Below are 229,076 nucleotides of genomic sequence, written 5' to 3' on the forward strand. Positions count from 1 at the left end.
ATCCACGGCCGCGACTGACGTTCCCCCATGACCAGAGCAACGACCAGCCCAGCCGAAAGTCACATGATCAGCAACTTCTGTTAGGACCTCTTAGACCGGCCAGGACTGGCCCGGTTCGTCCAGCCAGGCGCGCTGAGCCGACGCGGTCACAGTGAGCCCGAACCGTTCGTGTCCGGGCTTGCCCGCGCTCTCCCACCACCGGTGTGCCGCTTTCGCCTCTTCCCACAGTCGGCGCGGGCCCGCCTGCCAGACACGGGCCGTGTCGCCGTCGCGGAACATGACGCACGCCCATGAGCGATCGGTGAGCCCGTAGAACCACACGGGCCGTGCTCCGTCCCGCTTGTCGGCGACAGCGCAGTGACAGTTCGGGACTCTGAGGCCGAGGGCGAATCGCTGAGGACCGAACCGGCCCCCGACGAACGCGTCCTCGGTGATGTCCGTCGTCGACTCGTCCCGGCCGGTGGGGCCGCCTGTGACGTAGTCACTGTGGACGACGGGCCGGAGCCGCTGTGCCCGGAGCTTCATGAACTCCACCGGACCCGTGAAGGCCCCCGACGCGCTCTGTCCGTCCCGTGCGACGACCAGCCGTGCCACGGTGTCACCGTTGCTGAAGTCGGTTCCCCACGGGACCACGACGAGCCCGCCCGGCCGGGCCTGTTCCAGCCACGCGAACGGGATGTGCCGTACCCCGGCCGTCACGATGATCCGGTCGTACGGCGCACCTTCGGGATGCCCTTCGTATCCGTCGCCGTGCACGACCTGTACGGCTGCGCCGAACCGCGTCAGGGATGCCCGCGCCCGTTCGGCGACCGCTCCGTCCACCTCTACCGTGACGACGTTCTCCGCCCCGGCACGGTGGGCCAGCAGAGCGGCGTTCCAGCCTGTGCCTGTGCCGATCTCCAGTACCCGGTTCCCGGGGCGCACGTCCAGGTCCCGGAGCATCCGGAACACCACGCTCGGCATCGACGCCGACGAGGTCGAGACCTGCCCCGGTTCCGTCCCCGCGTGCCCTCCGTCGTCCCACTGGGTGACGACGGGTACGTCCGAGTCCGCGTACCCGAACCATGCCCCAGGGTCGTCCGTCCTGGACACCGCGATGCTCGTGCCCGTCTCCATGTCGAACGGCCACATCAGATCGGGAAGGAACGCCGACCTGGGAACGGCCGCGTAGGAGGGGGCCCAGTCCGAGGAGAGGGCACCGCCCGACATGAGGACACGCCCCAGCTCCATGCGGCTGGGGCGGTCCTGGTTCGCCTTGGCAGTCACGAGGTGACTACCTCACTTCTTCGGAGGGTTGGGAACCCCTGGGCCACCATCCGGGGTGGGAGGCGGCGGCGCGGGCCACGGCTCGCCCGGCAGGCCGTCGCCCCCGTTGCCGTCACTGTTGACCAAGGTGTTGTACGTCATGACTTGCCCTTCTCGATTGCAGCGCGGACAGTTCAACGAACCAGCCAGACAGCGATGTTGCGCGACTTCGGCTGTCTGGTCAGCCGTGCAGCATGTCGTCCATCTCCCACGAGTGCCCGAGCGCGTGCCCGTCGAACAGATGGCATACGCCGTCGGTGAACTCGGCGGGAGCCTCGCACGGCGCGAGCCGGACGAACTCGTGGCGGTCTTCTTCCCACCGGACCCATACCTGAGTGCGGGGATCGATCTCGCACAGATAGTCGGCGTGGGCGCCACCGTGCTCCGCCTCCAGCTCGCATACGGCTGTCTCCAGCTCGTGCGGGGGCAGTTCCGCGGGGTCTTCCCTGGCGTTCCGGAGCTGTCGCACCACTTCGCCGAGCGGGAGCCGTCCGGATTCGTTGCAGTGCCTCCGCAGCCGAACGCCGACCCCCGCGGTTCGAAAGGCGTACGCGGTCACAGCACCTCACCCCGGCTCCGGGCGTTCGCACGGGCGGTCTTGGCGTGTATGCGCTGTTCGGGACTGGCCGGCCGGGCGCCCTCGGGGGCGACGGTCCAACTGGCCCCGCCCGCAAGGGGGTGCAGGCACCAGAGTCCACCGACTTCGCCACGGAACTCTCCGACTCGACCGTCCGCGTCCACCATGAGCGCGCCGGGGGCCGGAACGGATGGGGGCGGCTGTTCGAAGGGGTCGTCCTCACCGGGCACGATCGCTCCTCTCTGTAGTGATTCCACTACCGGGGAGGTTCAGCGTGACCTAGGGTCGAGGAGTCTTCAACTTGCGTGATTTGCACGGAAAGTAGGGGTAGGGGCCGTGAACCGGAAAGAGCTGGAGCCCGAGAACTCGCCGAGTGCGGCGTTTGGTGAACGTCTCCGCAGGTTGCGCGACGAACGCGGGTGGACACAGGACGAGTTGGGGGAACACATGGGGTACTCAGGCACCCACATCTCGGCTGTCGAAACTGGTCGACGCTCCCCAACTGCTCGTTTCTCGCAGAGTGCTGACAAGGCATTCGGCACCGGAGACGCGTTCGACCGTCAGGGACGGGCTGTACGGAACACCGCGCTGCTGGAGGGGTTCCCCGAGTACGTACCGCACGAGCTGCGCGCCGCCGAGATCAGGCTCTTCGAGCTGGGGATCGTTCCCGGCTTGCTCCAGACCCAGGAGTACGCCGCGGCCATCACGGCCGGGGCTGTGCGGCGAGGCGCGATCACGGAACAGCAGGCAGAGGAACGGCTGGAACTGCTCGCGCGGCGGCAGGCTTCCCTGGAACGCACTCCACCACCCATGGTCTTCGTGGTCATGGACGAGAGTTGCCTGATGCGCCCGGTGGGCGGTCCCGGCATCATGGCGAGGCAGCTCGACAGGCTCACCGAGTTCGCCGAACTACCGTCGACCGTCCTGCAAGTGGCCCCGTACAGCCTTGGCGAGCGGCGCTCGTACGATCTGCCGATCCACCTGTTGACGCTCGCCGACAGGTCCCATATCGCCTATGCGGAGTCGGCCCAACGCGGCCACCTGGTACGGGAAACCACGTTCGTGGTGTCCGCCCTGACGGCCTACCATCAGCTACAGGCCGAAGCGCTCTCCCAGACGGCATCTGTGGCCATGATCGAACAGCTTCGAAAGGGCACCCCATGACGACCGAGACCCCGCGTTGGTTCACGTCCTCGTACAGCAGCAACGGCGGCGCCTGCGTGCAGGTCGCCACGAACCTCACCGACTCGCGCGGCGTCGTCCCCGTCCGTGACTCCAAGATCCAGGACGGCCCCGTACTCAGCTTCCCCGCCGCGGCGTTCACCTCGTTCGTGACGAGCGTCAAGGGCGGACAGCTCGGCTCCGACTGACCGCTCTCTCGCACCACCCGGTGCTGCTCCGCGAACTTCCGCGGAGCAGCAGCCTGTCCGGACAGTGTCAGGCGTTCAGCGGCGGGTGTGAGTGCTCCCAGTGGAGGGCCGGTTGGTCCTCGATCCAGTAGGTGTGCGTTCTGGGGGTGACCTCCATGCGCACAGAGGTGATGTCAGGTTCGCCGACGCTCTTCCACGTGGTGAGCGCGTTTTCGATGGCGTCCCAGATGGCGACCGGTCCCCCTTGCCGGACGGTCCACTCGTCTCCGTCAGCGATGAACGCCGCGAAGGCTTCCCGACCGACGTCGAACAGGTAGACCGTCTCTCGGCTGCCGCTGACCGCGCGTACGAGTTGGGCGCCGGGTGCGGCGAGCTGGGCCAGGAACGCGGGCATCCAGTTGTTCAGGACATCGGGGGAATGACTGGTCTTGCGCTCGGTGTCCGCGTAGGCGGCACGGGCGGACAGGTCTCCGGAGAGCTGGACGGCCGCCTCCGCTCGGGCGGGCATGAACGAGGTCCGGCCGATGATCCGGCCCACCGCGGTACCGTCGTCCCTGACGGTGAGTCTGGCCAGGCCCGTGCCGTAGGTCCAGGCGCTGGGGCCCACTGTGGCGAGGATGATGCCCCCGGGCTTGGTCTGCCTGACCCACGTGTACGGCACACGCCGTAGAGCGCAGGTGGCGATGGTCCGGTCGTACGGTGCGCGCCGCGGGTGCCCGAGGAGACCGTCTCCTGTGACGGTCCAGGTCGAGTACCCCGCATCCTCCAGTGCGGCATCCGCCCGCTCCGACACGGCGGGGTCGACTTCCACAGTGGTGACGTTGTCCTCCCCCAGGCGGTGGCACAGCAGCCCCGTGGAATAGCCGGTACCGGTACCGATCTCCAGGACGTTCATGCCGTCCTCCACGTCCAGGGATTCGAGCATCCCCACGACAGTGGACGGCATCGTGGAAGAGGAGGTGGGGAAGCCGGTCACCGGCCTGTCGGCGTTGTCGGCGGTGAGGTGGCCGTCGAGCTGAGTCACCCAGGTTTCGTCCTGGTAGGTGAGGGTCAGCCGCTCGTCCTCGTCGGTGTCCTGGGTCACGGGGATGTACTGCGTGATCCCGCTGGGGCCGGGCGCACCTCTGAAGAACGAGGGGAGGAACAGCTCCCGGGGAACGGCTTCGACGGCCCTTCGCCATGCAGGGGTCTTCAGTACGCCGCCCTGTTCGAGCTCGTCAGCCAGAGCGCGGCGGAGGCTTGTGGAGTCGGGACGGATCACGGTGTGGAAGCTCCTTGCTCCAGGAGATCGGCGAAAGCGGCGGCGATCGGCAGCCCGGTCTCTTCCTCGAGCCAACCCCATTGGCCGTTCGGGTTCAGCTCCAGCCAGTACAGGTCGCCGTCACGGGTGATGCACAGGTCAAAGCTGCCGGAGGCGAGGCCGAAGTGTTCCAAGTACATGGTCAGGGCCTTCTCCACGTTGGCGGGCAGGGCCACGGGCGCGTAGGTCAGCGCGCTGTAATCCGCGCGCCAGTCCAGCAGGTCGGAGTCGATACGGATCGCGAACACCTTGGGCCCGACGACGACCACCCGCAGGTCCGCCACCTTGTCCACGCGTGCCTGGAACAGGTGCGGGACCTCGGTCACGCTCTCGTCCACCTCGTCGGCGGTGACGGGCTCGGTCCAGGTGGTGAGCCCGACGCCGTCGCCGCGCCGGTAGGGGGTCCAGCGCAGCGTCTTGTAGATCGCCCGGCCGTGTTCGGTGATGAATGCGGGATGTCGGCCAGGTTGTTGGAGATCAGGGTGGGCGGGACGGTGAGGCCGAGGCGTTCGGCCACGGCCAGTTGCATGGGCTTGTGTTCCGCCGCGTAGTTGCTGAGCGGGTGGTTCACATAACGGCAGTTCGCCAGGGCGTAGAGCGTGCCGCCGAGGCCATGACGGACTTGGGCAGCGGCGAAACGGGCGTCCGGGTCGTCCAGGTGCTCGAAGCAGGGCCAGGTCGGGCGGCGCCAGTAGAGGGATCGCACCCCCTCCAGGGCAATCGTCCTGGAGGGGGTGCGCAGGTGGCCGGCGGGGGTTGCCGCCGGGCCGGCGCCGAACCGGGCCGACAGTGAGAGACGGTCACCGATGTCGGAGGGATCGAACCGCACGACCGGGACACCGCGCTTGTTCAGTTCGTTGATCACCATGTCGGCGGTCACGTCGTCCACCTCGGTGACGACCGCGACCGGTCCAGCGTGGTTCATCAGTCCTGCTCGCTGTCCTGGTCGTGGTCCGTGTCGTTGCGGCTGTCCTGGTTCGTGGACTGGGGCTGTGTCTCAGTCCCCTTGCTCGTGCCGTGCTTGCCCATCTCCACAACACCGCCTCGTGCGTCGCGGAAGACGGTGGTCTGCGTGACAGGGTCGACTTCGGCGGTCGCGTAGCCCGGCTGGTAGGTGCTGGGGTACGGGCGCATCCGGCTGATGCCCCAGGGGATGCGCGCCTGAGTCGTGCTGGTGGTCTGCATGGTGTGCTCCCTCTCGTGGACTTCTGGTGAGCACATGACGGTGCGGGTCATCAGTGCCCCTCCGGATGCCGACGCAAGTAGACGTTGCAGTCGGACACGGTGGTCATGTCACCACTTGCGCGAGCCCGGTCTCGTACGTCGGCCAGCTCGGTGCAACCCGCACAGCCCGGTACGGGGGCGGGGTCCGGATCCAGCCTCAGCGGCGATGTCAGCGGGGCACTCGGATATGTTCTCGGCTCGCTCACGCCGACTCCTTCGCGTCGTCCGGATGACCACCACGCTAGGAACCGCGGAACCTCAACTCACATCCGATTGCAGGCGATTGCAGAGGATCACGCGAGAGAGTCACGCACCTTGGCGACGAGCGCGCGGGCCTTGTCGCCGTAGACCGCCATGTCGGCCAGCGTCACGAACGTGTCGGCGTACGCTCTTACTTCGCTGGGCTGCGTCAACGTCAGATACCCGGACACCAACTCGACGTTGACCTGGGTGTTGTCGTAGATCCAGAAACCCTCGACAGGCATCCGACCCCGCCCCACCCGCGCAGGGATCACACCCACGCTGACGTTGGGCAGCGCGCCGACCGACAGCAGGTACTCCAGTTGCTCAGCCTGCGTGTCGGCGTCACCGAGTCCGTTCCGCAACGCCGACTCTTCGACCAGGAACGCGAAACGCCGATGCCCCTCGTACAGAACGTGTTGACGTTCCATGCGGACGGCCACCGCATCGGCCACATCATCGACCGTGACCCGTCTTCGCTGGACGGCTCTCAAGACGTCTTCCGTGTACGCGGACGTCTGGACCAGGCCGGGCACGAAGTTCGGCGAGTAGGCCCGGAAACGGGTGGTGCGCTCATACAGCGGAAGAACGGATTCCTGAGCGCGTCGCAGCCCCGTGCGCTCCATGCGGTGCCACTGCACCCACATGCCCTCGACTGCGCGGAGAGAAGCGATCAGGTCGTCTGTCTGGTCCTCCGCTCCGCACGCCCGGCACCACGCCCGGATGTCGTCGGCGCTGGGCTGCGTCTTCGCCATCGAGATCCGCGACACCTTGGACGGGTGCCAACCGCACGCCGCTGCAAGCTGCTTGCCCTCCAACCCGGCGTCCAGGCACAGCTCACGAAGTCGATCCGCAAGAGCCTGCCGGGCCGCCTGAACGCTGGACGATGATGACGCTGCCATGACTCAGACGGGCCGGTACTCCTCGTGCGGGGTAGCCCGCTCCCACACCGACTCGAACGCGTCGACACACAACTTCACGACGTGAGGGTCATCGAACGGCTCCGGGCCGGCGGACGACCCATCACCCGTGAAGTGGTTGAACTTCCCGTACGCGCCGTCGAACACCCAGAAGTCGTTACCGGGCAAGGCGATCTCCGAGGCACGGCGGCGAGGCAGCCAGCGTACTTGCTCACCACCGGCAAGATTCACAGGCCCGGTCACGTCGTACTCGAACCGGCAGTAGTCCGACAGGGGTTCACTGACGATCCGGGCGCGGCGCACCACTACCCCACGCGCTGTCGCCTGCTTCATCAGCTCCGTCCACGCCTGGTAGCGGGCAGCGGCCTCGGCGGTCCGCCCTTGCTGCCACGCGATGAACCCCGGATCGTCCCGGATGTAGCTGTCCCGCGTCTCCAGATGGACAGCGCTCCGGGTGACTTCGGACCACTCTTCTTCAAGCGTCTTGGGCACTGCTCTCCTCGTCGTCCGGCCGGGGGATGAACCGAAGCATGACCTTGGGAAGCCTGATGACCGTCTCATGGTCAGGAACGTCCGTTCCATGGCCGGGAATTGATCCGACCTCCTGGCACGCCTTCACCTCTGCCTCGGTGGCCTTGTAGGACTGGATCAGCAGATCCCCGCTGTCCTCGTCCAGCCAGATCGTAGGTGACTCATTGCCGGGCGTGTTCGGGATGATCCCGAGGAATCGCAAGCGCATGGCCTCTCCTCGCGTCGGTCCGATTGCACTTGATTGCATGACCATCGCCCGCCCTAAGAAGTCGGTCAAGAGTGCCTGTTCAGTCATGCCGAAGGCCCTCACAGTGCCCCCAGAGAGGGGACCAGCCTGCAACCTCCCGGGCCGCGAGCATCTGGTCCAGACCCCTTAGACGAAAGGTCTGGGCCAGAGCACTGTCATGCCGCGGATGACCTGGACCGGGTCGTGGTCGCCTTGTCCCGGCAGAACTTCGCCTTCGCCGACAGCCTCCTCCTGCTCTCCGATGCGGCGACCCAGGATGATGGACTCCTCGTCCTCGACCAGGCCGCCAAGGTGGCCGCGCAGTACGGACTCGTGCACCAACTGCGCAGCATCGAGGACATCGGGGCCATGAGCCGGGGGCCGACCGGTCCCCGGCAACGGTGACCAGGGAGAGACGCGTGAGCAACGACCAGCAGGGCATCACCGAGGACCAGTGGCGCCAGGCCAAGCTGATCTGGGACTACCACCAGATGCAGCACGAGCCGCGGCCCGTCGACGTGGCGATCGGGCTGGGCAGCCACGATCTCGGCGTCGCCGCCCACTCCGCCCAGCTGTATCGCGCCGGGCTCTTCCCGACCCTGGTGTTCACCGGCGGCAACAGCCCCACCACCGCCAAGGTCTTCCCGCGCGGGGAGGCCGTCCACTTCCGCGAGCACGCCATCGACCTCGGCGTCCCCACCGAGGCGATCCTGCTGGAGCCGAACGCGGCGAACACCGGGCAGAACATCACCTTCTCCCGCGAGGCCCTCACCGCCGCGGGCATCCATCCGACCACGGTGCTGCTGGTCTCCAAGCCCTATATGGAAAGGCGGTCGTTCGCGACAGCCCGCAAGCTGTGGCCCGACGTCGAGATCCTCTGCGCGTCGGAGCCGCTGGAGTTCGACGACTATCTCAAGAGCATCGGCGACGAGAAGCTCGTCCTGGACATGCTCGTCGGCGATCTCCAGCGGGTCATCGAGTATCCGAAGCTCGGATTCGCCATCGAGCAGGAGGTCCCGGAGCACGTGCATGCCGCGTACGAATCCCTCATCCGCGACGGCTTCACCAGCCGCCTCATCAACCCCTGACCTGCCCGAGCCGGGCGGGTTGTGTGCCATCCACCACAGCGCTATCGGGCCAGCCCTCGCTGGCGCGCCCTCGCCCGGGCCTTGGATCCGCTGCTGGATGCCTTCGACACCGGCAAGACCGCGACGGTCGCCGAGACCGCCGCCCGCGTCCTGCTGGACCTGCTCGGCTGGAAGGGCCAGGTCCTCACCAGCAGCCGTCTGCCGTCCCGGCCGGGCCGATCCGTCCGGCTCGCCGACCTGGCCGCCGCGACCGGAGCCCGCGCGTATCTGTGCGGGACCGGCGGCATGACCTATCTCGACCAGAAGCCGTTCGCGGCCCAGAACATCACCGTGGCCCCGTTCCGGCCGCCGACCATCGACATCTGGCCCTCCGGCCACCGGCTCAGTGCCCTGTGGGCATTGGCGGCACTCGGCCCGCAGGACATGGCCGCCCGCTTCCAGGCCCTCACCGCCCACGACACCCGACTGCGGGCCGCAGCCTGACCCGGGGGCGATCTGGTCCAGACCTCTTGACGAAAGGTCTGGACCAGAGCACCGTCATGCCTACGACACCTCACCGCACCCCCACACGGGAGGCCTCGCATGATTCGCCACTGGTCGCGTCTGCTCGCCGCCGCTCTGACCGCGGCCGTTCTCGTGCCGCTCTCGGTCGTCGCCACCGCCCCCACCGCTTCCGCGGCCGAGACCTGCGCCGTGAAGTCCCGCCCGTCCGGCAAGGTCCTCCAGGGCTACTGGGAGAACTGGGACGGGTCCGCCAACGGGGTTCACCCGCCGTTCGGCTGGACCCCGATCACCGACTCCCGGATCGCCGCCCACGGCTACAACGTGCTCAACGCGGCGTTCCCGGTCATCCTCTCCGACGGCACCGCGCTGTGGGAGGACGGCATGGACAGCGGGGTGAAGGTGGCCACCCCGGCGGAGATGTGCGCCGCGAAGGCGGCGGGACAGACGATCCTGCTCTCCATCGGCGGCGCGACCGCGGGCATCGACCTCAACTCCACCGCCGTCGCCGACCGGTTCGTCTCGACGATCGTCCCGATCCTGAAGGAGTACAACTTCGACGGCATCGACATCGATATCGAGACGGGCCTGACGGGCAGCGGGAACATCAGCCAACTCTCCCCGTCCCAGGCCAACTTGATCCGCATCATCGACGGGGTGCTGGCGCAGATGCCCGCGGGCTTCGGGCTCACCATGGCCCCGGAGACGGCGTACGTGACCGGGGGCAGCGTCACCTACGGCTCGATCTGGGGCGCGTATCTGCCGGTCATCAAGAAGTACGCGGACAACGGCCGGCTGTGGTGGCTGAACATGCAGTACTACAACGGCAGCATGTACGGCTGCTCCGGCGACTCGTACGCGGCGGGCACCGTGGCGGGCTTCGTCGCGCAGACGGACTGTCTGAACAACGGCCTGACCATCCAGGGGACCACGATCAAGGTCCCCTACGACAAGCAGGTCCCGGGCCTGCCCGCCCAACCGGGCGCGGGCGGTGGCTACATGGCGCCGTCCCTGGTCTCCCAGGCCTGGCAGCACTACGACGCGAGCCTCAAGGGCCTGATGACGTGGTCCCTCAACTGGGACGGCTCGAAGAACTGGACGTTCGGCGACAACGTGCGGTCGCTGCAAGGGCGTTGACCGCGCGCACCGAGTCCGCTCAGTCGGACGATCGGTTGATCGATCTCCTGGACAGGGGCGAGCGAGGGTGCATAGAACAGGCCGTATGACAGCACTGGAGTGGAAGTTGGTCGTCGATACCCGCAACGCCCCTGTCCTCGCGGACTTCTGGGCGGCTGCGCTGGCCTACGAGGTGGAGGACAACAGCGCGTTGATCGACGGGCTGCTGGCGGCGGGCCGGCTTCCCGAGGCGGCGGTCGCGGAGCACAACGGCACCCGTGGCTTCCGGGGCTTCGCGGCGATACGGCACCCCGACGATCCGTACGACGCGGCCACGGGCATCGGGCGGGGCCGTCGCATCCTCTTCCAGGACGTGCCCGAGCAGAAGGGCGGGAAGAACCGCCTGCATCTCGACGTCCACGCCGGTCCGGACGCCCGTGACGCCACGGTGGCCCGGCTGGAGGCCCTGGGCGCGACCCGTGTCGAAGAGGTGGACAAGGGCCCGGCGGGTCACTGGTGGATCATGCTCGATCCCGAGGGCAACGAGTTCTGCGTGGCGTAGCCCGCAGCACGACGCCGGGCGGGCCGGATGACTCCGGCCCGCCCGGCGTTCGCGGTCAGGTGCCTGTTCAGCAGCCCAGGAGGCGGCTGGCCAGGTAGCCCTCGATCTGGTCGAGGGAGACGCGCTCCTGCTTCATCGTGTCGCGCTCACGCACGGTCACGGCGTTGTCGTCCAGGGTGTCGAAGTCGACCGTCACGCAGTACGGCGTACCGATCTCGTCCTGGCGGCGGTAGCGGCGGCCGATGGCGCCCGCGTCGTCGAACTCGATGTTCCAGTGCGTGCGCAGCGTCTGGGCCAGACCCTTGGCCTTCGGCGACAGCTCGGGGTTGCGGGACAGCGGCAGCACCGCGACCTTCACCGGCGCCAGGCGGTGGTCCAGGCGCAGCACCGTGCGCTTCTCCATCTTGCCCTTGGCGTTCGGGGCCTCGTCCTCGACGTAGGCGTCGAGCAGGAACGCCAGCATCGCGCGGCCGACACCGGCCGCGGGCTCGATGACGTACGGCGTCCAGCGCTCGCCGGCCTCCTGGTCGAAGTAGGAGAGGTCCTGGCCGGAGCCCTCCGCGTGCGCGGAGAGGTCGTAGTCCGTGCGGTTGGCGACGCCCTCCAGCTCACCCCACTCCGAGCCGCCGAACGAAAAGCGGTACTCGATGTCGGCGGTGCGCTTGGAGTAGTGGGAGAGCTTCTCCTTCGGGTGCTCGTACCAGCGCATGTTCTCCTCGCGCAGGCCGAGGCCGGTGTACCAGTTCCAGCGCTCCTGCATCCAGTACTCCTGCCACTTCTCGTCCTCGCCCGGCTTGACGAAGAACTCCATCTCCATCTGCTCGAACTCGCGGGTGCGGAAGATGAAGTTGCCGGGCGTGATCTCGTTGCGGAAGGACTTGCCCATCTGCGCGATGCCGAACGGCGGCTTGCGGCGCGAAGTCTGCTGGACCTGGGCGAAGTTGGTGAAGATGCCCTGGGCGGTCTCGGGGCGCAGGTAGGCGATCGAACCGCTGTCCTGCGTCGGGCCGAGGTGGGTGGCGAGCAGGCCCGAGAACTGCTTGGGCTCGGTGAACTGGCCCTTGTTGCCGCAGTTGGGGCAGTTGATGTCGGCGAGGCCGTTCTCCGGGAGGCGGTGGTGCTTGGCCTCGTAGGCCTCCTCCAGGTGGTCGGCGCGGAAACGCTTGTGACAGGAGGTGCACTCGGTGAGCGGGTCGGTGAAGGTGGCGACGTGACCGGAGGCCTGCCAGACCTCGGTCGCCAGGATCACCGACGAGTCGATACCGACGACGTCCTCGCGCGACGTCACCATGTAGCGCCACCACTGGCGCTTGAGGTTCTCCTTGAGCTCGACACCCAGCGGTCCGTAGTCCCAGGCGGCGCGCTGACCGCCGTAGATCTCGCTGCACGGGAATACGAAGCCACGGCGCTTGCTCAGGCTGACGATGGTGTCGATCTTGTCGGCGGCCACGGTGCTCTCTTCATTACGACGACGGGCGACGAAGCGACTGCTGAAGAGCATTGCTTCAGAGCGAATGCTTCAGGTTACCGGCGGGGACTCCCCTTCGATCAAATCGGTGGGGCGCCGGGGGCGGACAGCGGGCCCTCACGGGGTCCGCGACGGGAAGCTTGTTGACAACGGTTTCCATCTTTGTTGAAAATGAGTGTCATGAACGTACGTCGACGCCTCATACCCGGCACCGCTCTCGCGGTGGCCACCGCGCTGGGCCTCGGGGCCCTCACTGCCTGTTCCTCCGACACGGGCGCGCACCGCAGCGGCAAGTTCGACGTCGTCGCGTCCTTCTACCCGATGGCGTTCCTCGCCGAGCAGATCGGCGGCCGGTACGTCCACGTCACCAGTCTCGCCCAGCCCGGCCAGGAGCCGCACGAGCTGGAGATCAGCGCCAGGCAGGCCGTAGGACTCGAGGAGTCCGACGCCGTGCTCTACCTCAAGGGGCTCCAGCCCTCCGTCGACGACACGGTGGCCCAGTCCGGAGTCAAGACGAAGATCGACGCCGCCTCGCTGACCACGCTGGAGGAGCACGGCACGGAGGTGGGCGGCCATGCGGCGGCCCATGACCACGACCACGAGCACTCCCGCGTCGAGGACCCCCACATCTGGCTCGACCCGGTGCGCTACGCCGAGGTCGCCCGGGGCGTCGGCAAGGCCTTCGAGAAGGCCGACCCGAAGCACGCGGACGCCTACCGGACGAACACCGACGCACTCGTCAAGAAGCTCGACGCCCTCAACACCCGGTTCGAGCAGGGACTGAAGAACACCAAGAGCAAGGTCTTCATCACCACCCACGCCGCCTTCGGCTACCTCGCCGAGCGCTACGGCCTCACCCAGGAGGCCATCAGCGGTCTGGACCCGGAGTCCGAGCCCAGCACCTCCCGCGTCCGGGACCTGGAGAAGATGGCGAAGGCCGACGGCGTCTCCACGGTCTTCTACGAGACGCTCGTCAGCGACAAGGCCGCGAAGACCGTCGCCCGGGACGCCCATCTGCGCACGGACGTCCTCGACCCGATCGAGGGCATCGTCAAGGGCCAGTCCCGCGGCCGCGACTACTTCGAGGTCATGGACGCCAACCTCGCGGCACTGCGGACCGCGCTGGGAGCCAAGTGATCGTCATGGAGGACACCATGGGAGAGTCCGTCATACGTCTGCGGGACGTACGCGCCGACCTCGGCTCGCGCCCCGTCCTGCGCGGCATCGACCTCACGGTGCGCCGCGGAGAGGTCGTCGCGCTGCTCGGCGCGAACGGCTCGGGCAAGTCGACCGCGATCCGCAGCATCATCGGCCAGGTGCCGCTGAGCGGCGGCGAGATCGAGCTGTTCGGCACACCACGGCGCCGCTTCCGTGACTGGCGGCGCGTGGGGTACGTACCGCAGCGCACGACCGCGGCGGGCGGCGTGCCCGCCACGGTGACCGAGGTCGTCTCCACCGGCCGCCTCTCGCGCGCCCGCTTCGGCGTGCTGCGCAAGGCCGACCACGACGCCGTCCGCGCGGCCCTGGAGCAGGTCGGGATGGCCGACCGGGCCAAGGACTCGGTGAGCGCCCTGTCCGGCGGCCAGCACCAGCGGGTGCTGATCGCCCGCGCGCTCGCCTCCGAACCCGAACTGCTGATCATGGACGAGCCGATGGCGGGCGTCGACCTGGCGAGCCAGGAGATCCTCGCGGCGACGCTGCGGGGCCAGGTGGCGGCCGGGGTGACCGTCCTGCTGGTGCTGCACGAGCTGGGCCCGCTGGAGCCGCTGATCGACCGCGCGGTCGTCCTGCGCGACGGCTGCGTCCTGCACGACGGCCCGCCCCCGAAGGCCGTGGGCCAGCACGCCCTGCCCGGCCACGACCATGTCCACCCGCACGACGCCGCGGGCACCGATTCGATCCGTACGGGACTGCTGAGCTGATGGACTTCCTGAACTACGCCCTGATGCAGCGGGCCCTGCTCGCCGCCGTGCTGGTCGGCATCACCGCCCCCGCCATCGGCATCTACCTCGTCCAGCGCCGCCAGGCGCTGATGGGCGACGGCATCGGCCATGTCGCGATGACCGGCGTCGGCCTCGGCTTCCTGCTGAACACCTCCCCGGTGTGGATGGCGACGGCCGTCTCCGTCCTCGGTGCCGTACTGATGGAGCTGATCCGCTGGTACGGCAGGACGCGCGGCGACATCGCCCTCGCGATGCTCTTCTACGGCGGTATGGCCGGCGGCGTGATGTTCACCAACCTCGCGCCGGGCGGCTCGAACGCGAACCTGATGTCGTACCTGTTCGGCTCGCTGTCCACGGTGTCGCCGTCGGACGTCGTCGCGATCTGTCTGCTGGCGGCCTTCGTGGTCCTCGTCACCGTCGGTCTGCGCCGACAGCTCTTCGCGGTCAGCCAGGACGAGGAGTTCGCGCGGGTGACCGGGCTGCCGGTGCGCGCGCTGAACCTGCTGACGGCGGTCACCGCGGCGGTGACCGTGACGGTCGCGATGCGGGTGGTCGGTCTGCTGCTGGTGTCCGCCCTGATGGTGGTCCCGGTGGCGGCGGCACAGCAGCTCAGCCGCAGCTTCGCGGCCACCTTCGCGATCTCGGTCGCCCTCGGCGTGACCGTCACCCTCAGCGGCACGATCACGTCGTACTACCAGGACGTGCCGCCCGGCGCGACGATCGTGCTGATGACGATCGCCGCGTTCATCGCCCTGACCGCGCTCTCCGCACCACTGGCCCGCCGCCGCGCCCGAGCAGCCGCCGCGGCACAGGGCGACGGGGACCCGGCGGAGTGCGCGATTCCGGCCACGCGGAGTGCGGGTGACGGGATCGAAGTCTGACCATGTGCCGTGCCGGGCTGGCACAATGGCCCGGCAGGCGCATATGCAAGGAGGCAACGGTGACAACCGCCGGCCCGCCCGTACGGGGACGATCCACCCGCCAGCGTGCCGCCGTAGCGGCGGCGCTCGACGAGGTGGACGAGTTCCGCAGCGCGCAGGAACTCCATGACATGCTCAAGCACAAGGGCGACTCGGTCGGGCTCACCACGGTCTACCGCACGTTGCAGTCCCTCGCCGACGCGGGCGAGGTCGACGTCCTGCGCACCTCCGACGGTGAGTCGGTCTACCGCCGCTGCTCGACCGGCGAACACCACCACCACCTGGTCTGCCGCATGTGCGGCAAGGCGGTCGAGGTCGAGGGCCCGGCCGTGGAGAAGTGGGCCGAGACGATCGCCGCGGAGCACGGCTACGTCAACGTGGCGCACACCGTGGAGATCTTCGGCACCTGCGCGGACTGCGCGCGGGCCGCGGCCGAGGACTGAGCGGGGTCAGACGCGGGGCAGGCGGCTGTCCAGGAGGGCGCGCAGCCTGTCCGCGTCCTCCTGGCTCCGCGCACCCCGTTTGACCAGGACCAGCGCGCAGACGCCCGCCCGGTCGGGGCTGCGGAGCAGGAAGCAGTGCTCGGTCTCGGCGTAACTGCCGTAGTTGGCCCACCCCATGCGCGTATCGATGTGCGCGCTCACCACTCGCACGCCCTCGTCCGCGACGGTCACCCGCATCGGACCGTGGTGCTGGTTCGCCCGCAGCATCTGGCGGCCCGACAAGCTCGGCACGCGGGACATCAGCACCGCCCAGGCGAGGAACATCACCCCGAAGGCGAACCCCGCGGCGTCGTCGCCGTACAGGCCCAGCACCAGCAGTGCCGCCCCGAACAGCCCGGCGCACACCAGGAAGACGGGGTGGTAGAGGAAGCCGGACCGGCCCCGTTTGCGCAGCACCGCCCGCAGGGCTTCCGTCATCTCCTGCTGCTGGTACTCGTACTCCAGCACGACTTCCGCGCGCTGCCCCACAGGCTGCTCGATCACGGCCCCTCCACGGTCTTCCTCTGTGACGAGCCGTGATCGTAGGGCAGCGCTGACGGCGCGGACCAGCGAGTTACTCCCGCTCGCCCCTCAACTCGCTCTCCATGGCGAGCAGTTGCTCGTTCGGGACGGCTCCGCCGAAGCGGCGGTCGCGGGAGGCGAACTCCAGGCACGCGCGCCACAGGTCACGCCGGTCGAAGTCGGGCCACAGCACGTCCTGGAACACCATCTCGGCGTACGCGCTCTGCCAGATCAGGTAGTTGGAGGTGCGCTGCTCGCCGCTCGGCCGCAGGAACATGTCCACGTCCGGCATGTCCGGGTAGTACATGTACTTCGCGAAGGTCTTCTCCGTGACCTTCGACGGGTCGAGCCGGCCCGCCTTCACGTCCTCCGCCATGGCCTGCGCCGCGTCCGTGATCTCGGCACGGCCGCCGTAGTTCATGCAGAAGTAGAGCGTGAGCCTGTCGTTGTCCTTGGTCTGCTCCTGGGCGATCTGGAGTTCCTTGGCGACCGACTTCCACAGCTTGGGCATCCGGCCCACCCAGCGCACCCGGATCCCGAGCGCGTCGAGCTGGTCGCGGGACTTGCGGATGAAGTCGCGGTTGAAGTTCATCAGGAAGCGCACCTCGTCCGGGGAGCGCCGCCAGTTCTCGGTGGAGAAGGCGTACAGCGAGATGCTTCCCACGCCCATCTCGATCGCGCCCTGCAACACGTCCACGACGCGCTCGGCGCCGACCTTGTGCCCCTCGGTGCGCGGCAGCCCGCGCTCCTTGGCCCATCGGCCGTTCCCGTCCATGACGATCGCCACGTGCTTCGGGATCAGCTCGCCGGGGAGCTTCGGCGGACGGGCCCCGGACGGGTGCGGCTCCGGCGTGCTGTACTCGCGGCGCTGGCGCCCCAGGATCCCGCGTACGGCCATGCTCTCGTCTCCTCTTACGTGCTTACTTCTCTACGTACCGTAGCGAGCGCAGCCCGCGTTCCAGATGCCAGTGCAGATAGGCGGACACCAGCCCGCTGCCCTCCCGCACGTACCGCGGCTCGCACGCGTCCGCGGTCGCCCAGTCGCCCGTCAGCAGCGCGCCGAGCAGTTCCAGGGCCTGCGGGGAGGGTACGACGCTGCCGGGCACCCGGCAGTCGCCGCACACGGAGCCGCCGGACCCGACGGAGAAGAACCGGTTGGGGCCCGGCATGCCGCACTTCGCGCAGTCGCCGAAGCTGGGCGCGTAGCCGTTGACGGCGAGGGAGCGCAGCAGGAAGGCGTCGAGGACGAGATGCGGCGCGTGCTCACCGCGGGCGAGCGTCCGCAGCCCGCCGACGAGCAGCAGATACTGCTGGACCGCCGGTTCCCCCTCGTGGTCGGTGAACCGCTCGGCGGTCTCCAGCATGGCGGTCCCGGCGGTGTAGCGGGCGTAGTCGGTCACGATGCCGCCGCCGTAGGGGGCTATGGTCTCGCTCTGCGTGCACAGCGGCAGCCCGCGCCCCACCAGCTCGCTGCCGCGCGCGAAGAACTGCACGTCGACATGTGAGAAGGGCTCCAGCCGGGCCCCGAACTTCGACTTGGTCCGCCGCACCCCACGCGCCACGGCCCGCACCCGCCCGTGCCCACGCGTGAGCAGCGTGATGATCCGGTCCGCCTCACCCAGCTTCTGGGTGCGCAGCACGATGCCGTCGTCGCGGAACAGACTCATGGACCCCATTCTCGCCTACGCCGGCCGGACCCCGGCACGCCGCTTGTCCGGCGCAGGCATCTCGGTCACCCCCATACGCTCGGCCACCTGCGCCTGGGTGAACCCCCGCTCCTGGCGCATCTCCACCAGCCGCAACGCGGTAGATCGCCTGGTTCACGAGGACGTCGCGATGTGTGAGGAACGTGTGCGGGGCCGGATCAGTCGGACGCGGTGGCGGGTTCCGGCTCCGTGTCGGGGTCGGAGGGGTCGCTGGCCGTCCAGAGGACGTTGAAGCGGTTGATCCGCTCCTCGACGTGGTCCCGCTTCATCTTCAGCGTGGTCTTGGCCGGTACGACCCGGACGTCCGGCTCGGTCTCGTAGCACAGCTCGCCGTCGAAGATGATGAAGTCGTTCAACGGGGTGACCTGGGCGCTCGGTTCCAGCAGCGCGCGGACCGCGATCCGCGCGTCGATGCCGAACCTGCGCTGGGTCCGGCAGATCAGCTCCAGGCTCTCCGTGACGTCCTCCGGCTGCTCCACGAGGAACAGCCGCCGCACCTCCACCCGGCGCTTCTTGATCGCGTCTCCCTGCGCGGCGAGATAGCGCTTGGCGGGCTCGCTGGACCAGAAGTCCCGGTCGACATCGGTGCTGGTGGCGTAGAGCGTCCGCTTCGCGCACGTGGTGAGGTCTATCAGCCACTCGTGGTTCTCGCCCGGACAGTCCGCCGTGCCGTTGCTGAGGCTCTCCATCAGGGAGGCGAGACGCGCGATCTCCTCCTGGGCGAAGGTCTTCACGATCTCCGAGCCGTGCTCGCCGACCTGGGTGTACTTACGGGCCAGCCGGGTCACCCCGTCGGAGCGGAGCACCGAGCGGTCCACCTGGCTGAACAGCTCCGTCGCGTCGTTGATCTTGGCGAAGCGGTCGTCGACCACCGCGAGCATCTCCGCGTGGTGGCCGCCGAGGCGGTCCTTCATCTCCCGGATGCGCTTCTTCTGGCCGTCCTCCATGGCCTCCAGCCGCTCCTCGAACTCGACGAGGTACTGGATGATCAGTGCCGCGCCGCCCAGGACGACGGACACCGTGAGCTGCCAGATCTGGTTCTTGTCCTGGTCCAGGACGTTGGTCAGCACATACATGCCACCGGCGACCACGATCGTGATCAGGATTCTCTTGAGCAGCTTGGCCGCGCGGGGCTCGTCGTGGTGCATCGGCGCGGCCCGTACTTCCCCTGATGAGGATGCTCCGGTCATGTCGTCGTCCTCCCCCGTCGGGTGTTCGTGGGTGCGGTTGCCGCCGGTCAGCGCGTCGTGAGCGCTTCGTGCAGCAACGGAATGGCCTGTACGGCCAGTTGATCGCGGATGCGCTGGACCAGGGTCCGCCACTGTCGGGTGAACCCCGGCTCCCGTTCCAGCACATCCCACAGGTGGCCCAGGTCCTGGTCCACATGCGCGCGTGGCATCCACAGATGCAGCAGATGGTCGACGGCCGGGCGCAGTGCCAGCACGGCCGCGGGGCCGTCGGCCGCGCCGAGCCTGCTGTTGTCCAGCATGTGCACGACGGTCGTCAACAGCCAGTCGTGCAGGGCGAGATCCTCGCACAGGCCCGCCGCCGCCGCGGCCGGGATGTGCTCCGGGAGCCGCAGCGAGACCGTACGCAGTCCGTCCTCGGCCAGGGTGAAGCGCTCCAGGGACGGCCCCTCGCCCTCGGGGGCGCGCCGCGCGGCCCACCGCAGGTGTGTGCGGCGGGACTTGAAGGGCGCCTTGTGATCGAGCAGGGGATGGCGCACCAATTGGGCGAGCAGGCCCTCGGCGATCATCCCGAGGTCCAGTTCGCCACGCCCGCTCCCGCGCAACACGCCCTCGGCGGTGGCCTGTTCGGGGAGCTTCCCGAAGGGTTCCACGAGGCCGGGCCGGACCAGGTAGTGGCCCCAGGGCCGACGCAGGTCGGGTCCGTCGGCCGGGGCGCTGAAGTAGGCCGTGGCCTGGAGGACGCGGCCCTCGGTGAGCGCGGCGCGGGCGGCCACCGTGCCGACGGCGCGCACCTTGGCGCCGTTGGAGGTGGGCAGCCGGCAGTCCACTCCGGTGAGGACGTCGGGCGAGAGCGCGTAGAGGTTGGGGCGTTCGGAGACCCGGACCCGTTCGTCCGCGCGCAGCCGCAGCAGTTGGGCCGCCGCCCGGCCGTCCAGCGCCTGGAAGGAGGGCAGCAGGCCGGTGCGCACCTCGCCGCAGGCCAGGACCGAGGGTGCCACCGGTGGGAGGGCTCCCATCTCAGCTCGCCTCGCGGGCGGAGTCGCGGGCGGGCTCCTCGTAGAACACGTACGTGGCACGCTGCGCGACCGCGGCCGGGACCGCGACCCCTTCGCGGGCGGACCGCTCGGCGACCTGCCGCAGGGCACCCGCGTCGACGTCCACCTGGTCGAGGACGAGCCGGACGGCGTCCTCGACGGCCAGGAAGCGGTTGGCCATCATCGTGCACGTGCGGTACGCGTTGAACGGCGCCGCGGTGGCGTTCAGCCGGAGCAGGGGCGGCAGTTGGTCCCAGTCGTGGGGGAAGTCGCCGCCGGTCCAGGGGCGCGGGGCCAGCACGGGTTCGCCGAGGTGGCGCAGCAGGCCGAGGCGGGCCAACTGCCAGACGGCGGCGAGGAACGGGCAGGACCACAGGCGCTGTCCGTCCTTGTCCGACCACAGCTCGACGTCCATGAACACCGAGTGGTTGCGGGCCGCGGTCTCCTGGGGCGGCTGCCAGCCCTTGGCCTCGCTCAGGGCGGGGCGCAGGGCGGGCGTGCGCTGTCCGTTGGGGAGCCAGCCGGTCCGGCTGACCGGTGGGCGGGAGCCGTAGCTGCCCGGCGGCGGCGACTCCACGAGGCGGTGCATCACGGCCTCGGCCAGCTCGATCTTGTCGGCGACGGCGCAGCCCGACTCGCGGGCCAGGTAGTCGATGACGAGACCGGCCCGCTCGGCTTCCGCAAGGACGATCGGGATGAGTTCGGCGGGGGTGGAGAAGCGGGTGAAGTAGTCGTCGATGAGGAAGCAGGTGCTGATCCGGGGCCGCTTGCCGCCGATCCGGCGGGCGGCGGCGGCGCGGGCGGCGTCCACCCAGATGCGCACCTCGGCGAAGTGCTCGCGCAGCCGCTCGGGGCCGGCCTCGAAGTCCTCCATGTAGAGGTGGCCCAGCTCCAGGGAGAGATGGGACAGCGGCACGGCCTGGGTGCGTGGCTCAGCGGTGGTCTCACGGAACACGGCGTCCGTCACGGCTGCTCCCAGAACTTGTCGTCGGTGAGCCGCCCGGCCAGGTCGCTCAGCGCCTCCCAGGTCTCCCGGCCCGCGATCTGGCTGTCGAGCACGTCCTCGTCGGTGATGAGCTGCTCACGCCACTGGAGAACGGGCTCCAGGGGCACGGAACCGAGGACCAGGCTGTAGCCGATGCCCTGGGTGGAGGCGAGTTGCTTGAGGTCGCGGTCGCACTCGCGCATCCAGGCCGACTGGGTGGGCGACACCTGTGACCACAGCGCGGACTCGGGGTCGGGTACGGCGGCCCGGACGAAGCGGATGACGCCGCGCAGGGCCTCCTCGTCATGGCCGCGGGCCACGCCGCCCGCGACGATGCCGCGCTTGCCGAAGACCAGGCTCGCCGCGGCCGAGACATGCTGGCGGGTCCAGCGGTGGAAGACGAGCCAGCGGGCCTCGGCCCCGCTCAGCTCCCGCTGGGAGGTGGCCTCCAGGACCATGTCGACGGCGTAGCTGCGACCGGCGCTGAGGTCGACGATGATCAGGTCGAACTCGCTGTTGAGCCGGAGCAGGAGGTCCACACAGCGGCGGAGGTTGTCGTCGGTGGTGGCGAACTCGCCGCCGCTGACGTCGCCGGGCATCAGCACCAGCCGGCCCGAGCCCGGCGGCCGGGTACGCAGCACCCGGTGCTCGGTCTCCGACCAGACGTCGATCCGGGCCGGTTCGGCGACCTCGCCGATCAGATACGCGTGCAGGCCCCGCTCCTCGGCGGCCTGGCGGGCGTCGGGCACGTCGAAGACGGCAGCCGCGGTGGGCGAGCCGAAGTCGAAGTCCAGATAGCAGACGTCGTCACCGGCCAGTGCCCGGTGGTAGGCGAGGTTGGCGCTGGTCACGGACCGGCCCGTGCCTCCCTTGTCGGAGGCCGCGAAGACGAGCACGCTCACGCTCCCTGGGTCGCGGCTTCACGGGCACGGGCGAGGGCGTCGAGTTCACCGAGCACGTCGAGCGTCAGCGCACAGGCCGTGCCCGGCTTCTCGTCCACGAGTCTGCGCGCGCGGCTCAACTTGATCTCGATACTCCTGAGTTCCATGCCGCGCCTGCCCTCGGCGGACGGCGCGGGCTCCATCTGCTCGTTGCCGAGGATGTGCGCGGACTCACTGAGCAACGCCCGTGCGACCTCGGCCAGTTCGGCACTGCGGATCGGCGGCTGTCGGTACATCTCATGGACCTGGACCATCACCTCGGTGACCCGCTCGGTGATGCTCCAGGAGATCGGGCTCTCCAGGGTGGGCGACTCGGGGTAGGCCGCGTGGACGTTGTCCCACAGCCCGATGCCCTCTCCGTCGCGGATACGCCGCCGCCACATATGGCCGAAGATGCTCTCGGCGAGCCTGAGCAGCCGGTCGTGCGCGCTGAGGTTGCGGGAGAGCGTGCCCAACTGGATGGTCCGCTTGAGCAGTTGGGCGGAGAAGTCGTTCATGATCCACTGCATGGGCGGCCCGATGCGCTCACTGCCCTGCAACGGCAGCCTGATGCCGGGGTTGTGCAGCTGGACCATGGGGTCGTCGCGCATCAGACGGCTGGTGATACGGCCGCGTTCGGCGAGGCGCTCCATGACGCTGACGGTGCGGGTCAGGTCGTCGTCGGTGGCGCGGCGCCGCATCAGGTCGTGGACGAGGATGGCGGCGATGGAGAGGGAGAAGTACTCGGACTCCAGCTTCTGGCCCGTGGTGCGCCAGGGGATGTCCTCCAGGGGCCAGCGATTGGAGTCGAAGCGGGCGATGCCCGACCAGTACTGCTGGGTGATCTCCCAGCGCAGTCGCAACGCCTCGGCGAGCCGCTGCTGTTCGGGGGTCAGCAGGCCGAGGGTGAGCGTGCGGTCGGAGAACAGGTCCTGGATACCGTCGAGGGCGACCACGGTGAAGTAGAGGTACGGCACCGGGTTGGCGACCCCGTCGGGCTGCCCGATCTGTTCCTCGATCTCCACCTCGGGCGCGTCCTTCACCAGACTCCAGGCCCAGCCGCACTCGAAGAGCTGGTTCTCGTCCTTGAGGCCCTCCTCGACATCGACACCGAGGGACATGCTCTCGACGATGGCGGCGCGCAGCGCCCGGAAGCGGCGCTGGAAGTTCTGCACCACATGCCGGGGCGACAGCCGTCCCTGGCCGAGGAGTTCGCACAGCGTGCTGCCCTGGGAGGAGTCGACGTCGAAGACGTTGACCGTGAACGAGCGCAGCAGGCAGACCATGGCGGCGGTCAGGCGCTTGCTGGTGGCGGAGCGCAGTTCCTGGATCGTCTCCAGGATGTCGCTGCGGCGGGTCTTGGTCTCGTAGACCTTGAGGAAGCCGAGGGTGGCCAGGCAGAGCGTGATCGACAGCGAGTACGACTCGACGACGCCGACCTGACGCTGTTGCTCGCTGAGGTCGTGGCCGTCGTCCGCGGACACGAAGTAGTGACCGCCCGCGAACGTCGGTGACTTGTTCTCGCCGGTGTGCGCGCGCATGAACTGGGCGGCGGCGGTGACGAGGTTCGCGGGGATGTCCAGCCGCCCGCCCGCCTTCTTCAGCACCTTCTGGACGTCGTCCTGTGTGGTGTCCGGGTCGTCCAGGCGGAAGGCCGGGATCTCGGTGGCCGGATAGAGCAGGCACAGCAGGCGTTCGGCGTCGGCGACGCTGCTCTGGCCGCCCCGCTTGCCCCAGTCCCACTCACCGCCGTCGAACGACTGGCGGGCGATCGCCTGCCAGATGTCCAGCAGATGCTGGCGTGGCTTGATCTGCATCCATGCCCCTCACACAGGCCGCGCTGCCATCACTTGGGGAAGAATCCCCTATCTGCCCCGACGGGGAAGCCCTCAACCCCCCTGAATACGGAAGTTCGAATTCCGGTGGCCATAGGCGACGATCATTCCCGAATACCCTTCGCGTACCGCGGCCGAGGCCTTGAGGCGCGTGGTCGTGAACTCGTCGGCGAAAGGGGCGAGGCTCTCGTACACCTCTGATTCTCCCACGTCGCACGCCGGGAAGAAATGCTTGCCCGCGTGATAGCCCTTTGAATGTTCCATGAACGCGGCGGCGAAGGGCGCGCCGGGCGCGAGGGCGCGCAGGAAGCACTCGACGCCGCGGGTGAACTCCTCGCGGGAGGTGGTCATCGACTCCGCGACGAAGAACATGGTCCCCATGGACCACTTCCCCTCGTGGGCCACCAGGTCGAAGAGGTTGTCCTCCTCGACGCGAACTGCCGTACGGAACTTGGTGCGTGGGTCCATGTCGAGGGCGGCGTACACCTCGCTCTTGCACAGGACGCGCCAGAACTGGTCCCAGTTGGCGTCGTAGGAGGCGACCTGGCTCTTCAGATAGCGCACATTCGCGGAAGAGCGCTCGAAGAGGGTGATCTCGTCGCACCAGGGCAGCATGGCGAGGCCGGGATAGAGGTTCGCCCCGGCCCCCACGTCGATACCCGAAACCGGCCCGTCGGTACGACCGGCGAAATGACCGCCGAAATGATCGCGAAGGATCTGGAGGATCTCCGCGTCCTCTGCCTGCAAGTCACGGTAATTGTGATCGACGTAGGCGATCGGGTCGAATGCGGACCAGCGCACATCCGCATTCAGCAGGGCGTCCCCCGGCCATCTGATGGTCATTGGCTTACGGTACCAACGCCCGCGACCTGCGGCTCCCCTTCTCGCTCAGCTCAAAGGGGACATTCGCATCGCAGGAAGCGCGCGGGAAGCACGCGGGGGCTCATCGCAGCGCATGGCCATTTGGGCCTGTTACCGCCTTGAACGGCTCAGATCGACCCTCTCAAGATGGTCGTGAGACTGCCGGACAACCCATCCGGCAGTCCCCGCGCATCCCGTCCGTATCACCCGTACGGGGCGGCAGGTGCGCCCTCGACTTCACCCGCAGGGGGGCGGCATGACCGTGTTTCCAGAGGAGCGTTTCCCGTCACGAGGCGATCCGGGCGGCCCGGCGCTCTTTCGTGACCAGGCGTTCGTCGACCGGCCGCTGACGATGAGGGGGGTCACGGAGGCCGATCTGCCCGAACTGGTCCGGGTCGACCAGGAGGCGTTCCCGGAGGACCCCTACCCCTACTTCGTGCTGCGGCAGTTGTTCGATCTGCACGGCGACAGCCTGCTCGTCCTGGACGACGGGGAGCGGCTGCACGGGTACGTCCTGTTCGTCACCACCCCGGACCGCTACCGCAGTTGGATCGCCAGCCTGGGTGTCACCCGCGACCAGCGGGGGCGGGGGCTGGGGCGGCGGCTGATGCTGGAGGTGCTGCGCAGGCTGCGCGCCGAGCGGGTCCGTGAGGCCCGGCTGACGGTGGAGCCGACGAACGCCGCCGCGATCACGCTGTACCGGTCGCTGGGCTTCTCCTCCGACGAGGGCGTGCGCCCGGACTACTTCGGGGCGGGCGAGGACCGGCTCATCATGACGCTCGGTCTGTGAGGCGCATCGGCCGCGCATCCGAAGTCGCCCGCGTCACGAGGGAGTTCGGGCCGCCGCGAGCAGCCGGGCGACGTCGTCCGAGCAGATCGTCAGGGCGGCGCCCACGGTCGCGAGGACATCGCGCTCGGCGAGGCTGTAGGGGCCGTCGGCGAGAGCGATGCGGGCACCCTGGAGCAGGATCGACTCCCGGCCGGGCGGGGCGAGATGGGGGGCCAGGGGGTCCAGGGCCTCATGCAGCTCTATGGCGAGTCCCGCGCCGCCGGGTTCGCACAGGACACGGCCCGTGTCGGCGGCCAACGCCTCGACCAGGGCGTGCAGTTGGTCGCCCGTGCAGTCGTCGAAGCCCGCAGAGCGGACGGCGGTCGCGGCCGTCTCCAGCGCCGTACGGGAGCATGTGCCGCCCGCGGCGAGGACGGCGAGGGCGACCGTGTGGACCGCGTCGCGGAGCATCGCCGAGAAGCGGGTGGTGGTGGGGTGGTCGAGGACGTCCGTGCCGAAGTGGTGGCCGCAGGCGGCGCATTCGATCACCGGGCCGGTCTCGCCGCGCGGGAGGAGCGGGACGCCCGCGAAGGTGAGGCGGCGACGTCCGGTCAGGCGCTGGTAGTTGCGGTCACCGCCGCAGCCGGGGCAGAAGAACTCGCCGTCGCCGGTGGTGGTCCACGCCGTACGGACGCCCAGGACCTGCGAAACGCGACCTCTGTGGGCACCACGGTCGTTGCGTCCCCGTCCTGGCAGCACGTCGCACCTCCGTATCGCAGCGGCAACCTCGCCGTTGCTTGCGTGATGTTAGCCACATCGGTGAGGTGGCGTCAGCACTCCGGACGAGACCTCTCCGTGACATCGGCCGAAATGGCCGGTCCATGACGCGGCCCCGCCCGCCGGGTGCGGCGGACGGGGCCGTGAACGTGCCGGTCAGGGCGTCAGCGGGCGGCGCGGTTGACCGCGGAGACGACCGCCTTCAGCGACGCACGTGTCGTATTCGCGTCGATGCCGATGCCCCACAGCACCTGTCCGTCGATCGCGCACTCGATGTACGAGGCGGCCTGCGCGGAGGCGCCCTCGCTCATCGTGTGCTCCTGGTAGTCCAGCAGGCGTACGTCGACGCCGATGGAGTGCAGGGCGTCGAAGAACGCCGAGATCGGACCGTTGCCGGAGCCGGTCAGGGTGGTGTCCGCGCCGTCGACCGTGGCCGCGACGGTGAGGGTGTCGACACCGTCCTTGCCGGTGGTGGTCTGCCCCTCCTTGACCTGGATACGGCCCCAGGCGTTGTCGGGGTTCGGCAGGTACTCGTCCTGGAAGACCGCCCAGATCGCCTGCGGCGTGATCTCGCCGCCCTCGGCGTCCGTCTTGCCCTGGATGATCTTCGAGAACTCGATCTGCATCCGGCGCGGCAGGTCCAGCTTGTGGTCGTTCTTCAGGACGTAGGCGACACCGCCCTTGCCGGACTGCGAGTTGACGCGGATGACCGCCTCGTAGGAGCGGCCGACGTCCTTCGGGTCGATCGGCAGATACGGCACCGCCCACTCGATCTCGTCGACCGTGCGCCCCTGGGCCTTCGCGTCGGCCTCCATGGCGTCGAAGCCCTTCTTGATGGCGTCCTGGTGGGAGCCGGAGAAGGAGGTGTAGACGAGGTCCCCGATGTAGGGGTGGCGCGGGTGGACCTCCATCTGGTTGCAGTACTCCCACGTCCGGCGGATCTCGTCGATACGGGAGAAGTCGATCTGCGGGTCGACGCCCTGGGAGAAGAGGTTCATGCCCAGGGTGACCAGGTCGACGTTGCCGGTGCGCTCGCCCTGGCCGAACAGGCAGCCCTCGACCCGGTCGGCGCCGCCCAGCACGGCCATCTCGGCGGCGGCGACGGCCGTGCCGCGGTCGTTGTGCGGATGGGCCGACAGACAGACGTACTCACGGCGCGAGACGTGACGGTGCATCCACTCGAAGCGGTCCGCGTAGGTGGAGGGGGCCGAACGCTCCACGGTGGCGGGCAGGTTGAGGATGATCTCGCGGTCCGGGCCGGGCTGCCAGACGTCGATGACCGACTCGCAGACCTCCAGCGCGAAGTCCAGCTCGGTGTCGGTGAAGATCTCGGGGCTGTACTGGTAGCCGAACTCGGTCTCGGCGCCCAGCAGTCTGTCCGCGTACTCCATCACCAGCCGGGTGCCGTCGACCGCGATCTGCTTGATGTCGTCCTTCGAACCGCGGAAGACGACCCGGCGGAAGACGGGGGCGGTGGCGTTGTACAGATGGACGGTCGCGCGGCGCGCGCCCTTCAGGGACTCCACGGTCCGCTCGATCAGGTCCTCACGGGCCTGGGTCAGTACGGAGATCGTCACGTCGTCGGGGATCGCGCTCTCGTCCTCGATGATCGAGCGCACGAACTCGAAGTCGGTCTGGCCGGAGGCCGGGAAGCCGATCTCGATCTCCTTGTAGCCCATGGCGACCAGCAGGTCGAACATCGCCCGCTTGCGCGCCGGGGACATGGGGTCGATCAGGGCCTGGTTGCCGTCACGCAGGTCCGTGGAGAGCCAGCGGGGAGCCTTCGTGATGCGCCGGTCCGGCCAGGTGCGGTCGGGGATCTCGACCATCTCGTACGGACGGTACTTGTGGATCGGCATGGAGGTGGGCTGCTGACGGTTCGCCATGATGCGAGGGCTCCTCAGGGTGTCCGGAAGGACGGCCGACGACGCAACGCCAAGCTCCGCGGGGAGGGAGTCGGCCTCGACTACAGGCCCTCGCCGCGGCAGCTAAGAAGGAGCAGCCCGAAACGCATGATGCTCCGCATGCTAGCCGAGCCGCACCCGATGCGAAGTTGCGTATCAGTATGCGGGACTGGGGCGACATCGCGGACAAATGGTGCGCAGCATCACAGCTACTCGGCGGGACACACGTGCCCGGTGGGACACAGACAGAACACAAGCCTCTTTGGGGCGACTTGCCACCAATAGCAGTAGCGAGTAGTGACATGTCCGTCACGCAATGCGATGGTGCAGTGCATGAACAGCACCACGGGCCTCGACCCCGTCTTCTGCACCGTCGTGCCACCCCACGTACTCGACAAGCTCGCCCAGCACGAGGACAGCGCGCTCGCCGGTCCCGCCCGCCGCACGCTGGAGCGCGACGCCCTGGAGCGCTCCCGCCGGCTGCTCGCCACGACCCAGGGCGCCCCCGCCGTGGCCCGGCCCCGGGAGGCGGCGGCCGGGCGGCCGCACCGCACCGTCTACGACGCGGGCCACCAGCAGGTCCTGCCCGGCAAGAAGGTCCGCGCCGAGGGCTCCGCGCCCGGCAAGGACGCCTCGGTCAACCGCGCCTACACGGGGCTCGGCGCCACCTTCGACCTGTACCGGAAGGTGTACGGCCGCGACTCCATCGACGGCAGCGGACGGCCGCTGGACGCGAGCGTCCACTACGGCGAGAAGTACGACAACGCCTTCTGGAACGGCGAGCAGATGGTGTTCGGCGACGGGGACGGGGAGATCTTCCTCGACTTCACCCTCCCGGTGGACGTCATCGGCCATGAGCTCACCCATGGCGTCACCCAGCACACCGCGAACCTCGCCTACTCCGGCCAGTCGGGCGCCCTCAACGAGTCGGTCTCGGATGTCTTCGGCTCGCTGATCAAGCAGCACACCCTCGGCCAGACCGCCGCCGAGGCCGACTGGCTGATCGGCGCCGGGCTGCTCGCCCCGCGCGTCCACGGCACGGCGCTGCGCTCGCTGAAGGCGCCGGGCACGGCCTACGACGACCCGACGCTCGGCAAGGACCCCCAGCCCGCCACGATGGCCGACTTCGTGAAGACCACCAAGGACGAAGGCGGCGTGCACATCAACTCCGGTATCCCCAACCACGCGTTCTACCTGCTCGCGGTCGAACTCGGCGGCCACGCCTGGGAACGGGCCGGGCAGATCTGGTACGACGTGCTGACCGGCGGGCAGTTGAAGGCGCAGGCCACCTTCGCGGACTTCGCGAAGCTGACGGTGGCGGCGGCCACGGCCCGCTATCACGAGGGCGAGGAGAAGGAGGCCGTCCTCAAGGCGTGGGAGGAGGTCGGGGTGCCGACCTCGTAGCCGCGGCGCCGCTCACGTACTAGACAGGTGCCATGCATATCCGGGTGAGGCGCACGGGCGGGTTCGCGGGCATCGAACGACAAGGCGAGGTGGAGACCTCGCGGCGGGCCGACGCCGAGGAGTGGCACGCCCTGGCCGAGCGGGCGCTCGCCGCGGGCCGGGGCGCGCCGCCGACCGGCGTGCCCGACGGGTTCCGCTACGAGATCACCGTGGACGGCACGACCGTGTACTGCGCGGACCCCCGGCTCACCGAGGAGCAGCGGGCCCTGGTCGCACGCGTCCTGTCGGAAGGGGCCTGACGGAACCGTGCGCCGTCACGGCCTCTCTTCCGTGCACCCTCCTTCCGTGCACCCTCCGGCGGTCCGCGCCCCTCCGTCACCCGCGGGTCACCGAACGTGGGCTCGGGCGGGCCCGGCGAGCGGCGCCGGCGAGCGACCGGACAGGCGTCCGAAGTGTCGGACAGGTGCCCGTAGGAAATGCCTACAGCTCTGTGAGTACCGCGTCGTACTCTTGGAACCGCGAGGCCGCCCGCGGTCGCGCGGCCCTACGGAGGAGGAATCGCAGGCCTACAGAGCCGGCCCATGACTCAGACACCCACAGCGCACAGCCCCGCGCAGGGACAGGCCCGAGCGCATTTCACCGTCCCCGCACAGCACCCCATGGTCACCGTTCTGGGATCCGGGGACTCTCTCCTGCGCGTGATCGAGAAGGCCTTCCCGGCGGTCGACATCCATGTCCGGGGCAACGAGATCAGCGCGGTCGGCGACGCCGGTGAAGTCGCCCTGGTCCAGCGCCTGTTCGACGAGATGATGCTGGTGCTCCGCACCGGACAGCCGATGACGGAGGACGCAGTGGAACGCTCGATCGCCATGCTCAGGGCCAGCGCGGACGGCAAGGGCCCGGAGGAGACCCCGGCCGAGGTGCTCACCCAGAACATCCTGTCCTCGCGTGGCCGCACGATCCGCCCCAAGACGCTCAACCAGAAGCGGTACGTGGACGCGATCGACAAGCACACGATCGTCTTCGGCATCGGCCCGGCGGGCACCGGCAAGACCTATCTCGCCATGGCCAAGGCCGTGCAGGCCCTCCAGTCCAAGCAGGTCAACCGCATCATCCTGACCCGCCCCGCCGTCGAGGCGGGCGAACGCCTCGGCTTCCTGCCGGGCACGCTGTACGAGAAGATCGACCCGTATCTGCGCCCGCTGTACGACGCGCTGCACGACATGCTCGACCCCGACTCGATCCCGCGGCTCATGGCGGCGGGGACGATCGAGGTGGCGCCGCTCGCGTACATGCGCGGCCGGACGCTCAACGACGCCTTCATCATCCTCGACGAGGCGCAGAACACGAGCCCGGAGCAGATGAAGATGTTCCTCACCCGGCTCGGCTTCGACTCGAAGATAGTCATCACGGGCGATGTGACCCAGGTGGACCTGCCGAACGGCACCAAGAGCGGGCTGCGGCAGGTCCAGGAGATCCTGGAAGGCGTCGAGGACGTCCACTTCTCCCGGCTGACGTCCCACGACGTCGTACGGCACAAGCTCGTCGGCCGTATCGTCGACGCGTACGAGCAGTACGACAGCAAGTACAGCACCGAGAACGGCACGCACAAGCCCCGCGGCAAGGCCGCGCACGGGCACAAGGGGAAGTAGAACAGCACCACCATGTCGATCGACGTCAACAACGAGTCCGGCACCGAGGTCGACGAGCAGGCGATCCTCGACATCGCCCGCTACGCACTCGCGCGGATGCGCATCCACCCGCTCTCCGAGCTCTCGGTGATCGTCGTGGACGCCGACGCCATGACGCAGCTCCATGTCCAGTGGATGGACCTGCCGGGTCCCACGGATGTCATGTCCTTCCCCATGGACGAGCTGCGGCCCCCGGCCAAGGACGACGCCGAGCCGCCGCAGGGGCTGCTCGGTGACATCGTGCTGTGCCCGGAGGTCGCCACGCGCCAGGGCGCCGAGGCACCGACGCGGCACTCCATGGACGAGGAGCTGCAACTGCTCACCGTGCACGGCGTGCTGCATCTGCTCGGCTACGACCACGAGGAGCCCGACGAGAAGGCCGAGATGTTCGGCCTCCAGGCCGCGATCGTGGACGGCTGGCGTGCGGAGAAGGGGCTGACCGGCCCCTCCCCGGCACCGACCGTGTCATGAGCCCGCAGCTCGTCCTCGGCGCCGTCGCCCTGATCGTCGTCGCCTGGCTCGCCGCCTGCGCGGAGGCGGGCCTGGCGCGCGTCTCCAGCTTCCGCGCCGAGGAGGCCGTACGCGGCGGGCGGCGCGGCAGCGGCAAGCTCGCCCAGGTCGCCGCCGACCCGACGCGCTATCTCAACGTGGCGCTGCTGGTCCGGGTCGCCTGCGAGATGGCCGCCGCCGCGCTCGTCACATTCGCCTGCCTGCGGGAGTTCGACAACACCACCGAGGCCCTCCTGGTCGCGATCGCGGTCATGGTCCTCGTGTCCTATGTCGCGGTCGGTGTCTCGCCGCGCACCATCGGCCGCCAGCATCCGCTGACCACGGCGACGGCGGCGGCGTACGTTCTCGTGCCGCTGGCCCGGGTGATGGGCCCGATCCCGTCCTTCCTCATCCTCATCGGCAACGCCCTCACGCCCGGCAAGGGCTTCCGCCGCGGCCCCTTCGCCTCCGAGGCGGAGCTGCGGGCGCTGGTCGACCTCGCGGAGAAGGAGTCCCTGATCGAGGCCGAGGAGCGCCGCATGGTGCACTCGGTGTTCGAGCTGGGCGACACCCTCGTGCGCGAGGTGATGGTGCCGCGGACGGACCTGGTGGTCATCGAGCGCTTCAAGACCATCCGCCAGGCGCTGAGCCTGGCGCTCCGGTCCGGCTTCTCGCGCATCCCCGTCACCGGGGAGAGCGAGGACGACATCGTCGGGATCGTGTACCTGAAGGACCTCGCCCGCAAGACGCACATCAGCCGCGACGCCGAGGCCGAGCTGGTGTCCACGGCGATGCGCCCCGCGACCTTCGTGCCCGACACCAAGAACGCGGGCGACCTGCTGCGCGAGATGCAGAAGGAGCGCAACCACGTCGCCGTCGTCATCGACGAGTACGGCGGCACGGCGGGCATCGTCACCATCGAGGACATCCTCGAGGAGATCGTCGGGGAGATCACCGACGAGTACGACCGCGAGCTGCCGCCGGTGGAGGACCTGGGCGAGGGCCGCTACCGGGTCACGGCCCGTCTCGACATCGGCGACCTCGGCGAGCTGTACGGCCTGGAGTCCTACGACGACGAGGACGTGGAGACGGTCGGCGGCCTCCTCGCGAAGGCCCTGGGCCGGGTCCCGATCGCCGGGGCGACGTCCCTGGTCGAACTCCCGGACGGCCGGGAGCTGCAACTGACCGCGGAGGCATCGGCCGGCCGCCGGAACAAGATCGTCACGGTGCTGGTGGAGCCGGTGGAACCGGTGGAGCCCCTCGGCGACGAGGACAAGCCCGAGTAGCTCCCGCCTACCGGGAGCCGACCGCTCCCGAGGCGGACCGCCCGCCGCGCAGCCCCAGCGCCACCAGCGCCGCCGCCCCCAGCACGATCGCCGCGTCCAGCGCCATGACGGTACGGACGCCGCGCAGCAGGTCGGCGGACGTGGTGGCGAGGGCGCCCAGCAACGGGATACCGAGCGTGGCGCCCACCTGCTGGGTCGAGGTGACCAGACCCGTGGCCAGCCCCTGCTCCTCGTCGGGCACACCCGAGGTGGCGGTGACGCCGTAGGAGATGATCGCGCCCAGGTGGAACACGCCGGCCAGGGAGACCACGGCCGTGGCGAGCCACACCGACCGGCCGTGGGCGTCCAGCCCCGGCAGAGCGGCGATCAGCGCGCCCTGCCCGGTCAGCGAGCCGATCAGCGTGCGGCGGGCGCCGAAGCGGCCGATGACCTTCGAGGCGTACGGGCCCGCCACCACGGACAGTCCGCCCTGGAGGCCGAAGACCAGACCGGTCCCGAAAGCGGAGAGCCGCAGGATCCCCTGGAGATACAGGGTCAGTACGAAGATCACCACCGACATCATCGAGAAGGTGACCAGACCGCCGAGATTGCCGAAGGCGACCGTACGGCGGCGCAGCATCGACAGCGAGATCAGCGGCGCGGCGCTGTGGGACTCGACGCGCACGAACACCGTCAGCAGCAGCACGCCCGCCACCAGGGCCGTGATGACGTCCGTGCGGCCGAAGCCGTGGTCCGCCGCTGTCGACAGGGCGTAGATCAGGGAGAGCAGGCCGCCGGTGACGGTGATCGCGCCGGGCACGTCCAGGCGTGGACGTGTGTGCCGGGGGCCCTCGGGACGGGACGCGGGGAGCAGGCCGGGGGCGAGCGGCAGCACGATCGCCGTGCACAGGGTCAGCAGGCCCATCGTGGAGCGCCAGCCGAGGGTCTGGGTGAGGACGCCGCCCGAGACCATGCCGACCGTGAAGCCCAGTGAGAGCAGCGTGCCGGCGATGCCGAGGGCACGGTCACGGGCCGGGCCCTCGGGAAAGGTGGTGGTCAGCAGTGACATCCCGGTGGGGACGAGGGCGGCGGCCCCCAGGCCCTGGAGCGCCCGGCCCGCGAGGAACGACGTCGGGTCCCAGGCGAACGTCGCGAGCAGCGAGGCCGCGCCGAAGAGGGCCAGACCGGTGAGGAACAGTCTGCGGCGGCCGTAGAGGTCGCCGACGCGGCCGAACAGGAGCAGGAAGCCGCCGGACGGCAGCGCGAACGCGGTGATCGCCCAGGGCAGTGCGGACCGGCTCATGCCCAGGTCCTGGCCGAGCATCGGCAGCGCGACGTTCAGCACGGAGAAGTCGAGCGCGACCATGAACTGGGCGGCGCACAGCACGAACAGGACGAGCTTGTCGCGTCTCGACAGCCGGGGAACAGCGCGCGGTTCCGGTGCGGCGGAGGGCGGGGTGCGGGATTCGATCGCCATGGCCACGAGCCTTGTGCGAGCCGACCGTCCGTGGGGAGTCGCGCCTTATGGTGGTGGCGGCACCACCAGACAGTACGAGGGGGATGGGCACGTGCCCGACAACGCGGCGAAGAGCGAACGGCTGCGGGAGTTGCGGAAGTTCCTCAGGAGCAGACGGGCCCGGATCACCCCGGTGGAGGCCGGGCTGCCCGACGGCGGGGCGCGTCGGCGTACCCCCGGGCTGCGCCGTGAGGAGGTCGCCGTGCTCGCGGGGGTGGGCGCCTCCTGGTACCAGTGGCTGGAGCAGGGGCGGGACATCTCCGTCTCCCCGCAGGTCCTCGACTCCGTGGCGCGCGTGCTGCGGCTGAGCAACGCCGAGCGGCGCCATCTGTACGCCCTCGCCGGGCTGAACCCGCCCGCGCCCGAGCCCGAGCCCGCGGCCGACCACCAGGGCGTCGAGGGCCTGCGGCGGCTGATCGACACCTGGATGCCGTTCCCGGCCCACATCATGGACCGGTACTACAACTGCGTGATGTACAACGAGGCCGCGGGCTGGGTGCTCGGCATGCGGCCCGAGATCACGCAGAACTGCGTCGTCGACTACTTCACCGACCCGATGTACCGCTCCCGCGCGCGGAACTGGGAGCAGAACGCGCACCGGGTGGTCGCCCAGTTCCGCGCGTCGTGCGCGGACCGCCCCGACGACGAGGGGTTCCGTGCGGTGGTGGACCAACTGAGGTCCGCCAGCCAGGAGTTCACCGAGCTGTGGGAGCGGCGGGACATCCAGGACGCCGGGCTGATCCGCAAGGAGCTGGACCACCCGCTGGTGGGCGAGCTGTGCCTGGAGGCGACGGCGCTGAAGGTACCGGCGCGCCCCGACCTGACGATCGTGCTGCACACCCCGCTGCACGAGGCGAACACCGCCGCGAAGCTGGAGTGGCTGGCCTCGCCGGAGGGCAGGCGCGGGGCGATGTACCCCGTCGCGGGATGACGGTCCTACCCCGTCGCGGGATGACGGTCCTACCCCGTCGCGGGATGGCGTCGGCCGCGCTTCGTATGCTCGGCACATGACCGACAGCAACGCGCTCGACCCCGAGGACCGCAAGATCGTCACCCTGGCCCGTTCCGTACGGGCCCGCAACGGCGTGCCGGAGGGCGCGGCCGTACGGGACGAGACGGGCCGTACGTATGTGGCCGGGGCCGTGGCCCTGGACTCCCTGAAGCTGAGCGCGCTGCGGACGGCGGTGGCCATGGCCGTGGCGTCCGGCGCGACGTCGCTGGAGGCGGCGGCCCTGGTGACGGAGGCGGAGGCCGCGTCCGCCGAGGATCTGGCGGCCGTGCGGGACCTCGGCGGCGCCGGGACGCCGGTGCTGGTGGCCGGTCCCGACGGCACGGTCCGGGCGACGGTGGCGGCGGGCTGACACCCGCGCCGCCGAAGGGTTTCGGCAAGATCGTTCCGCCCGGCGGGCGACCGGCGGTGCGGTGGGGCTCCGCGGATCAGGGACAATGGGCGCCATGAGCGTTCGTACCCAGTCATCCGAGCCCACCGAGGCCGTCCACCGGGCAGGCTTCGCCTGTTTCGTGGGCCGCCCCAACGCGGGCAAGTCCACCCTCACGAACGCTCTGGTCGGGCAGAAGGTGGCGATCACCTCCAACCGCCCGCAGACCACGCGGCACACGGTCCGGGGCATCGTGCACCGCCCGGACGCCCAGTTGATCCTCGTGGACACCCCGGGGCTGCACAAGCCGCGCACGCTGCTGGGCGAGCGGCTGAACGACGTGGTCCGTACGACCTGGGCCGAGGTCGACGTGATCGGCTTCTGTCTGCCCGCCGACCAGAAGATCGGCCCCGGTGACCGCTTCATCGCGAAGGAACTCGCGGGGATCAGGAAGACCCCGAAGATCGCGATCGTCACCAAGACGGATCTGGTGGACCCCAAGACCCTGGCCGAGCAGCTCATCGCGATCGACCAGCTCGGCAAGGAGCTGGGCTTCGAGTGGGCGGAGATCGTCCCGGTGTCCGCGGTCGGGGACAAGCAGGTCGAGCTGCTCGCGGAGCTGCTGGTCCCGCTGCTGCCCGAGGGGCCCGCGCTCTACCCCGAGGGCGACCTGACGGACGAGCCGGAGCAGGTCATGGTCGCGGAGCTGATCCGCGAGGCCGCGCTGGAGGGCGTACGCGACGAGCTGCCGCACTCGATCGCGGTGGTCGTGGAGGAGATGCTGCCGCGCGAGGACCGTCCGGCGGACAAGCCGCTCCTCGACATCCACGCGAACGTGTTCATCGAGCGCCCGAGCCAGAAGGGCATCATCATCGGCCCCAAGGGCAAGCGCCTGAAGGAAGTCGGCATGAAGTCCCGCAAGCACATCGAGGCGCTGCTCGGCACCCCGGTCTTCCTCGACCTCCATGTGAAGGTCGCCAAGGACTGGCAGCGCGACCCCAAGCAGCTTCGCCGGCTGGGCTTCTGACCGGACCGTGACCGGCGCGGGTGTGCCCCGCGCCGGTCACGCCGTTCTGCCGAACCCGATGGTCGGCACCGCCCGGCGCCGCGGCCAGGGGTCGACGCACTCCGTCTTCGGCACCAGGCTCTCCAGGAACGCGTACCGGCTGAGCGCCGCGGGCTCCTGGCCCTCGTACGACTGGACCGCGCGCCACCACGCCGCGACCTCGGACCAGCCGGGCGCGGACAGCGACCCGCCGAACTCCTGCACGGAGAGCGCGGCCGTCAGTCCCGCGAAGGCCAGCCGGTCGGCCAGCGGCCACCCGGCCAGGGTGCCGGTCACGAACCCCGCCACGAAGACATCGCCCGCGCCCGTGGGGTCCAGCGCCTCCACGGCGATCGCGGGCTCACTGGCGCTCTCGCCCGTGCGCCGGTCCACGGCGTAGGCGCCCTCCGCGCCGAGGGTGACGACGGCCAGCGGCACATGCTCGGTCAGCGCGTGCGCGGCGGCGCGCGGGCAGCGGGTGCGGGTGTAGCGCATGGCCTCCTCCGCGTTCGGCAGGAACGCCTCGCAGTACTGGAGGTCCTTCAGGCTCGCCAGGTCCCAGGCACCGGTGTCGTCCCAGCCCACGTCGGCGAAGACGCGGGTGCCGCGCCCCGCCGCCTTCGCGATCCAGGGGGCGGGGCGGCCCGGGGTCAGCGAGGCGACGGCGGCCCGCGCGCGGGGCGGGCAGTCGGGCGCGGGCTCCTCGGGCGGCGGCTCGTGGCCGTGCGAGACCATGGTCCGCTCGTCGTCGTAGGCCATGGAGACGGTGACCGGGGAGTGCCAGCCGGGCACGGTCCGCGAGGCGGAGAGATCGATGCCCTCGCCCTGCGCCAAGGCGTCCCAGCAGTACTCGCCGTAGTGGTCGTCGCCGAAGGACGCCGCGAGGGAGGTCCGCAGGCCGAGCCGGGCCAGGGCGGTGGCCATGTTGGCGATGCCCCCCGGGCTCGACCCCATCCCGCGCGCCCAGGACTCGGTCCCGCGCACCGGGGCGGAGTCGAGCCCGGTGAAGATGATGTCGAGGAAGACCGTCCCCGTGAGATACACGTCCCACGCGGGGTCCCCGGGCGCGCGCAGCGCCGCCAACGGGTCGACATGGGCCTGGTGGTGCGGCCCCTCTCCGAAGTACGCGGTCACGGTGGGCTCCTGACACGATACGGATTCAGCCAGTGTGCCCCACATGTACCACCGCGCGGTTACCCGAACTCGTACGCGTCGACCTCGGCGAGGTAGCGGGCGCGGCGCTCCTCGTCGTGGTCCAGGAAGGAGGCGAGGAAGGAGTTGCGGGCCAGCTCGCGCATCCGCTCGGTGCTCAGGCCGAGCGCGTCCCGTACGGCGTGGTAGTTGTCCCCGGCGTATCCGCCGAAGTACGCGGGATCATCGGAGTTGACGGTGCACAGCAGTCCTGCCTCCAGCATCGCGGGCAGCGGGTGCCGGGCGAGGACGTCGACGGCGCGCAGCCGGACGTTGGACAGCGGGCAGAGCGTGAGCGGCACCCGCTCGCGCACCAGCCGCTCGACCAGTGCCGGGTCCTCCATGCAGCGCAGCCCGTGGTCGATGCGCTCGACGCCGAGGACGTCGAGGGCCTCGGTGATGTACTCCGGCGGCCCCTCCTCCCCGGCGTGCGCGACCCGGCGCAGCCCGAGGGCGGCGGCGGCCTCGTACACCTCGCGGAACTTCACCGGGGGATGCCCGACCTCGGCGGAGTCGAGACCGACGCCGACGATCCGGTCGAGATAGGGCTTCGCGGCGTCCAGCGTCCGCAGCGCCGACTCGGCGGACTCGTCGCGCAGGAAGCACATGATGAGCTGTGTGGAGACGCCGTGGTTCGCCTCGCTGCGGCCGAGCGCGCGCCACAGGCCCTCGACCACGGTCCCCATCGGCACGCCCCGGGCGATATGGGCCTGGGGGTCGAAGAAGATCTCGGCGTGCCGTACGCCCTGCGCGGCGGCCCGCTCCAGATACGCGTTCGCGAGGTCCTCGAAGTCCTGCTCGGTCCGCAGCACGGCCATGAGTTCGTAGTACAGGTTCAGGAAGGACTGGAGGTCCTCGAAGGCGTACGCCTTGCGCAGCTCGTCGGTGTCGGCGTAGGGCAGCGCGACGCCGTTGCGCGCGGCGAGCGCGAAGGCCAGCTCGGGTTCGAGGGTGCCTTCGATGTGGAGGTGCAGTTCGGCTTTCGGGAGGGGCATCGGGACATCGTACGGGCTGATCACGGCCACTTCGTTCCCGCCACAGCCCGCCCGTCCGCCTCGCTTCTCCCCCCTCACCGCCGTTTCGGTACGGCCACCCGCATCAGGTCGCGCGCCACGGTCAGCTCCCCCTCGAACCCGGCCTCCCGCGCCTGCCGTTCGAACAGCTCGGGGTCGCCGTAGCGCTGGCTGAAGTGGGTGAGGACGAGATGGCGCACCCCGGCCCTGGCGGCGACCCGTCCGGCCTGCCCGGCGGTCAAGTGCCCGTGATCGGCGGCGAGTCGCGCGTCCTCGTCCAGGAACGTGGACTCGATGACGAGCAGGTCGCAGCCCTCGGCGAGCGCGTGGACGCCGTCGCACAGCCGGGTGTCCATGACGAAGGCGAAGCGCTGGCCGCGCCGTACCTCGCTGACCTCGTCCAGCGCGACCCCGTCGAGGGAGCCCTCCCGCTGGATCCGCCCGATGTCGGGCCCCTTGATGCCGTGCGCGGCGAGCCGCTCGGGCAGCATCCGGCGGCCGTCGGGCTCGACGAGCCGGTAGCCGTAGGACTCGACGGGGTGGGAGAGCCTGCGGGCTTCCAGGGTGTAGCCGGGGGTGACGGCGAGGGGCCCGTCGGCGGTGACGGGCGCCTCGGTCAGCGGGACGGTCTCGCGGTACGCCGTCGCGTACCGCAGCCGCTCGAAGAACAGTTGCCCCGACTGCGGGTAGTGCGCGGTGATCCGGTGGGGCACCTGGTCGAGGTTGATGCGCTGGATGACCCCGGCCAGGCCCAGGCAGTGGTCGCCGTGGAAGTGCGTGACACAGATCCGGTTCAGATCGTGGGCGGCGACCCCGGCGCGGAGCATCTGCCGCTGGGTGCCCTCGCCGGGGTCGAAGAGGATGCCCTCGCCGTCCCAGCGCAGCAGATAGCCGTTGTGGTTGCGGTGCCGGGTGGGGACCTGGCTGGCGGTGCCGAGGATCACCAGTTCACGTACGGACACGACGTCTTGTTCCGCCTATCCGGGCGGCCACTGCAGGCCGCGGCCACCGAGGACATGGGCGTGCGTGTGCCAGACGGTCTGCCCGGCGCCGCTGCCCGTGTTGAAGACGACGCGGTAGCTGTCCAACTGCTCCTGCGCGGCGACCTCGCCCGTCTCCTTCAGCAGGTCGGCGGTGATGGCCGGTTCGGCGGCGGCGAGGGTGGCGATGTCCCGGTAGTGGGCCCGGGGGATGACCAACACATGCGTCGGCGCCTGGGGGTTGATGTCCCGGAAGGCCACGGTGGTCTCGGTCTCCCGGACGACCGTCGCCGGGACCTGCCCGGCCACGACCTTGCAGAACAGGCAGTCGTCCTGCGGCTCTCCCGCCATGTGCGTGCTCCTCACACAGACTTGATCAGTTACGGCATGGTATCGGTCGGACGAGGGACGGGGTACGGGCCGTCACAGCGGCGGCAGTTGCGGGGCCCGCTTCGCCGGGTGCTCCGCCAACTCGGCCAGCGCTGTGCGTACGGCCTCCTCCAGTTGCGCGTCGCGCCCGGCCGCGTGGTCCTGCGGGCGCTGGACGACCTCCACGTCGGGGTCGACCCCGTGGTTCTCCACGCCCCAGCCGTGGCCCTCCAGCCAGAACGCGAACTTCGGCTGGGTCACCAGCGTTCCGTCGACCAGCCGGTACTTGCTGTCGATCCCGATGACACCGCCCCAGGTGCGCGTCCCCACCACCGGTCCGATACCGAGCGTCTTGATGACCGCGTTCACGATGTCGCCGTCCGAGCCGGAGAACTCGTCGGCGACGGCGACGACCGGTCCGCGCGGCGCGTCCTCGGGGTAGCTGACGGGGCGCCTGCCGCGCGGCAGGTCCCATCCCACGATCCGTCGCGCCAGCTTCTCGACGACCAACTGGGAGGTGTGCCCGCCCCGGTTCTCGCGGACGTCCACGACCAGCCCGTCCCGGGCGACCTCGACGCGCAGATCGCGGTGGATCTGGGCCCAGCCGGGGGCCTGCATGTCGGGTACGTGCAGATAGCCGAGCCGCCCGCCGGACCGCTCGTGCACGTACGCCCGCCGGTCCGCGACCCACGCGTGATAGCGGAGCGGCTCCTCGTCGGCGATCGGGACCACGACCGCGTAGCGCGCCTCGCCGCCACCGGCCGGGGAGATCGTCAACTCGACCGGCTTGCCCGCTGTTCCGACCAGCAGCGGTCCGGGGCCGGTCACCGGGTCCACCGGATGCCCGCCGACCGCGAGGATCGCGTCCCCGGGCCGTACGGCGACGCCGGGCGCGGCCAGCGGCGCGTGGGCGTCGGGGTCAGACGTCTCCGAGGGCAGGACCCGGTCGACGCGCCAGGTCCCGTCCTCGTGGCGGGAGATGTCGGCTCCGAGCAGGCCCTGACGGCGGTCGGCGCCCTGCCCGTAGCCGCCCGAGGAGACATACGCGTGGGACGTGCCCAGTTCGCCCTGCACCTCCCAGAGGAGGTCGACCAGGTCGTCATGGGTGGCGATCCGGTCCAGGACCGGCCGGTACCGGTCCAGGACGCCCTGCCAGTCGACGCCGCCCAGGTCGGGCCGCCAGAAGTTGTCCCGCATGAGGCGGCCGGTCTCGTCGTACATCTGCCGCCACTCGGCGGCCGGGTCGACGGTCTGCCGGATCCGCGAGAGGTCGACGGTGATGTTCGCGTCGCTGCTGTCGTCGTTCGGGGCGCTGCGGTCGCTCGGGACGACCTTGAGCTGGCCGCCGGTCCACAGCAGGACGCGCTTGCCGTCGCCGCTGACCTCGAAGCGGTCGGCGTCCGAGGCCAGATGCTCCACGCGCCGCTGGAGCAGGTCGTATCGCTCCAGCTCCGACTTGGGGTCGGGGTCGTCGGGGGTGGCGCGCGAGGCGCCGAGCACGCCCTGCACCGGGTGCCGCAGCCACAGGACGCCGTCCTTCGCGGCCCGCAGCCCGGAGTAGCGCGCCGCCTCGACCGGGAACGGCACGATGCGGTCGGCGAGCCGCTCCAGGTCGATCCGGGTCGTGGGGGCACCCTCGCTGTCGGGCGTCTCGTCCTTCTCGGGCGCTTCGAAGGGGCGGCCGTGCCGCTGCGGTCCGAAGGGGGACGGGGTGGTCGCGGCGAGCGTCATCAGATACGGCCGACAGCCGCCCACGAACGCCAGGTCGAAGACGTGCTCGTCGTAGACCGGGTCGAAGGAGCGCGCCGAGAGGAACGCCAGGTGCTTGCCGTCCAGGGTGAACGCGGGCGCGTAGTCCCGGAAGCGGAGCGGAGTCGCCTCCGTCACCGACAGGTCGGTCAGGTCGGCGAGCTTGAGCTGGCGCAGGGCGCCCGGACCGGCGTGCGACCAGGCGAGCCAGGCCGAGTCCGGCGCGAAGACCAGCCCGGTGGCCTCGCCGTGCTCCCCGCGGTCGACCTCGCGCACCTCGCCGCTGTCCCGCTCGACGAGCAGCACCCGCCCGTCGTGCGCGGCGACCGCGACGCGGCTGCCGTCGGGCGAGACCGTGAGCGTGAGGACCCGCCCGAGCCGCCCGGCCGCGAGCCGCCGCGGCTCCGCGCCGGGGGCCGGGCCCGTGGCGGGCGCGAACTCCAGCGCGTCGTCGCCCTCCGCGTCCGTCACCCACACCACCCACTCCTCGCCGTCCACGCGGAAGGTGTGCGGCAGCCGGGTGCGTACGCCGTGGGTGGCGGCGAGCGCGCGGGCGGGGCCCGAGCGGTGGGTGACCCAGTGGACGGCGCCGCGCACGGCGACCGCGCTGCCGCGCCCGGTGTGGTCGGGCGAGGCGGCCCCGAACCAGCGGGAGGCGCTGACGGGGTACGGCTGCTGGTCGACGCGCTGGCCGCCGAGCCGGACCCGAAGCGTGCGGGGCTCGGCCCCGTCGAGGTCGTCGAGGAGCCGGAGTTCACCGGCCGAGGAGTACACGACGCGGGTGCCGTCGGTGGCGGCGTGCCGGGCGTAGAAGTCGCCGAGCGGGGTGTGGCGGCGCAGGTCCGAGCCGTCGGCCGTCGAGGAGTACAGGGCGCCGACGCCCTCGTGGTCGGAGAGGAAGGCGAGGCGGTCGCCGACCCACATCGGGTACTCGATGTTGCCGTCGAGGTCCTCGTGGAGCCGTACGAACTCCCCGTCGCCCGTGGGGTCGATCCACAGCTTGCCCGCCGTGCCGCCCCGGTAGCGCTTCCAGCGGGCGGCCTCACGGCCCATGGTCGCGGACAGCAGCACCGTGGCCGGTCCGTGGGCGATGTCACCGACGGGGCCGTAGGGCAGGGTGGTCGCGGGGCCGCCGTCGAGCGGCACGGCGCGGGCCCAGGTGCGGCGCAGCGAGGCCTGGCCGGCCGTGCTGAGGGCGAGCACCCGGCCTTCGGGGGTCCAGCCGCGTACCTGGGTCTTCGCGCTGCCCCAGTGGGTCAGGCGGGTGGCGGGGCCGCCGTCGACCGGGGCCGTGTGGACCTCGGGGGCGCCGTCACGGGTGGACGTCCAGGCGACGGTCGCCCCGTCGGGGGATATCCGGGGATGGTCGACGGGCATGTTGTCGGCGCTGACCCGCCAGGCCCGGCCGCCGTCGAGCGGGGCGATCCAGACGTCGTCCTCGGCGGTGAAGGCGACCAACTCGCCGTGCAGGTGCGGGAACCGGAGATACGCGCGCGATGCGGACTGAGTCACCAGGCCACCCTAAGCAGCAACCGCCTTCCCTGACAGGCGATTTCCCCGCTCTTGTCCCCACTCTTGTCCGTACTCCCGCCCTGGCCCCGTCACTTGCCCTGGACCGGCCAGCAACTCGGGTCGCGCTGGCACCAGATGGTCCGGGTCACCGTGACCGTGGGACCGGGCTGTCCGGGGACGGTCGGCTGGTACGAGGCGGGCGGGGTGTACGACGGCGCGCTGGGCGCGTCGCAGTTGCCGAGGCCCTCGACGTGGAACACCTGCTTGCCGCCGACGGTGGCCCTGAGGTCGCCGCGGACGCACCTGCCGTCGACGGCGCGGGTGACCCGGCCCTTGACGGTGATGTCCTTGTCGTCGTCCGTCTTCCCCTTGCAGTCGACGGCGACGACCGTGCTCGTGGACGAGGACGCCTTGCCGGACGTGGCGGAATCGGCCTTGTCGCCGTAGCTGCCGGTGCAGGTCAGCCAGCGCACCTTCACATGCTGCTGTTCCAGCTTCTGGGTCGAGGTCTGGCTGGTCGTGTACGCCACCGCCGTGGAACTCAGGTCGGTGGGCTCGCATGCGACGACTCCGGCCACGGCGACCACGACGATCCCGGTGACCGCCGCGAACCGCCGTCCGGACGGCCGTGGAATCCGCCTCATTGCACGCATAGGGGCAGCCTCCCACTGTCCCGCCCGCGACGGTAGAGCGCATACGGACACACGCGCACCCGCGCGCGCCCCCACCGACCGCCCCCCTGCGCGCCGTCAGTCACGCAGCAGCAGCCACTGCTGAAGCTCCACCAGATTGCCTTCGGGGTCCTTGAGATGGGCGACGCGCATCCGGTCCGTCATGGGGGCCGGGCCGTGCAGGAGCGTGGCGCCCCGGGCGGTGATCCGCGCGCAGTACGCGTCCAGGTCGTCCACGCGCAGGACCACCAGCGAGCGATGGCCGGTCGCCTCGTCGTCCACCTCGCCCAGAACCCGCGCCATCATCGCCCGGTCCTGGAGCGCGATGCCCGCCGAGCCGGTGACGGGACTGAACTTCTCGTACGGCCCGTCCACCGCGCCGGACTGGGGCTTGAGGCCGAGGACATCGGCGTAGAACCGGTAGCAGGCGGCGAAGTCCGTGACCAGCAGCCGCACTTGGGCGAGTTCCATGGTGGTCCCCCTGAGGTCCGTCCGGAGTCACGCGTCGTTCGCCCGAGGGCGGGCAACTCTCGACAGACCCTACTGTCAGGACCAGCGGCCCGTGCGGCCCAGCAGCAGTGCTGCCGCCGCGGTGCCGGCGGTCGACGTGCGCAGGACGCTGCGTCCCAGCCGGAACGGCCTCGCGCCCGCCTCCTCGAACAGCGCCAACTCCTCGGGGGAGACGCCCCCTTCGGGCCCGACGACCAGTACGATCTCGCCCTCGGTGGGGAGTTGTACGGTCGCCAGGGGCTCCTCCCCGCTCTCGTGCAGGACCGCCGCGAAGTCGGCCTGGCCGAGAAGTGCGGCAACCTGCCGGGTGGTCGCCGCGTCCGCGACCTCCGGGAAGCGCACGCGACGGGACTGCTTGCCCGCCTCGCGGGCGGTGGCCCGCCACTTGCCGAGCGCCTTCACCCCGCGCTCGCCCTTCCACTGCGTGATGCACCGCGAGGCCGCCCAGGGGACGATCGCGTCCACGCCCACCTCGGTCATGGTCTCCACGGCCAACTCGCCCCGGTCGCCCTTGGGCAGGGCCTGGACGACGGTGATCCGCGGGGCCGCGGGCGGCTCCTCGCACAGGGACTCCAGGTCCGTGACCACCAGCCGGTCCTTGCCCTCGGCGGCCTTGACCACGCCCTCGATCCACCGCCCGCGCCCGTCGGTGAGGACCACGTCCTCGCCGGGCCGCAGCCGCTTCACCGAGACGGCGTGCCGCCCCTCGGGGCCGTCGAGCACGAACTCCGGCCCGATGCCCTCGACCTGGTCCACGATGAACACGGGAGCGGTCATCGGTTCACCCCTTCCGTCGCCGACTCGGCCCTGGCCGCCTGGAGTTCCGCCGCCAGCACCGCCACCAGTTCCCCGGCGGGCAGTTCGCGGGCCATCCGGTGCCCCTGTCCCGCCCACAGCGCCATGCCCTGCGGGTCGCCCGCCTTGGCGGCGGCCTTGCGCAGCGGCGAGGTGAGGTGGTGGACCTCGGGGTACGCGGCGGGCGCGTACGGGCCGTGCTCGCGCAGGAAGCGGTTGACCAGACCGCGCGCCGGACGCCCGGAGAACGCGCGCGTCAGCTCCGTACGGGTGAACCGGGGGTCGGTCAGCGCCTGCTTGTACGGCGCCGCGGCGCCGGACTCGGGCGTGATCAGGAACGCGGTGCCGAGCTGGGCCGCGCTCGCGCCCGCCGCGAGCACCGCGGCGATCTGGCTGCCGCGCATGAGGCCACCGGCCGCCACGATCGGGATCCGCACGGCCTCGCGGACCTGGGCGAGCAGGGTGAGCAGCCCGAGGCCCGCGCCGTCGTTCTCGGGGTTGTCGCGATGGGTGCCCTGGTGGCCACCGGCCTCGACGCCCTGCACGATCACCGCGTCGGCGCCCGCCTCCTGCACGGCGAGGGCCTCCTCCACGGTGGTCGCGGTGACCAGGGTGAAGGTGCCCGCGCGGCGCAGCGCGTCCAGGGCCTTCGGGGCGGGGGTGCCGAAGTGGAAGGAGACCACCGGCACCGGGTTGTCGAGCAGCACGGCGAGCTTGGCGTCGTAGGCGTCGTCCCGTCCGCAGTCGGGGTCGCCCAGCTCGGTCTCGTACCAGGCGGCCTCGTCGGCGAGTTGATGCGCGTACATCTCGACGGCGGCGCACGACGGCGCGGTGCCGGCCGCGTTGGTGCCCGCGCCCGGCAGCTCGGGCTGCGGCAGGAACAGGTTCACTCCGAAGGGGCGGCCCGTGAGCGCGCGGAGTTGCTTGATCTCCTGGTACATGCCGTCGGCGGTCTTGTACCCGGCGGCGAGGAACCCCAGGCCGCCCGCCTCGGACACGGCGGCGGCGAGCTGGGGGACGGAGACACCGCCCGCCATGGGAGCCTGCACGATCGGATACCGAAGCAGATCGGTCAGCGCGGAGGACATGACCGCATGGTGTCATGCCCCGCTATCAGGTCCGAATCCGGGATCCGCGCGGTATGTGTCGGGGATCGGCGGTACGGGATCGGGGCACCCGGCGGGCGGGCGCCCCCTCCACGTCAGCGCCCGTTGAACGCGTCCTTCAGGCGCGAGAACAGCCCCTGCTGCCCCGGCTGGAACTGTCCCTGCGGCCGTTCCTCGCCGCGCAGCTTGGCCAGTTCGCGCAGCAGTCGCTCCTGCTCGGCGTCCAGCTTGCCCGGGGTCTGCACCTCGACATGGACGATCAGATCGCCCCGGCCGCCGCCGCGCAGATGCGTGACGCCGCGGTCGTGCAGCGGGATCGACTGCCCGGACTGCGTGCCGGGCCGGATGTCGACCTCCTCCATGCCGTCCAGCGTCTCCAGCGGGACCTTCGTACCGAGGGCCGCCGCCGTCATCGGGAGCGTGACCGTGCAGTGCAGGTCGTCGCCGCGGCGCTGGAAGACCGCGTGCGGCAGTTCGTGGACCTCGACGTACAGGTCACCGGCGGGGCCGCCGCCGGGGCCGACCTCGCCCTCGCCCGCGAGCTGGATCCGCGTGCCGTTGTCGACACCGGCCGGGATCTTGACGGTGAGCGTCCTGCGGGAGCGCACCCGTCCGTCGCCCGCGCACTCCGGGCAGGGGGTGGGCACGACCGTGCCGAAGCCCTGGCACTGGGGGCAGGGCCGGGAGGTCATGACCTGGCCCAGGAAGGACCGGGTGACCTGGGAGACCTCGCCGCGGCCACGGCACATGTCACAGGTCTGCGCGGACGTACCGGGCGCGGCACCCTCGCCGCTGCACGTGGTGCAGACGACGGCCGTGTCGACCTGGATGTCCTTGGTCGTGCCGAAGGTGGCCTCGTCGAGATCGATCTCGAGCCGGATCATGGCGTCCTGGCCGCGGCGGGTGCGCGAGCGCGGTCCGCGCTGCGACGCCGTGCCGAAGAACGCGTCCATGATGTCGGAGAAGTTGCCGAAGCCGCCCGCACCGAAGCCGCCCGCGCCGGCACCGCCGGACTGGGACAGCGGATCGCCGCCGAGGTCGTAGACCTGCTTCTTCTGCGGGTCCGAGAGCACCTCGTAGGCGGCGTTGATCTCCTTGAACCGCTCCTGCGTCTTCGGATCGGGATTGACGTCCGGGTGCAGCTCGCGCGCGAGCCGACGGAACGCCTTCTTGATCTCATCCTGCGACGCGTCGCGGCGCACGCCGAGTACGGCGTAGTAGTCCGTGGCCACTTACGACTCCGCCAGGATCTGTCCTACGTACCGTGCCACCGCTCGTACCGCTCCCATCGTTCCCGGGTAATCCATGCGGGTCGGGCCGACCACGCCGAGTTTCGCTACTGCCTCGCCGCCCGAACCGTAGCCCACGGAGACCACGGACGTGGAGTTGAGTCCCTCGTGCGCGTTCTCATGACCGATACGCACCCGCATGGCCGGATCCTTCGCCTCACCCAGCAACTTGAGGAGCACGACCTGCTCCTCCAGCGCCTCCAGAACGGGCCGGATGGTGAGAGGGAAGTCATGTCCGAAGCGGGTGAGATTGGCGGTGCCGCCGATCATGAGCCGTTCCTCGGTCTCCTCCACGAGCGTCTCCAGCAGCGTGGAGAGCACCGTCGTGACCGTACCGCGGTCCTCGGCCTCCTCGAAGGCTTCGGGGAGGTCCTGCACCAGGTGCGGGACGTCCGCGAAACGGCGTCCGGCGACCCGGCTGTTGAGCCGGGCGCGCAGATCCGCGAGGGCGGTCTCGCCGAACGGGGCGGGGCAGTCGATCATGCGCTGCTCGACCCGTCCGGTGTCCGTGATCAGCACGAGCATCACCCGCGCGGGCGCCATGGACAGCAGCTCCACATGCCGCACGGTCGAGCGGGTCAGCGAGGGGTACTGCACGACGGCGACCTGCCGGGTGAGCTGCGCGAGCAGCCGTACCGTGCGCGCGACGACGTCGTCGAGGTCCAGCGAGCACTCCAGGAAGTTCTGGATCGCACGGCGCTCGGGGGCCGTCATCGGCTTGACGCCCGCCAGGCGGTCGACGAAGAGGCGGTAGCCCTTGTCCGTGGGGATGCGTCCGGCGCTGGTGTGCGGCTGGGCGATATAGCCCTCGTCCTCCAGCGCGGCCATGTCGTTGCGGACCGTGGCCGGGGAGACGCCGAGCTTGTGCCGCTCCGTGAGCGCCTTGGAGCCCACCGGCTCCTCGGTGCCGACGTAGTCCTGGACGATGGCGCGCAGCACCTCCAGCCTGCGTTCACTGAGCATCCGCGCACCTCCAGCTCTTCGCCCCGTTGACGTTCCTGGCACTCGGTCCGTGCGAGTGCCAGCATCCCCGGCCCAGTGTACGGCCGTCGGGTACGCCCCCGGCAAGGGTGGGCCCGGCCCTCCTTGCCGACGTGTACCGACCTGTCCGGTGCTGTCCCGCCGGGCCGCGTCTGCCGATAGCGTCGCGGTATGACGGTGTTGTGGGAAGAGTCCGGGTGGGAGGCGCTCGGTCCGCGCGCGGGGCGCGTACGGCTTCCGGTCTGGGACTGCACGGCCGCTCTCGTGGTCGGTGACCGGGGCGCGCTCCTGATCGACCCGGGGTCGAGCACGGCCGAGGGCGCGCGGGTGCGCGCCGACGCGGAGCGGCTGCTCGCTCCCCTGGGCGCGGGGCGGCGTGTGACACATCTCGCCCTCACCCACCCCCACTTCGACCATGTCTTCGGCGCCGCGGCCTGCGCGGACGCGGAGGTGTTCGGGGCGGCGGGCCTCACCGCGCTGCTCGCCCGCGACCGCGAGGAGCTGCGCGCGGACGCGGTACGCCACGGCCTGGCCCCCGGTGAGGCGGCGGAGGCCGCGCAGGCGCTGGTACGTCCGGACCACGAGGTCGCGGGCGAACGGACGTTGGAGCTGGGCGGGGTGGAGGTCCTGCTGGCGAACGTGGGGCCGGGCCACACGGCCCACGACCTGGCCGTCCTCGTCCCCGGGAACCCTCCGGTGGTGTTCTGCGGGGACCTGGTGGAGGAGTCCGGTGAGCCGCAGGCGGGCCCCGACGCGGTGCCCGCGCGCTGGCCCGCGGCCCTGGACCGGCTGCTGGCGCTGGGCGGCGAGGACGCGCGGTACGTTCCGGGGCACGGCGCGGTAGTGGACGCCGGGTTCGTCCGTTCCCAGCGGGACGAACTGGCGGCCCGTTTCGGCGTGTCGTAGCCGGTCGTACGCCCATCACACCGCCGCTTCTCCTATCGTCATCCGAATGCGCGCGTACTCACCCGATCTGACCCCGCCCTGGAAGAAGCCCCGGCCCGCACCGGAGGTCCCCGCGGACCCCGGTCTGGTGGTCGAGGAGCCGCGCACGGGCTTCTGCGGCGCGGTGATCCGCTGCGAGGCGGGCACGGTCACCCTGGAGGACCGCTTCGGCAAGCACCGGGTGTTCCCGCTGGAGCCGCGGGGGTTCCTGCTGGAGGGGCGGGTGGTGACGCTGGTGCGCCCCGCGCAGGCGCCGGCGCGCGCGACCCGTACGGCGTCGGGTTCGGTGGCCGTACCCGGCGCCCGCGCGCGGGTGGCCCGCGCCGGGCGTATCTATGTGGAGGGCCGCCACGACGCGGAACTGGTCGAGCGGGTGTGGGGCGACGACCTGCGCATCGAGGGCGTGGTGGTGGAGTACCTGGAGGGCGTGGACGACCTGCCGTCGATCGTCGAGGCCTTCTCCCCCGGCCCGGACGCCCGCCTCGGCGTCCTGGTGGACCACTTGGTCCCCGGTACCAAGGAGTGGCGCATCGCGCGGTCGGTGACGAGCGAACACGCGCTGGTGGTCGGCCACCCGTACATCGACATCTGGGAGGCGGTGAAGCCCGCGTCCCTGGGCATCGAGGAGTGGCCCCGGATCCCGCACGGCCAGGACTGGAAGACGGGGGTGTGCCGCGCGCTGGACTGGCCGGAGCACACGGGCGCGGCCTGGCAGCGGATCCTGTCGCGGGTACGGTCCTACAAGGACCTGGAACCGGAACTGCTGGGCAGGGTGGAGGAGTTGATCGACTTCGTCACGGCCAGCGGTGAGGCTTGACCGCCTGGTAGGTGCCGAACTCTGAGGTCTCCAGTTCGATGCCCAGCGGTTCCAAGGGCGTCATGTCACCGAACTTGGTGATCCGTTGGCGTCGGTAGTCTGCGGTCTCGCCCTCGCTTGTCGGCTCGGTGAGCAAGACACAGCGGCCCATGATGGGGTCAATGATCAGATACCCGGGTACCTTTGCCGCCGCGTAGATCGAGCGCTTCACCCCGTAGTCGCGGTCGACACTGGTCTTGGAGACGACCTCGACCAACAGGCTGATGACCTCGGAAGGCATCAACCTCCCGTGCTCCGGCCCGGTGCCACGCTCGATGACCACCAGGTCGGGCTGTGGCTCGCTGGTCTGTTGAAGGATCGCGATGTCCTGAGTCTGAAGTCGCCTCCAACGCTGTCGAGGAATCTGGTCTTGTACCGCCTCCACGATGTCGTTGTGGACCACGTCCGGTCCCGCCATCATCACGATTTCCCCCTGGAGGAGCTCGGCCTTGTATCCCTCGGGAACCTCGAGGTTCTCGAAGAATTCCACGACGTCGGTGGTCATCGGTCGGTCCATCACAGCGGTCATCTCCGCAGTCCTCCGGTTTCCGCCACCGTCAATTACGGCAGCAGCGTACGAACCAGGCTAGGGACCGAACCCCCATCCCGCACGGATTCACCCGCCAGAGTGATCAGTCCACCAGGTCCCGTACCACCGCGTCCGCCAGCAGCCTCCCCCGCAGGGTCAGTACCGCCCGGCCCTCTGCGTACGGGCCCTTCTCCAGCAGGCCGTCCGCCAGGGCCCGGCGGGAAGCCGCCAGTCCCGCCTCCCTCAGCAGGGACAGGGGTGCGCCCTCGCGGAGGCGTAGTTCCAGCAGGACGCGTTCCACCCGGCGGTCCTCGGCCGACAGGATCTCGCGGCCGGCGCCGGGTGAGCGGCCCGCCGCGAGGGCCGACGCGTACGCGCCCGGGTGCTTCACGTTCCACCAGCGCACCCCGCCCACATGACTGTGGGCGCCCGGTCCCGCGCCCCACCAGTCGGCGCCGCGCCAGTACAGCTCGTTGTGCAGACAGCGGCCCGCCTCGGAGGTGGCCCAGTTGGAGACCTCGTACCAGTCGAAGCCCGCGCGCGTCAGCACGTCGTCCGCGATCAGGTAGCGGTCCGCGTGGACGTCGTCGTCCGTCATCGGGATCTCGCCCCGGCGGATGCGGCGTGCGAGGCGCGTGCCGTCCTCGACGATCAGGGCGTACGCCGAGATGTGGTCGGGGCCCGCGCCCAGCGCCGCGTCCAGCGAGGCCCGCCAGTCGTCGTCCGACTCCCCCGGTGTGCCGTAGATCAGGTCGAGGTTGACATGCGCGAAGCCCACCGCGCGGGCCTCGGCCACGCAGGCCTCGGGGCGGCCCGGGGTGTGGGTGCGGTCGAGGATCTTCAGCACATGCTGCTTCGCGCTCTGCATGCCGAAGGAGATCCGGTTGAAGCCGCCCTCCCGGAGCGTGGCCAGATACCGCTCGTCCACGGACTCGGGGTTCGCCTCCGTGGTGACCTCCGCGTCGGCCGCGAGGCCGAACTCATCGCGGATCGCCTTCAGCATGCGGACGAGGTCGGCCGCGGCCAGCAGGGTGGGCGTGCCGCCGCCGACGAAGACCGTACGGACCTCGCGGGGGTCGTCGCCGAGCACCTTGCGGGCGAGGCGGACCTCGTCGACGAGGGTCTCGGCGTAGTTGTCGCGGGAGGCGAGCACGCCGCCCGTGCCGCGCAGCTCGGTGGCGGTGTAGGTGTTGAAGTCGCAGTAGCCGCAGCGGGTGGCGCAGTACGGGACGTGCAGATAGAACCCGAGGGGCCGCTCGGCGGCATCGGCAAGGGCCGCTGCGGGCAGCGCGCCGTCGGCGGGGACGGGCTCGCCGTCGGGAAGTGCGGAAGGCATGCCTTCATTGTCCAGCACCCGCGCGGTTGCCCCTCTCCCGCGCGCGTACGGTCACCGCGCCGTCACACGGCCTGGAGGACCAGCAGGGCCAGATCGTCCTCCGGCGGTCGCTCACCGAACTCGTGCACCAGACGCCGGATGCGCTCGGCGATCGGTTCCGCGGCGAGTCCCGCGCAGTCGGCGAGGACGGCGGCGAGTCCGTCGCCGTCGTCGAACTGGCGGGTGCCGCAGCGCCGTTCGGTCACCCCGTCCGTGACGCACAGCAGGGTGTCGCCGCGGGTCAGTTCGAAGGTGTCGCAGCCGTACGTCTCGTCCTCGATCACGCCGAGCAGGGTCTGCGGGCGCGCGACGGTCCGGACGTCTCCGTCCCGGGTGAGGACCAGCGGCAGCGGATGCCCGGCGCTGGCCAGGGTGCAGCGCAGGCCGCCGTCGACGAGCGTGAGTTCGCCGAAGAGCAGGGAGAGGAAGCGGTTCTGCGGGGCGTCACCGGAGGCCGGGGGCCGTCCGCCCGCGGCGGCCAGGACGCGGGCGGCGGCGTCGGCGGCCTCGGTGGCGTCGTCGAGGAGGAGCTGGTTGAGGCGGTCCAGGACGTCGGCGACGCCGTAGCCCTCGCGGGCCAGCAGCCGCAGCCAGGGGCGGGCGAGCCCGATGACGACGGCGGCCTCCGCCCCTTTGCCCTGGACGTCGCCCACCGCGAAGCACCAGCGCCCGTCGCCGGTCGGGAAGAGGTCGTAGAAGTCGCCGCTCGGGCCGCCCTTGACGCACGGCTCGTAGACGAGGGCGCTGCGCACCCCGGGGATCTCGGCGACCGCGCCGGGCAGCAGCCCGCGCTGGAGCACGGCGCTGATCGTCGCCTGGCGGGCGTACTGGCGGGCCGCGCCGATACCGAGGGCGACCCGGCGGCTCAGGTCCTCCACCAGCCCGGTGATCTCGTCGGGGAAGCGGGGCAGCCCGGCCCGCCCGATGACGAGCGTGCCGAGCGGACGGCCCCCGGCGATCAGCCGGTAGGCGAGCGCCGCGCCCTCCGTCGCACGCGGACCGAGGGCCTGTGCGGGCCAGGGGTAGGGGACGGGGCCGGAGCGCAGGTCCTCGGTGGCGCCAGGCGGGTCCTTCTCCAGGACCCGGCGCAACTCCTCGATGTGGTTCTCACTGCCGTGCCAGACGCGGGCGAGGCGCGGGCCCGCCGCTCCGGTGCTGTCGTTCCAGCCGCCCCCGGAGCCCCACCGGGCGGTGGACTCGTCCTCCAGCCACACCGCGCACCAGTCGGCGAGCCGGGGCACGAGCAACTGCCCGGTGAGCGCGGCGACCAGGTCCTCGTCGAGCTGTCCGGCGAGCAGGTCGGAGGCCTCGGCGAGGAAGGACAGCGCGCCGCGGCCCAGCCACTCGCGGTCGCGCTCGGCCCGCTGGGCCTCGGGGGCGAGGATCTCCGCGAGCCCGGGGCCCGGCTCCGCCTCGTACGGGTCCGCCTCCCGCGCGGCCTCGGCGGGCAGCCGCGCCCACACCGTCTTGGCACCCGTGCGATAGCTGACGCCCCACTCCTCGGCGAGCGCGGCAACGAGCCGCAGTCCCCGGCCGTACTCCGGCGCTTCGTAGGTGACCTCGGGGCCGTGGGCGCGGGGGGCGCGCGAGGGGTGCTGATCGGACACCTCCACGGCGCACGCGCCGGTCTCCGGCTCGAACCGCACGGCCAGTTCGACCTCCGTGCCCGCGTGCACCACGGCGTTGGTGACCAGTTCGCTGACGACGACCAGGACATCGTCCGCGAGCCGTTCGGGAACGCTCAGGCCGAGGTCCCGCCAGTCCATGAGCGCGGCGCGCGCCAACGCACGGGCGGATCCCGGGGCGAGCGGGCTGCCGGGCAGCGTCGTCCGCACGTCGCTCCACGCCGCGTGTCCCGCGCGCCGCGGCGCCGCCGGATCACCGGCGCGGGCCCCCGTCTCCCACTGCGTCGGAATGGCCCCCATCTACCGCTCCCCGAGCAATCGGACGAAAGGTCGGTCGTTGCAGACAGGGTGACAGACCGGGTGCGTCTATATGCACGGAGTTACGGAAGTGATGCGCTGGAGGCCCGAATCAGGGGGTGTGCGTGATCAAGAACGAACAGAAGACGGCCAGTTGGGAGCAATGCGATCACCGTGAGGGTGAGCGCGTGCGCGGAGGCGGGATGCCGGACCCGCACCCGGCATCCCGCCTCCGTGGTCACACCGTGCGGCTCATCCCTCGCGGGTGCCCGCGTACATCTCGTCGATCAGGTGCTTGTACTCGCGTTCCACCACGGGCCGCTTCAGCTTCAGGCTCGGGGTGACCTCGCCGTGCTCCACGTCGAGGTCGCGCGGCAGGAGGCGGAACTTCTTGATGGTCTGCCAGCGTTGGAGACCTTGGTTGAGCTGCTCGACGTAGCCTCCGACCATCTCCACCGTGGCGGGCGCGGCGACGACGTCCGCGTAGGACCTGCCCTCCAGGCCGTTCTCCCGCGCCCACTCCAGAAGGGCCGGCTCGTCGAGGGCGATCAGCGCGGTGCAGAAGTTCCGGTCGGCGCCGTGCACCAGGATGTTGGAGACGTACGGACACACCGCCTTGAACTGACCCTCGACCTCGGCGGGCGAGATGTACTTGCCGCCGGACGTCTTGATGAGGTCCTTCTTGCGGTCGGTGATGCGCAGATACCCGTCGGGGGACAACTCGCCGATGTCGCCGGTGTGGAACCAGCCGTCGGACTCCAGTACTTCGGCGGTCTTCTCCGGCAGCCCGTGGTAGCCCTGCATGATGCCGGGGCCGCGCAGCAGGATCTCGCCGTCGTCCGCGATACGCACCTCGGTGCCGGGCAGCGGCTTGCCGACCGTGCCGGTGCGGTAGGCCTCGCCGGGGTTCACGAAGGAGGCGGCGGAGGACTCCGTGAGGCCGTACCCCTCCAGGATGTGGATACCGGCACCGGCGAAGAAGTAGCCGATCTCGGGCGCGAGGGCGGCGGAGCCGGAGATACAGGCGCGCAGGTTGCCGCCGAACGCCTCGCGGATCTTGGCGAAGACGAGCGCGTCCGCGACCCTGTGCTTGGCGGCGAGACCGAAGGGCGCCGCATGGGCCCCGGTGCGGCGGAAGGTGTCCTGGGTGACCTTGGCGTACTCGCGCGCGACCTCGGCCGCCCACTGGAAGATCTTGTACTTGGCGGCGCCACCGGCCCGCGCCTTGGCCGCGACCCCGTTGTAGACCTTCTCGAAGATGCGCGGCACGGCCGCCATGTACGTCGGCTGAACGACCGGCAGATTCTCGATGATCCTGTCGACGCGGCCGTCGACGGCGGTGACATGCCCCAGCTCGATCTGGCCGGAGGTGAGGACCTTGCCGAAGACATGCGCGAGCGGCAGCCACAGATACTGCACGTCCTCGGCGGTGAGCAGCCCGGTCGCGGCGATCGCCTTGGCCATGTACGACCAGTTGTCGTGCGGCAGGCGCACGCCCTTGGGGCGGCCGGTCGTGCCGGAGGTGTAGATCAGGGTGGCGAGCTGGTCGCTGGTGATCGCGCCGACCCGCTCCTTGATCAGCTCGGGGTGCGACGCCAGATACGCGGCGCCGCGCTTCTCCAGCCCCGCGAGGGTGAGCACCCGGTCGTCGGTCTCGACGCCCTTGGGGTCGATCACCACGACATGGGTCAGCTCGGGCAGCTCCTCGCGCTTCTCCTCCGCCTTGGCGAGCTGCCCGGCGTTCTCCGCGATCAGCACCTTGCTCTCGGAGTCGGCGAGGATGAACGCGGATTCGTCGGCGTTGGTCTGCGGATAGACCGTCGTCGTGGCCGCACCGGCGCACAGGATGCCGAGGTCGGCGAGGATCCACTCCACGCGCGTCGAGGAGGCCAGCGCCACCCGCTGCTCGGGCCGCACCCCCAGCTCGATCAGTCCGGCCGCGATCGCGTAGACCCGCTCGGCGGCCTGCGCCCAGCTCAGCGACTTCCAGTCGTCCGGGCCCTGGCCGGAGGCGGGCGGTACGGGGTAGCGGTAGGCCTCGGCATCCGGCGTGGCCGCCACACGCTCCAGGAAGAGGGCCGCGACGGACGGCGGACGGTTCTCGATCAAGGTCTGTGTGTCGCTCACGACATCCTCCGGGGCCCGCGACGGTGGTACGGCGGCTCAGTTCGGCTTGGTACGGCGGCTCAGTTCGGCTGTACCGCGTTTCGGCTGTAGTGCGTTCGCAAGCAGTTCTTAACTCGCGAGTAACTCTGGAGCACGGATCAGAGTAGAGGCCGACCGGCCGGTACGTAAGGGGCGGCAGGCCCTGGCTTCGCCCAGAGGTGCTCGTTCCATGCAACGGGGCCCGCCGCGCTTTCGCACGACGGACCCCCGTTCCGGACGGATTGCCCGGTCTTGCCCTATGCCTACTTCTTGGCCTTGCTCGATCCGCCGCTGTCGTCGCTGGAGAGCACGGCGATGAAGGCCTCCTGCGGGACCTCCACGGAACCCACCATCTTCATCCGCTTCTTGCCTTCCTTCTGCTTCTCCAGCAGCTTCCGCTTACGGGAGATGTCACCGCCGTAGCACTTGGCGAGGACGTCCTTGCGGATGGCGCGGATGGTCTCGCGGGCGATCACCCGGGAGCCGATGGCGGCCTGCACCGGCACCTCGAAGTTCTGCCGCGGGATGAGTTCCTTCAGCTTGGCGACGAGCCGCACGCCGTACGCGTACGCCTGGTCCTTGTGGGTGATCGCCGAGAAGGCGTCGACCTTGTCGCCGTGCAGCAGGATGTCCACCTTGACCAGGCTGGAGGACTGCTCTCCGGTGGGCTCGTAGTCGAGGGAGGCATAGCCGCGCGTCTTGGACTTGAGCTGGTCGAAGAAGTCGAAGACGATCTCGGCGAGCGGGAGGGTGTAGCGGATCTCGACGCGGTCCTCGGAGAGGTAGTCCATGCCGAGGAGGGTGCCGCGGCGGGTCTGGCACAGCTCCATGATCGCGCCGATGAACTCGGTGGGCGCGAGGATCGTGGCACGCACGACCGGCTCGTACACCTCGTCGATCTTCCCCTCGGGGAACTCGCTCGGGTTCGTGACCGTGATCTCCTCGCCGTCCTCCATGATCACGCGGTAGACCACGTTGGGCGCGGTGGCGATCAGGTCGAGCCCGAACTCGCGCTCCAGCCGCTCGCGGATCACGTCGAGATGCAGCAGGCCGAGGAAGCCGACGCGGAAGCCGAAGCCGAGGGCGGCGGAGGTCTCCGGCTCGTAGACGAGCGCGGCGTCGTTGAGCTGGAGCTTGTCGAGGGCCTCGCGCAGGTCGGGGTAGTCGGAGCCGTCGAGCGGATACAGACCGGAGAAGACCATCGGCTTCGGGTCCTTGTATCCGCCGAGGGGCTCCTCGGCGCCCTTGTGCTGGCTGGTGATCGTGTCACCGACCTTGGACTGGCGGACGTCCTTCACGCCGGTGATGAGGTAGCCCACCTCGCCGACGCCGAGGCCGTCGGCCGGACGCATCTCGGGCGAGCTGACGCCGATCTCCAGCAGCTCATGGGTGGCGCCGGTGGACATCATCCTGATGCGCTCGCGCTTGTTGAGCTGTCCGTCGACCACACGGACGTACGTGACCACGCCGCGGTAGGAGTCGTACACCGAGTCGAAGATCATCGCGCGGGCGGGCGCGTCCGCGACGCCGACGGGGGCCGGGATCTGGTCGACGACCTTGTCGAGCAGCGCCTCGACGCCCAGGCCGGTCTTGGCCGACACCTTGAGCACGTCGTCCGGCTCGCAGCCCACCAGGTTGGCGAGTTCCTCGGCGAACTTCTCCGGCTGGGCCGCCGGCAGGTCGATCTTGTTGAGGACCGGGATGATCGTGAGGTCGTTCTCCATCGCCAGGTAGAGGTTGGCGAGGGTCTGGGCCTCGATGCCCTGGGCGGCGTCGACGAGGAGGACGGTTCCCTCGCAGGCGGCGAGCGAACGCGAGACCTCGTACGTGAAGTCGACGTGTCCCGGGGTGTCGATCATGTTGAGGATGTGCGTCCTGCCCGGATCGTGGGTCGGGGCCCAGGGCAGACGCACCGCCTGGGACTTGATCGTGATGCCGCGCTCACGCTCGATGTCCATGCGGTCGAGGTACTGAGCGCGCATCTGCCGCTGGTCGACGACGCCGGTCAACTGGAGCATCCGGTCGGCGAGCGTGGACTTGCCGTGGTCGATGTGCGCGATGATGCAGAAGTTGCGGATCATCGCCGGGTCGGTACGGCTCGGCTCGGGCACATGGCTGGGGATCGCGGGCACGCAGGGTCCTGATTCTTGAGGCGTCCGCAGTGTCTGCGGTCTCGGGTCGGATCTATACGTAGCCTCCATGGTCCCACGCGCGAGAGGCTGCGACCGGTTTGGGCGGCCCGAAAGGCGACTGGTAGCCTGGGCCACTGTGTCTCTTGCCCTCTCAGCGCGAGGCACGGTCTGAAGAAATCACCGGCACGGGAGACGGTCCGTCCCCCGTGCCTGAACCTGTAAAGGCTCATTCGTGGCGAACATCAAGTCCCAGATCAAGCGGAACAAGACGAACGAGAAGGCGCGCCTGCGCAACAAGGCCGTCAAGTCCTCGCTCAAGACCGCGATCCGCAAGGCTCGCGAGGCCGCTGCCGCGGGTGACGTCCAGAAGGCCACCGAGCTCCAGCGCGTCGCCGCGCGTCAGCTCGACAAGGCTGTCTCGAAGGGCGTCATCCACAAGAACCAGGCCGCCAACAAGAAGTCGGCGCTGGCCACCAAGGTCGCGGCCCTCAAGGGCTGACACTTGATTTGACGCCGGAGGGAATCGAGCGGGCCCTCTCTCATCCGCTCCCCTCGGCACCCCGGGTTCGTACGCGGCCTGCGTTCGCCACGCGGGTATGAACCCACAAGCTTGACCCGAAGACCCCTCGACCCGTCCTCCCCAGGACGGACGGGGGGTCTTTGGCGTGTGGGGGCCCTTTGGCATGCGAGGGCTTTGGATTGTGGGGGCGCGGCTGCGCTGGATCTGGGGCCTGGCGTGCAGGGGATCCGGCTGACAAGAGGTCCGGCTCGGAGAGATCCGGCATCCAAAGCGCCCGGCTCACAGGGCCCGCTGTCCATGAGGGCCCGCTGCCTCGCAAGAGGTCCGGCACGGAAGAGATCTGGCTCGGACGAGACCCGACCCCAAAGGGCCCGGCTCACGGAGGCCCGCAGCCCATAAGGGCACGCTGGCTCGCAAGGGGCCCGGCTCGGACGAGATCCGACGCCCAAAGGGCCCGGCTCACAAGGGGCCCGCAGCCCATGAGGGCCCGCTGGCTCGCAAGAGGTTCGGCTGGGGCCGGGGCACGAGGCGCCCAGCACGGCAGGGGCCTGGCGTCCGAGCGGTCCCGCGCGCCGAGGCCCGGCGGACTGCAGACGTGAGGTTCGGGGTGCGACCCCGTGGTGTTACGCCCGGCCTCTGGAGCGTGCTGCTGCTCGTGCGATGGTCACGACGGCCTTCTCCAGGGCGTACTCCGGGTCGTCTCCGCCGCCCTTGACGCCCGCGTCGGCCTCGGCCACCGCTCGCAGGGCGATCGCCACGCCGTCCGGGGTCCAGCCCCGCATCTGCTGGCGCACCCGGTCGATCTTCCACGGCGGCATCCCCAGCTCACGGGCAAGGTCCGCGGGACGGCCGCCGCGCGCGGAGGACAGCTTCCCGATGGCCCGCACGCCCTGCGCGAGGGCGCTTGTGATCATCACCGGCGCCACGCCCGTGGCCAGCGACCACCTGAGCGCCTCCAGCGCCTCCGCCGCCCGGCCCTCGACCGCCCGGTCGGCGACCGTGAAGCTCGACGCCTCGGCCCGGCCCGTGTAGTACCGCCCGACCACCGCCTCGTCGATGGTGCCCTCGATGTCCGCGACAAGCTGGGACACCGCGGACGCCAGCTCCCGCAGATCACTGCCGATCGAGTCGACCAGCGCCTGGCAGGCCTCGGGCGTCGCCGACCGCCCGTGCGTACGGAACTCGCCCCGGACGAAGGCCAGCCGGTCGGCCGGCTTCGTCATCTTGGGGCAGGCCACCTCCCGCGCACCCGCCTTGCGCGCGGCGTCGAGCAACCCCTTGCCCCTGGCGCCGCCCGCGTGCAGCAGCACCAGCGTGATCTCCTCGGCGGGCGAGCCGAAGTACCCCTTGAGTTCCTTGATCGTGTCCGCCGACAGGTCCTGTGCGTTGCGTACGACCACGACCTTGCGCTCGGCGAAGAGCGACGGACTGGTCAGCTCCGCGAGCGTGCCGGGCTGCAACTGGTCCGAGGTCAGGTCCCGTACGTCCGTGTCGGCGTCGGCGGCCCTGGCGGCGGCCACCACCTCCCGCACGGCACGGTCGAGCAGCAGGTCCTCCTGGCCCACGGCCAGGGTGACAGGGGCGAGGGGGTCGTCATGCGCGGTCTTCTTGGCCATCACCGACAGCATCCCACGCCCCACTGACAGCCCGGCCCTCGCGCCCACCCCTCACACCCCGACCCCAGCAGCGCCCCGCGCTCCACAGCCCTTCGCCCCCGCCACGCACGGCCGCACCCCAGCGCACCCCGCCGCACACGGCCGCACCCCGGCGAACCCCCGGCTCACGGCTCCTCGCGCCAGCCGTCCCACTCCCCCGCGAACGCGTCCAGCGACTCCGCGTCCAGCAGCCCGTCCTCGTCGTCCAGCACCACCAGCCACTGCGCGTCCTCGGCATCGTCCTCACCGGCCAGGGCATCGCGCACGATCCGCGGCTCCTCGTCCAGGCCGAACCGCTCCCCGAGCGCCTCCGACGCCTCTTCCGCGGCATCGCGGTCGGGCAGCACCAGCACATGTCTCACATCGCTCACGGGGCCATTCTCCGGCACGCCCCCGGCGGCGAAGACACAGGTCAGCCCTTGGCCTCAGCCCCTCGCCACGGCCAGCCTCCGGCCCTCCCCGACGACGGCGATCGCCCCGTCCTGGTCCGTACGCAGCACCAGCGCGCCCGTGTCCCGCAGCGCCGCGAGCGTGCTCGGTGCCGGATGCCCGTACGGGTTGTCCCGGCCGACCGACACGAGCGCGAGCCGTGGCGCCACGGTCCGTATGAGCTGCGGATCCTGGTACGCCGACCCGTGATGCGCGACCTTGAGCACGTCCACGGGCCCCAGCCCGGCACCGGCCGGTGACCTCAACAGCTCCTGCTGGGCGTCCGGTTCGAGGTCCCCGAGCAACAACAGGGTGAGCCCCGCCGACCGTACGAGCAGGGTGACGCTCGCGTCGTTCGGACCCTCCGGGGGCAGGGCCGGTTCCGGTGGCGGCCACAGCACCCGCCAGTCCAGCGCCCCGGTGCGCCGGTGCTCCCCGGCCACGGCGCGCAGCACCGGAATGCGCCGGGCGGCGGCCTGTGCCCGCACGGCCGCGGCCTGGTCCGCCGGTTCCGACAGCCCGGTCGTCTCGATCGCGCCCACCGAGCGCCCGCGCAACACCCCCGCCACGCCCGCCACATGGTCGGCGTGGAAGTGGGTCAGCACGAGCAACGGGACGCGGGTGACGTCGAGCCGGGTCAGACAGCGGTCGACCAGGGCCGGATCGGGTCCCGCGTCCACGACCACCGCCGTGCCGTCGCCCGCCGCGAGCACGGTCGCGTCCCCTTGACCCACATCGCACATGGCGAACCTCCAGCCCGGCGGCGGCCACCCCGTGAGCACCCGGGGCAGGGGCGGCGGCTGCACCACCACGAGCAGTAACGCCAGGGCACAGGCACCGGCCGCCCAGGGGTGCCGAAGCAGCCGCCGCCCGACCAGCACGACGAGCCCCGTCATCGCGGCGAGCAGCAGCGCCCCCGGCCAACCGCCCGGCCAGTCCACTCCCCCGCCCGGCAGCGACGCCCCCGTGCGCGCGATACCGGCGATCCACGCCACCGGCCAACTCGCGCCCCAGGCCAGCACCTTGGCGAGCGGCATCACCAACAGCGCGGTCGCGAGGGCGGCGAAGCCCAGCACCGTCGCGGGTACCACCGCGAACTCCGCGAGCAGGTTGCACGGCACCGCGACCAGGCTCACCCGCGCCGACAGCACCGCGATGACCGGGGCGCACAGCGCCTGCGCGGCAGACGCGGCGGCCAGTGCCTCGGCCAGACGCGGCGGCACCCGGCGCCGTCGCAGCGCCGCACTCCAACGGGGGGCGACGGTGAGCAGGGCTCCGGTCGCCAGCACGGAGAGCAGGAAGCCGTAACCGCGGGCCAGCCAGGGGTCATAGAGCACCAGCAGCAGAACCGCCGCCGCCAGTGCGGGAAGCAGGGTTCTGCGGCGCCCGGTCGCGAGCGCCAGCAGGGCGATCGCTCCGCAGGCCGCGGCCCGCAGCACGCTCGGCTCCGGTCGGCACACGACGACGAACCCGAGCGTGAGCCCACCACCGAGCAGCGCCGTCCTGCGCAACGGAATGCCGAGCCGCGGCGCGAGCCCACGGCGCTCGGCGCGCTGTGCCAACTGCGCGGGGCCGATGAACAGGGCCAGCAGAACAGTGAAGTTGCCCCCGCTGACGGCCAGCAGATGCGCGAGGTCGGTCTCCTTGAAGGCCTCGTCCAGCTCGGGCGTGACCCGTGCGGTGTCCCCGACGACCAGCCCCGGCAGCAGCGCCCGCGGATCGGGGGCGAGCCCTTCCGTCGCCTCCCGCAGCCCGGCGCGCAGCCGTCCCGCCCAGCGCTGCGCGCCGCTCGGCTCCTCCACCACCTCGGGCGGGCCCGCGCCCCGCACCCGGACCACGGCGGCGACGCGATCGCTTCCGGCCAGTGGAGGTGCCAGCCGCGCGCTCACCCGCACCCGCGTGGAGGGCAGCAGCGCCGACCAAGGCCTGGACCCGGCCTTGTTCACGGTCTCCGCCGAACCGCTCGTCCCCGTCCCGCCGTTCACGTCGGCGATCACCAGGACCGGTGCCCGGGTCTTCGTCACCGTGCCGTCCGGCTTCCGCAGGCGCCGGATCTCTCCGTCGAGCAGTACGGCGACCGGCGTCATATGGTCGCCCTTGACTCTGGGCCGGGTGAACCGCGGATCGGCGGTGACCTCGATCTCCGCCGTCACCTCGGCGTACTGACGCGCGAGCGCCGGGACGGGTCCCCGTCGCAGGTCCGCGCCGTGCAGCCCGGCGGAAGCACCGGCCGCGGCGACACAGAGCAGCACGGCCGCGACGGACACCTTCGGCCAGGCGCCTCCGGACCGACGGCCTGTCCCGGCGTCACCACGCCTCCGCTGCCGCCGCACCACCAGCAACCCGCCCGCCACCGCGAGGCAGACGAGGACCACGCCGGTGACCCACTCGGGCGGGGCGTCCAGCGCCCAGGCCGCCGTCGCCCAGGCCGCGAGCGCGGGCGGCACCAGTCGCAGATCCGTCGGGCGGTCCTGCCGGGGGTGCGGATCGCCCAGGGTGGCGGCGGGGCCAGTGGTCCGCGAAGTGCGCCCGTCCCGAGGCGGAGCCTGCGGCACGCCCGTGCCACTCGCCTCCGGCCCCCTCACGGTCGTATCCCGCCCCCTCATGGCCGTATCCAGCCCGCTCACCGTCGTATCCGGCCCCCTCATGGCCGTACGAGATTCCGCAGATCGGCGAAGCGGCGTTCGCCGATGCCGTTGACCGAGCGGAGATCGTCGACCGAGCGGAATCCGCCGTGCTGGGTGCGGTAGTCGACGATGTGCTGGGCCAGGACGGGGCCCACGCCCAACAACGCGTTGAGTTGCTCCACGGTCGCCGTGCTGAGCGACACCGGACCGGCGGGAGCGGCGCCACCCACGACCGGACTCGCGGGGCCCGGCGCGGGAGCGGGGCCGCCGACCACGATCTGCTCGCCGTCCACCAGCAGGCGGGCGCGGTTGAGGCCGGTGGTGTCGGTGCCCGGACGCACGCCGCCCGCGGCCAGCAGGGCGTCCGCGACCCTGGATCCGGCCGGGAGGGTGAGCAGGCCTGGCTTGCCCACCTTGCCGGTGACGTCCACGACCACCGCACCGCCCGCTGCCGCGCCTCCCACCCCCGCGCCTCCCACCCCCGCGCCACCCGCCACCACACCGCTCCCGGCCTGCGATCGCGCCCCCGTCGCATCACCCGGCTCTGCCCTCCGCCCGGCTTCCCGCACCTCGTGCGGTGCCGCCGCGCGCACCTCCTCAGGTGCCCGTACCTGCTCGGTCCGCCCGGCCCAGAAGTGCTGCACGGCAAGGACGGCGGCGAGCACGAGCAGCGCGCTCAGCGCCACCACGCTCTTGCGCTCCAGCCCGCACCTCGCCTGGAGCCACAGCGGCAACCGCTCCCGCACGGCGGGCCCGACCCGTTCTTCCCAGGCCGCACCCGCCGCCCCGGGCACCGGGACAGCGCCGCCCACCGCGATCGGCGGCCCATGGCCCGACTCCCGCCGCTCCTTCACCCCTTGTACGAAGAGTGCCTCCGCGCGCAGGCGCAGGGCGTCGGCGGTCGGGGCCCGTTCATGCCGCCGGGCGCGGCCTCGCGCATGCCGCAACCGGTGGCGTGCACGCCCGTCGGAGCCGGGTGCGCGGCCGGGGCCGCTCGTGAGTGCGGCGGTGGAGACGTGGGTGCGTGATCGAAGTGCCATGCGCCGAGCATGCGGCACATCACCGACTTCGCGATGATCTTGTTCAATTCCGGTGGATTACTGCCCAGTTGTGGATAACTCCATCACCTGGGCGAGACCACAGCTCCCAGCAACCCGGGCCCCGTATGCGCCCCGATCACCGCGCCGACCTCGCTCACATGCAGGTCGACCAGCCCCGGTACCCGGGCCCGCAGGCGGTCCGCGAGCGCCGACGCCCGTTCGGGGGCGGCGAGATGATGGACCGCGATGTCGACCGTCGCGCCGCCCGCGCGCTCGGCCACCAGCTCCTCCAGGCGAGCGATCGCCCGCGACGCCGTACGCACCTTCTCCAGCAACTCGATACGGCCGCTGTCCAGCCGCAGCAGCGGCTTCACGGCGAGCGCCGAGCCCAGCAGCGCCTGCGCGGCACCGATCCGGCCGCCCCGCCGCAGATAGTCGAGGGTGTCGACGTAGAAGTACGCGGAGGTGCCCTCGGCCCGCTTCTCCGCCACCGCCACCGCCTCGTCCGCGGTGCCGCCCGCCTCCGCGGTCTCCGCGGCGGCCAGCGCGCAGAAGCCGAGGGCCATCGCGACCATCCCCGTGTCGATCACCCGCACCGGCACCGGGGCCTCCCGCCCGGCCAGCACCGCGGCGTCGTAGGTGCCCGAGAGCTCGGAGGACAGATGCAGTGAGACGATGTCGCTCGCGCCCGACTCGGCGAGCGCGCGGTAGGTCTCGGCGAACAGTTCGGGGCTGGGCCGTGAGGTGGTGACGGGTCGTCGCTTCTGCAGGGCCTGGGCCAGGGAGCGGGCGGAGACCTCGGTGCCCTCTTCGAGCGCCTGGTCGCCGAGGACCACGGTCAACGGCACCGCGGTGATGCCGTGGCGCTCCATCGTCCGCGGCGGCAGGTAGGCCGTTGAATCGGTGACGATCGCGACATGGCGGGACATGTGCTGGAGGTTACCTGCCGGAACGAGCAGGTGGCAGCCCGGCCCCACCGGCCGGGCAGTCCCTTTCCACCATCATGACGTGCTCTCGGGATGCGCCTTCCGCTGCCAGGGGTGCGCGGGCCGCTGTGCCGGCGGGGTGAGAGCGGGCCGGGCCGAGTCCTTCGACGTACGGGCCTCGGACGTCGTCCCGGGCCGGGCCCGGCCGACATCGGCACCGGCACCGGCACCGGCACCCGAACCACCGGCAGCCGCCTCGGGTGTCCGGGGCCAGGACCGCTCGGACGTCGTCGGCGACTCCTTGACCCAGTGGCGCAGCGCGCCCGCCTCCACGTCGATCTGCGCGCTCAACGTGTCCAGGTCGTCCTCCGCGAACCGGCGGGCCCGGTCATGGGCCGCCCAGCGCAGCGAGTTGGCCGATCCCGTGATCCGCTCGGCGCGCTCGCGCAGTCCGGGCAGCCGGGAGGCGATCACGCCCTGGTCCGGTTCGGTCTCAAGTCTCTTGAGATCGGCGTCCAGTTCGAACCCGTGCGCGCTCAGGCGCTTGAAGAGGTCCAGCGACTCCTTCAGCGACTCGTCCTCCGTGACGCCCGCGTGCAGCGCGTCCTGCGTGGCGCGCATGGTCGTCCGCAGCGTCAGCCGGAGCTGGGCCAGCTCGCCCGACGGACCGGGCTGGGCAAAGGTCTTGGCGCGCAGCGTGGTGTCCTCGACCTTGCGGCGGGCCTGCGCGATCGTGCGGTCCACGCCGCGTTTGGCCGCGCCGACCGCCTTCACCGTCGCATAGACCCCGAGCACGACACACAGCACGAACACGAGGGCGACGACGGTCAAGACAGCTTCCACGGCGCTCCTCCTCCGGCCGGCACGCGGCTGCTGGTGCCGCTCCTCCACCGTAAACGCAACGGGCAGGCCCTGGGTTCCGTCCGAACCCCGAACCTGCCCGTAGGGGACTACCCCGACGTGCGTCGACGCGTTGCCGACGTATGGTCTACGCACCGCTCACCCGGGCGAGAACGCCCAGGTGAGAGGGGTGATCTACGTGGTGACGATGTTCACCAGCTTCGGCGCGCGCACGATCACCTTGCGGATCCCGGCGCCGTCCAGCGCGGCGACGACCTTCTCGTCCGCCAGCGCCACCTTCTCCAGCTCCTGCGCGGAGATGGCGGGCGACACCTCCAGACGCGCCTTGACCTTGCCCTTGATCTGGACCACGCAGGTCACGGCCTCGTCGACGACGTATGCCGGGTCGGCGACCGGGAAGTCCCGGTGGACAACCGAGTCGGTGTGGCCCAGCCTGCGCCACAGCTCCTCGGCGATGTGCGGGGCCAGCGGCGCGATCAGCAGCACCAGGGGCTCGGCGACGGAACGCGGGAGAGCGCCGCCCGCCTTCGTCAGGTGGTTGTTCAGCTCGGTGATCTTGGCGATGGCGGTGTTGAAGCGCAGGCCCTCCAGGTCCTGACGCACGCCGTCGATCGCCTTGTGCAGGGCGCGCAGCGTCTCCTCGCCGGGCTCGGCGTCGGTGACGGTGACCTCACCGGTCTTCTCGTCGACGATGTTGCGCCACAGCCGCTGGAGCAGCCGGAACTGGCCCACCACCGCGCGTGTGTCCCACGGCCGCGACACGTCCAGCGGGCCCATCGCCATCTCGTACAGCCGCAGCGTGTCCGCCCCGTACTCGGCGCAGATCTCGTCCGGAGTGACCGCGTTCTTCAGCGACTTGCCCATCTTGCCCAGCAGCCGGCTGACCTTCTCGCCCTGGTAGTAGAAGGCGCCGTCGCGCTCCTCCACCTCGGCGGCGGGCACCGCGATGCCACGGCTGTCGCGGTAGACGTAGGCCTGGATCATGCCCTGGTTGAACAGCTTGTGGAACGGCTCGGGCGACGAGATGTGGCCCAGGTCGAACAGGACCTTGGACCAGAAGCGCGCGTACAGCAGGTGCAGCACGGCGTGCTCGGCGCCGCCGACGTAGAGGTCGACACCGCCGTGCGGCATGCCCTCGCGCGGGCCCATCCAGTAGCGCTCGATCTCCGGGTCGACCAGCTTGTCGCTGTTGTGCGGGTCCAGGTAGCGCAGCTCGTACCAGCACGAACCCGCCCAGTTGGGCATGGTGTTGGTCTCGCGGCGGTACTTCTTCGGTCCGTCGCCCAGGTCCAGGGTGACGTTGACCCACGCGTCGTTGCGCGACAGCGGCGTCTCGGGCCGGGTGTCGGCGTCGTCCGGGTCGAAGGTGCGCGGGGAGTAGTCCTCGACCTCCGGCAGCTCCAGGGGCAGCATCGACTCGGGCAGCGCGTGGGCGATGCCGTCCTCGTCGTAGACGATCGGGAAGGGCTCGCCCCAGTAGCGCTGGCGGCTGAACAGCCAGTCGCGCAGGCGGAAGTTGACGGTGCCCTGGCCGATGCCCTTGCGCTCCAGCCACTCGGTGACGCGCGCCTTGGCCTCGACGACGCCCAGGCCGTCCAGCGAGACGTCCTCGCCGTGCGAGTTCACGATCTTCGCGTCGTACGAGTCGAAGGCGTCGTCCCACGTCGACGCGTCCGTGCCCCGGCCGTCGGTCGGCTCGACCACACAGCGGACCGGCAGCTCGAAGGCGCGCGCGAAGGCGAAGTCGCGGCTGTCGTGGGCCGGGACGGCCATGATCGCGCCGGTGCCGTAGCCCATCAGGACGTAGTCGGCGATGAAGACCGGGATCCGCTCGCCGGTGACCGGGTTCAGGGCGTACGCGCCCGTGAAGACGCCGGTCTTGTCCTTGGCCTCGGCCTGCCGCTCGACGTCGGACTTCGAGGCGGCCTGGGCGCGGTACGCGGCGACGGCCTCGGCGGGCGTCGCGTGACCGCCGGTCCACACCTCGTGCGCGCCCTCGGGCCAGGCCTCGGGGGTGAACTTGTCGACCAGCGGGTGCTCGGGGGCCAGCACCATGTAGGTCGCGCCGAACAGGGTGTCCGGGCGCGTGGTGAAGACCGTGATCGCCTCGCCGTCGATCGGGAAGTCGACGCGGGCGCCCTCGGAGCGGCCGATCCAGTTGCGCTGCTGGAGCTTGATGGCCTCGGGCCAGTCCAGCCCCTCCAGGTCCGCCAGCAGGCGGTCGGCGTACGCGGTGATCCGCATGTTCCACTGGCGCAGCCTGGACTTGAAGACCGGGTAGTTCCCGCGCTCGGAGCGGCCGTCGGCGGTGACCTCCTCGTTCGCCAGGACGGTGCCCAGACCGGGACACCAGTTGACGGGCGCGTCGGAGGCGTACGCCAGGCGGTACTCGCCGAGGACGTCGGAGCGCTCGGTGGCGTTCAGCTCGTTCCACGCGCGCCCGTGGTCACCGGGTACGGCGCGCTCGCCGCTCTCGAACTGCGCGATCAGCTCGGAGATCGGGCGGGCCTTCTTCGCCTCGTCGTCGTACCAGGAGTTGAAGATCTGGAGGAAGATCCACTGGGTCCAGCGGTAGTAGTCCGGTTCGATCGTCGCGAACGACCGGCGCTTGTCGTGGCCCAGGCCCAGCCGGCGGAGCTGGGACTTCATGTTCTCGATGTTGGCCTCGGTGGACACACGCGGGTGCGTGCCGGTCTGCACGGCGTACTGCTCGGCGGGCAGGCCGAAGGCGTCGAAGCCGAGGGTGTGCAGGACGTTGTGGCCGGTCATGCGCTGGAAGCGGGCGAAGACATCGGTGGCGATGTAGCCCAGGGGGTGACCGACGTGCAGTCCCGCACCCGAGGGGTACGGGAACATGTCCATGATGAACTTCTTGGGGCGGGCGACCGCCTCGGCGTCACCGGCCAGACCCCCAACCGGGTTCGGCGCCTCGTACGTCCCCTCGGCGTCCCAGAAGTCCTGCCAGCGTGCCTCGACCTCGGCCGCCATGGCGGCCGTGTAGCGGTGCGGTGCTGCCTCCGCCGACACGGCAGCGGCGGCAGCGGGGTTCGTCTCGCTCATGATCCTCAAAGCTCCATCGATCGTCTCTGCCAGCGGCTGTGACATTCAAGAAACGAAAAATCCCCTCGCACAGGAGGGGACGCCGCGCTGATTCCGACTCTGGGCCTCGCCCGGTGGTCGGGACTGATCAGCGCGGCTCGCTAAGCAGAAGGCGTACGGCACGCATGGCGTCAGGGTACCGCAGCGCTCGTGTGTGCCGCGACGGGAGCGGCGGCGGCCCGCTACGGAGACTCCGCGCACCGACCTCGGATATGCCGAAGGCGGTCCATCCGATCGGATGGACCGCCCTCAACTTCTGTGGAGCTAAGGAGAATTGAACTCCTGACCTCCTGCATGCCATGCAGGCGCTCTACCAACTGAGCTATAGCCCCTCGTGTCGCCCGGTTTCCCCGGCGGCGACGCCAACATTACACGGTCCACCAGGTGAAACACCAAATCGGTTTCCCGGCACCCGATCGGACCGCGGCCTGGACCGTCCGAGCGGACCGCCCACGCAGACCGCCCGAACACATCGTCCGGACCGGCCCTCGCGTCAGGCCGTCGCGAACGAGTAGAAGCGTTTGAGCGTGCAGTGCTCGTCGAGGAGCCGACCGTAGATCGGCTCGCCCTCCAGTTCCCGATACGTCTCGATCGGGTCCCCCTTTATGATCAGCGCCCGTGCGCACTCCTCGCACCAGTACTGGTAGTCGGCGTTGACCGGCTCCATGTCCCGCACGATCGGCGTGCCGCTGCCGCACCAGTCGCACTTCCGCCTGTGGGCACCCATCGATCAGCTCCCGCTGTGGCCGTAGACCGTGCGGGAAAGGCAGTCGAGGAGGGCGGTGTTGCGATGTGTCACCGCCACTGCGGGAAGATCGCGAACCTCCCCGCGGGTGCTAGCACGCATCGCCACTCCCTCCCGTCGGGCCGCGCCCCCTTCCGGCCGTTGATTCTGCCACGGCACGGCCGATACGGTCAGCGACGCCTTGGTACCAGTCCGGACACGGCGCTTCGGCTCGACCGTCGCGACCAGCGCGTAAGCGCATTGAGGGGCGCGCCGGAGACGGAATACGCCCCTGGGACCCAAGTGGCGTACGGAGAGAGCGCGTTGCCTGACGGAACGGGCGGACCGGGAGATCAAGCAGAGAGCGGAGAGCAGAGATACGAAAGATCCCGCCCCCTGATGGGGACGGGATCTTTCGTATCTATCTGTGGAGCTAAGGAGAATTGAACTCCTGACCTCCTGCATGCCATGCAGGCGCTCTACCAACTGAGCTATAGCCCCTTGCGTTCTTCCCGCTCGGCGGGGCGAACAAGAAGAACTTTAGCCTGCGACCCGCCGGAAAGTGAAATCCGGGTCCTGGCGCCGGGTGAGGAGGCGTCAGTCGTCGTCGCCGAGGACCGGTACCGGCAGTGTGCCGGCGTTGTGCTCCAGCAGGCGCCAGCCGCGGGCGCCTTCGCCGAGGACGGACCAGCAGCAGTTGGAGAGGCCGCCGAGGCTTTCCCAGTGGCGCGCCTCCAGGCCGAGCAGACGGCCGATGGTGGTGCGGATCGTTCCGCCGTGGCTGACCACCACGAGGGTGCCGCCGCCGGGGAGCTTCTCGGCGTGCCGCAGCACCACGGGGGCGGCGCGGTCGGCGACCTCGGTCTCCAGCTCGCCGCCGCCGCGGCGGACGGGCTCGCCGCGCTTCCAGGCGGCGTACTGCTCGCCGTGGCGGGCGAGGATCTCCTCATGGGTCAGCCCCTGCCAGGTGCCCGCGTACGTCTCGCGCAGGCCCTTGTCATGGGTGACCTCCAGGCCGGTGAGCGCGGCCAGCTCGGCGGCCGTGGCGGCGGCGCGCCCCAGGTCGGAGGCCACGATGGCGTCCGGCTTGAGGGAGGCGAGCAGCCGGGCGGCGCGCCGGGCCTGACCGATACCGGTCTCGGTCAGCGCGATGTCCGTGGAGCCCTGGAAGCGGCGCTCCACGTTCCACGCGGTCTGACCGTGGCGCCACAGGATGAGACGGCGGCCCGTCGTCCCGGCGCCGGCGCCCTTCCCGGCGTCGGCGCCCGGAGGCGTCACCGAAGGTCCCCGCCCAGCTCCGCGGCCTCCTCGGCGGCCCGCAGCTCGGCGTACTCGGCGGCCTTGCCGCGCGTGGCCTTGGCGTCGGCGGGCAGGTCCAGCTCGGGGCAGTCCTTCCACAGCCGCTCCAGGGCGTAGAAGACGCGCTCCTCGCTGTGCTGGACGTGCACCACGATGTCGACGTAGTCCAGCAGCACCCAGCGGGCCTCGCGGTCGCCCTCCCGGCGCACCGGCTTGGCGCCGAGTTCCTTGTTCAGTCGCTCCTCGATCTCGTCGACGATGGACTTGACCTGGCGGTCGTTGGGGGCGGACGCGAGCAGGAAGGCGTCCGTGATCGAGAGCACATCGCTGACGTCGTAGGCGACGATGTCGTGCGCGAGCTTGTCGGCGGCCGCCTGCGCGGCGGTGGTGATGAGCTCGAGAGAGCGGTCCGTGGCGGTCACTACAAGGCTTTCCGTCGGATGGTCACTGATATCACCAGGGTCTCACGGACCGCCGACGGCTCCCCATGCCATTGGGGGCGGCCACACCCCGGCGTACCGGGGTGTGGCCCATGTCATGACGGCTCGTTCACGACGCCGACGGCTTGTAGTCCTGGCCGAGGACGACGGAGACGGTGGCGTTCGAGGTGACCTTGCCCTTCTTCACGGACCCGGTGGGCAGGCCCAGGGTCTTGGCGACCTCGACCGCGTTCTCCTTGTCGCCGTCGTCGGCGTAGGTGATCTCGGACGTGGCCTGGGTGGTGCCGCTGCCTGCGTCCACGAAGGCGTAGCCGCCGTTGACCAGGACGACGCGGGCCTTCCCGGTGGCGGCCTTGGAGCCGGTGGCGTTGGTGATGCCGACCCGGACGGCGTCGCCCGCCTGGGGGCTCTTCACGGTGCCGCCGAGCAGGTCCTTGACCACAGTGTCGGTGGCTTCCCGGCCGACGGTGCCGTCGGCCTGGACCGGCAGCAGCTCGGTCTTGTAGTCGCCCTGCTTGGCGTGGTCCGCGAGCTTGGCGAGGAAGGTGCCGAGGTCCTTCTCGGTCAGCGGCGGGTCGAGGATCTGGGCGAGCGTCTGCACGGTGACCGTGGCCGCCTGCGGGTCGGAGGACACCTTGCGCAGGATGCCCTGCATGACCTGGCCGAACCGCTTGAGCTGGGCGTCCTGGGCCTCGCCGGGGGCCTTGTAGGTGGCGTACGCGACGGCCATCTTGCCGCTGAGCGTCTGCTGCGAGCCCTTGTGCACCAGGGGCGCGCCGCCCTTCTTGGCGCCGGGGTCGGGGACGTCGGTGTCGGTGGTGACGATGACGTTGCCGACGAGTTCGACGAGGTTGTTCAGGAACGGGGTGTCCAGCCGCCAGGTTCCCTCGACCTTGGTGCCGAGGACGGCGTCGATGGAGTCGCCGGTACCGGCGGAGCCGTCGTCGGCGACGGACTTGGCGAGTGTGGTCGGGGCGCCGTCGTCGCTGGTCAGGGCAAGGGAGTTGGGCAGCAGGACGGTGGCGCCCTGCTGGGTGGTGGTGTTGTTGACGAGCAGCGCGGTGGAGGTGCCGCCGCCCTTGGTGTTGTGCAGATGGACGACGATCACGTCGCGGTTCTGGGCGGTCGCGGCCGGGGTGCCCGACGCGCCGCCGGACGAGGTGCCGGGCAGCTTGCCCGCGTACCAGAGGTAGCCGACGCCGCCGACGGCCACCAGGGCGAGGACGACGACCAGGGCGACGATCCGGCTGCGGGCGCGGCGCCGGGCCTCCTCGCGGCGCTCGGTGCGGTTCTCCGTGAACTTCATCCAGTCGATGACGTCTTCGGAGTCGCCGTCGGGTTCCTCGATGAAGGCGAACTGCTCGGTGCGGTAGTCGCGTTCGCCGTGCGGGTCCTTCTCGGCGCCCGTCCCTGCCGCGCCGGACGGGCCGTTGTCGGCGAAGTCCGCGAAGTCGGGCGCGGGGTCGGCGTAGCCGGTCTGTCCCGGTCCGCTCTCCACCGGGCCCGCCTGCTGCGGGATATACGGGGCCTGTTCGGCAACACGCGGCTGCTGACCGCTGGTTGCGGCCTGGCCGTAGGGGTCGTAGCCGCCGGGGGCGGGGGTGCCGTACGAGGGGTAGGGGTCGTACGAAGGGGCCGCGGGCTGCGGGGAGTTGGCCGCGTACGGGTCGTATCCGTAGCCCTGCTGGGGCTGTTGCTGGTGCTGCTGCTGGTGCTGCTGCTGGTGCTGTGGGTTGCCGTAGGGGTCGTAGCCCTGCGGACTCTGCCGCGCGGGCACCTGTCGGTACACAGGCTGCCCGAACTCGTCATAACCGACGAGCTCGTACTGGTCGCCGCCCGCGTATCCGTCGTATGGGTCGTTCACCGGTGCCCCTCTCGGCTCAGTCGCCGCGGTACAACTGCCGCTTGTCGATGTAGCGCACGACGCCGTCCGGCACCAGGTACCAGACAGGTTCGCCCTGGGCGACTCTCACCCGGCAGTCCGTGGACGAGATCGCGAGCGCGGGTACTTCGACGAGCGAGACACCGCCCTCGGGAAGGCCCGGGTCGGCCAGGGTGTGGCCGGGCCGGGTGACGCCGATGAAGTGCGCGAGGGAGAACAACTCGTCCGTGTAGCGCCAGGTCAGGATCTGGCCGAGCGCGTCCGCACCGGTGATGAAGAAGAGGTCGGTGTCGGGGTTGAGCGCCTTAAGGTCGCGCAGGGTGTCCGTGGTGTAGGTGGGGCCACCGCGGTCGATGTCGATGCGGCTGACCGAGAACTGGGGGTTCTCGGCGGTCGCGATGACCGTCATCAGATACCGGTCCTCGGCCGGGCTGACCTTGCGGTCGGTCTTCTGCCACGGCTGGCCGGTGGGCACGAACACCACTTCGTCCAGGTGGAACTGCGCGGCGACCTCACTGGCCGCGACGAGGTGCCCGTGGTGAATCGGGTCAAACGTTCCACCCATCACGCCAAGACGGCGTTTGCCCGGGTTCGAGGGTCCGCTGCCGGGGCCGGGCCCCGGGCCCTTCGCCGGACCGGCGGGCTTGTGCTGCTCTCCCATGCGTGCAGACCCTACCGGCCCGGCCGCCGGGCTCCGTCGCCCCCTGCGGGGGACACCGGGACCGGGCCGTGTGCCGGGCTCAGCGGTCGCGGTTGAAGCGCGTCGTGATCCACAGCAGCAGAAGGAGGATGACAAAGGCGGCTCCGCCCGTCACGAAGGGGCTGAGGCTCTCGTGGTTGCCGCCTTCGCCCTCGGCGAGAGTGGCCAACTGTGCAGCGGTGCTGTGGAAGCTCATCTTCGGCAGAACCTATCCGGTGTGGGCGGGATAAAGACGTCCGCTCATCGTATGCGGGCGCCTTCGCGCGGCTCACGGCGACTCCACTGTTGGGGAGCCGGCCGGGCTGTGGGGCCGGTAGGTCTCACTGGTCCTTGCGGTTGTAGCCGCGCAGCAGGAGCCACGCGGCCAGGGCGCAGCCGACGATCGTGACGATCAGGACGACGCGCAGGAGATCGCCCCCGCCCTGTCGTTCGGTGGCCGCTGCGGCCTCGGTGAACCACGAGGCGGCGATGGGGTCCATGGGGCTCGCTCCTTAACCTGTGCTGCCCTGTCACCGTATCTCCGCCTAGGCTGGACCCCGCCTCGGGGGCACATCGGGCACCGCACGTCGTCGTACGTCGTCGTCCGATGGTCATACGCACCATGAGCCTTCAGACACTGGGGGAACACATGTCCGACTCCGGCCACGAGCAGAACGGGCACGCGAACGTGCCGAGCAGGCAGCGCAGGCGCTTCCCGGGGATCTCCTCGCGCGCGTACGAACACCCGGCGGACCGCTCGGCCCTGGTGGCCCTGCGCAAGCTCAGCGGCTTCGACGCGGTCTTCAAGGCGCTCAGCGGCCTACTGCCCGAGCGCAGCCTGCGGCTGCTGTTCCTGTCCGACTCCGTACGGGTCTCGGACGTACAGTTCACGCACCTCAACGACATGCTGCGGGACGCCTGCCACATCCTGGACCTGGAGAAGGTCCCGCCGATGTACGTCACGCAGGACCCGCAGCCGAACGCGATGTGCATCGGCCTGGACGAGCCGATCATCGTCGTGACGACGGGTCTGGTCGAACTGCTGAACGAGGAGGAGATGCGCGCGGTCGTCGGGCACGAGGTCGGGCACGCGCTGTCCGGGCACGCCGTCTACCGCACCGTCCTGCTGTTCCTGACCACCCTCGCGCTCCGGGTCGCCTGGATCCCGCTGGGCAACGTCGCGATCATGGCGATCGTGACCGCGCTGCGGGAGTGGTTCCGCAAGTCGGAGCTGTCGGCCGACCGGGCCGGACTGCTGGTCGGACAGGACCTCCAGGCCTCGATGCGCGGGCTGATGAAGCTCGCGGGCGGCAACCACCTGCACGAGATGAACGTGGACGCGTTCCTGGAGCAGGCCGACGAGTACGAGGCCGGGGGCGATCTGCGCGACTCCGTGCTCAAGATCCTCAACGTGCTGCCGCGTACCCACCCCTTCGCCACGGTCCGCGCGGCCGAGCTGCGCAAGTGGGCCGCCACCCGCGAGTACCAGCGGATCATGGACGGTCACTACCCGCGGCGCGACGAGGACGGCGACGCCTCGGTGTCCGACTCCTTCCGGCAGTCCGCGGCCGACTACGCGAGCGAGGTCAAGCGCTCCAAGGACCCGCTGATGAAGCTGGTCACCGATATCGCGGGCGGGGCGGGCGACCTCGCGGGCGACCTCGGCGGCCGGGTACGGCGCGGCTTCGCCGGATTCGCGGGCAACACGCCCAAGGACCCTGCCAAGGACACGCCCAAGGACTCACCCAAGGACACGTCCAAGGACGCGCCGCGCGAGGACCGCTCGGACGACGAGAACCCGGGCACGACCGACTGATCCGACTGTCCCGACCGACCGCTCACGGCTTCGGCTGTGCGGCCCCCGCCAGGGTGCCGCACAGCGCCGTGGCGCCCTCCGTCGCGTACAGGTCGGTGCCCGCCGGGCCGCCGGCCCTGGCCCGCTGGCCCGCCAGCAGCGGGCGCAGCCGGTCCGCGGAGTCCTCGGCGCAGGCCAGCGGCCCGGCCTGGACGGCGGAGGCGACCAGCTCGGCCTGGTGCAGCCGCAGATCGTCGCGGACGAACCGGAAGGTCATCCGGCGCCGCACGGTGAACAGCGAGACAGGCGCCTTCGCCCCGGCACCCGTCGGCCTCAGCGCGTACGCCAGGGTGTGGTCGGCGGTGACCTCCAGCGTGCCGGAGCCCGTCTCCTCCGCCTTCAGCGTGCCCTGGACGCGGACACGGCGGTCGGCCAGCTCGACGCGGGCGGGGTCGAAGCGGACCAGCCAGCCGGTGGGTGTGTGGCGCCCGTCGGCGGCCGGGTGCGCGAAGCTGCGGTCGAACTGGCCGAGTTGCTCGGGCGCGAGCAGGAACCGTACGGGGCGGGTGGCGCCGCCGGTGAGGACGGCCGGGTCGAGCGAGGACTCCACGAGGTAGTCCTTCGCGATGACCAGCGCGGCGTAGACCTGGTCCTCGGAGAAGTGCGCGGTGCGCCGGACGGCGGGCAGCGTGATGCCCTTGGCACCGACGCGGAACTGGGCGGCGGGGCTGTGCGCGTACAGGGCCTCGGGGTCGGCGGCGCCGGGCACGGCGGACTGCGGGGCCAGGGGTATCACCGTCAGCCGCGGCTGCTCGGGCGCGCGTCTCGCGGACTGCGGGGAGGGGTGGTGCACGCTCTTGTAGAGCGCGGTGCCGAAGGCGACCGTGATCAGCATGACGAGGATCAGCGCGGGCCAGGACAGGCCGCGGCGCAGCGGGCGACGACGGCGTACGGCCGGGGCGCGGTCGGCCAGGCGTTCGTACGCGGAGTACTCCTGGAGCCGGGCGGCCCGGACGAAGGACTCGTCGAACACGACCGATCTGTATTCGTCCTCGCCGCCCCCGGGCGTACCCGCGGGTGTTCCCTCAGGTGGTTCTGCGGGCCCGCCCATACCTTTCAGAGTAGGTCTCCTGGCGCTGCCGTAAACGCCCTGGTACACGACAAGTTCTGACAGGTTCTCACCAGGTGTGCGAACGTCAGGGGGTGCGCGGGACCGCCGAGAACGCCGGGGGTGAGTAGTCCGCGGAGGCCGAGGGGCCCGTGCCCGTGGTGGCCTTCCCGCCCTGTTCGAGACCGGTGGGGGCGGGTGAGGGGACCTGGCTCTGGCGGCCCGAGGAGGCGCCCCGGTAGACCGCGGTGAAGGCCAGCGCGACCATGCCTATGCCCATCACCAGGGCCAGCAGCCAGGCGACCGGGCGGTGCCAGCGGGGGCCCTTGCCCCGGCCGTAGGGGCGCCGCGCGCGGTGGTATCCGGGCGGGAACTCCGTCTCGTCCAGGTCGTCCGGGTCCGGGCCGAGGCCGACGTCGCGGTCGTCGTCGGGCCCGAAGCGGTCGTCATAGCGCTCGTCGTCGCCTCGCGCGCCCCTGGCGCGCGCCCGGCGTGCTTCGGCCTCCTGGGCCGCCGCGCGGGCCTCGGCGGCGGCGAGGAGCCGCTCCACGGCCGTGGGCTCATGGACGGCGGCGGCCCGTACGAAGGCCTCGTCGAAGACCACGGAGGCGAACTCTTCGTCCCTGCCTCCGCGGTCGCGGTCGTCGTCGGGCTCCCGGCCGTCGTGAGACGGCGTGCCCCCCACGTCCTCCGGCACGGATCCAGAGTAGACCTGGGGGGTCAATTTGGGCAGACCGTAAGGAACTTCGTCTGCCCGCCCGCCCTCGGGGCGTGCTCAGCGCCGTACGTGCCCGTCCCCGGTCACGATGTACTTGGTGCTGGTCAGCTCCGGCAGCCCCATCGGGCCCCTGGCGTGCAGCTTCTGGGTGGAGATGCCGATCTCCGCGCCGAAGCCGAACTGGCTGCCGTCCGTGAAGCGCGTGGACGCGTTCACGGCGACCGTCGTCGAATCGACCAACCGGGTGAACCGGCGGGCGGCCTGCTGGGAGGTGGTGACGATGGCCTCGGTGTGGCCGGAGCTCCACAGCCGGATGTGCTGCACGGCGCCGTCCAGGGAGTCCACGACCGCGGCGGCGATGTCGTACGAGAGGTACTCGGTGTCCCAGTCCTCCGGCGTGGCCTCCACCACCGTGGCCCGCGAGTCCTTGGCGTACGCCAGCACGCGCGCGTCCGCGTGCACGGTGACCCCGGCGTCCGCGAGGGCGTCCAGGGCGCGCGGCAGGAACTCGGCGGCGATGTCCTGGTGGACGAGGAGCGTCTCGGCGGCGTTGCACACGCTCACCCGCTGGGCCTTGGAGTTGATCAGGATCTCGATCGCCATGTCGATGTCGGCCTGGGCGTCGACGTAGACATGGCAGTTGCCCGTGCCGGTCTCGATGACCGGGACCGTGGACTCCTGGACGACGGTCCGGATCAGGGAGGCGCCGCCGCGCGGGATGAGCACGTCGACCAGTCCGCGGGCCCGCATCAGCTCGTGCACGGACTCACGGCTCTCGCCGGGCACGAGCTGCACGGCGTCGGCGGGCAGCCCGGCCCCGCCCACGGCGTCGCGCACCACCCGCACCAGGGCGGTGTTCGACTCGTACGCAGAGGACGAACCGCGCAGCAGGACCGCGTTGCCGGACTTCAGGCAGAGGGCGGCGGCGTCGACCGTCACGTTCGGGCGGGCCTCGTAGATGATCCCGACCACGCCGAGCGGGACCCGGACCTGGCGCAGATCGATGCCGTTGGGCAGCGTGGAGCCGCGGACGACCTCGCCGACCGGGTCGGGCAGCGCGGCCACGTCCCGTACGTCGGAGGCGATGGCCCGGATCCGCTCGGGGGTGAGCGTGAGCCGGTCGACGATCGCCTCGCTGCTTCCGGCCTCGCGGGCGCGGGCGATGTCCCGGGCGTTGGCCTCGACGATCTCGTGCGCACGGACCTCCAGCGCGTCCGCGATGGCGAGCAGCGCGTCGTCCTTCTCGGCGCGCGGCAGCGGCGCGAGGTCGGCGGCGGCGGCTCGGGCGCGGTAGGCGGCCTGCGTGACCGGGGACATCGAGTCGTACGGGGAGAGCGTGGTCATGGGGGCAGGGTAGTGCGCCGGACGGCTCATCTCACGGGTCATCCCACCGGCCGAGACACGTGGTCGAAGGGCGGTCGCCGGGCCCGGGAGGGCGGTGTCTCAGAAGGGCTGTATGCCGACGCGGGTCGCGGGCGGCGGGCCGTATCCCTCGGCGACCCGCTGGTGGTACGTCTCGCGGTCGATGACCTCCAGGCCGACGATCTCCCAGGGCGGCAGCCCCGCGCTCTGGCGGTGCTCGCCCCACAGGCGCAGCGCGACCGCGGCGGCGTCGTGCAGATCGCGGGCCTCTTCCCAGTAGCGGATCTCCGCGTGGTCGCGGGCGTAGCGGCTGGTGAGCAGGAAGGGGTGGTCGTGGGCGAGCTGCTCCAGGGCGCGCCGGACCTCGTCCAGCGGGGCCGTGGCGCCGGAGAGGCTGAGGGTGACATGCCACAGGCGGGGGGTGTCGGCGGGCGGTTCGTACGCCGTCCCGGCCGCGACGCTGGTCAGCGCGCGCTCAGGGCGTACTCGTCTCACGACAGCCTCCTTACGCGGGTGCTTGTGGTGCTCGTGCGGAATGTGCCCGTGGAACACAGTTGAGCAGGCCGCACGCCTCCGTGGGGTGGTTTTACGGAACGTCCCCACCCCGGAACCACGGGGCGGCGCCTTTCGGCCGCCTGTCGGGCGACGGTCGCGCAAGGGGCTCTATGGGTGAAGGAGCACCAGGTCGTCCCGGTGGACGACTTCGCGTTCGTAGGCGGGGCCGAGTTCGCGGGCCAGTTCCCTGGTCGAGCGGCCGATCAGCCGGGGGATCTCGCGGGCGTCGAAGTTGACGAGCCCGCGTGCCACGGCCCGTCCCTCGCCGTCGCGCAGCTCGACGGGGTCACCGGCCGTGAAGTCGCCCTCGACGGCCGCGATCCCGGCGGGCAGCAGCGACTTACGGCGGACGACGACCGCGTCCACGGCCCCGTCGTCGAGCGTGAGCGCGCCCTGCGGCGTGGAGGCGTGCTGGAGCCACAGCAGGCGGTCGGCGCAGCGCTTGCCGGTGGGGTGGAAGTAGGTGCCGGTGTCGCGGCCCGCGAGGGCGTCGGCCGCGTGGACGGCGGAGGTGAGCACCACGGGGATGCCGGCCGCCGCCGCGATACCGGCCGCCTCGACCTTGGTGACCATGCCGCCGGTGCCGACGCCGGCCTTGCCCGCGCTGCCGATCTCGACGTGGGCGAGGTCCTCGGGCCCGCGCACCTCCGTGATCCGCGAGGTGCCGGGCCTGCTGGGGTCGCCGTCGTAGACGCCGTCCACGTCCGAGAGCAGGACCAGCAGGTCCGCGTGGACGAGGTGGGCGACGAGGGCGGCGAGGCGGTCGTTGTCGCCGAAGCGGATCTCGTCCGTGGCGACCGTGTCGTTCTCGTTGACGATCGGCAGCGCGCCCATGGCGAGGAGCTTGTCGAGGGTGCGGGAGGCGTTGCGGTGGTGGGCGCGGCGGCTGGTGTCGTCGGAGGTGAGCAGCACCTGGCCGACGCGGATGCCGTGGCGGGCGCAGGACGCCGTGTAGCGGGCGACCAGGAGGCCCTGGCCGACGCTGGCGGCGGCCTGTTGACGGGCCAGGTCGCGGGGGCGGCGGCGCAGACCGAGGGGGGCGAGACCGGCGGCGATGGCACCGGAGGAGACCAGGACGATCTCCTTCTCTCCCCCACTTCGGCTCTTGGCGAGGGCGTCGACGAGCGCGTCGACACGGTCGGCGTCGAGTCCGCCCGCGGCCGTGGTCAGCGAGGACGACCCCACCTTGACCACGATCCGGTGGGCCTGTGCCACGGCCTGCCTTGCCCCTGCCACCTCTGCTCTTCCCCTCGCGCGCGCGTCGGTCCGGCTCCCGTCCGGCAATCTACGCGAAGGGACACGGGTGTCGCGTACCGGTCCAGTACCCGGACGCGCGGCACCCGCCCGGCAGGCCGCTCAGCGCGTCTTCAGGACCCGGCGGGCCGCCCGGCGCAGCCGCCGGAAGCCGGACGGCCGGCTCGGCTTGACCGGCTTGAAGGCCTCGATGGCGACGGTCTCGCGGACGGTCGGGGTGAACCACTGGTCCGGCAGGCCCGCCGCACGGTCGCGGAAGTGCGGATAGGCGAGGTAGGCCCCGGCACCGCTGGGATCCATGAAGGCCGTCGGGGCCTTCTTCTCCTTGACGAACTTCACGACGTCGGCGAGGAGATCGGCGCGGCCCTGCGCCACCAGGTGGATCCGCAGCTTCTCGTGGACCTTCAACCGCCGGGCGATGCCCTCGTGCCAGTGGGCGTCCAGCAGCGGCTTGGCCAGCTCCAGCTTGTGCGCCCGTACCTCCTCGCTGTCGCGCAGGAAGACCGGCCCGAACTGCGGGAGCAGGGTGATCAGGAAGGGCCGGAGCATGAGCGAGTCGCGGCGCGGTCCGGCCGGCACCATCTCGGTGATGAGGCCCATGAGGGCGCGGGCGGAGTCGAAGCGCAGGGTGTAACTGCCGCTCTTGGTCACGTGCTTGCCGTCGTCGCGGCCGACCAGGTAGTAGCAGGGGTAGTCGGCGATCACGGAGACGCCGTCGGCGCGGAGGTAGGCCTCCAGCGTGAACAGGGCGTCCTCACCGGTCTTCAGTGACTCGTCGAACCGCATGCTGTGCCGGGTGAGCAGCTCGCGCCGGAAGAGCTTCTGCGCGCTCAGCGTGAACTTGATCTTCGAGGAGAAGACGTCGGTACGGGGCAGGGTCTTGTCCCACATCGACTTCGGGGCCCCGCGGTTGACGCCGATGATCTTGCCGAGCACCACGTCCGTGACGTTCTCGTCGGCCATGGCGACCATGCGCTCCAGCGCCTCGGGGCCGAGCCGGTCGTCCGCGTCGAGGAAGAAGACGTAGCGTCCGCGGGCCTTGCCGAGGCCCACGTTGCGCGGGCCGCTCGGGCCGCCGGAGTTCTCCTGCCGGATGACCGTGACGGCCATCGGCGCGCGCTCGGCGAACTCCTCCAGGTAGGCACCGCTGCCGTCCGTCGAACCGTCGTCGACGGCTATCACCTCGAGCTTTGACGGATCGATGGTCTGGGCCTCGACGGACTCCAGGCACTCGACCAGATACGGCATCGCCTCGTACGCGCCGATGACGATGCTCACATCAGGTTCCGCAGCGCTCACGCTTTCCCCCCACTGTCATGGGATTTCCCCATATCTCGCTCATGCTCTGCTGAGAAGACAAGGGTGGGGGCGCGACGGTTGCCTTCACGCGCGCGTCTTGTGGTGGAGGTCACACAGCGATCACACAGCGGTCGAACCGCGCGGCGTAGGCCAGTTGGCGACGGTAAGGCACGGGGGTAAGAGGCGGGAAAGGAAGCGGGCCCCGAGGAGTGGTCCTCGGGGCCCGGCTTCCGGCCGTTCCGGTCAGCTCTCGGCCGGCCGGTCCTCGGCCGGTCAGCTCTTGACGGCTCCGTCGGTCTCCGCGGCCGAGGTGGTGCGCTGGACGGGCACGGTGCCCGTCGGCTCGGCCGCGGCCGGTCGGGAGTCGGGCTCCTGGCCGCGGTTGCGGGCCTCGGCCTTCCGCGCGAGGTCGTGCACGGCCGTGTTGAACTGCTCGATCGAGGTCGGCTCGTCCGGTCCGAGCAGATACCGCTTCAGCTCCCGGCGGTCGGCGGCCAGCGGGTCCGCCTCCGGGTCGCGGACGGCGGCCAGCAACTCGTCCAGCTCGCGCGCCGAGTTCGAGAGGATCACGGCGGCGCGCACCGCGGTGTTCTGCCGCTTGAACTCCTCGACGCCCAGCTCCGCGGAGTCGGTGACGGCGTACGGCTTGCCGCTCGCGATGAAGTCGGAGACGACGCTGGAGATGTCGGAGACCATCGCGTCGGAGACGTTGAAGCAGTCGTACAGCCGCGGCTCGGCGCCCGTGATGACGCGGTGCTCCCAGGTGCCGAAGGAGCACCAGTAGGCGTCGTTCCACTCGGCGCGCAGCCGGGCGACCTCCTCGTGCCGGGCCATGTCGACCACGCCGTCGCGCGACTGCACGGCCTCGTCGCCCTTGTCGCCCGCGGGACCGGCCAGTTCGGCGAGCCGGGCCTCGATACGGGCCAGTTCGGCGGCGGCCTGCCGCTGGGCCTCGGCGTCGGTACCGGCCGTGAAGCGCGCGTCGGCGGCGCGTTCGGCGGCGGCCTTCTCGACCAGCGCGGTGATCCGCCGGTGAGCGGCACCGGCCTCGGCGCTGCGGGTGCCGGTGAAGGGGTGCGGCTTGTACAGCACGCGCACCGGCTGGTCGGCGGCGAGCAGCTTCTTCACGATGTTCTCGCCGGCCAGCAGGATCGAGGTGTTGCCGGGGTTGTCGTCCCAGCCCTCCCAGGTGGGCGCGTACAGGACTGTGGGGATCCGGCCCTCGGGCGCCCCGTGCCAGGACTGGATGGGCGCGAGCTGCGGGCGGCCGACCTCCACGATGTCCTCGTCACGGACGCCGACGTCGGCGATGGCGTAGCGGTCCCGGCCCGCGCGGCCCGCGGTCCACACCTCGTCGTACACCTTGCTGTACGGGTTGACGCTGGCGAGCTTGTCGCTGTCGCCGTGGCCGATGAAGACGTGCTTGACGGTGGGGACGCGCAGCATGTGGATGTTCTTGCCGACGTTCGCCGCGTACAGCGCGACCCGCACCGTGGACAGGTCCATGTTCATCAGATGCACACCGCCGGGCACGCAGACGACGGGGACCGTGGTGGGCGCCAGGTTCTGCAGGATGGCGCGCTCCCGCAGGATGATCAGCGGCCGGGTCTCCAACTGCTCCATGGTCTCCAGCCACATGTTGACCTGGTAGGCCGAGTCCTTGGAGCCGGAGAAGTACAGCACCGTCTCGGGGCGGTACTCGCGCAGCCAGCCGTCGACGGCCTCCAGCACCTTCTCCGCCGTCGGCGGGACCCGCCTGCCGCGCAGATACGGGACGAGGGCGGCCACGTAGAGGAAGCCCAGCGCCAGGGTGAGGGCGATGCCCACGAAGCCGTAGACGGCGTCACCGGTGGCCACCGTGAGGAGGATGCCGACGACCGAGGCCAGGTCGAGGTGGAGGATCTTCTCCGCGGCGCGGTGCAGCAGTCGGCGCGGCGGGGCGTCCGGGATGCGCACCCGGGCGCCGAGGTCCACGTTGCGGGTGGCGACCGGCAGCCTGCGGCGGTTGCGGATCACGGTGGCCAGGGCGCCGTGCGGGGCCTGGAAGGCGTAGAAGACGAGGAAGCAGCCGATGGCCGCGTAGAAGACCAGGTGGTCGGAGAAGTCGGTGCGGGCCAGGAGCAGGACCAGCAGCAGTTGCCGGATCAGGAACCGGATGGAGAGTCCGGCCCGCACCTTGCTGAGGCGGCTGATGAGGTAGCTGCCCCGGCGGTGCAGATAGTGGTCCGCCAGGTACGTCACTGCGGCCGCGGCCGCGAAGGCGCCGACACTCGGGATGAGTGCGGCCACGATCAGCGCGGGATAACCGAGCGCCATGAGGGCCGCCGCGGCCAGCTCGGTCGCGCTGCCCACCCGGGCCATGCGTATAGCGGTGGAAATCACGGAGGGAACCTGCTCTTGGTGGGATACCGGTGGTGACACGGGGGAAGTGAATACGGGGCTACGGTAAAAGGGGCGGGTAAGGGGCGGCAAAGAGAAGCTGCCGCGGGGGCGGTCCGGGATTCCGGCTCGAATGTCACGGATTCAGGCCCCTGCGCTCGCGCGGTCGTTTACGCGATCACAGAGGCCTGAATTCGGGATTCCGGCGCGACACCGGGAGTCCGCCGTTTCGTCGTGCTAGGAGACGTCGCTCTGGCGGTCGAGGACGGTGGCCAGGGCCGCTTCGAAGCCGGACGCCTTGCCCGCGCTCGCCGTCGGGTCCTGCTGGCGTACGTCGATGACATGGCCGGTCAGCTCGGACACGAGCACGTCGAGCGAGGTGCGCGCCACCGCCTCGGAGGACAGCAGCGTGCCCGCGGGCTCCTGGCCGAAGGCCTTGGTGCGCATGGGCGTCGCGGTGCGTTCCGGGTTGATGCAGTTGACGCGGATGCCGTCGCCCGCCCACTCGTCGGAGAGCGCCTGGGTGAGGTTCACCATGGCGGCCTTGGTCGAGGAGTAGAGGCTGTACTCGGCACGGCCGCGGGTGTAACTGCTGGAGGTGTAGAGCAGCAACTGCCCCTTCGTTTCCGCCAGATACTTATAGGCGGAACGCGCGATCTGCACCGGTGCGAGGTAGTTGACCTTCAACGCCTCTTCGATGGTCGCGTTGTCGGTCTCGGCGAGCCTGCCGATCCGCAGCACACCGGCGGTATTGACGACATAGTCGATACGCCCGGTCTCCGCGTAGGCGGTGGACAGCGCGTCGTCGACCTCCTCCGGGTTCTCCACATGGGTCCCGGTGGTGGAGCGGCCCAGCGCGTACACCGACGCGCCGTAGGACCGGGCCAGCTCGGCGATGTCCTTGCCGATGCCGTAGGAGCCGCCGAAGACGACGACCGTCTTGCCGGTGAGGAGTTCGCGGTAGGCCTCCTCGCCGTTCTGCGCGGGCGAGGCGGTGGAGGCGAGCTGGAACAGCTTGTCGGTGATGAAGACATCGACGGGCTGCGTGACCTTCATGTTGTACTCGTCACCCGCGACGACGTGGATCGGCACGTCGGGCAGGTACTTGAGCACGACCGAACAGTCGTCGGTGGCCTGGAAGTTGGGGTCGCTCGCGGCGACCTCGTAGGCCCGGCGGATCGTGGACAGCTTGAACGCCTGCGGAGTCTGGCCGCGGCGCAGCCGGGAACGGTCCGGGATCTCGGTGATGAACTCGCCGTCCTCACCGTGCGTCCGGGTCACGATGATGGTGTCGGCGGACGGGATGGCGACGTCCACGGCCTGGTAGCGCTCCAGGGCCGCCACGCAGTCGTCTATGACGCGCTGCGACAGCAGGGGGCGTACGGCGTCGTGGAACAGGACGTTGCGGTCCTCGCCCTCGGCCAGGCCCTCGCCCAGCAGCGCGATGGCCCGCTCGGTCGTCTCGTTGCGCGTGGCGCCGCCCTCGATGACGTGCTTCACCTTGCGCAGGCCCGCCTTGGCGACGATCTTCTCGACGTCCGGCACATAGCCCGGCGCCATCAGCACGATGACGTCATCGATCGAGTCCGCGTTCTCGAAGGTGGTCAGGGTGTGCTCGATCACCGCCTTGCCGGCGATCTTCAGAAGCTGCTTCGGAATCGACAGACCCACTCGCTGGCCGGTTCCACCCGCCAGGATCACTGCGGTCGAACGGGGCTTTGCTATGCACTCAGACACGGGCGACCTACCTCGGTGCTTCAGGGAACCTTTGGATCGTGCCACTTTCCGTTACGCAAGTGCAAGACGGGAGACGTCTGTCACATATGCAACCGCAACCCCCTATTTACCATCGGCCCTCGATTACCCCTCGCCTTAACCGACCACCCGGCCGAATTGTCCGAATTTGCAGCGGGGCCCCGTAGATTTCCCGCCAATTTTGGCGCGGATTTCCGTATGTAGCATTCCTGTCACAAACGGCGACGGACCGCGGCGCGCTCACGGAACGCGCAGGGGCTCGACCGCTCCGTGACCGAGGGGGCCCGCAGAGAGCCGCGGGCGGGCCCGAGGAGGCCGCCGAGGGGCCCGCGGGCGGGCGAGCGGCCTCGGGAACGCGACGCGAAGGGCCGGCCAGCGGCGTCATCGCCCCTGGCCGGCCCCCATCGACCGCTGATCGGCCCTCGGTCAGAACGGCTCGAAGCCGTCGAACTCCCGCTGGACCTCGTCCCGCTCGGCCTCCCGGTCCCGGCGCCGCTGCGCGGCCGGACGCGCCTCCTCGAGCCGGTGGTCCTCACCGCGTCGGCCGAGCATCTCGGCGCCCGCCATCACCGTGGGCTCCCAGTCGAAGACGACCGCGTTGTCCTCCGGGCCGATGGCGACGCCGTCGCCGTTGCGGGCGCCCGCCTTCATCAGCTTCTCCTCGACACCGAGGCGGTTGAGCCGGTCGGCGAGGTAGCCGACGGCCTCGTCGTTGTTGAAGTCGGTCTGGCGCACCCACCGCTCGGGCTTCTCGCCGCGCACGCGGTAGAGGCCGTCCTCCTCGCGTACGACGGTGAACCCGGCGTCGTCGACAGCCTTCGGCCGGATGACGACACGGGTCGACTCCTCCTTCGGCTTCGCCGCGCGCGCCGCACCGACCAGCTCGGCGAGGGCGAACGACAGCTCCTTCAGCCCGAGATGGGCCACGGCGGACACCTCGAAGACGCGGTATCCGCGGGCCTCCAGGTCCGGCCGCACCATCTCGGCCAGGTCCCGGCCGTCGGGTACGTCGATCTTGTTGAGGACGACGAGGCGCGGACGGTCGCCGAGGCCGCCGTACTGCTTCAGCTCCTCCTCGATGACATCGAGGTCGCTGACCGGGTCGCGCTCGGACTCCAGCGTCGCCGTGTCCAGCACATGCACGAGCACGCTGCATCGCTCGACATGCCGCAGGAACTCGAGGCCGAGGCCCTTGCCCTGGCTGGCGCCCGGGATGAGACCCGGGACATCGGCGACGGTGTACACGGTCGAGCCCGCGGTGACCACGCCGAGGTTCGGGACGAGCGTGGTGAACGGGTAGTCGGCGATCTTCGGCTTGGCGGCGGACAGCACGGAGATCAGCGAGGACTTGCCCGCGCTCGGATACCCGACGAGGGCCACGTCCGCGACCGTCTTCAGCTCCAGGACGATGTCCTGGAGGTCACCGGGCACGCCGAGCAGCGCGAAGCCGGGCGCCTTGCGGCGGGCCGAGGCCAGCGCCGCGTTGCCGAGACCGCCGCGACCGCCCTGCGCCGCGATGTACGAGGTGCCGTGCCCGACCAGGTCGGCCAGCACATTGCCCGCCTTGTCCAGCACGACCGTGCCGTCCGGCACGGTCAGCACCAGGTCCTGGCCGTCCTTGCCGGAGCGGAAGCCGCCCTCGCCGGGCTTGCCGTTGGTGGCCTTGCGGTGCGGCGAGTGGTGGTAGTCGAGCAGCGTGGTGACGGACTGGTCGACGGTGAGGATCACATCGCCGCCACGGCCGCCGTTGCCGCCGTCGGGGCCGCCGAGCGGCTTGAACTTCTCACGGTGAACGGAGGCACAGCCGTGGCCTCCGTTACCCGCGGCGACGTGCAGTTCGACGCGGTCCACGAAGGTGGTCATGGTGCAGTGCCTCCAGAAACGTAGGGGTGTCTCTTCTGAAACGCGCGAAGGCGGACCCGCCTTCCCGAACGGGGAAGTGAGGTCCGCCTCGCGAAGTGTTCGCGAAATTACCCGCGAAGACGCGTGAAGACGTCCGGTCAGGCGACCGGGACGATGTTCACGACCTTGCGGCCACGGTGGGTACCGAACTCCACCGCACCGGCCTGCAGCGCGAACAGCGTGTCGTCGCCGCCACGGCCGACGCCCGCGCCGGGGTGGAAGTGGGTGCCGCGCTGGCGGACCAGGATCTCACCCGCGTTGACGACCTGACCGCCGAAGCGCTTCACGCCGAGCCGCTGGGCATTCGAGTCGCGACCGTTCCGGGTGGACGATGCGCCCTTCTTGTGTGCCATCTCTCCTCAGTCCCTTACTTCGCAGCCGTGGGGATCGCGGTGACCTTGATCGCCGTGTACTGCTGGCGGTGGCCCTGGCGACGGCGGTAACCGGTCTTGTTCTTGTAGCGCAGAATGTCGATCTTCTGGCCCTTGTGGTGGTCCACGACCTCCGCCTGGACCTTGATACCGGCCAGCACCCACGGGTCGCTGGTCACGGCGTCGCCGTCGACCACGAGCAGGGTCGAGAGCTCGACCGTGTCGCCAACCTTGGCGGTGGAAATCTTGTCAACCTCAACGATGTCGCCGACAGCAACCTTGTGCTGGCGACCACCGCTGCGCACGATGGCGTACACGCGGATCTCACTCTCTCACTCGGGAAACGGCACCCCCGCAGTCCAGCCGCCCGACAAGGACAGCCTCTCCAGAGGCGCCCGGCGCCCAGGAGGAAGAGGTTTACGGGGATGTGGCACGTCAGTGGACACGCCGACGGTCAAGGTTACGGGGCGCGGATCGGCCGGTCAAACCGGACGGCGCCGGTGGCTCACTCGGCAGGCAGCTCCACGAGAACGGCCTGGCTCTCCGCGCCGTCGGCCACCCGCTCCGCATAGCGGGCACCGGTCCGCGGGCACTCCCACAGGCCCGGTTCGCCCTCCTGTGCGACAAGCCGCTCCCCGGCCCGGCCGACCCAGCCGATGCGCCGGGCGGGAACCCCGGCCACCAGCGCGAAGTCCGGGACGTCCCGGGTGACCACGGCGCCCGCCGCCACCAGCGCCCAGCGGCCGACGCGTACCGGGGCGACACAGACCGAACGGGCGCCGAGCGAGGCCCCCTCGGCGACCGTGACACCGACGGCCTCCCAGTCGCCGCCGCGCTTGAGGTTGCCCTCGGGGTCGACGGAGCGGGGGTAGTGGTCGTTGGTGAGGACGACCGCGGGGCCGACGAAGACCCCGTCGCCCAGCTCGGCGGGCTCGTACACCAGGGCGTGGTTCTGCACCTTGACGTGGTCGCCGATCCGTACGCCCGTGCCGACATAGGCGCCGCGGCCGATGACACAGCCCGCACCGAGGCGGGCCTTCTCGCGGATCTGCGCGAGTTCCCACACGGTGGTCCCGTCACCCAGCTCGGCGCTCTCGTCGACCTGGGCGGTGGGCTTGATGGTGTAGCTCACTGTTGAACCTTCCTGTCGGCCGCCGGGCAGCAGCCGGTTGATCGTCCCCTTCGCCTGCGCCGGTCAGCCGCCGATGACGATACGGCGGACCCCCTGCCAGCGGGCCGGGTCGGTGGTGCGGCGGCCGTCGACCAGGACCGTGACGTCCGGGAGGTCGGCGGGGGTCAGTTCGCGGTACTCGGCGTGATCGGCCTGGAGGACCGCCGCCGTGACGCGCTCACCGGCATGCGGCGTCAGCCCGAGCGCCGAGAGTTCCTCCGCCGTGTACAGGGGGTCCGAGACATACGGGACGGCTCCGCGTGCCCGCAGCGCCTCGACGGTCGGGAAGACACCCGAGAAGGCGGTCTCCTTCACACCCCCGCGGTAGGCCGCGCCCAGCACCAGGACGTGCACCCCGCTCAGGTCACCGTAGGCGGCGGCCAGCAGGTCGACGGCGTACTCGGGCATCGCGGCGTTCGCCTCGCGGGCGGCGCGCACGACGGTGGCCTGCGGGTCGTTCCACAGGTACATCCGCGGGTAGATCGGGATGCAGTGCCCGCCGACGGCGATGCCCGGCTGGTGGATGTGGCTGTAGGGCTGGGAGTTGCAGGCCTCGATGACCTTCTTGACGTCGATGCCGTTGCCGTCGGCGAACCGCGCGAACTGGTTGGCGAGGCCGATGTTGACATCGCGGTAGGTGGTCTCGGCGAGCTTGGCCAGCTCGGAGGCCTCCGCCGTGCCCAGGTCCCAGACCCCGTTGGGCCGTTGCAGGTCGTCACGGGCGTCGAAGTCGAGGACCGCCTCGTAGAACTCGACACCGCGTGCGGTCGAGGCCTCGTCGATACCGCCGACCAGCTTCGGATAGCGGCGCAGATCGGCGAAGACCCGGCCCGTGAGCACCCGTTCCGGCGAGAACACCAGATGGAAGTCCTGGCCTGGGGTCAGGCCCGAGCCCTCGGCCAGCATCGGCGCCCAGCGGGTACGGGTGGTGCCCACCGGCAGCGTGGTCTCGTACGACACCAGCGTGCCGGGCCGCAGGCCCTGGGCGATCGACCGGGTGGCCGCGTCCATCCAGCCGAAGTCCGGTACGCCCGCCGCGTCCACGAACAGCGGGACGACCACGACGACGGCCTCCGCCTCGGCGACCGCGGCGGCCGTGTCCGTCGTCGCGGTCAGCAGTCCGGCGTCAACCGCCCGCTTGAGCCGGACATCGAGGTCGTACTCACCGGGGAACGGCTCGACCCCCGCGTTGACCAGCTCGACCACCCTCTCGTCGACGTCCGCGCCGATGACCCGGTGGCCCTTCGAAGCGAACTGCACGGCCAGCGGAAGCCCGATCTTGCCGAGCGCTACTACACAGATGTTCATGGACGGTCGCTACTTCCTTCTGGAACCGTTCGGCTTCGTGGCACCGCCCGGCTTCGGGCCGGGCCGTCGCTTCAGACGCCGGGCGAGGGTCGACTTCACCCGGGAGGCGAGGGACTTGTTCGGCGGGAACATCCGAGCCGTGACGATCACCACGCGCCCCTTGGTGTTCACCACGGCCGACACCCGGTACGGCTCCTCGTAGCCGCCCCATCGCCGGGCCAGCGGCATGGGCTTGTCCGTGCCGCGCACCGGGATCTCGTACGTCGAACCGGCGACATCGAGGTACACCCGGACACCCAGCCGGGCGGTACGCCGCTCCAGCGGGACGCTGGCGTGCAGCAGCGTGGCGGCGCCGTCCGGCGCGAGCTCGGTCGTGAAGTGGCCCACCGGCTGCGGCAGGTTGTGACCGGACTTCAGCTTCCTGGCCCCCGGCTTGTCCGCCGAGGCGGGCATGGCTCCGTTGACCAGGCGCAGCACGGCCCCGTCGACGTCGCCCAGGACGGGCACCCGCACCGTGGCCGTGTAGCTGATGCGCTCGCCGTCCTGTTCCCAGCCGGAGGCGAGCAGTTCGGTGCGGTTGGCGAGCCGGCCGGGCACCGCCTCGCGGACGAGTTCGTAGCAGCGGTCGGGCACGCCGACCAGAAGGCTGCGGAAGCCCGGGTAGCGCGCATAGGCGCGGTCACCGTCGAGGAAGAACGGCGGCGCTCCGTTCTCCTTCTCCGAGGTGATCGCCTCGCACAGCTCGTCGACCGCGCCGGCCTGCGCCAGGCAGAGCCGCACCCGGCGCTTCACGTCCAGGGCGTCGCGGATGCCGTCGGTGAGATAGCGGTCGGCCAGCCGCGCGATCCCCGCGCAGATCTCGCGCTGGATACCGCGGTCGAGGGCGGCGAAGTCGCCCTGGACGAGCTTGGCCAGCTCCCACTTGAAGTGCCGTAGCAGGATGGCGTCGCGCTGCGGACCGGCCTCGATGAGACCGGCCGTGTGGTCCATGATCTCCGCCGTGCACCGCAGCCGCGCCAGATGGTCGGCCCGATAGGTGATGTTGCCGGCGTCGCCCCGCTTCACCGCGTAGTAGCAGGTGTAGTCGGCCACCACCGAGATCTTCCGGGCGCGTACACAGGCCTCGATGGTGAACGGCTGGTCACTGCCCACGGGCAGGTGCTCGGGGAAGCGCAGCTTGTGCCGTTCGACCAACTCCCGGCGGAACAGCTTGGTGTTGGCGAGGGTGAAGGGCAGGGCGGAGTCGTAGAGGCTGACGTCCGGGTCGTTCTTCTTGTACAGCGCCTGGTGGACGTAGCGGCCGTTGGTGCCGACCATCTTGCCGACGACGACGTCCGAGCCGTGTTCGTCGGCGCAGTCCACCATGCGCTGGAGCGCTTCCTCGCCGAGGTGGTCGTCGGAGCCGACGAAGTAGACGTAGCGGCCGGTGGCGATGTCCAGCGCGCGGTTGCTCGGGGCGGCCGGGCCACCGGAGTTGGCCTGGTGGATCACCTTCACGGTGTCCGGGTACCGCTCGGCGAAGCGGTCGAGCTCAGGGCCGCTGTCGTCGGTGGAGCCGTCGTCCACCGCGACGATCTCCAGTTGATCCAGGCCGATGCTCTGCCCGACCAGGGAGTTCAGGCACTCCGTCAGATACGGCATGGTGTTGTAGACAGCGATGACGACGCTGACGGCGGGGGTGCTGGTCATCGACGGGCCTCCCCCGCGGGCCGGGGCGCGGCGCCGGACAGCAACCCGCTGTACACCGCGTCCAGTCGCTCGGCCTGTGCCTCCCAGGTCCACTGGTCGAGCAGACCGGGCGCGTCGTACGCGCTCCGGTACCGCTCGGTGTCGCTGAGAACCGACTTCACCGCACGCACGTAGTCCTCCAAGTCCTCGGCCCGGAACACCTCGCCCTGGCCCGTCTGTTCGACCATCGCGGCCATCGTCTTCACATCGCTGACCACCAGCGGCAGCCGGGCGTGGGAGTACTCGAAGAACTTGGTGATGAGCGCGATCTCATGGTTCGGCCAGTGGTGGATCGGAATGACCCCGACATCGGCCGTCGCGAGGAACCGCACCACCTGGTAGTGCGGTACGTACGGCAGGATGTGCAGCCGGTCGCCGACCCCCAGTTCCTCGGCGCGTGCCCGCAGCTTCCGCATGTACTCGGAGCGGGTGTTGAGCACCACGAAGGCGGTGTGCACCCCTGGCAGGGCAGGCAGGGACTCCACCATGATGTCGAGGCCACGCTGCGGGGCCGCGCTGCCGCTGTACACGGTGAGCGGAACCTCGCGGCCGATGCCGCACAGCTCCCGCAGGTCCGGGACGGGCTCGGCGGCCTGCTCCGGCGAGACCTCCCCGTCCGGGGCGTTGAGCACGAGAGTGGGGCGTGCCGTGAGGCCGTGCCGCTCCTGGAGCATCCCGGCGAGGGTGTCCGAGACCGTCGTCACGGCGTCGGCGTGCCGGGCGTACTCCCGCTCGTGCGCGCACTGGGCGACATGCCAGCGCGGGTGCGCGATCCACGGCTTGATGCCGGGCAGGAACTCATGGGCGTCCCAGACGAGTTTGACGTCCCTGCCCCGGGCGCGGGCGCGCAGCACGGCGCGGGCACCGACGCCCAGCATGCGGAAGTCGTTGGCGTGGACGAGGTCCGGCCGGAGCTTGTCGATGACGCTCCCGTAAGCCAGTTCGAAGTCCCACAGATGCGGGTCGAGTCTGCGCCAGGCGCGGACGCCCATGGTCTTGAGCCAGAACGCCGTCGTGAACCTGTCCAGGGCCGAGTCCATGGCCTTGCGCCGCTTCTCCAGCGCCACGGTCCTGCGGTACCGCAGGTTCACCCAGGAGTGCAGCAGCCGGGTGGTGAGCCGGGGCACCAGCAGCCGCAGCCGCCCGAGGGCCGACCCTTCCTGCCGGGCGAGGATCAGCCGGATGTTCAGGTCGGCGCGCCGGGCCCTGACCTTCTGGCGCCGGTAAGCGGCCAGCGGGCCGGGCCGGTACGCGAGCGGGGAGCGCAGCACGGCACGCCGGTACTCGTGGCGACGGCGGAAGAGCGGGCCGGGCACGGGCAGCAGCCGGACCTCGGCGTCGCCGATCCGCCAGGTCTGGCCCTTCTTGTTCTTCGCGTTACCGAGCAGGATGACGTCCCAGCCGGCCTCGGCGGCCGAGCGGGCCTCCTTCTGCACACGCGAGTCGCCGTTGACCCCGTTGTCGACGAGCATCACGATCCGGCCTCGCACCGGCCTGCTCGCAACGGGGTGGTTCTCAACTGCCATGAACGGCCAGCCCTTCCGGCTGAAGTGACACACTGCGGTTGTCCAGCGCCGACTCGAGCACCGCGGCGGCCACCTCCACCGTGCGCATGCCTTGGCGCAGGGTGCAGATGTCGGCGGGCTTGCCGAGGACCGCGTCCCGGAACAACTCGTGCTCGACCAGCAGCGGTTCGCGCTTCGGGATGGCGTAGCGGATCATGTCGCCCTCGGAGACGCCGCGGAAGGCCTGGAGGGCCTCCCACTCGGTCGCCACCGCGGCGTTGGAGTGGAACGTCAGGTCCGCGGTGAGGGTGTCGGCGATGAAGCAGCCGCGCTCGCCGGTGACGGAGGTGAAGCGCTCCTTGAGCGGGCTCAGCCAGTTGACCAGGTGGTTGACCATGGTGCCGTCGTCCAGGCGGCCGACCGCGGAGACCATGTCCTCGTGCGCGCGACCGCTCTTGGAGACGGTGTGCGCGGCGATGGACGCGTAGGCGCGGCCGGTCACCCAGCCGGTGAGGTCGATGTCGTGGGTGGCGAGGTCCTTGACCACCCCGACGTCCGCGATGCGGTGCGGGAAGGGGCCCTGACGGCGTGTCACCACCTGGTAGACATCGCCGAGTTCGCCCGCTTCCAGCCGCGCCCGCAGGGAACGCAGCGCCGGGTTGCAGCGCTCGATATGGCCGACACCGGCGACCAGACCACGCGACTCGAAGGCCTCGACCATGCGGCGGGCCCCCGTCACGGTGTCGGCGACCGGCTTCTCGACCAGCGCGCAGACACCGGCCTCGGCGAGCCGCAGACCGACCTGCTCGTGCAGGGCCGTGGGACAGGCCACCACGGCGTAGTCGACGCCCTGGGCGATGAGCGCGTCGACGGTGTCCAGGACCGGCGCGCCGTGCGCGGCCCCGTGCGGGTCACCCAGCGGGTCGACGACGCCGACGAGGTCCACGCCCGCCAGACCGGACAGCACACGGGCGTGATGACGCCCCATGGAACCGAGGCCGATGAGTCCGGCGCGCAAGAGTCTTCCGGAGGTCACCGCCGGTCCCCCAGCGCGTTCACGGCGGACACGATGCGCTCCAGGTCCCGCGCGGACAGCGCGGGGTGCACGGGCAGCGACACGACCTCGGCGGCGGCGCGCTCCGTCTCGGGCAACTCCCAGGTGCGGCCCGCCTTCCGGTCCGGCTCCCGGTACGGCGTCAGCCGGTGGATCGGGGTCGGGTAGTACACGGCATTGCCGATGCCGGCCTCGGTCAGGCGGGCCATGGCGGCGTCACGGTCCCCGCGCACGCGCACGGTGTACTGGTGGTAGACGTGCCGGGCGCCCTCGACGACCTTCGGCGTGACCACGTCCGGGGCGGTGATGTGCTCCGTCAGATACGCGGCGTTCGCGATGCGCCGCTCGGTCCAGCCCGCGAGCTTGGCCCGCTGCACCCGGCCGATCGCGGCGGAGACATCGGTCATCCGCAGGTTGGCGCCGACGATCTCGTTGGCGTAGCGCTGCTCCATGCCCTGGTTGCGCAGCAGGCGCAGGGTGCGGGCGATCTCCGCGTCGGCGGTGGTGATCATCCCGCCTTCGAGGCTGTGCATGTTCTTCGTCGGATAGAAGCTGAACGTTCCTGCAGTGCCGAAGGCACCGACCGGCCTCCCGTGCAGCGCCGCCGCGTGCGCCTGGCAGGCGTCCTCCACCACGGCCAGTGCGTGCTTCTCGGCGATGGGCATGATCCGGTCCATGGCGGCGGGGTGGCCGTAGAGGTGGACCGGCATGATCGCGGCGGTGCGCGGGGTGACGGCCGCCTCGACGGCGGCGGGGTCCAGGCAGAACGTCTCGGGCTCGATGTCGGCGAAGACCACGTCCGCGCCGACGAGTCGTACGGCGTTGGCGGACGCGGCGAAGGAGAACGACGGCACGATGACCTCGTCGCCGGGGCCCAGGCCGAGGGCGAGCAGCGTCAGATGCAGCGCGGACGTACCGGAGTTGACCGCGACGCAGTGGCGCCCGTCCACGAGGTCCGCGAACTCGGCCTCGAAAGCGGCCACTTCGGGGCCCTGGACGACCCTGCCGCTGCGCAGCACACGGACCGCGGCCTCGATCTCCTCCTCGTCGATGACGGGTCTGGCTGCTGGTATCGGCTCTTGGACGTCGGTCATCGACATCCCCCCTCCCCTATGGCGCCTCAGGGCGCACCACGTCCCGCAGCGCAGAACACCCCACCCCTAGAAGGTTCTTGCGAACGGGAGGCCACACGTCGTCGGTGGCTGAAACCGGCGTCACGCTACCAGCAAAGATATGAAGCGCGGGACACCGACCAGTTCGTCGGTGTCCCGCGCTTCTTCGCTCGCGGCGTTCTCAGGTGCCGGGGACGGGTCAGGCCTCGGGTGTGGCCGGAACGGTCGGTTCCTTCTTCGCCGTCTTCTTGGCCGCCGTCTTCTTCGCCGTCGCCTTCTTGGCCGTCGTCTTCTTCGCGGCGGTCTTCTTGGCGGCGGTCTTCTTGGCGGCGGTCTTCTTGGCTGCCGTCTTCTCGGCGGTGGCCTTCTTCGCCGTCGCCTTCTTGGTCGCGGCCTTCTTCGCCGTGGTCTTCTTGGCGGCGGTCTTGCGCGTCGCCTTCTTGGCGGGGGCCGGAGCTTCGGCCTCGGGCTCCGCGGGGGCCTCCGTCGTCGACGGGACGACCACGACCGCGGTGGCCTCGGACGAGGTGGGCGCGGTGGCCTTGCGGACGGCACGGCGGCGCGGACGGGCCGGGGCCGCGTCCTCGACGGGCGCGGGGGCCGGGGCCGGCTCGGCCGGAGCCTGCGGCGCGGGCTCGGCGACCGTCACCACGGCCTCCGCGTCCGAACCGACCGGTGCCGACACGCTACGGGTCGCCCGGCGGCGCGTACGGCCCTTGGGGGCGGCCTCGGCCTCGACCGGCGCGGCAGGCGCGGGTGCCTCGACGACCGGGTCCTCCGTCGCCACCGGCTGCGCCTCCGCGGCCTTCTGCGCCTTCGCCGCCCGCTCGTCCTTACGGGACTTCGGGGCACGCTCCTCGGTCCGCGGCGCACCCGCCGGGGCCGACGCCCGCCGGGTCGCCCGGCGCCGCGAACGGCCGCGGGAAGCGGCGGCCTCGGCCTCGGCGACGCTGCTGTACAGCTCCTCGTCGGGCGCGAACGCCGGTTCGGGCAGCGCGACCGGAGCCGCGGCCTCGGCGACCACCTCGGCCTCGGTCTCGACGGCCGGTGCGGCCACGGCCGTCTCCTCGACCTCCGTGACCACGGCCTCGTGCGTCTCGGGCTCGGCGGCGCCGCCCCGACCGCGCTTCTTGCGCTTGCCGCCACCACCGGTCGTGGCGGCCTGGTCCAGGTGCACGATCACACCACGGCCGTTGCAGTGGACGCAGGACTCGGAGAAGGACTCCAGCAGGCCCTGTCCGACGCGCTTGCGCGTCATCTGGACGAGGCCCAGCGAGGTCACCTCGGCGACCTGGTGCTTCGTACGGTCCCGGCCCAGGCACTCCAGCAGGCGCCGCAGCACCAGGTCCCGGTTGGACTCCAGCACCATGTCGATGAAGTCGATGACGATGATGCCGCCGAGGTCGCGCAGCCGGAGCTGGCGGACGATCTCCTCGGCCGCCTCCAGGTTGTTCCTGGTGACGGTCTCCTCGAGGTTGCCGCCCTGACCGGTGAACTTGCCGGTGTTGACGTCGATGACGACCATCGCCTCGGTCCGGTCGATCACCAGCGACCCGCCACTGGGCAGCCACACCTTGCGGTCCAGCGCCTTGGCGAGCTGCTCGTCGATCCGGTACGTCGCGAAGGCGTCGACCTCGCTCGTCCACTTCTGGAGCCGGCCGGCCAGGTCGGGCGCCACGTGCGAGACGTACCCGTGGATGGTCTGCCAGGCCTCGTCGCCGCTCACCAGGACCTTGGAGAAGTCCTCGTTGAAGATGTCGCGGACCACGCGGACGGTCATGTCCGGCTCGCCGTACAGCAGCGTCGGCGCGCCACCGCTCTTCGACTTCTTCTGGATCTCCTCCCACTGCGCCTGGAGCCGCTCGACGTCCCGGCGCAGCTCGTCCTCGCTCGCGCCCTCGGCGGCGGTGCGCACGATGACGCCCGCGTTCTCGGGGACGATCTTCTTGAGGATGGTCTTCAGCCGGGCCCGCTCGGTGTCGGGCAGCTTGCGGCTGATGCCGGTCATCGAGCCCTCGGGCACGTAGACCAGGTAGCGGCCGGGCAGGGAGACCTGGCTGGTCAGCCGGGCGCCCTTGTGTCCGATCGGGTCCTTGGTGACCTGGACGAGCACGGACTGCCCGGACTTCAGCGCGGACTCGATACGGCGCGGGCCGTTCGCCATCCCCAGCGCCTCGAAGTTGACCTCGCCCGCGTACAGCACGGCGTTGCGGCCCTTGCCGATGTCGATGAAGGCGGCCTCCATCGACGGCAGGACGTTCTGCACCTTGCCGAGGTAGACGTTGCCGACGTACGAGGTCGACTGCTCCTTGTTGACGTAGTGCTCGACGAGCACGCCGTCCTCCAGGACGCCGATCTGCGTGCGCTCGCCGCTCTCGCGGACGACCATCACGCGCTCGACGGCCTCGCGGCGGGCCAGGAACTCGGCCTCGGTGATGATCGGGACGCGGCGGCGGCCCTGCTCGCGGCCTTCCCGGCGGCGCTGCTTCTTGGCCTCCAGGCGCGTGGAGCCCTTGATGGACTGCACCTCGTCGGCGCTGTCCCGCTCTTCCTTCTTGCGGGGCTCGCGGACCTTGACGACCGTGCGCTCCGGGTCGTCGGAGGACGGCTCGGCCTCGACGGCCGTGTCACCGGCCCGGCGGCGGCGCCGACGGCGGCGACGGCTGGTGGCGCTGGAGGACGACTCGTCGTCGCGCTCCTCCTCCGCCTCCTCGACGTCCTCTTCCACCTGCTCGGCGGTGTCCTCGGCGTCCTGCGCGGCCTGCTCGGCGGCGACGTCCTCGGTCTCCGCGGACTCGCCCTCGGCGGCCTCACCACGACGACGGCGACGGCCACCGCGGCGACGGCGACGGCGCGAACCGGCCTCGCCCGCCTCCTCGGTGTCCTCGGTCTCGGCGGACTCCTCCGGCTCCTCGGCCTCGGCCACCTCTTCGGTGGTCTCGGGCGTCACGGCCACGGGCTCCTCGTCACGACGACGACGGCGGCGGCGCGTACCGGCGGTCTCCTCCTCGGCGACCTCCACCTGCTCGACGACCTCGGCGACCTCGGCAGCAGCGGCGGCGGCAGCGGCGGCCCGCTCCGGGGTCTGGAACATGGGCGCGGCGAACACCGGCGCCTGGAACGTGGGCACGGCGGGACGCGCGGGGCGCTGCGCGGCCTCGGCGGTGGTGGGCTGCGCGGGCTCGGAGAAGCCACCGGCGGCCTTACGGGTGGCACGACGGCGGGAGCGGCGCGGAGCGGCCTCCTCGACGACCGGCTCCACCTCCGGCGCGGCGGCCACGGGGGCGGGAACCTCGGCAGCCTCGACGGCCTCGACCGCAGCGGCCTCTTCGGCGGGCGCGGACACCTTGCGGGTGGCGCGGCGGCGGGAGCGGCGCGGAGCGGCTTCCTCAGCGGCAGGAGCCTCGGCAGGGGCCTCGGTCTCCTCCGGCGCCTCGACGGCCGCAGAGGCCTCGGCCTCCACCTCGGCCTCGGTCGGCGAGGTCACCTTGCGGGTGGCACGACGACGCGTACGGCGGGGAGCGGCCTCATCAGCGGCAGAGGCTTCTTCCTCAGCGGCAGGGGCTTCGGCTTCGGCGGGCGCCTCGGCCTCCACCGGGGCGTCGACCGGCGACGTCACCTTGCGAGTGGCCCGACGGCGCGCACGACGCGGTGCCGCCTCCTCGGCAGCAGAGGCTTCTTCCTCAGCGGCAGGGGCTTCGGCAGGCGCCTCGGTCTCCTCGACGGCCACAGCGGCCTCGGTCGGCGACGTCACCTTCCGCGTGGCCCGACGGCGCGCACGACGCGGCGCCGCCTCCTCGGCCGCGGGAGCCTTCTCTTCGCTCTCGGCCCCGGCGATCTCCGTGGCCGGTATGGCAGGCGCCACCGCGGTCACGACCTCGGTCGTCGCGGCATCGGCGGCGACCGTCGGCGGGCCCGCCGGACGCGACGCGGCACGGCGGCGGCGACGCGGAGGCAGGGTGTCGCTGGGGGTGTTGTGTTCGGAACCCTTGATGGGCTCGGTCGGTTCGAGCATGCGGGCGTTTCTCCCGTCAGGCTCCCGGGCGCCGCGCCTGGTCCGGCCTTGGCCGGTGACGTCCGCGGCTCGCGCGCTGCGCGGTGCCGCCGTCCGGGGCGCGGGCGCCGCACGGGAGCTTTCTGTAGTCCTGTCTCGCCGGTTCCGTACGCCATGTACGTACGGCCTGGCGAAAGTCTTCTGGTCGGTGCGCTGCCCGACCCAGGTGGCTCCCGAGTACGAGGGCGGCGCTACGACGTCCGTCCTTGAGCGGCCTTCCTTACACCGGCGCCTTCGCGGCGGCAGTGGCGGTGGCCGTTGCCGGCTCGGTCGCCGCTGCCTCGCGGTCGGGCGCGAGCGGGTCGGTCACCGCGCCGGTCTCTTCATCGAACAGCCCCTGCGCCAGCCTGGTCACCGCTGCGGGGACCGGCGGCGCCAGGTCGGCCACGGCGCGAAGACCGGACAGGACGTCGTCGGGTCGTACGGCAGGCGTCACGTGCCGAACAACCAGCCGCAGTATCGCACAGGGCCGGTCGGTCGGCCTATCAGCCTGCGAACTCTCCGCCTCCGCACCCTCACGGGCGGCGAGGTCAGCGACGGCCGGACGGGCGTCGAAGGTACGCATGCCGTTCTTGGTCCTGCGCTGGACCTCGACGGTGTCGGCGGCCGTGAAGGCGGCCACGGCACGCTCGGCGTCCGCGGGGTCCACGCCGTCCAGGCGCAGCTCCCACACCGATGCCGTGAGCCGGTCGGCGAGCCCCGAGGTACGGGCCTCGACCGCGTCGACGATGTCGAGCCCGGCGGGCAGCGACGCGTCGAGCAGCTCACGCAGCCGGTCCGGGTCACGCGCCTCGGTGAGCGCGATCTCCAGGTACTCCGCCTCACTGCCCGTGCCGGTGGGTGCGGCATTGGCGTACGACACCTTCGGGTGCGGCGTGAACCCCGCCGAGTACGCCATCGGCACCTCGGCACGGCGCAACGCACGCTCGAAGGCGCGCTGGAAATCACGGTGGCTGGTGAACCGGAGGCGGCCACGCTTGGTGTAGCGCAGTCGGATGCGCTGCACCGCGGGTGCGGGCGGCGGGCCTTCGGGCTGTCGCTTGCCCAGTGTCGTTCAGTCCTTCGTGAGAGCGGTCGTACTGCTACCAAGAGTACGTGCCGCGGCGGCGTCGGGTTCCGTCAGCTACTTCGCGAACGCTCGGTCGGCTACTGCTTGACCGTCAGCGGGAGCAGCTTCTTGCCGGTCGGACCGATCTGGATACTCGTGTCCATGGCAGGACAGACGCCACAGTCGAAGCACGGCGTCCAGCGGCAGTCCTCGACCTCGCTCTCGTCCAGGGCGTCCTGCCAGTCCTCCCAGAGCCAGTCCTTGTCGAGGCCGGAGTCCAGGTGGTCCCAGGGCAGGACCTCCTCGTAGCCGCGCTCGCGGGTCGTGTACCAGTCGACGTCCACGCCCTGCGGGGGCAGGGCCTTGTCCGCGCAGTTCATCCAGCGGTCGTAGGAGAAGTGCTCACGCCAGCCGTCGAAGCGGCCACCGTCCTCGTAGACCGCGCGGATCACCGCGCCGATCCGGCGGTCACCGCGCGAGAGCAGGCCCTCGACGATGCCCGGCTTGCCGTCGTGGTAGCGGAAGCCGATCGAGCGGCCGTACTTCTTGTCGCCGCGGATCTTGTCACGGAGCTTCTCCAGGCGGGCGTCCGTCTCCTCGGAGGAGAGCTGGGGCGCCCACTGGAAGGGGGTGTGGGGCTTGGGGACGAAGCCGCCGATGGAGACCGTGCAGCGGATGTCGTTGGAGCCCGAGACCTCACGGCCCTTCTGGATCACGCGCGTCGCCATGTCGGCGATCTGGAGGACGTCGTCGTCGGTCTCCGTGGGCAGGCCGCACATGAAGTACAGCTTCACCTGGCGCCAGCCGTTGCCGTAGGCCGTCGCGACGGTCCTGATCAGGTCGTCTTCCGAGACCATCTTGTTGATGACCTTGCGGATGCGCTCCGAACCGCCCTCGGGGGCGAAGGTGAGACCGGAGCGACGGCCGTTCCGGGTCAGCTCGTCGGCGAGGTCGATGTTGAAGGCGTCCACACGGGTCGACGGCAGCGAGAGGCCGATCTTGTCCTCCGTGTAGCGGTCCGCGAGGCCCTTGGCGATGTCACCGATCTCGGAGTGGTCCGCGGACGACAACGAGAGCAGGCCCACCTCCTCGAAGCCGGTCGCCTTCAGGCCCTTGTCGACCATGTCGCCGATGCCCGTGATGGAGCGCTCGCGCACCGGGCGGGTGATCATGCCCGCCTGGCAGAAGCGGCAGCCGCGTGTGCAGCCGCGGAAGATCTCCACGGACATGCGCTCGTGGACCGTCTCCGCCAGCGGCACGAGGGGCTGCTTGGGGTAGGGCCACTCGTCCAGGTCCATGACCGTGTGCTTCGACACGCGCCACGGCACGCCCGACCGGTTGGGGACGACCCGGCCGATACGGCCGTCGGGGAGGTACTCGACGTCGTAGAAGCCCGGGACGTAGACCCCGCCCGTCTTCGCGAGGCGGAACAGCAGTTCCTCGCGGCCGCCGGGACGGCCCTCCGCCTTCCAGGCGCGGATGATCTCGGTGATCTCCAGGACCGCCTGCTCACCGTCGCCGATGACCGCGCAGTCGATGAAGTCCGCGATGGGCTCGGGGTTGAAGGCCGCGTGGCCGCCCGCGAGGACGATCGGGTCGTCCAGCGTGCGGTCCTTGGCCTCCAGCGGGATGCCCGCCAGGTCCAGGGCCGTCAGCATGTTCGTGTAGCCCAGCTCGGTGGAGAAGGACAGGCCGAAGACGTCGAAGGCCTTCACCGGGCGGTGGCTGTCCACCGTGAACTGCGGGACGTCATGCTCCCGCATCAGCGCCTCGAGGTCCGGCCACACGCTGTAGGTGCGCTCGGCGAGGACGCCCTGCCGTTCGTTCAGGACCTCGTAGAGGATCATGACGCCCTGGTTGGGCAGGCCGACCTCGTACGCGTCGGGGTACATGAGCGCCCAGCGCACGTCGCACTCGTCCCATGCTTTGACGGTCGAGTTCAGCTCACCGCCTACGTACTGGATCGGCTTCTGCACGTGTGGCAGCAGTGCCTCAAGCTGAGGGAAGACGGACTCGGCAGGCATCGTGCGGACCTTCGTGAGCTGACAGCGGGACTCTCAAGCGTAGCGGCTGCGCAGCAGCTCTTCTCCCTGGTTCACGGCCGCCTGCCACGCGGTCGGGAGCGCCGCCTCGTACGCGGCGGCCCGCTGCTCCTCGCGCCCGTACAGCACGCCATAGGTGAAGGTGTCCTCCCCCGCCGCGCGCGCCTCGGCCGCCAGTTCGCGCAGGGCGCCGCGGGCCATGACGCTGTCCTGGTGGTCGCCGAGCAGGGTCTGTACGGACTTCAGCGCCTTGACCAGGGCCTCGGCCGGTCTGCCGAGCGCGGGCGCGGCGGCCTCGGTCGCGTAGCGGGTGCGCTTGGCCTTCTTGCGGGCCTCGTGCAGCGCGACGTCGCGGTCGTGCCCCGGCGGCAGATCCAGGGCCCGGCCCACCAGGGCGGAGAGCTTGCCGAAGTCTTTGCGTACGGCCTTCCCGAGCACCTTCGACGGCTTGCGGGCGGCGGCCTCGCGCGACGGCGGGTCCTCGACCAGGGCGTCCAGCGTGTCCAGCAGCGCCCGACAGCGCTCGCTGTCCAGGGCGGCGGTCAGGCGGCCCCGGGTGCCGCCGCGCCGGGCGTCCGACCAGGTGCCGAGGCGCGCCCTCACGGGGCCGACGACCAGGTGGTACGGCAGCTCGGACAGGGCCGTGGTCAGACGCTCCGTCAGCACCTCGCGGTCACGGTCCGCGCCCAGCTCACCGGCCAGCCACTTCAGTTCGCCGGCGATCGGGGCGGTGACGGTGCGGTCCAGGACCGTGCCGTAGGAGCGGAGGGTGCCGCGCAGTCGGCGGGTGGCGACGCGCAGGGAGTGCACGGAGTCGAAGACGTCCCGGCGGACCGCGGGGTCCAGTTCCACGATGGCGTCGCGCTGGGCGCGGACATAGGCGAGGACATGGTCGCCCGCGGTGACCGGCTTGCGCGGCGGGGCGGCGGGCGCGGCGCCCCCGCCCGTCTCCGCGAGCGCCCTGGCCAGCTTGGACGGGGCCGAGGAGCGGCGCACACCGGCCCTGCGGAGCGCCTTGTCGACCCGGTCGAGGAAGACGGGGTCGCCGTCGTCGGCCAGCTCGACCTCGATCTCGGTCCAGGCGGCGGTGCCGGAGCCGCCGTCGAGGCGTTCCGCGTGGACGCGGTCGAGGCTGACCTCGGCGAGCAGGGCGCCGTCGGCGTCGAGGAGATGGCGCACGTCCCGCTCGGAGCGCAGCCGTACGAGGGGGACGAGCGGGGCGTCCCGGACCCGGGAGCGGACGAGGCCGAGCAGGGCCGGGGGCACGGTGTCGGAGAGCGGGGCGCGGATCTCGTCGCGGACGTCGTCGGCGACCGGCAGCTTGAGATGCCACCCCGCGTCGTCGCCTCCGGTGCGGCGGCGCAGGGTCAGCGCCGCGCGGGCGAGCCGCAGGTCGGCCGTGTCGTAGTAGGTGGCGTCGAGGACGGCGACGCCCTGGTCGGTGACGGCTTCGACCCCGCCGACACCGGTCAGTTCGGGCAGCTCGTCCTCGGCCGCGGCCTCGTACTTCCGCTCGATCTCCCGCTTGGTGTCCGCCATGCACCGAATCTAGTGCCCCCGCGGGCGACGTTCACCCCGTCCTGCGCCTCCCGGCGCCCCCTACGCCGACATCGGTCGTTGCACCCGGATCGACTGGAGCAGGCCCACCGCGATCCAGACGGCGAACATGGACGAGCCGCCGTACGACACGAACGGCAGGGGCAGACCGGCGACCGGCATGATGCCGAGCGTCATCCCGATGTTCTCGAAGGCCTGGAAGGCGAACCAGGCGATGATCCCGGCCGCGACGATCGTGCCGTACAGCTCGGTGGTCTCCCGGGCGATACGGCAGGCGCGCCACAGGACGACGCCGAGGAGCACGATGATCAGGCCCGCGCCGACGAAGCCGAGTTCCTCACCCGCGACCGAGAAGACGAAGTCGGTCTGCTGCTCGGGGACGAACTGACCGGTCGTCTGCGAGCCGTGGAAGAGGCCCGAGCCGGTCAGCCCGCCGGAGCCGATCGCGATGCGCGCCTGGCTGGTGTTGTAGCCGACGCCGGAGGGGTCGAGGCTGGGGTTGGCGAAGGCGGCGAAGCGGTTGATCTGGTACTCGTCCAGGATGTGCAGTTGCCAGACGGCGATCGCGCCCACGGCGCCCGCGCCGAGCAGGCCGAAGATCCAGCGGTTGGAGGCGCCGGAGGCGAGCAGCACGCCCAGCATCGTGATCACCATGACCATGACCGAGCCGAGGTCGGGCATGAGCATCACGATCGCCATCGGAATGGCGGCCAGCCCGAGGGCCTGGGCCACGGTCCGGTGGTCGGGGTACTCCTTGTCCCCCGCGTCGACCCGGGCGGCGAGCAGCATCGCCATGCCCAGGATGATGGTGATCTTCGTGAACTCGGAGGGCTGGAGAGAGAACCCGCCGCCGAAGACGAGCCAGTTGCGGTTGCCGTTGATGGTCGCGCCGAGCGGGGTGAGCACCAGCAGCACGCCGACCAGCGAGAGGCCGTAAAGGATCGGTACGACGTTGCGCAGGGTGTGATGGCCGAGCCAGATCGTGCCGACCATCATGGCGAAGCCGATGCCGACGTTCATGAGATGCCGTACGAGGAAGTAGTACGGGTCACCGTGGTTGATCTCGGTACGGCCCCGGGTGGCCGAGTAGACGAGGGCGGCGCCGATCATGGACAGGGCCACGGCCGACAGCAGTATCGGCCAGTCGAGGCGGCGGGCGAGGCCGTCCCGGGCGAAGACCCGGGTCCAGTTGGCCCGCTCCGGGCCGTACCCGGAGACGGAGAAGTTGTTCGCGCCGGTCACGTGAGGATCCTCCGCCTCTTCCGCGGGCGGTGCGCGCGCCTGCGGGTGCGGTCGTTGTCGTTCGACGGGGGCACGGTGGCCGCCGGGTCGTCCGCGGGCGTGTCCTGCCCGCCCTGCTGGTCGGCCTGTTCGGCGGCCTGCTGGGCACCCGGGTCGTACTTCTCGATCTTCGGGGCCACGATCGTGCCGTCGGGCTGGATCTTGGGCAGGTCCCGCTGCGGGGTGTACAGCAGGGCCTTCTTCTTGTCGATCGAGCCGTCCTTCTGCACGCCGTACAGGGCGTTGTAGATGTTGTGGATGGCCTCACCGGAGGCGCCCGAACCCGTACCGGCCTGGGAGATGGTCATGATGACCGCGTAGTCCTTGGAGTACGTGGACAGCCAGGACGTCGTCTGCTTGCCGTAGACCTCGGCGGTACCGGTCTTGGCGTGCAGCGGGATCTTGTCCTGCGGCCAGCCGCCGAACTTCCAGGCGGCGGTACCGCGGGTGACGACGCCCGCGAGGGCCTCCTCCATGACGTCCCGCGTCTTCTTGTCGATCGGCAGCCGCCCGTGCGACCTGGGCTTGATCTCGCTGATCTGCTTGCCGTCGGGGCTGACGACGGCCTTGCCGATGCTGGGGTTCCACAGCGTGCCGCCGTTGGCGATGGCCGAGTAGATGACGGCCTCCTGGATCGGGGTCACCAGGGTGTCGCCCTGCCCGATGGAGTAGTTGATCGCGTCACCCTCGCGCATCTTGTTGCCCTCGATGCAGTTCTCGTAGGCGATCTGCTCGACGTAGTCGCCGTCCTTCTTGCCGGTCTTGCACCAGTCGTCCTTGTTCGCCGCCCAGTAGCGCTGCTTCCACTGGCGGTCGGGGACGCGGCCGGAGACCTCGTTCGGCAGGTCGATCCCGGTGGTCTTACCGAGTCCGAACTGGTGGGCGGCCTTGAAGAAGTAGTCCTTGGGCTGCCCCTTCTTGGGGTGGAGCCCGCCGTCCTTCTTCCACTCGTTGTCCGCGAGGCCGTAGAAGACGGTGTCGCAGGAGACCTCCAGGGCCCGGCCGATCGAGATCGGACCGAAGTTCTCCCCTTCGAAGTTCTTGAAGACCTGGTTGCCGACCGTGTACTCGCTGGTGCAGGGGTAGTCGCCGTCGAACTCGTACCCGGCCTCGATGGCGGCGGCGGTGGAGACCACCTTGAAGGTGGAGCCGGGCGCCGACAGGCCCTGGATGGCCCGGTTCAGCAGCGGGTAGTCGGACTTCTTGCCGGTGAGCTTCCCGTAGTCCTTGGCGGAGATGCCGCCGACCCAGACGTTCGGGTCGTAGGCCGGGTTGGAGGCCATGGCGACGACACGGCCGGTCTTGGCCTCCATCACGACGACGGCACCGGAGTCGGCCTTGTAGTTCTTGCCGGTGATCTTGTCGAACTGGCCCCGGGCGGCCTTCATCGCCTCGTTCAGCTCGTACTCGGCGACCCGCTGGACGCGGGCGTCGATGCTGGTGACCAGGTTGGAGCCGGGCTCGGCGGCATCGCTCCTGGCCTTGCCGATGACCCGGCCGAGGTTGTCGACCTCGTAGCGGGTGACCCCCGCCTTGCCGCGCAGCACCCGGTCGTACTGGTGCTCGAGACCGGAGCGGCCGACCTGGTCGGAGCGCATGTACGGCGACTCCGTGTCCTTGGCCTGCTGGATCTCCTTGTCCGTGACCGGCGAGAGATAGCCGAGGACCTGGGCGGTGTTGGCCTCGCCGGGGCTCGGATAGCGGCGGACAGCCTCGGGCTCGGCGGTGATACCGGGGAAGTCCTCGGAGCGCTCGCGCAGTTGGAGCGCCTGGCGGGGGGTGGCCTCGTCGGTGATGGGGATGGGCTGGTACGGGGAGCCGTTCCAGCAGGGCTGGGGCGTCTTGGCGTCGCAGAGGCGGACCTTGTCCAGGACGTCCTGGGGCTTCATGCCGAGGATGCCCGCCAGCCGGGTGAGGACGTCCTTGCCGTCGTCCTTCATCTTCAGCAGGTCGGTGCGGGACGCGGAGACCACGAGCCGGGTCTCGTTGTCGGCGAGCGGGACACCGCGCGCGTCCAGGATCTCGCCGCGCACGGCGGGCTGGACGACCTGCTGGACGTGGTTGCCGGAGGCCTCCTTGGCGTACTGCGCGCCGTTGCGGATCTGGAGGTACCAGAGACGGCCACCGAGGGTGCCGAGGAGGGAGAGGACGAGGATCTGGACGACGACGAGGCGGATCTTGACGCGAGGCGTGCGTCCGGTCTCGGGAAGGTTGGTCACAGCCGCTTGACCCCCTTGATGCGGCCCGCGCGCGCCACCCGCGCCTTGGCCGCCTTGACGCGCAGTCCGCCGCGTCGGCCGCCGAGGCTCAGCCCGGTGCCGGAGGAGAGCCAGCCGGAGGCGACGTCGGCCGCCTTGGCGGAACCGCCGGTCTCGGCGAGGGGGTCGTTGTCGACCTTGCGGGCCAGCGCCATCAGCCCGGGGACCACGAAGGGCGCGAGCAGCAGGTCGTACACCGCGGCCGTGAACAGCAGGCCGCCCAGGCCCACATGGCGGGCGGCGGTGTCCCCGACGAGGGCGCCCACGCTCGCGTACAGCAGGGTCGAGCCGATCGCGGCGGCGACCACGACGGCCATCGGGCCGGTCGCGGACTTGGGGCGGCCGTTCTCGGGCCGGGCGAGCCCGGCGAGGTAGCCGATGACGCAGAGCACGAGGGCGTAGCGGCCGGCGGCGTGGTCGGCGGGCGGGGCGAGGTCGGAGAGCAGACCGGCGCCGAAGCCGATGAGGCTGCCGCCGACATGCCCGTAGACCAGGGCGAGGGCGACGACGGTCAGCAGCACCAGATCGGGGACGGCGCCGGGGAGATGGAGGCGGGCGAGCACGCTCACCTGGATCACGAGGGCGACGATCACCAGGGGCGTGGCGAGCAGAATCCGGTTGAGGCGCATCTGGTTTCGGCTCCTAGTAGTCCGACGGCTCGCCGTCTTCTTCGTACGCGGCGGTCGAGGGGGTGACGGTGACCGTCACGGTCGGCGTCGGCGTCGGCTGGGGCTTCGGGGGCAGGACCGTGTCGCGCGGGTCCTTCTTCGGTGCCTGGACGACGACGCCGACGACATCGAGCTTGCTGAAGGAGACGAACGGCTTCACATAGATCGTGCGGGTCAGGTCACCGCCGGAGGGGTCGACCCGGGAGACCACACCGACCGGGACGCCGGGCACGAAGGGCTTGTCGGCCTCCGAGCCGAAGGTGACGAGGCGGTTGCCCTTCTTCACATCGGCCTTGGCGTTGAGGAGTTGGACGCGCAGCGCGCGGTCGCCCTGTCCGGAGGCGAAGCCGAGTTCGTCGCTGTTCTCCATGCGGGTGCCGACGGTGAAGTCCGGGTCGTTGGCCAGGAGCACGGTGGAGGTGCTGGGGCCGACGGTGGTGACGCGGCCGACGAGGCCGTCGCCGTTGAGGACGGTCATGTCGCGCTTGATGCCGTCGCTCGCGCCCAGGTCGATGGTGACGGTCCAGGAGAAGCCCTGGGCCGCTCCTATGGCGATGACCTGGGCGCCCTTGATCCCGTACTGGCCCTCGCCGGCGACCCGGATCATCTTGTCGAGTTGTCTGACGCGGCTGCGGTTGCGGTCGTCGCTGCCCAGCTTCGCCTTCAGCGTCGCGTTGGCGCGTTCGAGCTGGGCGATGCGATCGTGCCTGCTGCCCGAGTCGCGTACGGCGTCGACCGCGTTGCCCACGGGGTCGACGGCGGACGACACCCCGTTCTCGATCGGGCCGAAGACCGTGGCGGCGGCCTGGCGGGCACCTTCGACCGGTGAGTCCTGACCGCCGCGGATGTCCACCGTGATCAGTGCGAACGCGATGGCGATCAGCAGCACCAGGAGCAGCCGGCTCTCTCGTGTGTCCCTCACGTGCGGCGGCCGTGCCTTCCTCGTCGGAATGTGTGGGGCGGGCCCCGGGGTCCGCGATGCCCGGTGGGTAGGAACCCGGCGGGCCATACCTGGCGGGGCACAACCCGGTGGGCGGGATTCCGGGGGGTGTTATGGGGGTGCTATGGGGGAGCTTATGCCTCTATATCAACGATCCGCCGCACGAGGGGAGTTCGTCTCGTACGGCGGGATCGCTGCGGGGTGTCATCGGCGGGGCTGGGCGTCCAGTACCTGCTGGAGTGCCTCGAACTCCTCGACACACTTGCCGGACCCCAGCGCCACGCTGTCCAGCGGGTCCTCGGCGATATGGATCGGCATCCCGGTCTCGCGGCGCAGCCGCTCGTCGAGGCCGCGCAGCAGGGCGCCGCCGCCGGTGAGGACGATGCCCCGGTCCATGACGTCGCCGGACAGCTCCGGCGGGCACTTGTCGAGGGTCGTCTTGACCGCGTCCACGATCGCGTTGACCGGTTCCTCGATGGCCTTGCGGACCTCGGCCGCCGAGATGACCACGGTCTTGGGCAGCCCGGAGACCAGGTCCCGGCCGCGGATCTCGGTGTGCTCGTCGGCGTCGAGGTCGTACGCGGAACCGATCGTGATCTTGATCTGTTCGGCCGTCCGCTCGCCGAGGAGGAGCGAGTACTCCTTCTTGACGTGCTGGATGATGGCGTTGTCCAGTTCGTCGCCCGCGACGCGGATGGACTGGGCGGTGACGATGCCGCCGAGCGAGATGACCGCGACCTCCGTGGTGCCGCCGCCGATGTCCACCACCATGTTGCCCGTGGCCTCGTGGACCGGCAGGCCGGAGCCGATGGCCGCGGCCATCGGTTCCTCGATGATGTGCACCTGGCGGGCACCGGCCTGGGACGACGCCTCGATCACGGCGCGGCGCTCGACGCCCGTGATGCCCGAGGGCACACAGACGACGACCCGCGGACGAGCCAGATACCGCCGCTTGTGGATCTTCAGGATGAAGTAGCGGAGCATCCGCTCGGTGATCTCGAAGTCGGCGATCACGCCGTCCTTCAGCGGGCGCACGGCCACGATGTTGCCGGGGGTCCGGCCGATCATCTTCTTCGCTTCCGCGCCGACCGCGAGGATGCCACCGGTGTTGGTGTTGATCGCGACGACGGACGGCTCGTTGAGTACGATCCCGCGACCCCTGACGTACACCAGCGTGTTGGCGGTCCCGAGGTCGACAGCCATGTCACGGCCGATGAACGACATTGAGTTCCCCATCAGGATTCGTCTGGCCTTCCCGGGCAAAGCTGTGGGCAGCTCTGTCGGGGCGGCGGAGTGGGTGCTGTGACGCGAAGGCTTCCATCGTAGTCTCGCCCGCACGCGCACAGTGCGAGGGTCGCTGCCATTGTCAGCAGATCACGGGCCTCCTCGCTCCAGGAGACGATCGTTCGGGGGTAGCCGTTCCCCCGAACGGCACGCATATGCCGAGGACGGCCGGGATTTCGGGGTCGCGTGCCGCGATCGCTCCCGTTCAGGCTTCCGAGTGATGTGACGACCCCTCAGAAGCCATGCACCGAACGAGTTCAGCGCGGTGTGATCGTGTGCTCAGAAGCGGCCGGGGAAGAAGAGCTTCAGCTCGCGCTCGGCGGACTCCTCGGAGTCGGAGGCGTGGATCAGGTTCTCCCGCACGATCACGCCGAAGTCGCCGCGGATGGAGCCGGGCGCGGCGGCGATCGGGTCGGTCGGACCGGCGAGCGCGCGCACGCCCTCGATGACCCGCTCGCCCTCGACCACGAGCGCGACGACCGGGCCGGAGGACATGAACTCGACCAGCGGCTCGTAGAAGGGCTTGCCCTTGTGCTCGCCGTAGTGCTGCTCCAGCGTGTCCTGGTCCAGGGAACGCAGCTCCAGCGCGCTGATGGTCCAGCCGGCCTTGCGCTCGATACGGCTGATGATCTCGCCGATCAGACCACGACGAACGGCGTCGGGCTTGAGGAGGACGAGGGTGCGCTGGGTCACGGGGGTGGCTCCTTACGGTCACGGTTGTGCGGTGCGTAGAGGCTACAGGGCAGGCTGTGGTGAACGTTACGCAGCGTCAAGTTCTCCGCTTCGGGGTGCGCGCACCCCGGGCCGGACTCAGGCGGTGCTGCCCTCGTCGGCGCGCGCGGCGAACCGTGCCTTCGCCTCGTCGATCTTCCTGCCGTAGTGCACGGACGCCCACCACAGGGCCGCGAAGACCGCGCCGAGGAAGAACATCGTCGTCACGAAGAACCCCGAGGCGATCAGCGCGATCTGCAGGGCCCAGCCGAGCTGGACGCCGCCGGGGCGGGTGAGCATGCCGCACAGCAGGATGCTGAGCGCCATGGCGACGCCGCTGACCGTCCAGACGGTGGTCATGGACAGATCGGGGTCCTTCATCGCGACCAGTCCGGCGAAGCCGATGACGAAGAACTCACCGATCAGGGTCGAAGCGCAGAGCGTACGCACGGGATGTCAGCCCCTTCCCAGGAGCAGTCGGGCCTCGCCGACCGTGACGACGGAACCGGTGACGAGGACGCCTGCGCCCGCGTACTCCCCCTCCTCCTCGGCGAGGGTGATCGCGGCCTCCAGCGCGTCGGGCAGCCGGGGCTCGACCTGGACGCGGTCCTCGCCGAAGACCTCGACGGCGATCGCGGCCAGTTCGTCCACGTCCATCGCGCGGTGGCTGGAGTTCTGGGTGATGACGACCTCGGCGCACAGCGGCTCGAACGCCTCCAGCAGGCCGCGCGCGTTCTTGTCGCCGCTCACGCCGACGACACCGATCAGGCGGCTGAAGTCGAACGCCTCGGTCACGGCGTCGGCGGTGGCACGGGCGCCCGCGGGGTTGTGCGCGGCGTCCAGGACGACGGTCGGGGAGCGCCGTACGACCTCCAGGCGGCCGGGGGACGACACCGTCGCGAAGGCCTTGCGGACCGTGTCGCCGTCCAGCGGCTCGGGGCGCTGGGAGCCGACGCCGAAGAACGCCTCGACCGCGGCGAGCGCCACGGCCGCGTTGTGCGCCTGGTAGGCGCCGTGCAGCGGCAGATAGACCTCGGGGTACTCGCCGCCGAGGCCGCGCAGGGTCAGGAGCTGGCCGCCGACCGCCACCTGCCGGGAGACGACGCCGAACTCCAGGCCCTCGCGGGCCACGGTGGCGTCCACCTCCACGGCCTTCTTCAGCAGCACCTGGGCCGCGTCGACCGGCTGCTGGGCGAGGATCACCGTGGCGTCCTGCTTGATGATGCCGCCCTTCTCCTGGGCGATCTCACCGGGCGTGCCGCCGAGCCGGTCGGTGTGGTCGAGGTCGATGGGGGCGATGACGGCGACGTCGCCGTCGATGACGTTCGTGGCGTCCCAGCTTCCGCCCATGCCGACCTCGACGACGGCGACGTCGACGGGCGCGTCCGCGAAGGCCGCGTACGCCATGCCCGTGAGCACCTCGAAGAAGGAGAGCCGGTACTCCTGCTGGGCGTCGACCATCTCGACGTACGGCTTGATGTCGTCGTACGTCTCGATGAAGCGCTCGGCGGAGATGGGGGCGCCGTCCAGGCTGATGCGCTCGGTGATCGACTGCACATGCGGGCTCGTGTAGCGGCCGGTGCGCAGGTCGAAGGCGCCGAGGAGGGCCTCGATCATGCGGGCGGTGGACGTCTTGCCGTTGGTGCCCGTGATGTGGATCGAGGGGTACGCCCGCTGCGGCTCGCCCAGCACGTCCATCAGGGCCGAGATACGGCGGACGGACGGTTCCAGCTTGGTCTCGCCCCAGCGGGTGGCCAGCTCGGCCTCGACCACGCGGAGCGCCTTGTCGACCTCGGGGTCGGTGGGCCGCGTGGGCACGTCGGCCTGGGGCGGGCCGCCCTGGGTACGCAGGGTGCGGCTGCCGGCCTCGATCACGGCGAGATCCGGGTCACGGGTTGTCTCGTCCGCGACGATCTGCTCGAAGGGGTCGCTCTCGTTGGGGTCGCGCGGGGGCAGGTCACTCACGAGGGCCAGTCTACGTAACACGGCCGCGGGCCCGGCGCCTGTGTGGCGTCGGGCCCGCGGGAGCGCTGGTGGATCAGTTCGCCGGGAGCTTGGCGAGCTGGTTCTCGATGCGCGTGATGTCCTCGTCGGCCTTCGCGAGCCGCGTGCGGATCTTCTCCACGACGTGGTCCGGGGCCTTCGCGAGGAAGGCCTCGTTGCCGAGCTTGGCCTCGGCCTGCTGCCGCTCCTTCTGTGCGGCGCCCAGGTCCTTGGTCAGCCGCTTGCGCTCGGCCGCCACGTCGATCGTGCCCGACAGGTCGAGGGCGACCGTGGCGCCCGAGACCGGCAGGGTCGCCGTCGCCGTGAAGCCCTCGCCTTCCGGCTGGAGGCGCAGCAGTTGACGGATGGCCGCCTCGTGCGGAGCGAGCGCCGTGCCCTCGAGGGTCAGCCGGGCCGGGACGCGCTGGCCGGGCTGGAGGCCCTGGTCGGCGCGGAAGCGGCGGACCTCGGTGATGACCGACTGGAGGGTCTCGATCTCACGCTCGGCCGTCGCGTCGCGGAAGCCACTGTCCTGCGGCCAGTCGGCGATGACGAGGGACTCACCACCGGTCAGCGTGGTCCACAGCGTCTCCGTGACGAACGGCACGATCGGGTGCAGCAGCTTCAGGGTGACGTCGAGCACCTCACCGAGGACGCGCTGGCTGACCTCGGCCGCCTCGCCGCCCGCCTGGAACGTCGTCTTCGACAGCTCGACGTACCAGTCGAAGACCTCGTCCCACGCGAAGTGGAAGAGGGCGTCGGACAGCTTGGCGAACTGGAAGTCGTCGTAGTACGCGTCGACTTCGGCCACGACCGTGTTCAGCCGGGACAGGATCCAGCGGTCGGTCGCGGACATCTTCGACGCGTCCGGCAGCGGGCCCTCGACCGTCGCGCCGTTCATCAGCGCGAAGCGGGTGGCGTTCCAGATCTTGTTGGCGAAGTTACGGGAGCCCTGGACCCAGTCCTCGCCGATCGGGACGTCGACGCCCGGGTTGGCACCGCGCGCCAGCGTGAAGCGCAGCGCGTCCGAGCCGTACTTGTCCATCCAGTCCAGCGGGTTGACCGCGTTGCCGAAGGACTTCGACATCTTCTTGCCGAACTGGTCGCGGACCATGCCGTGCAGGGCGACGGTGTGGAACGGCGGGGTGCCGTCCATCGCGTACAGGCCGAACATCATCATCCGGGCGACCCAGAAGAAGAGGATGTCGTAGCCGGTGACCAGGACGGAGTTCGGGTAGAACTTCGCGAGGCTCTCGGTCTGTTCGGGCCAGCCGAGCGTGGAGAACGGCCACAGGCCGGAGGAGAACCAGGTGTCGAGGACGTCGGTGTCCTGGTGCCAGCCCTCGCCGGTCGGCGGTTCCTCGTTCGGTCCGACGCAGACGACCTCGCCGTTCGGGCCGTACCAGACGGGGATGCGGTGGCCCCACCACAACTGCCGCGAGATGCACCAGTCGTGGAGGTTGTCGACCCAGTCGAAGTACCGCTTCTCCATCTCCTGCGGGTGGATCTTGACCTTGCCGTCGCGGACCGCGTCACCGGCGGCCTTGGCGAGCGGTCCGACCTTGACCCACCACTGCATGGACAGCCGCGGCTCGATGGTGGTCTTGCAGCGGGAGCAGTGGCCCACCGAGTGGACGTAGGGCCGCTTCTCGGCGACGATCCGGCCCTCGGCGCGCAGGGCGGCGACGATGGCGGAGCGGGCCTCCAGGCGGTCCAGACCCTGGAAGGGGCCGTGGGTGGTGATCACCGCGTGCTCGTCCATGACGGCGACGGAGGGGAGGTCGTGGCGCTGCCCGATCTCGAAGTCGTTCGGGTCGTGGGCCGGGGTGACCTTGACGGCGCCCGTGCCGAACTCGGGGTCGACATGGGCGTCGGCGACCACGGGGATGCGGCGGCCGGTCAGCGGCAGTTCGATCTCGGTGCCGACCATGTGGCGGTAGCGCTCGTCGTCCGGGTGCACCGCGATGGCGGTGTCGCCGAGCATGGTCTCCGCGCGGGTGGTGGCGACGACGATCGAGGTGTCGCCCTCGCCGTAGCGGATGGAGACCAGCTCGCCGTCGTCGTCCTGGTACTCCACCTCGATGTCGGAGATGGCGGTCAGGCAGCGCGGGCACCAGTTGATGATGCGCTCGGCGCGGTAGATGAGTTCGTCGTCGTGGAGCCGCTTGAAGATGGTCTGGACGGCCTGCGAGAGGCCCTCGTCCATCGTGAAGCGCTCACGCGACCAGGCGACGCCGTCTCCCAGGCGCCGCATCTGGCCGGAGATCTGCCCGCCGGACTCGGACTTCCACTGCCAGACGCGCTGGACGAAGTCCTCACGGCCCAGGTCGTGGCGCGACTTGCCTTCCTTGGCCAGCTCCCGCTCGACGACGTTCTGCGTGGCGATACCGGCGTGGTCCATGCCGGGCTGCCACAGCGTCTCGTAGCCCTGCATGCGCTTGCGGCGGGTGAGGGCGTCGATGAGGGTGTGCTCGAAGGCGTGCCCGAGGTGCAGGCTGCCGGTGACGTTCGGCGGCGGGATGACGACGGTGAAGGGCGGCTTGTCGCTCTTCTCGTCGGCGTCGAAGTAGCCCCGCTCTACCCAGCGCTCGTACAGCGGCCCCTCTACGTCGGCCGGCGCGTACTGGGTCGGCAGTTCGGTGGGGGGCGCGGTTGGCTGCTGCTGAGCGTTGTCGGTCACGGGCCCAGTTTAGAGGTGTCCCGGCCAGGTCCCGAAACGCGATTGTTTGGTAACGGTGGCCCCCCGATGACGTGCGCGCGCCATTTCTGCGAAAGGATGTCATGAACGTATAAGCACCTTGGAGGGGAACCCAAGTAATGAGCCACAACCAGCCGGGCCCGTACGGCGGGCAGCCCCAGCAGCCCGGACCGTACGGTCAGCCGGGGCAGCCTGGGCCGTACGGCCAGCAGCCGCAGGCTCCCCAGCCCGGCTACGGATACCCCCAGCAGCCCCCGCCGCCCCAGCCGCAACCCGGCTACGGCTACCCGCAGCAGCCACCGGCGCAGGGCGTCCCGCCGCAGCAGAACCCTTACGGCCAGCCGCAGCCCCCGCAGGGCATGCCGCCCCAGCCCAACCCGTACGGCCAGCAGCAGCCGCAGTACGGCCAGCAGCCGCCCTACGGCACCGTACCGCCGCCGCCCCCGGCCGCCGGTGGCGGCAAGAAGAAGACGGCCCTGATCATCAGCGGGGTCGCGGTCGTCGCGGCGATCGCGGTGGGTGCGTACTTCCTGATCGGCGGGGGTGGCGGCAGCTCCGTGGCGGACGACGGCCCGCACAAGCTGACGACGCCGGCCACGGTTCTCGACGGTCAGTACAAGAAGAGCGACACCGAGAGTGACGACGGCGGCGGCTTGAGCAGCAGCGACCTCAAGGACGCCGAGAAGCATGGCGTGAAGAACGCGAAGGAAGTGCACGCCAGCTACCAGGCAGGGGACGAGTCCAACCCCATGGCCATGAAGTTGCTGCAGTTCCAGGGTGTCTACGGCGAGATCTCCGACCCGGAGAAGGTCGTCGACGAGTTGTTCGCCGAGGCCAAGAAGAACGCCGCGAAGGGCGACGAAGGCACAGTCGTCGGTAGCCCGCAGACCTACAAGCCGAGCGGCCTCGACGGTGCAGTCCTCAAGTGCCAGGAGATGTTGATCAAGTCGGGATCGTCGAGCGGCGCTGCCAAGGGCCCGAGCGAGGTCCACGTGCCTGTGTGCATCTGGGGTGACCACAGCACGGTCGGATGGGTCGTCCACATGGACGCGGCCGACGCCATGTCCGGCAAGAGTGCCGACCTGCAGAGCACGGCCGACATCACCGCCAAGTTCCGCAAGGAAGTTCGCGTCAAGGCGTAACACCCAACGCGTGACATGGGAGAGGGGCCCCGGTGACCGGGGCCCCTCTCCCATTGCCTTGCCTGGCGCTGCAGTTACGCCGTCTTCTGCTCCCCCGGGCCGCGCCCCCGCGCGTCGCGCGGGATCAGGGTCGGGTTGACGTTCGAGAGGACCACGTCCGCCGTGATGACCACGCGGGCCACGTCCTTGCGGGACGGGACCTCGTACATCACCGCCTGGAGGACCTCCTCCATGATGGCGCGCAGGCCGCGGGCTCCGGTCTGGCGCAGGATCGCCTGGTCCGCGATCGCCTCCAGCGCCTCGCGCTCGAAGTCCAGTTCCACACCGTCGAGTTCGAAGAGGCGCTGGTACTGCTTCACCAGCGCGTTGCGCGGCTCGACGAGGATCTGGAGGAGCGCCTCGCGGTCGAGGTTGTGCACCGAGGTGATGACCGGGAGGCGGCCGATGAACTCCGGGATCATGCCGAACTTCACGAGGTCCTCGGGCATCACGTCCTGGAACTGGTCCTTCGACTCCAGCTCGCGCTTGGAGCGGATGGTGGCGCCGAAGCCGATGCCCTTCGCGCCCGCCCGCGACTCGATGATCTTCTCCAGGCCCGCGAACGCGCCGCCCACGATGAACAGGACGTTCGTCGTGTCGATCTGGATGAACTCCTGGTGCGGGTGCTTGCGTCCGCCCTGCGGCGGGACCGAGGCGGTGGTGCCCTCGAGGATCTTCAGCAACGCCTGCTGGACACCCTCGCCCGAGACGTCGCGCGTGATCGAGGGGTTCTCGCTCTTGCGGGCCACCTTGTCGATCTCGTCGATGTAGATGATGCCCGTCTCGGCCTTCTTGACGTCGTAGTCGGCGGCCTGGATGAGCTTCAGGAGGATGTTCTCGACGTCCTCGCCCACATAGCCCGCCTCCGTCAACGCCGTCGCGTCGGCGATGGCGAAGGGGACGTTGAGCATGCGCGCCAGGGTCTGCGCGAGCAGCGTCTTGCCGGAGCCCGTGGGGCCCAGCAGCAGGATGTTGGACTTCGCCAACTCGATGGCGTCGTCACGGCCTTGGGCGCCGCCGTTCTCCCCGGCCTGGACCCGCTTGTAGTGGTTGTACACCGCGACGGAGAGGGCCTTCTTGGCGGCCTCCTGGCCGACCACGTACCCCTCGAGGAACTCGTAGATCTCGCGAGGCTTGGGGAGTTCCTCCCAGCGCACCTCGCTGGTCTCCGCCAGCTCTTCCTCGATGATCTCGTTGCAGAGGTCGATGCACTCGTCGCAGATGTACACACCGGGGCCTGCGATGAGCTTCTTGACCTGCTTCTGGCTCTTGCCGCAGAACGAGCACTTGAGCAGATCGCCGCCGTCACCGATGCGTGCCACGGTGTGCTTCCCCTTCGCCTGGGAGACGCCTTGGATCCAGCGGCTCCTGGTCCTGCCTTATGTCCGACGGTACCTTGCCGAGCCCCCCGTTCGGGCCCCCCTCGGCACGGTTCACCGAGAGGTGCGCCGTGTCGAACCGTGCCCGGGGGGAGCGCAGACGATACAGGCCCGGCCGACGCATCACGTGATGCGGGTCAGCGGACCGAGGTGTTGTTCATCTTCCGGGTCGAGACGATCTGGTCGATGAGGCCGTACTCCAGCGCCTCCTCGGCGGTGAGGATCTTGTCACGCTCGATGTCCTCGCGGACCTTCTCGATCGACTGGTTGGAGTGCTTGGCCAGCATCTCCTCGAGCTGCGAGCGCATCCGCAGGATTTCGTTGGCGGCGATCTCCAGGTCCGAGACCTGACCGCGGCCGGTCTCGCTGTAGGGCTGGTGGATCAGCACACGGGCGTTCGGGAGCGCCATGCGCTTGCCCGGGGTGCCCGCGGCCAGCAGCACCGCGGCGGCCGAGGCGGCCTGGCCCATGCAGACCGTCTGGATGTCCGGCTTCACGAACTGCATCGTGTCGTAGATGGCCGTGAGCGCCGTGAAGGAGCCGCCGGGGCTGTTGATGTAGACCGAGATGTCACGGTCGGGGTCCATCGACTCCAGGCACAGGAGCTGCGCCATGACGTCGTTGGCCGAGGCGTCGTCGATCTGGACGCCGAGGAAGATCACGCGCTCCTCGAAGAGCTTCGCGTACGGGTCGTACTCACGCACGCCCTGCGAGGTGCGCTCCACGAAGCGCGGGATGACGTAGCGGGACTCGGCCACCGGGGCCGTGTACTCGGCGCGCGCACGGGCGTAGAGGCCGCTGCCGGGAAAGTCGTTCACGATATCTCCTGATAAGGGCTGAGGCGGTGGCTTGGGGCTTGCGGGGCGCTGGAGCCTGTGAGGGGCCCTCGCGGCCTTCGGGGGCCGGGTGACCGCCCGTGGGCCGTGACGGCCCTGGAGAGGCGCTGGTGGCCCTCACCGGTGGCCGTCCGGGCCGGGACGGCCGCTGACGGGTCCCGGCCGGTCGGTACGGACCCGGTGAGCCGTTACGAGCCCGCCCCGGTGCCGCCGCCGCCCGGCATGCCGGCAGCGGTGGTCATGACCTCGTCGATCAGGCCGTACGCCTTCGCCTCGTCGGCGTCGAACCAGCGGTCACGGTCGGAGTCGCGGGTGACCTGCTCGACCGTCTGCCCGGTGTGGAAGGCGGTCAGCTCGGCCATCTTCTTCTTGGTGTGCAGCAGCCGCTCGGCGTGGATCTTGATGTCGGACGCGGAGCCCGCGAGGCCGGCCGAGGGCTGGTGGATCAGGATCTCGGCGTTGGGCAGGGCGAAGCGCTTGCCCGGCGTGCCCGCGCTGAGCAGGAACTGACCCATGGAGGCCGCCATGCCCATGGCGATCGTCACGATGTCGTTCTTGATGTACTGCATGGTGTCGTAGATCGCCATGCCCGCCGTGATGGAACCACCAGGGCTGTTGATGTAGAGGTAAATGTCCTTGTCCGGGTCGGCGGCAAGGAGCAGCAGCTGTGCGGTGATCCGGTTGGCGATGTCGTCGTCCACCGGCTGGCCGAGGAAGATGATCCGCTCGTTGAGCAGCCGGCTGTAGACCTGGTCACCGAGGCCACCACCGATGGAAGGCTCGCCGGCGGCGGAGGGCATCAGATTCGTCACGTATCCACCTGCTCGTCTTGCGACGGCGCGGGGCCGTCTCACGTGTTCTACCGGGGCGTGGGGCCCCGTGTGGCCCCTGGTGCCGGGGCGGCTTCGGGTACTCCCCTGCCCTCGTATTCATGGACCCTAACGCGCAGGCAGTCGGGTGCCATCCCGCTTCCGCGGGTGTTCGCTGTCAGCGCATGGGCCCCGGGCGGCGGCGGGTCCGGTGACCGGCCGGATGCGGGCACCGGGCCGAGCCCGGACCCCGGGTCCATTGTCGCCGCAGGCGCTCCGGGGGGCGCGTCGGTGGTGGATCAGCGGTGGTCCGCCGGAAGGTACGTACGAACGGCGACGGGCCCCGGGGCGCAGTGCGTCCCGGGGCCCGTCGTACGGCTCAGATGCCGAGCGGAGGGTTACGCCTCCGGCTTCTCCTCGGCGGCGGCCTCGGTGGTCTCGGTCTCGGCCTCGTCCTCGTCGTCGCTCATGTCGACGATCTCACCGTTGGTGTCCTTGACCGTGGCGGCCTCGACCACGACGGCCAGCGCCTTGCCACGGGCGACCTCGCCGACCAGCATCGGGACCTGGCCGCCCTCGACGACCGCCTGGGCGAACTGGTCGGGGGACATGCCAGAGGAGGCGGCGCGCCGCATGAGGTGCTCGGTGAGCTCCTCCTGGCTGACGTTCAGCTTCTCCTTGTTGACCAGCTCGTCGAGCACGAACTGGGTCTTGATGCCCTTGATCGCGGCGTCGCGCGTCTCGGCGTCGAACTCCTCGGCGGTCTTGCCCTGGATCTCCAGGTACTTGTCGAGGGTCAGGCCCATCTGGCCGAGCTGGTGGTGCTCGAGGTTGTGCTTACGGGTGTTGACCTCGTCCTCGAGAAGCTTCTCGGGGACGGGGACCTCGACGAGCTCCAGCAGCTTCTCCAGGACACGCTCCTGCGCCTGCGTCGCCTGGTCGTACTGCTTCATGTCGGTGAGGCGCTTGCGGCTGTCCGCCTTCAGCTCCTCCAGCGTGTCGAACTCGGAGGCGAGCTGCGCGAACTCGTCGTCCAGCTCGGGCAGTTCACGGGCGGCGACCTGCGTGACCTTGACGGTCACCTCGGCCTCCTTGCCCGCGGCCGAGCCGCCCTTCAGCTCGGAGGTGAAGGTGGCCTCCTCGTCGGCGGACAGGCCCTTCACGGCGTCGTCGATGCCGTCCAGCAGCTCGCCGGAGCCGATGGTGTAGGAGACGCCGCCGGCGACGCCGTCCTCCAGGACCTCGCCGTCGACCTTGGCCTCCAGGTCCACGGTGACCACGTCGCCGTCCTCGGCGGCGCGCTCGACCGGGGTCGACGAGGCGAAGCGCTCACGGAGCTGCTCGACCGACTTCTCGATGTCCTCGTCGGTCACCTCGATGGTGTCGACCTCGACCTCGATGCCGGAGTAGTCCGGGATCTCGAGGGCCGGGCGGACGTCGACCTCGGCGGTGAAGGACAGCACCTCGTTGTCCTTCAGCTCCTTGATGTCGACCTCGGGCTGGCCGAGCGGGTTCAGCTCGGCCTCGTTGACCGCCTCGGTGTAGAACTTCGGCAGCGCGTCATTGACGGCCTCTTCCAGCACGGCACCACGGCCGAAGCGCTGGTCGATGACGCGGGCCGGGATCTTGCCCTTACGGAAGCCCTTGACCGTGACCTGCTGGTTGATCTTCTTGTACGCCGCGTCGAGGCTGTCCTTGAGCTCCTCGAAGGGCACCTCAACAGTGAGCCGAACCCGGGTCGGGTTCAGGGTCTCCACGGCGCTCTTCACGGTTCGGTCTCCTTGTGGCTGACTTCTTGGGGGTTCTGCCGAGCTGATCCACCCGGGAGGGTGGGACTACGGCGGATCAGCGGGCCCCTGCCTGAGAGACGTAACAATGCAGACACACGGGCGCGCAGCTTGCATAGTAACCGCAGGCGGTACTCGCCCCAAAAGGTGATCTTGAGAACCGGTGCCGGACCGAAGTGATGATGGTCGGGGTGGCGGGATTTGAACCCACGGCCTTCCGCTCCCAAAGCGGACGCGCTACCAAGCTGCGCCACACCCCGTCTGGTGCGACACGTAGGGTACATGGCCGCGCAGCCCGCGTCGGTCGCTTTCCTCCCCCGACCACCACGCGGATCAACACGTTGGCCTACGGGGCGGGCGACCCGCTACGATGCCTCCAGTGCCGCGGTCGATGACCTGCGGCGCGTCCTGTCGCGGGCGTAGCTCAATGGTAGAGCCCTAGTCTTCCAAACTAGCTACGCGGGTTCGATTCCCGTCGCCCGCTCCATCCGCCGAAGGCCCGGTGAGAGATCAACTCTCTCACCGGGCCTTCGACATGCGGTGCGTGACCGCCGCGGTGCGCACCACGTGACACCACGTGACCTGTCGGGCGCCGTACGTCGCGACCGGTCAGAATCTGATCGAGTTGATCGTCTCCGCTATCGAGTTCAGGAAGCGGTTGATGGACGGCGCCATGCCGGTCGAGGCGAGGAAGAAGCCGAAGAGGATCGCCACGATCAGCGGTCCGGGCTTCATGGAGCCGCCTCGGATCATCACCACCAGGATGATTGCCAACAGCAGCACCACTGACAGTGAAATGGCCACAACGATCACACCCTCGGTCGGTCCGCTCTCCCGGCCGGGCACGCCGTCCCCACGCACCCCCGCCAGAACCATCGTGCCACCAACAGGCCCCAGGTATGCGGCTCGTGGGACATCGGCTGCCGCCCGTGCCGCACGGGCCCCCGGACCCGTCGGCGGACGACGGCGAACACACCTTCCCCTCCCGGCATTTCGCCCATGTCCCGCACCCGGCGGAACAGCGGACGTCACAACGAGCGTTTCCATTTCCACACATCGGGTTCACAGGGAATTCAAATGTGCGTCCTGGACGGCCACTTCGATGTGTTCAAAAACACGCTTCCGCAATGCCGTACTTCGCGAATCCGGGGTATGCGCAGGTGATTAGCGGTATACGCACAGGGCGTTTTACGGGGCCCCACAGACCGCGTTAAGGTTTCTCAGATGTTTCCCGCCGCCTCGTCCTCCTCAAGAGCAACGGGCCCGTCGTCGGCGCCCCCGGCGCAGCCAGCAGCCGACGCAGAGCCGAGTCCGCGCGATCCACAGTCCGCCGCACCACCCGGCAATCAGTCCGCAGTACCGCCCGGCAAACAGCGTGACGCGTTCTTCGACAACGCCAAGTACCTGGCGATCGTCCTGGTGGCCATGGGCCACGCCTGGGAGCCGTTGAAGGGCGACAGCCGTACGCTCCAAGCCGCGTACATGTTCGTCTACGCCTTCCACATGCCGGCCTTCATCGTCATCTCCGGCTATTTCTCGCGCAGTTTCGACATGAGCCCCACGAAGCTGAAGCGCCTCGTGACCGGCGTGCTCGTGCCCTACGTCGTGTTCGAGACCGCGTACGCCCTCTTCGAGCGCGCGGTCGGCGACGACCCCGATATGCCGATCAGCCTGCTCGACCCCTGGTATCTGACGTGGTTCCTGGTCGCGCTGTTCATCTGGCGGCTGACCACCCCACTGTGGAAGCTGGTCCGCCACCCCGTCCCGGTGTCCATCGCGATCGCCCTGCTGGCGTCCGTGTCGCCCGACATCGGCGACGACCTGGACCTCCAGCGGGTGCTCCAGTTCATGCCGTTCTTCGTCATCGGTCTGTCGATGAAGCCGGAGCACTTCCAGGCGGTGCGCCGCCGCGGCGCCCGGCTCCTGTCGCTGCCCGTGATCGCTGCCGCGCTGGCCGTGGCGTGGTGGGCGGTGCCGCGGATGAATCCGGCCTGGTTCTACCACCGGGACGCCGCGCAGGAGTTGGCGGCGCCCTGGTGGTGCGGCCCGGTGATGGTCCTCGGCCTGCTGGCCGCCTCGCTGACGCTCACGGCCTGCTTCTTCGCCTGGGTGCCGGGCCGGACGACGTGGTTCACCACGTTGGGCGCGGGCACGCTGTACGGCTATCTGCTGCACGGCTTCTTCACCAAGGCCGCGGACTTCCGGGGCTGGCTGGAGGCGGACTGGCTGCACGGGCCGCTCGGCGCGGTGTGCGTGACGCTCCTCGCGGCCTCCTTGGTGACGGTCCTGTGCACGGCTCCGGTGCGGCGGGTCTTCCGCTTCGCGATGGAGCCCACGATGGACTGGGCGTTCAAGAAGGACGCCGCTGAGATCGCTCGTCGGCGCGTGAAGTCCTGAGCGACGCGTACGAACTGCCGGAGGGGTCGCGGGGAACCGCGGCCTCTCTCGCGTACGCACGCGTCTCGCGTACGCACGCGCTGCCGGGGCTCAGCGCACGGCCTGGGCCGTCGGGCCCTCCCGGCAGATCAGCAGCAGCGCCCGGTCGTCGTTCACGTCCTTGGCCACCGCCTCGATGAGATGCCAGGCCGCGCCGTGGAAGCCGCCGGTCACATAGCGGTCGGCCTCGCCCGTGAGGCGGTCGATGCCCTCGACGATGTCGCGTTCGGAGGTCTCCACCAGGCCGTCCGTGAACAGCATCAGGACGTCTCCGGAGCGCAGCGCGCCCTTCACCGAGTCGAACTGGGCGCCGTCGTAGACACCGAGGAGCGGGCCCTCGGCCGCCTTCTCCTCCCAGCGTCCGGTGCCCGCGCTGAGCTGGAGGCCCGGGGGATGTCCGGCCGAGTACAGCTCGTAGTCACCCGAGTCCAGGTCGAGGACCAGATGGATGGAGGTCGCGAAGCCCTCGTCCCAGTCCTGGCGGAGCAGATAGCCGTTCGCCGCGGGCAGGAACGCGTGTGGGGGAAGGGATCCCAGCAGACCGCCGAACGCCCCGGACAGCAGCAGGGCGCGCGAGCCCGCGTCCATGCCCTTGCCCGAGACATCGGTGAGGACGACCTCCAGTGTGCGGCCCCCGTTCGTACGGGCCGCCACCACGAAGTCGCCCGAGAACGACTGCCCACCGGCCGGTCTGAGCGCCATCTCGTGGTGCCAGCCCCGCGGCAGCCGCGGCAACTTGCTCTGGACCCGAATGCGTTCGCGCAGGTCGAAGAGCATGGTGCCGCCGCGTCGCCAGGGCACGCCGACCCGGCTACGGAACTGCGCGATCAGCAGCCCGAAGAAGCCGCAGGCCGCGACCACGAGCACGATGCCGGGGGTGACCCGCGAGGGCCCCTCGGTGTACGGCCCGAGCCGCACGGACTCGATGATCAGCGCGGTGGCCGCGGCGGCGTACAGGCCGAGCAGGCTGGAGGGCCGCAGCAGCAGGCCGCCCGCGACGATCGGCAGCACCAGCACGGCCGGTGAGCACCACACGGGATCGGCCAACGTTGTCGCCGCGATCACCGGGACCGACAGCAGCAGACCGGTCAGTGCGATCCAGTCCGAGCCGTCCCCGCGGAAGTAGTCCACGGCGGATCTGCGCAGGCCGATACGGACCCGGTGCCACTGCTTCTTCAACCGGGCCGTGAACGTGTCGGCTTCCGCGCGCCTCTCTCGTCCTGCTGCCATCGTTCGGGACCCTATCCATCCGACCGGTCGCTTGGCACGGGAGGTCCCACTTGTCCCCCCTCCGAGCGCTGAACTTCACACCGATCCGGGCCCGACGACCGGGGCGAAATTACGTCGCCCGTCCCTCAACGCCCTGGTAGGCATGGCTTATGGCAACAGATGTGCGACCGCTACGACAAGATGAGTGGAACAGTTGGTACGACAACCTCCTCCGGGCCTTCGGCGGAGTGGACGAAGCACTCGAGAACCGTGAGTTCTGGCATCAACTGTGCGAATACGACCGATTCCTGGGCGCATGGGATGAAGAGGGCCTTATCGGTACGGCGGGTGCGTTCAGCTTCCGTCTCACCGTCCCCGGCGGCGCCTCGGTCCCCGCGGCGGGCGTCACTGGAGTGAGCGTCGCGGCCACCCACCGTCGGCGCGGAGTGCTGACGTCGATGATGCGCCGGCAGCTCGACGACGTCCGTTCCTGGGGGGAGCCGCTCGCGGTGCTGACCGCGTCGGAGCCCGCGATCTACGGCCGGTTCGGGTACGGCACCGGCACGCTCCATGTCAACGTGGCGATCGACAGCCGTCGCGTACGGCTGTCGGTGCCGCCCGGCACGGACGACGTACGGCTGCGGTACGCGGCTCCTGCCGAGGTCTACGACGCCTGCGAGGCGGTGTACGCGCGTCTGGTGCCGCAGCGGCCGGGCATGCTGGCCCGGCAGCCCCGCTGGGAGCGGCTGGAACTGCTCGACCCGGAGTCCGCGCGGGCGGGCGCCTCGCCGTTGCAGTGCGTGGTCGCCGAGCGGGACGGCGAGGTCGTGGGCTACACGCGCTTCCGGGTCAGGCCGGAGTGGAGCCATGCCAGCGCCGACGGCACGGTGGTCGTGCAGCAGGTGGAGGGCCTGGACGCGGCGGCCCGTTCCGCGTTGTGGCGGTTCCTCCTCGGCATCGATCTGACGTCGCGGGTCGTCGCGCTCGGACGGCCGGTGGACGAGGCCTGGCAGTACCAGGTGTCGGACATCCGTCGCTGCGATCTCCGGACGAAGGACTCGCTCCATGTCCGGCTGGTGGACGTGGGCGCGGCGCTCCAGGCGCGTACGTACCAGGCGCCGGTGGACGTGGTGTTCGAGGTCGAGGACGCGTTCTGCCCCTGGAACGAGGGGCGTTGGCGGCTGACGGGCGACGCGAAGGGCGCGTCCTGCGAGCGGACCACGGACGCCGCCGATCTCGCCCTGTCCGTACGGGAGTTGGGGTCGGCCTATCTCGGCGGCATCTCGCTCACGGCGCTGGCGGCGGCGGGACGGGTACGGGAGCTGCGCCAAGGCGCGCTGGCGGAGGCGTCGTTGGCGTTCGGCTCGGCGGTGGCGCCGTGGCTGCCGCACGAGTTCTAGAGGCGCGTACTGGTCTCTAGGCCTGCTGGCAGGTCGGGCACCAGAAGAGGTTGCGGGCGGCGAGGTCGGCGGTGCGGATCTCGCCGCCGCAGATGTGGCAGGGCAGGTGCGCCCTGCGGTACACGTACACCTCGCCGCCGTGGTCGTCCACGCGCGGGGGGCGGCCCATGGCCTCGGGGGTGTGCTCGGGGCGGACGGTGTCGATGCGGTTGTTGCGCACGCCCTCGCGCATGAGGCCGACCAGGTCGGCCCAGATCGCGTCCCACTCGGCCCGGGTGAGGTCCCTGCCGGGGCGGTAGGGGTCGATGCCGTGCCGGAAGAGGACCTCGGCTCGGTAGACGTTGCCGACCCCGGCGATGACCTTCTGGTCCATCAGCAGGGCGGCGACGGTGGTGCGGCTGCGGGAGACCCGGCGGTACACGGCGTCCGGGTCGGCGTCGGCGCGCAGCGGGTCGGGGCCGAGGCGGCCGTGCACGGCGGTCTTCTCGTCCTCGGTGATCAGGGCGCAGGTGGTGGGGCCGCGCAGATCGACGTACGAGAGCGGGTTCGCGAGCCGGAGGCGGACCGTGTCGGTGGGCGGGGGCGCGGGGGAGTCGCCAAAGGTGACCTTGCCGAAGAGGCCGAGGTGGATGTGCACCCACTCGGCGCCCCGGAAGCCGAGGAAGAGGTGCTTGCCGTGGGCGTCGGCGGTGCGCAGCACGGCCCCGTCGAGGAGGGCCGCGGCGTCGGCGAACTTGCCCTGGGGGCTGCGTACGGTGACGGCGCCGCCCGCGAACCGCGCCGCGTAGTCCTCGGCGAGCCGGTGAATGGTGTGCCCCTCCGGCACGGTCGTCCTCCCTCCCGGCGAACGTCAGCGGCCGGGGCTCCGCTCGGAACCCCGGCCGTCCGCCGCCCCCGTGTTCGCTTGTGGTGTCTCAGCCCTGCGGGTGGTGGGCGGGGATCGGCGGCAGCTCGCCCGTGGTCTCGTACGACGCCAGCATGTCGATGCGGCGCTCGTGGCGCTCGTCACCCGAGAACGGGGTGTTCAGGAACGTCTCGACGAACTTCGTCGCCTCGTCCTGCGTGTGCATCCGCGCGCCCACGGCGACGACGTTGGCGTTGTTGTGCTGGCGGCCGAGTGCCGCGGTCTCCTCGCTCCAGGCGAGGGCCGCACGGACGCCCTTGACCTTGTTCGCGGCGATCTGCTCGCCGTTGCCGGAGCCGCCGATCACGATGCCGAGGGCGTCGGTGTCCGCGGCCGTGCGCTCCGCGGCGCGCAGGCAGAACGGCGGGTAGTCGTCCTGGGCGTCGTAGATGTGGGGCCCGCAGTCGACGGGCTCGTGGCCGGCTGCCTTGAGCCACTCGACGAGGTGGTTCTTCAGTTCGAAGCCGGCATGGTCTGAGCCGAGGTACACGCGCATGAACCGAGTGTGACACGGCTGTCGGGGGGCGGCCTCGCCGGGTGTCTTTCATCCCACATGTGAGCCGCGCTACAGATCCTTGGGCGAATCTGAAGTAACAATCGGGATTCAAAGGTTCCCGAATTCATTAGCCTCGGATTCACTGGACCGACCCTGTTCCACTGAGCCACCGATCGGATCCACCGATCGCACGAGCCTCCCCCACTCCGCTCGTTGAGGGCCCGTATTCCGCTCGTCAGGGCAGAAGTGCCTGGACGCACGGCTGTCCTCACCCCCCACTCGGCGCGAAGGAAATTCCCCTATGACCTCACTGCCGCCGCCTGCGAAGGCCGGAACCGACCCTGGCCGCCCCGGAGAATCCGGTGGCGGCCTTCAGGCCGGACTGAAGAACCGTCATCTGTCGATGATCGCCATCGGCGGTGTCATCGGCGCCGGTCTGTTCGTCGGTTCCAGTACCGGTATCGCCACCACGGGTCCCGGCATCCTGCTCTCCTACGCCTTGGTCGGCACGCTCGTGGTGCTGGTGATGCGCATGCTGGGCGAGATGTCCGTGGCGAACCCCACCTCGGGTTCCTTCTCGGCGCACGCGGACCGCGCGCTCGGCCGCTGGGCCGGGTTCTCGATCGGCTGGCTGTACTGGTTCTTCTGGGTGGTCGTGCTCGCCGTGGAGGCCACCGCGGGCGCCAAGATCCTGGAGGGCTGGATCCCGGCCGTACCGCAGTGGGGCTGGGCGCTCATCGTCATGATCGTGCTGACCGCGACCAACCTGGTCTCGGTCGGCTCCTACGGTGAGTTCGAGTTCTGGTTCGCCGGGATCAAGGTCGTGGCGATCGGTGCCTTCATCGTCGTCGGCGGTCTCGCGATCTTCGGCGTGCTGCCGGGCGTGCACAGCGACAAGGCGGGCCTGAGCAACCTCACCGCGCACGGCGGCTTCCTGCCCCATGGGCCCGGCGCCATCCTCACCGGTGTGCTGCTGGTGGTCTTCTGCTTCATGGGCAGTGAGATCCCGACGCTGGCGGCGAGCGAGGCGGAGGACCCGCAGCGGGCCGTGACCAAGGCCACGAACAGCATCATCTGGCGTATCGCCATCTTCTACCTGGGCTCGATCTTCGTGGTCATCTGCCTGATCCCGTGGAACGACCCGTCGATCGAGAAGAAGGGCTCGTACGTCGCGGCCCTGGACTCCCTCGGCATTCCGCACGCCGGCCAGATCATGAACTTCATCGTGCTGGCGTCGGTGCTGTCCTGTCTCAACTCCGGGCTCTACACGGCCTCCCGGATGGCCTTCTCGCTCGGTCAGCGCGGCGACGCGCCGAGGGCCTTCGCGCAGACGACCCGTCGTGGTGTGCCGCGGGCGGCGATCCTCGTCTCCGTCCTCTTCGGGTTCCTCGCCGTCTTCTTCAACTACAAGTTCCCGGACACGGTCTTCCTCTTCCTGGTCAACTCCAGCGGTGCGGTCGCCATCTTCGTCTGGCTGGTGATCTGCTTCTCGCAGCTTCGGATGCGCAAGATCATTCAGCGCGAGGCGCCCGAGAAGCTGACCGTGAAGATGTGGCTGTACCCGTACCTGACGTGGGCCACGACGGCGCTGATGCTCGGCGTTCTCGCCTACATGCTGACGGACACCGAGCACAACGGCCGGACGACCGTGTCGCTGTCGCTGCTCGTCGCCGCCGTGGTGGTGGCGGTCGCGCTGGTGAAGCAGAAGCTGGGCCGCGACCGGGCCCCCGAGGCGGTCGCGGGCAAGGACGCGGACGCCGACGAGGCACCGGCGAAGGTCGGCGCCTGACGGGCGCACACGCGACACGCACCATATGGAAGGGCCCCGCGGCGTACGACGCCTGCGGGGCCCTTCCGTATGCGGCCCGATGAGGGCTGATGCGGCCTGGGTGGGGTCTACCGGGTCACTTCCCGGCGAGCTTCCAGGCGGTGGGCAGCAGGCCCATCGCCAGGGCGGCCTTGAGGGCGTCGCCGATCAGGAACGGGACGAAGCCGGCCGCGAGCGCCGCCGGGAGGGACATGCCGGTCACGAGCATCAGGTAGGGGACGCCGACCGCGTAGATGACCGCCTCGCCGAGCAGCATGACACCGGCCATGCGCACCGCCGAACGGTCGGCGCCGCGGCGGGCCAGGGCGCCCACGACGGCCGAGGCGAGCAGCATGCCGAGGACATAGCCGAAGGAGGCACCGCCCGCACCGGAGGCGCCGTCGGCGAACCACGGCACACCGGCGATACCGGCGAGCGCGTACAGGGCGAGCGCCAGGAAGCCGCGGCGGGCGCCGAGCGCGGTGCCCACGAGCAGCGCGGCGAAGGTCTGTCCGGTCACCGGCACCGGGGTGCCGGGGATCGGCACCGCGATCTGCGCGGCGAGCCCGGTCAGCGCGGCGCCGCCGAGGACGAGGGTGGCGTCGAGGACGCGGGAGGTCGGCAGCAGGTCGGCGAGGACCTCGCCGGGGCGGGCAGTGGCGGTGGCAGTGCTCATGAGGACTCACTCCGGCGGTGGGGACGGTACGGAACACGGTGACGCTATCCCAGGCGGCCAGGGGTGATCATCGGTCGCGGTCGACAAAGGGGGGAACGACGGTTTGGTGGGCTCTGTACAAAGGGCGGCGACTACACCTCGGGCGAGGTGATGCTAGTCACTGGGGATGCAGCGCTCTTCAGCCGTCACCGCGAGGGACCGAGACTGTAGGGTTTAGCCAATCGTGCTTTCCCCGTCCCAGGCGCCACCGCCGCCGCCAGGCACCGCGTGAGCGCGCTCTCACCTTCCGTACCGCACCTGTCCGCATGGTGGGCAGCCTCTCGCCCGCCATGGACAGAACAGCCGAGACTGTGCGGGTCCTTCTCCCGCACGGAACGGGGTCGCAGCCAGATGCCCAGCAGCACCACCGTCGAGACACCGCCCTCGGCGGATGCCTCCGCCCTCTCACATGGCCTGAAACAGCGCCATCTGTCGATGATCGCCCTCGGTGGTGTGATCGGCGCCGGTCTGTTCGTCGGCTCCGGTGCGGGGATCGCCGCCGCCGGCCCGTCCATCGTGATCGCGTACACCGTCTCCGGTCTGCTCGTCATGCTGGTGATGCGGATGCTCGGCGAGATGTCGGCCGCCTATCCGTCGTCGGGTTCCTTCTCGGCGCACGCCGAGCGGGCGTTCGGGCCGTGGGCGGGCTTCACCGCGGGCTGGGCGTTCTGGGTCGTGCTCTGCACGGCCGTGGGCCTCGAGGGCATCGGCGCCGCGAAGATCGTCACCGGCTGGCTGCCGGGCACGCCCGAGTGGGCGTGGGTGGCGCTGTTCATGGTGGTCTTCTGCGCCTCGAACCTCGCGGCGGTGAAGAACTTCGGCGAGTTCGAGTTCTGGTTCGCGGCGCTGAAGGTCGGCGCGATCACGCTCTTCCTGGTGCTCGGTGTGGCGGCGATCGTCGGTGTCCTGCCCGGCACGGACTCCCCCGGCGCCTCGAACCTCAGTGACTTCCTGCCCCATGGCAGCCAGGGCCTGGTGATCGGTCTGCTCGCGTCGCTGTTCGCGTACGGCGGTCTGGAGACGGTCACCATCGCGGCGGCCGAGTCCGAGAACCCGGTCAAGGGCGTGGCGAGCGCGGTCCGTACGGCGATGTGGCGCATCGCGCTCTTCTACATCGGCTCGATGGCGGTCATCGTCACGCTGGTGCCCTGGGACAACCCCGAGGTCGTCGCGAAGGGCCCGTACGTGGCCACCCTCGACCACCTGGGCATCCCGGGCGCGGGGCAGTTGATGAACGTGGTGGTGCTGGTCGCGCTGCTGTCCGCGATGAACGCCAACATCTACGGCTCCTCCCGGATCGCGTACTCGCTGGTGGAGCGTGGCCAGGGCCCCAAGGCGCTGGGCAAGGTCTCCGCGGGCGTCCCGCGCGCGGCCGTTCTCGCCTCGTCCGTCTTCGGGTTCGTCTGCGTCGTCCTCAGCTACTGGCGTCCGCACGACGTCTTCCTGTGGCTGCTGAACATGATCGGCGCGGTGATCCTCGTCGTCTGGTTCTTCATCGGGGTCTCGCAGTTGCAGCTTCGCCGCCGCATCGAGCGCGAGGCGCCCGAGAAGCTGGTGGTGCGCATGTGGGCGTTCCCGGTGCTGACCTGGGTGGCGCTGGCGTGCATGGTGGCGATCACCGTCCTGATGTGGCGCCAGCCGGACACCCGCGTCCAGCTCTACTCGACCGGCGGCATGACCGTGTTCCTGGCGGCGATCGGCTACGCGTGGCAACGGAAGCGCAGCCGCGCCTGACCTGACGCGGTACGACGCTTGATCCGACCTCAGCTGCCGAAAGGGCCCTCACGTGGCATACGTGAGGGCCCTTTCGGTACACGACGCGCCGGGCTGCCGGGTCGCGAGGGGACCGGCAGCCCGTGCGGCGGCTACAGGTTGCTGAAGTCCGGGCCCTTCGTCCGGGTGCGCTTGATCTCGAAGAAGCCCGGGACCGAGGCGACCGCCAGGGTGCCGTCCCACAGTCGCGCGGCCTCCTCGCCCTTGGGGGCGGGGGTGACCACCGGGCCGAAGAAGGCGAGCTGCTCGCCGTCGGCGCCCGGGACCGCGATCACCGGGGTGCCCACCTCCTGGCCGACCTTGTCGATGCCCTCCTTGTGGGAGGCGCGCAGCTCGGCGTCGAACTCGAAGTCCTGCTGGTCGGCGTAGTCGATCAGGTCGGCCGGGAGACCGGCGTCCGCCAGCGCCTCCGCGATGGCCTCGACGGTCGCCCCCTCGCCCCGGTTGTGGAAGCGGGTGCCGAGCGCGGTGTACAGCGGGCCGAGCACCTCCGCGCCGTGCTTCTGCCAGGCCGCGGTCACCACGCGGACCGGCTGCCAGGCCTTGGTGGTGAGCATCTCCCGGTATTCCTCGGGCAGCTCGTCCAGCCTGTCCTCGTTGAGCACCGCGAGGCTCATGATGTGCCAGCGGACCTCGATGTCCCGGAGCTTCTCCACTTCCAGGACCCAGCGGGAGGTCATCCAGGCCCAGGGGCACAGCGGGTCGAACCAGAAGTCGACGGGGGTCTTACCGGAAGCGGTCTGGCCGGACGTAGTCATGGTCGTGGACATGGCTCTCCTCGGAACGCGGTTGACCTCCGGGGCAACGTACGGGCCGTCCACGCCATTCCCGAGGCCGTCCCCAGGGCCTGCCGCGCTTGCCGAGGTGCGCCCCACTGCCCCGCGTCAGGAGCGCATGGCAGGATCGGTGCTGTTCACCCCACCCAGCCGTATATGAGGGAGTGCCGCCCGTGCCCGGTGAGAACCTGTCCCGTGACGAGGCCCAGGAGCGGTCCGCTCTGTTGTCCGTCGACGGGTACGACGTGTCGCTCGACCTGCGTTCGGCCGTGGGCGACGGGCCCGAGACCGGGCCGCGTACCTTCCGTTCGGTCACCACGATCCGCTTCCGCTGCGCCGAGCCGGGCGCCACGAGCTTCGCCGATCTGATCGCCCCGAGCGTCACCGCGGTCTCGCTCAACGGCAAGGACCTCGACCCCGGCGAGGTCTTCGACGGCACCCGCGTCCAGTTGGAGGACCTGGCCGCCGAGAACGAGCTGGTCGTCGACGCCCAGTGCGCCTACTCCCGTACGGGCGAGGGGATGCACCGCTTCGTCGACCCCGAGGACGGCGAGGTGTATCTGTACACGCAGTACGAGCCCGCCGACTCCCGTCGTGTCTTCGCGAACTTCGAGCAGCCGGACCTCAAGGCCCCCTTCCGCTTCGAGGTCCGCGCCCCTGAGGGCTGGACGGTGTGGAGCAACGGCGCGGGCGAACCGCACGACGGTGTCTGGCGGTTCGCGGAGACCAAGCCGATCTCCACGTACATCACCGCCGTCGTGGCCGGTCCGTACCACTACGTGACCGACAGCTACTCCCGTACGTTCGACGACGGTACGACGCTGGAGATCCCGCTCGGCGCGATGTGCCGCAAGGGCCTGGCGAAGCACTTCGACGCGGACGACGTCTTCCTGGTCACCAAGCAGGGCCTGGACTTCTTCCACGACCACTTCGACTACCCGTACCCGTTCGGGAAGTACGACCAGGCGTTCGTGCCCGAGTACAACCTCGGCGCGATGGAGAACCCCGGCATGGTCACCTTCCGCGAGGAGTTCATCTTCCGCGGCAAGGTCACCCAGGCGTCGTACGAGCGCCGCGCCAATGTGATCCTGCACGAGATGGCGCACATGTGGTTCGGCGACCTGGTGACCATGGTGTGGTGGGACGACCTGTGGCTGAAGGAGTCCTTCGCGGACTTCATGGGCGCCTTCTCGCAGGTGGAGGCGACCCGCTTCACCGACGGCTGGATCACCTTCGCCAACAACCGCAAGGCGTGGGCGTACCGCGCCGACCAGCTCCCGTCCACGCATCCGGTCACGGCGGACATCCGCGACCTGGAGGACGCGAAGCTCAACTTCGACGGCATCACCTACGCCAAGGGCGCGTCCGTGCTCAAGCAGTTGGTGGCGTACGTGGGCCGGGAGGCGTTCCTGGAGGGCGCGCGCCGCTACTTCAAGCGGAACGCGTACGGCAACACGCGCCTCGGTGATCTGCTGTCGGTCCTGGAGGAGACGAGCGGCCGGGACATGGGCGCCTGGGCGCGGTCCTGGCTCCAGACGGCGGGCGTCAACTCCCTGACTCCGCAGGTGGAGTTGGGCGAGGACGGCCGGATCGCGGAGCTGGCCGTGGTCCAGGAGGCCGCCGCCTCGCATCCCGAACTGCGCCCGCACCGGGTGGCGGTGGGCCTGTACCGCGGCGAGGCGGGCGCGCTCGTGCGGTACGCGCGCGCCGAGGTGGACGTCGACGGTCCGCGTACGGTGATCGGTGAACTCGCGGGCTCCGAGGCCCCGGAGCTGGTCCTGGTCAACGACGACGACCTCACGTACTGCAAGATCCGGTTCGACGACGCCTCGCTCGCCACCCTCAAGAACCACCTCGGCGACCTCACCGACCCGCTCGCGCGGGCGCTGTGCTGGTCGGCGCTGTGGAACATGACGCGGGACGCGCTGCTCCCGGCCCGGGACTTCATCGGTCTGGTGCTGCGGTTCGCCGGTCGGGAGAGCGACATCGGCGTGCTCCAGCAGCTCCACACCTGGACGAACTCCGCGCTGACGTACTACGCGGCGCCCGCGTGGCGCGAGACCGGCGGGGATCTGCTGGCCCAGGGCGCGCTGCGTGAGCTGCGGCAGGCGGAGCCGGGCAGCCAGCATCAGCTCACCTGGGCGCGGTTCTTCGCGGCGGTGGCGTCCGGCGAGGCCGAACTGCGGTTGCTGCGGGAGCTGTTGGAGGGCACGGCGAAGATCGACGGTCTGGAGGTGGACCAGGAGCTGCGCTGGGCGTTCCTGACGCCGCTGGCCGCGCACGGCGTGGCGGACGAGTCGGTGCTCGCGGCGGAACTGGCCCGCGACGACACCGCGTCCGGCAAGCGCCACCAGGTCCGCTGTCTGGCCGCGCGCCCCTCGGCCGAGGTCAAGGCGCAGGCGTGGGCGCAGGTCGTCGAGGCGGACACGCTGTCGAACGCGCTCGTGGAGGCGACCATCGCGGGCTTCGCGCAGCCGTCGCAGCGGGAGCTGCTCGCGCCGTACACGGAGAAGTACTTCGCGGCGATCGAGCGCGTGTGGGCCGAGCGGTCCATCCAGATCGGGATGGACGTGGTGAGGGGCCTGTTCCCGGCGCTGCGGGACTCGCGGGAGACGCTGGACGCGACGGACGCCTGGCTGACCGCGCACGAGGCCGCGCCGCCCGCCCTGCGCAGGCTGGTCCTGGAGGCCCGTGACGACCTGGCCCGCACCCTGCGCGGCCAGGAGTGCGACGCGACCGCCTGACCAGGCGCCCGGTGCCGGAGTCCGCGCGGGCTCCGGCACCGGGGCGGCTCACTTGCCGCAGTACTCGGCCTCGACCACCGCGCCGCTGTTCCCCGTCCAGTCGCTGTTGAAGTTGAAGGCGAGGGAGTGGCTGCCGTCCGCGGTGGTGACGGCGACGGACGACGAGCCGTTGATGCCGCCGCTGTGTCCGTAGAGGTGGACGCCACAGCTCAGGGTGAGGTCCATCAGGCCGAGGCCGTAGCCCGAGTTCGGCGTGCCCTCGTCGGCCGGGACCGTCGTCTTCATCTCCTTCAACTGCTTCGGCGGCAGCAGCTTGCCCGTCAGCAGGGCGGAGTAGAAGCGGTTCAGGTCCGCCGAGTCGGAGATCATCTCGCCCGCCGAGGAGGCCACGGACGGGTTCATCGTCGTGACGTCGTACGTCGGCCCCGTCGGGGCGAACTTGCCGTAGGCGCGGCTGCTGGGCTGCGGGACGGTCACCTTGGTGCCCGGCACCGAAGTGGCGCGCAGGCCCAGCGGCTTGATGACGCGGTCGCGGATCTCCTGTGCGTACGAGTGCCCCGTGACCCGTTCGACCACCATCCCGGCCAGGACGTAGTTGGTGTTGGAGTAGTTCCAGGAGGTGCCCGGCGCGAAGTCCGGCTCGTGGGACATCGCGACCGCGACCAACTCCTCGGGCTTCAGGGTGTCGTAGCGGTGCTCCGGGAAGCCCTCCAGCATGTGGGTACGGACGAAGGGCTCGTCCGCCGTGTAGTTGAAGATCCCCGAGGTGTGGTTCAGCAAGTTGCGGAGGGTGATCTGGCGGCCGTCGTTGCCGTTGCCCCGGACCGTGCCCGGCAGCCACTTCTCCACCGTGTCGTCCAGGGACAGCCGTCCCTCCGCCTCCAGTTGGAGCATCACGGTCGAGACGAACGTCTTGGTGATGCTGCCGATGCGGTAGTGGTCCTGCGGCGAACGCGGCGCGCCCGTCCGCAGATCACCGACCCCCGAGGTCGCCCCCCAGGTGGCACTCCCCTGCCGCACCCCGGCCGTCACACCGGGCACCCCGGCCGTCACGGCGGCGTCCATGGCCTGCCGGGTCGCGGTGTGGTCGGCCTGGCCGGCCGCGCGGGGAGCGGCGGCGGCCGGGACGGTGAGGGCCACCGCCGTGACCGCCACCGTCGCCACCGCTCCTGTCAGTCCGCTGCGCAGGGACATGTCTTCCCCCTTCTCGTGGTCGAGCGTCGTCAGCGGGACAGACCGCGCGCGGTGGCGCGAGGGTTGATCAACAGGGCGGGCGGGGGGCGAGTTTCGGCCGTTGCCGTGGGTGCGGCGGCGGTCACCCGCGACTGAGGTGTACGTCACACCGCGTGTGCGGCGGGAGGCGCGGGGCAGGGGCACGTCGACACAGGGTGTGGCACGGAGTGCCATGGGCGCGTTTCCCCAGCTCAGCAGAGGTGCGCCGGGCTCTTGCAACCGCGCGGCCGGACGATCACGTCCCACACCGTGGGCACACAGTGCACAGAATTGGACAGGTGGGCCGGGGTCGGCCGCATGATGGAGAGGCCTCGGGCCGAGCAACAGGCACGGACAGCACACGTAAGGGAGTCGCCGTGAGGGTCGGAATCGTCGGAGCCACCGGTCAGGTCGGCACGGTCATGCGCAAGATCCTCACGGAGCGGAACTTCCCGGTCACGGAGCTGCGCCTGTTCGCGTCCGCCCGGTCGGCGGGCACGGTCCTGGACGGCGTGACCGTGGAGGACGCGGCGACGGCCGACTACACGGGCCTGGACATCGTGCTGTTCTCCGCGGGCGGCGCGACCTCGAAGGCACTGGCCGAGAAGGTCGCCTCGCAGGGTGCCGTGGTGATCGACAACTCCTCCGCCTGGCGTCGGGACCCGGACGTACCGCTGGTCGTCTCCGAGGTGAACCCGCACGCGATCGTGAACCGCCCCAAGGGCATCATCGCCAACCCGAACTGCACGACGATGGCCGCGATGCCGGTCCTGAAGCCGCTGCACGAGGAGGCGGGTCTGGAAGCGCTGGTCGTCGCCACCTACCAGGCGGTGTCCGGCTCGGGCCTCGCGGGCGTGGCCGAACTGCACGGCCAGACGCAGAAGGTGGTCGCCGACGCCGACAGGCTGACCCACGACGGCGAGGCGGTCGACTTCCCCGAGCCCGCGGTCTACAAGCGCCCGATCGCCTTCAACGTCCTGCCCTTCGCGGGCAACCTCGTCGACGACGGTCTGCACGAGACCGACGAGGAGCAGAAGCTCCGCAACGAGTCCCGCAAGATCCTGGAGATCCCCGGGCTGAAGGTCTCCGGCACGTGCGTGCGCGTCCCGGTCTTCTCCGGTCACTCGCTCCAGGTCAACGCCCGCTTCGCGCGCCCGCTGTCGGTGGAGCGCGCGACGGAGCTGCTGGCCGGCGCCCCGGGCGTGACGCTCTCCGAGATCCCGACCCCGCTCCAGGCGGCGGGCAAGGACGCGTCGTACGTGGGCCGCATCCGTAACGACGAGACGGTGGACAACGGCCTCGCGCTGTTCGTCTCCAACGACAACCTCCGCAAGGGCGCGGCCCTGAACGCGGTGCAGATCGCGGAGCTGGTGGCGGCGGAGCTGAACGAGCGCTGACCCTCGCGGACAGAAGGGGCGTGCGCCGACGGCGGGGCACGCCCCTTCGGCATGTCGGCAGCGGGGGCGGTCAGTCCCGGCGGACCTCGTAGAGGAAGCACCCGTACTCCACGGCCCGGACATGGACGAGCGCCACGTCCGGGTCGGCGAACGCCTCCGTGACAGCGGCTTCGTGGCCCGTCCCGACCAGTCGGCCACCGAGGATGCGACCGTCCCGGGAGTAACGGCGCACGGTGCGGTGGGCGTCGGCGAACGGGTAGCCGGTCAGGTCGGGGCCCGCGCACGCGTCGGCGTGCACGAAGACCGGCCCCACCTCCTCGTACGCGCCGGGGTCGGCGCCGGTCTCGGCCGCCCAGCGCCGCAGGGGCGCGTACGAGACGAGGGCGATCCGCTCGCCGGGCGTGCTGCGGCGCAGACAGCAGCGCAGGGGCGAGCCGCCCTCGTCGTCCGTGAAGGGCACCGTCGGACGGCCCGCGTCATCGGTGGCGCGCAGCTCCTTCAGGACCGTCGGTTCGATGGGGCGTGGTGTGTACGTCGTCATGGCCCCAGACTCCCGCCCGCCCGCGCGGATATCCGGCGGAATTCGGACGTGACGTTCCGGAGCGCCGCGGCGGCGGACAGTGGGACAGGCCCCGTTCATCACCGTTGCTGATCAGGGCGTGCAAGGATGACGCAACCGACACATAACGAGGAGATGACCGCGTGCCTGGCACAAACCTGACTCGCGAAGAGGCGCGGCAGCGGGCGAAGCTGCTCACCGTTGACTCGTACGAGATCGATCTCGACCTCTCCGGCGCGCAGGAGGGCGGCACCTACCGGTCCGTGACCACGGTGCGCTTCGACTCCGCCGAGAACGGCGCGGAGTCCTTCATCGACCTGGTGGCCCCGGCCGTCCACGAGGTCACCCTCAACGGCCATCCGCTGGACCCCGCGACGGTCTTCGAGGACTCGCGGATCGCGCTGCCCGGCCTGCTGGAGGGGCGCAACGTCCTCCGCGTGGTCGCCGACTGCGCGTACACCAACACCGGTGAGGGCCTGCACCGCTTCGTCGACCCGGTCGACCAGCAGGCGTACCTCTACACGCAGTTCGAGGTGCCGGACGCGCGCCGGGTGTTCGCGTCGTTCGAGCAGCCGGACCTCAAGGCCACCTTCCGGTTCACGGTGAAGGCGCCGAGCGGCTGGACCGTCGTCTCCAACTCGCCCACGCCCGAGCCCAAGGACGATGTGTGGGCCTTCGCGCCCACGCCGCGGATCTCGACGTACATCACCGCGCTGATCGTGGGCCCGTACCAGTCCGTGCACAGCGTGTACGAGAAGGACGGGCAGAGCGTCCCGCTCGGCATCTACTGCCGCCCCTCGCTCGCCGAGTTCCTCGACGCCGACGCGATCTTCGAGGTGACGCGGCAGGGCTTCGACTGGTTCCAGGAGAAGTTCGACTACGCGTACCCGTTCGAGAAGTACGACCAGCTCTTCGTGCCGGAGTTCAACGCGGGCGCGATGGAGAACGCGGGCGCGGTCACGATCCGCGACCAGTACGTCTTCCGGTCCAAGGTGACCGACGCGGCGTACGAGGTGCGCGCCGAGACGATCCTGCACGAGCTGGCCCACATGTGGTTCGGCGACCTCGTGACCATGGAGTGGTGGAACGACCTGTGGCTGAACGAGTCGTTCGCCACGTACACCTCCATCGCCTGCCAGGCGTACCACCCCGAGAGCCGGTGGCCGCACTCCTGGACCACGTTCGCCAACTCCATGAAGACGTGGGCGTACCGGCAGGACCAACTGCCCTCGACGCACCCGATCATGGCCGAGATCAATGACCTGGACGACGTCCTCGTCAACTTCGACGGCATCACGTACGCCAAGGGCGCCTCGGTCCTCAAGCAGCTCGTCGCCTACGTCGGCATGGACGAGTTCTTCGCGGGCGTGCAGGCGTACTTCAAGCAGCACGCGTACGCCAACACCCGGCTGTCCGACCTGCTGGGCGCGCTGGAGAAGACCTCGGGCCGCGATCTGAAGACGTGGTCGCGCAAATGGCTGGAGACGGCGGGCATCAATGTCCTGCGTCCGGAGATCGAGACGGACGGCGACGGTGTCATCACGTCGTTCGCCATCCGCCAGGAGGCCCCGGCGCTCCCGGCCGGTGCGAAGGGCGAGCCGACGCTGCGTCCGCACCGGATCGCGGTCGGCCTGTACAACCTGGTCGACGGCAAGCTGGTCCGCGCCGAGGACGGCCGGATCGAGCTGGACGTCGACGGCGAACTGACCGCCGTGGCCCAGCTCGTGGGGCAGCGCCGCCCGGACGTGGTCCTGCTCAACGACGACGACCTGTCGTACGCGAAGGTCCGCCTGGACGAGCGGTCGCTGGCCTTCGTCACCGAGCACCTGGGCGACTTCGAGTCGTCGCTGCCGCGGGCGCTGTGCTGGGCCTCGGCCTGGGACATGACGCGTGACGCGGAGCTGGCGACCCGTGACTACCTCGCGCTGGTCCTGTCCGGCATCGGCAAGGAGTCGGACATCGGTGTGGTGCAGTCGCTGCACCGCCAGGTGAAGCTGGCGATCGACCAGTACGCCGACCCGTCCACGCGCGAGGCGCTGCTGACCCGGTGGACGGACGCGACGCTCGCCCATCTGCGCGCGGCCGAGCCGGGCGGCGACCACCAGCTCGCGTGGGCGCGCGCCTTCGCGGCGACCGCCCGCACCCCGGAGCAGCTCGACCTGCTGGAGGGGCTGCTGGACGGTTCGCAGACCGTCGAGGGGCTGGCCGTGGACGCCGAGCTGCGCTGGGCGTTCGTGGAGCGGCTCGCGGCGGTGGGCCGTTTCGACGAGACGGAGATCGGGGGCGAGCTGGAGCGGGACAGGACGGCGGCCGGTGAGCGGCACGCGGCCACCGCCCGCGCGGCCCGGCCGACCGCGGAGGCCAAGGCCGAGGCGTGGGCGTCGGTCATCGACGACGACAAGCTGCCGAACGCCGTACAGGAGGCGGTGATCGCGGGCTTCGTCCAGACGGACCAGCGCGAGCTGCTCGCCGCGTACACGGACCGGTACTTCGAGGTGGCCAAGGGCATCTGGGACGCCCGCTCCCACGAGATCGCCCAGCAGATCGTGACCGGCCTGTACCCGGCGCTCCAGGTCAGCGAGGACACACTGACGAAGACGGACACCTGGCTCACGGCAACGGAGCCGGTCCCGGCCCTGCGCCGCCTGATCTCGGAGTCCCGCGCGGGCGTCGAGAGGGCTTTGAAGGCCCAGGCGGCGGACGCGGCGTAAGCTCTTTCGCCGCTCGCTCCTGAGATCACGTCAGGCCCGGTTTCCGTCTCTGGAGACCGGGCCTGACCTTTACGGGCCCTTGGTCGCCCCGTCGTACTGCTTCAACCAGCGACATTGCACGTACGTCGTCGGGGCCCCCGATGATGTTGTTCATCACGTACCCGAAGGCAATGCCGTGCTCCGGGTCGGCGAAGCCCAGCGAGCCACCTCGCCCCGTGTGGCCAAAGGCGCTCTTGCCGGTCATGGGGTTGGTCTCGGTGGGCAGCATGTACCCGGTGCTGAAGCGGCTCGGGATCAGCATGACTTGGTCCTTGCCACCGGCCTGTTCCTCGGTCGCCGACGCCAGGGTGGCTCGGGAGAACAGGCGCACGCCGTCCACCTCGCCGATCAGCGCGGCGTACATGCGCGCAAGTGCGCGTGCGGTGCCGATGCCGTTGGAGGCCGGGAGTTCCGCCGCCTGCACCTCGGGCGAGTCGAAGTCGATCGCGGCGGGGTCGGTGACCGCGTACGCCCTGTTGCTGAACGAGTTCGGGTCGCGCCAGGCGGCGACCTGTTCGCGGAGTTCCTCGGGAAGCGACTCGGGCGGCACGGTGGTGAGGTCTACGTCCGGCCGCTGGTACGCCATGCGGCTGACTCGGTCGCGTTCGCTCGCCGGCAGTCCGATGAAGAAGTCCAGCCCGAGGGGGGCTGCGATCTCGTCGGCGAAGAAGCGGCCCGGCGAGCGGCCGGATACTCGTCGGATCACCTCGCCGACCAGCCAGCCCCAGGTCCGACCGTGGTACCCGTGCGCCGTACCCGGAGTCCACAGAGGGCGCTGGGCTGCCAGCGCTGCCGCCATCGGATGCCAGGTCAACGCCTCGTCCAACGGCACTGGTTGATCCAGTGCAACCAAGCCGACCTGATGGGACAGGAGCCAGCGCACCGGGATGTCCGCCTTGCCGTTCGCAGCGAATTCCGGCCAGTACTTGGCCACCGGCGCGTCCAAGTCCAGCAGGCCGCGCTCGGCCAGCATGTGCGCCGCGGTCGCGGTCGCTCCCTTGGTCACCGAGTAGACCAATTGCAGCGTGTCCCGCGTCCACGGACGACCGGTTTCGGGGTCGGCTACGCCGCCCCACAGGTCCACCACCGGCTGGCCGTGCTGGTACACGCACACCGCCGCGCCGATGTCCCCGCGCTGGGCAAAGTTCGCTATGAACGCTTCACGCACCGGCTCGAACCCGGGTGCGACCTCGCCGTCGATCATCGTCATGCCGCTCATACTGGCAGTACCACTGCCCTCCTCAGCGGGGTCAACTCACCCTCGCTGCCAAGGCGGTAGTCGTCAGACGGCAACGGGCAGCTCCTGAAGGCGCTCGCGGAACTCGCGGACAGAGGGAACGGACTTGTGTGGTTCGAGCCTCGCCGAGAACTCCTTCATCCTGTCGAGAGCCCGTACGGAGCTGACGCTGTCCTCCAGGAGCCCGGCACCGTAGTTCGCGGCGTCCAGCGCTCCTTCAAGGTCACCGCCGACGAGCCGTGCCTCGGCCAGGCGGCTGGACCGCACGGCCTTGTCCCTGGGAGCCGCGCTCGCCACGGAGATCTCCAGGGAGCTCGTCGCGCGCTCCACCTGCCCGGACCGCAGCAGGACCTTGCCCTCGGTGGACCTCAGCTGTGCCTCGCCGAACCAGTCGAGCCAGTCAGGGTTCTCCTCCGCCGCGCGGCGCTCCCAGAGGGACGTGGCGCGGTTGAGCGCCGTGCCGGCCTTGCTGTGGTCGCCGTCGCGCGAGAGTGCCTCGGCCTTGTGCAGGTAGAGGAAGGACTGGGTGCAGGGCGACAGGGAGCGGGGAGCGTTGTCGATGGCTGTTGTGATGAGGTCGACTCGCTCGGCGGTGCGTCCGGCCTCGGAGACGTGCACTCCCATCTCCGCGAGGATGAAGGCGCCGAAGGCGTCGTCCCCGGCGGTACGGGCACCGCGCAGTGCACCGACGTAGTAGCGCTGGCCGACGGATCGAAGACCAGCGTCATAGGCCATCCACCCGGTCAGGTGCGACACCCGGGCCGCCAGCGCGTACAGGCGGACGCGGACTCTGTCGGTGTAGCGGCCGCCGTTGAGGAGACCGGTGACCAGGGCGAGATCGCCTCGTGCCTGCTCCAGAAGCCGGGCGCCGCCGAGTTGGTCGTCGAGTGTGCGCAGGGTGCTGATGCGCTGCTCGATCGTCGAGACCATCGTGTCCGTGACCCGGTCGCCGTTGAGCGCCGAGGCGAAGGCGGAGGGCGCGTCCACCCAGCTCGCCGCGAGACCCGTCAAGGCGGCGCCGGTGATGGTGAGAAATCCCCGGCGATCCATGCGACCACTCCCCACCAGATCGGACAGCGCCTCGACCGTACCGGCCTCCGTCCACGGAGCGGTGAGCCCTGTTACCTCCCAGACCGGGAGCCACCGAGGCCATCCTTGCGCGCGTGCCTGTTCGTACGGGACGCGCAGCAGGTCGGCGAGGACACGCTGGGCGTCCGCGTCCGGCTCCTGTCCTTGCTCCCACTTCCACACGGTCGTCCGGTTGGTCGCCAGCAGGATCCCGAGGGACCTCCCGTGCTCCTGCATGAGCCGGGCGAATTCGGCCTTCCCCCACCCGCGCATCTGGAGGACGAAGCTCAGCGGATGGACTGCTAACGGCTCACCAGGCACGTCATCACTCCCGTCATCCCCTCACGGCGTAGTTGGGAGGCTACTTCCCGTGTCCGCGTACGGGGAGGGCGTCCCCAGGAGAAACCCCCTGGAAACGTTCCGACGTGCGGGCCAGCGCCGTTGACTGAGCATCAGCCGTCCGAAGGGCAGCCCAAGGGCTCGCTCTCGGAACGGTTCCTCAGATCGGCGGCTCCACTCCTGCGTCCCCGTCGGGGATGGAGTCGCTCTCCAGCTCTTCGGAGGCGTCCGCCATGCCCACGCTCGTCCATCGGTTCGTCCTTGCGGGTACGGAACACGAGGTGCCCTCCGCTCGGCGCATAGTCGTCGACAAGGTGCGTACCTGGGGTGTGCCGCTGGACGAGGAGACAGCCGACGCCATCCGCCTCGTCGCCTCCGAGCTCATCACCAACGCCGTGGTCCATGGGACGGGACCGATTACCGTCGAGCTGTACCACCGGCCCGGTCGCCTGGTGATCGAGATCTGCGACGGCAATCCGGCGGCTCCGCATACGAGTTGTGCTCAAGCCGACGACGAGAGCGGGCGCGGCCTGGAGCTGGTCGGCCTTCTCGCGTCGCGGTGCGCCTGGGAGCCCTCCGGCCCTGGCAAGCGTGTATGGGCGGAGATCGCGCTTCCTATGGTGGCACCTGCGATCCGTGCCGCTGTTCCGCGCAGCTCATGCGCGATGCGGTCGAAGCGTGATGTCGGAGCGGATGCCAAGCCGCTCACCCTGGCGATCGCGTGATGGGGCGCCACGCAGTACGAGCGGTCCCGCTTCCCGGTCCCGAAGTGGTGTTCCGTCCCACCCGCCGTGACATCGACCCCGTCACCTGGGAGCCCACTGCCTATGCCCTGTGGGACCGCCATGAATGGCGGGCCCGTGGTGAGTGCTGGCTGTGGTGCGGCCGTGACGACATCGCGGTGACGTGGATCGGTCCCGTCCAGTCGAGCGGCATGCACGCGGCCCTCTACGCCTGCCGCGCGTGCCTGTACGCACTGGACCAACGCGTCCTGGAGGTCAACATGCGCCAGGACGCGGGCGTCCTGCCGATGAGCGGCCGGGCTGCCTGGCCATAGGCGCAGCGCTGCGGTTCGTCGGGCCGCCCAATGACCGCCGCCCCACGGATATCCATCTCTCCCACGGCCGTGGGGCGGCCAAGATCTCCCGTCGGAGCCCCGGCGGGAGAACCGAAGAGGAAGGAGTACGAGGTGGAGGAGCACACGACACCGCCTCCGGCCCGGAGCGGCCTCCTGGTGGCGGTGGAAGAGCTGACCGCCGTCCACGATCGGTACGACAGCCTTCGGTCCGACAACGCCGGTAGTTCCGGCGACGCGCCGTGGCCCGGTGGCGACGGCAACCTGCACGACAGCGAGTAGGCACCAAGCGGTCGGGGCCGGCATGCCTGGCTGTGTCGGCCCCGCCGTGTCCGCATCACGTGGTCGAACCCATGGAGGGCACAGCGATGGAACATCGGTTGATCAGCGCGATCGAGACAGCGCTCGGATGGAGCGGAGTGGAGGAGCTGGGCAAGGGCTTCGCGCGGGGAAGCACGGACGACCCCGCAGTCCTCTCCCGCCTCCTGAGCCCGAACCGCATGCTCGACATCGCGATGCGCAGGAGTCTCAACCGCCCGCAGTTCCGGTGCTTCCAGAAGGGCGAGGAGGTGCACCCGGCCGTCTACTACACCGACAGCGTCAGCCCTCGGGGCCAGAGCATCCCCATGGTCAACATGCGTAGCCTCGGGAGGCTTCTGCGGGAAGGCGCGACACTCATCCTCGACCAGGCCAACGTCTTCGATCCGACGATGGAGGTCGCGTGCCGGGCACTGCAGTGGTGGTCCCACGAGCGCGTGCAGGTCAACGCGTACCTGACGACGAACGACGCCGCCGGCTTCCCCTTGCACTGGGACGACCACGACGTCGTGATCGTGCAGCTCGCGGGAGAGAAGGAGTGGGAGGTACGCGCGACTTCCCGCGAGGTCCCCATGTATCGGGACTCCGACCCCAACAACACTCCGAGTGACGAGATCATCTGGTCCGGCCTTCTGAAGACCGGTGACGTCATGCACATCCCCCGAGGGCACTGGCACCAGGCGACCCGGACCGGCCGCGGCTCGGGAAAGAGCCTCCACGTCACGTTCGGCATCACCAAACGCACCGGAGCGAGCTGGCTCGCCTGGCTGGCCGACTGGTGCCGCGAACACGAGATCTTCCGGCACGATCTGGACCGCTGGCACGGCCCCGACAGCGAGGCCTTGGCCGAGGCCGCCACAACACTGGTCGGCGAACGCTCTCCGGCCGACTTCCTGGCCGCGTACGAGCAGGAGACGGCGCTGCCCCGCCACGTACCGTTCCTCGACATCCTCGGACCGCTCGACGCCGTCGTATGCACCACCCACTTCCCTCCCCGGGTTCTGGAGAACGGGGAGACCATCGACGTGGTGGCCTCGGGGAAGAAGCTGACCCTCACGGCCAAGGCCCTGCCGGCACTACGGATGCTGCTGAGCGGCAGGCCGGTGCCGCTGGAGCGAGCCGCGGCCGTCGTCGGGGCCGAGGTGATGGAGCTCGCCGAGATCCTGGTGAAGGAGGAGCTGTGCGCAGTGCTGACACCCGAGTTGTCCTCGGGCTACACCGGTCTCGTCACGAACGCCGTCTCCTGACCGGAGCGCTTGATCTCGGTGTCACCACGCTCGACACCAGCGCCAACTACCTCGGTTTCCGCTCGCATCAGGTTCTGGCGCGGACAGCCGCTGATCTACTGCCGAAGTTCACGGTCTCCACGAAGGTCGGATACTTCCCGGGGAGGAACGGCGGGGAGCACTCTCTGGACCCCGCACGGCTGCACGCGGCTTTGGAACAGGCGGCCGAGGATCTCGGACGGGAACCCGACCTGGTGTTCCTTCACAACCCTGAACACTCGCTCCGCGAGGCCACCGTTCGTGGCCGGGACATGCTGGCGCGGGCATGTGCCGCCCTCGACGACGCCAAGGCGAAGGGGCTGTGTGCCGCATGGGGCGTCGCTTCCTGGGATCCATCACCTCTGCCGAACCTGATCGAGCCGACCGCCCCGAGGCCATCGGTCCTCATGGTCCGCGCCGGCCTGCTGGTCGGAGTCAGAACGCTCGATGCCGCCGATGCCCTCATCGGTGCATGGGACATGGGCGGTGGTGCGGTGTGGGGGATGAGCCCCTTCGGAGGCAGCGCCCGCGCCACGGTGTGGGCCAGGATCGACCCGCGCGTCTTCCTGCGGGACGGCAGCCAACTCTCCCGCGTGCAGGCAGCCTTTCGGACCTCCTATCACCTTCCGCAGGTCGGCTCCGTTGCCGTGGGCACCGACGAACCCGCCCATCTGGGCGAGCTGGTCGGCGCCCTGGCCGACGAGGTCGACGAGCGGGCCATCCAGGAGTACCGAAGGCTCCTTCGTGACCGTGCGTGCGGTCAGCCCGCCTGAAGCTCCTCGATGACTTGCTCGGCCATGCGTCGCGCGGGTTCCAACCGAGGGTCCTCGGGGTGTGCGTACGGCCCGAGCATCTTCGAGCAGGCGAACAACGTCATCAGCTTGCCGTCCCGGCTCTCGAAGTCGCGCCGACGCTCTTGCCGTACGCGATCGGCCAGAGCGGGGACGGCAAGCGAACTCGCCCACAACGAGGCGGAGTCCAGCCCCTGCGGTGCGTTCCCCCAGTCTTCCCAGTCGAAGAGGCTGAACACCGGAGCGGTCATGTTGGCCCAGTTCACGTCCGCGTGGGCCGGCATCCACCGTCGGACGGTCGTATCGAAGTCGCCGGGGAAGACCTCTCGGATGGACTCGGTGACCAGCTTCTGGGTGATGGTGTCGGTGTCCGGCGTGGCGACCCGCCGCGTTTTATGAGTGGCCAGCGCGTCCAGAGAGGCGTTCAACGCCTCCCACCATTCGTTCGACAGCTCTGGGGCTTGACCCAAGATGGCGCTTCCGACGGGAGCGGCAGCCAGGAGGTCCGTCTCGTCGGCCCGCCACATCACCGGTCCCGCCTCGTCCCGCCAGACCACACATCCCTGCCATCTCGGCTGCGCGATGCCTTCCAAACGGGCGGCACACTCGGTGCCGTTCCATCCCTGGTCGGTGAGCTTGTCGAGCAAGCGCCGCTCAACCCGGACCCAGGTATCGCGGTCAGTTCGGGCTCCCACAGACCGGCGCTTGCGCACCACCGTGTCCGGGAGCAAGCGCACCTGAAGAGACCGCGCGACGCGATCAAGAACCTCGTCAACCGGCTGTACGCGGAGATCAACAGCCTGACTCATGGCGACCGAGAGCGTCATGCATGCGACCGTAGCAGCGGGGCGGCGGGTGGCCGTCCGACACGGGAAACCCACGCGTCAAAGCACCCTCGGAACACGCCAAGACGGGTGGCTGCTCTGTCGACTCGTCTCAAGCTCCGCCGGGTCGGGGTTGTCGGATGCCCAGGCGATGTATCCGTCGGGGCGTACCAGTACGGTCGTGTGGCGATCGCTTATCCAATGGGCCACCGTCAGGCAATCCTTGTGGAAGGCGGTGTCGTAGGTCCGGGGGTGATGAGGACGAACCGGCCGGCGCGCAGGGCCTCGTGGAGTCGAGTGTTGCCCGCGAGCGCCACGTCGGGGATGCGCTTGCCGGTGAGCGGGTGGGCGCCGCGCGGGGCGGCGTACACGTAGCCGATTCCGCTGGCCTGGGCCATGACGCGTCGGCGAATCGGGCCGACGTGGGTGAGGACCGTGATCAGCGCCGTGCGCAGCGCCAGGGCCGAGGGGCGACGGGCTATCGCAAGCCGGATGATCCCGCCGCTGCTGCACAGCACGGACCTGCCGACCGGATGGCGCTCGGACTGGTAGGTGTCGAGGAGCGCGGGGTCGACGTGGTCGCGGAGGACGGCGACAAACTTCCACTGTGCGCCCCTGGGCGGCGAAGGCCCGGTCCGGAGCGGTCCTGAGCCCACAACGGTCTCCCGCGGGTCGGCGGCAACGATCTTCGGGTTGCTCTAGAGTCGGGACGACCTTCCCGGTGGCGTCTCGCTGCCGGGATTTCGTGTTCTCCGGGCGGAGTTGGATCTTGCGTAAGGCGCGTCTGCACGACCGGAATTCCGCGGGACCCGCCCCACGCATCGGCTGGGCGGCCCGAGTCCGGGAGGCAGGCGCCCCACTGGCCATCAGGCCCTATCGGCTGCACTTCACCGCCCGCATGCTCTCCTGGACGGGCTCGGCCGTGGCGCCGATCGGCCTGGCCTTCGCGGTCCTCCACATCGGCGGCGGGCCAGGTGCGTTGGGTGCGGTCCTCGCGGCGAGTGTCGTACCGCAGATCCTGCTGCTGCTCGTCGGCGGGGTCGTCGCGGACCGGCTGCCCAGGGATCGGGTCATGGTCGCTGTGGTCGGCCCCGGCTGGGCCCTCGGATGGGACGCGCTGACGTTCGTCGCCTCGGCCCTCCTCTTCTCCCGGATCAGCCTCAAGTCCAAGACGGTGAAGGTCCGTACGGGGTTCACCGCCGATCTGCGCGAGGGGTGGGATGACTTCCGCTCCCGCCGCTGGCTGTGGGTGATGGTCTGCCAGGCCGCCGTGATCGTTCCCGCGTGGCTGGCCGGCTACCCGCTCCTGGGCCCGGTGTACGGACAGCGGGTGCTCGGCGGCGCCGCACCGTGGGGTGTCGTGGTGTCCGGCTTCACCGCCGGGCTGGTGGCCGGGGCGGCGCTCGCCCTGATGTGGAAGCCGCGCCAGGTCGGACTCGTCGTCTGTGCGGGCACTGGCTCGATGGCGGTGCCACTGGCGGCGATGGCGGCGTCCGTGCCGTTGCCCGTGCTCGTGGTCGCCACGGCGGTGGCGGGCACGGGGCTGGCGGTCAGCATGACCGTGTGGTCCTCGCTGGTGCAGGAGAGGATTCCAGCGGACCGGCTGGGCCGGACCCTGTCCTACTCGACGCTCGGGCAGATCCTGCCCGTGCCCTTCGGCTATCTTCTCGCCGGTCCCGCCTCCCACCTGTTCGGGCTCCGCACGACCCTGGCAGCGGGCGCCCAGATCATCACGACCGCCGCCGTCGTGCCGCTGGCCATTGCTCAGGTCCGGGGGCTTGGCCTCGCGCCGGAGACGGCCAAGGATGCCGACGGGGCCGTGTCCGTGGCGCGGGCGGAGAGGTAGAACGCTCGGGCCATCTCGACCGCGTCGGCGAACGCGGCGGCCTGCCGCAAGGTCGGCAGCGTCAGCTTGGGGATGGGGATGAGCGGCGCGTCTCTGTCCGTGTGAGCGGATCCGTGTCGCAGGGGGCGAGGGCCAGGTCCCACTGCGCCCAGACGGTCTTGCCCACCCCCGTCCGCGGCCCCGCGCCCCAGTCGTCCGACAGCGCCTCGACCAGCAACAGCCCGCGCCCGAACTGCTCTTCGTCAGTCGCCGTGCGGGGGCTCGGCCAGCGTTCGCCACGCGGGTCGCTGACCTCGACGCGGAGTGCGGCGGACGTGGTGATGACGCGCAGCCGGATGAGCCGGTCCCGCAGGCTGCCGTGCAGCAGGGCGTTGGTCATCAACTCGCTGACGACAAGGGCAACGTCCTCGGTGAGGTGCGGATACCCCCACTCGGTGACGAGGCGTGCGGCCCGGTGGTGGGCGAGGGGGATGCTGCGGAGGACGGGGACGTAGTCGAGTTGGTCTTCGTGGATGAGGGGGGCGAGGGCGGGGCTGACGTCGGGCATACGAGGACCTCCGGCGGATTCACTGAGTGGCCGATCGGAAGCCGAACGTAGCGACGTTCGATTCCTGGATGCAATCTCTTCGGCGACTATTGTCTCCATCGAGTGACGTACTGTCGGGTATGGGACAGACTTGGCCCGTGACTCGTACCTCGTATCTGGGTAACCGAACGTCAACTGTCCTGGCCCGCAGGCTCGGTAGCGAGCTGCTGCGCCTGCGTGACGCGGCGGGCAAGACCCAACGGCAGGCTGCCGATGTCATCAACGCGACGAACTCGAAGATCGTGAAGATGGAGCAGGGCTGGGTCCCGATGCGGGACCCGGACATCCGCGTGCTCTGCGAGTTCTACGGCCTGGACGATCGCGAAGCCGTGGGTCGGCTACTGGACTTGGCCCGTCTGGACCGCGAGCGCCGCAAGGCGAAGGGCTGGTGGCAGGACTCGCCGCACCCTGGCACGCTCACGGAGTACATCGCGCTGGAGGATGCCGCCAGCCGCCTGCGCACATGGCAAGTCTCCCTGGTTCCCGGCCTGTTCCAGACCGCGGAGTATGCCCGTTCACTCGCGGTCAGTGAGGGCGCTGGGGTCTGGGAGGACCCCGACGAGATCGAGCGCCTGGTGGAGATCCGCATGTGCCGCCAGCAACGCCTGTACGGGGAACGGCCCGTTGAGGTGTACGCAATCGTCTGGGAGGCGGCGCTCCGGCAGTTGATCGGCGGCGCTGGCGTTATGCGCGCGCAACTGGAGCATCTGCTGAAGGTGGCCGAACTACCGAACGTCCGCTTGCAAGTGCTGCCGTTCCGCGCAGGCGGACATCCGTGTCTCCCCACTTCGTTTAGCATCATCTCGTTCATTGAGAGTGAGGCGGTGGACGTCGTTCACGCGGACACCATCAAGTCCGCTGTGTGGTTGGAGAACGAGGCCGACAGTACGGCGTACGGCACCTTCTTCGAGCGCACGGCCCGACTCAGTCTCGCCCAGCGCGATTCGGCCCTGCTGATCGACACCATTCGCAAGGAGATCTGATCTCATGCACAAGTTCGACTTCGTGAAGTCCAGCTACAGCAGCACCGGAGGCGAGTGCGTCGAGGTCGCCCGCAACGTCCCCGACGTCGTAGCCATCCGCGACTCCAAGACCCCCGACGGCCCGCTGCTCCGCCTCACCCCCTGCGCCTGGGCGGAGTTCACCGCGTCACTCGACTGAGGCCGGCGGCAACGCCAAGGCTTCCCGGCCGGATGCCAGAGCAAGCTGTTGGCGTTGCCGTTCGGTCAACTCCGGCCCGTCCAGCGCCGTTCGCGTAGTGCGTGTGACGCCGGGGATCTGCACGTCGGTGAGATCGCCTGGCGTGGAGACACGGCCCGCTACTCGTCTTCCTTGAGCACCTCGATGAGGGCCGACTCTCCGACGTCCGCCGAGCCCAGACACTCTGCCAGATAGGTGGCGAGCCATGCGGCGGCTTCGAGCGACCACTCGGCCAGGCGCATGCGGCAGGTCAGGACGGGCGCGAGCGCGTAGGCGCGAGCACGTAGGCGGGCCCCCGGCGTGAGGCTCTTGCCTGCTGTGCAGGGCACCACGCCTAGCAGAGCTTGTGAGACGTCCGACGTCCATTCCCTGATGGCTCGCAGTGCCCTGGTGCCCGCGCCAGGGTCCGGAAGAGCAATGCCGACGGTGACGTCGGCCTCCGCGCCGGGGTCGGCGAGGGCCAGGACATCGGCGTGCAGAAGAGTGCCGTAGCAGGGGCCGATGGGCGCCGTCGCACCGTACGAAAGCGGGGCGAGGACGTGGAGTCCGATCGGTACGGTGGTGCCCAGCCTGTCGAGGGCGCGCAGCAGGACGGCCGCCATGGGCGCGATGGGCAGAGACTGGCCTGGCAAGGAGTGCGCTCCTGCCTGGATCCAGGCCAGTTCATCGGCCCGTGCCGAAGTGGTGAGGTCGGCGCCGCCGACCTCGTACTGCGCCCACCGCTGACCTTCGGGGGGCAGGTGGCCGGAGGCCAGGGGAAAGGACCAACCATAGGCCGCGGCTTGTTTGAACGCCAGCGAGTACAGGTCCTCGGTCGGCTCCGCCAGCCATGGGTGCGACACGTGCCGACCGTGCAGAGCTACGAGCAGTTCTTCGCTCATGGCGTCCACGGGATCATGGCCGGGGGCGCCCTGGCACTCAGATTCCAGCACCGCACCGAAGGTTCTGTGCCGCTGTGGTCAGCTTCCGTGGTGAATCGGCTCCTCCGAGCACATCGACATCGACCACGCTCCGCCATGCCGTGCGGGTAACTCCCCGGCAAGCCTTCCTGGCCGTCGCACGCTTGCCGCTCCCGCCACCCGACAACACGGTCTTGTTGCCCTTTGCTACCTGCTTCCACTGACCGTCAGCGCCTTTGGCCTGAAGCCAGACGGTCAAAGAAGCCCTTACGCCGGGTTTGGCGGCATACCCGGACCGCCCCATCCACCAGCCATGCGCAGCAGCTTCGGGCAGACCGGTCGAGCGCGACACATGGACATGGTCGGCCATGGTAGTGAAGATGCCGACGTCACTGACTCCAGACGGGACTTCGGGTGCCGGAGCTGCGGCAACGGTGACGACCATTGTCGCCAAGACCAGTGCTGCTCCTGCGGTGCGACAGGGCATGGACACTCCGAACTCGCTGTGGAACGACCACCGCATGGTGTCGGACTGCTCGGCTCAGCTCAAGACAAGCTGCTCGCTTCCCACTCAAAAGGCGGAACTGGTCGGCGATTCTAAGCCCCTGAAGGTTCCTCGTGTGCCCTTAGCGTGAAGGAGAGTTCGATACAGGAAGAGCGATCTGGAGCGGACGCCGCCAGCGGGCAGGCGTCCCCCGGCCAGGTCCCGTCAACTCCCGCCCGTCCAACGGTCCAACGCCGCTTCGAGCCCTGCCGGGGCGGGGGTGTTCGACGCCCAGGCGATGTATCCGTCGGGGCGGACCAGCACCGTGGTGCGGCGGTTGCTTGCCCAACGTTCCACCGACAGGCGGTCGTTGCGGGTGGCCGTGGTGTACGGCTGTGGGGTGATGAGGACGAACCGGCCCGCGCGCAGGGACTCGTAGAGTCGGCCGCCGTTCGCGAGCGCTACGTCGGGGGCGCGCCTGCCGGTCAGTGGGTGGGTGTCGCGTGGGGCGGCGTACGCGTAGCCGATTCCGCTGACCTGGGCCATGACGCGTCGGCGGATCGGGCCGACGTGGTTGAGGACGGCGGTCAGCGCGGTGCGCAGCGCCCTGGTCCAGGGGCGGCGGGCCATCGCGAGCCGGATGATCCCGCCGCTGCTGCGCAGCACGGACCTGCCGACCGGGTGACGCTCGGACTGGTAGGTGTCGAGGAGCGCGGGGTCGGCGTGGCCGCGCAGGACGGCGGCGAGCTTCCACGAGAGGTTCGCGGCGTCCTGGAGGCCGGTGTTCATGCCCTGCCCGCCCGCCGGGGTGTGCACATGCGCGGCGTCCCCGGCGAGGAAGACACGGCCGACGCGGTACGCGGGCGCCTGGCGCTCGTCGCTGTGGAAGCGGGACATCCAGCGCGCGTCCCGCATGCCGTAGTCATGGCCGAACGCGCGGCGGGCGATCTCGCGGACCTCCTCCAGGTCGAGCGGTGTGCTGTCGGGGACGTCGCGGTCACGGCGCCAGCCGATGAACCGGTAGTAGCCGTCGCCGAAGGGCGCGAAGAACGCGAAGGCGTCACCGACCGCGCGGGCGGTCAGCGTCTGCGCGGGCTCCTCGTCCAGCCGGACGTCGGCGAGGACGACGGAGCGGATGACGGACCTGCCCGGGAAAGGCTGGCCGATGGCCTGGCGCACGGCGCTGCGCATCCCGTCGGCACCGACGACGTACGCGGCGCGCAGCTCCGCGCGCTCCCCGTCCGGGCGTCGCACCCGGAGCGTCACGCCGTCGGTGTCCTGGCTCAGCCCGGTGACCTCGGTCTCGGGGACGAACCGCACTCCCGCCTCCCGCGCGCGGCGCTCCAGCGCGCGCTCCACCTCGTACTGCGGCAGGACGAGGAGGTGGTTGAAGCGTGAGGGGAGGGCGTCGAACCGCATATGGAGGGCGCCGAAGAGCCGGATGTCGCTGAGCGTCTCCCCCTTGGCCTCCAGTTCGTCGGCGAGGCCGCGGGCGTCGAGCTGCTCCAGCGTGCGGGCGTGCAGCGCGAAGGCGCGCGAGAGGTTGCTGATCTTGTGGGGGCGCTTGTCGACCAGGGCGACGGCGAGTCCGGCGGTCGCGAGGTCACCGGCGAGGAGGAGCCCGGTGGGGCCGGAGCCGACGACGATCACCTCGGGGGTGGGCGTGGACGTGGCGTCGGTGCTGGAAGCGGGGGTGCGGGGCGTGCCCTTCATGACGGCCTCCTGGGGTCCGCGGCCGTTGGCCAACATCCGTTGACCAACACCTGTTGTCAAGGTAGGACCGCCCCCATCGGCTGTCAACGCTTGTTGGCCTACGTATGTTGGCCTACGCTTGTTGACATGCCCGACAGACCACCGCGCCGCTCCGACGCCACCCGCACCGCGATCCTCGCCGCCGCCCGCGAGCGCTTCGCCTCCGACGGCTACGAGCGCGCCACGATCCGCGCGATCGCCAGGGACGCCCGGATCGATCCGTCCATGGTGATGCGCTACTACGGCTCGAAGGAGGGCCTCTTCGACGCGGTCCTCGACGTCGATCTACACATCCCGGACCCCCGGGAACTGCGCCAACACACCGTCGGCGAGACCCTGGTGGGCCACTTCCTCACCCTCTGGGAGGAGAACAACGACGCGCTCACGGCGATGCTGCGGGTCAGCGTCACCAACCCGGCGGGCGCCGAGCGCCTCCAGCGGATCTTCCGGGACCAGTTGCTGCCGGTCGCCCGGCACATCTGCCCGGACCCGGAGCAGGCGCCCGCCCGCGCCGGGCTCGTCGCGTCGCAGATCCTGGGGATGGCGCTCGCGCGGTACGTACTGAAGCTCCCGGCGGCCGTCGCCCTGGCCCGCGAGGAGGTCGTCGCCTGGCTGGCCCCGACGGTGCGGCGCTACCTCACGGCACCGCACCCGTGACACGCGCCGCTCCACATACACGCGCTCCACATCCACGTACGTATGCGGATGAATACACGCACGTATACGGATGATGTTCGTACGAGCGGGTGAATCAGGCCCGGCGACGAAACACATCGAGGGAGCCCGCGCACCGGACGGTGTGCGGACTCCCTCGACGGACGTGTGTGTCGGGTGTCAGCCCTGCTTGGGCTGCTTGCGCGACTTGTCCAGGAGCATCACGAGACCCGCGATGACCAGGAAGAGGACGATCGGGGCAGCCACGAAGTACCCCAGCGTCTCGGCCAGGCTCAGACCGGGGCCGGGGTCATCGCCGTCGTCGCGGGTCAGCGCGAGCGCGGGAGACGTCATGAGCAGCATCATCAGCGTCGTACCGGCGGCCAGGGCGCCGGCGCGCAGGGCGTTCTTCTTGTCCACGGTGCAAAAGTAGCGAACGCCCGAACGGGCCGCGCGCGCGGGGTACCGCTACGCGGCCTCCGCCTCGCGCGGCACCACGGTCATGGCGTCATCTCCAGTGCCCCAGGGAGCAGGCCTCGCTGGTCAGCGGCGTGAGATCGGCGAGCGGGGGTTCGCTGGTGAGGGGCCCGGCGTCCGGCAGGGGCGGCTCGCTGGTCAGCGGCGCCTCGGTCTGCGCGACCTCCGCGTGGAGATTCCGCGCGACCTCCGCGTGGAGATACGGAGCGATGGACGGTTCCGCTTCGGGTCGGGAGGGGGCCGGGATCGGGAGGGGTGCCGGTGCGGCCACGGGGGCCTCCTAGTCGTCGTACGACGGATGCGGTGCGGGTGCGGGTCCGGACAGGCGCCTACCCAGTGGGCGCGTTCACAGACGTACAGAACTCACAGACGTACAGGACTCACAGACGTACAGGAAGGAACGACGTACGTCTGCCCGCCGCGCGCTCCTTGCGACTTGGCCTCGGTCAACTCCACCGCACAGTGCAACCATTGCACCAGTCAGTGCACCCGTAAGCTGCGCACCGCAGCCGCAATGGAGGAACGGTCATGGGCATGGAGCCGGCGGCAGCGCGTGCGCGTCGCGGGATGCCGGAGAAGCGGCGGGCGATCGCCCAGGCGGCCCGTGCCGTGTTCGGCCGCGAGGGCTACTCGCGGGCCAGTGTGGACACGATCGCCGTCGAGGCCGGGGTCTCCAAGCGGACCGTCTACAACCACTTCACCGACAAGGAACAGCTCTTCCAGGCCGTCGCGTTGGAGGGCGCCGAGCAGGTCACCGAGGCCGTCGGGGAGATCCTCGAACGCCATCTGCGCAAGATCGTCGATGTGCGGGAGGACCTCATCGCCTTCGGCCTGGAACGGGTCGCGGCCGTCACGGCGTTCCCCGACCACTTCGCGCTGGTGCGCACCATCGAGGCGGAGGTCACGCGTATCCCGCCCGTCGTGCTGGAGGCGTGGAAGGAGGTCGGGCCGCTGTCCTCGCACAAGAAGCTCGCGCCGTATCTGCGCCGGATCGCCGACCGCGGTCTGCTCGTCCTCGACGACGCCGAGCGCGCCGCCAACCACTTCAACCTGCTGACCATCACGGACGTGAACCAGCGGACGTTCTACGGCGCCCTCCCGCTGCCGGAGTCCGAGACCGCCGACATCGTGATCGACGGAGTGGACACCTTCCTGCGCCTCTACGGCACCGGGGCGACCAAGGCCTGACGTACCCCGGCGGGTCGCGGTCCGCCGCCCGCGCGTGAACCGGCGGCTTCACCCGGGGCGATAGACGGGGTGTGAGACTGTTCCGCCCCATGGGGGGCCACCGGGAGAAGGACACGGACGCGGCCCTGTTGCGGGCCGTCGCGGACGGGGACGCGGCGGCCATGGCCACGTTGTACGACCGGCACGCGGGGTGGCTGCACGCGCGGCTCACCCGGCGCTGCGCCGATCCCGAGGTGGTACGGGACGTCCTCCAGGACACCTTCGTGACGGTGTGGCGCTCGGCGGCGGCGCATCGCGGCGCGGAGGCCGGGGGCTGGCTGTGGACCATCGCGGCGCGGCGCCTGATCGACGCGCGCCGCGCGCGGGAACGCGCCGCTCGGGTCGAGACGGCCTCGATGGACGCCACGCGGGTCGAGCACGACCCCGTGGTGGCCGCGCCGTCCGCGGAGGAACGGGTGCTCGCGGGGCTGGAGTTCGGCGACGTGGGCACCGCCCTCGACCGGATCTCCCCCGAACTGCGCGACGTACTGCGCGCGACCGTCGTCGACGGGCTGACCACCCGGGAGACCGCCCGGCTGCTCGGCATCCCCGAGGGCACGGTCAAGACCCGCGCCCGCCGCGCCCGCGCCGAACTGCGCGCCGCGCTCGCCCAGTTGAGCCCGACCCCGCTGGGAGGCCCGGCATGACCCGCTGGCACGCATCCGACGACCTGGTCACGCGCTACGCGGACGGCTCGCTGCCGGAGCCGGACGCGTGGTCGCTGGAGAAGCACCTGGAGAGCTGCGGCGGTTGCGCGGCACGCGTGTCGCGGGCGGTACGGGCGACGACGGCGAGCGCGGTCCTGGCGGACGTACGGACGGCGATCCTGGAGGCGGCCCCCACGGCCCCTGTAGCCCCCGCGGCCCCCGTAGCCCACGCGGCGCCCGCGACCCCCGCAGCACCCACCGCCTCCCCGACGCTCGCGTCCAAGGCGCGCCTCGCCCGCCTCCTCTGGGCCGCCGGGCCCGCCGTCCGCGGGGCCTGGCTGCCCGCCGTCCTGCTCGTGGCCGTCGGCGCGATCGCGCTCGCGTACGGGGGCGGATTCGCGGGGGCCCGGCCCCTGTTGCTGGCCGTCGCGCCCGTCGTACCCGTGGCCGGGGTCGCCCTCTCCTACGGCGCGCACGCCGACCCGCTGCACGAGATCGCCGCCGCCACCCCCTCCGGCGGGCTGCGGCTGGTCCTGACGCGCACGACCGCCGTACTGGCCGTGAGCCTCCCGCTGCTGACCCTCACCGGGCTGCTGCTGCCCGCCTCGGGCGCGCCGAGTGCCGCCGCCTGGCTGCTGCCGGGGCTCGCGCTGACGCTCGCCTCGCTGGCCCTGGCCTCGTACGTCGGCTGCCGTATCGCGACGGCCGTCATCGGGGGCGGCTGGCTGTGCGCCGTCCTGGCCCCGCCGCTCGCCGACCCCGGCGCGAACCTGACGGCCCGTCTCGCCGCGCAGGTCTCCCGCTGTCTCGACGGCGCCTCGGCCCAGGGCGGCTGGGCGCTCGCGGCCGGGCTCTGCGCCGCTCTGCTGGCCGCCCGCCGCCCCGCCTACGACCGCCTGGAGCAGCGGTGACCCCGATCGAGCACCACCCACGTACGGGAGAAGCAGTGAGCACGATACGAGTGACCGGTCTGCGGGTACGGCATCGCAGGACCCTCGCCCTGGACGGGGTCGACCTCGCCTTCGGTCCGGGTGTGCACGGCCTGCTCGGTCCCAACGGCGCGGGCAAGACCTCCCTGATCCGCGTCCTCGCCACGGTCGCCGAACCGGACGGCGGGCGCGTGGAGATCCTCGGCAAGGACATCGCCGACCGCGGGCGGCGCGGCAGGGTGCGCCGTCATCTGGGCTATCTGCCGCAGGAGTTCGGCTACTACCCCGGCTTCACGGTGCGCGAGTTCGTCGCCTATGTCGCCTGGCTGAAGGAGCTGCCCGCCGCCGGGACCGACGCCGCCGTCGAACGGGCCGTGGCCCGGGTGGGCCTCGCCGACCGCATCGACGCGAAGGTCAGGACGCTGTCCGGCGGCATGGTCCGGCGCGTCGGGATCGCCCAGGCCATCGTCAACGACCCGCGCGTGCTGCTGCTCGACGAGCCGACCGCCGGGCTCGACCCCGAACAGCGCGTGGAGTTCCGCGAGTTGCTGCGCGAGCTGGGCATGACCACCGCCGTGATCGTCTCCACCCATCTGGTGGAGGACGTGGCCTCCGCCTGTACGGAGGTCACCCTGCTCGAACGGGGCCGGGTCGCCTACCGGGGCACGCCCGCCGCGCTCGCCGCGCTCGGCGCGTCCACGGGCGCGCGCGGGGACAGCCCCCTGGAGCGCGGTTACACGGCGGCGCTGGGCGCCCATCGCGGCCCGGGAAGGTGACGCGATGACCCTCCTGACCAAGAAGCGAGCGCACCCCACCCGGCGGCGACAGCGCCCCACCGCCCCACGCACCCCGCGCCACCCCCTGCGGGCCGAGGCCCTCCACGGCTTCGGCCCGTGGGCCGGGGCCGCCCTCCTGCTCACCTGCTCCGTCCTGCTGGCGGGCGCGTCCGCGCGCTGGCAGGGCGGCTGGGCGGAGACCGGCGCGGAGCTGCACAACGTGCTGCTGATCGGCGTGCCCCTCGCGGCGGCCATCGGCTGTCTCCAGGGCGGGCGGGAGCACCGGCGCCGTACCGAGGAGCTGTGGCGGACGGCCGTACGCGGCCCGCTCGCGCGGTTCCTGGCCTCCGCCCTGCCCGTCGCGCTCTGGGTGGCCGCCGGGTACGTCCTCGCGGCGGCCGGGGCCCTGCTCGCCACCTGGCCGTACGCGCGCGGCGACCGGCCGCACCTCGCCCTGCTGCCCGCGGACACGGTGGTGCTCGCGGCGAGCGCGGTGGCCGGGCATGTGGTGGGGCGGCTGACGGCCTGGCGGCCGATGGCTCCCCTGCTGGCGATCGCCGGGTACGTCGCGCTGGGCATCCCTAGCGCGACGCCCGATCCGGGTGCCAAGGGCCAGCTCAACCCCGCCTTCCCGGTCCCGGACGCGGTGGACCCGGTCTGGTGGCAGCCGGTGGCGATGGCGGTCTGGGGGGCGGGGCTGGCCGGGACCGCGGTCCTGGCGTACGCCGCCCGGCGCCGGTCCACGGCCCTGCTGCCGCTGGCGGCGGCGACGGTCGCGGGCGCGCTGCTCGTGCACACCGGGGACGGCCTGTGGCACGAGAACCCGCTCGCCCGCCGCCAGGTCTGCGACACCTCCACCACGCCGCAGATCTGTGTGAACGCCCGCTACGGAGAGGTGTTGCCGCAGGTCACCGAGGCGCTCGCGGGTGTCACCGGCCGTCTGGAGGGCGTACGGAACCTGCCCGTGCGCTTCGAGGACCGCGCGGGGGCGCCGCACCACGACGAGGCGGAGCTGCCCATGCTCACACCGCTCGGCCGGCATCTCGTACGGGGTCGGCTCACCGATCCCGAGCGGTACGCGTGGGAGGCCGTGTCCGCGCTGACGAGGCGCGGCGACTGCACGCGGACGGACGCGCGCACGGAGCGGGCGGACGACGCCGTCCAGAACTACCTCGCGCCCTCGCCCTCGCAGAAGTACTTCGACGACCTGGCCGCCCAGGGCGACCGGGAGGCCCGCGCCGGTCTGAAGGCCCGACGCGCGGCCCGCGCCGAGCTGGCGTCGATGGGTGACAAGGAGCGCCGCGCCTGGCTGTCGGCGTACTTCGCGTCGACGGGCCGCTGCGACCCGAAGGGGGTGCCGTCCCTGTGACGACCACCGGACCCCTGCTGTACGCACGCTCGCGCGCGCTGCCGGTCACCCTCGCCGCGCTCGCCGGGACCACGGCCTTCGCCGTGTGGGCCGCGCGCCTGCTGGACGCCTATCTGGACCCGGACCGCCGGGTGCCGGTCGTGGCCCTGGCCCCGCTGCTGGCCGCCGCCGTGATCGGCGTGAGCCTGCACACGGACTCCGCCGAGCTGGACCGCACGGCCGTACGCCCCTGGTGGCCGCGGCGGCTGACCCATCTGCTGGCTCTCACCGCGCTCGCGTCGGCGCTGCTCCCGGTGGCCGTGCTGGGGGAGGCGCACACCTTCGGCCCTCCGGCGATGATCCGCAACACCCTGGGCTGCACGGGGCTCACGGCCGCCGCGGCCGTCCTGCTCGGCGCCCGGCTGAGCTGGCTGCCCGCGTTCGGCTATGTCAGCGCGGTGTATCTGGGCTCCGCCGGGGCGCGGGGCCGCGCGGTCACGGTGTGGGCGTGGCCGATGCAGCCGGGGGCGCAGTCGGGCGCCTGGGCGGCGGCCCTCGTCGCGTTCGCGGTGGGCGGCGCCCTGTACGTGGTGCGCGGGGCGCGCCCGGACGGGCCCCGCGCCTGAGACGCGGGGCCCGTCCGGAATACGCGAAAGCCCGGATCGTCAGGCGGAGATGCCGTCGATCCGGGCCAAGGCGTCGTCCGCGCCGTAGGGCCGCAAGTAGGGCAACCAGCGTGGGTCCCGATGCCCGGTGCCGATGATGCGCCAGGCCAGACCCGTGGGTGGGGCGGGGGTGTGACGGAGCCGCCAGCCGATCTCGAAGAGATGCCGGTCCGCCTTGACGTGATTGCAGCGGCGGCAGGACGCCACCACGTTGTCCCAGACGTGCTGACCACCGCGGCTGCGCGGGATGACGTGGTCGACGCTGGTTGCGACGCCACCGCAGTACATGCACCGGCCTCCGTCGCGGGCGAAGAGCGCGCGCCGGGTGAGAGGGACGGGGCCCCGGTAGGGAACCCGTACGAATCGCTTGAGCCGGACCACGCTGGGTGCGGGGACAGTGACGGTCGCGCTGTGCATATAGGCGCCGGACTCCTCGAGGCATACGGCCTTGTTCTCGAGGACGAGGACGAGCGCGCGGCGGAGCGGTACGACGCCGAGTGGCTCGTACGACGCGTTGAGGACCAGGACATGCGGCACGGATGCCTCCTTGTACGCCGGCGACGCGTGGCTCGCGCCGGGACGATCTGGAGTAAGTCTCCCCTCTTGCCTGGTGGTAGCGCCACCATGTCCCGGTAACGGCCTGGGAGTGTTGTGGAGCACACCAGACACATCCGCCGTCCCCGCGGCCTTGGCTCGGCGGGTGAGCATGGCCTCACCTTCGGGCATCACCCCCCGCTCCCCGGCGATGCACCGTTAGTGTGGTAGCCCTGCCCCGTCCGGTGACCTTTCCGTGACCCGCACCGCTCGCACCGGAGGCGCACTTGCACCAGGAGGTACCTTCCGTGTCCCTGCCCGCGCCCTTGGCCGCCGGCGTCGCACCGTCCCCGTCACCCTCAGAGTCGACCACTCCGGTGGTCCCCTCGCTCCAGGACGCGCAGGAGAGCGCGACGAACGCGGCAAGCTGGATCGAGGAGAACTGGTCGACCTGGCTGGCGATAGGCCTCCGGGTCGTCCTGATCCTGGTGATCGCGACGGTGCTCAGAGTGATCGTGCTGCGGGCGCTCACCAAGCTCGTCGACCGGATGAGCCGTACGGCCGAGGCGGTGGACGGCACGGCGCTCGGCGGTCTGCTGGTGAACGCGGAGCGCCGCCGCCAGCGCTCGCAGGCGATCGGCTCGGTGCTGCGCTCGGTGGCGTCGTTCATGATCCTCGGTACGGCGGCGCTGATGGTGCTGTCCGCGTTCCAGATCAATCTGGCGCCCCTGCTGGCGTCCGCCGGTGTGGCCGGTGTGGCGATCGGTTTCGGCGCGCGCAACCTCGTGACGGACTTCCTCTCCGGGGTGTTCATGATCCTGGAGGACCAGTACGGCGTCGGTGACACGATCGACGCGGGCGTGGCCTCCGGCGAGGTGATCGAGGTCGGCCTGCGCGTGACGAAGCTGCGCGGCGACCACGGCGAGATCTGGTACGTCCGCAACGGCGAGGTCAAGCGCATCGGCAACCTCTCGCAGGGCTGGGCGACGGCCGGGGTGGACGTGACCGTCCGCTCGTCCGAGAACCTGGACCGGGTGAAGGAGACCATCGAAGCGGTGGCCGAGCAGATGGCCAAGGACGAGCCGTGGAACGAGCGCCTGTGGGGCCCGATCGAGGTGCTCGGCCTGGACAGCGTGCTGCTGGACTCGATGGTGGTCCGCGTCTCCGCGAAGACGATGCCGGGCAAGGCGACGTCGGTGGAGCGCGAGCTGCGCTGGCGGATCAAGCGCGCCTTCGACGAGGCGGGCATCCGCATCATGGGCGGCCCCGAGCCCGCCCCGGAGGACGACCCCGCCCCGGACCCGACAGCCACGGTCGCGGCCCCGTCGGCCTTCGCGAACGCGGAATCCGCCCAGACGAAGGCGACGTCCCCGATACCCCCGTCCCGCCCGGCGAGGAAGTAGCGCCCCACTGACACAAGAGGCGGCATCCGGACACTCCGGGTGCCGCCTCTTCGTGTGTCCCCCACCCGTAACACGCGGTGTTGACGCCCTCTCCCCGCGCCCACTACCTTCCCCTCACCAACAGGAAACCTTCCTAACAGTGGGGGTGGGCTTCGTCCATGGGTGGTTCCGCTGGTGTGCCCGGTACCCCGCGTGTGTTGCGGGCCATGAATGATCGGGCCGCTCTTGAGCTGCTGCTGGAGCACGGGCCGCTCAGTCGTACCCGGATCGGCGCGTTGACCGGGCTGTCGAAGCCCACCGCGTCCCAGCTTCTCGTCCGGCTCGAAGCCGCGGGGCTCGTCGTGATGACGGGGACCAGTGAGGGGCGGCCGGGGCCCGGCGCACAGTTGTACGCGATCAACCCGGCTGCCGCGTATGTCGCCGGGCTCGATGTCACCCCCGAGCGCATCCTCGCCGCCGTCGCCGATCTCACCGGCGCGGTGGTCGGCGCGTACGAGCTGCCCACCTCCAAGCACCGCCCGGCGCGGTCCGTCGTCGAGCAGGTCACCGACGCGCTCGACGGGGCCGTGCGCGCCGCCCGGCTCGACCGCTCCGCCGTGCGCCGTGTCGTCATCGGCACCCCGGGCGCCTTCGACCCCCGTACCAGCCGACTGCGGTACGCCTCTCATCTGCGCGGCTGGCACTCCCCCGCTCTCCACGAGGACCTCGCCGCCGCGCTCGCGGCGCCCGTCGAGTACGACAACGACGTCAACCTCGTCGCCCTCGCCGAGCAGCGGCTCGGCGCGGCCCGGGGCCATGACGACTTCGTGCTGCTGTGGAACGAGGGCGGCCTCGGCGCCGCCCTCGTGCTCGGCGGCCGACTGCACCGCGGCTGGACCGGCGGCGCGGGCGAGGTCGGTTTCCTGCCCGTACCCGGCGCGCCCCTGGTCCGCCGGGTGAGCCGGACGGGCCGCGGCGGCTACCAGGAACTCGCGGGCTGCCACACCCTCCCCCGCCTGGCCCGCGACCTCGGCATCGAGGACCTGCCCCCCGGTTCCGACGCCGAGGTCACCGCCGCCCTCGTCGCCCGCGGCGCCGACAGCGCCACCGGCCCCCACCGCCGTCTCCTGGAGGCCTACGCGACCCGCCTCGCCACCGGTCTCGCCGCCCTCGCCTCCGTACTGGACCCCGAACTCGTCCTTCTCAGCGGCGCCTGCCTCACCGCCGGGGGCGAGCCGCTGCGCGCCCTGCTCCAGGCCGAACTCAAGGATCTGGCCGCCTGCCAGCCGCGCCTCGTCCTCGGCGGCGTCCGCGAACGCCCGGTGCTGCGCGGCGCGTTGGAGAGCGCGCTCGCCACCACCCGCGACGAGGTCTTCGACACCTCGCGCTGAACGGCCCGACCGCCTCGGCGCTCTGACCAGACGAACATCCGCCGGGCCCCGCCACAGGTCCGGCGTCCGCTCCGCTCGAACCCCCCACCCGCCCTTCAGAGGGAGTCCCCACTCATGCCCGAAGTGTTCCGGAAGACGGCCCGCGTCCTGACCGCCGCGGCCGTCGCCCTCCTCGCCACCGCGTGCACCGGCCAGCCCACCTCCGGCGCGCACGACGACCCGTCCGAGGAGACCACCCTCACCTTCTGGCACGCCTGGAGCGCGCCCTCCGAGACGAAGGCCGTGAACTCCCTGATCGCGGGGTTCGAGAAGGCGCACCCGAACATCCACGTCACCGTCGTCGGCGACATGACCGACGACAAGATGAACCAGGCCCTGCGCACGGGCGGCACCAACGCCCCCGACGTCATCTCCTCCTTCACCACCAACAGCGTCGGCCCCTTCTGCGCCTCGGGCGCGCTGATCGATCTCACCCCCTTCTTCAAGAAGTCCGGCATCGACCCGGCGACCACCTTCCCGAAGGCGATGAACGACTACACCCGGTTCGACGGACGCCGCTGCACGGCACCGCTGCTGGGCGACGCGTACGGGCTCTACTACAACAAGACGGCGTTCAAGAAGGCGGGCATCACCCACCCGCCCAGGACCTGGTCCGAGTTCGAGGCCGACGCGAAGACGCTCACCGTCCCGGACGGCGACGGCTACCGGCAGCTCGGCTTCATGCCGGACTACCACGGCTGGGAGACGACGGCCGAGCACTACCTCGGGCAGTTCTCACCGACGTACTTCGACAGCCGCGGAAGATCGACCGTCGCCAAGGACCCGGCCGTCGCCGCCGGACTCATCCTCCAGAAGCGGCTGGTGGACGAACTGGGCGGGTTCCGGAAGCTGGAGAAGTTCCGCGCCGGGCTGGGCGACGAGTGGGGCCCGCGGCACCCGTTCCACACCGGGCAGGTCGCCATGCAGCTCGACGGCGAGTGGCGCCTCGGCATGGCCCTCGCCGCCAAGCCGTCGTTCGATGTCGGAGTGGCCCCGCTGCCCGTGCCCGACGACCAGGCCGACCAGTACGGCAAGGGCTACATCACCGGCACCATCACGGGCATAGCCGCCACCAGCACCAAGCAGAACGCCGCCTGGGAGCTGGTGAAGTACATGACCACAAACACGGACGCGGTGGTCGGCTTCGCCAACGACATCCACAACGTGCCGTCCACGCTCGCCGCGCTCAAGTCCCCGAAGCTCGAGTACGACCGCCGCTTCAAGACGTTCCTCGACATCGCGGCCGACCCGCGCTCGACCACGTCCCCCGCCTCCGTCGACGGCGGTCAGTACCTCGTGACGCTCCAGCAGTTCGGCTACGACTACGAGAGCGGCCGGGCCAAGGACCTCAAGGCGGGCCTGGCGAGCACGGCCCGGCAGATCGACACGGACATCGCCCAGGCGAAGCAGCGATGACCACGCTCACCCTCGCCGCCAAACGCCGCCGGGCGGCCCTGCGCACCCTCGCCTTCCTGTCGCCCTGGCTGATCGGCTTCGCGGTCTTCTTCGCGTACCCGCTGATCTCGACGGTCTACTTCTCCTTCGTCCACTACGACGGCTTCCAACCGCCGGCCTGGAGCGGGACGAAGAACTGGACGTACGTGTTCGAGAACTACCCGTTGTTCTGGCCCGCGTTGCGCAACACCCTGTGGCTGGTCCTCGTGACGGTCAGTCTGCGGGTCGTCTTCGGGCTCGGCGTCGGACTGCTGATCACGAAGATCAAGACGGGTACGGGCGTCTTCCGCACCCTCTTCTACCTGCCCTACCTCGCCCCGCCCGTGGCCGCGACGATGGCCTTCGCCTTCCTCCTCAACCCCGGTACGGGACCGGTCGATTCACTCCTGGAGCGGGTCGGTCTCCCCGCGCCCGGATGGTTCAGCGACCCCGCCTGGTCCAAGCCCGCCCTCACCCTGCTCGCGCTGTGGGGCATCGGCGACCTGATGGTCCTCTTCATGGCCGCGCTGCTGGACGTACCGCACGAGCAGTACGAGGCCGCCGAGTTGGACGGCGCGTCGGCCTGGCAGCGCTTCCGGTACGTCACCCTGCCGAACATCGCGCCGATCGTGCTGTTCGCGGTGGTCACCGGGGTGATCCAGGCCATGCAGTACTACACCCAGCCGCTGATCGCGGGGAAGGTCGCCTCGGGCGTCATCCAGGGCGCGGGGACGCGGTTCGAGCCCGGCTACCCCGAGCAGTCCACGCTCACGCTGCCCCAACTCGTCTACAACCTGGGCTTCCAGCGCTTCGACTACGGCGCCGCCTGTGTGGTCGCCCTCGTGCTCTTCGCCCTGTCGATGCTGTTCACCGCGGTGTTGATGCGGCGCGGCGGCGGCCTCAACCTGGCAGGTGACCGGCCGTGACCGACGTACTCGACCGGCCGGTGACCCCGAGCACGCCCGTCGCGCCCGGTGAACGCACCGCCCGCCGCAGGGCTGTTCTGGAGTGGATCGCGGTCCACTCGCTCGGCGTGGCCGCCGCCCTCTTCTTCACACTGCCCTTCGTGTTCGTGTTCCTGACCTCGCTGATGAGCGACGCCCAGGCGCTCAGCCGCGATCTCGTCCCGCACACCTGGGAGTGGGGCAACTACCGCAAGGTGTTCGCCACTCCAGGCTTCCTCACCTGGTGGAGGAACACCCTGATCTACGCGGGCGCGGGCACCGCCCTGACCGTCGTCTCCTCGGTCCCGGTCGCCTACGCCCTCGCCAAGTTCCGCTTCCGGGGCCGCGATCTGTGCCTGATGCTGGTCATCTCGATGATGATGCTGCCCCCGCAGGTCGTCATCATCCCGATGTATCTGTTCTGGGCGAAGCAACTGGACCTGTCGGGCACGCTGTGGCCGCTGATCGTCCCGATGGCGTTCGGCGACGCGTTCTCCGTCTTCCTGCTGCGTCAGTTCCTGCTGACCATCCCCGACGAGTACCTGGACGCGGCGCGGGTCGACGGCTGCGGGGAGCTGCGGACGCTCCTCAGCGTCGTCCTGCCGATGGCCCGGCCGGGCATCGCGGCCGTCGCGCTCTTCCAGTTCTTCTCCGCCTGGAACGACTACTTCGGCCCGCAGATCTACGCCTCGGACAACCCGGGCGCCTGGACGCTCAGTTACGGCCTGGAATCGTTCAAGGGCGCGCACCACACCGACTGGAACCTCACCATGGCCGCGACCGTCCTGGTCATGGCCCCCGTGATCCTCGTGTTCTTCTTCGCCCAGAAGGCGTTCGTACGCGGGGTCACTCTCACCGGAGTAAAGGGGTAGCGACTGATGAAACTCACCGTGGTCGGCGGAGGGTCGACCTACACACCCGAACTCGTCGACGGATTCGCCCGGTTGAGGGACACCCTGCCCGTCGAGGAGCTGGTCCTCGTCGACCCGGCCGCCGAACGCCTGGAACTGGTGGGCGGGTTGGCGCGGCGCATCTTCGCCAAGCAGGGGCACGGCGGCCGGGTCGTCACCACCTCCGACCTGGACGCGGGCGTGGCAGGCGCGGACGCCGTCCTGCTCCAACTGCGCGTCGGCGGCCAGGCCGCGCGCGAGCAGGACGAGACCTGGCCGCTGGAGTGCGGCTGCGTCGGCCAGGAGACGACGGGCGCGGGCGGTCTGGCCAAGGCGCTGCGCACGGTGCCGGTGGTTCTCGACATCGCCGAGCGCGTCCGCCGGACCAACCCGCAGGCCTGGATCATCGACTTCACCAACCCGGTCGGCATCGTCACCCGCGCCCTGCTCCAGGAGGGCCACCGGGCCGTCGGCCTGTGCAACGTGGCCATCGGCCTCCAGCGGAAGTTCGCCGCCCGCCTCGGGGTCGCGCCCGCCGAGGTCCATCTCGACCATGTGGGCCTCAACCACCTCACCTGGGAGACAGGTGTGCGGCTGGGCGGCCCCGAGGGCGAGAACGTCCTGCCCGGACTGCTCGCGGAGCACGGCGCCGCGATAGCCGCCGACCTGCGCCTGCCGCCCGCCCTCCTGGACCGGCTGGGCGTGGTCCCCTCCTACTACCTGCGCTACTACTACACCCACGACGAGGTGGTGCGGGAGATGCGCACCAAGCCGTCCCGGGCGGCCGAAGTCGCCGCGATGGAACGGCAGTTGCTGGAGATGTACGGAGACCCGTCGCTGGACGAGAAGCCGGCGCTGCTCGCCAAGCGGGGCGGCGCCTTCTACTCGGAGGCGGCCGTCGACCTCGCCGCCGCGCTGCTGGGCGGCGGGGGCTCCCCGTACCAGGTGGTGAACGCGTACAACCGGGGCACGCTGCCCTTCCTGCCGGACGACGCGGTGATCGAGGTCCAGGCGGCCGTCGGCCCGCAGGGCGCCGCCCCCTTGGCCGTCGCCCCGGTGGACCCGCTGTACGCGGGGCTGATGGCGAGCGTGACCGCGTACGAGGACCTCGCCCTCGACGCCGCGCTGCGCGGGGGCCGCGACCGGGTGTTCCGGGCGCTGCTCGCCCACCCCCTCGTCGGGCAGTACGCGTCCGCCGACACCCTCACCGACCAGTTGATCGCGCACAACCGGGAGCATCTCGCGTGGACCTGAGCACGAGCGTCCTCGCCATCGACGCGGGCAACAGCAAGACCGACGTCGCCGTCGTGACCGCCGACGGCGACGTCCTCGGCACCGCACGGGGCAAGGGGTTCCGGCCGCCGGTCGTGGGCGTGCGGGAGGCCGTGGACGCCCTGGCCGAGGTGGTCGACGAGGCCTTCGCGAAGGCGTCGGTCACCTCGGTCGGCCATGTCTCGGCCTGTCTCGCCAACGCCGATCTCCCGGTGGAGGAGAAGGAGTTGGGCCAGGCGCTGCACGCGCGCGCGTGGGCCGAGACGGTGGAGGTGCGCAACGACACGTTCGCCGTCCTGCGCGCGGGCGTGGCCGAGCCGCGCGGGGTGGCGGTGGTGTGCGGCGCGGGCATCAACTGCGTCGGGATGCGTCCTGACGGGCGCACCGCCCGCTTCCCCGCGATCGGCAAGATCTCCGGTGACTGGGGCGGCGGTTGGGCGCTCGCGGAGGAGGCGCTGTGGTGGGCGGCGCGCGCGGAGGACGGCCGGGGCGGTCCCACGGCCCTGGCGCGCACCCTGCCCGCGCACTTCGGTCTCGACTCCATGTACGCGCTGATCGAGGCGCTCCATCTGGGGCACATCGCGTACGGGCGGCGCCATGAGCTGACCCCGGTGCTGTTCGCGACGGCCCAGGACGGAGACCCGGTCGCCCGCGCGATCGTCGACCGGCTCGCCGAGGAGGTCGTCGCCATGGCCACGGTCGCGCTGACCCGTCTCGACCTGGTCGCGGAGGAGACCCCCGTCCTGCTCGGCGGCAGCGTCCTGGCGGCCCGCCATCCCCGACTCGACGACCGGATACGGGAGTTGCTGGCGGACCGCGCGCCCAGGGCGCTGCCTCAGGTGGTGGCGGCCCGCCCGGTCCTCGGCGCGGCCCTGCTCGGCCTCGACCACCAGCGGGCACCGCGGGAAGCGCACACGCGCGTGCGGGCGTACTACGAACGCGCGTGACGTGTGCGTGGTGCGTGGGTGGTGCGTGCGCGCGTAACTCCTAGGAGGGAACCGGGGAACCGAACATGGAGTGCATGACGTATTCATAAGAGGGAAGGGTGCGACAGGGCGTGCGGAGGTCGGCATCCGTCGGCGCGCGGTGATCCGGTACAAGATCGTGTGAAGGCCGGTGCGGATACCGACGCGGAGGGGAATACTGGCCGCCGTGCACCCGCGCCCGCTCCCCGCACCGGGCGGAGACGACCGACGGATGACCACGGGGGAGGTCACGTGACTCACTGGCAGCAGGGCGGCGCGCCATCGGCGTCGGCGTCGCCCACGATGCCCGCGGTGCCGCCGCAGGCCAGGGGGCCCGTGACGCGGGCGGCCCCGGCGCCGCAGGCACCGCCGCCGCCCGCCGCGCCGCGTCGTACGGCCTTCGCGGAGGGCGTCGACCGGCTGCGGGCCGCCGCCGTCACCGAGCCCGGTCGGCTGCGCGCCATCGGTGCCGTACTCGCCCTGCTGGTCCTCGCGTTCGGGGCGGTCACCGCTTGGCAGATGTCCGACCGCGCCGGCGCCGCGGACGACGTACTGCACCGCAGCCAGCCGCTCAGCGCGGGCGCCGCCGACATCTACCGCTCGCTCGCCGACGCCAACACGGCCGCCGCGAGCGGCTTCCTGTCGGGCGGCCAGGAGCCGCCCACGACCACTCAGCGGTACGAGAAGGACATCAAGAACGCGGCGGCGGGCCTGGTCACGGCGGCGGCCAGCACCGAGCCCGGCTCCCCCTCCGCGAAGACCATCGCCCAGCTCAACAAGCTGCTGCCGGAGTACAAGGGCCTCATCGAGCGGGCGCGCGCCAACAACCGGCAGGGGTATCCGGTGGGCGGCGCGTATCTGCGGGCGGCGAACGAGAAGATGCAGCGGGAGATGCTCCCGGCCGCGCAGGACCTGTACACGAAGGAGAACCAGCGGCTGCGCGCCGACTACGGGGACGCGACGCCGTACCCCTGGTTCGCCCTCGCCCTCGGCGCGGTCGCGCTGGGCGCGCTGGGCTGGGCGCAGCGGCGGCACTACCGGCGCACGAACCGGCTGCTCAACCACGGTCTGGTCGCGGCCACCACCGCCTCGGCGATCGTCCTGCTGTGGCTGGTCGTGGGGCACAGCGTCGCCCGCGCGGGGCTCAACTCCTCCTACGACAACGCGGTCCGCTCGCTGAACGTGCTGCACGACGCGCGCATCGCGTCCCTGAACGCCCGCGGCAACGAGAACCTCACGCTGGTCAGCCGGGGCGCCGAGACCAAGAAGCTGCCCGACGGGACGACCGTCGACGCCTACGACTACGCGTTCAAGCAGGACATGAAGACGCTGTCCACGGGCCTGGCGGAGGCCGAGTCCCTCGCCGACGACCGGGCGGGCGAGCAGCCGGTGAAGGATGCCAAGACGGCCGTGAAGCTGTGGCAGCAGCGCCATCAGGAGGCGCGGACCGCCGACGACGAGGGCGACTACCAGGCGGCGCTGAAGAAGATCATCGGCTCCGAGGACGACCATCCGACGGGCGAGCGCTTCGACACCGTGGACGCGAATCTGGCGAAGGCGCTGGCCCACGAGGAGAGCCAGTTCCAGCAGTCGGCGGGCGACGGACGGGACGCGATGACCGGGCTCCCGGTCGGCGCGGCGGTCCTCGCGGTGCTGGGCGCGTCCGGCGCGGTGCTGGGCATCGGGCGCAGGCTGTCGGAGTACCGGTGAGAGGGGGAGCGGCGATGAACACACGGCGTCTGCGGGCGAGTCTGAGGGGCTGGGGCGGTGTCGGGACGATGCTGGTGGCGTGCGCCCTCGCCCTGGCCTTCGTCCTGCTGCTGCCGCCGCTCGGCACGCGCGGGGACGGTGCCCCGCAGACCGGCGGTCCGGGCATCGCCGACGCGACCCAGGCGACGGCCGACTCCTGCGGCGCCCACCCCGAGAAGCTGAGCCCCGCCCCGTCCGGGGACGAGAGCGGTCCCTCGGTCACGGCCATCAAGAAGCGCGGCTATCTCTCGGTGGGCGTCGACCAGAACAGCTACCGCTGGGGCTATCGCGACCCCAACGCCGAGGGCGGTGACCTGGAGGGCTTCGACATCGACCTGGCCCACGAGATCGCGCGGCGGATCCTCGGCGACCTGAAGGCGGTCCGCTTCCACGCCATCCCCACCAACCAGCGCATTCCGGCGATCCAGAGCGGCCAGGTGGACATGGTGGTGCGCACGATGACCATCAACTGCGACCGGCTGAAGGATGTCGCCTTCTCCGACCCGTACTTCACGACCGGCCAGCAGATCCTCGCCCCGAAGACGCCCGGCACGGCTGGTATCACGGGCTACAACCCGTCGCTCGCGGGCAAGAGGATCTGCTCGGCGGCGGGTTCGACGGCCGAGACCCTGCTGACCGAGGACAAGGCGAGCGGCAGTCGGCTGCCGTCCTCCGCCGACATCTCCACCACCGTCCCCAACCAACTCGACTGCCTGGTCAAGCTCCAGCTCGGTGAGGTGGACGCCATCGTCACCGACGGCGCGCTCGCCGCGAGCCAGGCGGCTCAGGACCCGACCGTCGAACTCAAGGGGAAGCCCTTCACGACCGAGTACTACGGCGTGGCGATGAACAAGCACGCGGAGGATCTGGTACGCCGGGTCAACCAGGTCCTCGTGGACTACCGCACGAGCAAGGGCAAGATCGGCTGGGAGGCCTCGTACCAGAAGTGGCTGTCCCAGACGCTGGGCGCCGACTCGGCGTCGTCCCGACCGCCGTCCTCCTGACGAGGCAACGGCCCGAAGCCACTGGAGAGTTACCCCGGCGCACCGGACACGCGCCCAGGGCACGACGAGAGCGAGAGGTGATCGATGGGCGTCACGGGACCCACCGGGCCGGTACTGGACCGGGACGAGGTGGACCGTGCGCTGGCGCGGCTCGGCGCGGAGCACGAGGCCATAGAGACCTCGCTCCTCGCCCTCCAGGACCACGCGGGCCGCAGACTCCTCGAAGGCGCCGAGCTGACCGGCCTCACCCGCGAGCGCTGGACATCGGCGGAAGCGTCGATCACCTTGCTGTGGACGTACTTCGACGCCTATACGGCCACACTGCGCACCGCGCGCGAGATCCGCTCCCGGCGGCGCTGGTCCAGCCGCGAGGACCTGGCCGAGCTGACCGAACTGCTGCGCGGCGCCTGCGTCACCGTGTCGGGCAGCGCCGTGGCGACGGCGAACGCGCCGACGCTCGCGAGCAACGCCAAGCTCAGCGAGCAGTTCACCCTGGCCGAACTCGTCGAGCGCATGAACGAGTTGTACGCGTCCTCGCTCGACATGGTCGTCGCCGCCGACGCCGTGTGGTCGGCGCTGCCCGCGCGCATCGACCTGCTGGCCGCCGAGTTGCAGCGCACCCGCGCCCTGGCGCACTCGGTGGGCGTACGCCCCGGCGAGCATCCGGCGGGCGACGACCTGGAGCGGATCACGCGCACGCTGACGCATCTGCGCGAGCAGGTGGTCAGCGATCCGCTGGCGTACTGGGCGCCCGCGCAAGGGAGTTCGGCGCCCGGCGGCGGCCGTCCCGACACGACGGTCTACGACCGCGAGGCACGCGCCCTGGAGGACGTACGCCGGGAGATCGAGGCTGTTCTGACGGTCCGTCAGGACGCGGAAGCGCGGCTGGTGCGCCTGCGTGACGTGCTCAGCCGCGCGGATCGCACGCTGGCGGAGGCGCGCAGCGCGCGGGGCGAGGTCCTCGCGAAGATCGCCGCCTCCGAGGTGCCCGCGGTCAGCGGCCCGCCGACCGTGCTCCAGGAGCAGTTGGCGACGGCCGCGGAGTACCGCAGACAGGCCCAGTGGCACCGCCTCTCGCCGCTGCTGGAGTCCCTGGAGCAGAAGGCGGAGGACGAACTGCTGCGCGCCCGCGAGTCGTTGACGGCGGTCACCGCGCCGCTCGCGGTCCGCGCCGAGCTGCGCGGCCGACTGGACGCGTACAAGGCGAAGATCGCCCGGCACGGACTTGCGGAGGACCCGCTGCTGGTCGAGCGGTACGACGCGGCGCGGCGGATGCTGTGGAGCGCGCCCTGCGACCTGAGGGTCGCCGAACAGGCGGTCCTGCGCTATCAGCAGGCGGCCGCCGAGCAGTTCGGGCCGCGCGTGCCCGAGCGGGGCGCACCGGCCGACCGGAGGGGGGAGCGATGAGCCAGGCGGGGAAGAACTGCCAGCGGCCGGGCTGCGAGGGCAGTTACGAGGACGTCGGCGGCGGCGAGCTGTACTGCGACACCTGCGGTCTGGCGCCGGTCGTCTCCGCGACCGGGATGGTGAGTTCGCCGCCCACGGGGATCACCGTGGACGGCAAGGGCTCGCGCGGCTCGGCGAGCGGCAGTTCGCGCTCCGGCTCCCGTGCGTCGGCGCGCTCGTCCCAGTCCCGGCGCTCGGTGTCGGGCCGGCTGACCGGCAGGACCACCGCCCGCTCGGTGTCGGTGCGCAGTTCCGGCACGTCGGCCACGGGCTCGGCGCGCAGTCGGCTGGGCCTCGGCCTGGTGCGCGTCCCGGACGTGCCCCGGCCCGACCCGCGCGCGATGGTGCTGGAGAACCCCGAGGTGCCCGAGCGCAAGCGGTTCTGCTCGCGCTCGGACTGCGGGGCCCCGGTGGGGCGTTCGCGCGGCGAGCGGGCGGGGCGCACGGAGGGGTTCTGCACGAAGTGCGGCCACCCCTACTCGTTCATGCCGAAGCTGAACCCCGGGAACGTCGTGCACGGCCAGTACGAGGTCGTGGGCTGCCTCGCGCACGGCGGGCTCGGCTGGATCTACCTGGCCGTGGACCGGGCGGTCGCCGACCGCTGGGTGGTCCTCAAGGGCCTGCTGGACACCGGCGACCAGGACGCGATGGAGGCGGCGATCTCCGAACGGCGGTTCCTCGCCGAGATCGAGCACTCCAACATCGTGCGCATCTACAACTTCGTGGAGCATCTCGACCAGAACACCGGCTCGCTCGACGGCTACATCGTCATGGAGTACATCGGCGGCAAGTCGCTCAAGGAGATCGCCAACTCCCGTCGTACGCCGGACGGGAGGCGCGATCCGCTGCCGGTCGAGCAGGCGTGCGCGTACGGCGTCGAGGCGCTGGAGGCCCTCGGTCATCTGCACAGCCGCAATCTCCTGTACTGCGACTTCAAGGTCGACAACGCGATCCAGACCGAGGACCAGCTCAAACTGATCGACATGGGCGCGGTGCGCAGGATGGACGACGACGAGTCGGCCATCTACGGCACGGTCGGCTACCAGGCGCCGGAGGTCGCGGAGGCCGGTCCGTCGGTGGCGAGCGACCTCTACACGGTCGCGCGCACCCTCGCCGTGCTCACGTTCGACTTCCAGGGCTATACGAACGTCTTCGCGGACTCCCTGCCCGACCCGGACACCATCGAGGTCTTCCGCCGCTACGAGTCCTACTACCGGCTGCTGGTGCGCGCCACCGACCCGGACGCGGCCCGCCGGTTCGCCTCCGCGCAGGAGATGGCGGAGCAGTTGACCGGGGTGCTGCGGGAGGTCGTCGCCCTCCAGTCGGGCCGCCCGCGCCCCGCGCTGTCGACGCTCTTCGGACCTGAACTCAAGGTCACGGACACGGAGTTGTTCGTCCCGCTGGAGGGGGACGTGTCGCGGATGGGGGCACGGGTGGTGCCGCAACGCCGCCGTGCCGCGCTTCCGGCGGCGCCCGGTGCGGGGGGCACGGCTGGTTCTCCCGCGCAGGGCCTGGTCAGGCCGCTGGACGCCGCTGCCGCCGCGCTCGCCCTGCCGGTCCCCCGGGTCGACCCCGGCGACCCCAACGCGGGCTTCCTCGCCGGTCTCATGGCCTCCGCGCCCGCAGAGTTGATCGCCGCGCTGGACGCCGCGCCCGCCCCCTCGCTGGAACTGCGGCTGCGCGAGCTGCGGGCCCGGCTGGACATGGGCGACGCGGCCGGGGCGGGCCGGACCCTCGCCGCCCTGGAGGCGGACCACACCGATGACTGGCGGGTGGTGTGGTACCGCGGCATCACCGCGCTCGTCACGGGCGACCACGCGTCGGCCGCGCTCTCCTTCGACGCGATCTACGACGCGTTCCCCGGAGAGCCCGCGCCCAAGCTGGCCCTCGGCCTGTGCGCGGAGGTCCTCGGCCAGCTCGACAACGCGGCCGAGTACTACCGCCTGGTCTGGACGACCGACCCCAGCTATGTCAGCGCGGCGTTCGGCCTGGCCCGGGTGCAACTCGCCGCCGGGGACCGGCAGAGCGCGGTCCGCACCCTGGAATCGGTGCCGGAGGCGTCCATCCACTACACCGCGGCGCGCGTCGCCGCCGTACGGGCACGCCTGCGCGACCGTACGGGCCAGGGGCAGGATCAGGGCCAGGGCCAGGGCCAGGACCCGGCCTTCCTGGACGACCTCGTGGCCGCCGCGGGACAGGTCCAGGCGCTGGAGGCGTACGGCCTGGACGCCGTGCGCCGCGAGCAGTTGTCCACAGAGGTCCTCGGCCGCGCGCTGGACTGGATACTCTCCGGAAGCCGGAGTGCCGCGCCGCCCACACCGGGCGGACCGGCGCTGCTCGGCAGCGAACTGGACGAACGCGGCCTTCGCTTCGGCCTGGAGCGCTCCTATCGGACGCTGGCCAGGCTCGCGCAGGGCGGCGAGGAGAGGATCGACCTGGTGGAACGTGCCAACCGTTACCGCCCCCGAACGTGGGTGTGATCGATGTCGCAGATGTCCCAGCAGACGGCCCTTTCGAGGTGCCCCAGTTGCGAGGAGCCCGTCGAGTCGGGTGACCGCTTCTGCGGCGCCTGCGGGTACGACCTGTCGGCGGTGCCCGCCCCGCCGCGATGCGCCCCGGCGTCGGCCGTGAACGGCGCCGCGGGGCACCTCCCCGAGCAGGCGGCCTCGGTGGACCGGCCCGCCGCCCCGCCGTCGAGCGGCCCGAAGGAGCCCGAGGACTACCACCTGGCCTCCCCCGAACCCCCGGCGCCCGCCGCCGCGGACCCGGGCACGGGCGCGGACACGGGCGCGCCCGTCGACCCGCGCACGCTCGTGCCGCCGACGCCCGCCGCCGGTTCGAAGACCTGCGTGGCCTGCCGCGCGGGCACGGTGGACGACGACGGCTACTGCGAGAACTGCGGCCACGCCCAGCCCCGCGAACGCGACCACATGGAAGAGGAGTTGACGGCGGTCGCCGCGGTCAGCGACCGAGGCCTGCGCCACCATCGCAACGAGGACGCGTTCACGGTCTCCGAGGCCCGGCTGCCCGACGGCTCGCCCGCCGTCGTCGCGATCGTCTGCGACGGCGTCTCCTCGGCGACGCGCCCCGACGACGCCTCCCTCGCCGCCTCTCGCGTGGCGGGCCGGACGCTGCGGGAGGCCCTGCCGACGGGCATCCACCCCCAGCAGGCCATGCACGAGGCGATCGTGGCCGCCGCGCAGGCCGTCAACGCGCTGGCCGCCGAGCCGGACACGGCCCAGGAGCACGCCCCGCATCAGAACTCGCCCGCCTGCACCCTCGTCGGCGCCGTCGTCACCGACCGGCTGCTGATCATCGGCTGGGTCGGCGACAGCCGCGCCTACTGGGTCCCGGTGGACCGCGCCGCGCCCCCGGCCCGGCTCACCGAGGACGACTCATGGGCCGCGCAGATGGTCGCCGCGGGCCTGATGACCGAGGCCGAGGCCTACGCCGACGAGCGCGCTCACGCGATCACGGGCTGGCTCGGCGCGGACGCCTACGAACTGGAGCCGCACACGGCCTCGTTCAAACCGGACGGCCCGGGTGTGGTGGTGGTGTGCACCGACGGGCTGTGGAACTACGCGGAAGCCGCCGAGGAGATGGCCGAGGTCCTGCCGCTCGACGCCGACCGGCGCCCCCTGCACAGCGCCCAGGTCCTGGTGGGCCACGCGCTGGACGGCGGGGGCCACGACAACGTAACAGTGGCGGTCGTTCCGTTCCCGGCGCCGCCGCCGGGGGCAGGATCCGCCTGAGGAGCGTCCCTGGACGGTCCGGCGGCCGACGGGGGTCGGGCCCCGGACCGCGGGGGGACCGGCCCGCAACCAGTCGTCACCCCCGCAGCGCCGGGGTCCGAGGGGGATCACAGAAGCCATGGCCAATTTCTCGAAGTCCAACGTGCCGCAGTTCTCGGTCGACGTCTACCAGAACGAGTACCTGCCGGAGAGCGGCAGCGAGGTCAACGCCATCGTGACAGTGACGGCGACCGGCGGCGGCACGATCGGCAGCGCGATCACGGCACCCCACCTCTACTCGCCGGGACAGGGCCCGGCCGCCGCCGTGGCGATCATGGTCGACTGCTCCGGGTCGATGGACTACCCGCCGATCAAGATGCGCAACGCGCGCGACGCGACGGCCGCCGCCATCGACACCCTGCGCGACGGTGTGCACTTCGCGGTGGTCGGCGGCACGCATGTGGCCACGGAGGTCTACCCGGGCAGCGGCCGGCTCGCCGTCGCCGACGCGACCACCCGCGGGCACGCCAAGACGGCGCTGCGCAAGCTCAGCGCGGGCGGTGGCACGGCGATCGGCACCTGGCTGCGGCTGGCCGACCGGCTGCTGTCCTCGGTGGACGTCCCCATCCGGCACGGCATCCTGCTCACCGACGGCCGCAACGAACACGAGTCGCCCACGGATCTGAAGGCCGCGCTGGACGCCTGCGTCGGCCGGTTCACCTGTGACGCGCGGGGCGTGGGCACCGACTGGGAGGTCAAGGAGGTCACGGCCATCGCCTCCGCGCTGCTCGGCACCGCCGACATCGTCGCCGACCCGGCCGCCCTGGCCGCCGACTTCACGCAGATGATGGAGACGGCCATGGGCAAGGAGGTCGCGGACGTCTCGCTGCGGCTGTGGACGCCCGTCGGGACGGAGATCAAGTTCGTCAAGCAAGTGGCGCCCACGGTCGAGGAGTTGACCGGCCGCCGGGTCGACGCGAGCCCGCGCGCCGGGGACTACCCGACCGGCTCCTGGGGTGATGAGTCCCGCGACTACCACGTGTGCGTCCAGGTCCCCCCTGCCGGCATAGGCCAGGAGATGCTCGCGGCCCGAATCTCGCTGGTGATCCCGCAGGGCGGGGACGGCGGCGCCCAGAGCCTCGGCGCCCCCGGACTCGTACGGGCGGTGTGGACCGACGACATGTCGGCGTCCACGTCGCTCAACCCCCAGGTCGCCCACTACACAGGCCAGGCCGAACTGGCACAAGTCATCCAACAGGGGCTGGATCTGCGCAAAGCGGGTGACTTCGACGGCGCAACGGCCAAGCTGGGACGGGCCGTTCAGCTCGCCGACGCTTCGGGGAACGCGGATACTGCGAAACTGCTTGCGAAGGTGGTGGACGTGGTCGACGTCGCGACCGGTACTGTGCGACTGAAAGCGAAGGTCGCGGAGGCCGACGAGATGACACTCGAGACCCGGTCCACCAAGACTGTTCGCGTGAAGAAGTGACGTAGCAAGACCCGAGAGCGACGAGCCCGGCCCTCAGGGGCCGGAGAACCACGCCGGTCCCGAGGACCGGACGAAGGAGAGGGGGAAGCGCCGACATGCCGACCTGCCCGAACGGACACCAGTCGGGTTCCGACGACTGGTGCGAGGTCTGTGGTCACCGTATGGCCGGTGCCGTGCCCCCACCCCCGCCACCGCCGCCGCCCGGCGCGGGTTACGGCTATCCGGCGCCGGGTTCGCCCCCGCCGGGTGTGCCGGGGCAGGGCGCGGGACGGCCGCCGATGCCCGGTGCGCCGGGCCGCGAGCCGGAGCTGTGCCCGCAGTGCCGCACGCCCCGCGAGGGCGGCGCCCCGTTCTGCGAGGAGTGCCGGTGGAACTTCCTGACCAACAAGGCGACCTCGTACACCCCGGCGGCACCGCGCCCGTCGGCCCCGAACCCGGCGGCGCAGTTCGCGCAGCCCGGCCATGAGGGGTACGACTACCAGGGCTCGCGGCCCTCGCAGGTGAACCGTCCCGCCGAACCGATCCCGCCCGGCCCGTCGTTCGGTGGCGAGCCGTCCGGTCCCGCGCCCTTCGGCGGGAACGCCTCGCGCCCGCCCGCGTTCGGCTCCGACCCTTCGCGACCGGTTCCGCCGCCGCCTGGGCCTACGCCGGGGGGTCCCGGTGGCCCTGGGGGTCCGGGCGGACCTGGTGGTCACGGCGGTCCCGGTGGTCCGGGCAACTTCGGTGGCCCTGGGGGTCCTGGTGGTCCGGGCAACTTCGGTGGCCCTGGCGGTCCCGGTGGTCCGGGCAATCCCGGTGGTCACGGCGGTCCCGGTGGTCCCGGTGGTCCGGGCAACTTCGGTGGCCCTGGCGGTCCCGGCAATCCCGGTAGTCACGGCAATCCCGGTGGTCCGGGTGGTTCCAGCGGCCCCGGCGGTCCGGGCGGCGGCCCCGGTGCTCCTCAGAACGGCGCACCCGCGGCTCCCCAGGCCTTCCAGCAGGGCGGCCCGCCGCCCGCTCCCTCGTTCCAGCGGCCCGGCCCGCCTCCCCCGCCGCCGGTCCAGGGCTTCCCGCCGCCCGCTCCGCAGCAGCCGGACGGGCCTGGGCCCGGCCCCGCCTTCGGCGGCGGTGACGACGACTGGGTGCTCTCCCCGCCCTCGTCCACGGCGACCGGGGCGCCCGGCGGCGGTTCCGGCGGCGGTCAGCACGGCGGCGGCTTCGGCGCCGCGCAGCCCGCCTCCGGCCACACCCCGCCCCGCCCCCACGAGGGACAGCCGGGGACGTGGACCGCGACCGTCGCTCCGGACCGCGAGTACTTCATGGCGATGATGCAGCGCTCCGGCCCCGAGGCCGCGGGCCTGAACCTGCCCGCGTACTCCCCGGAGCAGCAGCGCGCGCTCACCGGCCAGCAGATCACCATCGGCCGCCGCCGCCACTCCACCGGCGACACCCCCGACATCGATCTGTCGGTGCCGCCGGAGGACCCGGGCGTCTCGCACCAGCACGCGGTCCTGGTCCAGCAGCCGGACGGCACCTGGGCGGTCGTCGACCAGAACTCCACGAACGGGACGACGGTCAACGGCGGCGAGGAGCCCATCCAGCCCTTCGTGCCGGTGCCCCTCCACGACGGGGACCAGGTGCACGTGGGCGCGTGGACGACGATCACGATCCGCCGGAGCTGAGGCCGGGACGGGCGATCACGGCAGGGGACGGCGTCACGGCAGGGGCCAGGCGTACGGCCCCTGCGGGGTGTCCAGCCAGGCCCAGGACTCCTCGCCGCTGACCGTGATCCCGTACCGCTCACGCGCGGGCCGCCCCTCGCGTTCCCACAGCGTGTACGCGTCGTACGGGTCGAGGCCGCCCGCCGTCAGCTCCAGCAGGAACCGGAAGAGGTCGTTGTTCCGGGCCCGGCGCGGCAGCCCGCCGAGAGACGGCGGCTCGGGCCGGGCGGAGCCGCGCAGCGGGACGAAGTAGGCGGGCGTGGGCAGGAAGCGCCCCTCGGCCCGCCGCGCGTCCCGTACCCGCAGGGCGATGAGCCCGGTCGCGCAGGGCGCGAGGATGCGCGCACCCGGACGGCACTGGGCAGGCCACGCCCCGGGGATCGTCCGCAGCGCGCACGTCGCGATGATCCGGTCGTACGGCGCGCGGGCCGGTACCCCGCGCGCGCCGTCGCCCGTGACCACGACCGGGTGGTGGCCCGCGGCCCTCAGGTGCTGCCGGGCGGACTCGGTGATCTCCGGGTCGAGATCGACGGTGGTGACCAGGTCGTCGCCGAGGCGGTGGGCGAGCAGGGCCGCGTTGTACCCGGTACCCGCGCCGATCTCCAGCACGGCGTTCCCGTCCTCGACCCGCAGCTCGGTCAGCATCATGGCCATCAGGGAGGGCTGGCTGCTGGAGGAGAGCAGCTCGCCGTCGCGTACCCGGGTGGCGAGCGGGGTGTCGTCGTACGCGCCGCGCAGCCACTCCTCCCGGCGCCGCGGATCGGGGTCGCCGCCCCAGCGGCGCTCGTACCCGCCCGCGGGGTCGGGGAGGTAGTAGGAGGGTACGAAGAGATGGCGCGGCACCGCCGTGAACGCCTCCCGCCAGACGGGATCGGCGGCCCAGGCGCCGCTCGCGTCGATCTCCTGGACGAGGTGCGCCCGCGCGGATGTGGCGAGGGTCTCCAGATCGTGGTCGGGAGCGCGCGCGGTCATGTCTCCACTGTGCTGCGGACGAGGACCGCGAGCGACTCGCACCGGAAGTCCGCGGCGCGAGCCCCTCTCGACCCGAGCGGCCCGAGCGACCCGAGCGCCCGAGCCCCTCGGCCGAAAGTCCTCCGCCCGAAGTCCTCCGTCGGGGCGTCTGAGACCATGGATGACGTGACAGAGATTCGGCGCGGCACGCTTCAGGAGCAGACCTTCTACGAGCTTGTCGGCGGGGAGGAGACCTTCCGCCGACTCGTTCACCGTTTCTACGAGGGAGTCGCCGAGGACCCGGTCCTGCGGCCCATGTACCCGGAGGAGGACCTGGGTCCGGCCGAGGAGCGCCTCGTGCTGTTCCTGATCCAGTACTGGGGCGGCCCGACGACGTACGGCGAGAAGCGCGGCCATCCCCGACTGCGCATGCGCCATGTCCCGTTCACGGTGAACAAGGCCGCGCACGACGCCTGGCTGAAGCACATGCGGGACGCCATAGACGAACTCGGCCTCGCCGAGGAGCACGAGCAGACGCTGTGGAACTACCTGACGTACGCGGCCAAGGCGATGGTGAACGCGCCGGACTGAGCCGTGTCCGGGCCGACCGGGGGTCAGCGGACGCTGATGTCCAGGACGCCGAGTCCGCCGCCCCGTACGGCGATCGACCCGTACGGGGTGCGCAGCCGAAGCCACGCGTCCGAAGAGAACAGCGCCACGGACTCGTCGCCGGATGCCGGTGCGGCGGGGCGCAGGAAGCCCAGCGACTGCGCGGCGTGCAGGGCCCGCACCGGAAGCCCCGTGTCGGCCACCGTGCGGGACCAGATCTCCCGGCCGATCCGGTCGAGTGCGGCGCGCGTCCGCCGCTCGGGCGCCAACTCCCGTGCCCGCGCCCGGAATTCGGCCACCGCCGCGGCCACGGCCGCCCGCAGCGCGTCGGGCGACGGCAGATGCGGTACGGTCCGCCAGCCGCCGCGCGGGGGCAGGACCCCGGCCCACGGCGGCCCGGTGACGGCGGCCGGTACGACCGCCGTGGCCGCCGCCTCGTCCAGGGACTCCAGCAGCTCACCGGCCGACACGGTCACGTCGAGCCGGGTGTCGAGCCCGTCCTCGTACGGCTTGGCGAGCCGCACCGTACGGATGGCGAGCACCTCGAACGACGGCGGTCGCCCGAACACCGCGAGCGCCGTACCGGTCGCCTGGAGGCGTACGGCGGCGCCGCGGTCGTAGTGGATCAGCCGGGCCAGGAAGGCGGCCAGGTCCGCCGCCTCCCGGTCATCGGTGAGCTGGAGCACCGTCATGCGGCGACGGCCTCCTCCTTGTCGTCCGTGTACTCCCGGAGGAACTCGCGTTCCTCCGCGGTGATCCGGCGCGGTCGCTGCGCCGCGAAGTCGAACGGCACGATCACCGTCGAGGCCCGGACATAGACCTGGTCCGGGTCCTTGACCTCGTAGGCGAGCGTGAAGGACGCCGCCTTGATCTCCGTGACCCACAGCTCGATGTCCACCGGCCTGTGCCGGTGGACCAACTGCCGCTTGTAGTCGATCTCATGGCGCGCCACCACGGACCCCTGCTGGAAATCCTTGTCCGGGCGGAACAGGAAGTCGATACGGGCCTCCTCCAGGTAGCGGAGGAACACGACGTTGTTGACGTGCCCGTAGGCGTCCATGTCCGCCCAGCGCAGCGGGCAGCGGTAGATGTGCCGCAAGATCAGCCCCGGGTCAGCTTCTTGTAGGAGGCACGGTGCGGGCGGGCGGCGTCCGGGCCGAGCCGCTCGACCTTGTTCTTCTCGTACGACTCGAAGTTGCCCTCGAACCAGAACCACTTGGACTCGCCCTCGTAGGCGAGGATGTGCGTGGCCACGCGGTCCAGGAACCACCGGTCGTGGGAGACGACGACGGCACAGCCCGGGAACTCCAGAAGGGCGTTCTCGAGCGAGGACAGCGTCTCGACGTCCAGGTCGTTGGTCGGCTCGTCGAGCAGCAGCAGGTTGCCGCCCTGCTTCAGCGTGAGCGCGAGGTTGAGGCGGTTGCGCTCACCGCCGGACAGGACACCGGCCGGCTTCTGCTGGTCCGGGCCCTTGAAGCCGAACGCGGAGACGTACGCGCGCGAGGGCATCTCGACATGGCCGACGTTGATGTAGTCCAGGCCGTCGGAGACGACCTCCCACAGCGTCTTCTTCGGGTCGATGTTCTCGCGGCTCTGGTCGACGTACGAGATCTTGACGGTCTCGCCGACCTTGATCGAACCGGTGTCGGGCTGCTCCAGGCCCTGGATCATCTTGAACAGCGTGGTCTTGCCCGCGCCGTTCGGACCGATGACACCGACGATGCCGTTGCGCGGCAGCGTGAAGCTGAGGTTGTCCACGAGGACCTTCTCGCCGAAGGCCTTGTTGAGCTGGTCCACCTCGACCACGATGCTGCCCAGGCGCGGGCCCGGCGGGATCTGGATCTCCTCGAAGTCCAGCTTCCGCATCTTGTCGGCCTCGGCGGCCATCTCCTCGTAACGGGCCAGTCGCGCCTTGGACTTGGCCTGCCGCCCCTTGGCGTTGGAGCGGACCCACTCCAGCTCGTCCTTGAGGCGCTTCTGCCGCTTGGCGTCCTTCTGGCCCTCGACCTTGAGGCGGGCGGCCTTGGTCTCGAGGTACTTGGAGTAGTTGCCCTCGTAGCCGTGGAGGCGACCGCGGTCCACCTCGCAGATCCAGCCCGCGACGTTGTCCAGGAAGTACCGGTCGTGGGTGACCGCGACGACGGTGCCCGGGTACTTGGCCAGATGCTGCTCCAGCCAGTTCACGGACTCGGCGTCGAGGTGGTTGGTGGGCTCGTCGAGCAGCAGCAGGTCGGGCTGCTCCAGCAGGAGCTTGCACAGCGCGACGCGGCGCTTCTCGCCACCGGAGAGGGTGGTGACGGGCCAGTCGCCGGGCGGGCAGCCGAGGGCGTCCATGGCCTGCTCCAACTGGGAGTCCAGGTCCCACGCGTTGGCGTGGTCGAGGTCCTCCTGGAGCTTGCCCATCTCCTCCATCAGCTCGTCGGTGTACTCGACCGCCATCTGCTCGGCGATCTCGTTGAACCGGTCGAGCTTGCCCTTGATCTCGGCGACACCCTCCTGGACGTTCTCCAGAACGGTCTTCTCCTCGTTCAGCGGGGGCTCCTGGAGCAGGATGCCGACGCTGTAGCCGGGAGAGAGGAAGGCGTCACCGTTCGACGGCTGCTCGAGACCAGCCATGATCTTGAGGACGGTCGACTTACCGGCGCCGTTCGGGCCGACGACGCCGATCTTCGCACCCGGGTAGAAGCTCAGGGTGACGTCGTCGAGAATCACCTTGTCGCCGTGCGCCTTGCGCGCCTTGCGCATGGTGTAAATGAACTCAGCCAAGAGAAACCGTCCGGCAGCTTGAAATCTGGCAGTGGGCAGATACACCCCATCTTGCCTGACCGCCACCCTATGAAGGAAACTCGCTAGCTTGAGCGCCCCTGACCTGGGGTTTCTCGCCCGACACCTCCGCCGCACCTGTCGCCGTCGGTCATCAACGATCGACCTCGGGCACCCTCGCACGGCCCAGAGACGGCCCAGTGCGGGGCACCGATCGAGCGCCGGAGGCAATGCCCCGGACCAGACCCATCGAGCGTCCAGGGCGGGCTCGCCATCGACTGTCGGCTATCGGTTGATCGGGATCTCGTAGACGATCTCGCAGTGCGCGGCGGGCACCACGATGTCCGCCGTCTCCACGGGCCGTCCCTGGTCGCTGTAGTACGTCCGCCGGATGTGCGTGACAAGCGCGGCCTTCTGGATGCCGAGTATCGACGCCTCCTCCGCGGTCGCCTGCCTCGGCTCCGGCTGCTCCACGGCATGGCTGACGGTGACGCCGATCGCGGCCATGCGGTTCACGACACCCGCCCCCGCGTGGGGCCCTCCCTCGGGGAGGACGACGAGGGTGCCGGCGGTGAGGTCGTACGGTTCCCAACTCGTCGAGAGTTGCACCGGTCGGCTGTCGGCGAGGAACTCGTACGTCGTGCGGACGCACAGATCACCCTCGGCGATACCGAGACGGGCCGCGATCTCCGCTGGCGCCGGGATCTTGGCGTCGGTCCGGCTCTCCCAGTCCCCCTGCTTGCCCAAGGCCTTCATGTCGGCACGGAACGGAGATCCGTCGGGGTGCTCGCGCATCGCTGAACGAACGACCCGCACCTTCTGCCGGGGCTCGGCGACGTACGTCCCGGAACCGGCACGACCCTCCAACACGCCCTGGGAGATCAGCAGTTCCTGTGCCCGGCGCACCACGTTCTCACCCACGCCGCACTCCTGGCCGATCTGGGCACGGGAGGGCAGACGGTCCCCCGGCTCCCATACGTGTTCCGCGATCCGCCGCCGGAGTTCGTCAGCGATACGGAGATAGGGCGGCTGCTCAGGCATATGGAAAATCTAGTCCACTAGCCCTAGTCTAGTTAACTAGCTTCACTGAAAGTGATCGCTGGTGACGGAGGCTGCCCTGTGCCCCGCCCGGCTGTCCACCGTCGGGCTCCCCGCACGCGTGGAGGAGCACGCCCGATACACGTCGGTCGAAGCGGAGGTGCCGGAAGCGTTCTCCGCCGAGTCATGGCGGGAGGCCGATCGATTCGGGTTTCACGCCACCAGCCTGAATGACCGCACTCTCTTGGGCGGTCGTACGCAAAGCGGTCCCCGCGACGGGCGATGTCGGGGGACCGAGCCATCAGCGATAGGAGCTGATCAGCGTGTTCAACCGTATCCGCCGTGCCGTCACGCTCGCCAGAGAGAGGGACTTCCCCAAGGGCCGGCATCGCCGCCCCTTAACCCCCTCCCGGCCGATGGCCGCCTTCGCACCCCATGCGCTCGCTGACAGGTCGATGGTCGCCCGGGAACTGGACCGGACCGCGCGGACCACACGAACTCCCTCGCGGGCGAGGACATCGCACTCGTCCGCCCGTACGTGCTGGCCTGGGAGAAGCGCGTCCGGCGGCGCTCGATGGTCGTAGCTCACCGTCTACCCGCTGAAGCCTGGTCGGCCCTCGCGGGGGTCGCCTGATGCCTTCTCACCAACAGCCCCACATCACGGACGCGGAGGCCTCCTCCTACCGATCGATCTAATGCCGGATCGGTACGCACCACGCCTGCACGGAGGACTCCCCGGCTGTAGCACCAATCGATCTTCCGGTGGTCTACGAGGTATGTGACTGCTCCTGCCACTCAATGTTCAACCAGCCAGCGAGGGTGGAGCGGTGAGGGAATGGGCGCCCAGCGGCATGCTGGGATCCACCGTCGAGATCACCTCGACCACCGTCCAGCGCGGCGACGTCATCCAGGTCGGTGGCCGAGCGTGCCGGGTGAGCGACCTCTACCAATTGCCCCACGGCGCCGAGCGGCTCCTGTTCGAGTCGGGCGAGCTGCTGACCATGCACACACGGACCCGTCTCGTCGCCGTGCGAATGCTGCGAAGGGGTGACCGAGTCCGTGACTTCTCGCCATCACGACATCGCCGATGACCTCCGTCACCAGATTCGTACCGGTCGCATCAGGGTCGGCGAACGCCTTCTGTCTGAGAGCGAACTGGCCGGTTACAGGGTCAGTACATCGACGCTGCGGAGCGCTCTCGCAGTGCTTGAGCGGGAGGGTCTCGTCGAGAAGATCCACGGCAAAGGGAACTTCGTCCGGTGCCCTCTCCGCAAGATCACGTACGTCGGCGGCTGGGGCACGCTGGCCCCGTGGACCGCTGCTGAAGCGGCTCTGCACGTCATCGTCCGCACCACCGAGATCCGGGCGCACGGGCACCTGACAACCCTGTTGAGGGTGCGGGACGGCAGCCCGCTGACCGAGTTCCTCGGCATCAGCTACGACGGGGAGACACCGCACAGCCTCGCCCGCATCTACGTCCCGAGCGACTTGGCGCTGACCGTAGTGCCCGGCGACGGAGCCTCATGCGCGGGAGAGGCCGCGAGCTTTGTGGTGTTGAGCCCACGGCCGGCGGAGGTTCGGGAGACGGTGTGCGCCCGTCTCCCGACAGCGCTGGGCGCGTCGTTGAAGCCGCGCTCCTGGTGTTCCCGGGGGACCGCGTCGACGCGGTCTTCACCACCCACCATGTGATCGACGAGAGGCAGACGCAAGGATGACAGCCCGAAACGAGCTGCGGCTTCTCCCATGGTCGGGGCCGGAAGGCAAGCCCTGCTACCTCAGCACCGATGACAGAGACGGACACATGTCCCGCCTGGCGGACAACATCGAAGCGGTGCAACTCGGGATGGCGGCCGAACTACTGAAACAGGCCTCGGAAACTCTCGGCGACGAGGACGCGGACCTGGAGGAACTGCAACTTCTAGCAAAGGAGCTGACCGGGGCCTTGCGAGACGTGCTCCGTGTAGCTACCAGCCGCGGTCACCTCCTGGCGGTGAACGAACCTCACAGCTCCTGAAGAGACGATCGGGGAGTCGCGATTGTCGACGACGACCTACCGGTCAGCGCTCACGGGGAGAGAAGCACAGACAGGGCACTGGACTTCTCTCCCCGTCAATTGCCCGTTCCCGACGGTCCATGGGCTGTGTGCCCGCGCCCACTCTGTGCACGCACCAAGTGGACTACAGCGGATGGTCCAGAGCCTTCCGGGCACACGCTTCGAACTCTCGAATACGCACCCAGGCCACATCAGACAGGCCGTCGGGGTCAGTCGGACCGTCACGGAGCACGTTCTGCACCGAACGAGAGACTGCTAAAGGGTGCTCAGGGGGGTGCACGCCGGTCTTACATGCCCAGGCGGTCATGGTCCGCACCGCTTGGTGAGCCGCAAGGACCACATCCTCAGGTCCCTCGACCAACACCAGAGCCAGTGCCTTGCTCGTCGCTGGCCTCATCTCGACAACTCGCCTGCGCAGCTCTGCCGTTTCCACCCTGGGCTGATCACCGGCGGCGCCACGCACGCGTGAACGGCGCCGATGGCTTCACCGTAATCCACCGCCGCCTCCACGAAAGCTGCGTACGCTTGCCGCCGCCCGTCTCGCCGCCAGTGCTCGTGCTGCGAGCGGCGTTGCATAGTGCCGTTCAGTCGCGCGGCACCGAGAGCACCCACCATGCCCGTGCACGTTCCGACGATTGCCACGAGAGCAGTCATGATCCCTTGTTCCACAGTTCCGCCCCTGTGAGTGACACCCTCTGTCACACTTTTCGAGGCGCCTGCTCTTTCAGAGCACCGCTTTAGGAGTTCGATCCGGCCCCGCTTCGGCTGCGGTCGGCGACTGGTGGGACGGCCGGGCAGAGTCGCCGATGTACGCCCCCGTCCGGTGTCGTTGATGTCAGCCGTGGATGAGAACTCAGTTTGCTGGCGACTTCCTACGGTTCTGAAATTCCTCGTACTTAGCTGTGAATACGTAAATGTAGTTCAGTAGAGCCTCGGCAAGGGACAATGCATCCGCTGCGTCTTCCCGGTTCACCGATTCCTCGCTGAAGTGCGCGCCTTGGTTGCCTAGTACTCGCAGCGCCTGCGCCCAGTCGAAGAGGCGGCCCTCGATCTTTCCGTCATCGCGGAGTTCCTGGAGTGCCTGGAAGAGGGCTTTCTTCTGCGTACCCTGCTCGATGCACATGCCTTCCAGCGTACGGCGGACCATGACGGCAGCAGCCGTGTACAGCTTGGCATCGAAGCATGCACGCGCTTCCATCATCTCACGCGCTATCGACGCTGGGATGCCCTGAGCCAGTGTGGCGACCTGCGGCCACAATCGTTGAGATTCCTCCGAGTCGGACTCTTTCCAGAGCTGGGGTTGTTTGCATTTCAGGCAACCCCAGAGTTTGTAGTCATCTGGATGGACATCTTCGTCTGGCCTCACATCGCGATCTATGACCCACTCCTCAAAAAGGGACACTTCATCGCAGTGTGGGCACTCGAGTAACCGCATAACTTGGCTCATACCTGCCCCCGAATCCGGTGCGTCCGCCTGCTGAGCCTAGCGCGCACCAGGTCGGTGGAGCGGCTTTGGGCTGGAGCTGCTTTGGGGCGAGTGATCATGGCCCCGTAAGCTTCCGGCGCGTCGGGCGTGGAAGCCTGCGCTGGCATCCGCCAGCATCATCCCGACGCCCGACAAGGGTCAGCGCTACGCAGCGGCCCGCGAACACGGCATGCACGCCCTTCGCCACTTCTACGCCTCGGTCCTCCTGGACGCCGGGGAGAACATCAAGGCCCTGAGCCTCTACCTCGGCCACAGCGACCCGGGGTTCACCCTCCGCGTCTACACGCACCTCATGCCGTCCAGCGAGGCCCGGACCCGGAAGGCGGTTTCCGCGATGTACCGGGCCGCCGGTCACGCTCACGACAGCCCGAAGACGGCCAACGCTGCCTAAGACAGCCCCTCATCGGCAGGAAGCCTGCTGATGAGGGGCCTCTTTGCGCCCTCGCTCGGTGTACCCGCAAGCGGGGGACGACGATGAAGCAAGGGCACAAAAGGACATTCGCAGCCGCCGCACTGCGGGCAGGATGCCGCTGACGTAGTCCTGTCACCAGTCAGGGGGTTACATGGGAAGCGCGCTCATCGGATTGGCCGCCGCGGTAGTTGGTGTCACAGGCACACTTGTTGCCTCTGTCCTCTCGCAACGTCTCCTGGCTCGCGTTCAATCGGAACAGTTCGAGCGTCAGCAGCAGGCTGCTGACGCTCAGTGGCACCGCGAGCAGCAAGTAGCTGAACTGAACCGCCGACGCGAAGGCTACATGCAAGTCAACGCGTCCTTCCGGCGCTACCGAACCCACCTCATGAACTTCCTGTGGACTGTACACAAAGGGGCTGTCACACCGGATGCACGTGAGCTGGTCGAGGAGGCCCGACGCGACCACCACTCCGTTTTCGCCGAGGCTCAGTTGGTCGCTTCCGTAGCGGTTTTGGCCGAGCTAGATGGGATGACGAGCGCGCTGTCCAGGGTCTACCGACGGACCATGTGCCTGGAAGAAGGGAATCCGGAGCCGGATGGGTCATTCGACGAAATACGGACAGACTTCGTTCGGCTTTGGGAGCGATGGGACAAGGTACGCGCCGTGATGCGCGCCGACCTCGGCCTCGGAAGCATCGTGGGTGAGCCACCCGCAATCGGCCCCTGAAGCGCCGCTCCCCCACTCAACGGCCCAGAGGCGGCCCAAACCGCCTGGCACGGCCCCTCATTGGCGAAGAAACCGCTGGTAAGGGGCCTACTCATGCCCTCTCGTGGCAAGTAACACCCCATCTTGCCTGACCGCCACCCCAAGACGAAAACGAGTCCGGCCCACGGGGTGTGACCCGGCCCCCGGCCGTCACGAACCGCAGCGCGGTCGTCACGGTCGGTCGCCTTGTGGCCGAAGTCGTCCGCTCAGTCCCGCTTCGGTGTCTTCTTCGCGCGGACCAGGAGGAGGGCGGCGCCGCCGATCACCACCAGGCCGATGGCCGTGCCCGCGATGAGCGGGGTCGCGCTCGACGTGCCCGTCTCGGCGAGGTTGGTGTCCGTGTCCGTGGGCGCCGCGGCGCCCCCCGTGGCCGGGCTGGGCTCGCTGACCGTCTGCGTGGTCAGGTTGGCCGTACGTCCCTCGGTCTTGCAGTCGAGGACGCCCTTGAACCGCTTCTGGTAGCCGCCCGGCCCCTTGACCGTGAAGTCGTACGCCTGGTCCTCCTGCAACGGGATCGCCACCGTCTGCGACTTGCCCGCCGGGATGCTGTACTCGGTCCCCATCAGCGCGAACGTGAACGGCTCGTCGCCCTTGTTCACCGCGGTGATGTCCACCGCGCTCTTGGCGCAGTCCTGCACGGCCGACAGCGCGGGTATCGCGCCCGCCACGGCCCAGTTCGCCGTCGCCGTGGCCGAGACGGTCGATTCGCTGGAACCGGCGAGTATCTGCGTCTGGCTGCGGGTCTCCGAGACGAAGGCCCGCCCGACCGGCACAGTGGTCGACGCCTGCACGGACAGCTCGACCCAGCCGTCCTGCGCCTCCTTGGGCACCTCGACATAGATCCGGCTGCCGTCGGTCGCGGACGTGACCGCCTTGCCGCGCTTGTCGACGATCTTCACACCGCTCGCCATGGCATCGGCCGGCGGCCTCACCGTGGCACTGTCCGCGTTCGTGTGCACCGTGACCGGACCGAGCCGCTCACCGGGGTGACCCGAGACCGCGGGCGGGTCGAGGGTCAGGGAGGCGGCCGGCTCCGCGAGGGTGCGCGCGTTCTCCTCCAGGTAGTCCGCGAGCTTCTCCGCCCGCGGATCGACCGCGTCCACGTCCGCGCCGTCCGAGTACCGCCAGATCGCCACCTGGGTGCCGGCCGCCGCGTCCTGCTCGGTGAGCCCCTTGGCCCCGGCCTTGGCCGCCAGCTCCGCCAGATCGTTCACCTGCGGATAGGAGTTCTGCAGGATCCAACGGATCTTGCCCGCGTTCTTGTTGCCGCTCAGCGACGTACCGCTCCAGGGCGTCTCGTGGTACCGGGCGTCCTTCTGTGTCGGGGTGTGGAGGTCGATGCAGTAGGTCTGCAGGGTGCCGCCGTTGTCGACGGACATCTCGAACAGGCCTGCCGGTACTTGCTCGTTCGCGTCCCCGTCGTGGATGACCGCGGTGCCGTAGGTCTTGAGGCCGCCGATGGTCGCCGTCGCGCCGCCCCCGCTCTGCGGTGTCCCGTCGGCGACCGCCACGCCCGCGGTGGCCAGCAGGCCCGCCGCGAGGAGTCCGGACACCAGCGCCGCGTCGGCGAGGCGGACAGCCCCGCGCCTGCGCACGGACGGCGCGGAAAGCGAAGAAAGCACAGAATTCCCCTTCGAGCAGGACCCGTTGGCATGGGGGGCACGGTCCCGCCAGCAGAATCAGAAGCCCCGAGAGCTATGTCCGGCATCCTAAGGAGGCCCCACACCCCACCTCCCGATCACATAGTCGGATCGCCGATCCGACTCGGAATCGTTATCGCTCCCCCTGTTTGCGACCTGTGCTTATCGACAAATCCATAGGGATTCTTCGTACTTCGGCCTACACAACCCCTCATAGCCGACGGAGGGGGCAAGAAGGGCGAACGAGCCTTCGGACGTGGCTGACGTCACGTCACTTCGGCTGGTTCCAGGCCGGGTTGGGGTTCCGCCGATGTCCTCGGCTCGTCCCTCGTCTCCTGCCGACCTGCCGGTGCCGTCTCCCAGGTGGGCTCGGGCTGCGCCGACGTCCCGAGCTGCGGCCCGGGTCGCCCCTCGGGCCTGGCGGACCGGCGGAAGGCGGAGGTGCCGCGCGACAGATCATGGCCGATCGCCGCCGCGTCGAGGTCCGCCGACAACCAGCCCTGCCCCTCGCGCTGCTCGCTGCGTACCTTCAACCGCCCCTGCACGACGAGCGGATCACCCACGGACACGGATGCCGCGACGTTCGTGGCGAGGGAGCGCCGGGCCCACACCGTGAAGAAGTTCGTGTGCCCGTCGGTCCACACGTTCTTCCCTCGGTCCAGGTACCGCGCCGTCACCGCCAGCCGGAAGCGCGCCGTGGGCCCCGTCGCCGACTCCAGGTACACCGGTTGCGTGGCCACGTTGCCGACCACACACACCATCGTCTCGTTCACAGCCCCTCCCTCACCCCGGCTCCCGTGCCGGGTCAGAACGCGTACGGGCCCGTCCCGTACGGCTGCGTCTGCCGCGGCGGTCGCGCCCTGGCGCACACCGCCGCCGCTCCGACGACCGCGCTCGTCGCGATCGCCGTGAGATCAGACTGCCTCCGTCGGCCCGAGCCCGCTGAGCGCTGTGGGCTACCGCCCGGTTGTGGACAACTCCGCCACCCGAACGAGACTCTCCGCCGCTGCGCTGTCCAGCGGCAAAACAGCGCAGGACAGGCTCACCCCACCCGCGCCCCCACCCCCGTGACCTTCGCGTACTGCTCCCGGACCTCCCGGTACCGCAACAGCTCCGCCGCCACCGGATCCAGCACCCAGGCCCGCCCGCACCCGGCGGCCGCGTCCCGCAAGCGCCGTTCCGTCTCGAGCCCGTACCGCCGGGCCGGGGCGCGCGCGGCCATCCGGCAGCTCCACTCGATGGCCGGGCCGCCGACCACACCGAGCGCCATCAGCAGCACCGGCACCCCCAGGTTCGGCGACATGAGCCCCAAGGCCTGCCCCAACAACCACAGCGTGCCGACGACTTGGAAGAGCGTCATCGACGCCTGGGCGAGCACGGTGGCGGGCCACCAGCCGGGCCGGGGCGGGCGCTCCGGCGGCGTGGCGACCCGCGCCGCCAGTTCGTCCAGCGCCTCCGGCAGCTCCCGCGCGCCGCGCGCCGCGGCCTCGCGCACCGCCTGGGCCCAGGGCGCGGGCAGCCCGCTCGCGGCGTGGTCCGCCACCGTCCGTACGGCCTGCTCCACGCGCTGCCGGGCGGTCGCCTCCGCGTCCGCGGACGCGGGCACCGACAGCCGTCCCGTGGCGGGGTCGTTACGGTGCCTGCACCACCGCCAGAGCCGCAGCCAGGGCGTGCCGCACGCACGCCCGGCGTCGCGCAGCCAGGCACGCTCGGCGGCCTCGCCCGCGGCGGTCGCGCCCACCGCGTCCGCCAGCCGCTCGGCGAACTCCTCGCGCGCCTCCTCGGTCAGGCCCATGCGCTGACCTGCCGCGTAGACGGGCCGCAGCCGGGCGGCGGCCCCGTCCACATCGGCGGCGACGCGACGCGCGGCGGCCCCGCGCTCCGCCACGAACTGCCCGAGCACCTCGCGCAGTTCGCCCACGCCTTCCCCGGTGAGCGCGGACAGCGCGAGCACGGTCGCGCCCGGCTCTCCGTACTCCCCGAGGGCGATCCCGTCGCTGTCGAGCAGCCGGCGCAGATCGTCGAGCACATGGTCGGCGGCCTCCCCGGGCAGCCGGTCCACCTGGTTGAGGACGACGAACATGATCTCGGCATGCCTGGCGAGAGGCCGCAGATAGCGCTCGTGGAGGACGGCGTCGGCGTACTTCTCGGGGTCGACGACCCAGATGACCGCGTCGACGAGCGCGAGGACGCGGTCGACCTCCTCCCGGTGCCGTACGGCCGCGGAGTCGTGGTCGGGCAGGTCGATCAGGACGAGCCCGCCCAGCGGCGCCTCGCCGTCGGGGGTCGGTACGGGGCGACGGCGCAGCCTCCCCGGGATGCCGAGCCGGTCGATGAGGGGTCCGGCGCCGTCGCTCCAACTGCACGCGATGGGCGTGGCGGTGGTCGGCCTGCGGACGCCGGTCTCCGAAATGGCCACTCCGGCAAGTGCGTTGAAGAGCGTCGACTTGCCACTGCCGGTGGCGCCCGCGACGGCGACCACGGTGTGCTCCCCGGAGAGCCTGCGGCGCTCGGCCGCCGTGTCCAGGACCCGGCCCGCCTCGGCGAGCGTGTCACTGTCCAGCCGGGTCCGTGACAGGCCCACCAGTTCGTGCAACGCGTCCAGCCGCGATCGCAGGGGCGCTTCGTAGGCCAGGGGTTCGGGCTGGCGTACGGCCCTGCCGCGGGGTTCCACGATCGCGACCGCCTCGTGCTCGACGGCCGCCTCGGAGGCCGTCGCGGGCATGCGCCGGGCGATCAGCCCGTCGTCCCAGACGGTCCCGGCGGGGGCCACCGGATCGTCGCCCGCGCGTACGGGTACGGGTACGGACCCGGTCGCCGCACCGACGACCGCCTCCACACCCCCGTCATCCGAACCCGAATCCAAGTCGGGACCCGAATCCGAGACGCCGACGTGCCCTGCGGCACGCCCCACGCGCGCGCGTGCGTCGTCGTCTCCCCCGTCGGGGGCGGCGGCCTCGTCGAGGGAAGCGGGCTCGTCCGAGGGCTCCCCCTGAGGACGCTGGGGATGCTCGGAACGGTCGGTGTGGTCAGTGACGGCAGTCACCGGCTCACCTCTCCTTCTCCAGTACGGACAGCGCGGCGATGAGTTCGGCCTGGGGCTCGGCGCGGACGTCGAGGGCGTCGAGGGGGGCGAGGCGGCGCTCGCGCTCGGTGCGCAGCGCCCGTTCGAGGTACTCGGCGAGCAGGCGGGTGGCGCGGTCGCTCAGCCGCAGCGCCCCTTGCACGCCGATCCGCTCGGCGAGCCTCTCGCCCGCCTCGCGAGCCCGGTGTCCGCCCAGGAGAGCCGTGGCGACCAGGGCCGCGACCACCTCGGCGTCCGGGGCGTTGCCCTTGTCGAGATCGCGTACGGTGTCCTCCGCGTACTCCTCGAGGACGCGCCGCCAGCGTCGTACGGTCATCCCGATGCGGTGCTCGGCGCTGTCCAGGATCGGATCGTGGTTCATCAACGCGGGCGCGCCCGCGGCTGATTCGTCGCGCCAGGCCTCGTCGACGTGCTCGTCGGCGGCCGTGACCGCGCACAGCAGCAGGGTGCCGAGGCTCTCGACAAGGGCGTCCATCAGTTCACCGGCGGTGCAGTCGACCGGATAGCTGCGCCACCGCTTCAGCGCCTCACCGGCGAGGACGGCCCCGGCCCGCAGACGCTCCCGCACGCGCGCGTACTCGCTGTCGTACGCGGTGTCGACGGCGGCGGTGAGCCGCAGCGCGGCGGCGTACTGGGCGGCGGCGGCCCCGGCCAGTTCGGGCATGCGGGACTTGAGGGAGTCCAGGGCGCCGTGCGCGGTACGGGTCACGGCGACCTGTCGGGCGGCGGGGTCCTGCACCTGTGTCGTGAGCCAGGCGCGCAGGGGTGCGACGGCGGTGGCGGGCAGCAGCCCCCCGCCCCAGGCCGACTCGGGCAGCTCGGGCACGGTGAAGCGCGGCACATCGCCGAGCCCGGCCTTGTCGAGCAGGGCGCCGTACTGCTGGGAGACCTCGGAGACGACCTGGTGCGGGACCCGGTCGAGCACGGTGACGAAGGTCGCCTGATGTTCCTTGGCGGTCCGCAGCAGATGCCAGGGGACGGCGTCGGCGTACCGGGCGGCCGTCGTGACCAGGATCCAGATGTCGGCGGCGCAGATCAGCTCGGCGGCGAGGGTCCGGTTCCCGGCGACCAGGGAGTCGATGTCGGGGGCGTCCAGGAGGGCGAGCCCCTGCGGAACCGTGTCGGCGGTCTCGACGCGCAGGACACGGTCCTCGTGGTCGACGACTCCGTGCGGTTCGTCGCCGGTCTCCTGCCGGGGCACCCATACCCGGGAGAGGCCAGGCAGGACGCGCCGGTCGCCGAACCAGTGGTGGTCCTGGGGATGGCAGACGAGCACGGGCACGCGGGTGGTGGGCCGCAGCACACCGGCCTCGCTGACCTTGCGGCCCACAAGGGAGTTGACGAGAGTCGACTTGCCGGCCCCGGTGGATCCGCCGACGACGGCCAGCAAGGGCGCGTCGGGTTCTCTCAGCCGGGGCACCACATAGTCGTCGAGCTGCGCGAGAAGCTCGTCACGGTGGGCACGCGCGCCGGGCGCCCCGGCCAGGGGCAGCGGGAAGCGTGCCGCGGCGACGCGGTCGCGCAGGGCGGAGAGTGCGTTGAGAAGCTGAGGCCGTACATCCAAGGTCAGCACATGCGAAGAATGCCCAACTTTGGATGGTTTCTGAAGCATATGGAGCCGTCTGCGCGCCGACAGGACACAGCGGACGGAAGGGACGACTGGGACGCAGGCATAACGAGTACACAACACCCGGAGCGCGAGGCGTCAAAAGCGATGCGTGATTCGCACCTGCCTGCGATTATCGGGACCGCTTCACCGAACCTCCACATCGAGCCACGGAGGCGAAGCGCGCAGGACAAGGGCCAGGGACCTCTATCCTTGTCCCCGGCAAGGTCACGGATCGACCCACACCCGGTCACCACACAGACCAGCCACCACACCGGCCCCCGTAGCTCAGTGGATAGAGCAGGCGCCTTCTAAGCGCTTGGCCGCAGGTTCGAGTCCTGCCGGGGGCGCCACGCGACGCTCTCCCGACCGGGAGGGCTCTTTGCTGACCAGAGCGCGTTCCACCGGACACGGCGAAGCCCCGGGCACTCCCCCGACGATCAAGGGAAGGCTCCGGGGCTGTCCGGCGAGGCATCGCGGGGAGCGGCGGCGGCTCAGTTGCGAATGAGCAGGACGAGGCCGGCGAGCACGACGGCAAGTGCCACAGCGGCGGCTCCGTAGACCAGCCGGTGCGCGCGCAGTCCGGGCAGGAAGCGGTCGGCGGCGATCCTGCCGGGCCCGGTGAGGGCGAGTCCGGCCGCACCGGCGGCCAGCAGAACCTCGTACTCGACGCCCTGCGGAGCGAAGAAGCCGCCGCCCCACTTGACGGCCAGAGCGTTGATCATCGTGCCGAGGACAGCGGCGCCGGCAAGCGGCGTCAACAGGCCGAACACCAGGCCGAGCCCGCCGAGGGTCTCGCTCAGTCCGGCGATCGCGGCCATCGTCTCGCCCGAGGGGTAGCCGCTCATCGTGAAGAACTGGCCGGTGCCCTTGAGGCCGCCGCCGCCGAACCAGCCGAAGAGCTTCTGCGCACCGTGCGCTGCGACGGTCAGGCCGAGGACAATGCGGACAATCAGCAACCCGACGTCGTAGGCGTGCGGCGAGGTGCCCTCGGTTGCGACGGAGGGGGAGGCGGTGGAGCGGGCGAGCGTGGGAGCCATGGGGAGGCAGATCCTTCTGAGTGGGAGGAGACTAATCACTTGAACATTCAAGCTCCTGTCCCAGCATAGCCGATGCGTGAAACTTCAATGATTTCTCCACTCGCCCTGAGGGCGCCGCGTTCCACCAGACATGGCGAAGCCCCGGGCGCTCCCCGATGATCAAGGGGAGGCTCCAGGGCTGTCCGGCCGGCACCAGGCTTCCGTCATGCTCTGCGCACGACGACTTCGGCCTACACGTCGTTCAAGTCGAGGCACCGTGAACGCTGCGGGATCCAGTCGACCGAAGACGTCAACGACGTCAGGACGTCACCCGCGTTCTCGCGACGCCCCGAGTACGTCACTTCGATCGCGGGCGAGCGGCCGTAAGTGGTGAGCACGCTCTTGCCCGTCTCCTTCAGGGTCGCTTCGTCAAGAACCCAGTCGACGCCGTCGGCACTGACGCACAGGTCGGTGGTGGGATCGAGTTCGGGAACCCCGCATCGGAGGGTCAGCTTCCGTCCTCCCCAGGCCGCGGTTCCCTCGCCTATCACCCAGTCCCGGGAATTCGAGAGAACCTCTTCAGGCAGTCGGTCCAGGACCGTGTCGCACTTCGCGTCGCTCGCGAAGGGGGCGGAGTCGATTCTGTGGGCGTCGACGAAGACATATCCGGACACCGATATCAGTACTGTCGCGCCGAGGGCCGTCCAGCGTCGGCGCTTCGTGCCGAACCGACCTAACCACGCACCGGCAACTCGCATGATCGATCCATACCTGTCGGGGATGAACTAGGAGCGGCACTCCCGCGCCCGGCCCATCATCCCCTGCCCCCTCCACCCCCCTCCGCCCGGCCCGCACCCCGGGGCGGCATCGAGAGACCCCCAGGGTGAGCGGGACCACGGTCGAGCCGACGTCGGTTCATCAGCCCTGGAGAGGGAGACCGCCCAGCAGTCGGCCCGCACCCTGCTGGTTGAGGCGGGCCGTCGTCGTGTTCACGGTGTGGAGGACCGACTGCTTGTTCTCGGTGCTCAGGGCGTCGGACTGATGCTGGAAGTGACGTACGTCGAGGTTCCGCTGGGAGGTGAGGGTCTCCAGCGCGCCGCCCAGACCGGCGGGCACGGGGCTCGACGCGTCCGCGGCGAAGGCGGGGGCCGCGGCACCGGCGACGACCAGGGATCCGGCAAGGACAGCGGCGGCCTTGAGCGGCTTCGTCGACTTCATCGTGTTCCTTCTCTCTTCATCTCTGTGGCGACTCGCGTCGCCGAGGGGGTGGTGCTGCGCCCTGCTAACGAGCCCTCGGGGCTACGGAAACCCCATGCCCTGACACGCCGACCGGCCGCCTCCCCGGAGGGAGACGGCCGGCGGCAGGGTTCGCGCGAACGTCAGTGGTTGGCGCAGGTGTTGCCGAACGCGGGGTTCAGCACGCCGATGACGTCGATCGTGTTTCCGCACACGTTGACCGGGACGTGGATCGGGACCTCGACGACGTTGCCCGACAGGACGCCCGGGGAGTGGGCCGCAGCAGCCTCGGCGCCGCTGTCGGCGGCAGCGATGCCGGCGGTGCCCGCCACGGCCGCAGCGGCAACGGTGGTCAGGGCCAGGCCCTTGGCGATACGCAACATGGAGAGATGCTCCTTGGGGTTCGTCATAACGGCCGGGCGGGATGCCCGACGCCTGAGTCAACGCGTGGCTCGCGCCCGAGTTGCGCCCCCGAAGGGGTGATCCACTGAATTGCCGGGCTTGACCTCTACGACACATCCCGCCCCTCCTCGTCCCTCGACGGAGTGACATCGGCTCGGCGCAATGACCGATCCGAGGCCGATCCGAGGCCGATCCGGGACCGATTCAGGGTCGACGCGGGATCGGTTCAGGACTGGTCCGAATGTCCGGACAAAATATTGACAGGGTTCCCGGGGCGCGGCTAGACCTGGGGGCAGCCGATGTGAGGGGAACTCGAATGACGGAGTTCGAGGGGTTCGAGGGGCGCGAGCAGGTCGAAGGGACGGGGTCGCACGCTCCCCGCGAGACGCACGCTCCTCGCGAGGCGCCCTCGGAGAGGGCAGAGCTGTACCTCCCCCACGGCACCACCGCGACCCCCGACTACGTCCTCCACATCGACCCCGCGCGAGCGCACTGGCGCCACTCCGCCCTGCGGATCCTGCGTCTCCGTCCCGGTGGCACACACACCTTCGCGACCGGCGACAGCGAGTGGATCGTGCTCCCCCTCCAGGGCGGCTGTACGGTGCACACAGAGGATGTGAAGCTCCAACTCCTGGGCAGGGACAGCGTGTTCGCGGGGGCGTCCGACTTCGCGTACGTGCCCCGCGACGCCCGGGTCCAGATCGCCTCCGGCGTGGGAGGCCGCTTCGCCCTGGCAGGAGCGAAGTGCGAGCGACGACTCCCCGCCCGCTACGGCCCCGCGCCGGAGGTTCCCGTCGAAGACCGCGGCAGCGGCGACTGCGCCCGCCAGGTGCGCAACTTCGCCGCGGCCGACGCCTTCCCGTGCGACAAGCTCATCGCCGTCGAGGTCGTCACCCCCGGCGGCCACTGGTCCTCGTACCCGCCGCACAAGCACGACGAGACGCGGCCCGGCGAGGAGACGGAGCTGGAGGAGATCTACTACTTCGAGATCGAGGGCCCGAACGGCTTCGGGTACCAGCGCGTCTTCCCCTCGCGCGAGGGCGGATCCGACGTCCTCGCCGAGGTCCGTACCGGTGACGCCGTACTCGTCCCCGACGGCTGGCACGGCCCGTCCGTCGCGCAGCCCGGCCACACGATGTACTACTTGAACGTCATGGCCGGGCCGGGCGAGGAACGCCAGTGGCGGATCCGCTTCCACCCGGACCACCTGGACAGCACGGGGAGATACCGATGACCTCGACGACGAGGCTCACGGTCGCCCAGGCGCTCGTACGCTTCCTCGCCGCCCAGTACACCGAGCGGGACGGCGAGCGTCGGCGGCTGATCGCGGCGACCTGGGGCGTCTTCGGCCACGGCAACGTCGCGGGGGTCGGGCAGGCGCTGGTCGAGTACGGCGCGGTGATGCCCTATCACCAGGGCCGTAACGAACAGGCGATGGCGCACGCGGCGGTCGGGTACGCCCGGCAGTCGAACCGGCTGTCCGCCCACGCCGTGACGACCTCCATCGGACCCGGCGCGACCAACCTGGTCACGGGCGCCGCCCTGGCCACGGTCAACCACCTCCCGGTGCTGCTGCTGCCCGGCGACGTCTTCGCCACCCACCCCGCGGACCCGGTGCTCCAGCAGTTGGAGTTCCCGCGCGCCGGGGACGTGTCCGTCAATGACTGTCTGCGCCCGGTGTCGGCGTACTTCGACCGGATCACCCGCCCCGAGGCGCTGATCCCGGCCGCTCTCCAGGCCATGCGCGTCCTCACGGACCCGGTCGAGACGGGCGCGGTCACGCTCGCGCTGCCGCAGGACGTACAGGCCGAAGCCTTCGACTGGCCCGAGGAGTTGTTCGCCGAGCGGACCTGGACGGTACGTCGTCCGGGCGCCGACCCGGTGGAACTGGCCGCGGCGGTCCGGGCGATCCGCGCCGCCCGGCGCCCGCTCGTCGTGGCCGGGGGCGGCGTCCACCACAGCCGCGCCGAGGACGCCCTCGACCGCTTCGCCGAGGCCACCGGCATCCCGGTCGCCTCCACCCAGGCGGGGAAGGGCTCGCTGCGCTGGGACCACCCCCAGGACGTCGGCGGGATCGGCCACACCGGCACGGCGGTCGCCGACGAACTGGCCCGCGCCGCCGACCTGGTGATCGGCGTCGGCACCCGCTACACCGACTTCACCACCGCCTCCGGCACGCTCTTCACCGGCGACGGCGTCCGCTTCCTCAACCTCAACATCGCCCCGTACGACGGCCACAAGCTCGCCGGACTGCCACTGGTCGCCGACGCGCGCGGCGCTCTCGAAGCGCTCACCGAGGCGCTGGCGGCGCCCGGCCACCGCGTCGACCCCGCGTACGTCGCGCGGTACACGCGGGGCAAGCGGAACTGGGAGCGGCAGGTGGACGCCGGCCTCGCGGCCGGGCAGCCGGACACGCGGCCCACGCAGCGGCAGGTCATCGGGGCGCTGGACGCCGTGGTGGACGCCTCCGACATCGTCATCAACGCGGCCGGTTCCCTCCCCGGCGATCTGCACAAGCTGTGGCGGGCCCGCTCGCGCGACCAGTACCACCTCGAGTACGGCTACTCGTGCATGGGCTACGAGATCCCCGCCGCGATCGGGGTGTCGCTCGCCGCGCCCGGCCGTCCCGTGTGGGCGCTGGTCGGTGACGGCACGTATCTGATGATGCCGACGGAGATCGTCACCGCGGTGCAGGAGCGGATCCCGATCAAGGTCCTGCTGGTGCAGAACCACGGGTACGCGTCCATCGGCGGCCTGTCGGAGTCGGTGGGCGCCGAGCGGTTCGCCACCGACTACCGCTTCCGGGCGGCGGACGGTACGTACACGGGGGCGCCGCTGCCCGTGGACCTGGCCGCCAACGCGGCCAGTCTCGGCATGCGCGTCCTGCGCGCGACGACCGTAGGGGACCTGCGTGCCGCCCTCACCGAGGCCCGCGACGCCGACACTCCCACATGTGTCTACGTGGAGACCGAAACCGCAGACACAGTGTCGGGAGCGCCTTCGGGTGAGGCCTGGTGGGATGTTCCCGTGGCCGAGACCGCGACCCGTTCGTCGGCGGTCAAGGCGCGCGAGGAGTACGACCGGCACGTCTCGACCCGACGCCGCCATCTGTGAAGGAGTTCTTGGGCATGACGAAGATCGTCAACCATTGGATCGGCGGGAAGACCGTCGAAGGCGCGTCGGGTACGTACGGGCCGGTGACCGACCCGGCGACCGGCGCGGTCACCACGAAGGTCGCCTTCGCGACCGTCGACGAGGTGGACGCGGCCGTCGCGGCGGCCAAGGAGGCGTACGAGGCCTGGGGCCGGTCCTCGCTGGCGCAGCGCACCTCGATCCTCTTCAAGTTCCGCGCGCTGCTCGACGCGCACCGCGACGAGATCGCCGAGCTGATCACCGCCGAGCACGGCAAGGTGCACAGCGACGCGCTCGGTGAGGTGGCCCGCGGTCTGGAGATCGTGGACCTGGCCTGCGGTATCAACGTCCAGCTCAAGGGCGAGCTGTCCACGCAGGTGGCGAGCCGGGTGGACGTGGCCTCGATCCGGCAGCCGCTGGGTGTCGTCGCGGGCATCACGCCGTTCAACTTCCCGGCGATGGTCCCGCTGTGGATGTTCCCGATCGCCATCGCGTGCGGCAACACGTTCGTGCTGAAGCCGTCCGAGAAGGACCCCTCGGCCGCGATGCGCGTCGCCGAGCTGCTGGCCGAGGCGGGCCTGCCGGACGGCGTCTTCAACATCGTCCACGGCGACAAGGTGGCCGTCGACCGGCTCCTGGAGCACCCCGACGTCAAGGCGGTCTCCTTCGTCGGCTCGACGCCGATCGCCCGCTACATCCACACCACGGCCTCCGCGAACGGCAAGCGCGTCCAGGCCCTGGGCGGCGCGAAGAACCACATGCTGGTCCTCCCGGACGCCGACCTGGACGCGGCGGCGGACGCGGCGGTCTCGGCGGCGTACGGCTCCGCGGGCGAGCGCTGCATGGCCATCTCCGCGGTGGTGGCGGTCGGTTCGATCGGCGACGAGCTGGTGGAGAAGATCCGCGAGCGCGCCGAGAAGATCAAGATCGGTCCGGGCAACGACCCGGCCTCCGAGATGGGCCCGCTGATCACCAAGGTGCACCGGGACAAGGTGGCCTCCTATGTCGCGGGCGCCGCGGCGGAGGGCTCCGAGGTCGTCCTGGACGGCACCGGCTACACGGTCGACGGCTACGAGGACGGCCACTGGATCGGCATCTCGCTCCTCGACAAGGTGCCGACGACGGCGAAGGCGTACCAGGACGAGATCTTCGGCCCGGTGCTGTGCGTGCTGCGCGCCGAGACGTACGACGAGGGTGTCGCCCTCATCAACGCCTCGCCGTTCGGCAACGGCACCGCGATCTTCACCCGCGACGGCGGCGCCGCCCGCCGCTTCCAGTTGGAGATCGAGGCGGGCATGGTCGGCGTGAACGTCCCGATCCCGGTGCCGGTGGGCTACCACTCCTTCGGTGGCTGGAAGGACTCGCTCTTCGGCGACCACCACATCTACGGCAACGACGGCACGCACTTCTACACCCGCGGCAAGGTCGTCACCACCCGCTGGCCCGACCCGGCGGACGCCCCGGCGGGCGTCGACCTTGGGTTCCCGCGCAACCACTGAGCGTAACCCGAAACCCCCGTCAGGCCGTCCGAATATCGGACGGCCTGACATTTTTTTAACGCCCCACCTGCGATTCCCGCGTACGAGGCATGAAACGGGTACCCCAGGCAGGACACACCCTTGACCTTTGAAACCAAGGTCACACACCAACAGGGCTTGATGAATGAGCCATTGGGGCGCCGAACCCTGGGAAAGCGATGCCTCACAGGCCGCCCTCAGAGTGCGGATTCCGAAGGTAAACACCCATTGACGCAAGGGTTTTCGCAGGGTTGCATCTGCGCCGGGAGCGGACGAATGAAGTTCCACGCGAGCCGCCGGAGGCGATAGCGCTCCCGCCCGAACATCACCTGCACAAGTCGATCGGAACCACGTATGACCGACACGCTCCGCCCTGTCGAGGCCCCCACCCTCGAGGTGTCCGACAGCCCCCAGGGTCCTCAGAAGCTCAAGCGTTCCATCGGCGTCGTCGGGGGCACTCTGCTCACGCTGTCCTGCGTGACGCCCGCCTCCACGCTCTTCGTGGTCATCCCCGACTTGTTCGGCTCGCTCGGCACCGCCACCGCCCTCACCATCGCCATCGGCTCCGTCCTCTGTATCGCCGTGGCGTTCTGTTACTCGGAGCTGGGCACCCTCATCCCCAGCGCGGGCGGCGAGTACGCCATGGTCTCGACCCTGGCCGGACGCCTCGCCGGCTGGCTGGTCTTCGTGATGTCCCTGCTGGTCGTCATGGTCGTCCCGCCGGTGATCGCGATGGGCACGGCGGACTACCTCACCCCGATCGTGCACCTCGACCCGGCCATGACCGGCGCCGCCGTCATGCTGCTGGCCACCCTCGCCGGTCTGCTGGACCTGCGCGCCAACGCCTGGATCACCGGCATCTTCCTGGTCCTCGAGGTCGTGGCCGCGGGCGTCGTCGCCCTGCTGGGCTTCGCGCACAGCGAGCGCGGCGTCGACAGCCTCGTCTCGATGCAGGTCGCCGGTTCCGGCGGCCACACCGACACCGTGACCGCCATGCTGGTCATCTCCGGCCTGGCCATCGCCCTCTTCGCCACCCAGGGCTTCTCGACCGCCGTCTACCTCTCCGAGGAGCTGGAGAACCCGCGCCGCAACGTCGCCCGCACGGTCCTCGCCACCCTCGCCATCTCCGCGGTCATCATCCTGGTCCCGGTCGTCGCGATCACCATGGGCGCCTCCGACATCAAGGCCCTGACCGAGGGCGACCTCAGCGGCATGGTCACCGCCTGGTCCAACTCCGCCGTCGGCACCTTCGTGAGCCTGTGCGTCGCCCTCGCGATCATCAACGCGGGCATCGTCATGGTCATCCAGAACTCCCGGGTGCTGTTCGCCTCGGCCCGCGACAAGGCCTGGCCCGAGCCCGTCAACAACGCCCTGTCGCGGCTCGGCCGGTTCGGCTCCCCCTGGGTCGCCACCCTCCTGGTCGGCGTCCCCGGCGCGCTCCTGTGCTTCGTGAACCTGGACACCCTCTACGGCGTCACCGGCGTCTCGGTGACCGCGATGTACCTGCTCGTCGCGGTCGCCGCCCTGCTCGCCCGGCGCGGCGCGCACCGCCACCAGGCCGCCTGGCGGATGCCCCTGTGGCCCGCGGTGCCCCTCCTGCTGATCGTGGTCCTGGTGTACGTCCTCACGCTCCAGGACGTGAGCTACCTGCTGTGGACGGGCGGCATCACCGCGGTGGCCACCGTGTACTGGGCCCTGTACCTGCGTCCGCGCCGCGACACCCGCTGGCTGGTGTCGATCCCGGACGACGTCGAGGACTAGTCCCCGCTCCCGCTCCCCCTCGCCCTTGCCGCCTTCGCACTGCGAAAGGCGGCAAGGGCTCTGTCGTTCCCGCGTAATTCAGGCTGCAGCATTCGAGTGAATTGCGTGGCGCTTCGCATTCCCGAGTTGCTTCGGGCCCCATTTCCTCGTTTCACAGTCTGCACGTCGTGTTGCGAGCCGTTCAGGCTGCGCTCGCTCGGTTTCGGCCGTCAACAGGGGCACGACATGCAGAAGGGACAACTTCGTGAAGCACAAGAAGAGCGCTGCCGTTGTCGCCGGCGCGATCATGTCGCTCGGGCTGGCCGCCCCGGCCATGGCGGACTCGGGCGCCGAGGCCGCCGCCGCCCACTCCCCGGGCGTCCTGTCCGGCAACGTGATCCAGATCCCCGTGGACATCCCCATCAACCTGTGCGGGAACTCGATCGACGTGATCGGTCTGGTGAACCCGACCGCCGGCAACACCTGCCTGAACCACTGACGCCGTAGCCGGCAGCGGCTGACGCGTCTCACCAGTCGCCCGGCCGTGTCACGGCCGGCCTTGGAGTGCCCTCGTCGGATTCCAGGGCCGGCTTTCCTCCTTCTCCCACTACTACCAGCAGGAAGACAACGAGATTGCGACAGACCCTGAGCAGGGGAATGGTCGCGGCTGCCGCCGCGACAGGAATTCTGTCCCTGTGCGGCAACCCGGTGTACGCGGACTCGCTCGCCGAAGGCGCCACGAATGATTCACCCGGCGTCGCCTCCGGTAATACGATCCAGATTCCGGTGAACATCCCGATCAATGCCTGCGGCAATTCGGTGGACGTGATCGGCCTTCTGAACCCGACGTTCGGCAACTCCTGTGCGAACGATGCCGATACGCCCGAGGCCCCCGCCGTTCCGGTCGCCGCGGACGCACCCCCGGCCGCACCCGTGGAGCACCCTCACACGCCGAACGGCGGGCACTTCGTTCACCACCGGATCCCGCCGCAGCGGAGCGAACACCGGCCGCCGTCCACCCCCGCCACCCCGCACACCGACGTCATCCCCTCCACGTTCTCGCACCAGGCCCCCGCCCTGGCCGAGACCGGCAGCGAGGACATGATCGCCGCGTCCGCCGTCAGCGTCGCCCTGCTGGCCGGCGGGCTGATCCTGTACCGGCGGGCCCGAGTCTCCCGCTGGTAGCACCAGGGGTGCCAGGCACTTCGCGCCCGGCATCCACCGCCCTCACCCCCACCGGTGAGCCCTCAAGGCGCCGTCCGCCTCCCGTGCGGGCGGCGCCTTGTGCTGCGCGGGCACCGCTGAAACGGCGGCGCGCGCACCGGATTTCATCATCTGTGTCACAAAGAACTCGTTGCTGTCACAGATGTCCCGCCTCCGCAGGGCTTGTGTCACACCCGGTTCACAGCCCCTTCCGTCCGCGCCGCCCCGTCGTTGACCGAGCACAGGCTTCGTGATCGCCAGCGCAGCGCCCGGCTCCCCCGGACGACCTCCCCCGGTCGCCGCCGTGGCGCGCGCGGGGAGGTGCTTGATGATGACCGACCGTCGGCTCTGGTCCTACAAGGAGATCGCCGCACACATCCGGGTGCAGCCCGACACCGTGAGGTCGTACCGAAAACACGGGCTGCTGCCGCCGCCTGACCATGTGGAGGGCGGCAGACCGTACTGGTACGCGGACACCGTCCGCGCCTGGGTCGCCGCCCGCCCCGGCAACCGCAACCGCGGCGCGACCTGAGCCGCCCCGTGGCCCGTCCCGTCGGGGCGGGCCACCCCCGCGGCCCCGACCGGCCGAGCGCCCACCCGAAGAAACCATCCCAGACTGCAACACACTCGGCCCCACCCTAAAGTTCGGACAAAGAGGCCGAACCGAGGGAGCCGCAGTGACCCAGTCCCCGCCACCCGGCGCCCCGACCGCGCGCGTCCAAGTCCCTCGCCAGCCCCCTCCGCGCTACCCACGCATCCGTGCCGGCCTCTGGAAACGGTCGCTGTGGGGCGGCCTGCTCCTGTGGACACTGACCGCGATCGTCACGTACGCGACGAAGAACACCACCCTGCTGCCGACCGTGATCCTGCTCGGCAGCTTCCTGACGCCCGTCACCTTCGTGCTGTGGGCCTACGAGCAGCACGGCCGCGACCTCGGCGTGAACGTGATCCTCGGCTGCTTCCTGACCGGCGGGACGCTCGGTGTGCTGGGCGCGTCGATGATGGAGTACTACCTGCTGCACCCGTCCCTGTGGATGTTCGCGGGCGTCGGTCTGATCGAGGAGGCGGCCAAGCTCGCCGCCCTGATGTTCGTCCTGCGCCGGCACCCCCGGCTGCGCGGGCTGCGTACCGGCCTCGTCCTGGGCGCGACCGTCGGCTTCGGCTTCGCGGCCCTGGAGAGTTCCGGGTACGCGTTCAACGCGGCGGTCTCCATGGAGGGCATCGATCTGCACGCGCTGCTCGAGACCGAGATCCTGCGCGGCATCCTCGCCCCGTTCGGGCACGGCCTGTGGACGGCGATCGCGGGCGCCGCCCTGCTCTCCCTGCGGCGCCGCAACGGGCGCTTCCCCTGCACCGCCCCGGTGATCGCCACCTATCTCGGGGTCTCCCTGCTGCACGCGCTGTGGAACTCGGCCCACGGCATCGCGATCTGGGTGTCCGCCCTGATGACGGGCGCGCAGCTCGACCACTCGTTCTTCACGCAGGGGCAGATCCCCGCTCCCACGCCGGAGCAACGGCAGTTCTTCGTGTTCTTCTCCACGGGCGAGCTGATCGCCGTATGCCTGCTCGGTCTTCTCTGGGTGCGTTCCCTGACCCGCCGGGTGCCCTCGTGGACAGATACCCCCTAGGGGTATAGGGTTCGCATCGTAAGCCACACACCTCCCTGAGGAGCACGACATGAGCGCGCAGACCGAAACCCCGGGTTCCGTGACGACCGTCTACAAGGTGAGCGGCATGAGCTGCGGGCACTGCGAAGGCGCCATCTCCAACGAGGTCTCCGAGATCGCCGGTGTCACCTCGGTCACGGCCGTCGCCTCGACCGGCGAGGTCACGGTGGTCTCCGCCGCGCCCCTAAACGACGAGGCCGTGCGCGCCGCCGTCGACGAGGCGGGCTACGAACTCGTCGGCAAGGCCTGAGCCACCCGCAGCAGCCTCTGCGACAGGCCGTGTCGCGCCCGGCGCCGTCCCCCTGACGACGTCGGCGCGGCACGGCCTGTCGCGTTGTCCGGGGCCCGGCTCGACCGGCCCAACCACCGGCCTCCCGGCGGGAAGTGTTCGCTCAAGGAACGTTGGCTGCCGGGGCACTGGAGTCCCACGAGCGCCTCACATAAGCTCTTCACAAGGTTCGCGCATCATCCTTACGCTGGGCCCCTGTTCGCCAGACCGGGGCTTCGTTCACCTCACATGGTCGCGCCTTGCACAAGAGACGCAGATCACAGTGGCGTGGACGTAACCAACGGCAGGGTTCGTGAGTCTAAGTTGGCGATGTCAGTGGCGTCTTGGGGGGCGTTGCTGACATCTGGGGATGTCTTGGGGGACGTTCCCGGGAAACGGCGTTGCCGGGGCACGTACACCGGGGAGCTTTGAGCGGCCCTCCCGTTCCGTGCGCGTCCCGGCAGACCGCGCCGCGGAGGCATGTCGGGCACTGCCCGGTGTGCCGACAGCGATTCAGGCGCTGTCCCGTAACGCCCGGCCGGATCCCGTGGGGGGAATCCGCACCGGGACACGGGAAGGCGCCCTGAAGGTCGGCCCGTGGGGGGACCGGCATCAGGGCGCCTTCCGCTTCTTCTCACTCTTCGGTTGTCGCCGGGGGCGAACCCGGCATACGCCGCTGTGCGGTGACGGCGTACGCCTCAGGTGTCCGCGGAGTGGCTCAGCGCTCCTCGACGGGAACGAAGTCGCGCTCGACCACGCCGGTGTAGATCTGGCGCGGACGGCCGATGCGCGAACCCGGCTCCTTGATCATCTCGTGCCACTGGGCGATCCAGCCCGGCAGCCGGCCGAGGGCGAACAGGACCGTGAACATCTCGGTCGGGAAGCCCATCGCGCGGTAGATCAGGCCCGTGTAGAAGTCCACGTTCGGGTAGAGCTTGCGCTCGACGAAGTAGTCGTCGGACAGCGCGTGCTCCTCCAACTTGAGGGCGATGTCGAGGAGTTCGTCATCCTTGCCCAGCGCGGAGAGCACGTCGTGGGCGGCGGCCTTGATGATCCGGGCGCGCGGGTCGAAGTTCTTGTAGACCCGGTGGCCGAAGCCCATCAGGCGGACGCCGTCCTCCTTGTTCTTCACCTTGCGGATGAAGGTGTCGACGTCGTTGCCGGAGTCGCGGATGCCTTCCAGCATCTCCAGGACGGACTGGTTGGCGCCGCCGTGCAGCGGGCCCCACAGCGCGTTGATGCCGGCCGAGATCGAGGCGAACATGTTGGCCTGCGACGAGCCCACCAGGCGGACCGTGGAGGTCGAGCAGTTCTGCTCGTGGTCGGCGTGCAGGATCAGCAGCTTGTCCAGCGCGGAGACGACGACCGGGTCCAGGTCGAACTCCTGGGCGGGGACCGAGAAGGTCATCCGCAGGAAGTTCTCGACGTAGCCGAGGTCGTTGCGCGGGTAGACGAACGGGTGGCCGATCGACTTCTTGTAGGCGTACGCGGCGATCGTCGGCAGCTTGGCGAGCAGCCGGATCGTCGAGAGGTTGCGCTGCTTCTCGTCGAAGGGGTTGTGGCTGTCCTGGTAGAAGGTGGACAGCGCGGAGACCACCGACGACAGCATCGCCATCGGGTGCGCGTCGCGCGGGAAGCCCTTGTAGAAGTTCTTGACGTCCTCGTGCAGCAAGGTGTGCTGCGTGACTTCGTTCTTGAAGGTGGAGAGCTCGTCGACCGTCGGCAGCTCGCCGTTGATCAGCAGGTAGGCGACCTCCAGGAAGGTGGAGCGCTCTGCCAACTGCTCGATCGGGTAGCCGCGGTACCGAAGAATGCCCTGCTCACCGTCGAGATAGGTGATGGCGGACTTGTAGGCGGCCGTGTTGCCGTACCCACTGTCCAACGTCACCAGACCGGTATGGCCGCGCAGCTTCCCGATGTCGAAGCCCTTGTCGCCGACGGTACTGTCGACCACCGGGTAGGTGTACTCGCTGCCGTCGTACCGCAGTACTACAGAGTTGTCGCTCACGTCTTCCCTCACCGACATAGTGCCTCATCTTCGAGGTGCCCTGACTGTCTCTACCATCCCCCATTTGGCGCAGGAGAGTGCACTCGGGGTCGACCATTGGGCTCATTCGCGGCACTGAGTGCCGCCAACCTGCTCATCCTGCCCGCCGCTGAGCGGTTCCGGAAGAGCTGTGTGACCTTTCCGACTCATTTGATCGATCATTTTTCACGATGCCCCACCCAGACCCCCACCGGGACCCCGCCAAGGCCCGCGTCAGCCCGCCAACGGCCGGGGCGAGAGCCGGAAGTCCAGCGCCGTGCAGCGGCGTCCCGCCGACATCGTGCGCACCGCCTGGCCGATCGCCCTGCGTGAGCCGACGAGCACGACGAGCTTCTTGGCGCGGGTGACCGCCGTGTACAGCAGGTTGCGCTGGAGCATCATCCATGCACCCGTGGTGACCGGGATCACCACGGCCGGATACTCGCTGCCCTGCGAGCGGTGGATGGTCACCGCGTACGCGTGCGCCAACTCGTCCAGTTCGTCGAAGTCGTACGGGACCTCCTCGTCCTCGTCCGTCAGCACCGTCAGGCGCTGCTCGTCGGGGTTGAGTGAAGTGACCACGCCGACGGTGCCGTTGAAGACGCCGTTCTCGCCCTTGTCGTAGTTGTTGCGGATCTGCGTGACCTTGTCGCCGACGCGGAAGACCCGGCCGCCGAACCGCTTCTCGGGCACATCGGGGCGGGCGGGGGTGATCATCTGCTGGAGCAGGCCGTTGAGCGTGCCCGCGCCCGCGGGCCCCCGGTGCATGGGCGCGAGGACCTGGACGTCCCGGCGCGGGTCGAGGCCGAACCGGGCCGGGATCCGCCGCGCGGCCACGTCGACCGTGAGCCGGCCCGCCGCCTCGGTGTCGTCCTCGACGAAGAGGAAGAAGTCCTTCAGGCCGTCGGTCAGGGGATGGTGCCCGGCATTGATGCGGTGCGCGTTGGTGACCACGCCGGACTGCTGGGCCTGGCGGAAGACGCGCGTGAGACGGACGGCGGGGACCGGGCTGCCGTCGGCGAGGAGATCCCTGAGCACCTCGCCCGCGCCGACGCTCGGCAACTGGTCGACATCGCCGACGAAGAGGAGACGGGCGCCCGGCGGCACGGCCTTGACCAGCTTGTTGGCGAGCAGCAGATCGAGCATCGACGCCTCGTCGACCACGACCAGATCGGCGTCGAGCGGGCGGTCCCGGTCGTAGGCCGCGTCACCGCCCGGCTTCAGCTCCAGCAGCCGGTGCACCGTGGACGCCTCGGCGCCCGTCAGCTCCGAGAGCCGCTTGGCCGCCCGGCCGGTGGGCGCGGCGAGCACGACCTTGGCCCGCTTGGCGCGCGCCAGCTCGACCACGGACCGCACCGTGAAGGACTTGCCGCAGCCGGGCCCGCCCGTCAGCACGGCCACCTTCTCGGTCAGCGCCAGCCGGACGGCCTCCTCCTGCTCGGGCGCGAGGTCCGTGCCCGTACGCCCCTTGAGCCAGTCGAGCGCCTTGTCCCAGACCACGTCCCGGAAGGCGGGCATCCGGTCCTCGTCCGTGCGCAGCAGGCGCAACACCTGGGCGGAGAGGGAGAGTTCGGCGCGGTGGAAGGGGACGAGATAGACGGCCGTGACGGGATCGCCGCCGTCGGGGGCGGGCACCTTCTCCCGTACGACACCGGGGTCGGTGTCGCCCTCGGGCGGTGCGGCCAGTTCGGCCAGGCACTCGATGACCAGGCCCGTGTCCACCTGGAGGAGCTTGACCGCGTCCGCGATGAGCCGCTCCTCCGGGAGATAGCAGTGGCCCTGGTCCGCGGACTGCGACAGGGCGTACTGGAGGCCCGCCTTGACGCGCTCGGGACTGTCGTGCGGGATGCCTACGGACTGGGCGATCTTGTCGGCGGTGAGGAAGCCGATGCCCCAGACGTCGGCGGCCAGGCGGTAGGGCTGGTTCTTGACGACGGAGATGGAGGCGTCGCCGTACTTCTTGTAGATGCGCACCGCGATGGACGTGGAGACCTGGACGGTCTGGAGGAAGAGCATGACCTCCTTGATCGCCTTCTGCTCCTCCCAGGCCTCGGCGATCTTCTTGGTCCGCTTCGGGCCGAGCCCCGGCACCTCGATGAGCCGCTTCGGCGCCTCCTCGATGATCGTCAGGGTGTCGAGGCCGAAGTGCCGCGTGATGCGGTCGGCGAAGACGGGACCGATGCCCTTGACGAGGCCGGAGCCGAGATAGCGGCGGATGCCCTGGACCGTGGCCGGCAGGACCGTCGTGTAGTTCTCCACCGTGAACTGCTTGCCGTACTGGGGATGGGAGCCCCAACGCCCCTCCATCCGCAGCGACTCCCCGACCTGCGCGCCGAGCAGAGCGCCGACGACGGTGAGCAGATCGCCCGCGCCGCGGCCGGTGTCGACCCGGGCGACCGTGTAGCCGTTCTCCTCGTTGGCGTACGTGATCCGCTCCAGGACGCCCTCCAGCACGGACCACTGCCGCTCGCCGTTCGGCTTCCCCGCCCCGCTCGCCTCCTCGCGCATGATCCGACGCTACCGCCGCGGTCCGACAGCCGGGGACGGACGGGGGTGATACGCCCCGCGGAGCCGCCCGGTGACGGACCGCCACCCCTTCTCCGCTCATCTGAGCGCTCTTGTTCACATGAGGTCACAATCAGGTCTCGACCCGCCGTTCACCCTTGCTTCACCCTCATGTAATCGATTCCAATCCTTCGTATCGGCCGTGTAAACGATTCCACGGCCGGTCTGCGCGAACGGACTCACAAGGAGGTGTTTCCGGCGATGGCGAGCATCAAGGACGTTGCCGCCGTGGCGGGCGTATCCGTCGCCACGGTCTCGCGTGTCCTCAACGACCACCCGTCGGTGAGCAGCGACGCGCGTACCCGCGTCCGGGCCGCCGTCGAGGCGCTGGGCTACCGGCCGAACGCCGTCGCCCGCTCCCTGCGCACCCATGAGACCCGCACCCTCGGCCTGGTCATCAGCGACGTACTCAACCCGTACTTCGCGCACTTGGCCCGCTCGGTCGAGGAGGAGGCCCGCGCGCTCGGCTACAGCGTGATCATCGGCAACGCCGACGAACGGCCCGACCTCCAGGACCACCACGTACGCACGCTGCTGGACCGGCGGATCGACGGCCTGCTCGTCTCCCCCACCGACGGCGGCTCCCCGCTCATGCTGAACGCCGCGAAGACCGGCACCCCCATGGTGTTCGTCGACCGCTGGATCGCGGGCGTCGACGTCCCCGTCGTACGCGCCGACGGACGGGCCGCCGTCCACGACCTCGTCGCCCACCTCCACGCGCTCGGCCACCGGCGGCTCGCGATCATCGCGGGACCGGCGGCGACCACCACCGGCAGCGAACGCGTCCAGGCGTTCCGCGTGGCCATGGGCGAGTACGGACTCCCCCTCCCCGACGCCTACATAGGGCAGGGCGACTTCCAGGCGGAGAGCGGACGCCGGGCCACCGAGCGGTTCCTCGACCTGGCCGAGCCGCCCGAGGTGGTGTTCGCCGCCGACAACCTGATGGCGCTCGGCGCGCTCGACGCCATCCGCTCGCGCGGCCTCAGGATCCCGGACGACATCGCGCTCGCCGCCTTCGACGACATCCCCTGGTTCGTGCACACCGACCCGGCGATCACCGCGATCGCCCAGCCGACCGCCGAGTTGGGGCGGGCCGCCGTGCGCGCGCTCATCGACCGCGTCGAAGGACGGACCGCCCGGTCCGTCACCCTCCCCGCCCGTCTCGTCGTACGTCGCTCGTGCGGCGAGCCGTCCGCTGCGCAGACCCCCGCCGCGCAGCCCTCCCCCCTGCAAAGGAGCACGTCGTGAGCAACCCGGACGAGTTGCTACGCATCGAAGGCATACGCAAGACCTTTCCCGGCGTGGTGGCGCTCGACAGCGTCGACTTCGACCTGCGCCGGGGCGAGGTGCATGTACTGCTCGGTGAGAACGGCGCGGGCAAGAGCACGCTCATCAAGATGCTCTCCGGTGCCTACCGCCCCGACTCCGGGCGGATCACGGTCGGCGGCGAGGAGGTGCGCATCCACGGTGCGCAGGACTCCGAGCGTCTCGGCATCGCCACGATCTACCAGGAGTTCAACCTCGTTCCCGACCTGACCGTCGCCGAGAACATCTTCCTGGGCCGCCAGCCGCGCCGCTTCGGGTTCATCGACCGCAAGCGGATGAACGCCGGGGCCGCCGAACTCCTCGCCCGCGTCGGCGTGGACGTCGATCCCCGTACCAAGGTCCGTGAACTGGGCATCGCCCGGCTCCAGATGGTCGAGATCGCCAAGGCGCTGAGCCTCGACGCGCGCGTGCTGATCATGGACGAGCCCACCGCCGTCCTGACCACCGAAGAGGTCGACAAGCTCTTCCGGATCGTGCGCAAGCTGCGCGAGGACGGCGTCGGCATCGTCTTCATCACGCACCACCTGGAGGAGATCGCCGCCCTCGGCGACCGCGTCACCGTCCTGCGCGACGGCCGCAGCATCGACCAGGTCCCGGCGTCCACCCCCGAGGACGAACTGGTGCGGCTCATGGTCGGCCGGAGCATCGAGCAGCAGTACCCGCGCGAACGCGGGGACGCGGGGGCGCCGTTGCTGAAGGTCCGCGGGCTCACCCGGGCCGGCACCTTCCACGACGTCGACCTCGAGGTGCGGGCCGGTGAGGTCGTGGGCCTCGCGGGCCTCGTCGGCGCCGGCCGTACCGAGGTCGTGCGCGCCGTCTTCGGCGCCGACCCCTATGACTCCGGCTCCGTCGAGGTGCAGGGCAAGCCGCTGCGCCGGCACGACGTCAACGCGGCCATGGACGCCGGGATCGGCCTGGTCCCCGAGGACCGCAAGGGCCAGGGCCTGGTGCTCGACGCGACCGTGCAGGAGAACCTCGGTCTGGTGACGCTCGGCCGCGCGAGCCGCGCCGGGTTCGTCGACCGGGCCGGGCAGAAGCGGGCCGCCGCCACGATCTCCGAGCAGCTCAAGGTCCGGATGGCCGGGCTGCACCAGCGGGTGGGCACCCTGTCCGGCGGCAACCAGCAGAAGGTCGTCATCGGCAAGTGGCTGCTGGCCGACACCAAGGTGCTCATCCTCGACGAGCCGACCCGCGGTATCGACGTGGGCGCCAAGGTCGAGATCTACCAACTCATCAACGAACTGACCGCCTCCGGTCACGCCGTTCTGATGATCTCCAGTGACCTCCCCGAGGTCCTGGGGATGAGCGACCGCGTCCTGGTCATGTCCCAGGGCCGGATCGCGGGCGAACTCGCCGCGCGGGACGCGACGCAGGACGCCGTGATGGCGCTGGCCGTCAGCGCCGCAGCAACAACGAACACAGCAGTAAAGGATGTGGAGGTCTCCCGTGGCCACTGACACGCTCAAGAGCAGTACGGACACGGGCAGGGCCGCCGTGCTGCGCCGCGCACTCTCCGACAACGGCGCGCTCACCGCCCTGGTCGTCCTGGCCGTGGCGATGTCGTTGCTGTCCGGGGACTTCCTGGCCACCCAGAACCTTCTCAACGTCGGTGTCCAGGCGGCGGTCACCGCGATCCTCGCCTTCGGTGTCACCTTCGTGATCGTCTCGGCGGGCATCGACCTGTCGGTCGGCTCGGTCGCCGCGCTCTCGGCCACCGTCCTCGCGTACACCGCCACCAACCAGGGCCTGCCGGTCTGGATCTCGGTCCTGCTCGCCCTCGCCACCGGCGTCGCCTGCGGTCTGGTCAGCGGCGCGCTCATCTCCTTCGGCAAGCTGCCGCCCTTCATCGCGACCCTCGCCATGCTGTCGGTGGGCCGCGGCCTCTCCCTGGTGATCTCGCAGGGCAGCCCGATCGCGTTCCCCGACTCGGTGTCGAAGCTCGGCACCACCATCGGCGGCTGGCTGCCGGTGCCGGTCCTCGTGATGATCGCGATGGGTCTGATCACCGCCGTGGTGCTGAACCGTACGTACATCGGCCGCACCATGTACGCGATCGGCGGCAACGAGGAGGCCGCCCGGCTCTCCGGTATCCGCGTCAAGCGCCAGAAGCTCGTCATCTACGCGCTGGCCGGTGGCTTCGCGGCCGTCGCGGGCATCGTCCTCGCCTCCCGGCTGGCCTCGGCGCAGCCGCAGGCGGCCTCCGGCTACGAACTCGACGCCATCGCCGCGGTCGTGATCGGCGGCGCCAGCCTCTCCGGCGGTGTCGGCAAGGCGTCGGGCACGCTCATCGGCGCGCTGATCCTCGCGGTGCTCCGCAACGGCCTCAACCTGCTCTCGGTCTCGGCCTTCTGGCAGCAGGTCGTCATCGGTGTCGTCATCGCGCTCGCCGTCCTCGTGGACACGCTGCGCCGACGCGCGTAACCGGCCTCTCGCTTCCCCCTCCCCACGGAATCACCCCTCACCCGCAAGGAAGAGAACCATGCGCACCAAGCAGATCTCGGTCGCCGTGGCCGCCATCGCCACGCTCGCCCTCACCACCACGGCCTGCAACTCCGGCTCGTCGGACTCCTCCGACATGAAGGTGGGCCTGTCGGTCTCCACCCTCAACAACCCCTTCTTCGTGCAGCTCAAGGAGGGCGCCCAGGCCGAGGCCAAGAAGGAAGGCGTCTCCCTCACCGTCACCGACGCCCAGAACGACGCCTCGCAGCAGGGCAACCAGATACAGAACTTCACCAGCCAGAACGTGAAGTCGATCATCATCAACCCGGTGGACTCCGACGCCGCGGGCCCGTCCGTCAAGGCCGCGAACAACGCGAACATCCCGGTCGTCGCCGCCGACCGCACCGTCAACAAGGCCGACGTCGCCACCACCGTCGCCTCGGACAACGTCGAGGGCGGCAAGCTCGCCGCGAAGACCATCGCCGAGGCACTCGGCGGCAAGGGCAAGATCCTCGTCCTCCAGGGCACCTCCGGCACCTCCGCCGCCAACGAGCGCGGCAAGGGCTTCACCGAGGGCCTGAAGGCGTACCCGGGCATCAAGGTCGTCGCCTCGCAGCCGGCCGACTTCGACCGCACCAAGGGTCTGGACGTCACCACCAACATGCTCCAGGCCCACTCGGGCGTGGACGGCGTCTTCGCGCAGAACGACGAGATGGCGCTCGGCGCGATCAAGGCCCTGGGCAGCAAGGCCGGCAAGTCGGTCAAGGTCGTCGGCTTCGACGGCACGCCCGACGGTCTGACCGCGGTCAAGGACGGCACGCTGCTCGCCTCGGTGGCGCAGCAGCCGAAGCTGCTGGGCAAGCTCGCCGTGGAGAACGCGGTGAAGGCCGCCAAGGGCAAGAAGATCGACAGCACGGTGAAGGTGCCGGTCAAGGTCGTCACCAAGAGCAACGTGGCCGAGTTCACCGGCTGATCCGAGGCTCGTCCGTACGCCATGGCCGCGGGTCGCGCACGACGCGCCGCCCGCGGCCGTGGCACCGGTACCGCCCGCTGAAGGGATCCGCGGGGTCCGTTGGATCCGTTGGGATCCGTTGGGATTCGTTGGATCCGTCGGGATTCGTTGGGAGACAGTTCATGTACGACTACGACCTCCTGGTCGTGGGTTCGGCCAACGCCGACCTGGTGATCGGGGTGGAGCGACGGCCCGCGGCCGGGGAGACCGTGCTCGGCTCCGACCTGGTCGTCCACCCGGGCGGCAAGGGCGCGAACCAGGCGGTGGCCGCCGCGCGCCTCGGCGCCCGTACGGCGCTGCTGGCGCGGGTCGGCGACGACGCGCACGGCAAGCTGCTGCTGGACACGCAGCGCGCGGCCGGTGTCGACAGCGTGGGCGTCCTGGTCGGCGGTGCGCCCACCGGGGTCGCGCTGATCACGGTGGACCCCTCGGGGGACAACAGCATCGTGGTGTCGCCGGGCGCCAACGGGCGGCTCACCCCCGAGGACGTCCGGGCCGCGAGCGGCCTGCTGCGCGCCTCCCGGGTGGTCTCGGCGCAGTTGGAGATCCCGCTGGAGACGGTCGTGGAGGTCGTACGGAACCTGCCGTCCGACACCCGCTTCGTACTGAACCCCTCGCCGCCGCGGCCCCTGCCCGCCGAGGTGCTGGCCGCGTGCGACCCGCTGATCGTGAACGAGCACGAGGCGCGGGTCATCGCGGGCGGTGCGCTGGACGGCTCGCCCGAGGACTGGGCGAAGGCGCTGCTGGCCCTCGGTCCGCGCTCGGTCGTGGTGACCCTGGGCGCGGAGGGCGCGCTGGTGGCGACCGGCGCGACCATGACCCGGGTGCCGTCCGTGAAGGTCGACGCGGTCGACACGACCGGTGCGGGCGACGCGTTCACGGCGGCGTTGGCCTGGCAGTTGGGCACGGGCGCCGCACCGGACCAGGCGGCGGCGTACGCGGCCCGGGTGGGCGCGATCGCGGTCACGCGCCCCGGCGCCCAGGAGTCCTACCCGACCGCGGAGGAGGTCGCGGCGCTGTGAAGAAGGCCGGAATTCTGAACCGTCATCTCGCGGGCGCGCTCGCGGAGTTGGGGCACACGGACGGGGTGCTGGTGTGCGACGCCGGGATGCCGATCCCGGCGGGCCCGCGCGTGGTGGACCTGGCGTTCCGCGCCGGGGTGCCGTCGTTCGCGGAGGTCCTGGAGGGCCTGCTGGACGAACTCGTGGTGGAGGGCGCGACGGCGGCGCGCGAGATCCGCGACGCGAACCCGGAGGCGGCCGCGCTCCTCGACCACCACTTCCCGCACCTGGACCTGGTCCCGCACGAACGGTTGAAGCACCTGTCGGCGGGCGCCCACCTGATCGTCCGCACGGGCGAGGCGCGACCGTATGCGAATGTGCTGCTGCGGTGCGGGGTGTTCTTCTGACGGCCCGTCAGATACATGCGGAGGGGCTCGGTCCGGTGGACCGGGCCCCTTTGCGTGCGCAGGGCTTCCTGCGACAGTCACAGGTCGACGCGATCGATATCGATCAGGAAGGGACCGGCCCTGTGACGCGAACGGGTGCGGCGGAAGCGATGGTCCATCGGTTGACCGTCATCAACTGGGCCGACTACGCCACAGGAGACAGGAACGCCGCGTCTCGCGCCCTGCTGTTGCGTGAATTCCTTCGGCGGGCTGCCTTGTGGGTGGAGTGGCTGGGCGGCAGTGACCGCTGGCCCTTCTTCGACATCGCGGAACGCGTCGCCCCCTCGGTGCGCGCCGATCCCGGGTTGATCGAGCGGCTGGACGAGTTCACCGCCGGGAACGTGCCGGAGTTCATCGCCCGTCGCATGTGTCGCGCGGCCGTTCACTGGGCCGAACTCCGTGATTCCCCTGAGGTGAAGCTCCCCGACCTGCCGGACCCCTATGAACCGCTCGTGGTGCTGTACGAGCGCGGCGGTGTGTTCTTCGTCGAGAACGGCGTGGCCGACTTCGAGTTGTGGCGCGTGGCGCTGCGTACGTGGCAGGCCAGTCTCGCACCGGAGCCTGTTGTGGAGATCGACCCAGTGGTTGACCCTCACACCGTGTCAGGCGCTGAAGTCGGAGACATCATGTTCACCATCGGAGATTTCGCCCGGCACGGCCGCGTCTCGGTCCGGATGCTGCGTCACTACGACGCGATCGGACTGCTGCGCCCGGCCCATGTCGACCCCGCCACCGGCTACCGCTCCTACACGGCCGCCCAACTCGCCCGTCTCAACCGCGTGATCGCCCTGAAGGATCTCGGCTTCACCCTCCAACAGGTGCGGGACATCGTGGACGACAGGATCACTGCCGAGGAGCTGCGCGGCATGCTGCGCCTGCGGCGGGCGGAGTTGGAGACCGCGGTGGCCGCCGCGGCGGCACGGCTGACCCAGGTCGAGGCGAGGCTCCGGTCGATCGAGAGCGAGGGGCACATGCCCACGAACGACGTCGTCATCAAGAACGTCCCGGCGATCCGGGTCGCGGAACTGACCGCGAACGCCGCGAGCTTCGCGCCCGAGGACATCGGCCCGGTCATCGGACCGCTGTACGGGGAGCTGTTCCGGCTCCTGGACGCGGCGGGCTTCACCCCCGCCGGACCGGGCATCGCGTTCTACGAGGACGCCCCGGAGGGCGGCGGCAGGATCACCGTCCACGCCTCCGTCCAGGTCGCGGCCCCGCTTCAGGAGGGCGCCTTCCGGGTGTTCGACCTGCCGCCTGTCGACCGAGCGGCGACCATCGTGCACCGCGGCTCGATGGACACGGTCCTGCCCACGGCCCAGGCGCTGGCCCGCTGGATCGAAGGCAACGGCTACCGGTCGGCCGGATACCCGCGCGAGGTCAGCCTGGAGTGCCCGGAGAACGAGGACGACTGGGTGACCGAACTCCAGGCGCCGGTGGCCGCGTCCTGACGCTCGGCCCGTCGGGCGGATGAGCCGCGGGTGTGGCACATCTCCTGGATGCGCCACACCCGCACACCGCCGCTACGTCCGACCGAATCACGAGCGGCTAATGGATCTTGTACTTGCAGGGCTTGGCGGTGTTGCCGCCGTCGTTGTCGGCCACTTGCTTGCCGTCGACCTTGATCACGCAGCCGGCCATCTTCAGTGTCCCGTCCGCCGCCTGGACCGTGCCGGGCGTGACCAACACCAGATAGCCGACCTTCTGCTCGGCCTTGGTGAGTTCGACCGTCTCCGTCTTGGTCCACGGGAGCTTCTGCTGCTCCCCGTAGCTGCTGCTGTCCGCGTGATACATGACCTGCGTCGTGCCGCTACCGGTCACCTGGAGCGTCACCTCATGGGATGACCACGTCCCGAGATCCAATCACGTTCAGGCGGAGGGGGCTCACCGGATCCGGCGCATCGGCGGCTGAACCAACGCGGCGTGCCCGAGGAGCGGGAGGCGTGGGGGGCGCATAGGGTCCGTCGCATGAAGTTGGCGTTCTCCACCCTCGGTGTTCCTGGGCTGCCCGTGCGCGATGTCGTTCATCTCGCGGCCACGCACGGCTATCACGGTGTCGAGTTGCGCGCGCACCCGGAGGAGCCCGTGCATCCCGGCATCGGGTCGGGTGAACGGGCCGATGTCGTACGGGAGTTCGGGGGCGCCGGGGTCGAGATCCTGGCGGTGGCGGGGTACGCGCGGGTGGCCGCGCCCGGTGCGGACGAGCCCGTGCTCGACCAGGTGCGCGCGCTGCTCGACCTCGCCCGCGACCTGGGTGCCCCCTTCGTCCGCGTCTTCCCCGGCGGTGACGCCGCTCAAGACCCCGGGGAGGCCGACGCCACCGCCGCGCGGCGGCTCGGTGCCGCCGCCGAGTACGCCGCCGATCTCGGCGTACGGATCCTGCTGGAGACCCACGACTCGCACCGCACCGGAGCCGACGCGATCCGCGTCCTCGGGGCGGTCGGGCACCGGCAGGTGGGTGCGCTGTGGGATGTGATGCACACCTGGCTGGGCGGCGAGCAGCCGCAGGAGACGTACGCGGCACTGGCCCCGTACCTCGGCTATGTGCAGGTCAAGGACATCGCGTCCGCCGACGACACCACCCCGCTCCCGCTCGGCGCGGGCGTCCTGCCGCTGACCGAGTGCGTGGACGTCCTCTCCCGGCACGGCTGGGACGGCTGGCTGTGCTGGGAGTACGAGAAGCGGTGGTACGAGTCGGTGACACCTCTGCCCGAACTGCTCGCGCGCGGGCGGGAACATCTGGAGCGGCTGCTCAACGACTCGGCCTGACCGGGCAGTTCAGGCGGCGCGCGCGGCGAGCACCGCCTTCCGTACCCTGGCCTCCAACTCGGTGCGGCGCGCCGGCCATTCCTCCGCCGTGATCGCGTACATCGCGGTGTCCCGCAGGCGGTTCTCGTCACCCGGAGCCCAGGAGCGGGACCAGTTGCGCAGGATTCCCTCCAGGCGGGCTCCGACGCTCTCGATGGCCGCGCGGGAGCGGCTGTTGCGGGCGTCGGAGAGCAGGTCGACGCGTGAGACGCCCCACTCCTCGAACGCGTGCCGGAACAGCAGCAGTTTGGACTCCGCGTTGATGCCCGTGCCCTGGGCCGAGCGGGCGAGCCAGGTGAACCCCACCTCGATCGCGTCGAGCCGGTCCTCCGAGAGCCAGCAGCGCGGCTCCCAGTACGAGGTGGTGCCGACCACCCGCCCGGTGGCGACGGCGATCTGGGCGTACGGCGCGAGCCGTCCCGTGGCGGCGCGGGCCAGGTGCGCCTCGATGTAGTCGCCGACCTCATGGGACCGGGGCACGCTCGTGAACGCGTACGTGTCCCGTTCCTCCTCGGCCGCCAGCGCCAGCCCGGCCGCATGGCGGCGCTCCAGCGGCTCCAGGCGCACGAGCGCGCCCTCCAGCACCGGCCCTTCCAGCACGAACGTCATGGCGGGAGTGTGGCGGGTCCCGCCCGACGGCGTCGAGTGGATATCCCCCGCCCGTATCCCGGCCCGCTCGTCCCGGTCCCGGTCCGGGTTACGGCGCGACCTTCTCCCGGTGGTCGTCGTGTGGTGCGTCGTCGGGTTCGGCCGCGGTCACAGGGGCTTGGGCCTGGGTCTTCGCCGGGGCCAGCGACGTCAGCGCCACCCCGCCCACCAGCAGGGCCGCCGCGCCCCAGCGCAGGGGGCTCACCGATTCGCCCAGGAACAGGGTCGCGGCGGACATGCCGAAGACCGGGACCAGGAGGGAGAACGGGGCGACCGTGGACGCGGGGTGGCGGCGCAGGAGCCAGCCCCAGGCTCCGAAGCCGAAGACCGTGGTGATCCAGGCGACGTAGAGGATGATGCCCACGCCCTGCCAGTCGAGGCCGCACAGCGCGTCCAGGTCGCGGGAGGGGCCCTCGGTCAGCAGGGAGAGGGCGAGCAGGGGCAGGACGGGCACGGTGCTCACCCACACCATGAAGTTCAGCGAGTCCGGCGGGGACGCCTTGCGGGTGAGCACATTGGACACGCCCCAGCAGGCCGCCGCGCCGATGACCAGGGCGAACGCGCCGAGCGGGCCCGCCGTACCCTCGTCCACCGCCGCGAGCGCCACGCCGCCGAGGGCCACCGCCATGCCCAGCGCGCGCAGGCGGGTGGGCCGCTCGCCGAGGACCGCGAAGGCGATGAGGGCCGTGAAAACAGCCTGGATCTGTAGCACCAGGGAGGACAGTCCGGCGGGCATGCCCGCGTCCATGCCGATGAAGAGCATCCCGAACTTGGCGACGCCGAGCACGAGCCCCACGCCCAGGATCCACTTCCAGGCCACCTTGGGCCGCCCGACGAAGAACACGGCGGGCACGGCCGCGGCCAGGAAGCGCAGGGCCGAGAACAGCAGCGGCGGGAAGTGGCCGAGGCCGATCTCGATGACCGTGAAGTTCACGCCCCAGACGGCGGCGACGAGGACGGCGAGGGCAAGGTGTGCGGGTCGCATGCGTCGAGGATCACGCCTGACGACCATGAAGCACCAGCGAAGATTGCTGCATGGTTGGATGAAGCATCGCTAATCCGGGAGCACCGCCTTGCTCGATCTTCAGCGCCTGCGCGCCCTGCACGCCGTCTCCGTCCACGGCACGGTCGGCGCCGCCGCCGCCGCGCTCGGGTACACCCCGTCCGCCGTCTCGCAGCAGATCGCGAAGCTGGAGCGGGAGACCAGGACCGTCCTCCTCGAACGAGAGGGGCGCGGCGTGCGGCTCACCCCGGAGGCCCATCAACTGGCCTCCACCGCACAGGAGTTGCTGGCGATCGTGGAGCGTGCCGAGACCGAGCTGGAGGAGCGGCGCGGGCGGCCCGCCGGGCGGCTGGCCGTGGCCGCGTTCGCCTCGGCCGCGCGCGGGCTGCTGCCCTCCGTCCTCGCCGCCCTCGCCACCCGGCACCCCGCCCTGGACGCCCGGCTCACCG

The 229,076-nt window shown here is 70.5% G+C and carries 206 protein-coding genes, 5 tRNA genes and 6 pseudogenes (1 of these 217 running past the window's edge); 89 read left to right on the forward strand and 128 right to left on the reverse strand.

The features are described from left to right. Positions 1-90 precede the first annotated feature (90 nt). Both ACZ60T_RS21775 and ACZ60T_RS21780 read right to left on the reverse strand, forming a co-directional pair. Entirely contained in the window at positions 91-1,209 is a 1,119-nt protein-coding gene (locus ACZ60T_RS21775) for a methyltransferase domain-containing protein (RefSeq protein WP_469667690.1), read from the reverse strand. Positions 1,210-1,486: 277 nt separating this feature from the next. Further along, positions 1,487-1,777: a hypothetical protein gene (locus ACZ60T_RS21780; protein WP_469667374.1), complete on the reverse strand. Its 291-nt coding sequence runs from the start codon at positions 1,775-1,777 to the stop codon at positions 1,487-1,489. Positions 1,778-1,983: 206 nt separating this feature from the next. Between ACZ60T_RS21780 and ACZ60T_RS21785 the strand changes: the two genes are divergently transcribed. The 3 genes from ACZ60T_RS21785 to ACZ60T_RS21795 all read left to right on the forward strand — a co-directional run bounded on the left by ACZ60T_RS21785 (position 1,984) and on the right by ACZ60T_RS21795 (position 3,252). Continuing rightward, positions 1,984-2,130, forward strand: a complete 147-nt coding sequence (locus tag ACZ60T_RS21785) for a hypothetical protein (RefSeq protein ID WP_469667375.1) — start codon at positions 1,984-1,986, stop codon at positions 2,128-2,130. An 88-nt stretch (positions 2,131-2,218) separates the two neighbouring features. After that, positions 2,219-3,046 (forward strand): helix-turn-helix domain-containing protein, encoded by an 828-nt coding sequence (locus tag ACZ60T_RS21790; RefSeq protein WP_469667376.1) that lies wholly within the window; start codon positions 2,219-2,221, stop codon positions 3,044-3,046. Then, complete coding sequence (locus ACZ60T_RS21795) at positions 3,043-3,252, forward strand: DUF397 domain-containing protein (RefSeq protein ID WP_469667377.1); 210 nt, start codon at positions 3,043-3,045, stop codon at positions 3,250-3,252. The genes ACZ60T_RS21790 and ACZ60T_RS21795 overlap by 4 nt, the downstream gene beginning before the upstream one ends. Before the next feature lie 67 nt (positions 3,253-3,319). On the opposite strand, the gene tgmC is transcribed toward ACZ60T_RS21795, so the two are convergent. From tgmC to ACZ60T_RS21830, 7 genes and pseudogenes are all read right to left on the reverse strand, one after another. Further along, a complete protein-coding gene (gene tgmC / locus ACZ60T_RS21800) occupies positions 3,320-4,510 on the reverse strand; it encodes an ATP-grasp peptide maturase system methyltransferase (RefSeq protein WP_469667691.1) in 1,191 nt (396 codons plus the stop codon). Beyond that, positions 4,510-5,477, reverse strand: a pseudogene (gene tgmB, locus ACZ60T_RS21805) (ATP-grasp ribosomal peptide maturase). Before tgmB ends, tgmC begins: the two are co-directional and overlap by 1 nt. After that, positions 5,477-5,737 (reverse strand): putative ATP-grasp-modified RiPP, encoded by a 261-nt coding sequence (tgmA, locus tag ACZ60T_RS21810; protein WP_365619403.1) that lies wholly within the window; start codon positions 5,735-5,737, stop codon positions 5,477-5,479. The pseudogene tgmB and the gene tgmA overlap by 1 nt, the downstream one beginning before the upstream one ends. Before the next feature lie 50 nt (positions 5,738-5,787). Continuing rightward, entirely contained in the window at positions 5,788-5,982 is a 195-nt protein-coding gene (locus ACZ60T_RS21815; RefSeq protein WP_469667379.1) for a hypothetical protein, read from the reverse strand. 87 nt (positions 5,983-6,069) lie between these two features. Continuing rightward, positions 6,070-6,918 (reverse strand): helix-turn-helix domain-containing protein, encoded by an 849-nt coding sequence (locus tag ACZ60T_RS21820; protein WP_469667380.1) that lies wholly within the window; start codon positions 6,916-6,918, stop codon positions 6,070-6,072. Positions 6,919-6,921: 3 nt separating this feature from the next. Continuing rightward, positions 6,922-7,428: a DUF6879 family protein gene (locus ACZ60T_RS21825; RefSeq protein WP_469667382.1), complete on the reverse strand. Its 507-nt coding sequence runs from the start codon at positions 7,426-7,428 to the stop codon at positions 6,922-6,924. After that, positions 7,412-7,675, reverse strand: a complete 264-nt coding sequence (locus tag ACZ60T_RS21830; protein ID WP_469667692.1) for a hypothetical protein — start codon at positions 7,673-7,675, stop codon at positions 7,412-7,414. The genes ACZ60T_RS21825 and ACZ60T_RS21830 overlap by 17 nt, the downstream gene beginning before the upstream one ends. A gap of 222 nt (positions 7,676-7,897) precedes the next feature. Between ACZ60T_RS21830 and ACZ60T_RS21835 the strand changes: the two genes are divergently transcribed. The 5 genes from ACZ60T_RS21835 to ACZ60T_RS21855 all read left to right on the forward strand — a co-directional run bounded on the left by ACZ60T_RS21835 (position 7,898) and on the right by ACZ60T_RS21855 (position 10,960). After that, positions 7,898-8,098 (forward strand): hypothetical protein, encoded by a 201-nt coding sequence (locus ACZ60T_RS21835; RefSeq protein WP_469667383.1) that lies wholly within the window; start codon positions 7,898-7,900, stop codon positions 8,096-8,098. Between the two features lie 14 nt (positions 8,099-8,112). Next, a complete protein-coding gene (locus ACZ60T_RS21840; protein ID WP_469667384.1) occupies positions 8,113-8,781 on the forward strand; it encodes a YdcF family protein in 669 nt (222 codons plus the stop codon). Between the two features lie 21 nt (positions 8,782-8,802). After that, on the forward strand, positions 8,803-9,264 hold the full coding sequence (locus tag ACZ60T_RS21845; RefSeq protein WP_469667385.1) for a WbqC family protein: 462 nt from the start codon (positions 8,803-8,805) through the stop codon (positions 9,262-9,264). Between the two features lie 99 nt (positions 9,265-9,363). Beyond that, positions 9,364-10,419, forward strand: coding sequence for a chitinase (locus ACZ60T_RS21850; protein ID WP_469667386.1), 1,056 nt, complete (start codon positions 9,364-9,366; stop codon positions 10,417-10,419). Between the two features lie 85 nt (positions 10,420-10,504). Further along, the gene (locus ACZ60T_RS21855) at positions 10,505-10,960 is read left to right on the forward strand and encodes a VOC family protein (protein WP_365619390.1); all 456 of its coding nucleotides are present in this window, start codon (positions 10,505-10,507) and stop codon (positions 10,958-10,960) included. A 67-nt stretch (positions 10,961-11,027) separates the two neighbouring features. Here the strand turns inward: ACZ60T_RS21855 and ACZ60T_RS21860 are convergent, their stop codons facing one another. Beyond that, entirely contained in the window at positions 11,028-12,410 is a 1,383-nt protein-coding gene (locus ACZ60T_RS21860; protein ID WP_365621000.1) for a glycine--tRNA ligase, read from the reverse strand. 198 nt (positions 12,411-12,608) lie between these two features. On the opposite strand from ACZ60T_RS21860, the gene ACZ60T_RS21865 reads away from it, so the two are divergent. Genes ACZ60T_RS21865 through ACZ60T_RS21880 form a run of 4 tightly spaced genes read left to right on the forward strand, consistent with a single transcriptional unit; the run spans position 12,609 to position 15,734 of the window. Further along, positions 12,609-13,565 carry a metal ABC transporter substrate-binding protein gene (locus ACZ60T_RS21865; RefSeq protein ID WP_469667387.1) on the forward strand — a complete coding sequence of 319 codons (957 nt, stop codon included), beginning with the start codon at positions 12,609-12,611 and terminating at the stop codon, positions 13,563-13,565. Between the two features lie 17 nt (positions 13,566-13,582). After that, positions 13,583-14,350, forward strand: coding sequence for a metal ABC transporter ATP-binding protein (locus ACZ60T_RS21870; RefSeq protein ID WP_365619385.1), 768 nt, complete (start codon positions 13,583-13,585; stop codon positions 14,348-14,350). Further along, positions 14,350-15,252 (forward strand): metal ABC transporter permease, encoded by a 903-nt coding sequence (locus tag ACZ60T_RS21875; RefSeq protein ID WP_365619382.1) that lies wholly within the window; start codon positions 14,350-14,352, stop codon positions 15,250-15,252. Before ACZ60T_RS21870 ends, ACZ60T_RS21875 begins: the two co-directional genes overlap by 1 nt. Before the next feature lie 59 nt (positions 15,253-15,311). Continuing rightward, positions 15,312-15,734 carry a Fur family transcriptional regulator gene (locus tag ACZ60T_RS21880; protein ID WP_365619379.1) on the forward strand — a complete coding sequence of 141 codons (423 nt, stop codon included), beginning with the start codon at positions 15,312-15,314 and terminating at the stop codon, positions 15,732-15,734. 6 nt (positions 15,735-15,740) lie between these two features. Here ACZ60T_RS21880 and ACZ60T_RS21885 read toward each other — a convergent pair whose 3' ends face one another. The 9 genes from ACZ60T_RS21885 to ACZ60T_RS21925 form a co-directional block, all read right to left on the reverse strand. Then, positions 15,741-16,277 (reverse strand): YcxB family protein, encoded by a 537-nt coding sequence (locus ACZ60T_RS21885; RefSeq protein ID WP_365619376.1) that lies wholly within the window; start codon positions 16,275-16,277, stop codon positions 15,741-15,743. Positions 16,278-16,347: 70 nt separating this feature from the next. Continuing rightward, positions 16,348-17,193, reverse strand: a complete 846-nt coding sequence (locus tag ACZ60T_RS21890) for an isoprenyl transferase (protein ID WP_365619373.1) — start codon at positions 17,191-17,193, stop codon at positions 16,348-16,350. A 22-nt stretch (positions 17,194-17,215) separates the two neighbouring features. Next, positions 17,216-17,962, reverse strand: coding sequence for a DNA repair protein RecO (gene recO / locus ACZ60T_RS21895; RefSeq protein WP_252421651.1), 747 nt, complete (start codon positions 17,960-17,962; stop codon positions 17,216-17,218). A 197-nt stretch (positions 17,963-18,159) separates the two neighbouring features. After that, entirely contained in the window at positions 18,160-19,191 is a 1,032-nt protein-coding gene (locus ACZ60T_RS21900) for a DUF6879 family protein (protein ID WP_469667389.1), read from the reverse strand. A gap of 47 nt (positions 19,192-19,238) precedes the next feature. Next, positions 19,239-20,207: an SCO2521 family protein gene (locus ACZ60T_RS21905; RefSeq protein ID WP_469667390.1), complete on the reverse strand. Its 969-nt coding sequence runs from the start codon at positions 20,205-20,207 to the stop codon at positions 19,239-19,241. Position 20,208: 1 nt separating this feature from the next. Then, positions 20,209-21,192: an SCO2522 family protein gene (locus ACZ60T_RS21910; protein ID WP_469667391.1), complete on the reverse strand. Its 984-nt coding sequence runs from the start codon at positions 21,190-21,192 to the stop codon at positions 20,209-20,211. After that, on the reverse strand, positions 21,189-22,106 hold the full coding sequence (locus ACZ60T_RS21915; RefSeq protein WP_469667694.1) for an SCO2523 family variant P-loop protein: 918 nt from the start codon (positions 22,104-22,106) through the stop codon (positions 21,189-21,191). The genes ACZ60T_RS21910 and ACZ60T_RS21915 overlap by 4 nt, the downstream gene beginning before the upstream one ends. A 2-nt stretch (positions 22,107-22,108) precedes the next feature. Further along, positions 22,109-23,947 (reverse strand): SCO2524 family protein, encoded by a 1,839-nt coding sequence (locus tag ACZ60T_RS21920; RefSeq protein ID WP_469667392.1) that lies wholly within the window; start codon positions 23,945-23,947, stop codon positions 22,109-22,111. A 72-nt stretch (positions 23,948-24,019) separates the two neighbouring features. After that, positions 24,020-24,808 (reverse strand): SCO2525 family SAM-dependent methyltransferase, encoded by a 789-nt coding sequence (locus ACZ60T_RS21925; protein ID WP_469667393.1) that lies wholly within the window; start codon positions 24,806-24,808, stop codon positions 24,020-24,022. 274 nt (positions 24,809-25,082) lie between these two features. Between ACZ60T_RS21925 and ACZ60T_RS21930 the strand changes: the two genes are divergently transcribed. Further along, positions 25,083-25,616, forward strand: coding sequence for a GNAT family N-acetyltransferase (locus tag ACZ60T_RS21930; protein WP_365619355.1), 534 nt, complete (start codon positions 25,083-25,085; stop codon positions 25,614-25,616). 33 nt (positions 25,617-25,649) lie between these two features. Here the strand turns inward: ACZ60T_RS21930 and ACZ60T_RS21935 are convergent, their stop codons facing one another. Together ACZ60T_RS21935 and leuA are read right to left on the reverse strand one after the other, a co-directional pair. Then, positions 25,650-26,354: a TerB family tellurite resistance protein gene (locus tag ACZ60T_RS21935; RefSeq protein ID WP_365619352.1), complete on the reverse strand. Its 705-nt coding sequence runs from the start codon at positions 26,352-26,354 to the stop codon at positions 25,650-25,652. A 182-nt stretch (positions 26,355-26,536) separates the two neighbouring features. Continuing rightward, entirely contained in the window at positions 26,537-28,258 is a 1,722-nt protein-coding gene (leuA, locus tag ACZ60T_RS21940; protein WP_469667395.1) for a 2-isopropylmalate synthase, read from the reverse strand. 351 nt (positions 28,259-28,609) lie between these two features. Here leuA and ACZ60T_RS21945 point away from each other — a divergent pair, with 351 nt between their 5' ends. From ACZ60T_RS21945 to ACZ60T_RS21965, 5 genes are all read left to right on the forward strand, one after another. Then, on the forward strand, positions 28,610-29,680 hold the full coding sequence (locus tag ACZ60T_RS21945; RefSeq protein ID WP_469667396.1) for a M4 family metallopeptidase: 1,071 nt from the start codon (positions 28,610-28,612) through the stop codon (positions 29,678-29,680). 32 nt (positions 29,681-29,712) lie between these two features. Beyond that, positions 29,713-29,979, forward strand: a complete 267-nt coding sequence (locus ACZ60T_RS21950) for a protealysin inhibitor emfourin (RefSeq protein WP_365619344.1) — start codon at positions 29,713-29,715, stop codon at positions 29,977-29,979. A 282-nt stretch (positions 29,980-30,261) separates the two neighbouring features. Continuing rightward, positions 30,262-31,332 (forward strand): PhoH family protein, encoded by a 1,071-nt coding sequence (locus ACZ60T_RS21955; RefSeq protein ID WP_365619341.1) that lies wholly within the window; start codon positions 30,262-30,264, stop codon positions 31,330-31,332. Between the two features lie 12 nt (positions 31,333-31,344). Beyond that, positions 31,345-31,842, forward strand: a complete 498-nt coding sequence (gene ybeY, locus ACZ60T_RS21960) for an rRNA maturation RNase YbeY (RefSeq protein ID WP_365619338.1) — start codon at positions 31,345-31,347, stop codon at positions 31,840-31,842. Then, positions 31,839-33,146 carry a hemolysin family protein gene (locus tag ACZ60T_RS21965; RefSeq protein ID WP_469667398.1) on the forward strand — a complete coding sequence of 436 codons (1,308 nt, stop codon included), beginning with the start codon at positions 31,839-31,841 and terminating at the stop codon, positions 33,144-33,146. The genes ybeY and ACZ60T_RS21965 overlap by 4 nt, the downstream gene beginning before the upstream one ends. Before the next feature lie 7 nt (positions 33,147-33,153). Here the strand turns inward: ACZ60T_RS21965 and ACZ60T_RS21970 are convergent, their stop codons facing one another. Then, positions 33,154-34,602, reverse strand: coding sequence for an MFS transporter (locus ACZ60T_RS21970; protein WP_469667399.1), 1,449 nt, complete (start codon positions 34,600-34,602; stop codon positions 33,154-33,156). Between the two features lie 91 nt (positions 34,603-34,693). On the opposite strand from ACZ60T_RS21970, the gene ACZ60T_RS21975 reads away from it, so the two are divergent. From ACZ60T_RS21975 to era, 3 genes are all read left to right on the forward strand, one after another. After that, positions 34,694-35,572 carry a helix-turn-helix transcriptional regulator gene (locus tag ACZ60T_RS21975; RefSeq protein WP_469667400.1) on the forward strand — a complete coding sequence of 293 codons (879 nt, stop codon included), beginning with the start codon at positions 34,694-34,696 and terminating at the stop codon, positions 35,570-35,572. Positions 35,573-35,648: 76 nt separating this feature from the next. Then, positions 35,649-36,002, forward strand: a complete 354-nt coding sequence (locus ACZ60T_RS21980) for a cytidine deaminase (RefSeq protein WP_365619327.1) — start codon at positions 35,649-35,651, stop codon at positions 36,000-36,002. An 85-nt stretch (positions 36,003-36,087) separates the two neighbouring features. Beyond that, a complete protein-coding gene (era, locus tag ACZ60T_RS21985; protein WP_252421624.1) occupies positions 36,088-37,047 on the forward strand; it encodes a GTPase Era in 960 nt (319 codons plus the stop codon). 36 nt (positions 37,048-37,083) lie between these two features. Here era and ACZ60T_RS21990 read toward each other — a convergent pair whose 3' ends face one another. From ACZ60T_RS21990 to hrcA, 11 genes are all read right to left on the reverse strand, one after another. Beyond that, positions 37,084-38,244 carry a carbohydrate kinase family protein gene (locus tag ACZ60T_RS21990; RefSeq protein WP_469667401.1) on the reverse strand — a complete coding sequence of 387 codons (1,161 nt, stop codon included), beginning with the start codon at positions 38,242-38,244 and terminating at the stop codon, positions 37,084-37,086. 14 nt (positions 38,245-38,258) lie between these two features. Continuing rightward, on the reverse strand, positions 38,259-39,251 hold the full coding sequence (locus ACZ60T_RS21995) for an adenosine deaminase (RefSeq protein WP_365619320.1): 993 nt from the start codon (positions 39,249-39,251) through the stop codon (positions 38,259-38,261). Between the two features lie 74 nt (positions 39,252-39,325). After that, positions 39,326-40,231 carry a ribonuclease Z gene (locus tag ACZ60T_RS22000; protein ID WP_469667403.1) on the reverse strand — a complete coding sequence of 302 codons (906 nt, stop codon included), beginning with the start codon at positions 40,229-40,231 and terminating at the stop codon, positions 39,326-39,328. 15 nt (positions 40,232-40,246) lie between these two features. Further along, on the reverse strand, positions 40,247-40,600 hold the full coding sequence (locus tag ACZ60T_RS22005; protein WP_365619314.1) for a histidine triad nucleotide-binding protein: 354 nt from the start codon (positions 40,598-40,600) through the stop codon (positions 40,247-40,249). A 72-nt stretch (positions 40,601-40,672) separates the two neighbouring features. After that, on the reverse strand, positions 40,673-43,879 hold the full coding sequence (locus ACZ60T_RS22010) for a S41 family peptidase (protein WP_469667404.1): 3,207 nt from the start codon (positions 43,877-43,879) through the stop codon (positions 40,673-40,675). Between the two features lie 89 nt (positions 43,880-43,968). Further along, positions 43,969-44,532 carry a hypothetical protein gene (locus ACZ60T_RS22015; RefSeq protein ID WP_365619309.1) on the reverse strand — a complete coding sequence of 188 codons (564 nt, stop codon included), beginning with the start codon at positions 44,530-44,532 and terminating at the stop codon, positions 43,969-43,971. 96 nt (positions 44,533-44,628) lie between these two features. After that, positions 44,629-45,021, reverse strand: a complete 393-nt coding sequence (locus ACZ60T_RS22020) for a VOC family protein (protein WP_365619306.1) — start codon at positions 45,019-45,021, stop codon at positions 44,629-44,631. 75 nt (positions 45,022-45,096) lie between these two features. Beyond that, complete coding sequence (locus ACZ60T_RS22025; RefSeq protein ID WP_365619303.1) at positions 45,097-45,837, reverse strand: 16S rRNA (uracil(1498)-N(3))-methyltransferase; 741 nt, start codon at positions 45,835-45,837, stop codon at positions 45,097-45,099. After that, the gene (locus ACZ60T_RS22030) at positions 45,834-46,943 is read right to left on the reverse strand and encodes a nitronate monooxygenase (RefSeq protein WP_469667406.1); all 1,110 of its coding nucleotides are present in this window, start codon (positions 46,941-46,943) and stop codon (positions 45,834-45,836) included. The genes ACZ60T_RS22025 and ACZ60T_RS22030 overlap by 4 nt, the downstream gene beginning before the upstream one ends. Positions 46,944-47,056: 113 nt before the next feature. After that, complete coding sequence (gene dnaJ / locus ACZ60T_RS22035; RefSeq protein ID WP_365619297.1) at positions 47,057-48,193, reverse strand: molecular chaperone DnaJ; 1,137 nt, start codon at positions 48,191-48,193, stop codon at positions 47,057-47,059. Next, entirely contained in the window at positions 48,194-49,213 is a 1,020-nt protein-coding gene (gene hrcA, locus ACZ60T_RS22040; RefSeq protein ID WP_365619294.1) for a heat-inducible transcriptional repressor HrcA, read from the reverse strand. 189 nt (positions 49,214-49,402) lie between these two features. On the opposite strand from hrcA, the gene ACZ60T_RS22045 reads away from it, so the two are divergent. Together ACZ60T_RS22045 and ACZ60T_RS22050 are read left to right on the forward strand one after the other, a co-directional pair. Further along, on the forward strand, positions 49,403-50,137 hold the full coding sequence (locus tag ACZ60T_RS22045; RefSeq protein ID WP_469667407.1) for an MBL fold metallo-hydrolase: 735 nt from the start codon (positions 49,403-49,405) through the stop codon (positions 50,135-50,137). A 46-nt stretch (positions 50,138-50,183) separates the two neighbouring features. Next, a complete protein-coding gene (locus ACZ60T_RS22050) occupies positions 50,184-50,993 on the forward strand; it encodes a DUF3097 domain-containing protein (protein ID WP_469667408.1) in 810 nt (269 codons plus the stop codon). On the opposite strand, the gene ACZ60T_RS22055 is transcribed toward ACZ60T_RS22050, so the two are convergent. The 5 genes from ACZ60T_RS22055 to lepA form a co-directional block, all read right to left on the reverse strand. After that, on the reverse strand, positions 50,971-51,561 hold the full coding sequence (locus ACZ60T_RS22055; protein ID WP_469667409.1) for a Uma2 family endonuclease: 591 nt from the start codon (positions 51,559-51,561) through the stop codon (positions 50,971-50,973). The two genes, ACZ60T_RS22050 and ACZ60T_RS22055, sit on opposite strands and share 23 nt — an antisense overlap. A gap of 103 nt (positions 51,562-51,664) precedes the next feature. Next, the gene (hemW, locus tag ACZ60T_RS22060; RefSeq protein WP_469667410.1) at positions 51,665-52,897 is read right to left on the reverse strand and encodes a radical SAM family heme chaperone HemW; all 1,233 of its coding nucleotides are present in this window, start codon (positions 52,895-52,897) and stop codon (positions 51,665-51,667) included. A 62-nt stretch (positions 52,898-52,959) separates the two neighbouring features. Then, positions 52,960-54,861 (reverse strand): SpoIIE family protein phosphatase, encoded by a 1,902-nt coding sequence (locus tag ACZ60T_RS22065; protein ID WP_469667411.1) that lies wholly within the window; start codon positions 54,859-54,861, stop codon positions 52,960-52,962. 249 nt (positions 54,862-55,110) lie between these two features. Continuing rightward, positions 55,111-56,985 carry an AMP-dependent synthetase/ligase gene (locus tag ACZ60T_RS22070; protein WP_469667412.1) on the reverse strand — a complete coding sequence of 625 codons (1,875 nt, stop codon included), beginning with the start codon at positions 56,983-56,985 and terminating at the stop codon, positions 55,111-55,113. Positions 56,986-57,266: 281 nt separating this feature from the next. After that, entirely contained in the window at positions 57,267-59,135 is a 1,869-nt protein-coding gene (gene lepA, locus ACZ60T_RS22075; protein WP_469667413.1) for a translation elongation factor 4, read from the reverse strand. A 232-nt stretch (positions 59,136-59,367) separates the two neighbouring features. Here lepA and rpsT point away from each other — a divergent pair, with 232 nt between their 5' ends. Next, a complete protein-coding gene (rpsT, locus tag ACZ60T_RS22080; RefSeq protein WP_365619274.1) occupies positions 59,368-59,634 on the forward strand; it encodes a 30S ribosomal protein S20 in 267 nt (88 codons plus the stop codon). A 644-nt stretch (positions 59,635-60,278) separates the two neighbouring features. Here the strand turns inward: rpsT and holA are convergent. The 16 genes from holA to ACZ60T_RS22160 form a co-directional block, all read right to left on the reverse strand. Further along, complete coding sequence (holA, locus tag ACZ60T_RS22085; protein WP_469667414.1) at positions 60,279-61,271, reverse strand: DNA polymerase III subunit delta; 993 nt, start codon at positions 61,269-61,271, stop codon at positions 60,279-60,281. 164 nt (positions 61,272-61,435) lie between these two features. Continuing rightward, positions 61,436-61,681 (reverse strand): hypothetical protein, encoded by a 246-nt coding sequence (locus tag ACZ60T_RS22090; protein ID WP_365619272.1) that lies wholly within the window; start codon positions 61,679-61,681, stop codon positions 61,436-61,438. A gap of 54 nt (positions 61,682-61,735) precedes the next feature. Further along, positions 61,736-64,345 (reverse strand): ComEC/Rec2 family competence protein, encoded by a 2,610-nt coding sequence (locus ACZ60T_RS22095; RefSeq protein ID WP_469667415.1) that lies wholly within the window; start codon positions 64,343-64,345, stop codon positions 61,736-61,738. A gap of 38 nt (positions 64,346-64,383) precedes the next feature. Beyond that, entirely contained in the window at positions 64,384-65,406 is a 1,023-nt protein-coding gene (locus ACZ60T_RS22100; protein WP_469667416.1) for a ComEA family DNA-binding protein, read from the reverse strand. Positions 65,407-65,489: 83 nt separating this feature from the next. Next, positions 65,490-66,335: a DegV family protein gene (locus tag ACZ60T_RS22105; RefSeq protein WP_365619264.1), complete on the reverse strand. Its 846-nt coding sequence runs from the start codon at positions 66,333-66,335 to the stop codon at positions 65,490-65,492. A gap of 72 nt (positions 66,336-66,407) precedes the next feature. After that, positions 66,408-67,175 carry a hypothetical protein gene (locus ACZ60T_RS22110; protein ID WP_469667417.1) on the reverse strand — a complete coding sequence of 256 codons (768 nt, stop codon included), beginning with the start codon at positions 67,173-67,175 and terminating at the stop codon, positions 66,408-66,410. 192 nt (positions 67,176-67,367) lie between these two features. Beyond that, positions 67,368-70,253 carry a leucine--tRNA ligase gene (leuS, locus tag ACZ60T_RS22115; protein ID WP_469667418.1) on the reverse strand — a complete coding sequence of 962 codons (2,886 nt, stop codon included), beginning with the start codon at positions 70,251-70,253 and terminating at the stop codon, positions 67,368-67,370. 298 nt (positions 70,254-70,551) lie between these two features. After that, a tRNA-Ala gene (locus tag ACZ60T_RS22120) sits at positions 70,552-70,624 on the reverse strand. A gap of 161 nt (positions 70,625-70,785) precedes the next feature. Then, positions 70,786-71,019 (reverse strand): hypothetical protein, encoded by a 234-nt coding sequence (locus ACZ60T_RS22125; RefSeq protein ID WP_028813478.1) that lies wholly within the window; start codon positions 71,017-71,019, stop codon positions 70,786-70,788. 425 nt (positions 71,020-71,444) lie between these two features. Next, positions 71,445-71,517, reverse strand: a tRNA-Ala gene (locus ACZ60T_RS22130). A 96-nt stretch (positions 71,518-71,613) separates the two neighbouring features. Next, positions 71,614-72,294: a histidine phosphatase family protein gene (locus tag ACZ60T_RS22135; protein WP_469667419.1), complete on the reverse strand. Its 681-nt coding sequence runs from the start codon at positions 72,292-72,294 to the stop codon at positions 71,614-71,616. Beyond that, on the reverse strand, positions 72,291-72,737 hold the full coding sequence (rsfS, locus tag ACZ60T_RS22140) for a ribosome silencing factor (RefSeq protein ID WP_252421586.1): 447 nt from the start codon (positions 72,735-72,737) through the stop codon (positions 72,291-72,293). Before rsfS ends, ACZ60T_RS22135 begins: the two co-directional genes overlap by 4 nt. A gap of 127 nt (positions 72,738-72,864) precedes the next feature. Further along, entirely contained in the window at positions 72,865-74,619 is a 1,755-nt protein-coding gene (locus tag ACZ60T_RS22145) for an LCP family protein (protein WP_469667420.1), read from the reverse strand. A gap of 16 nt (positions 74,620-74,635) precedes the next feature. Beyond that, a complete protein-coding gene (gene nadD / locus ACZ60T_RS22150) occupies positions 74,636-75,298 on the reverse strand; it encodes a nicotinate-nucleotide adenylyltransferase (protein ID WP_252421582.1) in 663 nt (220 codons plus the stop codon). Between the two features lie 79 nt (positions 75,299-75,377). Next, complete coding sequence (locus ACZ60T_RS22155) at positions 75,378-75,533, reverse strand: hypothetical protein (protein WP_365619248.1); 156 nt, start codon at positions 75,531-75,533, stop codon at positions 75,378-75,380. Positions 75,534-75,657: 124 nt separating this feature from the next. Next, positions 75,658-75,816: a hypothetical protein gene (locus ACZ60T_RS22160; protein ID WP_365619245.1), complete on the reverse strand. Its 159-nt coding sequence runs from the start codon at positions 75,814-75,816 to the stop codon at positions 75,658-75,660. Between the two features lie 149 nt (positions 75,817-75,965). Here ACZ60T_RS22160 and ACZ60T_RS22165 point away from each other — a divergent pair, with 149 nt between their 5' ends. Beyond that, positions 75,966-77,132, forward strand: a complete 1,167-nt coding sequence (locus ACZ60T_RS22165) for a M48 family metallopeptidase (protein WP_469667695.1) — start codon at positions 75,966-75,968, stop codon at positions 77,130-77,132. A gap of 22 nt (positions 77,133-77,154) precedes the next feature. Here ACZ60T_RS22165 and ACZ60T_RS22170 read toward each other — a convergent pair whose 3' ends face one another. The 30 genes from ACZ60T_RS22170 to ACZ60T_RS22315 all read right to left on the reverse strand — a co-directional run bounded on the left by ACZ60T_RS22170 (position 77,155) and on the right by ACZ60T_RS22315 (position 118,198). Further along, positions 77,155-78,222, reverse strand: coding sequence for an SCO2583 family membrane protein (locus tag ACZ60T_RS22170; RefSeq protein WP_469667422.1), 1,068 nt, complete (start codon positions 78,220-78,222; stop codon positions 77,155-77,157). Positions 78,223-78,307: 85 nt separating this feature from the next. Continuing rightward, positions 78,308-78,916 (reverse strand): SCO2584 family spore wall biosynthesis protein, encoded by a 609-nt coding sequence (locus ACZ60T_RS22175; RefSeq protein WP_469667423.1) that lies wholly within the window; start codon positions 78,914-78,916, stop codon positions 78,308-78,310. Positions 78,917-78,994: 78 nt separating this feature from the next. Then, positions 78,995-80,281 (reverse strand): glutamate-5-semialdehyde dehydrogenase, encoded by a 1,287-nt coding sequence (locus ACZ60T_RS22180; protein ID WP_365619237.1) that lies wholly within the window; start codon positions 80,279-80,281, stop codon positions 78,995-78,997. A gap of 99 nt (positions 80,282-80,380) precedes the next feature. Continuing rightward, a complete protein-coding gene (locus tag ACZ60T_RS22185) occupies positions 80,381-80,794 on the reverse strand; it encodes a hypothetical protein (RefSeq protein ID WP_252421571.1) in 414 nt (137 codons plus the stop codon). A 168-nt stretch (positions 80,795-80,962) separates the two neighbouring features. Next, positions 80,963-82,090 (reverse strand): glutamate 5-kinase, encoded by a 1,128-nt coding sequence (proB, locus tag ACZ60T_RS22190; protein ID WP_365619233.1) that lies wholly within the window; start codon positions 82,088-82,090, stop codon positions 80,963-80,965. A gap of 120 nt (positions 82,091-82,210) precedes the next feature. Beyond that, complete coding sequence (locus ACZ60T_RS22195) at positions 82,211-83,356, reverse strand: glycosyltransferase family 2 protein (protein WP_469667696.1); 1,146 nt, start codon at positions 83,354-83,356, stop codon at positions 82,211-82,213. A gap of 324 nt (positions 83,357-83,680) precedes the next feature. Further along, positions 83,681-85,768, reverse strand: a complete 2,088-nt coding sequence (locus ACZ60T_RS22200) for a hypothetical protein (RefSeq protein ID WP_469667697.1) — start codon at positions 85,766-85,768, stop codon at positions 83,681-83,683. 255 nt (positions 85,769-86,023) lie between these two features. Further along, entirely contained in the window at positions 86,024-87,523 is a 1,500-nt protein-coding gene (locus ACZ60T_RS22205) for a bifunctional cytidylyltransferase/SDR family oxidoreductase (protein WP_365619227.1), read from the reverse strand. A 444-nt stretch (positions 87,524-87,967) separates the two neighbouring features. Then, positions 87,968-89,404, reverse strand: a complete 1,437-nt coding sequence (gene obgE, locus ACZ60T_RS22210; RefSeq protein ID WP_469667424.1) for a GTPase ObgE — start codon at positions 89,402-89,404, stop codon at positions 87,968-87,970. Positions 89,405-89,541: 137 nt separating this feature from the next. Then, positions 89,542-89,796: a 50S ribosomal protein L27 gene (gene rpmA / locus ACZ60T_RS22215; RefSeq protein ID WP_023550764.1), complete on the reverse strand. Its 255-nt coding sequence runs from the start codon at positions 89,794-89,796 to the stop codon at positions 89,542-89,544. Between the two features lie 14 nt (positions 89,797-89,810). Beyond that, a complete protein-coding gene (rplU, locus tag ACZ60T_RS22220) occupies positions 89,811-90,131 on the reverse strand; it encodes a 50S ribosomal protein L21 (protein ID WP_071367434.1) in 321 nt (106 codons plus the stop codon). A gap of 188 nt (positions 90,132-90,319) precedes the next feature. Continuing rightward, positions 90,320-90,946, reverse strand: coding sequence for an acyltransferase (locus tag ACZ60T_RS22225; RefSeq protein WP_469667425.1), 627 nt, complete (start codon positions 90,944-90,946; stop codon positions 90,320-90,322). Between the two features lie 63 nt (positions 90,947-91,009). Then, positions 91,010-92,293: a nucleotide sugar dehydrogenase gene (locus ACZ60T_RS22230; RefSeq protein WP_469667426.1), complete on the reverse strand. Its 1,284-nt coding sequence runs from the start codon at positions 92,291-92,293 to the stop codon at positions 91,010-91,012. Between the two features lie 9 nt (positions 92,294-92,302). Next, the gene (locus ACZ60T_RS22235; protein ID WP_469667427.1) at positions 92,303-93,982 is read right to left on the reverse strand and encodes a glycosyltransferase family 2 protein; all 1,680 of its coding nucleotides are present in this window, start codon (positions 93,980-93,982) and stop codon (positions 92,303-92,305) included. After that, complete coding sequence (locus ACZ60T_RS22240) at positions 93,979-95,547, reverse strand: glycosyltransferase family 4 protein (protein WP_469667429.1); 1,569 nt, start codon at positions 95,545-95,547, stop codon at positions 93,979-93,981. Before ACZ60T_RS22240 ends, ACZ60T_RS22235 begins: the two co-directional genes overlap by 4 nt. After that, entirely contained in the window at positions 95,537-96,562 is a 1,026-nt protein-coding gene (locus ACZ60T_RS22245; protein WP_469667430.1) for a Gfo/Idh/MocA family protein, read from the reverse strand. The genes ACZ60T_RS22240 and ACZ60T_RS22245 overlap by 11 nt, the downstream gene beginning before the upstream one ends. Then, positions 96,559-97,674 carry a DegT/DnrJ/EryC1/StrS family aminotransferase gene (locus tag ACZ60T_RS22250; RefSeq protein WP_469667431.1) on the reverse strand — a complete coding sequence of 372 codons (1,116 nt, stop codon included), beginning with the start codon at positions 97,672-97,674 and terminating at the stop codon, positions 96,559-96,561. Before ACZ60T_RS22250 ends, ACZ60T_RS22245 begins: the two co-directional genes overlap by 4 nt. 217 nt (positions 97,675-97,891) lie before the next feature. Next, a complete protein-coding gene (locus ACZ60T_RS22255; RefSeq protein ID WP_469667432.1) occupies positions 97,892-101,707 on the reverse strand; it encodes an Rne/Rng family ribonuclease in 3,816 nt (1,271 codons plus the stop codon). Positions 101,708-101,966: 259 nt separating this feature from the next. Then, entirely contained in the window at positions 101,967-102,752 is a 786-nt protein-coding gene (locus ACZ60T_RS22260) for a TIGR03936 family radical SAM-associated protein (RefSeq protein WP_365619217.1), read from the reverse strand. Positions 102,753-102,892: 140 nt separating this feature from the next. Beyond that, positions 102,893-104,818 carry a TIGR03960 family B12-binding radical SAM protein gene (locus ACZ60T_RS22265; RefSeq protein ID WP_365619215.1) on the reverse strand — a complete coding sequence of 642 codons (1,926 nt, stop codon included), beginning with the start codon at positions 104,816-104,818 and terminating at the stop codon, positions 102,893-102,895. Positions 104,819-104,851: 33 nt separating this feature from the next. Beyond that, positions 104,852-106,375: a CYTH and CHAD domain-containing protein gene (locus tag ACZ60T_RS22270; RefSeq protein ID WP_469667434.1), complete on the reverse strand. Its 1,524-nt coding sequence runs from the start codon at positions 106,373-106,375 to the stop codon at positions 104,852-104,854. A gap of 60 nt (positions 106,376-106,435) precedes the next feature. After that, positions 106,436-107,635, reverse strand: coding sequence for a rod shape-determining protein RodA (rodA, locus tag ACZ60T_RS22275; RefSeq protein WP_365619209.1), 1,200 nt, complete (start codon positions 107,633-107,635; stop codon positions 106,436-106,438). Beyond that, complete coding sequence (gene mrdA / locus ACZ60T_RS22280; RefSeq protein ID WP_365619206.1) at positions 107,632-109,893, reverse strand: penicillin-binding protein 2; 2,262 nt, start codon at positions 109,891-109,893, stop codon at positions 107,632-107,634. Before mrdA ends, rodA begins: the two co-directional genes overlap by 4 nt. After that, positions 109,890-110,561 carry a rod shape-determining protein MreD gene (mreD, locus tag ACZ60T_RS22285; RefSeq protein WP_365619203.1) on the reverse strand — a complete coding sequence of 224 codons (672 nt, stop codon included), beginning with the start codon at positions 110,559-110,561 and terminating at the stop codon, positions 109,890-109,892. The genes mrdA and mreD overlap by 4 nt, the downstream gene beginning before the upstream one ends. Before the next feature lie 13 nt (positions 110,562-110,574). Continuing rightward, positions 110,575-111,522 (reverse strand): rod shape-determining protein MreC, encoded by a 948-nt coding sequence (mreC, locus tag ACZ60T_RS22290; RefSeq protein WP_365619200.1) that lies wholly within the window; start codon positions 111,520-111,522, stop codon positions 110,575-110,577. A gap of 222 nt (positions 111,523-111,744) precedes the next feature. Beyond that, positions 111,745-112,764 carry a rod shape-determining protein gene (locus tag ACZ60T_RS22295; protein ID WP_265568118.1) on the reverse strand — a complete coding sequence of 340 codons (1,020 nt, stop codon included), beginning with the start codon at positions 112,762-112,764 and terminating at the stop codon, positions 111,745-111,747. Between the two features lie 339 nt (positions 112,765-113,103). Beyond that, positions 113,104-113,517 (reverse strand): nucleoside-diphosphate kinase, encoded by a 414-nt coding sequence (ndk, locus tag ACZ60T_RS22300; RefSeq protein WP_365619196.1) that lies wholly within the window; start codon positions 113,515-113,517, stop codon positions 113,104-113,106. A gap of 117 nt (positions 113,518-113,634) precedes the next feature. Beyond that, positions 113,635-113,985: a DUF4233 domain-containing protein gene (locus ACZ60T_RS22305; RefSeq protein WP_365619193.1), complete on the reverse strand. Its 351-nt coding sequence runs from the start codon at positions 113,983-113,985 to the stop codon at positions 113,635-113,637. A gap of 6 nt (positions 113,986-113,991) precedes the next feature. Further along, positions 113,992-115,500: a bifunctional tetrahydrofolate synthase/dihydrofolate synthase gene (folC, locus tag ACZ60T_RS22310; RefSeq protein ID WP_365619190.1), complete on the reverse strand. Its 1,509-nt coding sequence runs from the start codon at positions 115,498-115,500 to the stop codon at positions 113,992-113,994. A 73-nt stretch (positions 115,501-115,573) separates the two neighbouring features. Next, a complete protein-coding gene (locus tag ACZ60T_RS22315; RefSeq protein WP_469667437.1) occupies positions 115,574-118,198 on the reverse strand; it encodes a valine--tRNA ligase in 2,625 nt (874 codons plus the stop codon). Between the two features lie 137 nt (positions 118,199-118,335). On the opposite strand from ACZ60T_RS22315, the gene ACZ60T_RS22320 reads away from it, so the two are divergent. Then, positions 118,336-119,358, forward strand: a complete 1,023-nt coding sequence (locus tag ACZ60T_RS22320; RefSeq protein WP_469667439.1) for a hypothetical protein — start codon at positions 118,336-118,338, stop codon at positions 119,356-119,358. 74 nt (positions 119,359-119,432) lie between these two features. Here the strand turns inward: ACZ60T_RS22320 and clpX are convergent, their stop codons facing one another. The 5 genes from clpX to ACZ60T_RS22345 all read right to left on the reverse strand — a co-directional run bounded on the left by clpX (position 119,433) and on the right by ACZ60T_RS22345 (position 124,468). Further along, positions 119,433-120,719: an ATP-dependent Clp protease ATP-binding subunit ClpX gene (gene clpX, locus ACZ60T_RS22325; protein WP_469667440.1), complete on the reverse strand. Its 1,287-nt coding sequence runs from the start codon at positions 120,717-120,719 to the stop codon at positions 119,433-119,435. A gap of 194 nt (positions 120,720-120,913) precedes the next feature. After that, positions 120,914-121,594 (reverse strand): ATP-dependent Clp protease proteolytic subunit, encoded by a 681-nt coding sequence (locus ACZ60T_RS22330; protein WP_365619179.1) that lies wholly within the window; start codon positions 121,592-121,594, stop codon positions 120,914-120,916. A gap of 206 nt (positions 121,595-121,800) precedes the next feature. Further along, entirely contained in the window at positions 121,801-122,412 is a 612-nt protein-coding gene (locus tag ACZ60T_RS22335) for an ATP-dependent Clp protease proteolytic subunit (protein WP_365620986.1), read from the reverse strand. A 407-nt stretch (positions 122,413-122,819) separates the two neighbouring features. Then, positions 122,820-124,190 (reverse strand): trigger factor, encoded by a 1,371-nt coding sequence (tig, locus tag ACZ60T_RS22340; RefSeq protein ID WP_469667442.1) that lies wholly within the window; start codon positions 124,188-124,190, stop codon positions 122,820-122,822. 201 nt (positions 124,191-124,391) lie between these two features. Then, a tRNA-Pro gene (locus ACZ60T_RS22345) sits at positions 124,392-124,468 on the reverse strand. A gap of 153 nt (positions 124,469-124,621) precedes the next feature. Between ACZ60T_RS22345 and ACZ60T_RS22350 the strand changes: the two genes are divergently transcribed. Beyond that, a tRNA-Gly gene (locus ACZ60T_RS22350) sits at positions 124,622-124,695 on the forward strand. A gap of 122 nt (positions 124,696-124,817) precedes the next feature. Here the strand turns inward: ACZ60T_RS22350 and ACZ60T_RS22355 are convergent. Next, complete coding sequence (locus tag ACZ60T_RS22355; protein WP_252421737.1) at positions 124,818-125,012, reverse strand: hypothetical protein; 195 nt, start codon at positions 125,010-125,012, stop codon at positions 124,818-124,820. Positions 125,013-125,432: 420 nt separating this feature from the next. Here ACZ60T_RS22355 and ACZ60T_RS22360 point away from each other — a divergent pair, with 420 nt between their 5' ends. After that, positions 125,433-126,605, forward strand: a complete 1,173-nt coding sequence (locus ACZ60T_RS22360) for an acyltransferase family protein (protein WP_469667443.1) — start codon at positions 125,433-125,435, stop codon at positions 126,603-126,605. A gap of 90 nt (positions 126,606-126,695) precedes the next feature. Here the strand turns inward: ACZ60T_RS22360 and ACZ60T_RS22365 are convergent, their stop codons facing one another. After that, positions 126,696-127,874: a SpoIIE family protein phosphatase gene (locus ACZ60T_RS22365; protein ID WP_469667444.1), complete on the reverse strand. Its 1,179-nt coding sequence runs from the start codon at positions 127,872-127,874 to the stop codon at positions 126,696-126,698. Between the two features lie 149 nt (positions 127,875-128,023). On the opposite strand from ACZ60T_RS22365, the gene ACZ60T_RS22370 reads away from it, so the two are divergent. Then, complete coding sequence (locus ACZ60T_RS22370) at positions 128,024-129,253, forward strand: GNAT family N-acetyltransferase (protein WP_469667445.1); 1,230 nt, start codon at positions 128,024-128,026, stop codon at positions 129,251-129,253. 16 nt (positions 129,254-129,269) lie between these two features. Here the strand turns inward: ACZ60T_RS22370 and ACZ60T_RS22375 are convergent, their stop codons facing one another. Beyond that, positions 129,270-130,079, reverse strand: a complete 810-nt coding sequence (locus ACZ60T_RS22375; RefSeq protein ID WP_469667446.1) for an Fpg/Nei family DNA glycosylase — start codon at positions 130,077-130,079, stop codon at positions 129,270-129,272. A gap of 88 nt (positions 130,080-130,167) precedes the next feature. After that, entirely contained in the window at positions 130,168-130,653 is a 486-nt protein-coding gene (locus ACZ60T_RS22380) for a ribose-5-phosphate isomerase (RefSeq protein WP_365619161.1), read from the reverse strand. 301 nt (positions 130,654-130,954) lie between these two features. Between ACZ60T_RS22380 and ACZ60T_RS22385 the strand changes: the two genes are divergently transcribed. Then, the gene (locus ACZ60T_RS22385) at positions 130,955-132,442 is read left to right on the forward strand and encodes an amino acid permease (RefSeq protein WP_365619158.1); all 1,488 of its coding nucleotides are present in this window, start codon (positions 130,955-130,957) and stop codon (positions 132,440-132,442) included. A gap of 115 nt (positions 132,443-132,557) precedes the next feature. Here the strand turns inward: ACZ60T_RS22385 and ACZ60T_RS22390 are convergent, their stop codons facing one another. Then, complete coding sequence (locus ACZ60T_RS22390) at positions 132,558-133,136, reverse strand: biotin transporter BioY (protein WP_469667447.1); 579 nt, start codon at positions 133,134-133,136, stop codon at positions 132,558-132,560. Positions 133,137-133,526: 390 nt separating this feature from the next. Between ACZ60T_RS22390 and ACZ60T_RS22395 the strand changes: the two genes are divergently transcribed. Continuing rightward, positions 133,527-134,909, forward strand: coding sequence for an amino acid permease (locus tag ACZ60T_RS22395; protein WP_365619152.1), 1,383 nt, complete (start codon positions 133,527-133,529; stop codon positions 134,907-134,909). A gap of 131 nt (positions 134,910-135,040) precedes the next feature. On the opposite strand, the gene ACZ60T_RS22400 is transcribed toward ACZ60T_RS22395, so the two are convergent. Beyond that, positions 135,041-135,718, reverse strand: a complete 678-nt coding sequence (locus tag ACZ60T_RS22400; RefSeq protein WP_469667448.1) for a mycothiol-dependent nitroreductase Rv2466c family protein — start codon at positions 135,716-135,718, stop codon at positions 135,041-135,043. 179 nt (positions 135,719-135,897) lie between these two features. Between ACZ60T_RS22400 and pepN (ACZ60T_RS22405) the strand changes: the two genes are divergently transcribed. Then, complete coding sequence (gene pepN, locus ACZ60T_RS22405) at positions 135,898-138,468, forward strand: aminopeptidase N (protein WP_469667449.1); 2,571 nt, start codon at positions 135,898-135,900, stop codon at positions 138,466-138,468. A 48-nt stretch (positions 138,469-138,516) separates the two neighbouring features. Here the strand turns inward: pepN (ACZ60T_RS22405) and ACZ60T_RS22410 are convergent, their stop codons facing one another. Continuing rightward, positions 138,517-139,662, reverse strand: coding sequence for a serine hydrolase domain-containing protein (locus ACZ60T_RS22410; RefSeq protein ID WP_469667450.1), 1,146 nt, complete (start codon positions 139,660-139,662; stop codon positions 138,517-138,519). A 395-nt stretch (positions 139,663-140,057) separates the two neighbouring features. Here ACZ60T_RS22410 and ACZ60T_RS22415 point away from each other — a divergent pair, with 395 nt between their 5' ends. Then, entirely contained in the window at positions 140,058-141,077 is a 1,020-nt protein-coding gene (locus ACZ60T_RS22415) for an aspartate-semialdehyde dehydrogenase (RefSeq protein WP_469667452.1), read from the forward strand. A gap of 70 nt (positions 141,078-141,147) precedes the next feature. Here the strand turns inward: ACZ60T_RS22415 and ACZ60T_RS22420 are convergent, their stop codons facing one another. Beyond that, complete coding sequence (locus tag ACZ60T_RS22420; RefSeq protein WP_469667453.1) at positions 141,148-141,618, reverse strand: DUF1203 domain-containing protein; 471 nt, start codon at positions 141,616-141,618, stop codon at positions 141,148-141,150. A gap of 161 nt (positions 141,619-141,779) precedes the next feature. Here ACZ60T_RS22420 and pepN (ACZ60T_RS22425) point away from each other — a divergent pair, with 161 nt between their 5' ends. Further along, positions 141,780-144,347 (forward strand): aminopeptidase N, encoded by a 2,568-nt coding sequence (gene pepN / locus ACZ60T_RS22425; protein WP_365619134.1) that lies wholly within the window; start codon positions 141,780-141,782, stop codon positions 144,345-144,347. Between the two features lie 25 nt (positions 144,348-144,372). Here pepN (ACZ60T_RS22425) and ACZ60T_RS22430 read toward each other — a convergent pair whose 3' ends face one another. Together ACZ60T_RS22430 and ACZ60T_RS22435 are read right to left on the reverse strand one after the other, a co-directional pair. Continuing rightward, entirely contained in the window at positions 144,373-145,596 is a 1,224-nt protein-coding gene (locus ACZ60T_RS22430) for a serine hydrolase domain-containing protein (protein ID WP_469667455.1), read from the reverse strand. 72 nt (positions 145,597-145,668) lie between these two features. Continuing rightward, positions 145,669-147,012, reverse strand: a complete 1,344-nt coding sequence (locus ACZ60T_RS22435; protein ID WP_469667456.1) for a transcriptional regulator — start codon at positions 147,010-147,012, stop codon at positions 145,669-145,671. A 251-nt stretch (positions 147,013-147,263) separates the two neighbouring features. On the opposite strand from ACZ60T_RS22435, the gene ACZ60T_RS22440 reads away from it, so the two are divergent. The 5 genes from ACZ60T_RS22440 (at position 147,264) to ACZ60T_RS22460 (ending at position 150,461) form a co-directional block, all read left to right on the forward strand. After that, complete coding sequence (locus tag ACZ60T_RS22440) at positions 147,264-147,755, forward strand: ATP-binding protein (RefSeq protein ID WP_469667457.1); 492 nt, start codon at positions 147,264-147,266, stop codon at positions 147,753-147,755. A gap of 44 nt (positions 147,756-147,799) precedes the next feature. Continuing rightward, a complete protein-coding gene (locus tag ACZ60T_RS22445; protein WP_469667458.1) occupies positions 147,800-148,087 on the forward strand; it encodes a hypothetical protein in 288 nt (95 codons plus the stop codon). Positions 148,088-148,219: 132 nt separating this feature from the next. Then, the gene (locus ACZ60T_RS22450) at positions 148,220-148,387 is read left to right on the forward strand and encodes a hypothetical protein (protein ID WP_469667459.1); all 168 of its coding nucleotides are present in this window, start codon (positions 148,220-148,222) and stop codon (positions 148,385-148,387) included. 86 nt (positions 148,388-148,473) lie between these two features. After that, positions 148,474-149,670 carry a JmjC domain-containing protein gene (locus ACZ60T_RS22455; protein ID WP_469667460.1) on the forward strand — a complete coding sequence of 399 codons (1,197 nt, stop codon included), beginning with the start codon at positions 148,474-148,476 and terminating at the stop codon, positions 149,668-149,670. Further along, entirely contained in the window at positions 149,604-150,461 is an 858-nt protein-coding gene (locus ACZ60T_RS22460; protein ID WP_469667461.1) for an aldo/keto reductase, read from the forward strand. Before ACZ60T_RS22455 ends, ACZ60T_RS22460 begins: the two co-directional genes overlap by 67 nt. Here ACZ60T_RS22460 and ACZ60T_RS22465 read toward each other — a convergent pair. Genes ACZ60T_RS22465 through ACZ60T_RS22475 form a run of 3 tightly spaced genes read right to left on the reverse strand, consistent with a single transcriptional unit; the run spans position 150,449 to position 151,959 of the window. Beyond that, positions 150,449-151,306 (reverse strand): hypothetical protein, encoded by an 858-nt coding sequence (locus ACZ60T_RS22465; protein ID WP_469667462.1) that lies wholly within the window; start codon positions 151,304-151,306, stop codon positions 150,449-150,451. The two genes, ACZ60T_RS22460 and ACZ60T_RS22465, sit on opposite strands and share 13 nt — an antisense overlap. Before the next feature lie 57 nt (positions 151,307-151,363). Next, positions 151,364-151,513 carry an aromatic-ring hydroxylase C-terminal domain-containing protein gene (locus ACZ60T_RS22470; RefSeq protein WP_469667463.1) on the reverse strand — a complete coding sequence of 50 codons (150 nt, stop codon included), beginning with the start codon at positions 151,511-151,513 and terminating at the stop codon, positions 151,364-151,366. A 2-nt stretch (positions 151,514-151,515) separates the two neighbouring features. Next, positions 151,516-151,959: an FAD-dependent monooxygenase gene (locus ACZ60T_RS22475; RefSeq protein ID WP_469667464.1), complete on the reverse strand. Its 444-nt coding sequence runs from the start codon at positions 151,957-151,959 to the stop codon at positions 151,516-151,518. A gap of 113 nt (positions 151,960-152,072) precedes the next feature. Between ACZ60T_RS22475 and ACZ60T_RS22480 the strand changes: the two genes are divergently transcribed. Continuing rightward, positions 152,073-153,149: an MFS transporter gene (locus ACZ60T_RS22480; protein WP_469667465.1), complete on the forward strand. Its 1,077-nt coding sequence runs from the start codon at positions 152,073-152,075 to the stop codon at positions 153,147-153,149. A gap of 61 nt (positions 153,150-153,210) precedes the next feature. Here ACZ60T_RS22480 and ACZ60T_RS22485 read toward each other — a convergent pair whose 3' ends face one another. Continuing rightward, positions 153,211-153,696: an ATP-binding protein gene (locus tag ACZ60T_RS22485; protein ID WP_469667466.1), complete on the reverse strand. Its 486-nt coding sequence runs from the start codon at positions 153,694-153,696 to the stop codon at positions 153,211-153,213. Positions 153,697-153,833: 137 nt separating this feature from the next. On the opposite strand from ACZ60T_RS22485, the gene ACZ60T_RS22490 reads away from it, so the two are divergent. Together ACZ60T_RS22490 and ACZ60T_RS22495 are read left to right on the forward strand one after the other, a co-directional pair. Further along, a complete protein-coding gene (locus ACZ60T_RS22490; RefSeq protein WP_469667467.1) occupies positions 153,834-154,718 on the forward strand; it encodes a helix-turn-helix domain-containing protein in 885 nt (294 codons plus the stop codon). A gap of 4 nt (positions 154,719-154,722) precedes the next feature. After that, a complete protein-coding gene (locus tag ACZ60T_RS22495; protein ID WP_469667468.1) occupies positions 154,723-154,896 on the forward strand; it encodes a DUF397 domain-containing protein in 174 nt (57 codons plus the stop codon). Between the two features lie 158 nt (positions 154,897-155,054). On the opposite strand, the gene ACZ60T_RS22500 is transcribed toward ACZ60T_RS22495, so the two are convergent. From ACZ60T_RS22500 to ACZ60T_RS22510, 3 genes are all read right to left on the reverse strand, one after another. Then, positions 155,055-155,867 carry a hypothetical protein gene (locus ACZ60T_RS22500; RefSeq protein WP_469667469.1) on the reverse strand — a complete coding sequence of 271 codons (813 nt, stop codon included), beginning with the start codon at positions 155,865-155,867 and terminating at the stop codon, positions 155,055-155,057. Further along, entirely contained in the window at positions 155,854-156,204 is a 351-nt protein-coding gene (locus ACZ60T_RS22505) for a hypothetical protein (protein ID WP_469667470.1), read from the reverse strand. The genes ACZ60T_RS22500 and ACZ60T_RS22505 overlap by 14 nt, the downstream gene beginning before the upstream one ends. Positions 156,205-156,543: 339 nt before the next feature. Further along, complete coding sequence (locus ACZ60T_RS22510; protein WP_469667471.1) at positions 156,544-158,031, reverse strand: FAD-dependent oxidoreductase; 1,488 nt, start codon at positions 158,029-158,031, stop codon at positions 156,544-156,546. A 126-nt stretch (positions 158,032-158,157) separates the two neighbouring features. Here ACZ60T_RS22510 and ACZ60T_RS22515 point away from each other — a divergent pair, with 126 nt between their 5' ends. Further along, positions 158,158-158,727, forward strand: a complete 570-nt coding sequence (locus tag ACZ60T_RS22515; protein WP_469667472.1) for a TetR/AcrR family transcriptional regulator — start codon at positions 158,158-158,160, stop codon at positions 158,725-158,727. 177 nt (positions 158,728-158,904) lie between these two features. Here ACZ60T_RS22515 and ACZ60T_RS22520 read toward each other — a convergent pair whose 3' ends face one another. Beyond that, positions 158,905-159,144: a hypothetical protein gene (locus ACZ60T_RS22520; protein ID WP_365619107.1), complete on the reverse strand. Its 240-nt coding sequence runs from the start codon at positions 159,142-159,144 to the stop codon at positions 158,905-158,907. Positions 159,145-159,232: 88 nt separating this feature from the next. Then, positions 159,233-159,472, reverse strand: a complete 240-nt coding sequence (locus ACZ60T_RS22525) for a hypothetical protein (RefSeq protein ID WP_469667473.1) — start codon at positions 159,470-159,472, stop codon at positions 159,233-159,235. A 257-nt stretch (positions 159,473-159,729) separates the two neighbouring features. Between ACZ60T_RS22525 and ACZ60T_RS22530 the strand changes: the two genes are divergently transcribed. From ACZ60T_RS22530 to ACZ60T_RS22555, 6 genes are all read left to right on the forward strand, one after another. Continuing rightward, complete coding sequence (locus ACZ60T_RS22530; protein ID WP_469667474.1) at positions 159,730-160,389, forward strand: TetR/AcrR family transcriptional regulator; 660 nt, start codon at positions 159,730-159,732, stop codon at positions 160,387-160,389. Positions 160,390-160,478: 89 nt separating this feature from the next. Continuing rightward, entirely contained in the window at positions 160,479-161,075 is a 597-nt protein-coding gene (locus ACZ60T_RS22535; RefSeq protein ID WP_365619099.1) for an RNA polymerase sigma factor, read from the forward strand. Beyond that, positions 161,072-161,986: a zf-HC2 domain-containing protein gene (locus tag ACZ60T_RS22540; RefSeq protein WP_469667476.1), complete on the forward strand. Its 915-nt coding sequence runs from the start codon at positions 161,072-161,074 to the stop codon at positions 161,984-161,986. The genes ACZ60T_RS22535 and ACZ60T_RS22540 overlap by 4 nt, the downstream gene beginning before the upstream one ends. Positions 161,987-162,021: 35 nt before the next feature. Next, positions 162,022-162,780, forward strand: coding sequence for an ABC transporter ATP-binding protein (locus ACZ60T_RS22545; protein WP_365619093.1), 759 nt, complete (start codon positions 162,022-162,024; stop codon positions 162,778-162,780). A gap of 4 nt (positions 162,781-162,784) precedes the next feature. After that, positions 162,785-164,149, forward strand: a complete 1,365-nt coding sequence (locus ACZ60T_RS22550) for a hypothetical protein (RefSeq protein ID WP_469667478.1) — start codon at positions 162,785-162,787, stop codon at positions 164,147-164,149. Beyond that, positions 164,146-164,754, forward strand: coding sequence for a hypothetical protein (locus ACZ60T_RS22555; RefSeq protein ID WP_469667479.1), 609 nt, complete (start codon positions 164,146-164,148; stop codon positions 164,752-164,754). The genes ACZ60T_RS22550 and ACZ60T_RS22555 overlap by 4 nt, the downstream gene beginning before the upstream one ends. 39 nt (positions 164,755-164,793) lie before the next feature. Here the strand turns inward: ACZ60T_RS22555 and ACZ60T_RS22560 are convergent, their stop codons facing one another. Next, a complete protein-coding gene (locus tag ACZ60T_RS22560) occupies positions 164,794-165,330 on the reverse strand; it encodes an HNH endonuclease (RefSeq protein WP_252421498.1) in 537 nt (178 codons plus the stop codon). Positions 165,331-165,635: 305 nt separating this feature from the next. Between ACZ60T_RS22560 and ACZ60T_RS22565 the strand changes: the two genes are divergently transcribed. The 14 genes from ACZ60T_RS22565 (at position 165,636) to ACZ60T_RS22630 (ending at position 184,724) form a co-directional block, all read left to right on the forward strand. Beyond that, positions 165,636-166,730 carry a mechanosensitive ion channel family protein gene (locus tag ACZ60T_RS22565; protein ID WP_469667480.1) on the forward strand — a complete coding sequence of 365 codons (1,095 nt, stop codon included), beginning with the start codon at positions 165,636-165,638 and terminating at the stop codon, positions 166,728-166,730. 158 nt (positions 166,731-166,888) lie between these two features. Next, positions 166,889-168,100: an ROK family transcriptional regulator gene (locus ACZ60T_RS22570; RefSeq protein WP_469667481.1), complete on the forward strand. Its 1,212-nt coding sequence runs from the start codon at positions 166,889-166,891 to the stop codon at positions 168,098-168,100. Positions 168,101-168,214: 114 nt separating this feature from the next. Continuing rightward, positions 168,215-169,555 (forward strand): ABC transporter substrate-binding protein, encoded by a 1,341-nt coding sequence (locus ACZ60T_RS22575; RefSeq protein WP_469667482.1) that lies wholly within the window; start codon positions 168,215-168,217, stop codon positions 169,553-169,555. Further along, positions 169,552-170,499: a carbohydrate ABC transporter permease gene (locus tag ACZ60T_RS22580; protein WP_469667483.1), complete on the forward strand. Its 948-nt coding sequence runs from the start codon at positions 169,552-169,554 to the stop codon at positions 170,497-170,499. Before ACZ60T_RS22575 ends, ACZ60T_RS22580 begins: the two co-directional genes overlap by 4 nt. After that, entirely contained in the window at positions 170,496-171,389 is an 894-nt protein-coding gene (locus ACZ60T_RS22585; protein ID WP_469667484.1) for a carbohydrate ABC transporter permease, read from the forward strand. Before ACZ60T_RS22580 ends, ACZ60T_RS22585 begins: the two co-directional genes overlap by 4 nt. Before the next feature lie 6 nt (positions 171,390-171,395). Next, the gene (locus ACZ60T_RS22590; protein ID WP_469667485.1) at positions 171,396-172,661 is read left to right on the forward strand and encodes a 6-phospho-beta-glucosidase; all 1,266 of its coding nucleotides are present in this window, start codon (positions 171,396-171,398) and stop codon (positions 172,659-172,661) included. Next, positions 172,652-173,626 (forward strand): N-acetylglucosamine kinase, encoded by a 975-nt coding sequence (locus ACZ60T_RS22595; RefSeq protein ID WP_469667486.1) that lies wholly within the window; start codon positions 172,652-172,654, stop codon positions 173,624-173,626. Before ACZ60T_RS22590 ends, ACZ60T_RS22595 begins: the two co-directional genes overlap by 10 nt. A 321-nt stretch (positions 173,627-173,947) precedes the next feature. Continuing rightward, positions 173,948-175,354, forward strand: coding sequence for a hypothetical protein (locus ACZ60T_RS22600; RefSeq protein WP_469667699.1), 1,407 nt, complete (start codon positions 173,948-173,950; stop codon positions 175,352-175,354). Positions 175,355-175,368: 14 nt separating this feature from the next. Further along, positions 175,369-176,397 carry a glutamate ABC transporter substrate-binding protein gene (locus ACZ60T_RS22605; protein ID WP_469667488.1) on the forward strand — a complete coding sequence of 343 codons (1,029 nt, stop codon included), beginning with the start codon at positions 175,369-175,371 and terminating at the stop codon, positions 176,395-176,397. Positions 176,398-176,481: 84 nt separating this feature from the next. Further along, positions 176,482-177,804 carry a hypothetical protein gene (locus ACZ60T_RS22610; RefSeq protein WP_365619053.1) on the forward strand — a complete coding sequence of 441 codons (1,323 nt, stop codon included), beginning with the start codon at positions 176,482-176,484 and terminating at the stop codon, positions 177,802-177,804. Next, the gene (locus ACZ60T_RS22615; RefSeq protein WP_469667489.1) at positions 177,801-180,323 is read left to right on the forward strand and encodes a serine/threonine-protein kinase; all 2,523 of its coding nucleotides are present in this window, start codon (positions 177,801-177,803) and stop codon (positions 180,321-180,323) included. Before ACZ60T_RS22610 ends, ACZ60T_RS22615 begins: the two co-directional genes overlap by 4 nt. A 3-nt stretch (positions 180,324-180,326) precedes the next feature. Next, positions 180,327-181,595, forward strand: a complete 1,269-nt coding sequence (locus ACZ60T_RS22620; protein WP_469667490.1) for a PP2C family serine/threonine-protein phosphatase — start codon at positions 180,327-180,329, stop codon at positions 181,593-181,595. A 118-nt stretch (positions 181,596-181,713) separates the two neighbouring features. Continuing rightward, the gene (locus ACZ60T_RS22625) at positions 181,714-183,063 is read left to right on the forward strand and encodes a hypothetical protein (RefSeq protein ID WP_469667491.1); all 1,350 of its coding nucleotides are present in this window, start codon (positions 181,714-181,716) and stop codon (positions 183,061-183,063) included. Positions 183,064-183,158: 95 nt separating this feature from the next. Continuing rightward, positions 183,159-184,724, forward strand: coding sequence for an FHA domain-containing protein (locus tag ACZ60T_RS22630; protein WP_469667492.1), 1,566 nt, complete (start codon positions 183,159-183,161; stop codon positions 184,722-184,724). A gap of 33 nt (positions 184,725-184,757) precedes the next feature. Here ACZ60T_RS22630 and ACZ60T_RS22635 read toward each other — a convergent pair whose 3' ends face one another. Continuing rightward, complete coding sequence (locus tag ACZ60T_RS22635) at positions 184,758-185,735, reverse strand: methyltransferase domain-containing protein (RefSeq protein WP_469667493.1); 978 nt, start codon at positions 185,733-185,735, stop codon at positions 184,758-184,760. 156 nt (positions 185,736-185,891) lie between these two features. Between ACZ60T_RS22635 and ACZ60T_RS22640 the strand changes: the two genes are divergently transcribed. Continuing rightward, a complete protein-coding gene (locus ACZ60T_RS22640; protein ID WP_469667495.1) occupies positions 185,892-186,305 on the forward strand; it encodes a globin in 414 nt (137 codons plus the stop codon). 23 nt (positions 186,306-186,328) lie between these two features. On the opposite strand, the gene ACZ60T_RS22645 is transcribed toward ACZ60T_RS22640, so the two are convergent. From ACZ60T_RS22645 to ACZ60T_RS22660, 4 genes are all read right to left on the reverse strand, one after another. Continuing rightward, positions 186,329-187,015, reverse strand: coding sequence for a DUF8185 domain-containing protein (locus tag ACZ60T_RS22645; protein ID WP_469667496.1), 687 nt, complete (start codon positions 187,013-187,015; stop codon positions 186,329-186,331). Continuing rightward, positions 187,012-187,422: an acyl-CoA thioesterase gene (locus tag ACZ60T_RS22650; RefSeq protein WP_365619030.1), complete on the reverse strand. Its 411-nt coding sequence runs from the start codon at positions 187,420-187,422 to the stop codon at positions 187,012-187,014. The genes ACZ60T_RS22645 and ACZ60T_RS22650 overlap by 4 nt, the downstream gene beginning before the upstream one ends. Before the next feature lie 2 nt (positions 187,423-187,424). Next, positions 187,425-189,089 (reverse strand): energy-dependent translational throttle protein EttA, encoded by a 1,665-nt coding sequence (gene ettA, locus ACZ60T_RS22655; protein WP_365619027.1) that lies wholly within the window; start codon positions 189,087-189,089, stop codon positions 187,425-187,427. 282 nt (positions 189,090-189,371) lie between these two features. Continuing rightward, a complete protein-coding gene (locus ACZ60T_RS22660; RefSeq protein ID WP_469667497.1) occupies positions 189,372-190,127 on the reverse strand; it encodes a GntR family transcriptional regulator in 756 nt (251 codons plus the stop codon). 58 nt (positions 190,128-190,185) lie between these two features. Here ACZ60T_RS22660 and ACZ60T_RS22665 point away from each other — a divergent pair. The 4 genes and pseudogenes from ACZ60T_RS22665 (at position 190,186) to ACZ60T_RS22680 (ending at position 192,138) form a co-directional block, all read left to right on the forward strand. Beyond that, positions 190,186-190,435 (forward strand): annotated as a pseudogene (locus tag ACZ60T_RS22665) (hypothetical protein). Positions 190,436-190,951: 516 nt separating this feature from the next. Beyond that, positions 190,952-191,215: a hypothetical protein gene (locus tag ACZ60T_RS22670; protein ID WP_469667498.1), complete on the forward strand. Its 264-nt coding sequence runs from the start codon at positions 190,952-190,954 to the stop codon at positions 191,213-191,215. Then, positions 191,172-191,839: pseudogene (locus ACZ60T_RS22675) on the forward strand (GntR family transcriptional regulator). The gene ACZ60T_RS22670 and the pseudogene ACZ60T_RS22675 overlap by 44 nt, the downstream one beginning before the upstream one ends. Next, complete coding sequence (locus ACZ60T_RS22680; protein WP_469667499.1) at positions 191,836-192,138, forward strand: hypothetical protein; 303 nt, start codon at positions 191,836-191,838, stop codon at positions 192,136-192,138. Before ACZ60T_RS22675 ends, ACZ60T_RS22680 begins: the two are co-directional and overlap by 4 nt. An 892-nt stretch (positions 192,139-193,030) precedes the next feature. Here the strand turns inward: ACZ60T_RS22680 and ACZ60T_RS22685 are convergent. Further along, positions 193,031-193,579 carry a DUF4145 domain-containing protein gene (locus tag ACZ60T_RS22685; RefSeq protein ID WP_469667500.1) on the reverse strand — a complete coding sequence of 183 codons (549 nt, stop codon included), beginning with the start codon at positions 193,577-193,579 and terminating at the stop codon, positions 193,031-193,033. A 169-nt stretch (positions 193,580-193,748) separates the two neighbouring features. Between ACZ60T_RS22685 and ACZ60T_RS22690 the strand changes: the two are divergent. Beyond that, positions 193,749-194,054 (forward strand): annotated as a pseudogene (locus tag ACZ60T_RS22690) (tyrosine-type recombinase/integrase); the annotation flags it as partial. 172 nt (positions 194,055-194,226) lie between these two features. Then, on the forward strand, positions 194,227-194,802 hold the full coding sequence (locus ACZ60T_RS22695; protein WP_469667502.1) for a hypothetical protein: 576 nt from the start codon (positions 194,227-194,229) through the stop codon (positions 194,800-194,802). A 245-nt stretch (positions 194,803-195,047) separates the two neighbouring features. On the opposite strand, the gene ACZ60T_RS22700 is transcribed toward ACZ60T_RS22695, so the two are convergent. From ACZ60T_RS22700 to ACZ60T_RS22715, 4 genes are all read right to left on the reverse strand, one after another. Beyond that, positions 195,048-196,463, reverse strand: coding sequence for a Cys-Gln thioester bond-forming surface protein (locus ACZ60T_RS22700; protein ID WP_469667503.1), 1,416 nt, complete (start codon positions 196,461-196,463; stop codon positions 195,048-195,050). A gap of 284 nt (positions 196,464-196,747) precedes the next feature. Beyond that, complete coding sequence (locus tag ACZ60T_RS22705; protein ID WP_469667504.1) at positions 196,748-197,254, reverse strand: single-stranded DNA-binding protein; 507 nt, start codon at positions 197,252-197,254, stop codon at positions 196,748-196,750. Between the two features lie 269 nt (positions 197,255-197,523). Further along, the gene (locus ACZ60T_RS22710; protein WP_469667505.1) at positions 197,524-199,527 is read right to left on the reverse strand and encodes a YfjP family GTPase; all 2,004 of its coding nucleotides are present in this window, start codon (positions 199,525-199,527) and stop codon (positions 197,524-197,526) included. 4 nt (positions 199,528-199,531) lie between these two features. Further along, complete coding sequence (locus ACZ60T_RS22715; RefSeq protein WP_469667506.1) at positions 199,532-201,178, reverse strand: dynamin family protein; 1,647 nt, start codon at positions 201,176-201,178, stop codon at positions 199,532-199,534. Between the two features lie 271 nt (positions 201,179-201,449). Here ACZ60T_RS22715 and ACZ60T_RS22720 point away from each other — a divergent pair. Next, a tRNA-Arg gene (locus tag ACZ60T_RS22720) sits at positions 201,450-201,525 on the forward strand. A gap of 141 nt (positions 201,526-201,666) precedes the next feature. On the opposite strand, the gene ACZ60T_RS22725 is transcribed toward ACZ60T_RS22720, so the two are convergent. The 4 genes from ACZ60T_RS22725 to chpG form a co-directional block, all read right to left on the reverse strand. Beyond that, positions 201,667-202,212: a DoxX family protein gene (locus ACZ60T_RS22725; protein WP_469667507.1), complete on the reverse strand. Its 546-nt coding sequence runs from the start codon at positions 202,210-202,212 to the stop codon at positions 201,667-201,669. A 230-nt stretch (positions 202,213-202,442) separates the two neighbouring features. Then, positions 202,443-202,949 carry a DUF3515 family protein gene (locus tag ACZ60T_RS22730; RefSeq protein WP_469667509.1) on the reverse strand — a complete coding sequence of 169 codons (507 nt, stop codon included), beginning with the start codon at positions 202,947-202,949 and terminating at the stop codon, positions 202,443-202,445. A gap of 160 nt (positions 202,950-203,109) precedes the next feature. Then, positions 203,110-203,409: a hypothetical protein gene (locus ACZ60T_RS22735; protein ID WP_469667510.1), complete on the reverse strand. Its 300-nt coding sequence runs from the start codon at positions 203,407-203,409 to the stop codon at positions 203,110-203,112. 161 nt (positions 203,410-203,570) lie between these two features. Further along, positions 203,571-203,810, reverse strand: a complete 240-nt coding sequence (gene chpG, locus ACZ60T_RS22740) for a chaplin ChpG (protein WP_252421466.1) — start codon at positions 203,808-203,810, stop codon at positions 203,571-203,573. Positions 203,811-204,145: 335 nt separating this feature from the next. Between chpG and iolB the strand changes: the two genes are divergently transcribed. The 9 genes from iolB to ACZ60T_RS22785 all read left to right on the forward strand — a co-directional run bounded on the left by iolB (position 204,146) and on the right by ACZ60T_RS22785 (position 213,338). Further along, positions 204,146-205,063, forward strand: coding sequence for a 5-deoxy-glucuronate isomerase (gene iolB / locus ACZ60T_RS22745; RefSeq protein ID WP_469667511.1), 918 nt, complete (start codon positions 204,146-204,148; stop codon positions 205,061-205,063). Beyond that, positions 205,060-206,943: a 3D-(3,5/4)-trihydroxycyclohexane-1,2-dione acylhydrolase (decyclizing) gene (iolD, locus tag ACZ60T_RS22750; RefSeq protein ID WP_469667513.1), complete on the forward strand. Its 1,884-nt coding sequence runs from the start codon at positions 205,060-205,062 to the stop codon at positions 206,941-206,943. The genes iolB and iolD overlap by 4 nt, the downstream gene beginning before the upstream one ends. Positions 206,944-206,957: 14 nt before the next feature. Continuing rightward, complete coding sequence (mmsA, locus tag ACZ60T_RS22755) at positions 206,958-208,460, forward strand: CoA-acylating methylmalonate-semialdehyde dehydrogenase (RefSeq protein WP_469667514.1); 1,503 nt, start codon at positions 206,958-206,960, stop codon at positions 208,458-208,460. 372 nt (positions 208,461-208,832) lie between these two features. Beyond that, positions 208,833-210,239: an APC family permease gene (locus tag ACZ60T_RS22760; RefSeq protein ID WP_365618927.1), complete on the forward strand. Its 1,407-nt coding sequence runs from the start codon at positions 208,833-208,835 to the stop codon at positions 210,237-210,239. 244 nt (positions 210,240-210,483) lie between these two features. After that, the gene (locus ACZ60T_RS22765) at positions 210,484-210,717 is read left to right on the forward strand and encodes a chaplin (RefSeq protein ID WP_365618924.1); all 234 of its coding nucleotides are present in this window, start codon (positions 210,484-210,486) and stop codon (positions 210,715-210,717) included. Between the two features lie 134 nt (positions 210,718-210,851). Beyond that, a complete protein-coding gene (locus ACZ60T_RS22770; RefSeq protein ID WP_469667515.1) occupies positions 210,852-211,403 on the forward strand; it encodes a chaplin in 552 nt (183 codons plus the stop codon). Between the two features lie 349 nt (positions 211,404-211,752). After that, on the forward strand, positions 211,753-211,953 hold the full coding sequence (locus ACZ60T_RS22775) for a helix-turn-helix transcriptional regulator (protein WP_365620976.1): 201 nt from the start codon (positions 211,753-211,755) through the stop codon (positions 211,951-211,953). 145 nt (positions 211,954-212,098) lie between these two features. Next, positions 212,099-213,049 (forward strand): PrsW family intramembrane metalloprotease, encoded by a 951-nt coding sequence (locus ACZ60T_RS22780; RefSeq protein WP_365618919.1) that lies wholly within the window; start codon positions 212,099-212,101, stop codon positions 213,047-213,049. A gap of 49 nt (positions 213,050-213,098) precedes the next feature. Next, positions 213,099-213,338 (forward strand): heavy-metal-associated domain-containing protein, encoded by a 240-nt coding sequence (locus ACZ60T_RS22785; RefSeq protein WP_469667516.1) that lies wholly within the window; start codon positions 213,099-213,101, stop codon positions 213,336-213,338. A gap of 736 nt (positions 213,339-214,074) precedes the next feature. Here the strand turns inward: ACZ60T_RS22785 and ACZ60T_RS22790 are convergent. Further along, positions 214,075-215,364: a citrate synthase gene (locus ACZ60T_RS22790; RefSeq protein WP_365618916.1), complete on the reverse strand. Its 1,290-nt coding sequence runs from the start codon at positions 215,362-215,364 to the stop codon at positions 214,075-214,077. A gap of 252 nt (positions 215,365-215,616) precedes the next feature. Further along, positions 215,617-217,890 (reverse strand): SF1B family DNA helicase RecD2, encoded by a 2,274-nt coding sequence (recD2, locus tag ACZ60T_RS22795; protein ID WP_469667517.1) that lies wholly within the window; start codon positions 217,888-217,890, stop codon positions 215,617-215,619. Positions 217,891-218,148: 258 nt separating this feature from the next. On the opposite strand from recD2, the gene ACZ60T_RS22800 reads away from it, so the two are divergent. The 7 genes and pseudogenes from ACZ60T_RS22800 to ACZ60T_RS22830 all read left to right on the forward strand — a co-directional run bounded on the left by ACZ60T_RS22800 (position 218,149) and on the right by ACZ60T_RS22830 (position 225,619). After that, entirely contained in the window at positions 218,149-219,195 is a 1,047-nt protein-coding gene (locus ACZ60T_RS22800) for a LacI family DNA-binding transcriptional regulator (RefSeq protein WP_365618910.1), read from the forward strand. Beyond that, positions 219,192-220,730, forward strand: a complete 1,539-nt coding sequence (locus tag ACZ60T_RS22805; protein WP_469667518.1) for a sugar ABC transporter ATP-binding protein — start codon at positions 219,192-219,194, stop codon at positions 220,728-220,730. Before ACZ60T_RS22800 ends, ACZ60T_RS22805 begins: the two co-directional genes overlap by 4 nt. Beyond that, positions 220,720-221,691, forward strand: a pseudogene (locus tag ACZ60T_RS22810) (ABC transporter permease); the annotation flags it as partial. The gene ACZ60T_RS22805 and the pseudogene ACZ60T_RS22810, both read left to right, overlap by 11 nt. 127 nt (positions 221,692-221,818) lie before the next feature. After that, positions 221,819-222,685, forward strand: a pseudogene (locus ACZ60T_RS22815) (D-ribose ABC transporter substrate-binding protein); the annotation flags it as partial. 161 nt (positions 222,686-222,846) lie between these two features. Then, positions 222,847-223,746 (forward strand): ribokinase, encoded by a 900-nt coding sequence (locus ACZ60T_RS22820; protein ID WP_469667519.1) that lies wholly within the window; start codon positions 222,847-222,849, stop codon positions 223,744-223,746. Beyond that, the gene (gene rbsD / locus ACZ60T_RS22825) at positions 223,743-224,132 is read left to right on the forward strand and encodes a D-ribose pyranase (RefSeq protein WP_469667520.1); all 390 of its coding nucleotides are present in this window, start codon (positions 223,743-223,745) and stop codon (positions 224,130-224,132) included. The genes ACZ60T_RS22820 and rbsD overlap by 4 nt, the downstream gene beginning before the upstream one ends. A gap of 665 nt (positions 224,133-224,797) precedes the next feature. Further along, positions 224,798-225,619: a MerR family transcriptional regulator gene (locus tag ACZ60T_RS22830; RefSeq protein ID WP_469667700.1), complete on the forward strand. Its 822-nt coding sequence runs from the start codon at positions 224,798-224,800 to the stop codon at positions 225,617-225,619. Positions 225,620-225,716: 97 nt separating this feature from the next. On the opposite strand, the gene ACZ60T_RS22835 is transcribed toward ACZ60T_RS22830, so the two are convergent. Then, complete coding sequence (locus ACZ60T_RS22835) at positions 225,717-225,989, reverse strand: hypothetical protein (RefSeq protein ID WP_469667521.1); 273 nt, start codon at positions 225,987-225,989, stop codon at positions 225,717-225,719. A 147-nt stretch (positions 225,990-226,136) separates the two neighbouring features. On the opposite strand from ACZ60T_RS22835, the gene ACZ60T_RS22840 reads away from it, so the two are divergent. Continuing rightward, a complete protein-coding gene (locus tag ACZ60T_RS22840) occupies positions 226,137-226,937 on the forward strand; it encodes a sugar phosphate isomerase/epimerase family protein (RefSeq protein ID WP_469667522.1) in 801 nt (266 codons plus the stop codon). A gap of 9 nt (positions 226,938-226,946) precedes the next feature. On the opposite strand, the gene ACZ60T_RS22845 is transcribed toward ACZ60T_RS22840, so the two are convergent. Next, positions 226,947-227,585, reverse strand: a complete 639-nt coding sequence (locus tag ACZ60T_RS22845; RefSeq protein WP_469667524.1) for a GNAT family N-acetyltransferase — start codon at positions 227,583-227,585, stop codon at positions 226,947-226,949. Positions 227,586-227,673: 88 nt separating this feature from the next. Further along, positions 227,674-228,609, reverse strand: a complete 936-nt coding sequence (locus tag ACZ60T_RS22850) for an EamA family transporter (RefSeq protein ID WP_469667526.1) — start codon at positions 228,607-228,609, stop codon at positions 227,674-227,676. 88 nt (positions 228,610-228,697) lie between these two features. Between ACZ60T_RS22850 and ACZ60T_RS22855 the strand changes: the two genes are divergently transcribed. Beyond that, positions 228,698-229,076, forward strand: partial view of a LysR family transcriptional regulator gene (locus tag ACZ60T_RS22855; RefSeq protein ID WP_469667527.1) — the beginning only. 539 nt of this gene lie beyond the right edge of the window; the window shows 379 of its 918 coding nt (coding positions 1-379); its start codon is at positions 228,698-228,700; its stop codon lies off the right edge, out of view.

Source organism: Streptomyces sp. NPDC104371 (genome assembly GCF_055583785.1).

What these genes read in the sequence shown, in the direction of transcription:
- ACZ60T_RS21775 (WP_469667690.1), bottom strand. Translation starts at nt 1,209, where the DNA reads ATGTCGGGCGGTGCCCTCTCCTCGGACTGGGCCCCCTCCTACGCGGCC.
- ACZ60T_RS21795 (WP_469667377.1), top strand. Translation starts at nt 3,043, where the DNA reads ATGACGACCGAGACCCCGCGTTGGTTCACGTCCTCGTACAGCAGCAAC.
- tgmA (WP_365619403.1), bottom strand. Translation starts at nt 5,737, where the DNA reads ATGCAGACCACCAGCACGACTCAGGCGCGCATCCCCTGGGGCATCAGC.
- ACZ60T_RS21820 (WP_469667380.1), bottom strand. Translation starts at nt 6,918, where the DNA reads ATGGCAGCGTCATCATCGTCCAGCGTTCAGGCGGCCCGGCAGGCTCTT.
- ACZ60T_RS21830 (WP_469667692.1), bottom strand. Translation starts at nt 7,675, where the DNA reads ATGCGCTTGCGATTCCTCGGGATCATCCCGAACACGCCCGGCAATGAG.
- ACZ60T_RS21850 (WP_469667386.1), top strand. Translation starts at nt 9,364, where the DNA reads ATGATTCGCCACTGGTCGCGTCTGCTCGCCGCCGCTCTGACCGCGGCC.
- ACZ60T_RS21855 (WP_365619390.1), top strand. Translation starts at nt 10,505, where the DNA reads ATGACAGCACTGGAGTGGAAGTTGGTCGTCGATACCCGCAACGCCCCT.
- ACZ60T_RS21865 (WP_469667387.1), top strand. Translation starts at nt 12,609, where the DNA reads ATGAACGTACGTCGACGCCTCATACCCGGCACCGCTCTCGCGGTGGCC.
- ACZ60T_RS21870 (WP_365619385.1), top strand. Translation starts at nt 13,583, where the DNA reads ATGGGAGAGTCCGTCATACGTCTGCGGGACGTACGCGCCGACCTCGGC.
- ACZ60T_RS21875 (WP_365619382.1), top strand. Translation starts at nt 14,350, where the DNA reads ATGGACTTCCTGAACTACGCCCTGATGCAGCGGGCCCTGCTCGCCGCC.
- ACZ60T_RS21890 (WP_365619373.1), bottom strand. Translation starts at nt 17,193, where the DNA reads ATGGCCGTACGCGGGATCCTGGGGCGCCAGCGCCGCGAGTACAGCACG.
- recO (WP_252421651.1), bottom strand. Translation starts at nt 17,962, where the DNA reads ATGAGTCTGTTCCGCGACGACGGCATCGTGCTGCGCACCCAGAAGCTG.
- ACZ60T_RS21900 (WP_469667389.1), bottom strand. Translation starts at nt 19,191, where the DNA reads ATGACCGGAGCATCCTCATCAGGGGAAGTACGGGCCGCGCCGATGCAC.
- ACZ60T_RS21905 (WP_469667390.1), bottom strand. Translation starts at nt 20,207, where the DNA reads ATGGGAGCCCTCCCACCGGTGGCACCCTCGGTCCTGGCCTGCGGCGAG.
- ACZ60T_RS21920 (WP_469667392.1), bottom strand. Translation starts at nt 23,947, where the DNA reads ATGCAGATCAAGCCACGCCAGCATCTGCTGGACATCTGGCAGGCGATC.
- ACZ60T_RS21925 (WP_469667393.1), bottom strand. Translation starts at nt 24,808, where the DNA reads ATGACCATCAGATGGCCGGGGGACGCCCTGCTGAATGCGGATGTGCGC.
- ACZ60T_RS21930 (WP_365619355.1), top strand. Translation starts at nt 25,083, where the DNA reads ATGACCGTGTTTCCAGAGGAGCGTTTCCCGTCACGAGGCGATCCGGGC.
- leuA (WP_469667395.1), bottom strand. Translation starts at nt 28,258, where the DNA reads ATGGCGAACCGTCAGCAGCCCACCTCCATGCCGATCCACAAGTACCGT.
- ACZ60T_RS21945 (WP_469667396.1), top strand. Translation starts at nt 28,610, where the DNA reads ATGAACAGCACCACGGGCCTCGACCCCGTCTTCTGCACCGTCGTGCCA.
- ACZ60T_RS21950 (WP_365619344.1), top strand. Translation starts at nt 29,713, where the DNA reads ATGCATATCCGGGTGAGGCGCACGGGCGGGTTCGCGGGCATCGAACGA.
- ACZ60T_RS21955 (WP_365619341.1), top strand. Translation starts at nt 30,262, where the DNA reads ATGACTCAGACACCCACAGCGCACAGCCCCGCGCAGGGACAGGCCCGA.
- ybeY (WP_365619338.1), top strand. Translation starts at nt 31,345, where the DNA reads ATGTCGATCGACGTCAACAACGAGTCCGGCACCGAGGTCGACGAGCAG.
- ACZ60T_RS21965 (WP_469667398.1), top strand. Translation starts at nt 31,839, where the DNA reads ATGAGCCCGCAGCTCGTCCTCGGCGCCGTCGCCCTGATCGTCGTCGCC.
- ACZ60T_RS21970 (WP_469667399.1), bottom strand. Translation starts at nt 34,602, where the DNA reads ATGGCGATCGAATCCCGCACCCCGCCCTCCGCCGCACCGGAACCGCGC.
- ACZ60T_RS21980 (WP_365619327.1), top strand. Translation starts at nt 35,649, where the DNA reads ATGACCGACAGCAACGCGCTCGACCCCGAGGACCGCAAGATCGTCACC.
- era (WP_252421624.1), top strand. Translation starts at nt 36,088, where the DNA reads ATGGGCGCCATGAGCGTTCGTACCCAGTCATCCGAGCCCACCGAGGCC.
- ACZ60T_RS21990 (WP_469667401.1), bottom strand. Translation starts at nt 38,244, where the DNA reads ATGTGGGGCACACTGGCTGAATCCGTATCGTGTCAGGAGCCCACCGTG.
- ACZ60T_RS21995 (WP_365619320.1), bottom strand. Translation starts at nt 39,251, where the DNA reads ATGCCCCTCCCGAAAGCCGAACTGCACCTCCACATCGAAGGCACCCTC.
- ACZ60T_RS22005 (WP_365619314.1), bottom strand. Translation starts at nt 40,600, where the DNA reads ATGGCGGGAGAGCCGCAGGACGACTGCCTGTTCTGCAAGGTCGTGGCC.
- ACZ60T_RS22015 (WP_365619309.1), bottom strand. Translation starts at nt 44,532, where the DNA reads ATGCGTGCAATGAGGCGGATTCCACGGCCGTCCGGACGGCGGTTCGCG.
- ACZ60T_RS22020 (WP_365619306.1), bottom strand. Translation starts at nt 45,021, where the DNA reads ATGGAACTCGCCCAAGTGCGGCTGCTGGTCACGGACTTCGCCGCCTGC.
- ACZ60T_RS22025 (WP_365619303.1), bottom strand. Translation starts at nt 45,837, where the DNA reads ATGACCGCTCCCGTGTTCATCGTGGACCAGGTCGAGGGCATCGGGCCG.
- ACZ60T_RS22030 (WP_469667406.1), bottom strand. Translation starts at nt 46,943, where the DNA reads ATGTCCTCCGCGCTGACCGATCTGCTTCGGTATCCGATCGTGCAGGCT.
- hrcA (WP_365619294.1), bottom strand. Translation starts at nt 49,213, where the DNA reads ATGCTCAGTGAACGCAGGCTGGAGGTGCTGCGCGCCATCGTCCAGGAC.
- ACZ60T_RS22045 (WP_469667407.1), top strand. Translation starts at nt 49,403, where the DNA reads ATGACGGTGTTGTGGGAAGAGTCCGGGTGGGAGGCGCTCGGTCCGCGC.
- ACZ60T_RS22050 (WP_469667408.1), top strand. Translation starts at nt 50,184, where the DNA reads ATGCGCGCGTACTCACCCGATCTGACCCCGCCCTGGAAGAAGCCCCGG.
- ACZ60T_RS22055 (WP_469667409.1), bottom strand. Translation starts at nt 51,561, where the DNA reads ATGACCGCTGTGATGGACCGACCGATGACCACCGACGTCGTGGAATTC.
- hemW (WP_469667410.1), bottom strand. Translation starts at nt 52,897, where the DNA reads ATGCCTTCCGCACTTCCCGACGGCGAGCCCGTCCCCGCCGACGGCGCG.
- ACZ60T_RS22065 (WP_469667411.1), bottom strand. Translation starts at nt 54,861, where the DNA reads ATGGGGGCCATTCCGACGCAGTGGGAGACGGGGGCCCGCGCCGGTGAT.
- holA (WP_469667414.1), bottom strand. Translation starts at nt 61,271, where the DNA reads ATGGCCAAGAAGACCGCGCATGACGACCCCCTCGCCCCTGTCACCCTG.
- ACZ60T_RS22095 (WP_469667415.1), bottom strand. Translation starts at nt 64,345, where the DNA reads ATGAGGGGGCGGGATACGACCGTGAGGGGGCCGGAGGCGAGTGGCACG.
- ACZ60T_RS22100 (WP_469667416.1), bottom strand. Translation starts at nt 65,406, where the DNA reads ATGGCACTTCGATCACGCACCCACGTCTCCACCGCCGCACTCACGAGC.
- ACZ60T_RS22105 (WP_365619264.1), bottom strand. Translation starts at nt 66,335, where the DNA reads ATGTCCCGCCATGTCGCGATCGTCACCGATTCAACGGCCTACCTGCCG.
- leuS (WP_469667418.1), bottom strand. Translation starts at nt 70,253, where the DNA reads ATGAGCGAGACGAACCCCGCTGCCGCCGCTGCCGTGTCGGCGGAGGCA.
- ACZ60T_RS22125 (WP_028813478.1), bottom strand. Translation starts at nt 71,019, where the DNA reads ATGGGTGCCCACAGGCGGAAGTGCGACTGGTGCGGCAGCGGCACGCCG.
- nadD (WP_252421582.1), bottom strand. Translation starts at nt 75,298, where the DNA reads ATGGGAGAGCAGCACAAGCCCGCCGGTCCGGCGAAGGGCCCGGGGCCC.
- ACZ60T_RS22155 (WP_365619248.1), bottom strand. Translation starts at nt 75,533, where the DNA reads ATGAGCTTCCACAGCACCGCTGCACAGTTGGCCACTCTCGCCGAGGGC.
- ACZ60T_RS22160 (WP_365619245.1), bottom strand. Translation starts at nt 75,816, where the DNA reads ATGGACCCCATCGCCGCCTCGTGGTTCACCGAGGCCGCAGCGGCCACC.
- ACZ60T_RS22165 (WP_469667695.1), top strand. Translation starts at nt 75,966, where the DNA reads ATGTCCGACTCCGGCCACGAGCAGAACGGGCACGCGAACGTGCCGAGC.
- ACZ60T_RS22170 (WP_469667422.1), bottom strand. Translation starts at nt 78,222, where the DNA reads ATGGGCGGGCCCGCAGAACCACCTGAGGGAACACCCGCGGGTACGCCC.
- ACZ60T_RS22180 (WP_365619237.1), bottom strand. Translation starts at nt 80,281, where the DNA reads ATGACCACGCTCTCCCCGTACGACTCGATGTCCCCGGTCACGCAGGCC.
- ACZ60T_RS22195 (WP_469667696.1), bottom strand. Translation starts at nt 83,356, where the DNA reads ATGCCGTATCTGGTCGAGTGCCTGGAGTCCGTCGAGGCCCAGACCATC.
- ACZ60T_RS22200 (WP_469667697.1), bottom strand. Translation starts at nt 85,768, where the DNA reads ATGGCCCGGGTGGGCAGCGCGACCGAGCTGGCCGCGGCGGCCCTCATG.
- obgE (WP_469667424.1), bottom strand. Translation starts at nt 89,404, where the DNA reads ATGACCACCTTCGTGGACCGCGTCGAACTGCACGTCGCCGCGGGTAAC.
- rpmA (WP_023550764.1), bottom strand. Translation starts at nt 89,796, where the DNA reads ATGGCACACAAGAAGGGCGCATCGTCCACCCGGAACGGTCGCGACTCG.
- ACZ60T_RS22230 (WP_469667426.1), bottom strand. Translation starts at nt 92,293, where the DNA reads ATGAACATCTGTGTAGTAGCGCTCGGCAAGATCGGGCTTCCGCTGGCC.
- ACZ60T_RS22235 (WP_469667427.1), bottom strand. Translation starts at nt 93,982, where the DNA reads ATGACCAGCACCCCCGCCGTCAGCGTCGTCATCGCTGTCTACAACACC.
- ACZ60T_RS22240 (WP_469667429.1), bottom strand. Translation starts at nt 95,547, where the DNA reads ATGGCAGTTGAGAACCACCCCGTTGCGAGCAGGCCGGTGCGAGGCCGG.
- ACZ60T_RS22250 (WP_469667431.1), bottom strand. Translation starts at nt 97,674, where the DNA reads ATGACCGACGTCCAAGAGCCGATACCAGCAGCCAGACCCGTCATCGAC.
- ACZ60T_RS22255 (WP_469667432.1), bottom strand. Translation starts at nt 101,707, where the DNA reads ATGCTCGAACCGACCGAGCCCATCAAGGGTTCCGAACACAACACCCCC.
- ACZ60T_RS22265 (WP_365619215.1), bottom strand. Translation starts at nt 104,818, where the DNA reads ATGCCTGCCGAGTCCGTCTTCCCTCAGCTTGAGGCACTGCTGCCACAC.
- ACZ60T_RS22270 (WP_469667434.1), bottom strand. Translation starts at nt 106,375, where the DNA reads ATGGCGGACACCAAGCGGGAGATCGAGCGGAAGTACGAGGCCGCGGCC.
- mreD (WP_365619203.1), bottom strand. Translation starts at nt 110,561, where the DNA reads ATGCGCCTCAACCGGATTCTGCTCGCCACGCCCCTGGTGATCGTCGCC.
- ACZ60T_RS22295 (WP_265568118.1), bottom strand. Translation starts at nt 112,764, where the DNA reads ATGTCGTTCATCGGCCGTGACATGGCTGTCGACCTCGGGACCGCCAAC.
- ACZ60T_RS22320 (WP_469667439.1), top strand. Translation starts at nt 118,336, where the DNA reads ATGAGCCACAACCAGCCGGGCCCGTACGGCGGGCAGCCCCAGCAGCCC.
- ACZ60T_RS22335 (WP_365620986.1), bottom strand. Translation starts at nt 122,412, where the DNA reads ATGCCCTCCGCCGCCGGCGAGCCTTCCATCGGTGGTGGCCTCGGTGAC.
- ACZ60T_RS22360 (WP_469667443.1), top strand. Translation starts at nt 125,433, where the DNA reads ATGTTTCCCGCCGCCTCGTCCTCCTCAAGAGCAACGGGCCCGTCGTCG.
- ACZ60T_RS22365 (WP_469667444.1), bottom strand. Translation starts at nt 127,874, where the DNA reads ATGGCAGCAGGACGAGAGAGGCGCGCGGAAGCCGACACGTTCACGGCC.
- ACZ60T_RS22370 (WP_469667445.1), top strand. Translation starts at nt 128,024, where the DNA reads ATGGCAACAGATGTGCGACCGCTACGACAAGATGAGTGGAACAGTTGG.
- ACZ60T_RS22380 (WP_365619161.1), bottom strand. Translation starts at nt 130,653, where the DNA reads ATGCGCGTGTACCTCGGCTCAGACCATGCCGGCTTCGAACTGAAGAAC.
- ACZ60T_RS22385 (WP_365619158.1), top strand. Translation starts at nt 130,955, where the DNA reads ATGACCTCACTGCCGCCGCCTGCGAAGGCCGGAACCGACCCTGGCCGC.
- ACZ60T_RS22390 (WP_469667447.1), bottom strand. Translation starts at nt 133,136, where the DNA reads ATGAGCACTGCCACCGCCACTGCCCGCCCCGGCGAGGTCCTCGCCGAC.
- ACZ60T_RS22395 (WP_365619152.1), top strand. Translation starts at nt 133,527, where the DNA reads ATGCCCAGCAGCACCACCGTCGAGACACCGCCCTCGGCGGATGCCTCC.
- ACZ60T_RS22400 (WP_469667448.1), bottom strand. Translation starts at nt 135,718, where the DNA reads ATGTCCACGACCATGACTACGTCCGGCCAGACCGCTTCCGGTAAGACC.
- ACZ60T_RS22410 (WP_469667450.1), bottom strand. Translation starts at nt 139,662, where the DNA reads ATGTCCCTGCGCAGCGGACTGACAGGAGCGGTGGCGACGGTGGCGGTC.
- ACZ60T_RS22420 (WP_469667453.1), bottom strand. Translation starts at nt 141,618, where the DNA reads ATGACGACGTACACACCACGCCCCATCGAACCGACGGTCCTGAAGGAG.
- ACZ60T_RS22430 (WP_469667455.1), bottom strand. Translation starts at nt 145,596, where the DNA reads ATGACGATGATCGACGGCGAGGTCGCACCCGGGTTCGAGCCGGTGCGT.
- ACZ60T_RS22440 (WP_469667457.1), top strand. Translation starts at nt 147,264, where the DNA reads ATGCCCACGCTCGTCCATCGGTTCGTCCTTGCGGGTACGGAACACGAG.
- ACZ60T_RS22455 (WP_469667460.1), top strand. Translation starts at nt 148,474, where the DNA reads ATGGAACATCGGTTGATCAGCGCGATCGAGACAGCGCTCGGATGGAGC.
- ACZ60T_RS22465 (WP_469667462.1), bottom strand. Translation starts at nt 151,306, where the DNA reads ATGACGCTCTCGGTCGCCATGAGTCAGGCTGTTGATCTCCGCGTACAG.
- ACZ60T_RS22485 (WP_469667466.1), bottom strand. Translation starts at nt 153,696, where the DNA reads ATGCCCGACGTCAGCCCCGCCCTCGCCCCCCTCATCCACGAAGACCAA.
- ACZ60T_RS22495 (WP_469667468.1), top strand. Translation starts at nt 154,723, where the DNA reads ATGCACAAGTTCGACTTCGTGAAGTCCAGCTACAGCAGCACCGGAGGC.
- ACZ60T_RS22505 (WP_469667470.1), bottom strand. Translation starts at nt 156,204, where the DNA reads ATGGCCGACCATGTCCATGTGTCGCGCTCGACCGGTCTGCCCGAAGCT.
- ACZ60T_RS22510 (WP_469667471.1), bottom strand. Translation starts at nt 158,031, where the DNA reads ATGAAGGGCACGCCCCGCACCCCCGCTTCCAGCACCGACGCCACGTCC.
- ACZ60T_RS22515 (WP_469667472.1), top strand. Translation starts at nt 158,158, where the DNA reads ATGCCCGACAGACCACCGCGCCGCTCCGACGCCACCCGCACCGCGATC.
- ACZ60T_RS22530 (WP_469667474.1), top strand. Translation starts at nt 159,730, where the DNA reads ATGGGCATGGAGCCGGCGGCAGCGCGTGCGCGTCGCGGGATGCCGGAG.
- ACZ60T_RS22535 (WP_365619099.1), top strand. Translation starts at nt 160,479, where the DNA reads ATGGGGGGCCACCGGGAGAAGGACACGGACGCGGCCCTGTTGCGGGCC.
- ACZ60T_RS22540 (WP_469667476.1), top strand. Translation starts at nt 161,072, where the DNA reads ATGACCCGCTGGCACGCATCCGACGACCTGGTCACGCGCTACGCGGAC.
- ACZ60T_RS22550 (WP_469667478.1), top strand. Translation starts at nt 162,785, where the DNA reads ATGACCCTCCTGACCAAGAAGCGAGCGCACCCCACCCGGCGGCGACAG.
- ACZ60T_RS22570 (WP_469667481.1), top strand. Translation starts at nt 166,889, where the DNA reads ATGGGTGGTTCCGCTGGTGTGCCCGGTACCCCGCGTGTGTTGCGGGCC.
- ACZ60T_RS22575 (WP_469667482.1), top strand. Translation starts at nt 168,215, where the DNA reads ATGCCCGAAGTGTTCCGGAAGACGGCCCGCGTCCTGACCGCCGCGGCC.
- ACZ60T_RS22580 (WP_469667483.1), top strand. Translation starts at nt 169,552, where the DNA reads ATGACCACGCTCACCCTCGCCGCCAAACGCCGCCGGGCGGCCCTGCGC.
- ACZ60T_RS22590 (WP_469667485.1), top strand. Translation starts at nt 171,396, where the DNA reads ATGAAACTCACCGTGGTCGGCGGAGGGTCGACCTACACACCCGAACTC.
- ACZ60T_RS22600 (WP_469667699.1), top strand. Translation starts at nt 173,948, where the DNA reads ATGCCCGCGGTGCCGCCGCAGGCCAGGGGGCCCGTGACGCGGGCGGCC.
- ACZ60T_RS22605 (WP_469667488.1), top strand. Translation starts at nt 175,369, where the DNA reads ATGAACACACGGCGTCTGCGGGCGAGTCTGAGGGGCTGGGGCGGTGTC.
- ACZ60T_RS22610 (WP_365619053.1), top strand. Translation starts at nt 176,482, where the DNA reads ATGGGCGTCACGGGACCCACCGGGCCGGTACTGGACCGGGACGAGGTG.
- ACZ60T_RS22615 (WP_469667489.1), top strand. Translation starts at nt 177,801, where the DNA reads ATGAGCCAGGCGGGGAAGAACTGCCAGCGGCCGGGCTGCGAGGGCAGT.
- ACZ60T_RS22620 (WP_469667490.1), top strand. Translation starts at nt 180,327, where the DNA reads ATGTCGCAGATGTCCCAGCAGACGGCCCTTTCGAGGTGCCCCAGTTGC.
- ACZ60T_RS22625 (WP_469667491.1), top strand. Translation starts at nt 181,714, where the DNA reads ATGGCCAATTTCTCGAAGTCCAACGTGCCGCAGTTCTCGGTCGACGTC.
- ACZ60T_RS22630 (WP_469667492.1), top strand. Translation starts at nt 183,159, where the DNA reads ATGCCGACCTGCCCGAACGGACACCAGTCGGGTTCCGACGACTGGTGC.
- ACZ60T_RS22635 (WP_469667493.1), bottom strand. Translation starts at nt 185,735, where the DNA reads ATGACCGCGCGCGCTCCCGACCACGATCTGGAGACCCTCGCCACATCC.
- ACZ60T_RS22640 (WP_469667495.1), top strand. Translation starts at nt 185,892, where the DNA reads ATGGATGACGTGACAGAGATTCGGCGCGGCACGCTTCAGGAGCAGACC.
- ACZ60T_RS22645 (WP_469667496.1), bottom strand. Translation starts at nt 187,015, where the DNA reads ATGACGGTGCTCCAGCTCACCGATGACCGGGAGGCGGCGGACCTGGCC.
- ACZ60T_RS22660 (WP_469667497.1), bottom strand. Translation starts at nt 190,127, where the DNA reads ATGCCTGAGCAGCCGCCCTATCTCCGTATCGCTGACGAACTCCGGCGG.
- ACZ60T_RS22680 (WP_469667499.1), top strand. Translation starts at nt 191,836, where the DNA reads ATGACAGCCCGAAACGAGCTGCGGCTTCTCCCATGGTCGGGGCCGGAA.
- ACZ60T_RS22695 (WP_469667502.1), top strand. Translation starts at nt 194,227, where the DNA reads ATGGGAAGCGCGCTCATCGGATTGGCCGCCGCGGTAGTTGGTGTCACA.
- ACZ60T_RS22715 (WP_469667506.1), bottom strand. Translation starts at nt 201,178, where the DNA reads ATGCTTCAGAAACCATCCAAAGTTGGGCATTCTTCGCATGTGCTGACC.
- ACZ60T_RS22725 (WP_469667507.1), bottom strand. Translation starts at nt 202,212, where the DNA reads ATGGCTCCCACGCTCGCCCGCTCCACCGCCTCCCCCTCCGTCGCAACC.
- ACZ60T_RS22730 (WP_469667509.1), bottom strand. Translation starts at nt 202,949, where the DNA reads ATGCGAGTTGCCGGTGCGTGGTTAGGTCGGTTCGGCACGAAGCGCCGA.
- ACZ60T_RS22735 (WP_469667510.1), bottom strand. Translation starts at nt 203,409, where the DNA reads ATGAAGTCGACGAAGCCGCTCAAGGCCGCCGCTGTCCTTGCCGGATCC.
- chpG (WP_252421466.1), bottom strand. Translation starts at nt 203,810, where the DNA reads ATGTTGCGTATCGCCAAGGGCCTGGCCCTGACCACCGTTGCCGCTGCG.
- iolB (WP_469667511.1), top strand. Translation starts at nt 204,146, where the DNA reads ATGACGGAGTTCGAGGGGTTCGAGGGGCGCGAGCAGGTCGAAGGGACG.
- iolD (WP_469667513.1), top strand. Translation starts at nt 205,060, where the DNA reads ATGACCTCGACGACGAGGCTCACGGTCGCCCAGGCGCTCGTACGCTTC.
- mmsA (WP_469667514.1), top strand. Translation starts at nt 206,958, where the DNA reads ATGACGAAGATCGTCAACCATTGGATCGGCGGGAAGACCGTCGAAGGC.
- ACZ60T_RS22760 (WP_365618927.1), top strand. Translation starts at nt 208,833, where the DNA reads ATGACCGACACGCTCCGCCCTGTCGAGGCCCCCACCCTCGAGGTGTCC.
- ACZ60T_RS22775 (WP_365620976.1), top strand. Translation starts at nt 211,753, where the DNA reads ATGACCGACCGTCGGCTCTGGTCCTACAAGGAGATCGCCGCACACATC.
- ACZ60T_RS22785 (WP_469667516.1), top strand. Translation starts at nt 213,099, where the DNA reads ATGAGCGCGCAGACCGAAACCCCGGGTTCCGTGACGACCGTCTACAAG.
- recD2 (WP_469667517.1), bottom strand. Translation starts at nt 217,890, where the DNA reads ATGCGCGAGGAGGCGAGCGGGGCGGGGAAGCCGAACGGCGAGCGGCAG.
- ACZ60T_RS22800 (WP_365618910.1), top strand. Translation starts at nt 218,149, where the DNA reads ATGGCGAGCATCAAGGACGTTGCCGCCGTGGCGGGCGTATCCGTCGCC.
- ACZ60T_RS22820 (WP_469667519.1), top strand. Translation starts at nt 222,847, where the DNA reads ATGTACGACTACGACCTCCTGGTCGTGGGTTCGGCCAACGCCGACCTG.
- ACZ60T_RS22830 (WP_469667700.1), top strand. Translation starts at nt 224,798, where the DNA reads ATGTTCACCATCGGAGATTTCGCCCGGCACGGCCGCGTCTCGGTCCGG.
- ACZ60T_RS22840 (WP_469667522.1), top strand. Translation starts at nt 226,137, where the DNA reads ATGAAGTTGGCGTTCTCCACCCTCGGTGTTCCTGGGCTGCCCGTGCGC.
- ACZ60T_RS22845 (WP_469667524.1), bottom strand. Translation starts at nt 227,585, where the DNA reads ATGACGTTCGTGCTGGAAGGGCCGGTGCTGGAGGGCGCGCTCGTGCGC.
- ACZ60T_RS22850 (WP_469667526.1), bottom strand. Translation starts at nt 228,609, where the DNA reads ATGCGACCCGCACACCTTGCCCTCGCCGTCCTCGTCGCCGCCGTCTGG.